Here is a 190940-nt window from a genome sequence, read left to right as displayed (position 1 = left end):
CTAAGTCATTCTTGGCGTTTGTATACGTGGCTGCCATTTTCAAATTGACTCAATGAAGAGTTTTCAGACACGACCTAGGTCGGCACTCTGAATGCATAGGGAGAAATTGTTCCCTTTTATATAGGGAGTATCAGGGTTCATCGAATCTTCGGCGATCATGATTTTGGTCCTTCCGATCTGAAGCACTGAATGTGAGATGTAATCCTTATTGACTTCCGTTACCGTCAGAGAGCTGTCACGTTCGGCCATGTCTCTATAAGTTACTTTCATCTGTACTTCTGCGTTCAAATGCTTTTGGTAAAAGGGGATCGCTTCGCCTGCTCTTCCATTCATAGATAAAAAAATCGCTGCTTCCAGTGTTGTACTCATCCAATCAAGTCTCCTTTGTACTGTAGATAAGGACGGGCATCGATCGTTGATTTGTCCGCCTGGGATCATCATAATGGATAAAGGCTTCAATACATGACACCTTTTAGCAAGGAGATACGGATGAAAAAATCGGAACGGCTGCATGACATGATGAGATACTTGAACAACCGGGAGTTTTTTAATCTGAATGATCTAATGCAACGGTACCATATTTCCAAAAGTACGGCTCTGCGGGATATTGCTTCACTGGAGCAGTTAGGCATGCCGATCTACGCGGAACATGGGCGGAATGGCCGTTATGGGATTCTGAGAAATACGCTGCTATCCCCGATTGTGTTCACGATGGATGAAGTGTATGCCTTATATTTTGCGATGCTCACGCTGGAAGCTTATCAATCCACCCCGTTTCATCTGAGTGTGAACACACTGAATGAGAAATTCGAGAGCTGTCTGTCTGAGAAGCAGATCAGGCAGATCCATCAGATGAGAAAAGTGCTGCAATTGGAGAGTTATCCTCATGCCCATATCAGCAGCTTTCTGGATCAGATTCTTCAAAGCATTCTTCACGAATGCCGCTGCACCATTCAATATTCGAAGCAAAATCAGACGCAAGCCTATCAAACCTATGAGGTGCAATTTATCAAAATATCTGCGCGGTTTGGTCAATGGTACGCCGGCGGGATTGAATCGGATACGGGGAGATACCGGGTTTTCCGATGTGACCGGATAACAGGCATTCAGGAAGAGGAGGGGCACTCACAGGTATCAGTTGATGAGCTCCTGCGCCGTTCGCAGGAAGGGTATCGGTCCGAGGGCAGTATTGAGTTTGAAGTGGAGATTCGGGAGCAGGCCAGGGATCTCTATTATAAGGAGCCTTATCCTTCAATGCGTCTGGAGGACGGGGAGACAACGTTGATCAGGGGCTTTTACAATCCGGGAGAAGAAGGGTTTATCGCTGATTACTTCATCCGATTCGGTGAAGGTGTGTTATCCGTTAAACCGGAGACTCTGAAGCAGGTGATCCAGGAGCGGGTGGAACGAATGTTAAGGCATTACCGGGGGTTATATTAAGAGGAAAAGGGGCAGAGCCCCTCTGTGTGTCATAGCAAGGTTCACAATTTATCCATCACCATGAACATTCCTGTCATTCCGGATGAATGGTCCTGGAATCTGAACGTTTCGTAGAACGGGTCTGTCCCGTGTGCTGCGAATCGATTGTTGACGTTTTTTTCTTTCTAATACCTGAACTTCTTATAGATATACGTGGCAATCCAAATTGCAAGCAGTATCCAAACAATGATGAACAAGGCAGCTGTAACCCAGCTTTTGGGCTTTCCCTGAATCTCTTGTGCCTTTGCCTTGTTTTCTCCAATAACATCTCCAGGTATCATTTTAAGGGCAAGAACGATACCCAGTGGGACAATGATTAGATCGTCTATATAGCCTAAAATCGGGATGAAATCGGGAATCAAGTCGATGGGACTGAACGCATAAGCCACAACACACAATGTAAACAGTTTTGCATACCATTTCACTCTAGGGTCTCTGTAAGAAAGATACAATACAATGAGATTGGATTTGAGCAGTTTTGCAGTTTGTTTTAATTTATGTAAGATGGTAATTCTCCCTTTCGTCGCACGCACGCTTTTAATCCATTTGAATGAACGTTATCTCTGCCATAAAGATCATGCACGCACAATGTAATTAGCTATTCCGATTGCTATTTATATAAAGGCGCTGAGCATATATGGAATCATTATACAAGTCTATCGGATCGCCTGTCATTTAGTCCTTGTATAGAAGCAAGGCGTCTTCTTAGCCATACGTGTGCACTGTTCGCATTGTCAAGGTAGTAAAAAAATAGCCCCATCTTAATTTGATAGGGGCTATTCTATCTTAGAGGGGATGAATGTTATTAGTCATTATCTCGTTCAATTTCTGCAATGTTTCGATAAAAAATTCTGACCCTGACAAATACTCCACGTACTCTTCTACGAAGAATGAGTGAAAAATTACCCGCAAATACAATAACGCCTTCAATCTCCCTGCCTGATTTAAGCTCTACTTCAACACGTCTACCAACATTACGTTTTGCGAACGCTCGGATTTGAGCTATTGTCAATGGTATCACCCCCTAATAGAAGATGATATAGAGTATGTACTTCCTACTTTTTTTGACAGTGCGTTTAATAGGAGACGGTGTTTAGTTGGTTGGGAAACGATGAGTTAAAATGTGATCGGTGGTTCAGGATAAGCGTACCGCTTACCTCATGGGTTGGAAGTACTAAAAGCGAAGAACATAGAACAGTAAAAGAAATGAATACCCATTTTTTATTAGTAAACCTCCTCAATATTATTATACTTGCCCTAGAAAACAAAAAAGACACGGATGAGAGCAACTCCGTGTCTTTCGGAAACCAATCTGCTGTTTGCTGAATGGAATATTTACTACAATATTGCCTGCTCTACTTCATATGACATTTTGGATACTAGAGGGGCCTAATCGTTGGTTCTTCTTAATTGAAGTAACACTACACACTCCACATGACTCGTCTGCGGGAACATGTCCACCGGCTGCGCCCACTTGATCTCATACCCGCCGTCCAGCAGCACTTTACAGTCCTTCGCCAGAGTAGAAGGATTACAGGATACGTAGACGAAACGCTCCGGCTTCGTCCTCAGCACCGTATCGAGGAAACGACGGTCCAGCCCGGTCCGCGGCGGATCAGCGATGATAACGTCCGGCCGCAGACCGCCTTTAACCCAACGTGGGAGCAGGTCTTCCGCCTCTCCGGCGTAAAAGCTGGCGTTCGTCCGGCCGTTGCGCTCCGCATTCTGCTTCGCATCTTCCACCGCTTCGGCGATCGTCTCGATGCCGCGAACCTCCTTGGCATAAGGCGCGAGCCACAAACCAATCGTTCCCGTACCACAGTAAGCATCGATTACCGTCTCACTGCCGGTCAGGCTGGCGGCAGCACGGACAGACTCATACAGCTTGACCGTCTGCTGCGGGTTCAGCTGGAAGAAGGCACGCGGAGAGAGAGAAAATTCGAGATCGCTCAACGATTCCTGCATCGTCTCGGCCCCCCACAACGTAATCGTGCGGTCACCGAAGATGAGGGACGTCTTCTTCGGATTGACGTTCAGGGCGATACCAGCTAGACCTTCAATCGAAAGACGCAGCAGGCGAATCAGATCATCCTGACGCGGCAGCTTGCTGGTCGTGGAGACCAGCGTGACCTGCAGCTGATCGGACTGGAATCCGTGACGCACGATGATGGTGCGAATGCCGTCCTTCTGGCCATCTTCTTTTTGCAGCGGAATGGACAGTTCCTCCAGTACGGACTTAACCTTCTCGATGGTCTCGTTCACCTTAGGGTGCTGAATCGGGCATCCGCTGATATCGACGATACTGTGACTGTCTGCTTCATATAATCCGGCGATTATCTCGCCGCTGCGGCGCTCCACTTGGAGCTGAGCTTTGTTGCGGTAGTCCCACGGATGCTCCATGCCGAGGATCGGTTTCATCTTCACATTATCCAGGCCGGTGTAACGGCTGAATGCTTCACGGACAATGTCTGTCTTGGCCTGCAGCTGCCCTTCATACGAAATATGCTGAATCTGGCAGCCGCCGCAGATGCCGAAGACCGGGCAGGGGGGCTCGATACGCTGCGGGGATCTTTTCTCGACTTCCTTAAGCTGTGCTTTAATAAACTTTGGCTGTACTTCGCTTACTTCTGCTTTGATGACCTCATCGGTCAGCGCACCATCGATGAAAACGGCCTTCCGGCGGTAGTACCCGACCCCTTCACCGTTAATGCCCAGGCGCTTGATTGTGACGACAATACGGTCTCCGACCTGCAGCTCTTCGGCATTGTCACGCGGTGAGGCATGCCGCGGCCGCGGATGCTCCTTCCCGGCAGGCTTGCCGCCCTTGGCGTAGGCCGGTTTAGCGGCTGCAGCACGATCACTATGTTTGAACTCCGGCTTCTCCGGCTTGCTGCCGACTGATTTGGCTGAGCTCTTGGCATAAGGAGTCTTGCTTGAATCCGACGATTTGCGATATGTGGAAGCCCCAGAGCGGGGCTGCTGTTTAGGTTTGGATTGCTGACGATCCGTCTTACGTGCGTTTTTGTGTTCATTTCTGTCTTTGTTTTTGGGTTCATTCATGACGGTCTAATCTCCATCCTCTTGGGTTTCGTGTCCACTATACCATGACGTGGGGCGCAATGCCACGAATTGGACGGCTGGAGACCTGTTATACTCCCTTTTTTACCTTCCTCCAGCGGTTGTGCATTACCCTCATCCCCGGTAAACTATATAGATGAAGTGTTTTGTTTGGTAACGTATGCTTGTCCACGAGATGTTATAGGACTCGAACTTAGCCTTATACATTCCATAAATCCGGGGGCAGCAGCGATCGTAAGAAGGCTCCGCATGCGGAGTGGGCCTTGCCGCAGAGGGAGCAGATTATTTTTCGAAAATTAAGGAGTTTTGTTTAACATGAGTGTACAAGCACCCCAATTGGAACAAGCCAGGGAGCTGCTGCAAAAATATTACGGCTACCCGGATTTCCGGGAAGGCCAGAAGCGGATCGTCGCCAGCATGCTGGAGGGCAGCGATACGCTGGGCATCATGCCGACTGGCGGCGGTAAATCCATCTGCTACCAGATTCCGGCCCTGATCCATGAAGGCTTGACCATCGTCGTCTCGCCGCTGATCTCCCTGATGAAAGATCAGGTGGATGCGCTGACGACAATGGGGATTGCCGCGGCATATATCAACAGCACACTGACTGGACGCGAAGCGAACGACCGGATGCGCGCTGCACGTCGTGGCGACCTCAAGCTGCTGTATGTGGCACCGGAGCGGCTGGAGCTGGACTGGTTCCGCGAGGAGCTGGCCCAGCTGCCGATTGACTGCGTTGCCGTGGACGAAGCCCACTGTGTGTCGCAGTGGGGGCACGACTTCCGGACGAGCTACCTGGCGGTGGCGCCGTTCGTGGACAGCCTGCCGCAGCGGCCGATTCTGGCGGCATTTACCGCAACAGCAACCCCGGCCGTTATGGAGGACATGATCCGTCTGCTGCGCCTGCGCAATCCGAGCACCTTCGTGACAGGGCTTGGCCGCGACAACCTTGCGTTCAGCGTCCTGCGCGGAGAGAGCAAAAAGGAATTTGTCCTGAATTACGTCCGGGAGCACAGCGCCGAACCGGGCATTATCTACGCCGCGACCCGCAAGGATGTGGATGAGATCCAGCAGCGTCTGCTGCAGGCCGGGATTTCCGCCGGGCGCTATCATGCCGGTATGACCGATCAGGAACGGGCGGAGAATCAGGAAGCTTTTCTATATGATGATATTCGTGTCATTGTTGCTACCAATGCCTTCGGGATGGGGATCGACAAATCGAACGTACGTTATGTCATTCACAACAGCATGCCGAAGAACATGGAAGCCTATGTGCAGGAAGCTGGCCGCGCCGGGCGGGACGGGGAGCCGAGTCAGTGCATTCTGCTGTTCGGAGCACAAGATATTATCACTCAGAAGTTCCTGATTGAGCAGAATCCCGAGGATGGACGCAAATCCAACGACTACCGCAAACTGCAGCAGATGGTGGATTACTGCTATACGACCCGCTGTCTGCGCAGTGCCCAGCTCGATTACTTCGGCGAGCAGCATGACGACACGCCCTGCGGGATTTGCAGCTCGTGTACGGATGAGCGGGAACTGGTCGATATGACCGTGGATGCCCAGAAGATCTTCTCCTGCATCCACCGGATGCGCGAGCGTTACGGAGTATCCATGGTGGCCTCCGTGCTCAAAGGCTCCCGGAACAAAAAGGTGCTGCAGTACGGCTTCGACAGCCTGCCGACCTACGGTGTGATGGGCAGCATGACAGAAAAAGAGATCTCTGAGCTGATCAACGTACTGGCAACCGAAGGTTATCTGATGCTGACCGAAGGCCAGTATCCGGTGGTGCGTCTGCAGCCGCTCGCAGCCGAGGTACTTCGCGGCCAGCGTCAGGTGATGCAGCGCAAGGTCCGCCATGCCACAGCCGCGCCGGGATCGGGTTACGGACGGAGCCGCAGTCGCGATGCTTATCCGACGGCCGTTAACGAGACGGTGTTCGAGCAGCTGCGTCTGATCCGCCGTGATTTGGCGGCGAAGGAGCATGTACCGTCCTATATTATTTTCAACGATGCCACCCTGCGTGAAATGAGCGTGGTATGTCCGGCAACTGAGCGGGATATGCTGGGTGTCAAAGGGGTCGGCGAGGTGAAATACCGCAAGTACGGCAAGCCGTTCCTGGAGTTTTTCCAGTCTTACGCGAATGAGCAGGAAGCGGAGACAACATTTTACGAGGAAGATTATGAATAGAGGTTGTGAAGCATGAAAGTCATCTTGTCTACCCTGAACGCCAAATACATCCATACCTCGCTGGCCATCCGTTGTCTGAAGGCATACAGCGAGAAGGATTTTGATATTGAACTGGCCGAGTATACGATTAAGGATCCGGTGATGAACATCGTCTCGGATCTGTATCAGCGCAATGCGGACGTGATCGGATTCTCCTGCTACATCTGGAATATTGAAGAGACGATCAAGGTGATTGACGTGTTGAAAAAGGTCATGCCTGAGGTCAAAATTGTCCTGGGCGGACCAGAAGTATCTTACGATACAGAATATTGGATGAAGCGTCTGCCGAATGTTGATTTTATCGTCGTGGGCGAAGGGGAAGAGGCATTTCATCATTTCCTGAAGGAGCTGGAGGGCGACCAGAAGTTCCACTTCGTCTATGGTCTGGCCTACCGGAACAAGAAGCAGGAGATTGTCGTCATGCCAGGCCGGCCAAAAGCAGATCTGAATGATCTGCCGTCCCCACACCGTTTTGCAGAAGATATTCCCGATCTGGGCAAGCGAGTGGTCTATTTCGAGACCAGCCGCGGCTGTCCGTTCAGCTGCCAGTTCTGCCTGTCGAGCATTGAGGTGGGGGTACGTTATTATGATATTGAGCGCACCAAGGCAGATATTATTTATCTGATTGATAACGGGGCCAAGCTCATTAAGTTTGTGGACCGGACCTTTAACATCAAGCGGGATTATGCGCTGGAAATGTTCCAGTTTCTGATTGAAAATCATCGCGGCTGTGTATTCCAGTTCGAGATCACGGCGGACATCATGCGGCCGGAGGTGCTGGATTACCTTGCTGAGCATGCGCCGCCGGGCATTTTCCGTTTCGAGATCGGGGTGCAGTCCACCAATGATCCGACGAACGAGCTGGTGAAGCGGCGCCAGAATTTTGCCAAACTGACCCGTACGGTGAACAAGATCAAAGCCAGCGGCAAGATCGATCAGCATCTGGACTTGATTGCAGGCCTCCCGCTGGAGGACTACAATACGTTTCGCAAAACATTTAACGACGTATTTGCCCTTGGACCGGAGGAGCTGCAGCTGGGCTTCCTGAAGATGCTGCGCGGCACCGGCCTGCGGCTGGACGCAGATAAATACAAATACACGTATATGGACCATGCGCCATATGAGATTCTCAGCGGTGAGGTTCTTCCATTCTCCGACATTGTCCGCCTGAAGCGCCTGGAGGATGTACTAGAGAAATATTGGAACGCACACCGGATGGACTATACGCTGAAGTATTTGATGGAACAGGAATTCCCGTCTCCATTCGATTTCTTCCAGGAGTTCGGCGATTACTGGGAAGGACAGGGTTGGCAGAAGATCGGGCACCAGCTGGAAGATCTGTTTACCCGCCTGCATGCATTCCTGGCGCAGCGCCAGACGAAGCGGATGGACCTTATACAAGGCCTGATGAAGCTGGATTACTTCCTGAACCACAAGTATAAGCCGCGCAAAATCTGGTGGGATTTCACTCCGGACAAGGATCATTATGCTGCGGATATCCAGCAGATCACCGGCCAGCCTGACCAGCTGCTATCACCGCAGCCTGTGAAGGAAGGACCGGTCATGCCGAAGCAGACTGTTCAGCCGTCCTTCACAGAGCTGAAGCTGGGTGAACGTGAACTGCAGAAGCATGCCGTTATCGAACGTCTGCCATTCCGTCTGAATGAAGTGCTGGCAGGCGCCGCAGCTCAAGAGACTGAGGGCAGCACCCTGCTGCTGGTCGTGTATCAGCAGCATGCCGAGCAGAAGCCGATGTTCTACACGCTGCCTCTTGCGAACAGCGGTGTAGTCATGCAGTAAGCTCCACCCCATGAACCAGACAAAACCCGCAGTCGGATAAATACATCCGGCTGCGGGTTTTTCATTAATACCGCTCAAGTACGAGATTAGTCTTCAAGGAATCAGCAGGAACAAGCCAGCCTTTGGCTTCCAGCAGCTGCAGCAGCTTGGCACGGCTGGCTGCGGCTGTATTGTAACTATCTGTCTTGAATGAAATCTCCACAATATCCTCAGTGCCTGTCCCATCAGCCTTCGCAATCGGCCACAGCTCGATATCCGTCTCCAGGCCGTCAAAGGTGCCTTTGTACTTGCTTACAGAAATCGGGCCATGGGCATAAGACTGCTTCAGTGTGGCCGTCCCCCATCCGGCGGAATTGGTTTTGTCCAGCTTGCCGGGAATGTTAGCCAATAGCAGCTGAAGCGCTTCCTGGCTGGTTGGCAGCACAAGCCCTTTGGAAGCCGCTGTTTCTTTGTCATTCGAGAAGCTGAGTGTCTGCTTGCTGTAGCCCCAGTCGATCTCCGCATCGTAATTGGTATCCGATGCCGTGAATCCATCGCGGTTGGCCTGGTTCAGCGCCGCTGTAATATCTCCATTGGTGACCGTGTACCGTTTCTTGTAGGTCATTTCATACTTCTTTTTATCCTCTTTCTTGCGGAAGCGCACATTCCATCCGGAGTCATTCAGTCCCAGGGACGCTGTGTCAAAATACTCCACCAGCTGGCGGGCAGCCGGCTCTTCAATCTGAAACGTGTTCTCTACCTGATCCTGCAGCGAATGATCGCTTTTCAGTACTTGATCGGCCTTCAGCATAAACTTCACTTCGTAAGAAGGGACAGCATTGGCTGCCGCTTCAGCCGTGGACGGTGCCTGCCAGCCTGTGGCCAGCATGACGGCGCTTAAGGCTGCAATGGCAAACGACTTGGTGGTTCTGGATTTTAATTTCATCAGTTCAGCTCCCTTGAACTTAGTGTCATGATTCGTAACTAACTCTAAAGGGGTTATGTCACCATCAGATCAAGGGAACGGGATTAACGGGTTAAAAAAAGCAAGATTTAATCTTGGTCAACCAAGATAGACTCTAGAGAGGACTGCCGCCAGCTCTCCAGATGCTCGATAAAACGGCTGCTGGTCGCCGATAAATAACGGTCCTGATTCGTAATGGCATACACATGCCGTTCAGCAGGCTGGTCGGGGATCGGCCGCATACACAGCAGACCCCGAGACACCTCGGCCTGTACAGCCATCCGCGAGATGAAGGAGACATGATCCCCGAGCATGACGGCCTGCTTGATCGCTTCCAGTGAATCGAGCTCCAGACGGGAAGAGAGATGGATGCCCTGTTTGTCCAGCCATTGATCCGTGATCCGCCGGGTGCTGGATTCCTTCCCGTGCAGCACGAAAGAGGAGGCCGCGATCCATTCCGGTGTCCACGTCTGTGCATCTGCGAAGGGGTGAGCCGGAGAGCAGATCAGCACCAGCTCATCTCTGCAGATAGTCTGCGAAACCAGCGGGGGTGTATGGAAGGAACCGGTTGAGATGATGCCGATATCGATCTGGTGAGCGTGCAGCATCTGGGTGATGACGGGTGCTGTCTTGACTGACAGGGAGATACGGATCCCCGGGTAGATTCGGGTAAAATCATGAATCACCGCAGGCAGGATATACGTAGCCGGGACGTAACTTGCCCCGATGGATAATGTCCCCTGACGCAGGGAATCGAACTCACCAACGACACGCTGGGCTTCTTGAGCGAGGGCATTGATTTTGGAGGCATAATGAAGCAGCGCGTATCCGGCATCCGTCAGGATAATTCGTCCCATACGGGCATCGAACAGCTTGACACCGAAATCACGCTCCAGATTTTTCATATGAAAGGTAACGGTCGGCTGTTTGAGCCCCAGCAGATCGGCTACGGTCGTAATTTTGCGGTGCTTCTCGAGCAGCTCGACAATTTGCAGCTTTAACAAGTTGATATTCATCATGGGTTCATTTCCCCGCCTTTATACCGGATAGCATGCTATATCTGAATGAACTGCAGTACTCCTTTACATGCCTCTATCTATAGATTAAATCTATGAATGTTAAAACTGTTCATTGATAAAATTAATTTTCATTTTACATATCTCTAATACAGGCAGTGATTTCCACAGGTAGACTGGTTTCTGTAAGAGAGTGAGAGCTACTGAGCGATCCACTGTACAAATGCTGAACAAAGAAAGGGATCATCAAATGGATTTGAACATACGCGGCCTTGGCAAAAGCTTTGGCGGCAGCGCTGCGCTGCTTCCGACCGACCTGACGATCCGCCAGGGGAAATTTACAACCCTGCTCGGCCCTTCCGGCTGCGGCAAAACGACACTTTTGCGGATGATCGCCGGCCTGGAGCGGCCGGATACCGGAAGCATTTCCTTCGGAGATGAACTTTTGTATGGCAAAGGTGTCGAGGTGCCGCCGCATCGGCGCGGCTTCGGAATGGTATTCCAGGACTTTGCACTGTGGCCTCATATGACCGTCTTCGAGAACGTGGCTTTCGGACTGCGGGCTGCGGGACGCAGGGAAGGACTGAAGAGCAGGGTGATGGAAGCGCTGGAGAAGGTCAGGCTGACCGGGATGGAAAATCGTTTTCCGCATCAGCTCTCCGGCGGTCAGCAGCAGCGGGTAGCTTTTGCCAGAGCGATTGCCGTTCAGCCGCGTCTGGTCCTGTTCGACGAGCCGCTGAGTGCGCTGGATGCCGTGCTGCGTGATGAGATGAGGCTGGAGATGATGTATCTGGTACGGGAGATGGGATTAACTGCCCTGTATGTCACACATGACCAGATCGAAGCGATGTCCATGTCGGATGAAGTGATCGTCATGCAAGGCGGACAGGTACTCCAGAAGGGGGAACCGGAAGAGATCTACCGCCGTCCCGTACATCCGTTTGTCGCCCGATTTATCGGGAAATCGAATTGGCTGGCTGATGGACACTCCATGTTCAGACCGGAGCATCTCAGCCTGGAAGTCTGCGGACAGGAAGACCTGGTCTACGCGGGAACGGTGACCCAAGTCAGCTATGTTGGTGACCGGTATGAGATCAGGCTGAAGACAGCTGAGACGGCGGAACCATGGCTTGCTTATGCCGCTGATCGAATGCGTGAGGGGGATCAGGTAAACGTATATCTCCAGGACAAGCATATTCATCGGATGAACCATAATCAGATCGTTTGAGATGGAACCAATATAATCAAGGGGGAAATAGAACATGTTGAGTACAACACGTAAACCATGGAGAAAAGGGGCCGCTCTGGTGCTGGCCCTGACGTTAGGAGCCGCTCTGGCGGGATGTGGAAGCAGCAAGGCTGCGGAGGAGAAGACGCCTGCGGGTGGAGAGAACACAGCGGCTACTGCTCCTGCAGACAAGACATTGACCGTCTATACTGCGGGTCCGGAAGGTCTGGCCAACAAGCTGATCAAGCAATTCGAAGAACAATCGGGCATCAAGGTGGAGACCTTCCAGGGCACGACAGGCAAAATCTTGGCGCGTATGGAGGCTGAGAAATCCAATCCGGTTGCCGATGTTGTCATTCTGGCATCTCTGCCGTCAGCACAGGGACTGAAGAAGGAAGGCATGACGCTTCCTTACCCGGAAGCCAAAAATGCGGACAAGCTGAACAAGGACTGGTCTGACGCTGAAGGTAACTACTTCAGTACCAGCGCATCTGCGTTAGGAATTGCATATAACACGAAGCTGGTAACTGCACCTCCTGCCTCCTGGAGCGATCTGACCAAGCCGGAGTTTAAGGATCAGATTAATATTCCGGACCCATCACTGTCCGGGTCAGCGCTCGACTTCATTACCGGTTACCTCAGTGATAAAGGTGAAGGCGGCTGGTCCCTGTTCGAACAGTACAAAGCGAATGGTGTCGTCATGGCTGGTGCTAATCAGGAAGCGCTCGATCCGGTGATTACGGGGGCGAAGAGCATGGTAGTCGGTGCGGTTGACTATATGACTTACAAAGCGAAAGCCAAAGGCGAGCCTATTGATATCGTCTATCCGAAGGAAGGTACGGTGATCAGTCCGCGCCCTGCTGCTATTCTGAAGTCTACCAAGCACGAAGAGAATGCCAAAGCGTTCATTGATTACCTGTTGTCTGATTCCGCGCAAAAGCTTGTATCCGACGCGGCTCTTCTGCCGGGACGTACGGATGTCAAAGCTGAGAACCGGGCCAATCTGGACGGAATTCCGCTGCTCAAGACGGACTGGAACTGGATGGGTGAGCAGGGTGCTGCGGTAACCGATAAATTCACGAAGCTGTTCAAATAACATGAACGATCATTATTCACTGCGTCAATTTAAAACCTGGTCGATGGTCCTGGCTCTTCTGGTACTAGTGCTTCTCATCGTGGTGCCCTTGGCCGAAATATTTATCCAAAGCGTATACCGGGACGGGCAGCTGCAATGGTCAGCCCCGTTCCGCACGATTGCTGATTCTGATATGCTGAGCGTTCTGCTGGCTTCCATTTGGCTGGGAGTATGTGTCATTGCCGGAACCACTGTGCTGGCACTGCCGCTGGCCTGGGTGATGGTGAACACCCGTCTGGGGCGGTGGCGCTGGCTAGAGATTGTATTCCTGATCCCTTTCATGACACCGCCTTACATCGGTTCCATGGGCTGGATTCTGTTCATGCAAAAGAACGGCTACCTGGAGCAGCTTGCTCCTGGACTGGCCGGACTCGGGAACGCCTTTTTCTCATTCGGCGGCATGGTCGCCATTATGAGTCTTCATCTCTACCCATTCCTGTACCTGCTGCTGCGGGGAGCTCTTGAGCGGATTGGCGGTAATATGGAAGAAGCGGCCGCTGTGATGGGAGCGCCGTTCGCTTACCGCTTCCGGCGGATTGTAATCCCGCTCCTGCTGTCTGCATTCGGAATGGGGGCCATGCTGGTCTTCGTCAAGACGATTGCCGAATTCGGAACCCCGGTGACGTTCGGCAAACGGATCGGCTATGAAGTTATGACTTCGGAAATTCACAAATACATTTCAAGCTGGCCGATTGATTTCGGCAAGGCTACCTCGTTGTCCTCTGTCTTACTGACTGCCTGTCTGCTGGTCTGGTACGGACAATCGATTCTGAACCGGAGGCATACCTACGGGTTGGTAGGAGGAAAGGGAGTCCGCCGTGCCCGTCTGCGCAGCAGCAGCTGGCTGCAGTGGAGTGCGGGAATTTTCGTCCTGCTGCTGCTGGTCGTCTCCATCGGCATTCCCTATTTCTCCATCATTGCGGCTTCCACGATGAAACTGCGCGGAGTGGGACTGGCATGGAATAACTTTACGCTTGATTTCTACAAAGAGCTCCTTGCCTGGGATTCTCCAAGCATGGAGGCGCTAATGAATAGTCTGTGGCTGTCGCTTGCGGCTTCCACGATAGCCGTGCTGCTCGGTACCTGGTTTGCCGTTGTTATTCAGCGTTCCCGTACCCGGCTGCAGCGTACCGCGGACCTCTTCAGCCTGCTGCCGAACACCGTCCCAGGTATCGTGCTGGTCGTCGGACTGATTCTGCTCTGGAATTCGCCATGGATGCCAATTCCGCTGTATAACACGTATGGAATGGTCATTCTGACGTATATCGTTTTATTTGTTCCTTATACGGTCCAGTATGTCAAAAGCGCCTTCAGCCAGATTGATCCTTCCCTCTTTCAGGCGGGACAGGTCTTCGGCGGGAAACCGGCATATATCGGACGCAAGGTGCTGCTGCCTCTAATCATTCCAGGAATGCTGGCCGGATGGATGATGACTTTTACGATCGCTTCACGTGAGCTGGTCGGATCGCTGCTTATTTTACCGCCTTCCGTGCAGACCTCCGCAACCTATATTTATGCCCAGTTCGAGCAGGGGCAGGTGTCGCTGGGCATGGCTATGGCCGTGGTATCCGTAGGTTTGACGACGCTTCTGCTCATGCTTCTGGAATTTATGGGCCCTGGAAGAAGGCGAAATGCACGATGATACAGCTGCATGTATGGGGCGGGGCGGGCGAGCATGGACGCTCCTGTTATGTGCTGACAGGAGAGCATCATCGGATCATGCTCGACTGCGGTGTGAAGAAGGAAGGAACCGGGCAGTATCCGCTGCTGCAGGAGGAACAGATTCCGCAGCTGACTGCGGTATTCTTGTCCCATGCCCACGAGGATCACTCGATGGCATTACCTCTGCTCTATAAGTACGGCTATAAGGGCGAGATCTGGACGACCCGGCCGACGGCATCACAGCTGGAATTGTATTTTGCCAGCTGGAACCGTTATGTGTCAGGCAGAGGCGGGGAGCTGCCGTACGACGAATCGGATATTCAGGCTCTCCGTTTCCGTTACCTGGAGGAGGAAGGACCTGCAGGAGAATGGCTCAAGCTCGGCAACCAGCTGGAGCTGCAATGGGGCCGCAGCGGTCATATGCTCGGTTCTGTCTGGCTCCGGCTGCAGATGGAGCGTCACGGCATCTTCTTCTCAGGCGATTACAGCCGGGAATCGGCTCTGCTGGAGGCAGATGGGCCGCAGGTGCTGGGGGAGGGGACGGACTTCTCAGGTGCTTCTGCCCCCGTTCTTAGAGAGCCGCTGTCTCTGTCCATTGTGGATAACGCGTATGGAACAGATGAGGAGTCCCAGCGGCAGAAGCTTGCCGAGCTCCGGAGGTTCATCCTGAAGACGCAGGAGCGGGGAGGACACCTGCTGCTGCCGGTCCCGGCTTTTGGCAGGGGACAGGACCTTGTTGTGTGGGCCCTGAAGCAATTCCCCGGCCAGCGGCTGCTGATCGAGCCGGAGATCTGGAAGGGCCTGCAGCAGATGGTGGTCTGGTCTGACTGGCTGCGGCCCGAGGCGCTCCTGCAGATTGAAGCAGCCATGCATTCAGGGGACATCTGCGTTCCGGGTAGTCCGGAGGAGCGGCTCCGCCTCCTTAAAGGGAGTCAACCGCTGATCATTTTCACTACAGATGGAATGATGGAGTCGCCCCGCGCACGCTGGTATGCGGAGCGTCTGGCTTCAGCAAGTCAGCATGCTATCGTTATTACAGGCCATGCCAGTCACGGGACATTCGCCCGCAGGCTGCTGAGTGAAGAGACGGAAGGGGCTGGCTGTGAGGTTCTGCAGCTGGGTTACAAAATTCATCAGGGTATGGATGATGTTCGTGTCATGCTGCAGGAAGTTCCGAGCAGGCATACCGTACTGGTTCACGCTCCCCAGGCAGAGACCGACCGGGTCGTTGCCCGGCTGTCTGCCGAAGGATATGAAGGGCTCTCTTCGCTTGAGCCTGGGGCCATAGTAGCTCTGGAAGAATCATAGAATCATAGATTCACTGAATCCCTTGTCAGCTCCATGCTGTCAGGGGATTTTTTATGCTGCAGTCTTTACCAATTTGCATGCAGTCTTGATTTACAAATCTTCTATAGTTTGATTTAATTCAATATATGTTTGTGTAACCCATTTTAAGGAAATAGGATGGATGCTTTGTGCCCGCTCAGGGCAGAAGGAATGGAGAGGCACAATCATGATGCATAGAGAAAATGAGCAAAGTTGGAAGCTGACGGTGCAGCAAGTGCAGGATGCTCTCTTTTGTGCTTGGAGCCTGCAGTCCAGCAGTAAATGGACGCAAGAGAATCCGGCTGCAGGCCACTGCGGAGTTACGTCCTTGGTCGTTCAGGATTGGCTGGGCGGCGATATTCACAGGACTAGTATGGAGAACAGCTGGCATTATTATAACCGTATAGACGGCGAGATCTTGGATTTTACTGCTTCACAGTTTGATCGGATTCCGGTGTATGAACATCTGGAATCGAACCGGGAAGAAGCTTACAGCGATACGAATGCGCAGCAATATCAGACGCTGACAGAACGTTTTGAGCTCTGCATCCATGCCTTGAAGAGGAGGGCTGCTTTATGAATACACAGCTTATTCTGATCCGCCATGCCGATTCCCCTTACATTGAACACGCTGAACGTACACGGGGCCTATCTGCCCGGGGAACACAGGATGCGCAGCAGGTGATGGCTGTGCTGCAGCATGAGCCGGTTCATGGTTTTGTATCCAGTCCCTATGCACGGGCAGTGGATACGATACGACCTCTTGCACAGCAAAGAGGCAAGGACATTACGCTAATTGAAGATTTGCGGGAACGCAAGATCGGACAGCTGGAGCAGCGGTCTTTTCACGCAGCCAAACAGGCCGTTTATATGGATTACACGCTCAAGCTGCCTGAAGGAGAATCCAGCGCTGAGGCGCAGGCCAGAGCAGTGGATGCGATGGAACAGGTGCTTCAGCAGTATGAGGGACAGACCGTCGCAGCAGGCACGCACGGTGACATTATGACCTTGATGATGAACAAGTGGGACAGCCGCTATGACTATTCATTTTGGCTCTCCACCACGATGCCGGACATTTACAAGCTTACTTTTGCAGCTGGCCGGTTGACTGATGTCCAGCGGCTCTGGTCCGCGCAGCATACCACTTAGAGAGGGTGATGGAATGGAAGTCTGTCAAATCCGCATGGCGGAAGATAAAGATATCCCGTTTCTGTGGGAAATGCTGTACCAGTCTATGTATATACCGGAAGGAGAAGCTCCGTTCAGCAGGGAAATCCTGAAAGATCCAATGATCGCCAAATACATGAAAGACTGGGGGCGTAAAGGCGACCTGGGCCTGGTCGCTGAGCAGAAAGAAGGCCAGGTTGTCGGTGCGATCACAAGCCGGTATTTTACAGAGCAGCAGCAGGGCTTTGGCTTCGTGGCTGAGGATATACCGGAGATGGGTATGGCACTGCTGCCTGAATACCGCGGGCAGGGGATAGGTAAAGCCCTGATGAGTCGGCTTCTCGAAGAGCTTCGGCGGCAGGGGGTTAAGCAGGTGTCGTTAAGCGTAGATCCGAATAATATTCCTGCTGTATCGCTCTATCAGCGTTTTGGGTTTCGGCGGGTGGGGTGGATGAGTACCTCGATCACGATGCTGGCTGATGTGTAGTGCAGGACAGGATTCAATGCAGATTGTAGAGCTGTGATGGAATGAGAAGTGCATAAAGGGGATGGTCTTATGAAACTATTATTGTCAGGCTTCGAGCCCTTTGGAGGAATGAAGGTGAATCCAACCGAGCAGCTGATGCAGGATATGGCTGCCGCGAGCATAACGGGTGTGGACATCCGGACGGTCCTGCTTCCCGTTTATTTTGATGAATGTGCTGAAATTCTGTTACAAGCCGTTGAAAAGTTCCAGCCTGATGTCATCATCTCATGCGGATTGGCAGCAGGCCGTACTTCGATTACACCGGAACGGATTGCAATCAATGTCAAGGATATCGCACCAGATGCCTCTTATCCGGATAACCGGGGAACAAGGCCGCAGGACGAACCGATAGATCCGGACGGGCCCGACGGGCTGTTCAGCGGGCTTCCGGTTCGTGACATGGTGAGCCGCCTTCAGGCAGCGGGGATTCCGGCTGCCGTCTCCAATACGGCAGGCACCTATATCTGCAACAATACGATGTATGCTGTGCTGAATTATATCCGGCGTCACCAGCTGCCCGTGCTGGCAGGCTTTGTGCATGTTCCGGCTTCATCGGACATGGCGGCGGATAAACCGTCCCTGCCATCCCTGCCCTATGATATGCTGCTGCGGGGGCTGAAGCTGATCATTGAGTCAACGAGAACAGCCTGGGAGACGCGGGCAGCCTGCCAGTTGTAACGCAAGGGATAAAGTCTGGGCTGCTGTAACAGCGCATATATTGATGCAGTTATCTGCCAGTCATGAACTGCAGTACGATGAAAGGGAATAAGATTATGTATACGGTAGGTTTTTGGAGAAGGCTGGGAGCTGTGCTTCTGGATGGTCTTATCATCGGGGTTCCTTTGTCAATTTTAAGTGTTATTTTGTTTGGCTCTAACGATGATCAAGATTGGTTTACACGAAGCTTGGACGTGGTCTACGAAATCGTGGTTCCTGTTTTTTGGGCAGGCCGGACGATCGGTAAACGGTTTGTAGGTGTCCGGATTCGCAGACTTGACGGCGAGCCCCCCGGCTTTGGCACCATGATCCTGCGTGTCATCGTTGGCGGATTGATTTATGCAGTCACATTTGGCGTTGCACTTATTATTAGTGTTATTATGGTGGTTGTGCGTGAAGATAACCGCAGCATCCATGATTTCATTGCCGGCACAGAGGTGGTACGGGATGAAGCTTGAGCGGGTACACGTCAACAACAAAACCACAGGGAATCATGAAGGCTCTGTGTCTAACACCAGGAGGAATCAGCTTATGTCAGATCAATTTAATATTGCTTTAATGGGGAAATCCCGCCAGAGCATGCTGAAGGCGGCAGAATCCCTGACCGAGGAGCAGAGAACCATGGTTCCTGCAGGATTCAATAACAGTATCCATTGGCAGCTTGGTCATGTAGTTGCTGTTGCAGAAAGTATTCTGTACGGGTTTGGCGGTCAGCCATCGGAGCTTCCCAAAGAATATGCAGCTTTCTTTGGACCCGGAACCAAGCCGGCCGACTGGACGGGCCAGCCGCCAGCATGGGAAGATGTGGTGAGCCGCCTTCAACAGCAGGTTGTTCATGCCCGTGAAACTTTTGGTTCCCGGATGGATAGCGCAGTTGCGGTGAAAGAGAATTTTGCCAAGGCTGAAACGATTCAGAACCTGTTCGAACTGGTTGCTTATCATGACGGTTCCCATGAAGGTATGGTCAAGGCCATGGCCCGGATTGTACAACAGTAAAATATTTCTTCACAAAGAGAGGCAGACCTAAGAGGTCTGCCTTTGATAATAAGGAAAATGAAAAATTAGCCCTGTCAAACAGGGCTAGGAGAATTCAATGATTAATATTGCTATATTCTTCATCGGATACGGGCTCCAGCCACTCCGGTGTTCCTGCTGTAATGGCGATATGTTCGAACCAGCTGTCTTTGGCAGCGCCATGCCAGTGTTTAACCCCATCATGGGTAACTACAACGTCACCGGCTTTTAAGAATTGGGCATCTTGACCCTCTTCCTGGTACCAGCCTTCACCACCCGTGACTAAAAGCAGCTGAAAGCCGTTACGATGAATATGCCAGTTATTTCTGCATCCAGGCTCGAAGGTCACATTGCCTACACCGACAGCCACTTTTGGGTCAGCGATCAAGGTCTGCAGATAACTTTGTCCAACGAAAAATGGTGCGTATGCTTCGTTTCTTTCGCCTATCGGAAAAATAACTCCGTTTTTGACTTCTTCATGTTTAGCCATCCGGATTCCTCCATCCTTTTATATATTCATTTCAACTTTCCGCCAAATACCGGGAAGTAGCTGTGTTCGCCGTAGCTCTCAAGAGGTTCTATATTTTTCAAAGTCTCCATATCTGCTTCACTGATCACAAAATCAAGTTCTGCATTGATTCTCATGTGGTCTGGATTTGCCGTCTTCGGAATGACCACGAGTCCAAGCTGGAGATCATAACGCAGGCACAGCTGAGGCACGGATACTCCATACTTGTCAGCGATGGCTTTCATTCTCTCATGATTAAGCACAGCGCCGTGTGCAATGGGGGAGTAGGCCTCGATGACGATGTCATTGTTTTGGCAGAACTCGATCAGCTCGAACGGCGTGCTGCTCACATGGGCCAATATCTGATTGATCACAGGTTTAATCTCACAGCTTGCCAGAATATTCTCTATGTCATCCTGAAGAAAATTAGACAAACCGATAGCCTTTACTTTACCTGCGTGATAAGCATCCTCCAGGGCTCTCCAAACTTCTTTGTTCTCTTCAAAATAACGTTTATCCGTACGGAATTCCTGCCAAGGCTGGGGACTATGGATAATTAGAAGGTCGATATAAGACAGTCCCAGTTTTGCTAGGGATGCATCAATAGACTGTTGTACTGCGTCATCATTTTTTGCTTCTGCAGCAATCTTGGTCGTAATGAAAAGCTCCTCTCTTGGAACGCCGCTGGAACGGACCCCCTCACCTACTCCAGCTTCGTTCATATAGGCCTGGGCGGTATCGATATGACGGTATCCGATCGCAAGCGCATCCTGCACCGCTTGCGCCGCCTGCTTATCGTCGAGCAGCCAAGTGCCAAGGCCTAATTTCGGAATTTCTATCCCGTTTGCTAGTTTGACAGTATCGTTAAACATGTATTTGTCTCCTTTGTATTTTTTTCATTTATTAGACTTATTCTTGTTATCTTTTCCTAATTCTCAGGAAGAACTTCATTTATACACGCTAATGCATTCAGTGTCCTTGGGAATCCGACATAGGGAAGGCAATGAGTAACGGCACTGATCAGGGTATCTTTGCTGTTTCCTACGTTAGAGTTACCCTGAACATGGGAGCGCACCTGATTTTCAGCACCGCCTAAAGTAAGGATGATGCATAATGTCAACAGCTCACGAGCTTTCAGGTTTAGGCCGCCGCGAGTATAGAAATCCCCAAAGCAAAAAGCAGATAGATAATCCTGGATGTGCTTTTGATTTACCGGCATATTCTCTTTCATTTCTTTGATTACATTGCCAAATATCTGTACCTGCACAGCAAATCCTTCATCCAAACGAGTTGTCTCGTTCACCTTTGCTTGGCTTTCAACGGGTAACGAAATATGGTTGGCCTTGAAAGCCTCATTGACTTCATGGATGGCATTTAATGTTTTAGGAAATCCGATATAAGGAGCACATTGATAGACAGCTTCTTTAATCTCTACAGGTTCTACACCAACTCGAAGTGCAGCACGAACATTTTCTTTGAGTTGAGGGAGCGTGGGGTTAGCTGCAAGAACGACCAGAGTAATCAGCCCGCGCTGCTTATCGTCTAGATTTCCTTGGTGGAAAATTTCCCCATGAGTAAAGCGGCTCAGAATATCCTGAAAATCAGGATCTGTATCGTGAGCGGCAGGGGCCTGTTCGCCGAATAGCTGTCTGAATTTTTCTGCGCTTTTCTCTATTCGATCCATCCTTTCACCTCCTGCAGTATTTTATTCCCGTAAGGATATGCGCATATTGATGCGTTACCGCACATCTGTGTATAATATTAAAATGAAAAAATGAGGTGTTCAATAATCAGAATGTTGTGATTCGTGCGTTACCGCACAGTCCTGCAAAAATGTACGTGAAGTCTTACAGAAAGCTTGGTGAACTTAAAATGATTAAGATGGATCGAAGAGCACAAAGGTCTCAGACGGCAATTAAAAAGGCTTTTATCGAGCTGATGGCTGAAAGAAACTTTGATCAGATGACGATACAAGATATTTCGGACAGAGCGAATGTCGGCCGAAGAACCGTTTATGATCATTACATGGATAAATTTGATATATTAAATAAATTAATCGAGGAACATATTCATGAACTGAAAATATTGTGCAGAGATGCAGATGATTTAAGCTTTGCAGAGGGAAATTTGATCTGGTTTGAGTACTTTGAGAAGCATGATTCTTTCTTCTCTACAATATTAGCCAGCAAAGGTGCTTCTGTTTTCCGCAGTCGTTTCCTTGAATTTGTTATGGAAGAGCTGGAGGGAGAAGTGAAAGAGGAAGGGATCAATCATGGTTTAAGCAAGGATTTGATTGTTAAATTTTTTGGTGCTGCCATTGTAGAAATTGTGATTGCGTGGATCAATCAAGGTTTATCAGAACCTTCGGAAATAGTAGCAGAGCAGGTGGGGATTTTATTAGATCGAAACTTTTAATTGAGGGCAGGGCAGCCATCAGGCTGCTCTTTAAGCTGCTGTTTTTTGTTATACTAGCTTTTAAGAGTATTATAGAGTGAAAGGATAAACGAACAGGCAGGAGGGACCACTTACCATGAAAAGCAATAACATACATATTCGAGAATTAACCGTCGAGGATGCGCCTGGGCTGCTGAAGCTGCAGGAAGAGAACCGGGAGTTTTTTGAACGCTACTCGCCGACTCGTACTCCCGACTATTACACGATGGAAAGCATGCTGACACGTATTCAAAAGCAGACCGAAGCCAGGCAGAATGACCAGGCCTACGATTTTGGAATCTTTACGAACGATAACGATCTGTTAGTGGGAACGGTCAGCCTCTTTCAAGTAATGAGGGGCCCTCTTCAAAGTGCATTTATTGGTTACGACTTAGATCAAAAATATAACGGTAAAGGCTATACGACAGAAGCTGTACGGCAGATTGTTGAGTATGGATTTTACGAATTAAAATTACATCGTATTGAAGCAGGGGCCATGACGCATAACATCGCATCAATTCGGGTGCTGGAGAAAGCCGGGTTCCATAAAGAAGGCGTTGCCCAAAAGAATGTTCACATTAATGGAAAATGGGAAGATCATCAAGTGCTTGCGATCCTTAATCCAGGCAGCTAGTGGCTTTCATCTATAATTCTCACCAGCGGATAAACGGTGGGAATTTTTTATGTTCATTCGAAGGCTGGGGCTATGCTGTGAATATCTTCAGAAACCAGGATGAGAACCTACGTTCTGTACTTATATAATACATAGGTATATAATTAAGATCCAATGAAAAAGAAAGCATTAGGACAAGTACATTGACGGATAGCTAAAATTGGAGGACTCTGTATGCCATATTGTAAAGTCAAGAAGGCTAATATCTATTACGAGGAAATCGGCGAAGGAAAACCGGTGATCATGATTCATGGTTTTTCACCAGACCATCGGTTGATGAGCGGGTGTATGGAACCGATATTTCAACATATTCCCGGTTGGCGCCGTATCTATATTGACCTGCCAGGTATGGGGCACACCAAGGATTACGATCAAATACATAGTTCAGATGATATGCTGGAGGCCGTTCTGGATTTTATTGAAACGATGGTCCCGGATCAGGATTATCTCATAGCAGGCGAATCATACGGCGGTTATATTACAAGAGGTATCATTCATAGACATAAAGATCGTATTGGCGGAGCTGCACTGATCTGTCCGTTAATTATCCCTGAACACCGTAGAAGAATCGTTCCCGAGCATGCCGTCATCCATTGTGACCGCGAATTTATGGACACCTTAAGCGAAGAGCAGAGAAACGATTTTAGCGCAAATCAAGTTGTTCTTAATGAGTACAATTGGAAGAGGTATACCGATGAGATCGTGTCAGGTTGTAAGATCGCTGACTACGAGTTTCTTGATCATATTCAAGAAAGATATTCATTTTCCGCTAATGTAGATGAATTCGTATTCGATAAACCAACGGTATTCACCCTAGGACGACAGGATGCAGTTGTTGGTTACGTGGATGCTTTTAGGATTTTAGATCATTATCCAAGAGCAACCTTTGCTGTTCTGGATCGGGCAGGTCATAATCTTCAGATCGAACAGGCCCAGTTATTCGAGTCCCTTATATGTGATTGGCTTGAAAGAGTAACAGAATCCGGCTTTTAGCTGGAGTCTGGGGACTAAGGGCCCAGGAGGTCGGCTGCTATGAATGCCTTGTATACAGATCAAATTAAAATAGCGCCAGGCTTCATTTCCTACACCAATAGTAAAGGAACAGCGTTTGAAGATTCTGTAGGGGATATTCTAACCCATGTAGCATTACATGGTCAGTATCATCGAGGACAGATTAACTCCCGGCTGCGAGCAGATGGCAATGAACCAACCGGCGTTGACTTTATTACCTTTGTCAGATAGATATATCTCAAGGTGTTTTTTGTGAATCAGAGCTGCCGTTTAGGCAGCTTTTTTATGCAAATTGCAATTTACGAATGACCAGCCTGAATCTTATGGAAGAACGTAGATATGACTGAGCAAGGGACAGGAGCGTTTAACAGGATACAATAGTGTATTGCTCAGGGACTCAATCCGATGAATAGTTTATTATCACTTTGTTAATTTAAAAGAACCGTCAGGTGTTCCCGACGGTTTTTCTTAAAGGAATTGCTAAAACGATTCATTAATGACTAGTGTACCGTTTGTGTATTAGGCTTTACTGTGAAGGGTAATTAGGTAGCCGTCTGGGTCGGCAAATGTAAAGGTTCGCCCGAAGGGTCCATCTATTGGTGCCGATGTAATCTTCACACCTGCAGCTACAAGCTTGTCGTGGATTTCTTGGGAATTAGGGGCATAAAGCCACAGAGCAACACCAAGTCCAGGCTGAGTACCTGAGCCGAGTTCTGTACCTGGTATTAGGTCACGAAGAGCAAAGGCAATAGGCTTGGTTTCAAAGACCACAGCATGAGGTGGTCCTGCCTGTGAGCGAACCAGTCCGAGATAGTTTTGATAGAATTCCGCAGAGCCTTCAAGATTACTCACTTGAAGTGAAATGAAGTCGGGTCCAATTGCTGACATAATATAATGTCCTCCTCTGTATATGGGTTGTTTATGTCTTGATTATATAAGCCCCCTACTGCCAACAGTGTGTCAGCAGCAGTTTTTCATTTTTTCGATTTCTTCTCTTAATCGGTTTTGCAAGCCGTGAGCAGTATAGGGGATATCACGAATTAGCTGAATCGCTTCAATTCTTTCAACAAGCGGTGAATGAAGGGATTGCTGCTATTTTCCATGCATGGGCATTTGATGAGGATCAGATCAGGTTGGTTCAACTGATTGAACGTTCTTATGAGGCAAATAATCTTGGGTTCGCAGATAACTGATGACTGAATACACATAGAATGGTTGTGTTATACTGGGAGCAGTAAAGTAAGTATGTTGATTGGTGGTGCTTCGTTTCATGAAAACTTCGGAAGAATTAAAGAGTATTTTTAAAACAATCGTTGTGTCGGTTCAAGAAAAGGCAAAACAATCTGAAGCTCCCATTTTCTATTTTGAAAATGGCAAACGCATTCGTCAGGAGCCAAACGGAGATCGATTTGTTCAAATCATTGACTCAAATGGAGAAAAAGTGGACTACAAAATATAAATGTGGAGGCCAGTATGCCTGAGCTTACCCTATTTGCAGGCTGCAACGGCGCCGGCAAATCAACCTTAATTGAACATTTTGGTGAAACCTTCGATAACCTGATCAATCCAGATGTCTTTGCAAGGTCGCTCAACCCCGAGAACCCACGTAAAGCAGATCTTTCGGCGGGCAAACTTGCCTTAAAGGCGATTAGGGAGTGTCTCGATAAAGAAGTAAATTTTGCCGTGGAAACGACCCTCTCCAGTGACTTTTATCTGAAACGGATGCGGGAAGCAAAAGCGAAGAGCTATCGTGTCTACTTCTACTACATCGGGCTGCAAGATGTGCAGATGCATATTGACCGTGTACGCACCCGTGTTATAGAAGGAGGTCACCATATTGACAGTCCTGACATCCTTCGGCGTTATGATGCTTCTTTAAAAAATCTTAAAGAAGCCCTGTCCCTCTCCGACTATGGTGTTGTGATGGATAATAGTGATCGTATGCTCAAAACGTTACTTGTCATGGAAAATGGTGTTGTAACCGAACAATCGCTTTATCGGCCTTACTGGCTTGATCAGGCTCTTCAGCGTTAATTTCTTTCGCTATCAGTTGGCATTCATTTGTTCGCATAAGTAAAACCCGCTTTCTTTTCACTGAAAGCGGGTTTTTTCTCATTTTATCGTAATGCCTATATAAAGTATTAAACTGCAGCCGCAGCATAAAGCTATCGGGCAGATTCGTTCAAGTTGGTTGTAAGTACATCTCTTAAAAAAATCGCAAAAGCAGGGAATTACGAGAAATATGTGGAATAATTATACAAATACCCTAATTTGGAGGTTGCCAAATGGCGTTCCCGACACATATTGTATCCGCAGGCGGAATTGTAGAAGATGGAGCTGGAAATATCCTTTTAGTAAAAGCCCATGATGATGGTTGGGTGTATCCTGGTGGCATAACTGAAGTCGGAGAAAACCTGATTGATGGCGTGATTCGTGAGATTAAAGAAGAAAGTGGAATCGACGCTGCGGTTAGCCATTTAATTAGTGTTGTTTCAAATACAGCCATCCATAAGTGGTATGACGGTGTGACTGATGTCCCTACCAAGGTCATGTTTGATTTTGTGTGTAAAGCTGTGGGTGGAGAGTTAGCTACCTCTAATGAAACGAGCGAATGCAGGTGGGTTCCAAAGGAAGGTGTTCTGGATTTAATTACTTTGCCGGGAATCCGCAAACGTTATGAAGCTTATTTGAACTTTAACGGCTCTGTAAACTATATGGAGTATGTCACTGCGACAACGACAGAATTTAATGTCAGGCTTCAAAGGAAAGTTTAATTGTACCGAGAGTGATAAGGTGGTAGTCGAATGTGAAATGAATGAACATGATTCAAAGATCCGAGCCATGGAAGCATTATACAACTAAAAGTTTGGCGGGCTGAATGAAAGGCAAATCTTATAAGTGAGGGTGATTCGTTTGAAGCAGGGACTTATCGTGTATTTGAACGGAACTTCAAGTTCAGGGAAGACTAGTATTTCTAAGGAGCTACAAAAACAGAAAGAGGTTCCATTTCATCATTTATCTATAGATGAATTTTTAGGTGGTTACGATGATTTTATCGATAAGAAATTTCCAGATATTGAACCTACCAGAGAAGTAGAAGATCTTGGGCAAATCCTTTTTGGTCCCATTGCCTCCGTGTATTTTGCAACCATCAAATTGTTTTCAGAACTGGGCTTGAATGTCATCGTCGACACCGTGATCGATAATGACAAGTGGTTTAATGATTGCCATGATCTGCTTTTCGATTATCCAATGCTGTTTGTAGGTGTATTATGCTCGAAAGAAGAACTTACAAGAAGAGAACAGCTAAGAGGAGATCGAATGATTGGATTAGCAAGTGCCCAGTTCGACAAAGTTTATTCCTTTCATGAATATGACCTTGAAGTAAATACAGAACAGCTGAATCCGGCAGAATGTGCCGATAGAATATTAAGTTTTATTAATTCCGGTCAGGATTGCTCTGCGTATAAGAAATTAAGTAAAAGAGAGATTACGGTTTCATAGGAGGCGAGTTTCCCAGGTTTTAATACATACAACGGCTGTTCGATCCCGCATATAATGCGGGATTTTTGCATTCCTACAGCGTATAAGTGGACAGATGTGCGTTTGTTAGGGCCAATCTTTATGGGTTTTCAGATTTCTGTATTTATTAATCCCACAGCACAGTTTAATATCAACCATCTGCAGTATTGATTCCTCTCACCATGAATTACGAATTTAACGTCTGACATTCGTAAGAGTACTACCCCATTCACCGACTGGTTCAAGCCAACTTACGATTCTATCATCAATAAGGTTCGTAAGGGCACCTTCGTATTCAGCACGATAAGGTTTAGTAAGTTCATTTTGAATCCAGCTTTCTCTAGTTCCACGCCAGATTTCATAGATGACAAGATCATCAGGATTATCAAGATCATCGGAGACGATAGCATTGACAAAAGAAGGTTCACTTTTGAAATTGCTAATCAATGCAAATAGGCTTTCACGGAAAGTTTCTTTTTTACCAAGTTTAACTTTAAAGCGAATGTTGAGAATTATTTGACTGTTGCTTGTTGACATTGTTACACACTCCTAGTATTAATTTGTATTTTATTCCTTTCACAGGTCTCATTATGTACTATGTTTCACTTTTAGAATAGTACGCACTTTTAAGTTATATAGTAACTAAAAAGTAATAATAGTGATGATGACAAGTATAAGTTGATGTAAGAATTTATTTCTATTCTACATTTAATCTCTGATATTCATCTTTGTTCAATGTCTTCTCTGCATAATTTTGGCCCCAGTCACAAAGAGCTCGCAAAGTTGGTTCGAGTGACATACCTATTTCTGATATTTCATATTCCACTTTTGGTGGGACTTGATTGTACATTTTTCTTATAATCAAATGATTACTCTCCAACTCACGCAACGACTGAATTAACATTTTTTGAGAAATTGATGGTATCAGTCTTTTTAATTCGCTGGTTCGTTTAGGACTTTTTATTAAGTAATACAGAATAAGAGGTCTCCACTTTCCGCCAATGACATCTAACGTTATTTCCAGATCACAATAAAAAGTTTTCAATGTAAAAACACCATCCTTGATTTAATCTTTGATTAGTATAGTACATGCCTTGATTAAATCCGTATATCTTGTTATATATTCTGTCTACTAACGGGAAACTTGAGTCTAATATATTCGTCCGAAGGTTAAGACTGTTTCAAACCATTTCGATAGTGAGTTGGTGATTCGCCGGTCCATTTTCTGAATTGCTTTGAAAAATACAAAGGATCAGAAAAGCCGCAGGAGTTTCCGACCTGCTCAATACTTATGTTGGTATTCAATAACTCTTTGGCTCTTTCCATACGCACCTGATTGATGTACTGCTTGGGAGATAGACTGGTGAGCTGTTTGAACACTTTGGTAAAGTGTGTGCGGTGGTAGCCAAGAGAAGTCGCCAACTGATCAATGGATATAGGCTGCATATATTGCGTTTGGAACCATCTGATGGCTTGTTCTACTGCGCGTTCAGAATCTGTAACCATATCTGCTGAAGAGTAATGCAGTTTATTGGCATTCAAGCGTGCGAATTCCGCCAGGAGGATGCGAAACCAGCCATCAGCAGCCAAGGTTGTAATAATCTCGCCTGATTTACATTCCAATTCATGTTCTATCGTTTCAAGGATGCCGGCCACATAGGCAGGATCTGCACCTCGGATAACAGGGTCTGTTATGGTAACTCCAATGCTTTCAAGCATTTCTGTAACGCGCCGGCCTTGAAGGGCCACCCAACGGTATGACCATGGTTCCGCATGATCGGCCTCGTAGCTAAATAGAACTCCTGGAAAGATAATGAAAATATCTCCTGGACCCAGACGACGCTTCTTCCTCTGCCATTCGAACGTACCATGTCCCTGATCTACACTATGAATCAATATGTAATTATGAACGGCCGGCCCGACCTTATGGCGAGGATGCGGTCTTGCTGCACCGGCAAAGGTAACATTCAGTTCAGCATTTAATAAATAAGGATTGATCTGTACTCTGAACGCATAATGTTCCGGATTTTCCATCATGTCCTCTCCTTTGGTATAGCATAGATTCTCATATAATAATACTACAAATCTCCATATATGAATGGCAATGTTCCATCCTCAAACTGCTGCTCTGATTTTATAGTAAGAAATATAAACCTCATGAGCAGCACGGGGAAATGAACAAGAGGAGCGTGTTGGAAGTGAATAAAATCGTCTTTTTAGGAGCCGGAAGCACCGTTTTTGCTAAAAATGTACTTGGTGACTGTTTATTAACACCAGCCATCCAAGATTTTGAGATCGCTTTATTCGATATTAATGCAGAGCGGCTTAAAGAATCTGAGGTTATGCTAAATAATATTCGTGCGACATCTGGAAGTAAATGCGACATAAAGGCATATACCGATCGTAAAGAAGCATTGCGCGGCGCCAAATATGCCATCAATGCCATTCAGGTTGGCGGGTATGATCCATGTACGATTACGGATTTTGAAATACCCAAAAAGTATGGGCTGAGACAAACGATTGCTGATACGGTGGGAATCGGCGGAATTTTTCGGAATCTGCGTACGATACCGGTTCTGGAGGAGTTCGCCGCAGATATCCAGGAGGTTTGTCCAGATGTTTTATTTCTGAATTATACAAACCCGATGGCAGCGTTGACCCATTATATGAGCCGGCATGCCGGAGTGAAAACCGTAGGTTTGTGCCATAGCGTGCAGGTTTGTGTGCCGCACCTTTTGGAGTCATTAGGCATGGACTATGAAGGCGTTCAATCCCGGATTGCAGGTATCAACCATATGGCCTGGCTGTTAGAAGTATCCCGAGACGGGGTGGATTTGTATCCCGAAATTAAGAAAAGAGCTCTGCAGAAGCAGCGGGAAGGTAAGCATAATGACATGGTGAGATTCGAACTCATGAATCGTTTTGGCTACTATGTCACGGAATCATCTGAACATAATGCGGAGTATCATCCTTATTTTATTAAAAGAAACTATCCTGAGCTTATTGAGAAATTAAATATTCCTTTGGATGAGTATCCTCGGCGTTGTGTTGAGCAGATTGAGAACTGGACACGAATGAGAGATGAGTTTGTCGGCAACCCGCATCTGGAGCATCAGCGATCGCATGAATATGCATCCTATATTATTGAAGCGATGGAGACGAACAAACCCTATACTATTGGAGGAAATGTGCTGAACACCGGATTAATTACCAATCTGCCAAATGAGGCATGCGTGGAGGTACCTTGCCTGGTCGACGGTAATGGGATCAGCCCAACGTATATCGGAGATCTTCCTCCTCAATTAGCAGCTTTGAACAGAACAAATATCAATACTCAACTGCTGACGATCGAAGCGGCAGTTTCGAGAAAACGGGAGCATATTTACCATGCAGCGATGCTTGATCCACATACGGCTGCTGAATTGTCTCTGGATGATATTGTTGCACTCTGTGATGAACTGATTGAAGCCCATGGAGAATGGCTGCCCGTCTTTAGTTAAGGAATTACTACGAGAGCGATAAATTTCATACTTTGCAATAGGAAAAAAAGCTGTGTCAGGCACAGCTTTTTTTGTTTTCGCTATATTCCTTTATTTTACTGTCCATAGTGCTGACTGAAAGGCATTTATAATAGGTGAAATTTATTTAATTTACAGTATAAAAATTCTAGTTTTTGTGTCCGATAAACTTCTTATCTATTAGAGCATTAAATGTTGCTGAAACCCAGAAACAAATAATCATCTAGAGATATATTTAAGAAGAGGGGTTTCTCATGAAGAAGAGACTTAATTTTAAAACTAAATCCTTGTCTGTTTTATCTGCAGCTGCATTGCTTGGCTCTATGGTCACAAATGCTTATGCAGCTACGGCTTTAACAGACATCCCGAACAACTACGCTAGGGAAGCTATTTTGGAGTTGGTTTCCAAAGGTATCATGAACGGAACCGGGAATGGGAAATTCAGTCCTGCCAGCAACATTACCCGACAAGATTTTGCCATTGTACTTGCAAATGCTCTTAAATTGGACGTGAATTCCAGCCCGTCAAGTGCTGCGTTTAAAGATGTACCTGCTACGAGTTATGCCTTTGCCTCAGTTGAAGCTGCTGTAAAGGCCGGAATTATTAAGGGAATGGGCGGCGGACTCTTTGGAGCGACACAGGACATCACCCGTGAGCAAATGGCGGTTATGTTTGTGAATGCTTTACATCTGGATGTAAGTAACAAAAATTTGAATCCTCTAACGTTTAAGGATGCCGACCAAATATCTGGTTGGGCCAAACCTTCAGTCGCTGCAGCGATCGAGCTTGGACTAATGACAGGTAAACCGGATGGTTTCTTTGACCCATCACACACTGCCAGCAGACAAGATGTAGCCTTAGTGGCCTCCAAGTTTTTGGCGGAAAAAAAGAAGATGGATGAACCAGAACTGACGCCGGTACCGACACCAACACCGATGCCAACACCGGTACCGACACCGATGCCAACACCGGTACCGACACCGATGCCAACACCAGAACCGACGCCGGTACCAACACCGGTACCGACACCAGAACCGACGCCAACACCGGTACCAGAACCGGAACCTGAGCAGGATGAAAACCAAGCTCCTGTTATTTCCAATCTAAAATTTGTGGACGATAATAAAAATGAGATTCTATCCATGGTGGAAGTAGGTACCGCTCTTAATATTGAATTTGATTACCAAGATGCGGAGAATGATCCACCTAAAATTATGCATTACAAATGGTATCTTTCGGATGACGCCGAATTTGCGAATAAGGAACTAATCGACGGCGTTGATATTAATCACTATACTCCTACAGAATCGGATATTGGCAAGTATATAATGGTAGAAGTCACTCCATATGCCGCTACCGGCACCGAGATCGGGCTGGCGGCTTCCAAGACACTAACCGTTCCTGTTTCCGCTCTGAGAACCTTAACAGGAAAATTTGGTTTTGATGCGAATGATACCCTTACGGCTAAAGAATTTACGGAAGGTACGTTATCGAAAATTCGTTTTGATTATTACCCAATGGAAGGGATGACCAATGGAACTATTGAAGTCTCCATCGAGGGTATATCTTTTTCTGTTTCGGATTATTACAACTTGGGTGAAGAATGGATAAATTTTACGGAAGATCAGATATCGAACGATGGCCATACGGTTACGATTGAAAATGTCAACACTGCGAGTCATAATGCTGTTTCCTTTGAATTAGGAGGGTCAAGCGATCCTGTTGGGAAAGTTATTCCCGCTGCCGGTTCTTACAAGATTACATTGAAGGCTGACGCCGATGGAACAGGTGTTAAGCTGCCAGCCGAAGAACAAACGCTTACTCTTATCTCAAACCCGGCGGTCTCCGAAGGAGAGTAAGCTATACACTATATTTTCTTAGTGGCATGTTCCTGACTAACGGCATGTGATGGATGCTGGAAATGTTCGTGAAAATCAGAAAGTTTAAACCTCCTATTAGAAGCAAATCAGAGTTATTGTTCTAATTAGGAGGTTTTTTGTATGTTATTAGCGAACATTGAGGTCCGTCTAGGGCGGGCATTCGAATTAATATAGTACCAACGAACATGCTGTGCACATTAACCCCCCCCTAATACCGCTCGCCATCCGTTGCATTGCCTAGAATAATGGCTGCAGCCTCCGCCTTAGACAGCCTATGGATGCCACAGCAGCAAAACGAAGCAAAGGACACACTTATTCTGTTCCTTGTGTCATACCAACCGCGCGTTGTTCCCGGCCGTTTAACCGTATTCGGATATGAGACGGATCTACACTTTCATCACGGAAGCTGACCAGCACATTCTCTTTATGTGAAGAGGAACCTTCTGTGTAATTCACCTCTACATACTTACCTTTATATTCGACGGTAATGGCCGAAGGAATTCTCCAGCCGCGGATTTGAATGGTATGCATCTTCCCGCTCCTGTGGGTGTCCACAGACTCGATGACCGCACCTTTCTCATAAGCGATACCGCCATAAATTCCACCGCCGATTCGTATCGTGTAGGGAATCTCCTTATTGCCTGACGAGAAACCGGTGAATTCCGTAACGATACGAAGGCTGTTGGTTGCATTAGTAAAGTTTTCATTCAGCTTTATCGTCTTATTCGGGTCTCCTGCAGTCCAATATAGAATGAGGACATTCCGTTTTTGATAAATCTTAGGATTATTCATATCGTATTGTTCAGCTTGTTGATGGAAATCCGCCAGTCCCTCTTTACGCTGCTGCTCGGAAGCAAAAATATAGATGGACGCTTCCTCCGCGGGAGCGGACTTCTCACGGGCGCTGCCGACGGCGTATTCATGCGGCTTCACCCCTGCCAGAACCCAATCCTGCCGGGAAGACCGGGGATTGAAGGTGATTCCCTTGGCACTCATGGCTTCCTCCACACTTGATATATCGTAGTTCATCTTGACCTTGGCATCCAGACCGTTCGCAGCAGCCGGTTCGTTATTCGAATCCGCTGCACAAGCTGTCATCATGGAAAAGAGTAATATCGCAAGGATTATTTTCAAGATGTTCATAGAAGGCCCCCTTGATCCAGGATACATACTAAACGGGATAAACCAATTATTGGTTGCAGCAGAGAGCATACGGATCAAGCCTAAAGACAGGACTTATAAAGGTAGAGTGAATGCAGGTACATTTGATGATTATGTTTTACGGTGATTTGACACTATTGCAATATAAAAATGGTACGATAGGATCGATTTTAAAACATAGATTACGCTGTTCCTAGGCACAAAGGATGAATTTTATGAAAAGATTCCCTTCACATTATTCCTATAGACATGCATTTCATTTCTTCAGCTACCTGTACCATAACATCCAGGATTCTATTTATTCCTACAGACAATTTTCAGGACTTCAAAAAATTATACGCAATCGAATGCTTGCTACCTATTTTCAGCCCATCATCAATTTGCAGGACGAATCCTGTCTAGGTTATGAGGCTCTGAATCGTCCTCCGTCATCCATGCTTTTTCCGAGCACCGAATCTTTTTACGATTTCATCGGACATACGGATCAGGTTTTCGAATTTGAACGTTTTTGCCGTGAAGTTTCTATCGAGCGCTATCACACGACGGTAATGCTGGAGAAAAAAACAAAAGATACGGTCATTTTTCTAAATGTGCATCCGCGGGTTTTATTGGATAGCAGTTACCGCAGCGGGGAGACCATTTGCCTGCTGCAAAGGTATGGATTATGTCCTGAGCAGGTGGTTTTCGAATTAACCGAGAAGCAGGCTGTGCATGATTATGTTGAATTTGAACGGATTCTCTCCCATTACCGGTCCCAAGGCTTCCGGATTGCCATTGATGACGCTGGCTCCGGATATAACAGCCTCAAAGCGATTGTCAGTTTGAAGCCGGATTTCATCAAGCTAGACCGATCTTTAATTCGTCATATCGATACACAGCCCGATCAGCAGCAGCTTATCAAAATTTTGAAGCAATACACTGCCGGTTCGAATACCTCGATCATTGCTGAAGGAATTGAACGCTTGGAAGAGATCGGGTTTCTCAGAAATGAAGGGATTGAATACGGACAAGGTTATGCGCTGGGCAGACCTGTACAGAGTTAGATAGTGCGTTGTATAGACCAGTATGTTACATAAATTCGAATGCTGGATTATAAATGCCGGATAATGAAGGAGAATGGGCGGTATGTTCACACAAATTGGGGAGCTGGCCGAGCAAATCCCTGTTGTCAGACCGGAAACGAAATGTGATATCGTTAATCGTCTTTTTAAATTAAATCCGTTTTTGGAAGGGGTCGCTGTTCTGGGGGATGACCCTGTGCCATCTTTAATTATGCGCAGCCGCTTTTTTCAGCAGATGGGTACCCAATACGGATATAACTTGTATATGGGACGTCCGGTTGAACTCATTATGAACAGCCAGCCGCTGGTTGTTGATTATCTGGAGGATATTACGAGTGTGAGCATCCGGGCTATGAATCGAACGGAGGAAGAGCTGTATGATTTGGTTCTGATCACTTCGGAAGGCAGTCTGGTGGGTGCTGTGAGTATCAGGCGGTTGCTTCTGGCTGCTGCTGACGTCCGCACGGAAATGGCTATTTTTATGAATCCGCTGACGGGTCTCCCGGGTAACCGGATTATTGAGGATCGATTGCAGCAATCCAGCCAGCTTGACCGATTCAGTGTGCTGTACATCGATTTGGACCATTTTAAATCATACAATGACAGCTATGGATTCAAAATGGGGGATCAATTGATTCAGGCGACAGCAAGTCTGCTCCGATCTTATTTCTCTTTTCCGGATGCATTTATAGGTCATATCGGAGGAGACGACTTTATAGCGATCTTGAACAGCCATGACTTCAGATCTTGTTGTGATGAAGTGATTGCAGGATTTGAAGAGATTAAAATGCAATTTTATAACCAGAAGGATCTGGACAACAATTTTGTAATGGGTGAAGACCGCGCAGGTCAGCATCGACCAATCCCTCTCGTTTCAGTATCCATTGCTGTGGTTACGAACCGGGATCAGGAGTACAAGGATATTGACCATATTGTCAGTGAGGCAACTCGCATTAAAAAAAGGTGTAAATCGGTGAGAGGCAGTATTATTTGTACGAATGAAGCAGCGTTAATATAGCCGCCTATTTTCCTTATACTCCGCTAACCCCCAGGAACCTTTGCGAATATACTGTGGCAAATACCCTGAGGAGGAGACTTATGCAGATCATCTATCCTTTGAACCAGGATACCTGCAAGGCGCATATTGGCAAGCGGGTGTGTGTGATGCTTCAGGACGGGGCCCAGCTTAGCGGGATATTGAGCGGTGTCAGCGATAAAGGGCTTGATTTTAATGGGAAAGTCGAAAGTATCCGTGCGGTCGCTAAGCCTGCAAAGAAGGCAGAACCCAAGAACGGAGCCAAGTCTGGCAAAAAAGCAAAGGCTGCCGCCGTCCAATCACCGCAGGCAGCTGTTCCAACGAAGGAATCCGGTGCAGTCCAAGGGCGCGGCTTAACGCCGGGCGTGGATTATCCTTATCCTTTTGCCCTGGCGTGGAGCTCGGTAGCCTTTCTGTTCCTGTTAGCCTGAACTTATATGAATGAAGCAATGGGGTGAGCCCTGTTGCTTTTTTTGTTGAACGCCAGGATCAGGGTATCACCAAGTGTAAAAATATGCCATAATAGACCGCAAGCTAACGGCGTCAGCGATAAGGGGGATACCATGAACTATATCTGGATCGGCAGTGAGAAACCTTACCTGAATGAACCTAACGTGATTCGCCTGAATAAAGAATTGGTAGCCGGTCATTATGGCGGCAATGTGGCACAAGGTGCCCATAAGAATGAGGATGCCCTGTACGTGCTTCGTGACGAGCAGGATGAATGGACCTTTGCTGCCATTCTGGATGCACACCGTACGGCGGATAGTGCGGAATTGGTAATAGATATGTTAAAGAAACACGGTAAGGAACTGGAGAGGGTGTGCAGGCATAAGGAGTCTTTTCAAATGCTGGAGGCATTTATTCTCGGCAAGCTGACGAATGCTGAGTTTCTGGCTGTGTGTACGCAGCTCCAGGGCGAGACCTCCTGCCTGTTCTTGTATCAGAAACATAATTATATATGGTGGATGTCAATCGGGGACTGTATGGCTTACCTTCTTCATCCGGAGTTAGCGCGTTTGGGACAGTACATGCTTAATCAACGGCAGTTCTATGAATGGGTTGGCTTGGAGAATAGTTTTTCACAGGAAATTCCGTCCTATACTACAGGCCGGAGGCAGCTGCGTCAGGGCAGCAGTTACATTGTACTCGCTACTGATGGCCTGCTGGATACGAAAGACCAGCGATATGAAGAGCCAGAACCGTTCATGCAGGTATGGCTGAAGAGCCCGAATTTGGAAGCAGGTTTGGACGAATTGGTGCACTCCTTGCATGCAGGAGGATGCAGGGACAGTGCCACCTTGTTATGCTGGAGAGTGGACCACAACCGTCCTGCGGCCATGCCATCAGATATGCAGCAAGGTTAATACATAATTAGGAGTGAGCTATCATGATTTTGGAAACAGCCGTATTAAACGTTAAACCTGGATTGACGGAAGCGTTTGAACACAATTTCAGCAAAGCTTCGGCCATCATCTCGGGGATGCAAGGGTACATCCGGCATGAGCTGAACCGCTGTCTGGAAGACGATCACCAATATATACTGCTGGTAGAGTGGGAGACTTTGGAGGATCATACGATCGGGTTTCGTCAGTCGGTGGAATATCAGGAATGGAAAGCGCTGCTGCATCATTTTTATGATCCTTTTCCTATCGTACAGCATTATGTTAAGGCAGAGGGGTAGAGAGAGGCATACCTCGAGTTCCATATCACTTAGCAAAGGAGTTGTGCGGTTATGTTTGCGTTTTTCTCCATCATTATTAATATTTTTGTTCTCATCATCGGGGTCAAGGTCGGGATTGATTACTCCAAAAATACCAAGCACAGTGAAGAAATGCTTCAGGAGCTGAGGGAAATCAAAGAAGAGCTGCGTCGTAACAGCTCAACTTAATAGGCATGGTCAGGAGAAACAGAGCGAGGATGAGCGCTGCGGATAAAGCATACCGCAGTCTGCTAAACGACAGGATGAAGCAATAGGAAGAAGAATATGAACTGCTGGAAGAGGCAGCTTGCAGATTAGATTGAAGATCATCTGGATTTCGAAAGCAGCTTTTCATGAACTTTTATCAAGCATCAAATGAAACTGCACAGCGCCGTCATGAGCGGATGCGGATGCGTTTGAACGTGATAGAATCTCTACGGTTAAGTTTAGTCGGTTTGGGAGCCGGTCAAGTCCCTTCGAAGTTCCGGCGCTCAGATATTCATGATGGTCACGAATCGTATAGACAGCCCCGCCGGTCGTCTCCTCAATCAGCTTGCCATCGTTATAGAACCGGCATACGAGATCATTAGCCTCCAGTCCGCCGCCAATGACCTCGTAGCCGATGGCCAGCTCCTGATCGGTGAATGCTGCGCTGCGGAGGTTGAATTGAATGCCATTTACGGATTGGGTCTGAATTTCAATATTGGCTTCAGGGAGGTGGGTAATATCCTGATTGGAAGTGAAATGGTCGAATACAAGATAACCGATGATGGCAGCGACGCACAGAATAAGCCCCATCCATTTGGATGTGGTTGATGAAGGTTGCATGCTACATCTCCTTGCTGTTACAGAATAAAAATAAAGTATAGCATTCTTCCGCAGGTACTTAAACTATGATCGATAGGGAGGAAGAGAACAGGGAACAGCTAACGCTAAAAAACCCTCCATTTCAGGAGAGCCTGGGAGCTACAGCGCGAGGGCTTCTTCGGTGATTTGTTTGACATCAATGGGTGAGATCAGGCTCTCATCGATAATGTCAGGGAGAATCTGATCGAGAAAATAACGGACACAGTGAAGATCAATGTTCTTAATCTTAACCAAGGCGTTGCGGTACATAATAATGAATTCCTTCTCGGTGTTGCCCCGCTGGAGCTCAGCGAACGCTTCATAGACCTGATCCATTTTATCCGCTACTTCCAGAATCAGACCTTCGACCGTTTCGTCCTTGCCTTCACGCAGCTGCCGGCGGAATATATCCTGAAGCTCCTCCGGAATATTCTCTTCAATAAAATGCCGGATCATCCCTTCTTCAACCTGCTGCAGCATGGAGCGGAGTTCGAGGGAGTGATGCTTGACCGGTGTTTTGATATCTCCGATAAAAATCTCTCCATAATCATGGCTGCTCGTAATCTCATACAGCTTCTTCCAGTCAATGGCAACCCCATGCTGCTCTTCGATATCGGCAAGCGTTTTGGCGTACTGCACAACTTTCCAGGAGTGGGCGGATACGCTGTGTTCCTCGAACTTGAACTTGCCCGGGGCACGGATAATGCGTTCCAGATCGTTCAGCGAGCGAAAATACGTATGGATTCCCATGATCGTCATCATCCTTTTGGCATTGTTGTAATGGATAGTATGAACTGACTATACCGGAACTATGTCATCATGGGATTAATCCTGTGTAAAAGGAGTGAAACAATGGGTCTCAGGCGGTCTCAGGCGGTTCCCCCTGTCTAATCTCGCTGTTTTCTCGTAATAGCATTAAAAATAGAAAAAAACACCTAATGAGCTAAATGAATAGATATCCATTTTCCTTGGATAGAGGCTGGCTGCATTGGTATACTGTTTCTAACCAGTTTTGTTAACGAAAATTAAAGAAAATGATACACAATGAAGACTTTGTGTAAGATTATATAACATAGTAGAGGAAAATAGATGAAAAAGTTAAAAATACATAGAAAAAACCGTTTGTTAACGCTTTAACGATACCTTCGATTACTTGTATATTTATGAATATATGAGTACCATTCTCTCCAGTGATAGATTATCTAACGTAATGAAAAGGGCCATCTATCATAACCACAATGAGAGAGGAAGAGAGAGAATGCCAAATGTAATAGCTTCTTGGAAGAAACGACTTGCCGTGTTGGGCCTTGCCGTTACCTTGACCTCTGCTCCCCTGCTGACTCCGCATACGGCTTCGGCGGCCGCATCACTGCAAGCTTATACCGGAGATGCCGCTCAGGCAATTACACTGGGAATCGGCAGTGCGGACAAGGCGAGAACAGGATATGTGTCTGCGGCAGAGTTATCTGCTATCTTTCAGCAGGCAGCCAGGCTGGCGGGCAGCGATGCTGTATTCAGCACCTTGTCCGGCGGGCCGGTTCAGCGCAAAGATGCAGCGGTCCTATTGTCACAGGGGTTGAAGCTCCAATCTGCACCAGAATCTTACGGTGATGTGCCTGACAATGCCAGCTTTGCAGTATCCATTGGGGCTGTATCCAAGGCGAAGCTGATGCTGGGCGACGGAGCCGGACGCTTTGCTCCGAATGCCAAGCTTACATACGAGCAAGCTTATGCTCTAGCCTACCGACTGTACGACTACGTTAAGCCGTTTCAGCTTCTAGAGGCAACAGTAACTGATATACAAAAAGCAGTCGACCAGGGGAAATTGACTTACAAACAGCTTGTTCAAATGTATCTGGACCGAATCGATCAATATGACGATCAAGGGGTGAAGATCAACGCGATTCTGACGATCAATCCCAATGCGCTGAAGATTGCGGAGGAACTGGACAAGGAACGGGAAACGACCGGCAAACGTGGGCCGCTGCATGGTATTCCAATCATCGTCAAAGACAATTTTGATACGAATGACATGCCGACAACGGCCGGATGTGTATGCCTGAAGGATTCCGTGCCGGATAAGGATGCGGACCAGGTAGCCAAGTTGAAGGCAGCAGGGGCCATCATTCTGGCTAAAGCGAATCTGCACGAATTTGCATTCGGTATTACTACGTCCAGTTCCCTTGGCGGACAGACGCTGAATCCTTATGCTCCAGATCATTATCCCGGCGGATCCAGCGGCGGCACAGGGGCGGCAATTACAGCCAATTTCGCACTAGCCGGACTTGGGACGGATACGGGTGGTTCGATTCGCATTCCTTCCACCTTCAACAGTCTGGTGGGGATCCGTCCGACGGTAGGTTTATCCAGCCGTGACGGCATTATCCCGCTGGCTCTTACCCAGGATGTAGGAGGACCGATTGCCCGCACCGTAAGTGATGCCGCACTGCTTCTGGATGCTACAGCAGGTTACGATCCGGATGATACGGCGACTGCATACAGTGTAGGACACATTCCGAAGAGCTATACGGATTACCTGGACGTCAATGGCTTAAAAGGCGCCCGGATCGGGGTAGCCACTGAGTTGTTCGGTACAGGTGCAAATGAGAAGACGGTGACTGATGTCGTATATCAAGCTGTAGATGACCTGAAAAAGCTTGGCGCGGATGCCGTTCCGATCACGATACCTAACCTGGACCAAATCATGAAGTTCCCGAGTCTGAGCGGATATGAGTTCAAATTCCAGCTGAATGATTACTTGAAGGAGCTGGGGCCGAATGCGCCGTACCATTCTCTCCAGGAAATCATTGATTCCGGCGAATACGACAAGTCCCAGGAAAAGTCGATGATTGCGCGAAACAATATGGAATCTCTGGATACACAGGAATATAAAGACATCATTCTTTACCGCACCAAAGTGACCAGGGAGTCCCTGCTGAAGGTTATGGCAGATAACAACCTGGACGCCATCGTCTATCCTTCCACGACTCAGCCGGCTGCGAAGATCGGTGAGAGTCAGAATGCGGGTAACAACAACCGGCTAAGCCCATTCTCCGGTTTCCCGGCAATAACTGTACCAGCCGGCTTTACACCGGACGGCTTGCCGGTCGGCATTGAGTTTCTCGGCCGGGCCTTCGACGAGCCAACCCTGATCAAGCTGGCCTATGCTTATGAACAGGGAACCCATAATCGCAGAGCGCCTGCTTTACTGCCTTAACTCTTATTGCGACAAGATTTATCACCGTTTAGGACCGCCAACTGTCATGGTTTGTAAGACGGAAGGCGGTCTTTTATTCGTATACGAATAGACCAGAATTTTAACAGACGAATTCATAATCATTTAGTGCAGACAGAAAGCAGTTCTGCCGAGCAGGACGACTCTTTTTCTCATCAAATTCACAGAAACCCCTGCTATACTTTCCCTCATGAAGCTGAATCATTAAACTGTAAATAAGGGGAATATCGTATGAGCGAAGCGGCTGTAAAAAAGAAAAAAAGGTTTATTTCAAAAAAAGACCGCAAATGGGTCGTGCTCAGTCTGATCGTGACTGCTGTTATCGTCGCTTATGGCCTTTGGAATTTGCTTCATGTATATAACGGCACCATCGATTGGAATGACCATCATATTCGAGGGGTATACAAAAGCTATGGCTCCCAGGCGCGAATTCTGCTGTTTATAGTCCTGGCATATTATGTGGTTCTGTTCGTCCTCAAGCGCAAATGGCTGGATGCCTGGGGCGTGATCAAAAGGTTTGCCGCCCAGCTGCTTAAGGTCGCCCGTCGTCTTCATGTACCAGTGGCCATTATAGCGATGGGCCTAATTGCGCTGCATGTCATCGGAGCTTTCCTATTTGATTTCCGCTGGGATTTCAGCCATATCACCGGCCTGCTGGCCGGGCTTGCGCTGCTGCCTGTTCCGATCGCAGGCATATTCCGTTACAAGAAGCTGGATCGTCAGTGGCATTTGAGATCAGGGCTCGCTTTTGCTGTCTTATTCCTGATTCACGCTTTTTTATAACCTGATTTATCCACAATTAAATAAGAAGTGCAGGAACGCTGCGGCGGTTTCTGCACTTCTTTTGCTCTTCCGGACGTGCAGCCATGGAGCTGCGGATATACACTTTGCCGTGACTGTCTTTGTCCATGTTAGAATGAAGAGGCTCTCAAATATTATGAACGAAATGGGCGTGTCTGATCATGAAAAGGGTTCTGCTGGTGGAGGATGAGAAAAATCTCGCCCGGTTCATTGAACTTGAACTGCGGCATGAAGGATATGAAGTAACGGTGACTTACGATGGACGGACAGGAATGGAGCTGGCGGCAGATCAGGATTGGGATATCATTCTGCTGGACCTGATGCTGCCGGGCATGAACGGGATCGAGATCTGCCGCCGGCTTCGCCGTACCAAGAAGACACCAATCATGATGCTGACGGCCCGCGACGGTGTCATGGACCGGGTGAATGGCCTCGACAGCGGGGCAGATGACTATATTCCCAAGCCTTTTGCCATCGAGGAGCTGCTAGCTCGAATGCGCTCTCTTCTGCGCCGGGTACAGGATGAAGATGAATCGCAGCTGTTCGTTCACAGTGGACTGGCACTTGATATAGAGGCCCATACCTGCTGCCGGGGGGATCGTCCGATTGAACTAACGAAGCGGGAATTTGAGCTGCTTCATGTGCTGATGCGTAATATTGGACGTGTACTGACAAGGGAAATGCTGCTTGAACTGGTGTGGGGGTACGATACCGAGGTGGAGACAAACGTTGTAGATGTGTATATCCGTTATCTGCGCAGCAAGATTGATGTTCCCGGCGAACCCAGCATCATTCATACGCTGCGCGGAATCGGATATGGAATACGCTGATGGGCCGCTTCCGAATCCGAAGCATCCGGAGCCGGCTGTACCGCCTGCCTATCCGCTGGAAGCTGGCGGTATGGTCGGCCCTGCTGCTGTCCCTGCTGTTCGCCGGATATAACCTGGTTCAATATGTTGTAATCAGTCAATGGCTCGTGAACCAGGAAGAGCAGGCGATCCGTGCCAATCTGGACAGTCTGACGAGTTATTTCGAAGAGAAGAATGCAGATCCGGCCGTCATTCTGGACAGCGGCAGCTTTGTCCATAGTTTGAATCAGAAGTACCAGATGATCCGTATCCTGAGCGCCGATGGCATACCGATCCTTACCCAAACAGATCGTCTGCCTGAGCATTGGGTTGAACCCCGGACAGCCGACAGTACAACCCTGATCAGTTCCTGGCATATGGAGGACCACCTGCTGATCCTGCGCGGCCCGCTTCAGACGAGCCGTTTCAGCGGAACGATCGAAATCGTAACGAATGTCGAGACGACAGACAGGCTGAGTAATATGATGCTGGTCGTGATGTTCATCGGCGGTGCAGCCGCACTCGTCCTCAGTGCTGCTGGCGGCATTTTTCTATCCAGAAAGCTGGTAAAGCCAGTGCAATCCATGGCGGAAACGATGGGGAGGATCAAGCAGAATGGAATGCAGGAAAGGGTGGCTGTCACAGATAACGGAGATGAGCTGTCGGATTTGGCGCGGACGTTTAATGAGCTGATGAGTGAGCTGGAAGCTTCCTTTCAGCAGCAAAAGCAGTTCGTTGAAGACGCCTCCCATGAACTCAGAACGCCGCTGTCGATCGTGGAAGGGCATCTGTCTCTTCTTCGCCGTTGGGGCAAGGATGATCCGGTGATTCTGGAGGAATCGCTGAACGTTTCCCTGCTGGAAATGCAGCGCCTGAAGGGTATTGTTAATGAGCTGCTGGAGCTCAGCCGGGCTGAACAGGAATCCGATCTTCATGGCGTATTGTCTGTGGAGATCGAGCCGGTCATCCGCTTTGTGGTCTCTAACTTTGAACTGCTCCACTCCGATTTTACATTTCACCAGGATATAGATGGGATTCATTCGACCCGGATTCGGATCACTCCGCAGCATCTGGAGCAGGTGCTTGTCATCTTGCTTGATAATGCAGTCAAATATGCCGGTGATTCGACCGATATCAGGATCACTGCCTATACTTCAGTAGCGCAATGGCTGACACTGGAAGTCCAGGATTACGGCATTGGCATACCGCCGGAGGATCTGCCCCATATATTTGACCGTTTCTACCGGGTTGATAAGGCCCGCAGCCGGGCCGCAGGAGGAACGGGGCTCGGCCTCGCTATCGCCGAACGGCTGGTTCGCAGATATGGCGGGCGGATCGAGGCAGACAGTGAGCCGGGGAGCGGAACCGTATTTAGAATCCATTGGCCTTTAGCTTCTGGCTATGCACTGAAGAATCAACCAGAATAACCTAGATGTATAAGCCCCGGTCCATGAGGACCGGGGCTTATTATGTTTCATACCGTTCTTCACTTATTCGGAATTGGCAGAGGCAGAGCGGTCTTTCCATATCTTGAGTTCAATGGCTTCATAGAAATGGATCAGGGCGGACACTCCTCTATGGATGGAGCGGCTGTATTGCAGCAGGACATATACGCCGGCGGCAGACAGAATGCCCACCAGAGCGCCAGCGAGAACATCTGTTGGATAATGAACGCCGGTATACACCCTGGAGAAGGATATGACAGCCGCTAACAGCAGCCAGACCCAGCGCATACGGCCCCGGTTCAGCACGAATGCTGCGGCCAGGGCAAACGTCGCGATGGCATGGTCGCTGGGAAATGAGGCATTGGCCGGGTGCTTGATCAGTTGAATAACGGCATGCGCGGCAAAGGGGCGGTCACGATAGAAGAGATGGCCCAGGATGAAGCTGATGCCTAATCCGATGCATGCCGCGACAGCGGCTTGGATCACCATTCTGCGGTTGGTGTCTGACCGGGTGAACCAGTACACCAGCAGACCCAGGGCAAACAGATACTGCGCATCTTGTGCTAGAAAGCTCATCAAGCCGTTCAGTGCGGGATGTAGAGCAGCCTGCTCATTGATCATGTGAAATAGTCGATAATCCAGTTCGTTCATAGTCATTGCTTTTTTCTCCTTGTTGTTCTGTATTTGACGGTAGGCTCGATTATAGACCTGTCGAATGGCAGGTACATTAAAAAAAGATTAGAGAATGATGAGAGAAGGGCCTTTGACGGCATGGCGGCCTTTCTCATCAGCTTTTAATGAAGACGGTCTATAGTGGGTAACCATAGGATAGGCCTATACATTATCGCGACGAGAACCGAGGATGAAAGCTATGGACTACATTTTGACACTGCTGCACCAATACGGATATATCATTATTTTCATTGCGCTTGCTCTGGAAATGCTGGCCCTGCCGCTTCCAGGGGAGATGCTGATGAGCTATACAGGGTTGTTCGTCTATCAGGGACAGCTGAGCTGGTCTTTAAGTATTGCTGCTGCCGGAGCAGGGCTGATTGCCGGTGTGACATCCTCGTACTGGATTGGACTGCGGCTCGGCAAACCGTTTGTCAGCAAATACGGGTCCCGTGTCCATTTGGGAGAGGAGCAGCTGGCGCGAATGTCCGTATGGTTTGAGAAATACGGGGACAAGCTGCTGTTTTTTTCCTTTTTTATACCGGGTGTCCGTCATGTTACCGGCTATTTTTGCGGGGTTACCCGGATGCCGTTCAGACGATATGCAGCATATGCCTATTCAGGCGGGGTGTTCTGGGTAGGTTTATTTATCTCTTTGGGCACCATACTTGGGCCGAAATGGGAGGCTTACCACGGCACCGTCAACAGATACATGCTGATTTTTGGGGCAGCCTCTCTGCTGATTTCCCTGCTGGTGTACATCATTCGTAAATATAAATCGCATATCGTGGAGTTCACGTTGAACCTGCTGAAGCGGGGAATCGAACATTTTCAATCCCTGGGTAAGGTTCGCTTTGTGGTCCTGGCCGCATTTATCCTCTTTGCCGGATTCTTCTCTCTGATGCTTGGCTTGATCCAGGATTACTTTGCCCATGAATTCAGCCAGTTCGATGAGATCGTAACCTACTTGGTCCAGACAACCTTCGGACCGGGATGGCATAGATGGATGAACGGTTGCCTGCAGCTGGGCTCATTCGAGTTCTATCTGCCGGTGCTGGTATTGACAGCACTCTGGATTGTGGCGCGAGGCCGCAACAGGCTGCTAGAGCTTGTATTCCTGGTATGGGCAGCCGGCGGCGGCGAACTGCTGGATGAAGGCTTGAGGGTATTGTTTCATCGGCATGGCCCGAACGGGGGCGGTACCAGCCTCCTGAACACCTTTCCAAGTGAGCAGACACTGATCTCCATGACGGTATGCGGTTTTTCAGCCTATTTGATCCTGCGGCATACCCGCAGTCTGATTCTGCGCCCGTTCGTCATCGGTGCTGTCCTGGCAGTCTGTCTGCTGATCGGCATTAGCCGGATCGATATGCAGTTGTTGTTTCCGAGTGATGTCGCCGCGGGGTATGTCTTCGGGGGCGTATGGCTCAGCCTGAATATTATGCTGCTGGAGATTGTGAGAGAGCTTCAGGATAACGGCAGAATGCTGCTCGGAGCAGGAAAAGAAGCCTGAGAAAGGGATGGGAATTTCTGCACTTGAGCATAATGAGGGTAAGCGGCCGGGCTGCGATGACAAACGCTGGGAGTGTAACTATGCAGGAACATCTGATTATTCTTGTTCGCAGTATTTCAGCATTACTGATCCTACTCGTGATCACCCGTATTTTGGGTAAACAGACACTTTCGAATATGAACTTCCATGAGTTTGTAACAGCTGTAATTCTGGGTGCAATCGCGGCCAATCTGGCCTTTAACGAGAAAATGCAGGTCTCTCACCTGATCATCTCTCTGGCCGTATTTACCATAACGTCTTACCTTCTATCCAAGGCTGCACTCCGCAGCCGGAAGCTTCGGATGTGGATTGCAGGAACGCCTACGGTTCTGGTCGAAGGCGGCGTTATTCTGGAGGATAACCTGAAGAAAAACAAGCTGACGCTGGATTCCCTGAATCAGATGCTGCGCGAGAAGGACATCTTTGATCTGGAAGAAGTGGAATATGTTCTGCTCGAGATCAATGGCGAGATCTCCGTGATGAAGAAGAGCGCGTACAAGCCGGTGACGGCGAAGGATATGAAGCTGCAGCAGGGCCAAGCACTACAATTTCCGATTGAGCTTATTATGGACGGGAAGATTGTTGAGGGGAACTTGCAGGCGAATCATATCAAGAAGGACTGGTTGTTGTCCGAGCTTCATTCCCGCCAGAAGAAAGTGGAGGATGTGTTCTATGCCGTAAAAGGCAGCAGCGGCCAGCTGTACATGGATTTCTATCAGGATGACATCAAGCAGCCGATCGATATGGAATAAGCTCATCTTAGCGGTGATAACAACTGCAAAGATGAGTTTTTTATTGTTCAGGAAAAGGAGGGATATGGTTACATCCTGTATACTTGCCAACACTATTGTGCGTTCTTGTGGCTGCATAGTAACTGAAATATAATCCGGTTATACGAAGTGGATACAGGAGGGGAAAGCAATGAGCACACCTATACATAAAGAAGACGTACTGAAGGCTTTTGCATTCAGACATGCAGCGAAGGAGTTTGATCCTTCCCGAAAAATCAGCGGTGAAGATATCCAGTATATCCTTGATACCGCAAGATTATCTCCCAGTTCGCTTGGACTGGAGCCTTGGCGGTTCGTTGTCATCCAAAACTCTAAATTGCGTGAGAAATTGCGTGCCGTAAGCTTCGGGGCGCAAGGTCAGCTGCCAACGGCCAGCCATTTTGTGCTGCTTCTTGCACGCAAGGACGGTCGTTATGATTCCGAATACTTCTGGAAGCAGATGACCGATGTGCAGCAAATGCCGGAAGAAACGGCTGCGCAGCTTTTGAGCGGCCCCTACAAACATTTTCAGGAGCAGAATCTGAATCTCATGGAATCTAAGCGTGCTTTGTTTGACTGGGCTTCCAAGCAGACTTACATTGCTCTGGGCAATATGATGACAAGCGCAGCACTAATCGGTATTGATTCATGTCCAATCGAAGGCTTTGACCAGCAGAGTGTGGATGCTATTCTTCAGGAGGAGGGACTCCTCGAGAACGGCAGCTACGGGATTAGTGTGATGGCCGCTTTTGGATATCGTGTTCGAGAACCACGGAGTCAGCGCAGAAGAGAAGCCGCAGATGTCATTCAGTGGGTTCATTAAAATGAAGGCCCTGCTCTCATCAATGAGAGCAGGGCCTTTTGGCAATATTTTAGAAGTCAAAGTTATCCGGATCAGGGCCTACCCGGCGGTTTTCGTTCAGCGCATCTATACGGTCCATTTCTTCCGCTGTCAGCTGAAAATCAAAAATCGAGGCATTCTCTATGATCCGGTGCTTCTTAGTGGATTTCGGAATCGTAACTACGCCATGCTGCAGATCCCATCGTAAAATCACTTGAGCAACAGACTTATGATGCAGGCCGGCAATTTCCTGCAGCAGCGGATGGTCCAGCAGCTGGCCCTGCATGAGGGGAGACCAGGCTTCCAGCTGAATCTGATTAGAGCGGGTATAGCTCAGCAGCTCTTTTTGGGTCAGCAGCGGATGGAATTCCACTTGGTTGACCATCGGTACGATCTGAGCATCCTGAAGCAGGTCTTCCAGATGATGAACCTGGAAGTTGCTTACACCGATTGCTTTGACACGTCCTTGATTATACAAGGTTTCGAGTGCTCTCCATGCATCCTTATATTTACCGGCTACCGGCCAGTGAATCAGGTAGAGGTCGAGGTAGTCCAGTCCCAGCTTGTTCAGACTGGTCTCAAAAGCAGCCAACGTCTCTTCATAACCGAGATCGGCATTCCATACCTTAGATGTAATGAACAGATCCTCCCGGTTCAGATTGTTCTCCACCAGGGCAGCAGCAATGCCTTGACCGACACTGCGCTCGTTGGCATAGATGGCAGCAGTGTCGATGCTGCGATAGCCGAAGGCTGCAGCATCGCGGATTGCACGCACCAGATCCTCGCCCTCCTCGACCTGGAATACGCCCAGCCCGAACCATGGCATGACTGTGCCGTTATGGAGTTGCGTCGTTTCTTTCCGATGTGCAGCAGGTTGAATATGTGACATGAAATGATTCCTCCGGTTTCGTTAAATTGTAGTTTGGATCAATTAAGATCTAATTCGTTGAGTTACTGCAATACGTTATCCTGCCTCCCGGGGCGCTCAAGCAGCAGACTCCAGCCCGTGAGCAGGACAGCTGCAGTAACCATTAACCCGCCGATCCAGGCGGTATGGATGATGCCCCAGGAATCTGTGATCCTCCCGCCGAGATAGGCACCAAGCGCGATACCGGCATTGAAGGCAGCGATGTTAACGGCGGAAGCAACGTCCACGGCTTTGGGTGCATAACGTTCGGCCAGTGTCACAACATATACCTGCAGACCCGGCACATTCATGAACGCGAGCAGGCCCATAGCGAAGATCGTTATAAGGCCGGCAGCTTTGAAGGGAGCCGTGAAGGTCAGTAAGAACAGAATAACGGCCTGGAAGATGAACATGTATAGCAGGGCTTTGAGCGGCTTGCGGTTGGCCGCTTTTCCGCCGATGACGTTCCCGACCGCGATGGCAATCCCGTAGAGCAGCAGAATCAAAGCGACCGTGCTCTCCTTGAAGCCGGTAACGTCATGCAGCAGCGGGGATAGATAGGTGAAGACAACGAAAGTACCGCCATATCCCAGCGCTGTGATCAGGAAGGCTAGCAGCAGCCGTCCATTCGTAACGAGCTTGATCTGTTCACGAACCGGTGTGGAAGTTCCTTTGCGCAGATCTGATGGAACGAGCAGCATATTGCCGATAAAGGCGATAACACCAATGACAACAATGGCGATAAAGGCTGCTCGCCAGCCCAGCTGCTGCCCGATGAATGTGCCGAGCGGCACACCGGTTACCGTGGCTACGGTAAGACCGGAGAACATGATGGCAATGGCGCTTGCCCGGCGATTCTCGGGCACAAGATCGGCTGCGATGGTAGAGCCAATGGACATGAAGACCCCATGGGCCAGAGCCGAGATGACACGGGCGACGAGCAGCAGTGTGATGCCGCCGGCAGCGGCAGCCAAGCTGTTGCCGAGAATGAAGACAAGCATGATCCCGAGCAGCAGGGTCTTACGCGGGATCCCGGACGTTAACGACGTGAGGACTGGAGCGCCAAAGGTAACGCCCAGAGCATATAAAGTGACGGTCAGCCCGGTCAGGGTTACCGATATATTCAGGTCTTGAGCAATCAGCGGGAGCAGTCCCACACTGATAAATTCGGTTGTACCAATCGCAAAGGCGCTAATTGCGAGCGCGAGCAGTGCCAATGTACTTCTTCGGGTATTCAACTGCATGGTTTCCACTCCTATATGGTCATTACCGGCCGGTGAATGTTATTATGTACTCAACGAGCAGTTATGAACAGTACGTACTTTGAAGTACTATAGGTACCGAAAAGTTCCTATACCGTATGAACTCTGACAGACCTGGAGGTAGAACCGCATTGATTACGAAGAAAAAATATAATATATCCGTCGAAGCGACCCTGGAGGTTATCGGAGGGAAATGGAAGACGGTCATTTTATGTCATTTGACGCATGGTAAAAAAAGAACAAGCGATCTGCGGAGACTGATGCCTGCAATTACGCAGAAGATGCTGACCCAGCAGCTCCGTGAACTGGAGGAGGACGGGATCGTCAACCGGATCAGTTACAATCAAGTGCCGCCGAAGGTGGAATATGAGCTCACCGAGTATGGCTGGAGCCTGAAGCCGATCCTGGATTCCTTATGCTCATGGGGAGAGCAGCATATCGTGAAGGAGTACGGAGACAAATTTACTGTGCTGGAAGACAATATCCTCAACAAGGTTGATATGAACAGATATGATGAGTAGAACAAGCAGACAGTTTTAGGATACAGGCGGCCGTATGGCCGCTTTTTTGCTGTATTTAGCTGGGAAAGCAGATTTGGCGGAAGTGAGTTACAGGAATTCCCATCGGGTATGTCGAAGGATGTCAGGCAGATCAAAGGGGGATTCAGAAAATGGTAACGAATGAAACCGAACAAGCAAGAAAAAATGTAAGAGGAGGATGGATCAGGCGGGTTACTGCATGCGCTGCGGCTGTTCTCCTCGTCATGACTGGAGGGATGGCGGCTAACCTTACAGCCGGTGCCTCAAAGGTATCTGCGGATGATACCAGTTCCGGTTATACAACGGACCAGCAGGAGGCACTGCGTTTCCTTAATGCCGTTCGAGCACAGACAGGTGTGCCGCCGGTCACACTCCATCCAGCTATTACCCGGGCTGCTGTGGCCCATGCTTCCTACTACAATGAGAATAAGGATGAGCACTCTGGTCTGAGCGCCCATTCAGAGACGGCGGGCACACCCGGTTTTACAGGAAAAACCTCAATCGATCGAATGAAGGCGGCAGGGTGGACGTCTGGCGGAAGGGGTTATGCCTACGGTGAAGTCATGCATTTCGGCCAGCCTGACAGTTCAACGGCAGTTCAGGGATGGCTGGACACCGCGTACCACCGGAAGATCATTCTAAGTCCCCGGTATAATGAGGTTGGCATAGGTCTGGTGCAGGGGACGGCCGTGATTGATCTGGGCGGTCCAGGGGGAGCCTCTCCGATCTCAAGAGGTATTTCAGTCTATCCGTATGACCATCAGACGAATGTTCCGGTTGGATTCTATGGCCGTGAGAATCCTAATCCTCTGGATCAATATGGTGTGGAGTACTCAGGGTATATCATCTCTGCTACTGCGCCTACGGGTATCTCTTCCTATCAGGCAGTGATCCGAGATGAGACAAGCACCGAGGTTCCCTTTTATGATGAGCTGGACGGCGATACGCTGTTCCTCTATCCCAAATCCGTCCTTAAAGGTCATCACACGTATACCGTCCGCTTGAGCTGGCAGACCCAAAATTCAGATATGCAGATCAAAACCTGGAGCTTTACAACCGGAAAAGGACACAGCCTTGCACAGCTCGAGCCCGTGCTTCCCGAAGTCACACTAAATGAAGGCGGACTGCTGCAGCTCAAGTTCCGGGGAAGATACGATGATGGCGTTACTGAAGCTGTAGACAGCGGCGTTACCTACATAAGCAGTAATCCGAAACTCCTACAAATCTCGGCTGCCGGAAAAATTACCGGGGCACGGGCAGGTGAATACACCGTTAAAGCAATAAAGGACGGCAAGTCGGCTCAAGTAAAAGTGAAGGTATATCCGAAGTGGAAAACAAAAGTCTACAGCAGTGTGAAGCAAATGCCGTCTGATCTTTCAGGACATCCCCTGAGATCAAGCCTGGAATGGGGGCTTGCCAACGGAATCATAACGCCTTCCTCTGATCATCTGGTAAAACCGAATGAAACGATCAGCGAGGCTGAATTCTGGACGATGCTTCTAAAAGCCTATAAGGTAAACATCCAGAGCTATCAGCCTGCCAAAACCAAGCATTGGGCTGACGCTGCTTATCTCATCGCCAAAGAGCGTAATTATCCGTTAAGCGGGATAAACAATGCTGCGGCACGAAGCGGCAGCATCACTCGGGGGAAGGTTGCTGAGATTGCTGCAGCAGCTGACGGTTGGAATGTTAAAGGGACAGCTGCGATTCAATATGTAATGGCCCAAGATTACATCCGCGGGGTTTCTGAGTTGTCGATTTCAGGTTTTGAAGGCTCCAGATTGATTACACGCGCCGATGCACTATACCTGATTCAACAATTACAGCAGAAAATGAGTGAACTCCGGGGTCGCCCTGCTGCTCCAACCCCGGTATCTTCGCTTCCGCCTTTGCCGCCGAGACAGCTGTATATCAAGCCGGCCATATTGGAAGACCGATCGATGTTCGCCGAATACAAGGAAGACCGGAAGCTCATCGTCGAAGGTAAGTTTTCTGCATTTGCCGGTCAGACGCTGACATTCAAAGTTCAGGAGAAGGCTCAGGTGTCCAAGCACATAGAAGATGTCAGTGTCACGCTGGACAGCCAGGGATTTTTCCGGATGGAGTCAGGGCCCTATACACCCGATGCGCTGAATTTATATTTGTACACCCCAGAAATCATCTATTACCTGTCCGTGCAGCAAAATACGATGAATGATGCAAAGTATGGGGTAAGATAAGAGTTTTTTTCGTTTGCCAAGCTTCATATATACAGTCTCAAGCGGCCGAGTCGATTTCGGCCGCTTTTGTGATTCGTCTTACCTTTCTGGTAATCCTTCGGCCGACGGGTTAAATACATAGTAGATCCATTTGCAGCAATTAAATTGAAAGCGAGGGATAAGAATGAAAGCGATCGTTATTGATCAATTTGGAGATGCTAATGTACTGCAGGAGCGTGACCTGCCGACGCCCGAGCTTGGGCCTACCGAGGTATTGGTGGAGCTGCGCGCGACATCCATCAATCCGATAGACTGGAAGCGTCGGGAAGGGGCCCTGGGCGAAGACAAGGAAGGGCTGTTTCCCGTCATTTTAGGCGGGGATGCCGCGGGAATTGTCCGTAAGACGGGCTCGGATGTTACTTCGTTTAAGGCCGGAGACCGGGTGTACGCGGCCCCTCAGAAGAGCGGTAACGGCACGTATGCCGAATACGCAGCGGTTGATCAATCCGAGCTGGCCGTGATACCGGAAGAGCTGGATTTCGCCGAAGCAGCCGCTATTCCACTCGCAGGCTTAACAGCCTATCAGGGATTGGTGGATTACGGAAAGGTTCAACCGGGTGATAAAGTGCTGATCCATGCCGGCTCCGGCGGCGTTGGTACATTAGCCATCCAGATCGCCAAGCACCTGGGTGCTGAAGTGGCATCAACTGCGAGCGGGACCCATGAAGAGCTGCTGCGTTCACTGGGAGTCGATCATTTTATTAACTATAAGGAAGAGAGCTTCGAGGAAATATTATCCGGCTACGATATGGTGCTCGATACGATGGGCGGAGAGATTCAAGACAAGAGCTTTCAGGTATTGAAGCCGGGAGGACGTCTGGTATCCACGCTGGAGAAGCCGGATGAGGAGAAAGCTGCAGCCAAGGGGATCGAAGGCTCACATTTTATGATGAAGAGCAATGGCAACCAGCTGACCCAGATATCCCGTCTGGTGGAGCAGGAGAAGTTGAAGCCGGTGATCGGGGAGAGATATTCCTTTGGTGAAGAGGGGCTGCGCAAAGCTCATCGGCAGAGCGAGACCCATCACAGCCGCGGCAAAATCATCGTTACTATATCTTAACCGGTACTATATCTTAACCGTTACTATATCTGAATCTTGATCTTAATCTTGGCCTAATCTTGGTTTAATCGTAAAAACAGAATCTCCGAATCAGGGGTTCTAAGAATAGGGCGTACAGCCGCAGCGATGTTTGTATCATGCACCATTGGGTAACTATAGATAAGGGCAAGATAAACGTACATGATGAAGGAGGAATCAACCATGGATAAGAATGTTCAGGACGAATCCAAGCTGCGCAACAAGATCAATGAAGAAGGCGATTCCTTGATGGAGAAGGAAAAAATGCGCAACGGTGTCGATATTGAGCCGGAAGCAGATGAGTGGGTGGCTAAGCCGTCCCCGCAGGCCTTTGATAACAGCAAGTCTTCTGACAAATAAAATAGGTGAATGACAGCCGGTACCGCGATTTGCGGTGCCGGCTTTTTTTGTGCTGCAGTATTTTCATTATTCCTAACAGGCCGTGCACCATGAGAGGACTGGTCGAATTATGCAGCAGGCTCATGTATAATTTTCAATATATTGGATTGAGATTTAAAATTAGCTCGATATCAGATGTGCTGGAGGAATGAAATGATCATATGGATCAATGGCGCTTTTGGGGCCGGGAAAACATCTGCAGCAGAAGAGCTGCAGCGCAGACTGCCGGGTTCTTATCTGTTTGATCCCGAGAACGCCGGTTATTATATTCGCGATAATTTGCCTCAGGAAGCCTTGTTTGCAGATTTTCAGGATTTCCCGATGTGGCGCAGCTTCAATTACGAAATGCTGTCTTATCTGAATGTAAAAGCACAAGGGCCGGTTATCGTGCCTATGACATTGGTGAATGAAAAGTATTTTGATGAAATTGTTGGCCGGCTGCGAGCAGATGGTGTGATAGTCTGCCATTTCGCCTTAATAGCTCCGCCGTCCGTCCTGCAGCAGCGGCTGCTGGGCCGGGGCGAAGCGGAGGGGGCATGGCCGTTCCGGCAGATTGAACGCTGTACCCAAGCTCTAAGCCGGGACCTGTTTCAAAATCCTATAGATACCTGTCATAAGACCACACAGCAGGTGGTCGATGATATTATGCTGTCATTAGGACATTCATTCGATATTTGATATGTACGCTTTTGCTGATTACTCCGGTGCAGCATCCTTGTCCCAGCAGAGGAAGCATATCGCACTGTCAGTCTATGACCGGACGGAAGAACATTACGAGGAACAGATAGGACTGACCCGTGAAGAACTTATGGATTCAGTGATCGCACTCCTCAATCGTGCACAGGAGCAGCGCAGGCGGGTTATTTTCGGCTTCGATCACAATTATTCGTTTCCCATTGGTTTCTATGAGGCATTGTTCCAAGAGCCGCCTTCCAGCTGGAAGGCAAGCCTGGAACGAATTTCGGGAATGCTCGATGCCTGCAGAGATCCGCTCAATGGAGAGCTTGCTCCCCGCAGATGGGCCAGGCAGGTCAATGAGAAGCTGTCGGGGAGCTGTGGAATCCCCGGCGGCCCTTTCTGGGGACCGCGCTTCGCGCCCAAGCCGCTTCCTGAATGGTTCCGCATGCTGCCTGAACGAAGATGGGTTGAACAGCGGGACAACCGGATGAAGTCAATCTATCAGATTAGCGGGATTGGCTCGGTGGGCCAGCAGTCGTTGTATGGGATGCATTATCTGAGCAGGCTTCTGAATGCTTGTGACGCGCTGGGGATCCCGGTTCATGTCTGGCCGCAGCAGGGAGTGAATCTTCCACCAGACAGCCATGTACTTGTTGAAGTATATCCCACGCTGTACTGGAAAGCGCTATCCCGAACCGGCCAACGCAGTGACCGGGGGGATGCGCGTGCTTGTGTGGACTGGATCAGCCAGGAGGACGCCAACGGGAATCTGGCTCACTGGATGGATCTGGCGGTGCTTCCGGATCAAATACTTGAGACACTGCCGTTGGAAGGCTGGGTCTTGGGGGTAAAGGAACTAGAGACAGGAGCGAAGAACACATGGTGAACATTCGAATCCGTCATCCATGGATAAAGTCCCGTCTGGCTTATGCGGCTGCCACGCTGACAGTCGTGATACTGGGGCTGGCCAGCCGCCGGTGGGCTGTATATCTTCCGGAGTGAGCAGCAGATAACGCCGGAGACGCTTTGTGGACCGCCATGGTTTATTGCGGGCTGCGGATGTTTATACCGCATCGGGGACGCCGTCTGGCCTGGGCGGTAAGCGTCCTGTTCAGCTGGCTGATTGAACTGAGCCAGCTGTATCAGGCCCCCTGGATCCACGAGATCCGAGCCACGACACTGGGCGGATTGATTCTGGGTCAGGGCTTTCTGTGGGCGGATCTGGTCCGCTACCTGGCGGGCGGGAGCGCTGCTTGGGCAGCAGATGTAATGACCCGCCGCTTTATGCAATACAGCACTAACAACAAGTCATAGACAAGTAGAGGTGGTAATCATGCTTCAATCCCTTTCGGCAATAGCACTCTATCGTCAGGTCTCCGAAGAATCGGTCTCCGCAGAGGAGCTGCCATGGCTGCGTCTTCTCGTATCGGCTGAGGAACGTATAGTTAACCTCGAGCGGATCACTTCTCTGAACGATCTGGCTGATGCCAATCCGGTACTGGATTATGTTGAGCGAACGCTGCAGGTATTGGATGAACTGTCCGTATCGTTCTGGATGAAGGATCTGCTGGAGGAGGTGCTAACCTGGGCAGAAACCGCCAAAGGCGGAACGATGCGTCAGCGTCTCCGCTGGCAGCAGGAAGGCATCAACCTGTTCGTACATAATATCGGCTCCGCCCAGCTGTATGAACGTTATCTTGCACAGACGGCTTACCCCCGCAGTGAGATTATACGTACGTTGATTGAGACCCATGGGCTGATTGGCCAATACATCCGCGGAGAGATCCCGTTCGAAGAGAACCTGCCGCTGCGTGAGCTGGTCCGCCAGCAATGGCTCACGGAAGAGGAGCTGTATCAGACGCTGCTGGCGCTGAATGAATGTGTCATTGCCGGGGTGGACCGGCAGCTGTGGAATCAGGTATATCCTGAAGTCCAGCTGAACTGCCGCCGGGTAGCGGCTGATGATCGGCCAGAAGACTGGAGCCTTCAAGAGAGGCTGCGCCGCCTGCGCTCAGGTTCCATTGCCCGCGGGGAGCGTTTTGATCATGAATATGCTGTATTGGAATTGCAGGCTGATCTTGAACAGCTGCTGAAGCCGCTGCAGCATCGCACCATGTGGTACGTGGAGTCTGCGCTGCAGGATTTTTCGCTGAATGAAATGGTGAAGATCTTTGCACTCGCACTCCTGCCTTCGCAGAAGCCGGAGCTGGAGGGGGACGAACCGCTCAGGCATATCAGCTTTGAGCCTCTCATGAATACGATGTATTACGACTATCATGGAGAGAAGAAGATTAATGTCTATAAGAAACGGATGATCGAGAAATTCCTGGATGATCTGGAATGGGAGCAGCTAGGGGACGGGAAGGCCCGGCAGAATCCTCATCTGAAATTTCAGGTAGAGCGCAAGCCGGAGCTGCCGGATACGCTGTTCGTGGATTTTGCTTTCTCGGCGGCAGCATCGAAGCTGATCGACTTCTGCGTCGAAGCAGAGAAATCGCCGCTGTATGAGAAGGCAGTCCTGATGCTGTTTGATCTGTTTGGACTGCGGCGCGATGCGTATGACCGTTTTCATAATGAAGAGACCTATCTGGCTGATATGAACCGTTCGGCTGATTACAAGAAAGTTATACTGAATTATATTGTAGGCCAACAGGTGCTGGATATCGGTCCGGGCGGCGGTGTGCTGCTGGACCTGATCGAAGAAGAGCGGCCGGAGCTGAAGCCCGTTGGAATTGACATTTCCACGAATGTAATTGAAGCGCTGGAACGCAAAAAAGAGCTTGAAGGTCACCAATGGGAAGTGATGAAGGGGGATGCTCTTCAGCTCGAGGAATATGTGAAGACTGGCAGTATCGATACGGTTATTTTCTCTTCCATCCTGCATGAACTTTATTCCTATATCGAGCAGGATGGAAGCCGGTTTAATCTGAAGACGGTCGCGGATGCCCTTCGGAGTGCCTATCAAGTGCTGTCGCCCGGCGGGCGGATTATTATACGGGACGGCATTATGACCGAGCCGGTGGAGCAGATGCGGAGAATCCGTTTCCTGGAGGAAGACGGAATGGAATGGTTTCATCGATATTCGGAGGACTTCAAAGGCCGGGCCATTCGCTATAAGCAGCTGAATGATACGGAAGTCCTGATGCCGGTGAACGATGCAATGGAATTTCTGTATACGTATACCTGGGGCGAGGAGGCTTACGTTCACGAGGTGCAGGAGCAGTTTGGATATGTCACGCCATCCCAGTATACGGACTTGATCCATGATACCCTGGGTAATGAAGCGTTCATTCGGGTGTTTGATCATTATCTGCAGGAAGGCTATGCTGAAGCGCTGAGTGAGCGTATCATTTTCATGGAGGAAGATGGGCGTGAGGTGCATCTGCCAGACAGCACCTGTCTCATTGTGATTGAGAAGCCGGCTGGATAGCAGCGGATCCGGTTTACACCTCCAGCCGGACTTGCTTATAATGGTATAAAATAACAGGCGAACGGGGGATGACACAATGAGTCTGAAGATCAGGGAAGCCAGGCCGGAAGATGCCTCAGGGATGGCTAAAGTTCATGTGAAGAGTTGGCAGACCACCTATAAAGGGATTGTACCGGAGGCTTATCTGGCTGAATTATCGATACCGGACAGGACCGAGATGTGGAAGCGCGCTATCAACAGGCCCGAAGCAGACCGCCTGCTCTACGTCGCTGAGGATGAAGAAGGCGTGATTCAGGGTTTTGTGACAGGCGGTCCTAACCGGGAGCAGCATCCGGACTATCAGGCCGAGCTGTACGCCATCTACCTCATGGAGGAAGTGCAGGGACAAGGGCTGGGGCGTCTGCTGGTGGAGCGGCTTGCGGCCAGGCTGCTGTCCCTGGGATATACCTCAATGATGGTTTGGGCGCTGGAGGAGAATGCGGCTGTGTCATTCTATGAACGGTTGGGAGCAGAGCGGGTTAAGACGGTTACAACAGAGATCGGCGGGAAGCAGCTGCAGGAAGTCGGATTGGGCTGGAAGCATATCAGCATCAGCATGGGAGCATAAGGGGATAATCGGATGAACATTCAGGGATTAAATCATTTATGCTTCTCCGTATCTGATCTGGATCGCTCGATATCCTTTTACCGGGATGTCTTTGATGCAAAGCTGCTGGTCCGGGGAAGAAAGCTGGCTTACTTTGATTTAGGCGGATTATGGGTGGCTCTTAACGAAGAGAATGTGGACCGTTCACTCCAGCCGCAGACGTATACGCATATCGCCTTTTCTGTAGAGGAGGGGGAGCTGGATGGTTGTCTTGCACGGCTGCATGGAGCCGGAGCACACATACTCCCTGGCCGTGAGCGGGATGAGAGAGACCGCAGGTCCGTCTATTTCCTGGATCCTGATGGCCATCGCTTCGAATTCCACACGGGTACACTGGCTGAACGTCTGGACTATTACAGGACGGATAAGCCGCACATGATATTTACCGAGGAATGAACCGGAATGCTGTATATATTAAAGACCTGACCGGGCACTAGGCCTGATCGGGTCTTTGGTATAACTTATAACCGGGGATCAGCAGTCAAGAATGCTACGCCCTGCTTCAAATTCTCATAGGTCCAGCTTACATGGTTCTGATCCGTATATCCGCGGTAGGTAGATTCAATGACCAGAATCAAATCCAGGTACAGATTATATAGCGCACGCCGCTGCTGCTCAGATTTTGTCAGGACTGGACGTCCGTAACCCTTGAGGAAGGCATCGGACCCAGCGAATTTGCCGAAATAGTATTCAATCAGAGGATCACCCCAGATCGTCCGTTCGAAATCAATCAGACCTGTTACCTGTCCGTTCTGTACAAAAATATTCCCGTCCCACAAATCCCAGTGCACCAGCTGTGGAACCTGAACCTCATCCAGATAAGGCAGGCGGCGCTGTATTTCCTGTTCGATCACTTCATCATCAACGGGCAGCTCTACGCCGGCATCTCTGCCGTCCTGAAGGACATTCTCTATCATCAGCGTAAAAGCTTCCCGCCAGGTATCCTTCTGCTGGCCGCTCTCCAAAAAAGTTCCGAAGCGCGTGCCTTCCACCGCATTCAACAGCCGGTTCAGCTGACCAATCTGTTCCTCGATCACATCCTGCTCGGATTTGGACAGATGGGGCTTTGCCTTGTTGTACGGCGTCCCTTCTACATACTCCATCATAAAATATTCCGCAGGAGCAAGACTGAAGGTATCGTCATGGATGAGCACCTTTGGAACCGGCATGCCCTTCAGCTCTCCGGCGCGCTCCAGCGCCGCAACTTCGGCCTTCATTATATGCTGTTCGTAACGCATCAGTCTGACATCAGCAGGAGGGGCGATTTTTAATACAACACGTTCCCCGGTATCAAGCTCAATAGAGTAAGCGTTATTAGCCCAGCCGTCTGCCAGCTCAACTGCTGAACGGACACTATGATTCAGGGCAGTATGTACAATTTCGTTGATCTGCTCCGGGCTAAGACGGGTTTTATTCGCACTTTCCATGTGCAGCACCTCTTATCTTTTTATTAATTTAATCCAGTCCATCCCATTCTTGTACAGCCTTACACAATGACGTCTCTTTTAATCTTCGCGGCGCTGGTATCCATCTCCTTGCTCTGGTTTTGATATGCTGCAGGCTTCTGAAATTTGGATTACTCAGGATTACCCGGGGCGGGACTCCGTCAACACAAGGGTTTACAGCAGGATGATATTAAGGGATAATTTTACAACAAAATAGTTTGAATGAGCTTTAAGCGGGTTCAACGACACCGTGGATCAAGCACAAACAAAAGATGGGCAGGAGGATGCTTCTTGACAGCAGCAGGAATCAACAAAGGGATGAATGCGGACCTGGCCGCACAGCTGGAGCAGTCGGAGATCCATTATATGGCTGACCGGATGCGGGCGATTCAGGAACGTTCCGGCAATCCGATGGGAGTACATATCCGGCAAGTAGACGGTCTGCTTGCTCTAAGGAGCAGCGGTATGCCATGGCCGCAGTTCAATACAGTTAAAGGGCTGGAGTCCCGGCATGTAGAGCAGCTGGATGATATTTTGGGCTTCTACCCGGAAGACGGGCGGGCTCCGCAGCTGGAGATTATCCCGTCCAAAGGATCACCGGAGCTGTCCCGGGCGCTGGCTGCACGCGGTTATGTCCAGACCGGCTTTCATGCCTCGTGGTATATGGAGGGGATCAACCAGACAGACGCTGCAGGGCAGAGGCTGCCTACAGGCATCGAAGTACGTGAACTGGAAGGCGATGAATTTGACACCTATGCCCGTATTCATTGTCTGGGTACAGGGTTGCCGATCGCCGGTCTAAGCCATGTTGCAGACAATAATATTGTGCTTCACGGAAGAAAGGGCTGGAGCTTTTATCTCGCATTGGCGGACGGGATTCCGGCAGGCACCGGCGTGATGTACGCACAGCGTGATCAGGCTTCCTTAACTTTTGCAGCAACACTGCCAGAATACCGCGGCCGCGGCATCCAGCAGGCATTAATTCGCCATCGTTTAGCTGCTGCCGCCGCACTCGGCTGCACGTTACAGGTCAGCCAGACCGCTTATGGCTCCATCAGCGGCAGGAACATGGAGCGCTGCGGGATGAGGCTGGGCTACACCCGTGTAACCTGGACGAAGGAGGATTAGAAGATGAGATTAGGAAAACCCATGGAATCATCCAGAAAATCCAGACTGTGGGGTGCCCTTATTCTGTTCTTGGTGCTTGTACCGGCTGCTTATGATTTCAGTTTAGGTTTTATGAATGGATGGAAAGCGGCGCATTAATTCAAAGGGAGGCAGCATGATGAATTACGTCCAACTGGCGGAACGCCCGAAGCCGCGGCAGACAGACGATCACCCTGATACCAATCAGGAGACCCCGGCGATTCATCAGATGTCAGGCTGGAAAAGGCATTTAAGAAGGCTGAACCAACACGGAGCTTTTTATATTCTCTTGACCTTCTTGGCTTTAGGATTTGGCCAGAATCATTTTATGGGTTACTCCCTTGGCGACTCCCTTCTGGAAGGTTTGGGGTTATCGGCTTGGACGAAGCGTGACCCAATCGGACTGCACATCACTTTTTTCGTCACTCTGGCCCTATTTGTGCCCGGCTATGTGTTATCCCTCAGACGAAACCGCAGCCGGTCATTCAGAACGTGGTTTCATATAGCCATCATTTCTTTTTTGATCGTGTACCCGTGGCTTAGTGAAAAGGCTGTATTCCGAGTTAATTATTTCTCCGCAGGTGGTAAGACCGTACTATATTATCAGGATGAGAGCTCGTGTTCTTTTAGGCATACCGCAGACGAGCAAGGTCAAGGAACAGCCAGCTGCAAGCTGAAGCTGGCGAATACAGGCAGGGAGAAGCTGGAGGTCACACTAATTCCGGTTATCAGCCAAGCGCTCAAAGACTCACCGCCGCTATCACCGAATCAGATTCAATTGGAACCACAGACGGTCGTGCTGGAGCCGCATTCAATAACGAATGTTAATCCGTCTTTTCATAATCGCAGGCCTGCTCCAGTCCTGAATCTGCAGATGATCCACAATGTCGGGCTGAAGATCGAGGTCAATGGAGAGCAGCGAATCTGGGAAGAACATTAATTCGAGCATTGGAGAGGGACTTATGCAGGCTCCGTCATACATCCTGCAGATCTGGGACCGGTTCAGTGCATTCAGTATGGAGACGCTGACCAAAGCCTGGTGTTTTGAGCGGTGTGCTGAACCGGAGAGCCGCCAGCGTAGTGAGCCAGGCGGGACTCATGCATGAATCCCGGCTTGACAGTACGGAGGAATGGGCCGAACGCATTCATGCCCGGACCGGAATGAGCCCGGAGGTGATCCTCCAGGCATTGCAGGTCTATAACAGGGAAGCTTCCCGTAGAGAGCGCCTGTAAATATATAGTGAGCAGCGGCTACCCCTGATAACCTTTGTCTCCATAGGGCTGAAGCTTATCCAGCCAATGCTGCTCCAACTTTTCCAGCGCGTCTTTCGCATCAAAGAAGGGATCCTCTTTTGGCTTCAGTACCTCCAGCACCTCGATGTCAAAAGCATCTTCGCCGTATGTCTTCCACTCCTGCTGAAGCTGCTTGTTTATATGCGTGCCCATGTTAAGGGTAAAACGCTTGCCGTTCAGCGATTTGAGGTTCGGTGTGCTGTCCACCAGCATTCGTCCTGTTTTCCGGTTGATAATCCGGTATACGCCGGCTTCAATTTTGATCTCCTGATACTGCGCATTTAATTCTTTTCTGCGGTTCATATCCGCACCTCCTGACATTAGTTCACCAGCCAATACCGGCTGCCGTCTTCTTCACGATCGATAAACCCGTATTCAATCAGATACCTGCGGACGGTTACGTAATCGCTGAAGGCACTCTGGATCACGGCATTCGCTTCCGGCTCCGTATAAGTCCGTCCAGGTTCAAAACGCCTGGCGATTTCACGCAGCACGATCCAGCGGTTTTTCTCTTTCAGCTTGAAGGTCTTCAGCAGACCGTCACGCCCGTGGGGAAAATATTTATCCAGCACCTGCTCATTCTCTTCTTCCGTTACATTGTAGCGGTCATCCAGCATCCGTGCCGACTTGTGCGGCTGGACAAATATAGGTGCGTGCTGATCCTTCTCCTTCAGCAGCTCCATCATGGCAAGGAACAGCTTCGCCTGCCTTTCCTTCTCTTTGAGGGAGAACCGGTGATTACGGATCGTGGAGGCGCTGGAAATACCCGTCTCCTCCATAATTTCGCGGTCACTTTTCCCCTGATGAAATAGACGAAGGAGATGACTCTGATGCTCGGTCAAGCCGGTCAGCTTTTTGTCCAGCTGGGTCAGATATTCAAAAACAGAGCCGTATGCTTCACGGATGTGATGCTGGATGAAGCGTTCGGCATCATACAGCCGGTTACCCACAGGGTAGATCACACCTTGTTCTGCTATAAACCCGTCCAGCAGACACAGGTAATAGCCGTTCTCCTGAATATAACCTTGTTTCAATTCATCGGCAGAGGCATTCCAAAACCGATCGTTAATATCCATTTAGCAAACATCTCCTGATTTCGATGGTTATTTTATAGACAATATATTATCTTGTTTATTTATTGTCAATTTTTTTGTTTAAGGAGGGCGCATATGCTTAGCGTTGAAGATGTATTCGGATGTGATCGGTCGGAGCGGCTTCGTAAGCTGGAGACCGGAGTACGGGCTTGCCGAGATTGGTTATGCCTTGGGGAGTCCATACTGGGGAAGAGGGCTGGCCACCGAGGCGGTACGGGCTCTGCTGCGCTTTGGATTCGATGTGATGAAGCTCAATCGGCTCGAAGCCCGCTGCAATGCAGATAATACAGGTTCTGAACGGGTCATGCAGAAGGCGGGAATGACTTTCTAAGGCGTTCTGCGCAAGCAGCTGCCCATCAAGGGAATCTATCGTGATCAGAAGCTGTATTCCATATGGAGGGATGAATTTTATACCCCTGTCCGCCATGATCTGGTAAAATAACAGGATTGAGATGAAAGAATACAGGAGGAAAAAAGATTGTGAATATTAAGCTATCCCAGCAAATCAGGGCAGCCGGTGTTAATCCGTACACCAAGGTCGTGCGGACATTTCAGTCCACCTTTACACCGCAAGCCGGGCATAAAATCAGCGATCCTGCTTTTGGAGATATGCAATATTATGATGTAGAAGACGTCATTATTGATTTCAGCGAGAATGAGTGCTGGGTCATTCTGCCGACGATGATTATTCCATCGGATGATATTGAGGATCTCCGTGATGCAGTACGGGAATATCGATCGCACGGATGGGAATGTCCTAAGCCTGTTTAAATGTATAGGGATTGTTCGGTCGTGTTATGAGTGTTAGAGACAAGGAATAGAGTAGGGTGGTAGATTTCAATATGGCTACGGAGAAACCAATTGTAAGTATTGTGGTACCTTGCTACAACGAGGAGCCGGTCATTGACGAGACGGTCAGCCGGCTCAGCGTTGTGCTTCAAGGCATGATGGAGGAAGGACTGGTCTCGGAGCGCAGCTACATGCTGCTCGTGAATGACGGCAGCGCGGACCGGACATGGGAGATGATTGAACGGCATCATGCGGCCAATCCGCTGGTCAGCGGGTTGAAGCTGGCGGCGAATGTAGGGCATCAGAACGCACTGCTGGCAGGTCTGATGCAGGCCAGACACCATTCAGACTGTGCAATTTCCATCGATGCCGACCTGCAGGATGACGTGAATGTCATCCGTGAATTTGTCCTTAAATTCCTGGAAGGCAATGAGATCGTCTATGGTGTCCGGCAGAGCCGTGCGACGGATACCTGGTTCAAGCGTACCACGGCACTGGCCTTTTACCGTCTGATGAAGTCAATGGGACTTAAAGTGGTCTACAACCATGCGGATTACCGGCTGATGAGCCGCCGCGCGCTGGAGCAGCTGTCCAAGTTCAAGGAAGTTAACGTCTTCCTGCGCGGCCTGGTGCCGCTGATCGGACTGAAGTCAACATCGGTTTATTACGACCGGCAGGAACGTTTTGCCGGCGAATCCAAGTACCCGCTAAAGAAGATGATTTCATTTGCTTTTGAAGGCATTACTTCGTTAAGCGTTGAACCAATCCGCATGGTTACCCTGTCCGGCTTTTTATTCTTCGGCGTGAGCGTACTGGCCGGCGTGTATTCCCTCTTCGCCAAGCTGAACGGCAGTACAGTAACGGGATGGACCTCGCTGATGCTGTCATTATGGTTTATCGGCGGTATGGTGCTGATCTCGCTTGGGCTGATCGGGGAATATGTCGGCAAAATCTACAAAGAGGTTAAGCACAGACCCCTCTATCTGATAGAGAACGATTTGCGCGCAGCGGCTTATACGGAGCGGGATGAAACGGACAGTTCCAGAGAGCGGGTTCGTGTCTATGATCGGTAAAATTTCGGGGTTTATCCGAAGCAGCGATCTCGTGCGGTTCATTCTGGTGGGCGTCGTTAATACACTGATCGGATTGACGGTCACGTTCCTCTGCCTGAATGCGCTGCACCTGAATTACTGGGCGTCCACACTGATCGGGAACGTGGTGGGGGCGGTTAACAGTTATTTTATGAACAAGGCCTTTACTTTCCGGTCGGAGGCGAGTTTGGGAGAGACATGGTGGAGATTCATATTGGTGACCGCCGCCTGCTACGTATTGGCATATGGTCTGGCCTCCTACGCTGTTCAGGCGGCGCTTCATGCCGTATTGCCGGATGCCAGCCTGCGGCTTCGTGACAATATGGCTGCCTTGATCGGCAGCGGGATGTACACGCTGATGAATTATGCGGGTCAAAAGCTTTTCACCTTTCGCAGGACAAAGGAAAAATTGGAGGGATAAAATCCATGAGGAGAACGGGCTTGGCCGAGGTGCTGGCCGTCATCGCGGGGATGGTAATCCTCGTATACATACTGTTTACCAAACCCTTCGTGGGTGTCGCAGACAATGGGGACTTTTTACGTGTGATGGGATCTATCGGACTGAATTATTATCCGGCCGATGAGCCGGCTTCAGATCGATTCTTCACTTATGCACACTCTCATTTTAACTATGATTATTTCTTCCGCGGATTCTATGTTTCCACCCAGATTATTCTAGTGGCTGTCGCCCGCCTGGTAGGATACGTATTGAACAGCTCGCTGTTCGATATTCGTGTGCTGGGCGCCATCTTCGGCCTGCTGCTGCTGGCAGCAACCTTTATTCTTGTCCGGTACAATCAGTACCGCTCACGGATCGTCGGATTTTTGCTGGCGGTGCTGCTGCTGTTTGTTTTTTTTGACATCGGTTATGTTGCCTATTTCAACTCCCTGTTCGGAGAACCGGTATCCATGCTGTTCATGCTGCTTTCCCTTGGTTTCGGGCTGTGGCTGGTGAATGAAGAAAAGCCTTCGCGCAAGCTGCTGTGGATGTTTTTTATCTCGGTATTTTTCCTGTCATGCGCCAAAATTCAGAATGTTCCGGTCGGCATCCTGTTCGCCTTGATCGGGCTTCGCCTGATGAGTCTTCACTATGACCTCAAATGGCGTAAAACCGCACTGTGGCTGTCTGTATCGATCTTCGTGATCTCTGTCGTTATGTATGTCGCTGCCCCGAAGGATCTGAAGAATATTAACCTCTATCAAACCTTCTTCTTCGGGATTCTGAATGGTTCACCGGATGTCAAAGGCGATCTGGAGGAGCTGGGACTGCCTGAACGGCTGTCCGTACTGGCAGGCACCAACTATTTTGAGGGCGGCACTGCGATCAAGCAGGATGATCCGTCGCTGCAGGCGGACTTTTATGACAGGGTATCGCATAAGGACGTGCTTTTCTTCTATCTCAAGCATCCCTCCAGGCTCATCGATAAAATGGAGTTCGCGGCCAATAACAGTATGACCATCCGTCCGTATTACCTGGGCTCCTATGTGAAGGAGGAGGGCAAGCCGGCAGGTGCATTATCCTTTGCTTACAGTACATGGAGTGAGTTTAAGAAGGCTCATATGCCTCATTCCCTGCTTTTCATCGTTTTGTTTTATGCGGTTTATTACGCAGTTGCGCTTGTCGAGTATTTCCGTGCACGGGCAAATAGCACCCGTATCCGCATTGAACTGCTGATGGTGATTGGCCTGGTCGGTATAGTCGGATTCATGATTCCCATTCTGGGGGACGGACAGGCTGATATCGGCAAGCATCTGTTCCTGTTTGATGTAAGTTTTGACATGATGGCCATTGTATCGGTAGTCTGGCTTGTCTATCGGATCGTGCACTTGAGCATTTTTCGCCGACGGAGCTATTATTAACTGCAGGATCAGGCTTGACTGTTCGAATTGATGGATACATGAATATGCAAGTACCAGGGAGCACCCAGCACAGCTGGGTGCTTTTTTGGTCTTTGGCCATTTGAAACGGTATGATTCATCTAATTTATGTATTAATATGTTGAAAAATAGGAAATGTTCCCTTGGTAAAAACTCTATACAATACAACTAAGAGAGCTTGTGGACCGTGTGTTGATGTTCCGAATGATGGCGTTTACATTGCTTGTCCATCAAGCTTTTGTCATAATAGGGACAGCTGCGGAACACCAGCTAGTATGATTTGGAACCCAATCATCCCAGTAGAAGTCATTGAATCAGAAATAATTGGCATTTCCGTCCTCTATTGAATCCCAAAAACCACGACGGAGGGAACTCTTATGAGTATCGAAGACAGCAGCATGCAGAAGCCTTGGCAGCATTACTACGGACCCAATCTGGGTTATGTGCAGGAGCAGTATGAGCAGTACGTACAGGACCCGTCTTCGGTGGAACCGGCGTACCGTGAATTGTTTGATCTTTGGGGTGAACCGCCGCAGAATGATTCCGTGAGCCCGGCAGCTCCAAGTACAGCTGTATCCCCCCCTACGGCAGGACCACAGGGGATCGACCGCAACGCTTTACAGAAAGCGGTTACAGCAGGGAAGCTGGTCTGGAATATTCGCACGTATGGTCACTTGGCTGCAGATATCGACCCGTTGGGATTGAGTCCGAAGGCTGATGTGCAGCTGCTGGACCCTGCTTCTTACGGATTGAGTGAACAGGACTTGAAGGCATTTCCAGCCTCTCTAATATGGGATGGAGCTCCGGATGACACCCTGAACGGGTGGGACGCCATTCAGAAATTGAAGGAACGGTATACCGGGCCGATCGCTTTTGAATTCAGCCATGTGCACGACGAACTGGAGAGAGACTGGCTGAACAGTCAAGCAGAATCCGGCAGCAAGCCGTTAACTGCAGATGAGCAGAAGGAGCTGCTGAGCCGCCTGGTAGAGACAGAGCAGTTTGAAGAGTTTCTTCACAAAACGTTTGTCGGACAGAAGCGCTTCTCTCTGGAAGGCAATGATGTTCTTGTACCTGTGCTGGATGAGATCGTCCGCATCATGGTGCATGAAGGAGCCAGCCATGTGCTGATGGGAATGGCTCACCGCGGACGCCTGAATGTTCTGGCTCATGTCCTTGGCAAGCCTTACAGCAAGATTTTCTCCGAATTCCATCATTCGCCGAACAAGGATCTTGTTCCATCCGAAGGGTCGACGGGGATCAACTATGGCTGGACCGGCGATGTGAAATATCACCTTGGTGCAGACCGTGTCTTCAAGGATGGAGAGACCCGTCAGGCCCGCCTGACGCTGGCCAACAACCCGAGTCACCTGGAATACGTGAATCCGGTCGTTCAGGGATTTGCCCGTGCCGCTCAGGAGGACCGCAGCAAGGCAGGCTATCCGGAGCAGGACTTCAATAAGGCGGCAACGATTCTGATGCACGGAGATGCCGCATTCCCGGGGGAGGGCATTGTCGCTGAGACGCTGAACTTCAAGAAGCTGCCTGGTTTCCAGAACGGGGGGACGATCCACATTATCGTGAATAACCGTCTCGGCTTTACGACAGACAGCTCTGACTCGCGTTCGACCCACTATGCGAGCGATCTGGCCAAAGGCTATGAGATTCCGATTGTCCATGTTAACGCGGATGATCCTGAAGCGTGCATTGCAGCGGCCCGCATGGCGAGCGAATACCGCAACAAGTTCAAGAAGGATTTCCTGATTGACCTGATCGGCTACCGCCGTTACGGCCATAACGAAACCGACGATCCGGAAACAACCCAGCCGCTTGTGTATGCCAAAGTGAAGAAGCATCTGACGGTCAGCCGCCTTTATAGTGCAAGATTGGCAGAACAAGGACTGCTTGATGCGAAGGCCAACGATGCCCTGATCCAGCAGACCCAGGAACGTCTGAAGGCAGCCTACGAAGAAGTAAAGAGCGATCCGAAAGAAGAGCCTTTGAAGGCCAAAGCAAAACGGATCCAGCCTGAGAAGGCAGGCCGTACGGGCGTTGCACTTGAATCACTGCGTGAAATAAACCGGAATCTTCTGAAATGGCCTGCTGATTTCAAGGTGTACCCGAAACTGGAACGGATTCTGCAGCGCCGTGAGACAGCGCTGAACGATGGCGAGAAGGTGGACTGGAGTCTCGCAGAGACGCTGGCATTCGCCACGATTCTGGCTGACGGCAAGCCCATCCGTCTGACAGGCCAGGATGCGGAGCGCGCTACGTTCGCACACCGTAACCTTGTTCTTCATAATCCGGAGAACGGCAGCACCTTCTGCCCGCTCCATGAGCTTCCGCAGGCCAAAGCCTCCTTTGCGGTGCACAACAGTCCGCTTTCCGAGGAATCGGTGCTGGGGTTCGAATATGGCTATAACGTTTATTCTCCAGAGACGCTGGTGATCTGGGAAGCACAGTTCGGCGATTTTGCCAACTGCGCCCAGGTTATCTTTGACCAGTTCATCTCAGCTGGACGTGCGAAGTGGAAGCAGAACTCCAGCCTGGTGATGCTGCTGCCGCATGGCAGTGAAGGACAGGGACCGGAGCATACAAGTGCCCGTCTGGAACGTTTCCTGCAGCTGGCAGCAGAAGATAACTGGATTGTCGCCAATCTAAGCAGTGCGGCGCAGTACTTCCATCTCCTCCGCCGTCAGGCGGCGTTGACAGAGACGGAGGAAGCACGTCCGCTCGTCCTGATGTCACCAAAGAGCCTGATCCGCAACAACCGTGTTGCTTCGCCTGCTTCAGCTCTGAGCAGCGGCAGCTTCCAGCCTGTGCTGGAGCAGCCGGGTCTTGGCAGTAAGGCCGATGCGGTCGAGCGGCTCGTACTGTGCAGCGGCAAGATGGCCATTGATCTGGAAGAGGCACTCGACAAGGAAGCAGGTCAGGATACTTCCTGGCTGCACATCGTTCGTGTCGAACAGCTCTATCCATTCCCGGAGACGGAGATCAAGACGATTCTTGGCCGCTACCGGAACCTGAAGGAAATCGTGTGGGTACAGGAAGAGCCCAAGAATATGGGGGCCTGGACCTACATGGAACCTAGACTGCGGGCAGTTGCTCCGGCGGGCGCAAGCGTCGGTTACAATGGACGTCCTGAACGTTCCAGCCCTGCAAGCGGATATCAGCATGTACACAGCCAAGAGCAGCAGCAGATCGTCAAGCTGACTTTAAAATATGATGCGAAAAATAATATACCACTGGGGAGGTAACGGCTGTGAGTGAGATCAGAGTACCTGCAATGGGTGAGTCGATCACCGAAGGAACCATTTCTAGATGGCTTGTGAAGGAAGGGGATCAGGTCGGACAGGGGGATGTCCTGCTCGAACTGGAGACCGATAAGGTGAACCTGGAGATCAGCGCTGATGAATCCGGCGTCATCGCTCAGATTCTCCGCCAGGAAGGAGATACCGTTGAGATTGGCGAAGCTGTCGGCGTGATCGCCGCAGGGAGTGGTGCAGCCGCAGAGACCGCTGCTGCCCAGGCTCCGGCCGTACCGGCCCCGCCTTCGGCTGAGGCACCCGCTGCGGTTGCACCAACCGCAGCACCGGTGAACGGCGATGATGCCACGCTGAAGAACACGAAGTCCGAGGCAGCAGCCGAGCCGGGTGAATCCCAGCATACCGCATCGCCGGCGGCCCGTAAGCTGGCCCGCGAGCGCGGCATCGGCTTGGGTCAGGTGCAGAGCAATGACCCGATTGGCCGCATCTACTCGAACGATGTGAAGACGCATGGTACGACAGCGCAGGCTCCAGCCGCTGCTCCAGCGCCGAAGCCAACGCCGTCTGCAGCACCTGCAGCTGCGAAGGCACCGGAAGGCAAGCCGGTAGAACGCCAGAAGATGTCACGCCGCCGGGCAACAATTGCAAAACGTCTGGTGGAGGCGCAGCATACAGCAGCCATGCTGACAACGTTTAATGAAGTGGATATGACCGCTATCCTGGATGTGCGCAAACGCAGAAAAGACAAATTTAAGGAAAAACATGATGTAGGACTCGGTTTCATGTCGTTCTTCACCAAGGCGGTTGTCGGTGCGCTGAAAAAGTTCCCGATGCTCAATGCCGAAATTGATGGAGATGAAATTGTTCTTAAGAAGTTTTATGATATTGGCATCGCGGTCTCGGCTCCGGAAGGACTGGTTGTTCCGGTTGTCCGGGATGCAGAACGGCTGGGTTTCGCCGAGATTGAGAAGAGCATTGCGAATCTCGCATCCAAAGCCCGCAGCAACAGCCTTTCCCTGGCTGATCTGCAGGGAGGTACATTCACCATCACCAACGGCGGTATTTTTGGCTCGCTGCTGTCCACACCAATCCTGAATACACCTCAGGTTGGTATTCTGGGTATGCATAAGATCCAGATCCGCCCGGTTGCCATTGATGAGACACGTATGGAAAACCGTCCGATGATGTACATCGCTCTTTCCTATGATCATCGGATTATTGACGGCAGTGAGGCGGTCCGCTTCCTCGTAACGATTAAGGAGCTGCTGGAAGATCCGGAGTCCCTGCTGCTTGAAGGTTAAGAACTTTTGTTAAATTCATACACAAAAAAAGGTGCTCCCTGGCTTATCAGTCAGGGAGCACCTTTTACTATTCACACATCTATACTTCGGCAACTGCAGGGGTATGGGTATCCAGCCATTTCACCAGATCCCGGAAAACTTCCTCGCGGTTGACTTCATGCAGCATCTCATGCCGCCCTTCCGGGTACAGCTTGTACGTCACTTCATGAATGCCGAGTTCGCGATACTGATCAGCCAGACTGAGTACACCTTTACCATGAAGACCAACCGGGTCCTGCTCACCGGAGAACAGATAAACCGGCTTGTCTTTGGGAATACGCAATAATGAAGAGGGCACCTGAATGTCCTGAAGGAGTTTGAAGAAGTCACGGAAAAATCCGGCCGTGCAGATGGCCCCGCATAACGGGTCATTGATAAACAGGTCTACTTCTTCCTGATCCCGGGACAACCAATCGAAGGGTGTGCGTGCAGGACGAAAGGAACGGTTAAATCCGCCAAAAACGAGCGCATTCAGCAGCATACTGCGATGGTTCTCCCCGCGCATCATGGATTGCATGACGGCAAGACGTTCGCCCATTTTGAGCAGGCTTCTCTTGCCGTTGGTTCCTGACAGAATGAAGCCGCTATAGAGCTCCGGCTTGTCGTACATCAGCTTCTGGGTGAGGAAGGATCCCATGCTATGTCCCATCAGTATGATAGGAAGGGCAGGCTGCTCCTTCCGGATCCAGGCTCCTAGCTCGGCCATATCTTCAGCCATCCGGTTGAACGCATCCGGCCCCGGGTTTCCGAGCATGTCCGGCCCTGAGGCGGTCCGGCCATGGCCAAGATGGTCATTCGCGTAAACGATATATCCGTGCCGGGTGAGATATGCAGCGGCCTCCTCGTACCGCAGAGCGGTTTCGCACATGCCGTGTGCAATCTGCACGATACCGCGGAAGGGTGTCTCCTTGTCTGGCAGCCAGCGATAGACGAAGAGAGGTGTCCCTTCCCGGTTCATCAGCGTAAACGTTGTATCCTGCAAGCTCCGTTCACTTCCTTACTGAATTATGGAAGATAAGATCTTAGAACAGTTGCGCTGCCGTTCAGTGTATACTGCCCCAGGTTAGCAGGCAGAAGGAAGCATTGTCCGGCCTGGTAGGCAATGGGTTCTAATGCATCATCCCAGCTGATGCTGCCGCTGCCTTCACAAATCACGAGTACGGTGAAGCTGTCTTCCGTAGTATTGAGGCTCCAGTCACCAGCAATCACACCTTTCTCAACGACAAAATAAGGACAGCGGGCCAGTTCCAGCCATTCCCCCGGCTTGGTGCCCGACGTCTTCATGGTCGTCGCGCCGGCACCTTCATATGAGGTCACATTCAGGGAATCCTCGATATGCAGCTCACGCGGCTTCCCGTCGAGACCTGGACGGTTATAGTCGTACAGACGGTAAGTCGTATCGGAATTCTGCTGAATTTCCGCTACAATGACACCCGCGCAGAGAGCATGTACCGTTCCTGCCGGGATGAAGAACGTATCACCGGCTTCGACCGGAACCTGCTGCAGCGTATCCATGACCGTTCCATTCTCGAGTGCTTCCCGCAGACTCTCGCGGGTAACTCCTTCCTGCAGGCCATAAATAATTTTGGCACCGGGTTTGGCATCCATAACATACCACATTTCCGTCTTGCCAAGTTCCCCTTGGGGAAGGCCCGCATAATCATCGGTCGGATGAACCTGAACCGACAGATCATCATTACAATCCAGCAGCTTAATCAGCAGAGGAAAACGTCCGCCTTGTTCAGATACACCTTTGGTTCCCAGCCATTCCTGGCCGTACTGGGTACGTATCTCGTCCAGTCCCAGCCCGGCCAGTGCCCCGTTCAATACAGAAGTTGTGCCATTGGCATGGTCCGCGATCATCCAGCCTTCCCCGATATGGCCCTGCGGCGGAGTCAGGCCCAGCTGTTCTAGCCCCCGGCCTCCCCATACACGTTCTTTGAACTCCGGTTGAAACTGCAGTGGATAAGGTTTTAGCATCAATTTCTCTCCCCTTCTGATTGTGATACATTAATGGCGCATTGGACATTATTTCCTGATACAGGTGAGACTGAGGCCAATCATGAATCTTACAGCTATACAGGCAGCTTGCCGCAGTCAGAAGCCTAATTTCAGGTACGAACGGTTATCCCCGGGTGGACTGGAAGAACTCCAGGCGTTCACCATCAGGCCCGTCGAAGAAAAAGTAACGGCTGCCATTGGGCAAAGTCGTAATTTCAGGATCCAGTCCGTCCAGACCCAGACGTTTAATCCGCTCGTACTCATCTTCAATACCCTCTACGCTGAAGGCGACGTGGTGTACCTTTCCTTCATTCGGCAGGGAGCTGTCTGAAGCGCCTTCCACCAGTTCAATCTCAACACTGGTTTGTCCCTGAAAAGCCATAAATGCCAGACGGACGTGCTCGCCTATAGGGCCCATCGTCTCCAGAAGCTGGAGTCCGATAACGCGCTGGTAGAATTCAATGGAATCCTCCAGGGAAGATACCATAATACCTACATGTTCAAGTTTATTTACAGTCATACGAATCCTCGCTTTCCAGACGCTTAACCAAAAGGTCCAATCTTAATATCAATCCCGAATGTCAAATTAAAGTGACAATATGTATGGCTTCATCGTTTCGTGAAAAAGCCAAAATTTCTCGTACGCCCGCCGTCAGGTTAACCGCCAATGATGAAGAGCGTTATTTGCGCTCAACTGCAATCACATAGGGAGCGGTGGCTCTCTGAATCTGGCGGTAGATGACCGCTTGACCAGCATGGGAGGGAAGAGAAGAAGCCCATCTCTCCACGGCCGCCGCTTCCTCGCTGCCTCCAGGATGGCCGGGGTAGACAACGGCTGTAATAATCCCCTTTGGACGCAGAACCTGCATTGCCGCCTCAAGCGCTTCCAGCGTGCTGGGAGTCCGGGTAATAACGGAAGAGTCTGCCACGGCAGAAGGAAGATAGCCGAGGTTAAACATGACAGCAGCAATCTTGCCGTGGGTTTCAGCGGGCAGCACTTCGAGCATATACTCATGACCGCTGTGCAGCAGTACAGCCTCGGCCAGTGTTCCTTTGTTCTCACGGGCCAGCCGCTCACGAGTGAGCGCAAGCGCTTCCGGTTGAATATCAAAGCTGAACACTTTGCCGCGCCTGCCGGCGGCTAGCGCGAGGAAAAGGGTATCTGCACCGGTCCCGGCCGTTGCGTCTACGACTATATCACCAGGCTGAACCCGTTCGCTGATCAGCTTGTGGGCAAAACTGAGAACAGAAAGAAATCCCATCAGGCTTCCCTCCATAGCTTGCCCTGCCAGGTGCCGCGGGCTTTCAGCTCGGCGTCGATCGAATTCAGCACATCCCATTTGTTGAGGGACCACATCGGGCCGATGAGCAGGTCCCGCGGAGCATCACCCGTCAGACGGTGGACGATCATCTCAGGCGGAAGTAACTCCAGCGTATCAACGATCAGTTTGACATACTCATCCTTCTCCAGAAACTGAAGGAGTCCTGCTTCGTACTGCTTGACCATTGGCGTTTTGCGCATAAGGTGAAGCAGGTGGATTTTGATTCCCTGTACATCCATACGGGCTACAGCCCGGCCGGTATCAAGCATCATCTCATGCGACTCCTGCGGCAGACCGTAGATAATATGTGTGCAGACCCGGATATTCCGACTGCGCAGTTTCTCCACAGCATCTACATAACATTGGCTATCATGCGCACGGTTAATCAGCTCGGAGGTCGATTCGTGAATCGTCTGGAGGCCCATTTCGACCCATAGGTAGGTACGCTCGTTCAATTCAGCTAAATAGTCTACCACGTCATCAGGCAGACAATCGGGACGTGTGGCAATCGACAGGCCGACGACTCCCGGCTGCTGAAGAATGACTTCAAAGTATTCCCGCAGCTCCTCCACCGGGGCATAGGTGTTCGTGTACGCCTGAAAATATCCGATGTACTGGGCAGTTGGCCATTTCTGGTGCTGACGGTCCCGAATTGTATTGAACTGGGTGACCAGATCATCCCGGCGGCGGCCCGCAAAATCGCCCGATCCTCTGGCGCTGCAGAAGGTGCATCCGCCCTTGGCAATAGAACCATCCCGGTTGGGGCATGTAAATCCTGCATCCAGCATGACCTTAAACACCTTACCGTCAAACTGGTCGCGCATTTCATAGTTCCATGTATGAAACCTCTTATCCCCCCATAATGTAGGAGGAGTCATCAGTTCTGTATTCATAAAGGTACTCCTTTACATCTTGCTTGCACAAAAAGCTGTACTTCTAGCGGTAAAGCTTCCGTACAGTCCGTTATTATTGTATCAAAAAAACAGGGCAATAGCGAAATAAATGGGGGTGTATGGAAAGGGAAAAAGGCTTGTCCATCGATTGAAATAACTTACATAAAATGTTATATTGTACGTAGCGTCAACCACTGCCATTCTGGGTAAGTATATACTGGAATTCATACTCCGACGTCATGGTTATAATAATCCGTGAGGTGATGTTTAATGGATTCAGTGACAAGCAAGACCGGCAGAGACAAGATCTCCGTCGAATTAACTCTTGATGAAGCTTTGGCTCTTACCGGTGTCCGTTTCCGCGAGAATCGCCAGGTAGAAGCCGCAGCAAGACAGAAGGTTCGTAGTGCCTTTGAGAAGACATTTGATTTTACAACTGTCGATAAGGTAGACTATGAACTATCAAAATAGTTGGACCCCAATTCCAAATATATGAAAGAGGAATCTCCCGGCCGTCTTCCCATGATGGTTGCGGGGATTCCTCTTTCACTTTTTTCGTGTCAAAATCAGCTGCACATCTTTACAATCGTGAGGAACTTAGGCACAATATTGCAGTATGACACAGCAAATGAAAGTGGAGGAATGAGATGCGTTTACGCGGCAGAAAAGGAATTCGGGAAAGTCTGGAGGAACAAAAGGATATCGTTGTTCTGGAACCCGCTCAGTATAAAGGCAAGTGGTCCGAGCTGTTCGGCAATGACCGTCCGATCCATGTCGAATTCGGTATGGGGAAAGGCCGCTTCATTAGTCAGATGAGCTATCGGAACCCGGATGTAAATTATATCGGGTTTGATATGTATGATGAGCTCGTGCGCCGGGCCAGTGAGAAAGCAAGAGATGCCTGGAGTGAGGCAGAGTTAGATTCCCCGCCGAATGTGAAACTGGCACTTGGAAACATTGAGCAGATTCTGGATGTGTTTGAGGAAGGGGAAGTCGAACGGATCTATCTGAACTTCAGTGATCCATGGCCGAAGAAAAAGCATGGACGGCGCCGACTTACGCATCCGCGTTTTCTGGACATGTACTGCAAGCTGCTGAATGATCAGGGCCAGATTCACTTCAAGACAGATTCAGAGACTTTGTTCGAATTCTCCCTGAACTCTTTTGCGGACTATGGTCTGCAGATGACGAATATCTCGCTCAACCTGCATAGGGAGGGCATTAACGAAGAGCACGTCATGACCGAATATGAGCATAAATTTATGGGCAAGGGCATGAATATTCACCGGGTAGAAGTCCTCGTGGGCAGTGCTGTTCTGGAAGAGTATCAGAAGAACCGACTGAAGAAGTACTAATTTCAATGCTGGGTTAGTTACGCAGGCTGAAAAGAGAAAAACGCGTCTCTGCTGTATAGCAGGACGCGTTTTTTGGGTTCAGTGATTCAAGAATAGTCCGTTACGGATGAAGGCGGCTCACTGCCATGATCAAGCATCTCCAGTACCTTTTGGGCACTTTGCATTGGATAAAAGCGGGCGACATTACGCTGGTGTTCCTGCCTTTTCTCTGTAACCTCATCATAATGATAGAGAAGCCGATTCATCCATCGGTCCACCACTTCATTCGACTGAATGGGTTCGCCAAGACCGCGCGCGGTAAAATACTGACAGTTTTCCTCTTCCTGTCCGGGAAGAGGCTTGTGGAACAGCATAGGGATCCCTTTGGCCAAACCTTCCGTGCAGGTCATGCCTCCCGGTTTGGTAATAAGCAGGTCTGAAACCTCCATCAGCTTGTCGATCTCTTTGGTAAAGCCGATGAGGTGGATATTCTCATGATGAAAAAGCGGGTTGCGTTCAGCCTTCCGCAGTACTTTCTCGTTGCTGCCAAAGCAGAAGATGATCTGGATGCTGCTGCCCCATCGGGCAAGCGCGCTGTGGATCGCCTCGTCGTTCATCATCCCCCAGCCGCCGCCCATGACAAGCACTGTCGGCATATCCTTTAGTCCGAATTTCTGCCGTATTTCTGCCTTGCCCGGATGCTCCAGAAAATTGGGGTGAACGGGGATGCCCGTTACCTGAATTTTGGAGGTGGATATTCCACGCTGGACAAGCTTGTATTTCACTTCGGAGGTGGAAACCAGATACTGATCAACCTCCGGACTGATCCAGGTTCCGTGGGCATCATAATCTGTAATGACCGTGCAAAGAGGAACCTCGATACCGAGGCGTTTCAGTCTGGAGATGACAGCGCTTGGAATCGGGTGTGTACACACAATGAGATCAGGGCGCAGCTGCCGGACGATGCTTTTGGTATGAGTGTAGAAGAGGCGATGCAGCGCCAGTGTTGTAAGTCGGTTTAGTGATTTTTTATATTGGTGACGATACATCAGCCCTACCAGCTTAGGCTGCTTGATAATAGTTTTCTTGTAAGCCGTAATAATGAGCGGGGCAACTCTGGGATTCAGGAAGCTCCCAAGCTCCAGCACCCGTGTCTGGACATTCGGCGCCAGTTTGCGCAGACTGCTGGACAGTGCATAAGCGGCCTGGGTATGGCCGGCACCGAAGCCTTCCGATAATAATAGAACTCTTTTTTTAGCCACTCTGCATTCACCTGTTCCTGCAAGGTTTTACTTGAGCATTCTGCATGACCACCAGACCCCCGAGCTCCGGTATCTGTTTGAAATAAGTAATATGATTATGGATATGCCTGCTTGGCATGGAGTCCGCAGGGGTGTATGCAAAATGTTAACTATACAAGGGTATCGGCTTTAAGGCCACAATGCAACCGTTCCAAGTGCAACCGAAGTACCGATCAGGCCCCCGGCCAGGACATCACTGGGGTAATGAAGTCCCAAATAGATACGGGACAACCCCACCAGAAGTGCTACCGGGAGCAAAATGAGCACCATCAGCGGCTCCATGGTCATAAAAGGTACAGTAACGGAGAAAATGGCAGTTGTATGGCCCGACGGAAAAGAGTGATCCACCAGCGGATTGCGGAATGTCTTGGTATCAGGCAGAGCCAGATGCGGACGGATACGCGGGTAAAGCTTCTTTACCGCCGCAACCGGGATGTGGCTGATAGCGAGTGCTGCAAGAGCCTGCAGTCCTGTTTCTTTCCAAGGCATAGGGGCAAGCACCCAGATCAGCACAGTCGCCGAAATGGACAATGTGGCTCCGCCCAGGTGGGTCAGATAGTAGAGCAGGAAGCTGAGCACCCTGTTATGAAGACGTCCATTTATCCATCTGAACAGCTGTTGTTCTAAGGAAACAAATTTAAAGACGAAACGGTTCATACTACATCCCTCCGACATGACCGCCGACGTTCGGCTTATAGTTGAGCGTTGAATAAGATGGCTAATTCTCATCGTGATGTTATTATGCTGGACAACCGTCATGTTCAGGCTACCTTCATCATATTTTTAATCGGTAATCTTTTCAATCAGCATTTTCAAGAAAAGCAGGTGCAGCCCTGAAATTAACTGTCTTTGCAGACCGGGTGAGTGGTTAAAATAGCTCAATAACTACGTCCCCTTTTTTGACTTGAGCTAATCAATAAATATACAATGGTTCAAGCGGCCAAAAAAAAGTTAAGTTTAAATTAAAAGACAGCCGCTTATTTCGTTTGTTTTTCTTCCGCACGATGCCCGAAGCTGTGTACCGTAATGGGGGAAAAGGAGGACAAAGCAAATAAAAAACAAGCAAATGGATGAGAATAAGAAGGAACTGCCATGAAATAAAGCCTGAGCAGCACAATTGTTGCGGAATCAACCTAAAGTCCTTATTTTCTGCTTCAAGTCGGGAATTTGGCCTTTTGACAAAAGCAGCAAAAGCATAGAAAATCGATATGTTACAGTGGCAGATAACAAAAACATGTTCATAAGGGTCTGAATGTGGGTCATAAGTGTTGCCGCAGCCATATAAAAAAACAACGGCATGGGACACAAGGTGATTTAGGGATTAAAAAGGGGTATTTAAAAAAGGGGGTTGCAAGAGATCATGCTGGACGCTATATTCGTCACGCTCCAGATCTTTTTGGTGCTGATTGCGATTTACCAGTTCGTTTTCTCTTTGTTCGGTTTAATGAAGAGGAAGAAAAAGGAGCATTTTGCACCAACCAAATCGTTCGCGGTGCTTGTTGCCGCCCATAACGAGGAGCAGGTTGTTGGAGCGCTGATGGAGAATCTGAAGCATCTTAATTATCCGCGGGAACTATACGATGTATTTGTCATCTGTGACAACTGCACGGACAGAACGGCCGAGATTGTACGAGAGCACGGGATGAACGCATGTGTGCGTACGAACCCGAATCTGCGCGGTAAAGGTTATGCAATTGAATGGATGCTGAAAGAACTGTGGGCGATGCCGCGTCAATACGATGCGATCGTGATGTTCGATGCCGATAACCTGGCACATCCTGAGTTTCTGGCAGAAATGAATGACGATCTGTGCACAGGTGCCCGCGTTATTCAAGGTTATATCGATACGAAAAATCCGGAGGATTCCTGGATTACGGCCGCTTATGGTGTATCCTACTGGTACATCAACCGTCTGTGGCAGCTGTCCCGCCATAACATGAAGATGGCGAACTACCTGGGCGGTACAGGGATGTGCTTTGAGACCAACTTGTTGAAGGAAATGGGCTGGGGGGCAACCAGTCTCGTTGAGGACCTGGAGTTTACTATGCGCTGTACGCAGCGGGGGGTATATCCTCGGTTTAACTATGATGCCAAGGTATTTGATGAGAAGCCGCTGACCTTTAAGGCTTCTGCCAGACAGCGTCTGCGCTGGATGCAAGGACACTTTACAGTGGCACGCCGCTACTTTTTCCCGCTGCTGTGGGAGAGCATTAAGGAGCGCAGCCTGATCAAGTTTGACATGGCACTGTACGGTGTGAACGTATATATCGTTCTGGTTACGTTCCTGATGACAGCCGCAACATGGATCGATAACGCCTTTTTTGACGGGCCGAATATCGCGAACATCTATGGCTACTTCCCATTGTGGATTGGTATTGCAGCGGTTGCTCTGAACATCGTGACCTTCCTCCTGGCGATGGTGCTGGAGAAAGTGAAATTCAAGAAAGTGTACCTGTACCTGCTGGCATTCCCGATCTATCTGATCTCCTGGTACCCAATTACGTTCTATGCGTTCTTCACACAGAACAATAAGCAGTGGAGCCATACTCAGCATACCCGTGTGGTACGTCTGGAAGAGATGCAGAGCAAGCAGGGGTAATCTTGATTAAAAAAATCAGTTAAACGCTTGACGTTATACACCTATGCATGATATGATGTTTGAGTATGTTAATTGAAGATGGATTGAACAAGTAGAAGGTCCGACTTCTCACCTGACCGATGTTAATCGGCTGGTATTGATCCGATGATTTGTGAAATGGATTTTTCATGAACGTTGATCAGACAGGGATGTCGGCAGTTGCGCCGGCATCCCTTTTTATTTTGCAAGACAAGGTTCTATTAGATCTGGAGGTGGAGGGTTATCAATAAGGAACATATGATCAATGATGAAATTCGGGCGAAAGAAGTTCGTTTGGTCGGAGCGGAAGGTGAGCAGATCGGGATCAAGCCGATTCGTGAAGCACTGCAGATGGCTATCGATCTGAATCTGGATCTGGTGAATGTGGCACCACAGGCGAAACCGCCGGTATGCCGCATTATGGATTACGGTAAATTCCGTTATGAAACACAGAAGAAGGAAAAAGAAGCTCGCAAGAATCAAAAAATCGTTGATATTAAGGAAGTCGGGTTCCGTTCCAACATCGAGGAACATGATTACCAGACTAAGTTCCGCAATATCGTCAAGTTTCTTAAAGATGGCGACAAAGTGAAATGCTCCGTCCGTTTCCGCGGCCGTGAAATTACACATGCTGATGTGGGCCAGAAAGTTCTGGAACGCGTCAAGGCAGAGACTGTGGATCTGGCTACGGTGGAAAGACAGCCGAAGCTTGAAGGACGCAGCATGATCATGATTTTGGCTCCTAAGAGCTAACCAAGTTGAGGAGGAAATAAAATGCCTAAAATGAAAACGCACAGCAGCCTGAAAGGCCGCTTCAAAATCACTGGTACTGGTAAAGTAAAACGTTACAAAGCATACCGTAACCACTTGCTGTCCCACAAATCCAAACGCGCTAAGCGTGTTCTTGGTACAAGCCCAGTAATGGCACCGGGGGATGTAAGACGTTTGAAGCAAGGTCTGTCTAACCTGAAGTAATACACACTAATTTTTATCTAATTCTGGGAGGTCTTTGAATATGGCAAGAGTAAAAGGCGGATTCGTTGTTCGTCGTCGTCATAAGAAAGTATTGAAACTCGCTAAAGGTTATTTCGGTTCCAAGCACCGCATTTTTAAAACAGCTAACGAGCAGGTAATGAAATCCCTCGTTTATGCATACCGTGACCGTCGTCAGACGAAACGTAACTTCCGCAAATTGTGGATCGTTCGTATCAACGCGGCTGCTCGCATGAACGGTCTTTCCTACAACAAGTTCATGCACGGCCTGAAACTGGCTGGCGTGGATGTTAACCGTAAAATCCTGGCCGATCTGGCCGTGAATGATATCACTGCGTTCAACTCTCTGGCTACTGTTGCCAAAGAAAAAATCAACGCTTAATTTCAGCGTTGCCAAAGCTGCCGTTCCCGGCAGCTTTTTTTTAGGAGTCAGGATGTTCTATATATAAGCTTTTCGAAGGTTCTCCGGATAATTTAGGATGGGCAGGGGAACCTATACTACATATAAGAACCTGATAGAAACATCAGCTGCACTGTTCCGCGTCAAAGCGGTATCGTCTAAAAACGAACATTCCTTACATGAAGTGTGATTAATGTTTGTGATTCATACTAAAATGAAACGCTTACAATCATATTCGGCTTAAAAATATTGATGAAATATAAATCTTATGCTGGATTTTAACCTGATATGATTGTATAATCTCTTCAGTAGAGTGTTCTTCACCTTTTATCGACATGTTCTGACAGCGTCATGACCGTCGAATAGGGAGAAGGATCGCCATATATTTAAGGGGGAACAGATCAATTATGAAGAAGATTTTCAGTCTGTCATTGGTATTACTGCTTGCAGTTTCTGTAATGCTTGCTGGTTGCGGCAAAAAAGAAGAAAGCTCGACAGGTACTGGTGGCAGTGACGCTGCATCCGGAGACAAAAAGACGGATGTCAAAGTTGGTATGGTTACTGACGTAGGCGGCGTAAACGATAAATCTTTTAACCAAACAGCATGGGAAGCTCTTCAATCTCTGGAAACAGAAACAGGCGCCAAAGTAAAATATCTGCAAAGTAAAGGCGATGCTGACTACAATCCTAACTTGAACGAATTCATCAAAGGTGGATATGATCTGACTTGGGGTATCGGCTTTAACCTGGCAGATGCCATTACAAAAGCTGCTGAGCAAAACCCTGATTCTAAGCTTGCTATCGTAGACAGCGTAGTAGACGCTCCTAACGTTAAATCCGTAACATTCGCTGAGAACGAAGGTTCTTACCTGGTAGGTGTGGTTGCCGGTCTGATGACGAAAACCAACAAAATCGGTTTTGTCGGCGGACAAGACAGCCCGTTGATCAAGCGTTTTGAAGTTGGCTTCAAAGCAGGTATCGCTGCGGTTAACCCTAAAGCGGAACTGAAAGTAAACTACACAGGCGCTTTCGATAAGTCTGATCTTGGTAAAGCAGCTGCTGCAACGATGTACAATGACGGCGTAGACATCATCTTCCACGCTGCCGGCGGTACTGGTACAGGCGTATTTAACGAAGCAATCTCCCGCAACAAATCCGGCCAAAAAGTATGGGTTATCGGCGTTGACAAAGACCAGTCCCTGGAGTTTGGCGATGACGTAACACTGACTTCCATGGTAAAACGCGTTGACGTTGCTGTTAAGAAAGTATCCCAAGAAGTGATCGATGGTACATTCAAAGGCGGCACAGAAACATTCAGTCTGAAAGACGACGGCGTAGGCTTGGCTGAAACTTCCACGAAGAACGTTCCAGCTGACGTACTGGCTAAAGTTGACGAATACAAACAAAAAATCATCAGTGGCGAAATTAAAGTTCCTGCTGAATAAGCAACAGATACAATACAATAGGCAAGGAACAAGGCTGGTTCATGGACTAGCCTTGTTCTTACGTCTACGGCTATATTTTGCAGCCTGCTGAATAACAACGTTGGCTAACGGCGAACTGACCGCCGGACAAATATTATTTTAATATTATTATTAAGGGTGATCTTATGACTGCAGCAGCCCCAGTGGTTGAGCTAAAACAGATTACAAAGCGCTTCCCAGGCATCGTTGCCAACGACTCCATCAGCTTGAAGCTGCAAAAGGGAGAAATTCATGCGCTCCTGGGTGAGAACGGCGCGGGTAAATCGACTTTAATGAACATCGTTTTTGGTCTGTATCAACCCGATGAAGGCCATATTGAAATTAACGGTCAGAAGGTAATGATCGACAGCCCCAACAAAGCGATCGAGCTGGGCATCGGCATGGTGCATCAGCATTTCAAATTAGTACAGCCTTTCACGGTTACTGAGAACATCATTCTGGGTTCCGAACCCAAAGCTGGCGGAAGAATTAATTACAGAAAAGCAACTGCCGAAATCAAGGAGCTGTCTGAACGCTACGGACTGCAGGTGAATCCGAATGCCAAAATTCATGATATTTCTGTCGGCATGCAGCAGCGTGTCGAGATTCTGAAGACGCTGTACCGCGGCGCGGATATTCTGATTTTTGACGAGCCTACGGCTGTTCTGACACCGCAAGAAATCTCGGAATTGATGGATATTATGAAACGTTTGGTAGCCGAAGGTAAATCCATTATCCTGATCACCCATAAATTGAAAGAAATTATGCAGATCGCGGATACGGTTACCATCATCCGAAGAGGGAAAGTTATCGACACGCTGAAGAAAACCGAAACCACCCCTAATGAACTGGCCGAGAAAATGGTTGGACGCAGTGTATCGTTTAAAGTGGATAAGAAGCCGGCGCAGCCTGCTGAAGTTGTACTGCAAATGGACCATGTTATGTCCAAAAATAAAGAAGGAATCTCTGTGCTTAATGATCTGAATCTTCAGGTGCGAGCAGGTGAGATTCTTGGCATAGCCGGCGTTGACGGCAACGGTCAAAGTGAATTGATTGAATCGCTTACAGGTCTGCGTCACATTGACAGCGGTAAGATCACTTTGCTGGGTAAAGATATTACGAATCAGAGCCCACGCCATATTACAGAATCAGGTGTCTCGCATATTCCGGAGGACCGCCACAAGCATGGTCTAGTACTTGATTTCTCCATGAGTGAGAACATTGTACTGGAGACTTATTATAAGCAGCCGTACAGCAAGAACGGCTTCCTGAATTATAAGGCTATTGATGAGCAGGCAGCTCGTCTGATTGAACAGTTCGACGTGCGTACACCTAGCATTCATACTAAAGCACGGTCTCTGTCTGGGGGTAACCAGCAGAAGGCAATCATCGCCCGCGAGATTGATAAAAATCCGGATTTGCTGATCGCGGCACAGCCTACACGCGGTTTGGACGTAGGTGCCATTGAGTTTGTGCAGAAGCAGCTGATCGCCCAGCGTGACCAGGGCAAAGCGGTAATTCTTATATCTTTTGAATTAGATGAAATTCTGAATGTATCCGACCGAATTGCTGTTATTTATGAGGGCAAGATTGTCGGTGAGGTGCTGCCGGAAGAAACGAATGACCAGGAGCTTGGTTTGATGATGGCAGGAAGCACCGCAAAGGAAGGTGCGAAACATGAATAACGTATTGAAAGTATTTACAAAAGACTCCTTTATCCTGCCGGTAGTGGCTATCATTATGGGTCTGATTTTGGGCGCCATCGTTATGCTGATTGGCGGATACAATCCGATTGAAGCTTATTCGGCCTTGTTCACCCGTGTATACGGGGACAGCTACAATTTTGGCGAAGCGATCCGTGAGATGACTCCGCTTGTTCTGACAGGTCTTGCGTTTGCATTTGCAGCACGTGCGGGTCTGTTTAACATTGGCGGTGAAGGCCAGTTTCTGGTCGGTATGACAGCCGCAACGGTTGTCGGCGTGCAGCTGCACGGTCTTCCGGCATATATTCATGCGCCGCTTGCTGTCATTGCGGGTGCGGTGTTTGGCGGTCTATGGGCATCCATCGCAGGTTATCTTAAAGCAGTGCGCGGGGTTAACGAAGTTATCACCTGCATCATGCTCAACTGGATCGGTCTTTATCTGGCAAACCTGGTTATTAACCGCTGGGTGCTGATGCCTGGGGAGAACCGTTCCAAGGAAATCCAGGAGTCGGCATCCATATCAATTACATGGCTTTCCGAGATGATGGGTAATGCCCGCCTTCACTGGGGAACGCTGATCGCGATCCTGGCCGCGGTGTTCTTCTACATTTTTATGTGGAAAACAAAACAGGGCTACGAGCTGCGCTCGGTAGGCTTTAACCAGGACGCATCTAAGTATGCGGGTATGAACGTTAACCGCAACGTTGTCAAAGCGATGTTCATCAGTGGTGTATTCGCAGGTCTTGCCGGTGCATTCGAAGTGCTGGGTGTGTTCCATTACCAGACGGTTATGGCGGGCTCCCCGGGAACCGGCTTTGACGGCATCGCGGTTTCACTGATCGGGATGAACAATCCGTTTGGGGTTCTTCTTGGTTCTGTGCTGTTCGGCACGCTGACTTACGGTTCTGCCGGCATGAGCTTCGAAGCTGATGTTCCACCGGAGATTATCCGTATCGTTATCGGCTCGATCATTTTCTTTATTGCTGCACAGGGAATTGTGCGCTGGGTGCTTAAGCCCTTTTATGCCAAGCGCAAGAAAGAGAAGGTGTTGTAAATGGACGTTATCGTAATCCTGGGCCAGCTGATCAATACAACGCTCGTATTTGCTACGGCGCTGATTTTTGCATCGCTTGGCGGTATCTTCTCTGAAAAATCCGGTGTTACCAACCTGGGTCTCGAAGGTCTGATGATTTTTGGTGCTTTTGCTGCCGGTGTAGGTGCTTATTATGCGGAGCAGGCGGGCATGAACGGCTTTGCTGCTGCTTGTGTCGGTGTGCTGGCAGCCATTGTGCTCGGTGTAATTGTCTCGCTGATTCATGCCGTAGCATCCATTACTTTCAAAGCGGATCAGGTCATCAGCGGTATCGTAATCAACTTCCTCGCGGCAGGCAGTACGCTTTACCTTGTTAAGCTGCTGTTTGACGGTGCAGGGGATACGGATCGAATTCAAGGCTTCTCCAAGCTGAATATTCCTTACCTGTCAGATATCCCGTTTATCGGAGATGTCGTATTCAAGGAATACCCGACGACTTACCTTGCGATTATCGCTGTGTTCGTCTCTTATTATGTGATGTATAGAACACCGTTTGGTCTTCGTCTGCGCTCTGTGGGTGAGCACCCAAGTGCAGCTGATACTGTGGGAATCAAGGTTAATCGTCTGCGCTATATTGGCGTTATGCTGAGCGGTGCACTGGCAGGTATCGGTGGTGCAACGATCACGCTGACGACAACGAATATGTTCTCACACAATACCATTTCCGGTCAGGGCTACATCGCCATTGCTGCGATGATCTTTGGTAAATGGAACCCGATTGGCGCCTTCGGAGCAGCTGTGTTCTTTGGCTTCTCCCAAGCAATCCGCAACTATGTGCAGCTGTTTGAATGGTCTCAGAGTATTCCCCAGGAAATTATCTTTATGCTTCCGTACATTCTTACGATCATTGTGCTGGTAGCAGCGGTAGGTCGTTCAAGCGCTCCTCATGCATTGGGACAGCCTTACGATCCGGGCAAGCGTTAATCAATATGTGCTTCATCGAACAAGCCGGCGGCAGAGGAGACTCTGCCAGCCGGCTTGTTGTGTTATGAGGCGAACCGTACTAAAGACTGCTGGTCGTGTCAATAATCATCCATCTCATGTGCGACAAGGGCTATGGAACAAGCACAAAGAACACTCCATGAATAGACTATCCAGAATTCCACAATAAGGAGGAGAGGACATGAAGCAGCACGTAACCAAGAAGCAGGCTCAGCAGCTGATCGGCCAAGAAATTGTAGCTGTTCGGAAGGACGGCACACAAGTCAGAGGAAAACTGGTTCGCATCTCGGGAAACAAGCTTGTAGTTAAGCCGGTTTCCGGCAAAAAGGTACAGACTAAAGCGATCATCCCACTGGTGTTATTCGATCTGCTTGCCATCGGAACTGCGCCGTATGCTTATGGGCCGTACGGGCCGTACGGCCCATATGGACCGTACAGCGGCGGCGGATACAAACAGCCGTATGGATACGGACCTGGAGGCGGCGGATTCAACTATTTCTGGTAACCTGATCCCGTATGGCAGCTATAGCGTCTTGCGAAGTTCGTAGCATCGGGTCAAGTCAATAAATTTATGGACCGTATATCCGGATTTACGATAGAAGCGAAGAGCCTGCTGGTTGCCTTCATCCACGAGAACCTTGGCACGCTGACAGCCGCGGGTACGGGCAAATTGTTCGGCATACTCCAGCAGATGATGCCCATGATGCTTACGCTGTTCACTGCGCAATACTGCCAACATATCAATATAGAGCAGCTCTCCATGGAGCATAGCATGGATGAAGCCGACCGCCTGCTCCGGATGGTTAGGACAGGTAACGAAAGTAATGCCCCGGTTCAGCCGCCGGGGTATATCTTTGAGGATAGAATTAATCTCATCGGCAGACAGATGGGACAGGGGGACTAGCTCATTTTCGATCAGATGATAGATGAATGGGTCATCCAGTTGAAATTGCCGTGGACGAATCATGGGCTTTCTCCACCTTACATACGCTATTGGCAGGGGACACACAGGAAGGTATTCCAATTTGGAATGGGGTCAACGATGAGGGATCGAGCTTCAGGTTGTACGGTTTCCGGGACGAATGTCCTGCTCATTTACTATGCTGTAAGATATGCATATAAGCTTGTCAGATGTTCTTCCTTTGGAGACAATATGAACGTTTGTGTTTCACAGCATGGACAAAATTGAATATTACATACAAATAAATGCATGAAGGCATAGGGGAGATGTGGAGACAAAGTTCTAAGTAAATATGCTGTTTGACAGCCTGGAAAGCCTGAGCCAGCAGGTACTCGCTGCTTTTTAATAAAATGAGTATTGACTTATTGATTCATTGAGACATATAATGTTCCTAACCATTTAACGAATATGTGATCGGCGATGAAGAGGACGAAGTTTTAAGGGCACTTTTGTTCAGAGAGTGGAAGGATCTGCTGTAACCTCCACCAAAATCCCTTATATACGAGCTCACCTCGGAGCTGTTCCGCTGAACAACTGTGTATTTTTATGCAGTCTACTAGGGGGAATCGTACAGTCTACGTTACAGACTTAAGGTACAGGATGGTGTCATGCTCTTCATGATTTCTTTTGTACCTGCTAAGGTTGCGTATTGCGAAATACGTAACAAACATGGGTGGTACCACGGAAGCTAAACCTTTCGTCCCTCGCCAGACCGAAGTCTGGATGCAGGAGGCGGAAGGTTTTTTTGTATACCCTGATGTGAGATCAATGTAATATTCGACAAGGAGGATGACTCATGAGTGCTCAAATTCCAGAAGTGAGATCAACTGAACAACTGCGACAGAAATGGATGAAGCCAGAGGTCATTACCGGCTCCGAAATCCTGCTTCGCAGCCTGCTGCTTGAAGGTGTGGACTGTGTATTCGGCTATCCGGGCGGCGCTGTATTGTACATCTACGATGCGATGTATGGCTTTGAGGATTTCAAGCACGTCCTGACACGCCATGAGCAGGGAGCAATTCATGCGGCTGATGGTTATGCACGGGCCAGCGGCAAGGTAGGTGTCTGTATCGCAACATCTGGACCGGGGGCGACGAACCTGGTGACAGGCATTGCCACCGCCTATATGGATTCTGTTCCACTCGTGGTTATTACCGGTAATGTCATCTCCAGCCTGATTGGGACGGATGCTTTCCAGGAAGCTGATATTACAGGCATTACGATGCCGATCACGAAGCACAGCTACCTGGTACGTGATGTAGAAGATCTGCCGCGTATCATTCATGAGGCCTTCCACATTGCGAATACCGGCCGTAAAGGTCCAGTGTTGATCGATATTCCAAAGGATGTATCCGCTGCGAGAACATTGTTTAATCCGCAGACCGAGCCGGTAGCCATGCGCGGCTACAATCCGCGGACATTGCCGAACCGCCTTCAGGTTGACCGGCTTGCGCAGGCAATTCAGGAAGCGGAACGACCGTTCATTCTTGCGGGAGGCGGGGTGATCTACTCCGGAGGTCATGAAGCTTTGTACGAATTTATACGTAAAACGGAGATTCCGATTACGACAACCTTGCTGGGTCTGGGTGCTTTTCCGAGCGGCCATGAGCTGTGGACAGGAATGCCGGGAATGCACGGGACTTACACATCCAATCAGGCGATACAGAATGCGGATCTGCTGATTAACATCGGGGCCCGCTTCGATGACCGGGTAACCGGCAAACTGGAAGGTTTCGCACCTCATGCCAAAATCGTACACATCGACATTGATCCGGCTGAAATCGGTAAAAACGTACCGACGGATATTCCGATCGTAGGAGACGTTAAGACAGTCCTGGAGATCGCGAATGAGATCGTACAGCGTGCCGACAAAGCAGATGCATGGCGGGAACAGATTCAGGCCTGGAAGGCGGATAAGCCTTTCCGGTATCGTGATTCAGAAGAGGTGCTCAAACCGCAATGGGTGGTTGAACTGCTGAATGAAACGACACGGGGTGAAGCAATCGTTACGACGGATGTCGGGCAGCATCAGATGTGGGCGGCACAGTACTACAAATTTAACAAACCCCGTTCCTGGATTACCTCCGGCGGTCTTGGCACGATGGGATTCGGTTTCCCGTCTGCGATTGGAGCCCAGATGGCGCATCCGGAACGGCTGGTGATCTCGATAAACGGGGACGGCGGGATGCAGATGTGCTCCCAAGAGCTTGCGATTTGTGCCATCAACAACATCCCGGTTAAAATTGTTGTTCTGAACAATCAGGTGCTGGGTATGGTCCGGCAGTGGCAGGAACTGATCTACGACAACCGTTACAGTCATATCGATCTGTCAGGCAGCCCTGATTTTGTGAAGCTGGCGGAAGCTTATGGCGTTAAAGGCCTGCGTGCTACGAATAAGGAAGAAGCCGAACAGGCGTGGCAGGAAGCACTGGATACACCTGGACCGGTTCTGGTCGAATTCGTGGTCAGCAAGGATGAGAATGTATATCCGATGGTCACGCAGGGGTCAACCATTGATCAAATGCTGCTGGGGGATGAGTAGACATGATGAAACATACGATAGCGGTTCTGGTTAATGACCAGCCAGGCGTACTGCAGCGGGTGTCCGGCCTGTTCGGGCGCAGAGGCTTCAATATTGAGAGCATTACGGTGGGTCAGTCGGAGGAGACGGGTTTATCCCGTATGGTGATCGTGACCTGGGGCGATGAGAAGACACTTGAGCAGATTGAAAAGCAGCTGTATAAGCTGATCGATGTTATTAAAGTCATTGATCTCAGCTCCAGACCGATGGTGGCAAGAGAGCTTGCTCTGATCAAGGTAACGGCGGAACCGCCGCAGCGTCCTGAGATTCTGGGCGTCGTCGAGACGTTCCGGGCATCAGTCGTCGATATTGGCACATCCAACCTGACTGTTCAGGTCGTTGGCGATACAGACAAGATTGATGCTATGATCGAATTGCTCAAGCCTTACGGAATCCGCGAAATGTCACGGACAGGCGTAACGGCTATGATACGCGGTAACGGTTAACAAATCGGAAGCTGCCGAAACAGACGATAGACAGACTTTGGGACAGCAGAACTTTAATCATTCGCAACAGCAGTTCAACACAGTACAACCTGACCCGCAATGAGCGGGGGCTTGAGTGAATAACCTCCTTAGGTTAATCGAAACCGGGTTATTGGCTGGAGCACCCGCTCATTCATGAAGGGTTCCAAATTAAAGGAGGAGTATTAAGATGGCAGTTACAACGTACTATGAAAATGATGCAGAACTCAGCGTATTGAAAGGTAAGACGATTGCAATCATCGGTTATGGCAGCCAAGGGCATGCCCAGGCGCAAAATCTGCGTGACAGCGGCTTGAATGTAGTAATCGGACTTCGCGAAGGTAAATCTGCGCAGACCGCACAAAACGACGGCTTCGAAGTACTTACTGTAGCGGAAGCAACAAGTCGTGCAGACGTTGTACAGATCCTCCTGCCGGACGAAACTCAAGGTTCCGTCTACAAGAATGAGATTGAACCCAACCTGAAGCAGGGTGCAGCTCTCTTGTTCTCCCACGGCTTTAACGTTCACTTTGGTCAAATTGTGGCACCAAAAGACAGCGATGTTCTGCTCGTGGCACCTAAATCTCCTGGACATATGGTTCGCCGTACTTATGTTGAAGGCTTTGGCGTACCTGGACTTATCGCAGTCGAACAGGATGCTACAGGCAAAGCCAAAGAAATCGGCTTGGCTTATGCTAAAGGTATCGGCTGTACTCGTGCAGGCGTTATCGAAACATCCTTCCGCGAAGAGACCGAAACCGATCTGTTCGGTGAGCAGGCTGTTCTATGCGGCGGTGTGAGTGCACTGGTTAAAGCAGGATTTGAGACTTTGACCGAGGCCGGTTATGCTCCGGAAATGGCGTACTTCGAATGTCTGCATGAACTGAAGCTGATTGTTGACCTGATGTATGAAGGCGGACTGGCGAGCATGCGCGATTCCATCTCCAACACAGCGGAGTATGGTGACTATGTAACAGGCCCGCGTGTTGTTACTGAAGATACGAAGAAAGCGATGAAGGAAGTTCTGTCTGACATTCAGCAAGGCAAATTTGCCCGTGACTTCATCCTTGAAAACCAGTCTGGACGTGCATTCTTGACAGCAACACGCCGTAATGAAGCAAACCATCCGATCGAGGTTGTCGGCGGACAGCTGCGTGAAATGATGCATTGGATTAAGAAATAATCATTAAATTGTAATAATCAAATAAAGAACATTCCCAATGCGGCCATGCGAAAGTGAGGCCGCATTGAGAATTTAATAGGGGTAATCATTACAATCAGGGTGGTGCTGAACGATGCGAAAGATATATATTTTTGATACGACGCTGCGGGATGGCGAACAATCCCCCGGTGTCAACCTGAATACGAGAGAAAAGGTCGAAATCGCCATGCAGCTGGAGAAGCTGGGGATTGACCGGATGGAAGCCGGATTCCCTGCTGCGTCACCTGGCGATCTCGCGGCTGTGAATGCGGTGGCACGTGCGGTTAAGAACACCACAGTCATTGGTCTGGCCCGCTCGCGGGAACAGGATATTGATGCAGTGAAGGAAGCGCTGAAGGGCGCACAGGATCCGTGCATTCATATTTTCCTGGCCACATCCCCAATACACCGTCAGCATAAGCTGCGGATGGATAAAGCTCAGGTGCTGGATACCGCCCGTTCGGCGATCCGTTATTCCCGCAAACTGTTTGACAAGGTGGAATTCTCGCTGGAGGATGCAGGGCGTACGGAATATGACTTTATGGTCGAGATGGTTAAGATGGCTGTCCAGGAGGGCGCAAAGGTGGTGAATATCCCGGATACGGTAGGTTATTTGACCCCTTATGAATACGGCAGTATCTTCAAGCATCTCAAGGAAAATGTCCCGGATATCGAGAAGGTACAGCTCAGCGCACACTGTCACAATGACCTGGGTATGGCGACCGCCAATACATTGGCTGCCATCCTGAACGGAGCCGACCAGATTGAAGGAACGATCAACGGAATCGGGGAACGTGCCGGTAACACGGCAATTGAAGAAATTGCAATGGCGCTGGAGACGCGCTTGGAATTTTTCCAAGCCAAAACCTCTCTGCAGCTGTCCGAGATTGCCCGCACCAGCCGGCTGGTCAGCCGGCTGACGGGTATGGTTGTACCCGGCAACAAAGCCATCGTGGGCGCAAATGCATTCGCGCATGAATCAGGCATCCACCAGGACGGCATGCTCAAGGAGAAGACCACTTACGAAATTATGACTCCTGAGACCATCGGCTTGAAGGAGAGCAAGCTGGTTCTCGGCAAACACTCGGGACGTCATGCCTTCCGCGAACGCCTGATCGAGCTTGGATATGAGCTTAGTGAAGAAGAAGTGAATTTGGCTTTTGCCAAGTTCAAAGATTTGGCGGATAAGAAAAAGGAAGTATCGGACGAGGACATTTTGGCTCTGCTTGAAATCGAGCTTGCTGATACACCGGAAGTGTTCAAGCTGGAAACCCTGTTTGTCACTTATGGCAATCAGGCTGTTCCAACAGCGAAAGTGTTAATGGTGAAAGATGACGGCCAAAAGATTGAGGAAGAAGCCGAGGGTAACGGTTCGGTAGACGCCATCTATAATGCGATCGACAAGGCTAGCGGTGAGGATGTCACCTTGTCCGATTATTCGATTCAGTCAGTAACTCATGGCAAGGATGCTTTGGGTGAAGTGCATGTGATTCTCACACAGAATGAAATCTCGGTAACCGGCCGTGGTGTTAGCACTGATATTCTTGAGGCGAGTGCACGGGCTTATGTGGATGCTCTGAATGAACTGATTGAGAAACGCAAAACGTACAGCAACCGGGTGGATTACAAATCTTAATCAAACCGGATGTTGAGTAGGGAAGAGAAAATGCCAAAAAAGGAAGCCTGCCGAAGGCTTCCTTTTTTGCTCTGCAATGCTGATTAAATTACCAGGCGTAAGCCTCTGGAGCTGCTGCACCCGGACCCGGGAAAATTTCATCCAGCCGCTTCATGACCTGTTCCTCAAGAACTATATCCAGGCAGCGGAGCGAGCTCTCGAACTGCTCCAGCGTGCGTGGTCCAATAATCGGTGCAGTCACGGCCGGATTGGCCAGCAGCCAGGCAAGGGCAACATTATCCTGCGGCTCGCCAAGCTCACGGCATAAGGCTGCGAACTGTTCAAGCTGAGCGGCATGCTTCGCGATGCGGTCCTTGTCGCCGCCGCTGCGTGTACCCTCAAGCTTTTTCAGAGCATTGCGTCCGAGCAGTCCGCCGTCCAGCGGCCCCCACGGAATAATGCCAATGCCCAGATTGTGCGCGGCAGGCAGAACCTCAAGCTCCGGCAGACGGCAGTTCAGATTGTACTTGTGCTGCTCGGATACGAGACCGATGAAACGGTGGCTGCGGGCTTCGCTCTGAGCTAGTGCCATGTGCCATGCAGCAAAATTACTGGATCCGACATACCCGATTTTACCTTGATGGATAGCCTGTTCAAAAGCGCCCCACAGCTCATCCCAGCTCACAGACAAGTCAACATGGTGCATCTGATACAGTTCGATGTGATCGGTCTGCAGCCGGCGGAGCGAAGCTTCCAGATGGCGGCGGATTTTGTAGGAGGATAAGCCGGCTGTGTCGTTCGGTCCATCCAAAGGATCGGACATCGACCCGTAGACTTTGGTGCCGAGAATGACCTTCTCGCGGCGGCCGCCGCCTTGGGCAAACCAGCGGCCAATAATAGTCTCCGTCTGTCCAGCATTTTCGCCCCATCCGTAGATGTTAGCGGTATCAAAAAAGTTGATTCCATGTTCCAATGCGGTGTCCATGACACGGAAAGCTTCTTTCTCGTCAGTAATCGGCCCAAAGTTCATGGTTCCCAAACAAAGACGGCTGACCTTCATACCTGATCGTCCAAGTGTTGTATATTCCACCAAATGTCATCCCCTCATCCCATGAATAACTAGCTTTTTCCATTGTAGCCGAGCCCTGCCGGAACAGCAATGAGATTTGTCGGGCAGAGACAAACCAAGTGTTGGTCTATAGCTTAAAACTATCACATTGATAGATTCTATATCTTGGTCATATAGGTGAGTAGTATGTTACAAATGATGTATGGATTTAGACGCGTCAGGAACAAGAGACAGACATACCTATGAGGAGTGACAGACATGGCAGAAGTGAAGAAAATTGCGGTAATCGCTGGGGATGGAATCGGCCCGGAAGTGGTAGCCGAAGCGGAGAAAGTCATGAAGAGAGTAGAGGAAGTATTCGGATATGCTTTTGAAACAGAGCATGCCCGGTTTGGCGGTATTGCAATTGATGAGGATGGTACACCGCTTCCCGAAGAGACACTGCGGATCTGCAAGAGTGCCGATGCGGTACTGCTCGGAGCAGTCGGCGGACCGAAATGGGACAGCAATCCGAAGGAGCTGCGTCCTGAAACCGGATTGCTTGCCATTCGCAAAGAACTCGGCTTATTCTCCAATCTGCGTCCGGCGGTTGTTTTTGATTGCTTGAAGGATGCTTCCACGCTCAAGCCAGAGGTACTGGAAGGTACGGATCTTATGGTTGTTCGGGAACTGACGGGCGGTATTTATTTTGGTGAGAAATTCAGACGTGAGGGTCAGCATGGCCAGGAAGCTGTTGATACCTGTGTCTATAACGAGACTGAGGTTGAGCGGATCGTTCGCCAGGCCTTTGAAGTAGCGGGCAAGCGCCGCAAGAAGCTGGCTTCAGTTGATAAAGCGAATGTGCTCGAAACCTCGCGTCTCTGGCGTGAAGTCGTGAACCGGATTGCACCAGAATATCCGGAGATCGAAGTGGAGCATGTTCTGGTAGACAACTGCGCGATGCAGCTGCTCCGCCGTCCGGCCAGCTTCGATGTTATTGTAACCGAGAACATGTTCGGTGACATTCTGAGTGATGAGGCGGCTATGCTGACAGGCTCAATCGGAATGTTGTCCTCGGCTTCACTGGGTGAAGGAAGCTTTGGTCTGTATGAGCCGGTTCATGGCTCTGCCCCCGATATTGCCGGCCAGCAGCTGGCCAACCCGATTGCAACCATTCTCTCACTGGCGCTGATGTTCCGGATGACATTCGGCTACAGCGACGCTGCGGATGCTATTGAGAAGGCGGTAGCAGAAGTGCTGGACGCTGGTCACCGGACCTCTGACATTGCGGTCGACAAATCGACAGCGATTGAAACTTCCGCTATGGGTGATTTGATTGTGTCTGCGATTGCCAAAGCTTAATTCAATGAGGCAGGCCCCTGCTGAAGATCCGAGAGGATTCTCAGCAGGGGCTGATTTTTTTCCTTCATTAATATATTGTTCAGTTAAGACATTAAACCAGGCTCTTCATCAGGTATAATTTGCTCATTCCTTCGGCAGGGACATCCTTGATTTCACCGACAATATGGTAACCGTGCTTCTGATAAAATGAAGGTGCTTGCCAACTCATGGTGGTCAATTCACTGACCTTGCAGCCACTCTCGCGTCCTTGATCTTCCATTGCCGCAAGCAGGGAAGCACCAATACCCCGGCTGCGGTGTGACGGGACAACGCCCAGCAGCTGGATATGCAGTACGCCCCATACGGATTGACCTGTGATGCCGCCGATGAACTCATCTTGTTCATAAGCGGCCAGTATGAGTTTGGATTTGTGATAAGCGGGAATAGAGAGGTTGGACTGTTGGTTATAATCATGGAGCAGAGAGGAGATCTGTTCCACGATCTGAGGTGAATGTTCCGCCACAATTTTCATATTGGATCCTCCGTTTTCTATTATTTATAATTATTATAAAGAAATAACGTCTATAATCTTGACTTTGATTTCACTCAATGATACCATCGTAATTGTGTTACAACAACGAAATGACAACGAGCATTGTACAATGCCGACAACAAGAAAACTCTGTTTTTCTTACATATTTTAAAGGAGGAATTTGATCATGGCAGAACGTTTGGTAGGTAAACCCGCCCCGGATTTCACAATGGAGACAGTAACAGGTAACGGACAAGAGTTCGGTACAGCTTCCCTGTCTGACTACCGCGGCAAATGGCTCGTATTCTTCTTTTATCCACTGGATTTCACTTTTGTATGCCCGACTGAAATCACAGCATTGAGCGATGCTGCAGACCAGTTCAAAGAACTGGACACTGAAATTCTGGGTGTCAGCGTGGACTCCGTTCACAGCCACAAAGCTTGGATCAATACACCAAAAGACAGCAACGGTCTGGGACAGCTGAACTTCCCGCTGGCTTCTGACATCACGAAGAAAGTAGCAAGCGACTATGGCGTATTGATTGAAGAAGAAGGCGTAGCACTGCGCGGTCTCTTCATCATCGATCCAGAAGGCGAATTGAAATACCAAGTGGTTAACCACAACGATGTGGGCCGCAGTGTAGAAGAGACACTTCGTGTGCTTCAAGCTCTGCAATCCGGCGGATTGTGCCCAATGAACTGGAAACCAGGCGACCAAAACCTGTAAGCTTCCCTTTGAAAATTTTTGTTACAGCAAGCCCCCAATTTCGGAAAATATCCGGTTTGGGGGCTTTTATTACCTCTAACAGCCTATTACAATATAGTAAAGCTTGCGGTATCCTGTTTAGGAAGACTGGTTTAGGTTGAATAATTGCTAAGTGAATATTTTGCAAGAGGAATTACTGACGAATAAAGCGAATACAGTGTAGACATATGGTCTCATGTAATCATCTTGAGGAGGGTGAACGCCAATGAGTTATTGCTGTGGAGCCAGTATGGTAGGAACCAAAGGAACACTTAAGCATTACCGCACTCAAGTTCACAATGTTCCCCTGCTGTTTTGTCCTGTATGCCATCGGGTTGAAGTCCACTACAAAGTGGAGAATGAGTATGAAATTCTGGCTGAATATGCACATGGTGACGGTGCAACGGAGATCGACTTTCAGGATTATGTGATGGATGATGATGATACGATCTTCGAGAATACCATCAACCGTGAGAGTGAAGATCCCTATGAAATCATTCAGCGTCAGATTGATATGGCCTTGGACCTGTTGACGGTAGCCAAGCAAACCAAGGATGAGAAGTGGGAGGGCGATCTGAAGCGCAGATTGGCTGTCATGAGCCAGCGCAAGATCAAGCTTCAGCATAACAAACGTTAAACTTGGGGCTGATATACAGCCTTGTCGAAGGACACAGCGGACGGGTTACACTCGAAGCTGTGTCCTTTTTAGTGTGTTTTTTGAACAGATTAAATATATAAGTAACGAAATGTGATCTTCCAGGCGACTTGTGCGATTAGTGTAAATAAACGATTTGGGATGGACCTAAGGTTTGTGAATTTAGGTCAAACATCATAAGAAATTTGCCTTGATTCGACAGTTTCTCCGGTTGCGCTCTGTCCCGATGTTGTCTATCATAAAAATAGACTCAGAAATTGGAAGGATAACCCAAGGTTGGAACAGCCACTCTGGAGGGTTATTTTATGGCCCGGCTGTACGGCCGCCAATACACCAGCAATCTATCCACCGAGGCCTTCCTGAGAAGATGACTGTAAGGTGCTCTTCTGCTCTGTGATGATATATGATGTCCGTATGGCAAGTTTATCATTTACTGGAAAAGGGGGAACCCGGGCATGATCAGTGAATTCCAAGAAACACTGCCGCATCAAGTGGAAGCCTTGCATCCCACAATGCCGCCCAAGAATAAATATGCCAATGTCCTTGAGCATCTCGATTCTGGAATTATGCTGTTCGACAGTGAAGGAACCCTGACATTTATCAATGTACAGATGGCCAAGCTGCTTGAACTTCCAAGGAAATCATTGGCCGGGTGCAATCTGATTCAAATTTTGCTTCATCCGGAGCTAGGCCGTTTCAAGAAGAAGAAGATCATGAGGATTTATAGGGAAACCATATTCCATCGAAAGCGTTACCATGAGCTCATCGATGAATACGGAAGACATTGGCTCATCACCGTAACTTACGGGGATCAGATGCACGGGGACTTCCTGTTCAGTGTCAAAGACGTGTCGGATTACAAACAGATTGAGCAGACCGCTTATCAGAATGACAAGCTGGCCATGCTTGGCCGCATATCCGCATCCATTGCCCATGAAATCCGCAATCCTCTCACAGCCATCCGGGGGTTTATTCAACTGCTTCGGCCCCATTTGCTCCAGCTGGGCAAGGATGAGTATGCTCGTATCATTTTAACTGAAATTGATCGGGCGAATGATATTATTTATGAATTTCTGAACTCTTCCAAACCTTCCGCTCCCCAGATGACCGTTATTCCTGTTTCTTCCCTGCTTAAGGAAGTGGTGCTGCTGACCGAAAGTGAAGCACTAATGAAAGGTTGTCAGATTCATATGGAAGAACGCGCTGTACCCATAGCGGTGTCCATTGATGTTAAACAGATCAAGCAGGTCATTCTGAATATTATCAAAAATGCAATGGATGCCATTGAAGGCGTCGGCGTGGATCACAGCGGTGAAATCCAGATCGGAACACAGGCTGCCGGAAGATATGTTCAGATATCAATAACAGACAACGGTCAGGGAATGGACCACAATACGCTGAGCCGGTTGTTTGATCCATTCTTCACGACCAAAGAGAGCGGGACAGGGTTAGGTTTGTCTGTCAGTTACCGGATTATTAAGAACCATGGCGGTTTCATTTCAGTAAACAGCGTCAAAGGCAAAGGGACAAGCTTCATGATCTCACTGCCTCAGGTATAAATATAAATCATCAGATAGCCGGAAGGAGCCGTGGGGACGGTTCCTTTTTTGTATAAATTGGTCTATGTCCTATTCGTGTGGTTACAATATGGGTTATAAGACTGTGATGTATGAATGCGATTTATTACTTCAAGGAGGAAGTTACTATGAAAATACATTGGCAAGCTGGCAGCGGGCAGCCGGATCAAAGAGCAGAAGCTGTCGTTCTGCTGGTCTCTCCCGATGATTTAGACAAGGGGGGGATTCATCCGTCCGCGGATGCTGCACTGGCAGCGTTAAGGGAACGGCATCTGTTTGATGGATCTCTATTGAAAACATATGTGCTTCCCGTGCTCGAGAATGGCAGCAGGCAGACCTTGATCCTAATCGGGCGAGGTGACCAGCCACTGACCGGTGAAGAGCTTCGGCTGGCCGGAATCAAAGCCGCGAAGGAAGTTTTGCGGATTCAGGCAAGCATTGTCGCATTCCGCGTTCCGTCTACTGTGATGAATTATACCGTAGAACAGGGGAACCGGGCGGCAGCACAGGCCTTGACAGAAGGAATCCTTCTTGGCTTATACCGTCGCTCCACTTATAAGCAGAATGCAGCTTCTGTCATCGAGCCGGACGAGCTGTTCTACTATCCATCCGGGATTACGGATGAGCAGACGGTCCAGGAGTGGGAGAAAGGGATTGAGCTTGGCATCGCATTCGGGGAAGCTACCCGTTACGCACGCGATCTTATTAACATACCAGGCAACCTGCTGGTCCCTCAGACGCTTGCCGATCAGGCCGTCCAGCTTGCCGAGAAATACGGATTCGAATCCCATGTACTGAATGAGGAGGAAATCACCGAGAAAGGGATGGGCGCCCTTACGGCTGTGGGCCAGGGGAGTATTCATCCGCCGCGGATGATTGTCATTAAATATCAGGGCCGAGAAGCATGGGAGGATGTAATTGGGCTTATCGGCAAGGGAATTACTTTCGATACTGGCGGTATTTCCATCAAGCCTGCACTGAATATGGAGAACATGATCAGTGATATGGGCGGCGCAGCGGCTGTACTGGGAGTCATGGACGCACTCGGTCGTCTGCGTCCTGCCATTAACGTGGTGATGGTTATCCCTTCGGCGGAGAACATGCCTGCTCATAATGCGTTTAAGCCTGGAGACGTCATTACCTCCATGAGCGGGCGTACGATCGAAATTACAAATACCGATGCAGAAGGACGCTTAGTACTGGCGGACGGGATTACGTATGCGAAGGCGCTTGGGGCAGAACGCCTGGTCGATGTAGCAACCCTCACGGGGGCGGTCCTCGTACTGCTGGGGGATGTGGCTTCAGGCATCTTAACCAATGATGAGACGTTCTCTCAAGGGATGATATCGGCTTCCAAGCGTACGGGAGAGAAGCTGTGGCCGCTGCCGGTCTACGAAGAATTCAGAGATATGCTGAAGAGCGATCATGCTGATCTAAAAAACAATGCCGGACGGTATGGTGCCTCATCAACGGGTGGTCTCTTTATCGAAGCCTTCACGGACGGTACACCTTGGGTTCACCTCGATATTGCAGGAACAGCGTATCTGACCAAGGAACGAGGCGTTAATCCGAAGGGCGGAACCGGTGTTATGGTACGTACCCTTGTCGAATGGCTGTTGAGTGAGGTTGAGTATCCGGCAGGATAAAACAAGGCAGGTCATCCCGTCTCCTCATTGGAGGCGGGATTATTTGGGTTTTATTTTACATATACCGGAAAAGTAGCTTAAGATCATAGAGAGCCACCCTAATTTAGATGCAGTTCTTACTAAATTATGAATACGCTTTATTTGGCACGAAGGTGAAATGAGTTAAGATGACAGGATGAGGAGAGAACCGAATGAAACAAAGCGGCATACAAACCTTGGCAGCCCAGATCCAGGAGCAGGTCGGCGAAATTATTGTCGGCAAAGATGATCAGATTGAGCTGATGCTGACGGCTGTTATTGCATCAGGGCACATTTTGCTGGAAGATGTGCCCGGTACGGGGAAAACGCTGCTGGCCAAAACGCTGGCATCGTCAATGGATTGTACTTTTCAGCGCATACAGTTTACCCCTGACCTGCTGCCATCGGATTTGACCGGGGTCAACTTCTATGATCAAAAGGCAGGCGACTTCACGTTCCGTCCAGGTCCGCTTTTCGCAAATGTGGTGCTGGCCGATGAGATCAACCGGGCTACCCCTCGTACCCAATCCAGCCTGCTGGAATGCATGGAGGAGCATCAGATTAGTGTGGACGGGGTCACCCATTCGCTGCAGCCGCCGTTTATTGTGCTGGCTACTCAGAATCCGGTGGACAATCAAGGTACCTTTCCATTGCCCGAGGCCCAGATGGACCGTTTTATGCTCAAATTAAATATGGGCTATCCGACGGCCGATGAAGCAGTAAAAATTCTTAAACGCACAATTAACGGACAAGTATCGTCTGCTCTCCAGCCTGTCGTCAGCAGAGAAGCGGTCCTGGAAGCCCGTCAGCTCTATCAGGAAGTGATTGTGCACGACGATCTGCTGCGGTATATCATTGCACTGGCGGAAGAGACCAGGCAGCATGCGGATGTATCTCTTGGCGTAAGCCCTCGCGGAACACAGGCACTGCTGCGTGCTGTCCAGGCCCGCGCAGCCATCCATGGGAGAGCCTACGCACTGCCGGATGATGTGCAGAAGCTGGCGGTTCCGGTCCTTGCCCACAGACTGGTGCTCCACAGCAGGCACCAGCAAGCCAGTGGGGGCGGAGCCGGACTTATTCACGCGATCCTAGAGAAGCTGGCCGTGCCCGCCGAAGAAGAACTGGAAGGCAGTATCCGGTAATGGCGCTGCTCTGGCTGCTGATCGTTGGCGGGGCAATCGTTGTTCTGCAGGGGCTGCTGCTGGGCTGGCGGCCGCTGCGCGGCATCAAGTATGAACGAAAATTATCGGTAAAGAGACTTTATGCCGGTCAAACGATGGAAATGATTGAGAAGATTGAGAATCACAAGAGACTGCCTGTGCCTTGGCTGCGTCTCGAGGCCATGCTCCCGTCCTCTTTCTCCTTTCAAGAGCAAGGGCAGTTGGAGGTCAGCAAGGGAGAATACTATCAGAATCACAAAAGCGTATTTACACTCAAACCTCATACCAGAGTCAAGCGGCGTCATCCCGTGACCTGTACCCGACGCGGCATCTATCAGGTGGATACGGCGCATATGTCCGCAGGTGATCTGTTCGGCGTCTTCTCCCAGTCTACCCGTTGGGATGTGCCTGTGTCGCTCACGGTATATCCACAGCTTCTGCCTGCGGGTGAGCTGCCTGCGGCGTACCGCATCTGGCAGGGGGAGCTTGAGGTACAGCGCTGGATTGTAGATGACCCGTTTCTGATTACAGGAACGCGGAATTACCAGTCTAATGACCCGATGAACAGGATCCACTGGAAGGCTTCAGCCCGGACAGGAGAACTGCAGGTGTACAAACGGGGCTACAGTGCGGATCCTCAGGCTGTTATGCTGCTGAACATACAGGATTCACCCAGCATATGGAATGTTATTAATGAACGTCATGCTGAATATACAATATCTTTTGCGGCAACCGCAGCAAGCGAGCTGATCGGACGGGGGCTGAAGGTCGGTTTCGGGCATAATGCCCATCGGTTCAGCATGGAGACAGCAGCACGGATTGAACCTGGTTACGGCACAGCCCATCTTGAGCTGCTGCTCGCTGAAATGGCCGGGATTCTGCTGAAATGCCTTATGCCCATGGAGCAGTATCTGCAGGATGAAGTTACACTGCGGTCCGACAACCGGGAGGAACGGCTCGACTATGTGCTGATCTCTGCTTTTACGACACCTAAGATGGAACAGGCACTGGAGTGTTTAAAAGAGCTTGGCCATACTGTAACAGTGATTCAGGCAGCAGGGAATTCGGGCAGCGGGGAGGTCATAGCATGAGGGATACCAGTACCCGTGAGAACAATACGGTCTGTCGAGCAGCAGGGAACGCTTCGATTCATCGTGCAACAGACAGACGAGTCCATATGGCGCTGCTTGTGTCCTTGCCGGAAGCCATCTGTCTGTTCCCTGTAATGGTGCTGCTGGGCATCTATCTTGCGGGCATATCACCTTATTTGCTGCTGGTGCTGTACGGGCTGTCTTCCTTGCTTGCAGGCTGGCTGGTGCAGAAGCTTCCAGAGGGGCTCGTGCAGCTGGGTTGGCTTCTTCCTGTCCTGCTGGGTACGGGTGCTTTGATCTTATGGCCGGTATATACAGCCGTCTGGTGGGGAGGAGCCGCTGCAGCTCTGCTGGTTACAGTCTTCTCCTCTGTTCGCAGAATCCGTATGAAGGATGCAGTTGAATCATATTACCGTACAACAGCTGCAGGCATTGGGCTTGCTCTTGCAGGGAGCGTGGCGGCCGCCCGGCTGGAGGACTGGCACGCTTACGCCAGCAGCATCTATCTCGCCGGCCTCTTCTCGTTCTGCAGCTGGCTTATTGTCAGATACTATCTTAATTTAAGAACGGCTTCCCAAGAGGACGGGGATTCCCGTTCCGGATTCCGTCTGCTGGCTGTCCAGAACCGCAGTAGAATGCTGCTGCTGCTGGTCCTTATTGTAGTGGCAGCAACGGCTGTAGGAGGGGTGAACAGCTTGATCTGGCTGCTGCGTCAAGGGGCGGCATGGCTGGGCAGACTCCTGTTCCCCTCCGGGGAGGAGTCTCCTTTGCTGCCTGTCCAGCCGCTGCGGGGTCCTGTAATCCCACCGGAGCTGAGAGATCCCCACCCTGTACCCGCTGAGCCTGGCAAGCCCAGTAACATGGTGCTGTTCATCATGCTCGGATTACTGGGTGTTGTTATTGTTATTGTCCTGATTATAGTCCTTCGCCGTCTCATACGGATCCTGCTCGAGAAGCTCAGCGTGCAGAAGCATCAGCATAAGCTGAACGAAAACCGGACGGTATATTTTGAGGAGAGTGAGAGGATGGAGAGTCTCACTAGGCGGCCCGGCTGGTACAGACGGATGCGCAAAAGCAAACCGCCGGAAGAACCGGGGCGGCGTGTTCAATTCTATTACAGGCAGCTCGTCCGCCGAGCAGCTCAGAAGGGGTTGACCCGCCGGTCTATGACTCCGCTGCAGATTGCTGAAGTACTGGGACGCTCTCCAGAAGTATTGTCTGAACTTGGAGTAAGCAGAGAGCTTGTCCGGGATACGGTGGAGCAGTATCAGGAGGTGCGCTACGGTAACCGGAGCATTCCAGTTGAGCGTATAAGACATCTCGACGAAGCATGGCGTGGAGTCAGATAGACGAGTACACGCATTCGATGCTTTACTTTGCAGACCCTGTTCGAGTAAGATGATTACTAATATCAAGGAGTATGGAGGGAACTGCAGCATGAAGACGAACCACAGCAAAATTGTAGACTGCACGATACGTGACGGAGGACTGGTGAATAACTGGGACTTCAGCATAGAATTTGTGCAGACACTGTATGCGGGCTTGAATGAGGCCGGAGTGGATTATATGGAGATCGGCTACAAAAACTCGCCCAAATTGCTGAAGGGAGCCGACCAGGCGGGACCATGGCGTTTTCTTGATGATGAATTCCTGCGCAAGGTAATCCCGCAAAAAGGGCACACCAAGCTGTCTGCGCTTGTGGATATCGGACGTGTGGATGAGAACGACATTCTTCCGCGCAGCGAGAGCATGCTCGATCTGATTCGCGTGGCCTGTTATATCAAAGACGTGGACAAGGCGCTGGAGCTGGTGCAGACCTTTCACGACCGCGGCTATGAAACGACATTGAATATTATGGCTCTGTCCAATGTGATGGAGAATGAGTTGCTGGAAGCTTTTGAGATGATTAAGGAAAGTGTTGTGGATGTCGTATACATCGTTGATTCTTACGGCAGCCTGGATCACAACGATATTCATTATCTGGTGGACAAGTTCAAGACCCATCTCCCGAATAAACGCCTGGGCATTCACGCCCATAACAACCTGCAGCTGGCATTTTCGAATACATTGATTGCCTCGGAGAAAGGGGTGGAGCTGCTCGATGCGTCTGTCTACGGAATGGGACGTGCTGCGGGCAATTGTCCGACAGAGCTGCTGGTAACCCATTTGAAAAATACAAAATACACGCTGCGTCCAGTGCTGGGCGTTATTGAGCAGCTCATGATCCCACTGCGTGAAAAGGAAGAGTGGGGCTACATCATTCCCTATATGATTACAGGTTCGCTGGATGAACATCCAAGATCGGCGATGGCGCTGCGAGCATCGGACAACAAAGATAAAGCTGTCGATTTTTATGATACACTGACAACGCCTGAAGTAAGCTTCGACAAAAAAAGATAAGGTGTCCTGGTTGTTAGCTGAAAAATAATGATTCCATTCAGGAATCATTATTTTTTTGCTTTTTATTCGAAAAAAATTGCATAAATGTGAATTTCGCAGCAGTAAAGCGAATGAAAAAATGATTCACCTTTCACAGCTTAGATGTTATTATGTACCAAGTGACCTGCATGTAACGGCTGATCAGCACGCAATTTACGGGGATATATAAAGAATTCAATAGATTTTGTCGAATAATGTATTAAGTGTTATTAGGCGTCTAATTGGAATTCGTATTTCACGGACGAATTGTGCAGCTGGTAAGATTTATATGAATGATTAAGATTTGTGAACGACTGAGAGGATGGACAACTGCATGACTGTAAGTGCGGAAGAGAAGAAAATGTTATGGGCCGGCCTGGCGGCTGTTATCTTATTCATTATCCTACAGATCGCGGCTCCGGTGATCGGTCCCTGGTTCGGGAACGTCGATCTGCTTCCGCTGTTTCTGCTTGTTGGTTTCGGCTGCGCCGCTATGAGCTTCGCCATCTTTCATCAGGGCTGGCTGATGTTTTCACAGATTTTGACCCGGCAGAAAATGCTGACTTCCGCACTGTTTTTGTTGGTATGTCTGTTGGATATGTTTTATACACTGTCATTAGGCCAAATTAAGCTTGGTGGACTCTCCCTGTCGCCGAATGCTGCCCAGTGGCTGCTGCTGATCTGCAGAGCCATATGTGCTGAAGTGCTGTTTATCGTATACGGGCTGCCTGACAGACCATTGACTGCACCGTGCAAAAATATTTCGGTAGCCGTGTCCTTCGCAACGGCTGTGGCGGTATGTGGAGCTGTTGTGCTGCTGGATCCCGTGCTGCCGCCTCTTCTGCAGGGATCGGCGGCCACACTTCTTGGTACAGTCGTGAATTTGTGTATTCTGGCGGTCTATCTGTCTGTAACAGCGGCCGTCATTATACGCTACAAGACGACCAGCGAGACCGGTCTGCTGCTCGTCGCGCGCGGCATCATTTTCTGTGCGGTAGGAGAACTTTTTTTCCTGAATGCGGGTCAGCTGATGGATATGAATTCGTTTGGCGGTCTGCTATGTAATTTCGCAGGCTTTTATATGATACATAAAGGTTTGTACCGTCTTACAATTGAAGCTCCGATGCGCCAGAAGCAGCTGGCCGAGGAGCAGATCAATTTCATTGCCTTCCATGACGATATAACCGGGCTTCCGAACCGGCGCCGTCTTGCCTTGCGTCTGGCGGATGCCATGGACAGGGCGATGAGGGAAGAAGAATTTACAGCCATCTTGATTCTGAACATGAACCGGTTCCGCAATGTGAACGATTCTCTCGGTTATCATGCGGGAGACCAGCTGCTTCAGATTGCCGGTGATCATCTGCTGTCCCATTGCAGAACGGGTGAAGAGGCTTTCAGCATGGGCGGCGACGAGTTTGCTTACATGATCACAGGTTTCTCTAACTCAGAAACGGCTGTGGAACGGATCGAGAATTTGTTATCCTTGTTCAAGACGCCGGTACTGCTCAGCGGCAGTGAATATCATGCTTCGATTACGGTAGGGATGGCCTTGTTTCCACATGATGGCGATACCGCGGAACAGCTGATCCAGAATGCCATCACGGCTGTTCATGACGCTAAGGATCATGGTGTGGAATTCCGGCGGTACGCCCATTCCATGCAGATGAAAGCACAGGAACGGCTTAAGCTGGAGAATGATCTGCGTAAAGGTCTGGAGCGAAGCGAATTTCACCTGGTGTACCAGCCGAGGGTAAACCTCGCCAGCGGGCTGATTGTCGGAATGGAAGCGCTCGTGCGCTGGAATCATCCGGTGAGAGGGTTGATCTCGCCAGCAGATTTTATCCCAGTTGCTGAAGAGAGCGGGCTGATTGTACCTCTTGGAGAATGGGTCCTGCGTGAAGCCTGCCGTCAGAACAAGGCTTGGCAGGAAGCCGGATACCGTGCCATCTGTGTGTCGGTCAACCTGTCAATGCGGCAGTTCCGGCAGAGTAACCTGGTAGAAACCATCCAGTCTGTTCTTCAGGAGACCGGGCTGCACCCTTGGCATCTGGAAGTGGAGATTACGGAAAGTATGACCTTTGACAAAGACATGGCTTTCGAGCAGCTGCGGCGGATTAAAGAGATCGGAGTAGAGATCAGCATTGATGACTTCGGTACAGGCTACAGCTCGCTCCATTATTTAAAAGATCTGCCGATTGACCGGTTGAAGATCGACCGATCCTTTGTTCATGAGGTTATGATTGATTCCAATAATGCTGCGATCATCTCGACAATCACGTCGATGGCTCATCATTTGAAGCTGCAGGTTACTGCAGAAGGGGTCGAGAATGAGGGCCAGCTGCATTTTCTGCGGGAACAGCGATGCCACGAAGGACAGGGATATTATTTCAGTAAACCGTTAACAGCGGGCGAGTTCGAAGTGAAGTGTCTGCATGAAGCCAGTTAGTCTGTTTACATCAGCCGGTATGTAACGATGTCCCCAGTTAATTTTGTGTTGCTTTATGCATATTCCCATGGTATATTATTTCTTGTCTTAAATATTGCAAGTAATGATAGCTTCGGGACGTAGCTCAGCTTGGTAGAGCACCTGGTTTGGGACCAGGGGGTCGCATGTTCAAATCGTGTCGTCCCGACCACTTCATTGCGGGTGTAGTTCAATGGTAGAACTCCAGCCTTCCAAGCTGGTAGCGTGGGTTCGATTCCCATCACCCGCTCCAACTAATTATATTCAGAACCTCCGGACAGGATCCGGGGGTTCTTTTGTTTGCTCTTGCCTTTTTCAGCTAAAATCAGGTAAGATACCCTAAGAAGTTAAAATCTAGATGAGCGAGGTAACCATACGTCTGATGAAGTAAGCACACTGAGTATCCCTGGTAAACTGCACATGTTGGTTGCAGACGGCCGCTGTGGCTGGAACGGGAGAAGTGTGTCTTCATGACTAGATATGGTTGCTAATAATCATGACGAATGAGTAAGCAGAGGTTGGGCTAAAGCCGGACTTCTTGTTCGAGTTCGCATGCATTCGGTACACCGTAATATCGTCATATGACCTTGATCTTCCGGAAGGCGCAGCAGCTGCTGCGTCTTTTTTAATTGTCTCCGGAGAGAAAGGATGATAGGTATGACAGCTATACTTCGCATAAAAAATGTAACCAAGGAATGGGACGGACAGCCGGTATTCGAGCATATTGATCTGGAAGTAAACAAGGGAGATCGGATTGCTCTGTTTGGCCGCAATGGCTGCGGAAAGACGACGCTGCTGCGTGTTCTGATGGGAGAGGAAGAACCGGATGAGGGCCGCATTGAAGCGGTACTCCCGCGGGACCGGTGGGGCTGGATGCGCCAAAGCCGGGAACAAGACGGTCAGACTGCAGGGACGGTGCTTGAGGCGGTGCAGGAAGAAAGTCATGAATTATACACGTTGAAACGACAGCTAAACCATCTGCTGCAGCAGATGCAGAACATGAATGCTGCTGATGAAGAGGCGCAGGAGCTTGAACAGTACGGAGAATGGTTGGAGCGGTATGAAGCGCTGGGCGGTTATGCCTGGGAATCCGAAGTGGAGAAGGTGCTGTCCCGAATGGGGATACCTGAGCAGCTGTGGACATCACCCTGCCGTGAACTGAGCGGAGGGCAGCAGACCAAAGTCCGGCTGGCAGCCCTGATGGTACGCAGACCGGAATTATTGATTCTTGATGAACCTACGAATCATCTGGATGGAGACAGTCTGGAATGGCTGGAGCAGCAGCTGTCTGCCTATGAGGGAACGATCCTGTTCGTCTCGCATGACCGCGAATTTATAGATCGTGTTGCCACAGCCATTGCCGAGCTCAGCCCTTCCGGATTAACGAAATATAAAGGGAATTACAGCGCTTATCGTGTACAAAAAGAGAGGGAATGGACGGAACAGGAAGCGCAGTACAGAAAACAAGAGCTGGCACGCAAGGCACTGGAAGAGACGATCCGCAACTACCAGCAATGGTTCCATGCGGCCCATCAGGCCGCTGCGGATGTGGAGGTGGGCATTACCCAGAGCTTCTACAAAGCGAAGGCGAATAAGAACATTTCCAGGTATCATGCCAAAGAGAAAGAGCTGGAACGGCTTGAGCAGAACCGGGTAGAGAAGCCCAAAGAGGACCCGAAGCTGCGTCTCCATCTTGAAGCCCATTCCCTGCGGGCCCGCTATCTGGTAAGAATGGAGCAGGTGAATTTTGCCTATGCTGCTGATCAGAGCCCGATCATATGTGGAGTGAATCTGAATGTGGGCAGAGGGGATGTAATTGCGGTTAGAGGTGCCAATGGTTCCGGCAAGAGCACACTGCTTAAGCTGATTACAGGGCGGCTGGAACCAACCGGCGGCGGCGTGCGTCTGCATCCCCAGCTGAAGATCGGTTATTTCTCACAGCTGCTGGAAGATCTGCCGCTGTACCTTACGCTGCTGGACAGCCTGCTGCTCCTGCCATCCATGACTCAGACCGAGGCGCGAACGATCCTGGGATGCTTCCTGTTCACAAGGGAGGACGTGTACCGGACGATCGGGGACCTGAGCATGGGAGAAAAGTGCCGTGCCGCTTTTATCCACCTGTACTTTGGCGGTTCAAACCTGCTTGTGCTTGACGAGCCGACCAATTATCTGGATATAGACACCCGTCAGGTTATGGAGGACGTCCTGCAAAGTTATGACGGAGCGGTTGTGCTCGTATCCCATGACCGGATGCTGGTGCGAAGAACCGCCAATCGTCTGCTCGATCTGTCGGCAGGCGGGGACTGGAGCCTTTTTGAAGGCAGTGTAGAGGAGCTGGAGGCGCTCGAACCAACACGCTCACGCGCCCTCGCCCGCCGTGAAGATGACGACGAGGCGATGCGGCTGGAATGGCGGTTAAATGAACTGCTGAGCCAGATGGAGTTTACTGAACTCCCGGACGCTGCAGTGAATGTTGACAATGGCGTGAATCATGCCCTGTTGGAAGAGATCCGGGTGATCCAGGCGAAATTGGTGCGGCTCCGGACCGATTAACCGGAATATGCCTGAAGGCGGTGAATGACCCTTGCCATTCTTGGCGGATTTGCTTATAATGATGCAGTAATGACGCGGCATAGAGTCCGCATATGAATAAATGCAGTGATGGAGACAAGTAAGCAGCAGCTTCGGACAGGGAAGAGACGCCATGGATTGAGAGCGTCTTTGCGATCAGGCGGGCTGCCGAAATTCACTCCTTAGCAGTTCTCTGAAGCGGCCGTGAGGTCAGTGCGTAGGAGGTACCGTTTCACGCCCGTTACCGCGTGTTAAGTGAGATACCCGGCAGGCTGCCGGATATCTAATTAGGGTGGTACCACGGTCTTTTCGTCCCTTTATAGGGAGAAAAGGCCTTTTTTTGTATTTGTCAGCATGATGACAGAGATCAGTACCATGACCAGGCGGGTACGCCGGATGAAAATTATTAAAGGGGGCAGCTGCACCATGAAAGAACGTTTGGAAGCATTGAAGCATGAAGCGCTGGAACAACTGCAGGGAGTGAACGACCCGCAGACCTTAAATGATCTGCGTGTCAAATATTTGGGGAAAAAGGGCGCGCTAACCGAGATACTGCGTGGTATGGGCGCACTAAGCGCTGAGGAACGTCCGGTCATCGGTCAAGTGGCCAATGATGTGCGCGGTGCGATCGAGGAAGTCATCGAGAGCAAACAGCAGGCATTCCAGCGTGCAGAGACACAGCAGCGTCTGCAGGCAGAGAAGGTCGACGTCACGCTGCCTGGTCGCAAGCTGGAGCAGGGCGGCATTCATCCGCTGAACAAAGTCATTCAGGAGATCGAGGATATTTTCGTAGGTATGGGATACCGTGTGGCAGAAGGCCCGGAAGTGGAGACGGATTACTTTAACTTCGAAGCGCTGAATCTGCCGAAGAACCACCCGGCACGTGATATGCAGGATTCCTTCTATATTACGGAAGATATTCTCATGCGCACCCATACCTCTCCGGTTCAGGTCAGAACGATGCAGTCCATGGAAGGCGAAGTGCCTGTTAAAGTGATCTGCCCAGGTAAGGTATACCGCCGTGACGATGATGATGCCACACACTCCTTCCAGTTCAACCAGATTGAAGGCATTGTGATCGGCAAGGACATCCGCATGAGCGATCTTAAAGGAACACTTCTGCAATTTATGCGTGAATTGTTTGGTCCACAGACTCAAATCCGTATGCGTCCAAGCTTTTTCCCTTTCACTGAGCCAAGTGCAGAAGTGGATATCTCTTATGTTCAGGCAGGTAAGGGGGAGGAACCAAAATGGCTCGAAATTCTGGGCTGCGGCATGGTGCATCCGAAAGTGCTGGAGATGGGCGGATATGATCCGGAGGTTTACAGCGGATTTGCATTCGGAATCGGTGTTGAGCGTGTCGCAATCCTGAAGTACGGCATTGACGATATTCGTCATTTCTACAACAGCGATATGGCGTTCCTGAAGCAGTTCGCACAAATCTAAGGACAGGTTGAAGCCTGTCATGGAGCCAAACAATAGAACATAAAGGAAGTGTGATCCTCAATGAAAGTATCAACCGAATGGCTGTCTGAATATATATCGCTGGACCAGGTGTCACCTGAAGAGCTGGCTGAGAAAATCACCCGTGCCGGTATTGAAATCGATGAGATCGAGAACCGGAATAAAGGGATTACCCATGTGGTTGTAGGCTTTGTTAAAAGTAAAGAAAAGCATCCGGATGCCGACAAGCTGAACGTATGTATCGTAGATGCCGGACTGGATGAAGAGCTGCAAATCGTATGTGGTGCCAAAAATGTGGATGCCGGACAAAAGGTCCCTGTTGCGCTTGTGGGCGCAAAGCTTCCAGGTGGGCTGGATATCAAAAAAGCGAAGCTGCGCGGTGTCATATCCATGGGGATGATTTGTTCCGCCAAAGAGCTGGGCATGAACGACAAGCTTCTGCCGAAGGAACAGCAGGAAGGGATTCTTGTGCTCCCGGAAGATACGCAGATCGGTACCCCCATTACGGAAGTTCTTGGCCTGAACGACAGCGTGCTCAAGTTCGATCTGACGCCGAACCGTTCAGATTGCCTGAGCATGCATGGTGCCGCTTATGAAGTAAGTGCCATTCTGGGCCGAGATCTTGCTCTGCAGCCAGCTGACAAGGATCTGGTCGAGGTCAGTGACCCGGCTTCTTCCCGTATTTCTGTGGAGGTCTCTGCGACTGAAGCCTGCGTACACTATGCTGCCCGTTATATTACGAATGTCAAGGTTGGTCCCTCCCCGCTCTGGATGCAGAATCGTCTAATGGCAGCCGGTATCCGTCCGATCAGCAATGTGGTCGACGTCACCAACTATGTCATGCTGGAATACGGACAGCCGCTGCATGCGTTCGACGCAGACCAGCTGGACAACGGCCATATTGAAGTACGCTTCGCCCGTGAAGGCGAAACGATGGTTACCCTGGATGGTCAGGAACGCAAGCTGGAGCCGCATATGCTGCTGATAACAGATGGTACCAAGCCGGTTGCGCTGGCTGGTGTGATGGGCGGTGCTAATTCCGAAGTCACCGGTGAGACGGTTAACATTCTGCTCGAATCTGCGAAATTTGACGGCGGAACTGTGCGCAAAACGTCCCGCCAGCTGGGTCTTCGTTCTGAATCCAGCCTGCGTTTTGAGAAGGAAGTCGACCCGGGTGCAGTTATTCCTGCCCTGAATCGTGCTGCTGCCCTGCTGCAGCGTTATGCCGGCGGAACCGTTCACGAGGGCATTGTGGAAAGCTCTTCTATGCCGAGCACAGGCAGTGTCATCAAGCTGTCCCTAGATAAGCTGAACCGCTACCTGGGTACGGAATTGTCCCTGCTCGAGGTAAAAGCGATCTTCGGACGCCTGCACTTCAACTGCGGCGATGCCGGCCAGGGCTTATTGGAAGTGGAAGTGCCAACACGCCGCGGCGATATTACCCTGGATGTGGACCTGATTGAAGAAGTGGCCCGTCTGCACGGCTATGACAATATTCCTACAACTGCAATTGAGGGACCGACAACACCGGGCGCCTTGACCCGTTCACAGTCCCTGCGCCGCTCGCTGCGCAGTCTGCTGACCCACGCGGGCTGGCAGGAGATGATCAGCTATTCCTTCGTGAACCCTGCACAAGCGGATCAGTTCCCGTCTCTTACGGCAGGATCGCATGCGGTAAAGCTGGCTATGCCAATGAGTGAAGAACGAAGTGTCCTGCGTAAGAGCGTACTGCCGCAAATGTTGGACACTGCGGTTTATAATATGAACCGGAAGCAGGATAATCTGGCCTTGTTCGAGATCGGCAGCATTTTTTACAGCGAGGAAGAACAGCTGACAAAGCAGCCCCAGGAGACGATGGTGCTCAGCCTGCTTCTGAACGGTAACCGTCGCGAGAAGCAGTGGAATATCGGTGCCGAGAAGGTGGATTTCTTTGATTTGAAGGGTGCAGTGGAGACGCTTGTTTCCTATTTGGGCCTGGATCAGAAGGTGACCTATGCTGCAGATCAGCCGGAAGGTTATCATCCCGGACGTTCTGCGAGCCTTTACCTGGAGCAGGCATCGGGCCGCAAGCTGATCGGTACGCTGGGTCAGCTGCATCCGGAGCTGCAGCAGTCTTATGATCTGCCTGATACGTACCTGGCCGAGCTGCTGCTCGTACCTCTGGTGGAGCAGGCGGATTATGATGTCCACTACCGTGAGCTACCGCGTTTCCCTGCTGTCGAGCGTGATATTGCTGTTGTGGTAGACCGCGGCGTCGAGGCGGGTCAACTGCTGGCCGTGATCCGTGATACTGCAGGCGAACTGCTGCAGAATGTGCAGGTCTTTGATGTATTCACAGGTGCCAAACTGGGCGAAGACAAGAAGAGTATTGCGATCTCTCTCCTCTACCGTCATGCCGAGCGTACATTGACCGATGAAGAAGTAACCAGTGCGCATGCCAAAGTCGTTGAGACGCTGGAACAAACTTTTGATGCCCAGCTGAGAAAATAGAAGGAATTAAAAGAAGCTGCAACGAATCTTGTAAGACAGGGTTCGCTGCAGCTTTTTGTCTATGACGGCACCGGCAGATTTCTTTTGGATCTAAGGGAAAGTGGACACTGCGGCCTGAAATAAAGTATCGTATATTTGGACAGCATAACGGGTTTTTTCGTAAGATTAGCCTATGGAATCGACTGCCGCCGTCTTGCGGTATTCAATATAGAGCAATTGCAAGGAACCTTACACCCAAGAATCTACATACAGAAATGAAGGAGGGCACTATTTGTGACTACACCGGATCGTACACGTGTCACCGTAGACATCTACGGGACTTCCTATAAACTTGTTGGCAGCAGTATGGATTATATGAAACAGGTAGCCAGTTATGTGGATGAGCGCATGCATGCGATCTCCAAGAGTCATTCCCGGCTTGATCTGCCGCGAATCGCAGTGCTTGCTGCTGTTCATATGGCCGAGGAAGCGATTCAGCATCAGGATACCGTAAAAGAGCTTAAGATGCTCACCGGTGAGCGAACGGAAATGCGCCGGGATCTGACCCGCTATCAGGAGAAACTGGCCGAAGCGGAGGCGAAGTACGCGGAGCTCCAGCAATCGGTCGCCCAGCTGGAAGAGGCGAAGGAGACGGCACTGCTGCAATCTGTTCAGGAATTGCAGACGGTGCGCGAAGAGAACGAGGCCCTGAAGCAGCAGCTGCAGGAACAGCAGCAGGCTGCGGCGCGTCAGGAGGAGGAACTGAGCGCCCGGGCCGAAGCCGCCCTGCAGAAGCTCCGCGAGGAGCATGAGCAGGCCATGGTGAAGGCGAAGCAGGAGGCGGCTGCGGCTCTGCAGCAGGCGCGGGAAGCCGCTGCCCAGGAGCTGGCAGCGGTACGCAAGGAGGCTGCTTCCGGACTGCAGAAGCAGCAGGGCCAGGCGGCTGCAGCCTTGCAGCAGGCGAATGATCAGGCGGCCCGGGAACTGAAGGCCGCCAACGAGCAGTCGGCTGCCAAGCTGGCAGCAGCCCAGAGCCAGGCGGAAGCGAAGCTGAAGCATGCGGAGGAGGAGTTCCGCTCGAGGCTGGAGGCGGAAGGGGCGAAGCTGCGTGAAGAGCTGAAGGCAGCACATACCGATGCTGAGCAGGCGCTTCAGCAGGAACTGGATCGTCTCCAGTCCGAGCTGGAGAACGAGAGAGAAGCGGCGGCCCGTTCGCGGGCGGCCGCTGAGGACCGGCTGCAGGAGCTGCAGACGGGCAAGTCGGCGGCAGAGGACGAGCTGGCCGAAGCCCGGGAGAAGCGGCAGGCGGCTGAACGCCAGCTTGCAGAGAAGCTGACGGAGATGAAGTCGCTGGAAGATGAGTATCTGGAGCAGATGGAGGAGCTGGAACAAAGGCTGCAGCAGCAGCAAGCGGAGCACGGCCAGCTCCAGCAACAGCTCACGGCGGTACAGCATCAGCTGACGGCTGCGGAACAGGAATATGAGGCTGCACAGGAGCGTCTCGAGGCATCTGCGCAGCGCGAACAGGCTGCATTGAATGAAGCTTCCGAGCTGAAAGCGCGCTGTGCCGAGATGGAAGGGCAGCGGATGCAGCTGGAGCAGGCTGCCGAACGTGCAGAAGAGGAACAGCGGAAGCTGCAGAAGCTGCTGGAGCAGGCGCATGTATCTGTCCGCAAGCTGCAGAGCGAAATGTCGCTGCTGGCCGATGCTGAGGCTGCGGCCCGGCAGCAGGCTCAGGAACAGCACAAGCAGATGGAGGAACTCGAACTTCAAATATTGGAAACCCGGGAAGAACAGGAGCAGCTGCAAAGTGAACTTCAGACTTCCCGCGAGCAGCTGAAGGACGTTGAAGAACATGCAGAGCTGGAGAGCAAACGGGTGCGAGAGCTCACACAAGAGCTGGAGAGCCGTACACAGCGCCTGCAGCAAGAAGTAAGACAGGCAGACGAACGCGCTTCTGCTGCGGCTGTCCAGCTGCAGCAGAAGGAGAAGGTGCTGGCTGAGCTGGAGAATGCAGGACAGGAGAGTTCGCGTCAGCTGGAGGAACTCCGTGATCAGATGGAGCGCTTGCAGGAAGAGCTGCTCTCACGAGGACAGCAGCTGGCCCAGGTGGAAGATGAGGCGCTCGAGTGGCAGGTCAAATATGAGGACCTGGCTGCCCGTTCGGCGGAGTTTCAGGAAGCAGAATCCCGTCTCCACGAAGAAATCCTGTCCTGGCAGCGGGAAGCTGCGGCAGGAACCGAGCGTCTGGACGTGCTTGAGCGTGGTCAGCGTGAGCTGGAGGAAGAAAAGGCGGCTGCCGCTGCCGAACGGGATCGAGTTCGCGAAGAGCGGGACCGCCTTCAGGAGCAGCTGGACCAGATCGGTCAAAGCTACGAAATGACGGCTCACCAGCTCCGTTTGCTGGAAGTACAGATGGGGATGGAACAGGAGAAGGCGGCCAAGCTGTCAGAGGATCATGAACAACTGCAGGAAGAGTACGCCAAACTTCAGGTGGAGTATAACGAGTGGATTGAATTGATTGAGCAGGATCAGAGCTGAGTCCCGGCGCCTGATCAATACAGAAAGGGTGTTCCGTGAACAGCAGCGCTGTCCGCAGAACACCCTTATTTGCTGCAGGTCAGTATAAATGTCTATCCAGGTGACTAGTTATCGTCAACGATAATTTTAGCAGCCATAGCATTGTGGCCGGAACCACAGAAAACTGAGCAGTGCATAACATATTCACCGGCCTTGTCCGGTGTAATGACTTTGGAACTCTGGCTTGAATCCAGCTGCAGATCCAGACCCGTCACGATCACTCCGTGCTCTCCGCTCTCATTTTGCAGCACGACCTTAACAGGTACGCCTTTTTTGAGATGATATTCCGGTTGATCAAATTGATAGTCACTGGCCTTAATAATAAGCTCTTCACTTGGAGCAGCACCTGTATCCGTTACTCCTTGGCTGGAGGCAGTGTCATTGGAGGATGCAGCTTCCTTCTGGGCGCAGGCGGCCAGCACGGCGAACAGCATGCAGCTTATCAGAACAATCAGCCATTTTCTCATGCTCATATCCCCTTTCGTCTCTCATATCCATTGACATTTTACCGCGAAATAGAGAGTCAAAACATTTAAATTTATGATTAATTCATGAACTTGTCTCTAAATTTGAAAAAAGAATGCAAGCGGTCTTACGGTTCGATATAATAGATATATTATTCCTCATCATAGATTTAATAGCAGATTAGATTTCATTAAAGACCCATTAAAGACTAGTTTAAAGTTCATGTGTGCTCTTCAAGGATCCATTAGTTTCTGAACATACGGAATGATTACTGATAAAAGTAGGGGATTTTCATCGGCAGTGTGAATAAAACAACGGCTATCCAACCTTGGGACCGAAAGTTAATGGTGGCTTACTGGTTGGTTGTGCTTGTTCTGTTTATGGCAGAGGCTGTTCTTGGTTTAAGCGGGACCGCCGGGGACATGCTCTATGGTAAAAGTCTGCAGAAATTGCTGATTCTGGATTTGTCCATGCTGGTTGTCATGGGAGCCGCAGAGCTGTGGCTGTGGAGTGTCAGGCGTTATATCAAGCAGGTCATTGTGGGGACGATCTTTGTTCTTTCCTATATGATATTTATTCTTCTTCGTACAAGTGTAGCCGGGGCAGAAGTGGTGCTGATGCTCCCTGTTTTTGTGTCCGTTTTTTACTTTCATCGCATCCTGCTCTACGTGACCAGCTTCCTTAATGCTACCTTGTATGCGTTTCTCTTTTTCTTTTCTCCGGTGGACCGGTCAGGCAGAGAAATTGAGTTTTTTCTTATGATTTGCGTATTTATTGCTGGATTCGTTATGGGCCTGGCGATATTGTCCCGGACCCGCCAATTAAGCTCCAACCTCAAGCAGCTGATAAAATCTGAACAGCATCTGATTGTAGAAAAGACGTTGGCGGACAAGCTTCTCAAAATTGATGCCCTCACCGGGCTGTATAATCATAAAACGTTTCACGAATATCTGGACGCTCTGCTTGAGCAGTGTGAGGTCAATCAGCTTCGGCTGCAGCTGGCAATCATTGATATCGATAATTTCAAAATGGTCAATGACAATTACGGCCACTGGGTAGGTGACCTGGTCCTGAAGGAAGTAGCCTCTAAGATTAACGCCTGCATTACGCCCAATGACTTTGCTGCCCGCTACGGCGGTGAGGAATTTGCGGTTATTCTGACGGATAAAGAGACAGAGGAGGCTGTATCGATCGTAGAACGCCTCCGGCTCGATATTTCCTCGCTCTCCCAGCCGCTGCTCGAGCACCGGCCGGTCACGGTGAGCATCGGATTTTGCAACTATCTTCAGGGCGATGGCAAAGAGCGTTTGTTCCGCAGTGCGGATGATGCGCTGTACCGGGCCAAGCGTTCCGGCAAAAACAAGATTGTGATTCATGAGCCGGAAGCCATTCTCACGAGTACATCTTCATCCTAAAGAATCTTGTGGAATAGCAAAAAACCCCCTGTGGCTGCAGGGGGTTTTGGAGCGACAGCCTGTATTCAGGCGTCAGAGTGGGTGGTTACCCTTGACTGCTGCGGCCGGCTTCAAACGGAGTCGTTACCGGGATAAACAGGTCAATGATACCAATCACAAGTGCAGCAAGCAGTGCGCCCAGAACCGTTACGTCAACATCGCTCACCAGGTACTGGGATAACCAGATAACCAGCGCACTGACGAGGAATCCGACAATCCCGCGTCCGAACGGATTGACACGTCTGCCGAAGACGGCTTCGATCACCCAGCCGATGACGGCAATTACAAGTGCCAATATCAGAGCGGACCAGAAACCGCCAACCGTAAATCCAGGTACGAGCCAGCCCACCACCATTAGTACGAGAGCTGCTACGATGAAACGTACAATGTGTCCTAAAATTCTCATTGCTCAATAACCTCCTTTTTTAACGTTGTGACAGTGTTATGCAAAAGTTAGTGTGTTTCACAAGCTCCCAACTTATAACTGGAAGGTTTTTGGCAAAATAGCGAAAGACAGGAGCTTTCGTTATAATACTCATTAGAACCCGAAAAGGAGACTTGTGATTTTGGACTCTAAAATTTTGCATACGTTAGAATATCGTAAGATTTTAAATACAATATCTAATTACACCCAAACCCCGATGGGTAAACAGCTGGTTCAGGAACTGACCCCAAGCTCAGATCTGGATCATGTGAAGAACCTGCTTCAATCTACAGACGAGGCGCTGGCGGTGGACCGGTTAAAAGGGACCCCGTCCTTCACAGGTGTCGTCGATATCACCGGCGCTGTGAAGCGTGCACGGATTGGTGGCACACTAAACCCGCAGGAGCTGATGAGCATCGGTAATACGGTGCATACAGCCAGAAGAATCCAGCGTTATCTTACAGCGATCCATGAGGATCGTCCTATAGAATCCCTATACCGGTTAAGCGAGCTGTTATCTGACCAGAAGCCGCTGGAGACCCAGATCAAGGCCTGCATTGATGATAATGGCGAAGTCATGGACTCGGCCAGCACAGCGCTCGGGCAGATACGCCGTGAACTGCGTGCAGGTGAAGTTCGCATCCGTGAGAAGCTTGACAATATGATCCGTTCCTCGACCGTGGCCAAGATGCTGCAGGATCAGCTGGTTACTATCCGAGGGGACCGGTTCGTTATCCCGGTCAAGGCGGAGTATCGTTCTTATTTTGGCGGTATTGTACACGATCAATCCGGATCCGGCGCAACCTTATTCATCGAACCGGAGTCCATTGTAGCGATGAACAACAAGCTGCGCGAGACACGGATTCGTGAAGAGCGTGAGATTGAAATTATTCTGCAGAAATTGACCGCAGGTGTCGGGGAGCAGGCTGAACTGCTGCTTTACGATGTCGATACGCTGGCTCAGCTTGATTTTGTATTTGCGAAGGCCAGGCTGGCCCGTGAAATGAAAGCTGTGCTGCCGCGTATGAATGACCGAGGATTTCTGAAGCTGAAAAAGGGCCGTCATCCGCTGATCCCGGCAGACCAGGTGGTTCCGCTGGATGTCGAGCTCGGTAATTCATATACTTCCATTATTGTGACCGGGCCGAATACGGGCGGTAAGACGGTCACGCTCAAAACGATGGGTCTGCTCAGCCTGATGGCGATGTCCGGCCTGTTCGTTCCGGCTGAAGACGGCAGTCAGCTGTGCGTGTTCGACGCTATTTATGCAGATATCGGTGATGAGCAGAGCATTGAGCAGAGCCTGAGTACATTTTCCAGTCATATGACGAATATTATCCGTATCCTGTCGCAAATGACACCGAAGAGTCTGGTTTTGCTGGATGAGCTCGGCGCAGGTACGGATCCGGCGGAAGGCTCGGCGCTGGCGATTGCCATTCTGGAGCATATGCACCGTACCGGCTGCCGTATGGTTGCTACAACCCACTACAGCGAGCTGAAGGCTTATGCTTATGAACGTAAAGGTGTTATCAATGCCAGTATGGAATTTGATGTGGCTACCTTGAGTCCAACCTACCGGCTGCTTGTTGGTGTACCGGGACGAAGCAACGCGTTCGCCATTGCCGAACGACTCGGTCTGCCATCCGGCATTCTCGATTATGCACGCGGCGAGGTGAAGGAGGATGACCAGCGGGTTGAGCACATGATTGCTTCCCTGGAAGAGAACCGGTTGTCCGCTGAACAGGACAGGGAAACGGCTGAACGGCTCCGTGAGGATATGGAGAAGCTGCGCCGCCGCTACCAGGATGAGCTGGAGAAGCAGGAGCAGCAGCGTGACCGGCGCCTGGAGAAAGCCGAAGCCGATGCCAAACAGATTATAGATAAGGCTCGTAGTGAGGCTGAGAAAATTATCAGTGATCTGCGCCAGCTGGCTCTGGAAGAAGGAGCTTCTGTCAAGGAGCACAAGCTGATTGCTGCCCGCAAGCAGCTGGATGACGCTGAACCGAAGCAGCGGAAAAAATCAGCTGTTAAATCGTCAGCCGCGAAAGCCCGGGCAATCGAGCCGGGGGATGAGGTGAAGGTGCTCAGTCTGAACCAGCGCGGCCATGTGGTGGAGCTCAGCGGCAAGGAAGCTGTTGTGCAGCTGGGCATTATGAAGATGAAGATCAAACAAGAGGATCTGGAACTGATCCAATCCGCCCAGGCGGCTGTGCCGAAGAAACAGAAGCCTGTGACTGCAATGAAGCGTACCCGGGATACCAATGTCCGGAGCGAGCTTGATTTAAGGGGAGCCAACCTGGAAGAAGCCCTTATTGAAGCAGACCGTTTCCTTGATGAAGCTTTCCTCGCCAACCTTGGACAGGTTCATCTGATTCATGGCAAAGGCACAGGAATTTTACGTTCCGGTATTCAGGACTATCTGCGCAAGCATAAACATGTAAAAAGCTACCGTCTCGGTGTATACGGCGAAGGCGGGAACGGTGTTACGGTGGTTGAACTGAAATAAACGATACGGGAAGAGGCTGCATGGCGGTGAGGATGATTAGGCCTGCAGGACAGGAGGACAGCGACAGTGAGGGGAACGATTGATCAGATGCTCTCACATCCGATCGGGATGATGATAGGCTATTTTTCGGTAGCGGTCATGGAGCTGATTGTGTTTTTGTCTTGTTTTGAGCTGGTCACCCGCTACAAATGCTGGGAAGAGATCAAGCGCGGCAATCTGTCTGTGGCCATGGCAACAGGCGGAAAGATTTTTGGAATATGTAATGTATTCCGGTTCTGCATTCAGAGCCAGTCCACCATTTATGACTCCATGATCTGGTCAGGGATCGGCTTTGTACTGCTGCTTGCTGCTTATTTTTTATTTGAGTTTCTGACACCTGTATTTTCAATTGACCGGGAAATTCAGAACGACAACCGTGCAGTTGGCTTTATTGCCATGGTGCTGTCCATCTCGCTGTCATATGTCATCGGGGCGAGCATTGGTTGACGGTCATTGAGGCTGGCTGTGGTAAGATGGTTGTCCTATAAGTTATATCGAGTAAGGGGATGAATGAATAATGGAACCGACGGTATGTCCGTGGTGTTATACAGAAATTGTTTGGGATGAAGAGATTGGTCCTGAAGAGCATTGCCCGCACTGCATGAATGAACTGGGCGGTTATCGGACACTGAGCATTCAGATTGATGATGAAGAAGAGGATAACAAGCCAGCCGCTGATCATCTGTATGAAGCTTCGAAGAAAAGCAAGCAGATATCCGCGCCGGCACGCCCGCGTCTTGAATTGGAAGAAGAGGATGACCTGACACCGATCCTTGGCGATCACGACCTGCATGAACTGCCTGCGCTGCGTGTGCTGGATCAATATGAGGAAAGCCATGATCTGCTCGCTTATGAAGAAGGGGTAGAGAAGGTGCTGGACTCGCAGGATCTGGTACTGGAATGCCCGCAGTGCCGGGAATATATGATGCTGACAGGCACACAGCAGGTGGCTGCTGACCAGTTTAATCCGGTGTCTGTTCCTGGAGGTAATTCGCCTATCCTGAAGCCGCCGTTCGCGGTCCAGGTCTACATCTGCTCCGGCTGCTTCCATGTACAGCATACCTTGTCTGAAGCTGACCGCCTTCGCCTAATTGAGGGCCTGAGCCAGACCCGAAAATAAATAATCATCTTTCCCTTCCAATCGGGACATTCTAACACGAGGCTCGCAGGTTGGAATTTCCGGCTTAAGGGGGGAAAGGGATGGCAAAAGCTCTTGACGGACAATCCATTCTGCTGCTTGCAGTGAATGGATTGTTTGTGTTGTCCGGAGCACTATCCGGTACATTCCTGAATATTTTCTTGTGGAAAAGCAAACAGGATTATGCCATGATCGGCTGGTTTACCATCAGCCAGCAGATCGCGCTCGGTCTGACTTTTTGGATCGCGGGCAAATGGGTGAAAGAGCATAACAAAATGAATTCGCTGCGCGTGGGAACCGCTTTATCCGGCTTGTTTTATCTGCTGGTGCTGGTGGCCGGCCAGGATGCTGTACAGTATATCTGGCCGCTGGGTCTGCTGCTCGGCGCAGCTCTGGGCTTTTTCTGGCTGGCGTTTAATGTGGTTACTTTTGAAGTAACGGATACCGGGAACCGGGATCTGTTTAACGGATGGATTGGCCTGCTCGGCTCCGTCACAGGGATTGTGGGTCCCTGGTTCTCGGGATGGATTATTTCACGTATGCAGGATGATGCGGGATACCGGCTTATCTTCACGATATCGCTGTGTATTTATGGGGTAGCCGTTGTATTCAGTTTTTTTCTCAAGAAGCGGAAGCCGCAAGGGAACTACCAATGGGGAGAACCGGTCCGTGAGCTGGCGAGGCCCGGAAGTCCCTGGCGCCGGACCGCGTTGGGCCTGGCTGCACAGGGGCTGCGTGAAGGCGTGTATTCCTTTCTCATCGTGCTTCTCGTCTATGAGGCCACCCGGCAGGAGTGGAAGCTCGGCCAGTTTTCCCTGATCACTTCGGCCGTCTCTCTTGTCACATTCTGGGTAGCAGGCAAGTGGCTCAAGCCCCGCTACCGTTATGCTGGCATGCTCGCCGGCGCACTGCTTCTGGCCGGATTTATGGTGCCTCTGCTGTGGAGCCTGAAATATGGCATGCTGCTCATTATGGGTATCGGGACGGCTGTGGTTATGCCGCTTTATCTGATTCCGATGGTCTCAGTCAGCTTTGACTTGATGGGTACCAGTCAAGAGAATGCTGAGAAACGGGTCGAGTTGATGGTGCTCCGTGAGCTGTGTCTGATGTCAGGCCGGCTGCTCGGAATTTTTCTGTATGTGGCGGTGTTGTCCGTAAGTGACACACCAAAAACGGTGACCTGGCTTATTGTAGGACTAGGATTTGCACCGGTTCTAAGCTGGTTATTTATGCGGCAGCAGCTGAAGGAAATCAGAAAATAGAGTGAGGGTTACATATTTTGCAGACGACTGGGAATGATAAACTCCGGTAAAACTTTGAATTCAAGGAGGCAGTCAAATATGCAATCCAATACGATGCAGCCGCTCACAGCCAAAGAGCTGGAATATATCGTTGACTCGATTTCCAACGAGGAGCTCCTGATCAAACAGTGTGCCGCTACAGCGTCCTGCACACAGAATCCATCGGTTCAACAGCATCTTCAGCGGTATATCCGTACCCATGAAGAGCATTTGAACGCATTGATCGGTGCGCTGGATCATCACCGTCATTTGGCTCCGACACAACCCCAATCCTAATTACGAACCAGGGAGGATCAACTATGTACACAACGACCGGCAATGGTTCCTTTATGCCTGAAGAGGATTTGCTCTACACTATTTTGGCCGATTTGAAAAGAACCGTTCGCGAGTACACAACCGCAACCACAGAATCAAGCTGTCCAGCCGTCCGCAAGCTATTCACGGATCTGACAGGGGATACGCTCCGTCTTCAAGGCGAATTATACCAGCTGATGCAGCAAAATGGTCAATACTCCACCGCATCCAAGGCGCTTCGCCAGGAATTGGACAAGCAGCTCCAATCGGCTCAGCAGACTCAGCAAAAGGTTCGCAGCTTTGTACAGCAGAAGAGCCAGCAGATGCCTGTGGGCTTTCATGCACAGTCAAGGTTCGATCAGACAAGCCAGAACAACCCTTACTACATGTAGAGCCTTCCGGTCTGTAGGGCTCGAAGGTACCACCAACCGTGCGTTTCTCCTTAGGAGTGGCGCACGGTTTTTGCTTTGCAGCCGCGTCAAATTAATGTAATATTAGGTTTAATCTCTTCTCACTTTACAGTGAAGAAGCGCTTGGAGGGCATTTCATGACAGAACTTAACGGTTTGAAGTTTAAAGTGCTGGAATTATTGAAGGAAGATGCAAGAAGAACACCTGCCCTGCTGGCCACCATGCTTGGTGCAGCCGAAGAAGAGGTGAAGAGCGCCATTGAGGAGCTTGAGAAGGAACATGTGATTGTTAAATATGCAGCCGTAGTGAACTGGGATAAGGTGGATGACGAGAAGGTAACCGCCCTGATTGAGGTGCAGATTACCCCGGAACGGGGACGCGGATTTGAAGGGATCGCCGAACGGATCTACCTTTACCCGCAGGTGAAGTCCGTGTATCTCATGTCCGGCGCCTATGATCTGCTGGTTGAGGTTGAAGGCCGTAACCTTCGTGAAGTGGCTAATTTCGTCTCGGAGAAACTGTCTCCGATTGACTCGGTATTATCGACCAAAACCAATTTCACGCTCAAAAAATATAAGCAGGACGGGATTATTTTTGAAGACAAATCAGACGACAACCGTCTCATGATCTCGCCATAAAGGAAGATGAATCATGATTATGAATGAATCAAGAACAGGACAGCAGACGAAATCCATGAACTCCTATCTGGCTCCACTGGTGCAGCAGATCGCGCCATCCGGAATCCGCAAGTTTTTTGACCTGGTGGGCGAGAATAAGGACATTATTACACTGGGTGTCGGAGAGCCGGACTTTGTCACCCCTTGGCATATGAGAGAAGCGTGCGTGTATTCGCTAGAACGCGGGATGACCAGCTATACCTCAAATGCAGGAATGCCGGAGCTTCGGGAAGAAATCAGCCGTTATCTGGAGGACAGCTTTCAGATTAAGTATGATCCCAAGGATGAGATCATTGTGACGGTGGGCGGTAGCGAAGCCATCGATCTGGCGCTGCGTGCCCTGATTACACCCGGGGATGAAATTCTGATACCGGAGCCGTGTTATGTTTCTTATTCACCGATTACGTCCATTGGCGGCGGTATTCCGGTAGGGATTGAGACCTTTGCCGAGAACGATTTCAAGCTGACGGCTGAAGCATTGGAAGCCAGCATTACACCACGTTCCAAGGTACTGATTCTGTGTTATCCCAGCAATCCGACGGGAGCTACAATGACCTATGAAGATTGGCTGCCGATTGCTGAAGTCGTTGAAAAACATGATCTGATTGTCATTTCTGATGAAATCTACGCCGAACTGACTTACAACCAGCAGCACGTGAGCTTTGCAGCGGTGCCTGGCATGATGGACCGTACCATTCTTGTCAGCGGATTTTCGAAGGCGTTCGCCATGACCGGCTGGAGAATTGGGTATACCTGTGGTCATCCTGACCTGATCTCGGCGATGCTGAAGATACATCAGTATACGGTAATGTGCGCACCGGTGATGGCACAGGTAGCCGCGCTGGAAGGACTGCGCAACGGAATGGAAGAGAAAGACCGCATGGTAGACTCTTATAACCAGCGCCGTCGTCTTGTTGTACAGGGCTTACGTGACATCGGACTGGAATGCCATGAACCGCAGGGGGCTTTTTATGCTTTCCCGAGTATAACAAGCACCGGACTATCCTCCGAGGAATTCTCGCAGCGTCTGCTTGTGGAAGGCAAGGTAGCCGCTGTTCCGGGTACGGCATTCGGCCTGGGAGGCGAGGGCTTCATCCGCTGTTCCTATGCCACTTCGGTAGCACAGCTGACGGAAGCATTGGATCGTATTGGCCGCTTTGTGGCTAAACTTAAGGGTTGATCGGGTTCTAGGCTGCTGTCTCTCCTTTAACAATTGGGTTATTTTTACTTCATTGGGTAATATAACAATGAATCATCTTTTATTTCTAATGATCTGTGCTATAATTTGATTCTGGAAGTGAGACTGGATGTTCCAGAAGGAGGGATGGCCTTGTTTAACGCTGAATATGATCGTTTGTGCCTTTCCTCACTGGAGGCTGCTGCAGACCGGAATAATACTCATTGGCGGGAGAGTACGGGGGATATATTGAATCCGGCATTTTCGCTGGAGGATGAGATCCGGGATCTCCGTCTTCGGATGGAGCAGTTATTCCAGCAGGAACAGTCCTTTACTTCAGAGATTGTTATCGAAATCAGCAGCAAGCTTGATCTGAAAATTAACGAGTATATGAAATCAGCTTCCAAGCAAAGATAGCAGGCTGATGGCTCGGTTCAGGAGGCCCCGTTCGGGGCCTCCTTTTTTTGCCGATTCCAATTGTGATATATTGAACGTATACGATGAAGGAGGCTGTCAGTCATGAGAAAACCGGCTTTATTGCTGGGCGTGCTTGTCTTGCTGCTTGTATTGGCCGGATGCGGCGGCAAGGAAGATAAGATAAGGGTTTTTATTATTGATAATGCCGGAGATCCGTCTGCCATTCAGGAACAGCTGCAGAAGAAGCTGCAGGACAAGCTGGGAAGTGAACCTCAGGTGGAGGTCTCAACCAGTGCGCTGTATGATAAGCAGAAAATTTTTCTGGAGTATGCCGCCAAGGAGAATGATATCTTCATTCTGCCCGAGGAGGACATGAAGATGTATGCTCAGCAGGGTTCCAGCCAGCCGCTGGAGGACACTTTTGATGCAAAGGCTTACCCGGAAGGCTACTTTAAGGGCGGTGTCTTCAGTAATGATGACAGTAAGGCCAATGACGATGGAATGGTTATGGAAGAGCATCTGTTTGCCATTCCGGTATCGAAAATGAAAATGTTCAAGGATCTCCAGTATGCGCAGAAGGGCTTGCTCGCGACGGTTACGATTTCTTCCGAGCATTCGGAGGATGCCAAAAAAGTGCTGAAAGCGATGACAGAATAAACGGATGCTGACAAGCAGACAGCAACAATGAACGTGTTATAACTGCCGGGTTACCGGAAAAAGGAGAGCTGAGTATGGGGATTTATACACGCACCGGAGATGAAGGTCAGACTTCGGTTATCGGCGGACGTGTCTCGAAGGATGACATCCGCGTAGAGGCCTATGGAACGATTGATGAACTGAACAGCTTTGTAGGACAGGCTATCAGCCTGAGTGAAGGAGAGCTGTTCAATGACCTGCGGGAAGAATTGACTCAGATCCAGCATGAACTGTTTGACTGCGGATCCGATCTGGCTTTTGTTAAACTGGGCGAAGGGGATTACAAAGTCAAGGCGGAACGGGTAGACCAGCTGGAGCAGTGGATTGATCTGCATCAGGCCGAGAATCCAGAGCTGGAGCGCTTTATTCTGCCGGGCGGCAGCCTGCTGGCCTCCACCCTGCATGTATGCCGGACTGTCTGCCGGCGGGCCGAGCGCCGCACAGTCACACTTGCGGCCCACACAGAGATTAACCCGGATGTGCGTCGTTATCTGAACCGGCTGTCCGATTATTTCTTCGCAGTGGCCCGTACCGCCAATGTGCGTCAGCAGATACCGGATATTGAATATATCCGCAGCAAAAAGGTGTTTCGCAGTAAATGAGCCAGCTGTATTACGCACCGATCACTTACATGATTCCACCTGAAGAAGAAGGCTTTATGCTGAAGACGATTCTGCAGAAGCGCATGGATGTCTCCCGCAAGCTGCTGTCCCGCCTGAAACAGACAGAGCAGGGCATTATGCTGAATGGAGAACGTGTCTATATTAGCAGCCGGGTCCAGGCAGGGGACCGGGTTGAGATTCGGATGGCACAGGAGACCTCGGATGACATTTTGCCAGAGCCAATTCCATTCGATATTCTCTATGAAGATGACCACCTGCTGATTGTGAACAAAGCGGCGGGTATCATTGTTCATCCGACCCATGGACACTATACAGGAACGCTCGCCAACGGAGTCGTTCACTACTGGCGGTCCCAAGGGGCGCATTACCGCTTCCGTCCGGTTCACCGGCTGGATCAGGAGACGACGGGTGTGCTGGCGATAGCCAAAAACCCTTACGTTCATCAGCATATCTCGGAGCAGATGATCGCAGGAACGGTTGAGAAAAGATATTTGGCGATCGTTCATGGTTGTCCTGATCCGGATCAGGGTGAGGTGGAAGGTCCAATTGACCGGGATCCGCTGGAGCCTCATCGCAGGGTGGTGACACCTTCTGGATACGCTGCTTTGACCCGTTACGAGACGCTTGCCGTCTGGAACGGAGCCAGCCGGATCCGGCTGAAGCTGGAGAGCGGGAGGACCCACCAGATCCGGGTTCATATGACCCATATCGGCTGTCCGTTAATTGGTGATAAAATGTATCGGCTCGAAGAACAGAATCTGCCGGCAGCAGCTGCGCTGGATACGTCCATCGGGCGCCAGGCGCTGCATGCTTCGGAGCTGGCTTTCGTTCATCCGGTTACCAAAGAGCGGATGATCTTTGAAGCGCCGCTGCCGCCGGATATGGAGCAGCTTGAAGCTCTTTTGGACCAAGGCTATTCTGTGTAAAGATGCTAAACGTCTAATTAAAAACTTATACTTATATCCAAAGATATGTGCTGCAGATATTAAGGAGGACCCACAACGATGAGCGAGCTTCACGTCTATCAATACTCCAAATGCGGCACCTGCCGCAAAGCAGTCAAATGGCTGCAGTCCCAAGGACATGAACTGGAGCTGACTGAAATTTTCGAGAATCCGCCCGGTAAGGAGAAACTGGCTGAAATGATTTCCAGCAGCGGGCTGGATATCAAAAAGTTCTTCAATACAAGCGGTGAAGTTTACAAGGAAATGAAGCTAAAGGATAAGCTGCCGGGAATGACGGAAGATGAGCAGCTGTCACTGCTGGCATCGAACGGACGGCTGATTAAGCGCCCGATCGTGACAGACGGCAGCAGGGTGACCGTAGGTTTTAAGGAAGAACAATTCCAAGAGATATGGAGCAAGTAAGAGGCGGTGATCCGTCTCTTTTTTTGTCTTTATGTACATGACCCAGACCCATTAAATGATATAAAATACCCGCGCGGAACCGCCCATTTGAAGTCAGGTTTGTGCTATACTTGAAACTCAGTGCTCACGGAAATGAGCCAATTCAATGAGAATGGAGCGACCTGATCAAGTGACTGAACAAAAACAACAATCCTTAATGCTGGTTGACGGGATGGCATTGTTATTTCGCGCATATTTTGCAACCGCATCTAGCGGATATATCCGCCGTACCAAGGATGGTTTGCCGACGAATGCAATCTATGGCTTCATCCGTTATTTCTGGGATGCGGTGCAGACATTCGATCCAAGTCATGTGGTCTGCTGCTGGGATATGGGAGGCCAGACGTTCCGCGGTCAGGAGTTTGCAGCCTACAAAGGCAACCGTGCGGATGCTCCTGATGAGCTGGTGCCGCAATTCGCACTGATTCAGGAGGTTATGGACAGCCTGGGGATTCCGAATATTGGTGCTGCTGGTTACGAGGCCGATGACTGCATCGGTACACTCAGCCGTTACTACAGCCAGGAGATGGACGTCATGATTCTGTCCGGAGACCACGACCTGCTGCAGCTGGTGAATGACCGTACCCGTGTAATCATTATGAAGAAGGGCCATGGCAACTATATGGTCTATACCCCGCAATCTTTGTATGAAGAAAAAGGCCTGCGGCCTGAACAGATCATAGATGTGAAAGGCCTGATGGGAGATGCGAGCGACAACTATCCAGGTGTACGCGGCATTGGCGAGAAGACGGCTATGAAGCTGGTACAGCAGTATGGATCCGTTGAAGGGATTCTAGCCCATCTGGATGAGCTTACCGCTTCGGTGCGGAGCAAGATCGAGAACGATCTGGACATGCTGCATCTTTCCCGCAAGCTGGCGGAGATCAAATGTGATGTTCCGGTTGCCTGCAGCCTGGACAGCTGTCTGCTGACACTGGATCATGGTCAGGTCGCTTCGAAATTTGAAGAGCTTGAAATGAAGAGTCTTTGTTCGTGGATGGGCCTGGCCATCGTATAACCCAACCAGGTAGGAATAATAAAAGATACCCCGCCAGCCAGCCTTCTCAAGTGAGAGTTCTGGTGAACGGGGTATCTTTTTTGGATACATAAGAAGGGCTGCAGAGCTGGCTACAGGGCCGGCCACAACCAGCGCAGCAAAGCCATAGCCAGGATGCCGACAGTGACTGCAGCGAGCAGGCTGCGGGTAATGGCCGCGGCTATGATCGTCAGCGCCGCTGCCATCAGTCCCCCGATGTGGGGGGCGAATCGGCCTTCATCCAGCAGAAGCTCGGCACCCAGCAGGGCCGCCAGCACGGCCACAGGGATGTAGTTCAGCCAGCGCAGAGCGAGCTGCGGAAGCTGAGCCTTGCTGAGCAGAATCAGGGGCAGCACTCTGGGCAGAACGGTAACAACGGCTGTACCGAGTATCAGCCACAGAAAACTCATGCGGATGTCCATCGTTCCAGCCACACCCCCACACAGGCTGCCGCAACAATGGCAGCGAAAATTCCAACGCTTTGCGGCATGACCAGCACGCTTGCTGTCACAGCCAGCACGGCGGCAGCCGCAACAGGCAGATCACGCAGGTATGCGGATCGCTCGGCCAGCTGCAGGACGAGCAGGCCGAGGAACATAGCGACAAGCGCGAAATCAAGGCCGAACCGTTCCGGCTGCGTAATCCAGTTTCCGAGCAGAGCCCCTGTTAGATTAGCGATGAACCAGTTCAGATAGGCGGCCAGATTCAGGCCGAACATCCAGCGCCCGCTGGCTAACGTCCGGCCGGCAAGCCGGGAGCTGGCGACACCGAAGGTCTCATCGGTAAGCAGAACGCCCAAGGCTGCATTCTTCCAGCCGGACAAATGCTTGAAATAGGGCGCGAGGGCCGCGCTCATCAGCAGATGACGGGCGTTGACCAGAAAGACCGTAGCAATAATGGCTGCCGGCGGCGCCGAGGCAGCCACAAGTCCGGCCACGATAAATTGTGCCGAACCGGCATACAGGATCAGCGACATCAGGCCGATCTCTGCTGGAGACAGACCTGCCGTACGGCTTACAACGCCTGCTGCAAGGCCGATACTCCAGTAGCCGAGGATGGTCGGAAGACAGTCCCGGATTCCCTGCCGGAAGGGACTGTGCTCCCATTCCGCAGGCGGGTAGGCACTTCCACTTACATTCATAATAGCTCCTTTACTGTCTGCCGAAATGGCGCGACACGAACATTTTATACAATATGATAGGATGGCAGGAGAAGAGCGTCAACCCTTGCGGCGGAAGGACAGAAGGGAGAGATGGCAGCCTGTGAACTCTGAATCGGGAAAGCTGACCCGCAATGAAACTTATGCAAGGACACGGTTATATACTATAATGAATTTTAACTTTAACGGATTCTAACTAGGAAGGTCAGAGGGCAGTCATGCAAGCCATGCCTGAAACGATATACATAGAGAGATCGATTAGGGGGAGTAAAAATGGTAAGATACCGGCGTTATTTTATGGGTGGACTGGCAGCCCTGCTGATCGCAGCCGGAACAGGCTGTTCCGCTGAGCGGACGTCAACCTCCGGGCAAGCTGCTGGCATTTCCCCGAAAACACCCACCATAGAGTTAACCGTCTCCGCCGCGGCGAGTCTTAAGGAAGCCATGGATCAGGTTGAGCAAAAGTATAAGTCGCTCCATCCGGAAGTAAAGCTTGCGATAAATCTGGCATCATCCGGCACCCTGCAGAAGCAGATTGAACAGGGGGCTCCAGTAGATGTGTTTATCTCGGCCGGGGAGAAGCAGATGAATCAGCTGAAGGAAGAGGGCCTGCTGAAGGACGGAACAGATCATAACCTGCTGCAGAATGAGCTTGTTCTGATTACACCTGCCGGCAGAGCCGGCGTGAAGGAGCTGCAGGATCTGACAGGAACGGGGATTACTCATATTGCAGTTGGAGAGCCTGAATCGGTGCCGGCAGGCGGTTACACCAAACAATCACTTGAGCATGCCGGACTGTGGGGCGAGCTGTCACCGAAGCTGATATTTGCCAAAGATGTCCGTCAGGTGCTCACCTACGTGGAGTCAGGCAATGCGGATGCTGGTTTTGTCTACAAAAGTGATATTCAGGCTGCCAAAGGCATAACAACAGCCCTTACAGTGGATCCGGCTTCCCATGACCCTATCAACTATCCAGCAGCGGTGATCAAGGCCAGCAAGCATCCGGCAGAAGCCGAGGAGCTGCTTAATTATTTGCACAGTGATGAAGCGGCAGACATGTTCAGAGCTGCAGGCTTTGGCTTGGAACAGCCTTGATGGTCGGACTGGCACAACTCCAGCAGGAGATGTTCTGGGAGCCGGTATGGATATCGCTCAAAACGGCATTCGTCTCCAGCGTAATTGTGTTTAATCTGGGGATTTTGGCCGCATGGGGATTGACCTTCCGTAAATTTCCGGGGAAGATATGGATAGAGACGTTCATCATGCTGCCTCTGGTACTGCCGCCGACCGTCGTCGGTTTTATTCTGCTAATGCTGCTTGGGCGACGAAGCTGGGTAGGGCGCTATCTGGAGGAGCTCGGGAGTCAGCCGATTGTGTTCAGCTGGGGGGCGACCGTCATTGCAGCGGTGGTGGTGGCCTTCCCATTAGTTTATCAGACAGCTAAATCGGGATTTCTATCCGTTGAAGAAGATCTGCCGGCATCAGCAAGATCGATGGGTGCAAGTGAATTTCAGATCCTGCGGCACATTCTGCTCCCGTTGACGGTGCGGAGTCTGCGGGCCGCCTTTATTCTCGGATTTGCCCGTGCGATCGGGGAGTTTGGGGCGACATTGATGCTCGCTGGCAACATTCCGGGAAGGACACAGACGCTTCCGACTGCCATCTATGTTGCGGTAGATTCCGGCAATAACCAAATGGCCTGGGCATGGGCGGGCATCATCGTTGTGTTCTCCTTCCTGCTAATGCTGTTTACGGGCAGCGGAAGGAAGTCCCGGTAGAACGGCTCCATTCATGAATCGGAAGGAGACTCTTAATGAAAGCAGTATACGAATCCGGCGTAACTCAGGTCCTGTCGGTCAATGCAGGTATGCCGCAGAGTATGATGAACGGAAGCCACACTTTTGAGACGGGAATCATCAAGAGGCCGGTTGAAGGCGAGCAGACATTGTCCCTGGAAGGACTGGCCGGAGACGGTCAAGCTGATCTGAAGAACCACGGAGGGCCTGATAAGGCACTGTGTGTCTACGACAGATCCAGATATGCCTTTTATGAGGAGAGGCTTGCGCGTGAACTTGATGCAGGCGCTTTTGGCGAGAATTTGACCGTCAGCGGTTTGGATGAGGAACAGGTCTGTATTGGGGACGTTTACCGTCTGGGAAGCGCTATCGTTCAGCTCAGCCAGCCAAGACAGCCGTGCTTCAAACTTGGGGTACGCTATAATTTCAAAGAGCTGCCTGTCCTGTTTCAGCAGAGCGGGTATACAGGGTATTATTATAGAGTGCTCGAAGCAGGGACCTTCCAGTCCGGCTGTGAGCTCGTTCTCTTGGAGCGGCCTGAGGACAGCATGACGGTCATGCAGGCAAATCGGATCATGTATCACCGCAAGCAGGATGCGGAAGCAATCCGGCAGCTGCTTGGTATACAAGCTTTGTCTGTGTCATGGAAGCAGCAGCTGCAGAAGAGACTGGACAGCCTGGAGACGCTGGCGGATTAAGTGCAGTGATAACGGACTGCTGTTGATGGTGGATGTGACGCAGCGACAAGAAGAAATGAAGAAATAACAGATGGGGAAGACCTATAGGAGGCGAAGCAGCAGAGATGGCTATTTTGGGAGCAATTGAGGCTGGCGGCACTAAGTTTGTATGCGGTACAGGCGACGAACAGGGGAATGTGCATGATCGTATCAGCTTTCCAACGACGACACCGCAGGAGACGATGGAGCAGGTCATAAAGTATTTCTCGGACAAAAAAGTGGAGGCCTTGGGCGTAGGCTCTTTCGGGCCCATCGATCCGATTGTCGGCAGCGATACATACGGCTATATTACTTCAACCCCTAAGCCGCATTGGGCACAGTACAACCTGATCGGCAAGCTGAAGGAGCACTTTGATGTACCGACGACCTTTGATACCGATGTGAACGGCGCCGCGCTTGGGGAGTATACCTGGGGAGCGGCACAGGGGCTGGACAGCTGTTTGTACATTACCGTTGGAACCGGCGTTGGTGCCGGGGCAGTTGTGGGCGGCAGGCTGCTGCACGGGCTGTCCCATCCGGAGATGGGACATATTCTGGTCCGCCGCCATCAGGATGATCACTTTGCCGGTTTCTGCCCCTATCACGGCGACTGCCTGGAAGGACTGGCTGCAGGACCGGCCATCCATCAGCGCTGGAACAAGGCGGGAGCTGAACTGGGACCTGACCATCCGGCGTGGGAGATGGAGGCACATTATCTGGCGCAGGCGCTGATGAGCTATGTGCTGATCCTGTCCCCTCAGAAAATTGTCATGGGCGGCGGCGTAATGAAGCAGTCCCAGCTCTTCCCGCTAATCCGTACCAAGCTGCAGCAGCAGTTAAACGGTTATGTTCAGCACCGTTCTCTTTTGGGTGATATCCAGGAGTATATCGTGCCGCCGGCATTGGGTGACAATGCGGGATTGAGCGGTGCGCTTGCGCTCGCGAATCTGGCATTGAAATAATGGGTTGACTAGTTTTCCAAAATTAGGTATTATGGTGCCAACAGGATAGCTCGGCCAAAGAGAGAAGCACCTCTTCTACCACTCGTAGAAGAGGTGCTTTTTGTTGTCCCGGTAACCTGTATATGAAATGTCGGGAGGATGACCCATGCAGATCGTGTTTATGAACTGTCTGTCGAGAACCGTTTCATCAGGCCGGGTGGAGACAGCCCAGGTATGGATTGGAGAGGAAGAAGGCACCTGGAGTCTGGGGTGGAACATGGAAGCAGCCGAAATGGATGATTCCGCCCAGTTGGCGGAGGAACACTGGTGTGAGGGCGGATCCTGGAATGAGCTGCTCTTTATCTACCGCCATAAGCTTGCCGAGAAGCTGACAGAAGGCTACCGGCCGCTAATCGATGGATTTCTCCACGAAGGACTGGAACAGCGAAGCCGCAATCAGACCGTTCAGAGGCTTCACTGCTATAGTGATCTTCATCCGCATGACGAAGTGTACACGGAATTAACCGCATGGAGACGCAGAAAGGCCGCATCCATTCATAAGGCACCGTATCTGGTAGCTAGCAACCGGCTGCTGCGCCTGCTCAGTGTCTTTCTGCCTCAGACCGTCGAAGAGCTGCTGCAGCTTCCGGGTATGGGGAATCATAAGGCATCTGTCTATGGGGAGGAACTGCTGACCATTACCTCTGCTGTGGAACGAAATCACAGCTTTCCGCTGGATTGGGTAGAGGAAAGGCTGGGGGAGGAGGAGTACCAGCAGTGGAATTTCAGACAGCAGGAGCAGAAGTATAAGCAGGATCTGGAGCGGTTCAGGCAGCGCGAGATTGTGCTCCATGGAATGGAGCGCGGTCTAAACCTGGATGACATCAGCAGTGAATCCGGCGTAGTAAGACGGGAGCTCGTAGAGATGCTTGAACAGATTGAGAAGGAGGGCGGCAATACCGATCCTCTGCTGGAACGGGAACTGACCGCGGTACCGGAACAGGAGCTGCTGGCCATTTGGAGTGCATACGACGAGCTGGGGGATACCTTTCTGAAACCAGTGATGCAGCGTGTGTACGGAGAGGAAAGCCATGTCAGCGGAGGTCTGGATGAACGGTATGAACGTTTGCGGTTGGTCCGGATCCGTTATCGCCGGCGAGAAGAAGCGAAAGCAGACGCAGGTTGAGCTTGATCCTAATCTTTGGAATGAGAAGGAATCGCGGATGAAATTACCTTGAGATCCAGATCATTGCATACACAAAAGCGGTGGCATCTCTTTTTGAGATACCACCGCTTTATGAATACGGAGCTGAGGTAAACGTTCAGATCCAGTCTTTTTTGCGGAAAATATAAAACATCGTCAACCCTAATGTCACCATGACGCCAATGACGAAGAAATAACCATACCGGGTGTGCAGCTCAGGCATATGGTCGAAGTTCATTCCATAAATACCTGTGATCACGGTCAACGGCATGAAGACAGTCGTTATGGCCGTAAATACACGCATGATCTCATTCGCACGGTTGGCAATACTGGATTGGTAGGCCTCGCGCAAGTTGCCCATCAGATCGCGGTAAGTGTCAAAGGTTTCAGCAATTTTTACTGCATTTTCATAAACGTCGCTAAAATATTTCTGGAGCTGGTCATCAATAAGGCGCAGGTCTTTTTTGTTCAGCGTATTAATAACTTCCTTCTGCGGCCCCAGCATCTTCTTCAGCCATAAAATCTCGCTTCGCAGACCAATGATCTCGTTCAGATGAGACTTCTTCGTATGCATCAGAATGTCTTCTTCAAGTTTCTCAATGCGGATTTCAATCCGGTCACCGACCAGGAAGTAGTTGTCGACAATCAAGTCAATTAGCAAATACATGAGCCGGTCAGGCTGGCTGACCTCCTGCTCCCACAGAATCGGCTTCAGCATGCGCAGCTCGTTAATTTTCTGTTTGGTTACCGTAATGATAAAGTGCCGTCCCAGGAAGATATTCAGTGCACGCAGAAAAATTTCTTCATCGTCAAAACGGATGCTGTTCACAACAATAAAATAATGGCTCTCGTAAATTTCAATCTTCGGGCGCTGTTCTTCATCACTGAGACAATCCTCTACAGCCAGATCATGCAGGGAAAACAACGGCTGCAATACCGCCAGGTCCTCCACGTCAGCATCAATCCAATAAAATCCCTCAAGGGGTGCAGTCAGTGCCTGTTCGATGTCATCGACCGGCGTAAACACTCCGTTGTTCACCAACCGAATTTTCATATGTCCCACTCCTTATGCTCTCATCCGCCAGGGATCAGAGGTTTCAATAATGCGGTCGCATAAGAAGCTGGACTTCGGCTGACGGGTGCAATTCACCAGGAATCTGTCTATATTACCAGATGGTCTGCTGGCTGGCCGAAGTCCATTCTATGCGATTATTCACGTACCACTGCCTACTCGGACTCGGGTCGCCTTCCATTCTGGTTCACCTCTCCAGGGTTGGATACTGTGTGGCGACGGCTTAATGCCGCATACCTCACAGCTCGGGAAATACTATGTCCTGCAAGGGATAACCCCAAACAGCACTTGTCTAGTATACCGCTGTGTTTCCAGCCTTTCAAGGACAAAAAATCCCTCTTCAAGCCTCTGTTCACCATACGTAAGGGACCCGGAAAAGGTGTATGTATTCAATAAAATTTGCACGCGATATCTTGACGCCTATCATGATTATGAATTAAAGTAATTACAAATCATTTGTAACCAGCAGGTTGTGCATATTTATTCAGATGTCAAGCTTCGAATGAGCATATATATAGACCCAGATCTTTGAATCCATCTATATATTGTACCCAGAAGCGAAGATGCCGAATGATGCAGCGTGCTCAAAACCAAATATGAATAAGCGAAATCTTATCAAGAGTAGGTGGAGGGACTGGCCCGATGAAACCCGGCAACCGGCGATACGTCGCACGGTGCTAATTCTTGCAGAATCATGATCTGAGGCGAGGAGCCGCAGATTCATGATCCGGGAGATGAGAGAGGCGCATATAGATACGTAATATATGACCTTTCTCAATTGAGGAAGGTCATTTCTTTATGCCCGGTCATCCAGCTCCGACACGCAATGAACCAGATTTACTATTCATCATGAAATGGAGTGAAAGGTAAATGCCAATCAAGATTCCCGATACATTGCCAGCCAAAGAGGTGCTGACAGGGGAAAATATTTTTGTCATGGATGAAAGCCGGGCTTACGAGCAGGATATCCGCCCGCTTCGCATTGCGATCCTGAACCTGATGCCGACGAAGGAGACGACCGAGACACAATTGCTTCGTCTGGTAGGCAATACCCCTCTACAGGTCGATATTGTGCTCGTCCATCCACAGTCCCATACACCGAAGAATACTTCGCAGGAATATCTCAAGATGTTCTACAAGACGTTCGATGAGATACGCCATCTCCGTTTTGACGGTATGATCATTACTGGCGCTCCTGTGGAACAGCTGGACTTTGAGGACGTCACCTACTGGGATGAGATTCAGGAAATCTTTGAATGGACCAAACATAATGTCACTTCGACTATGCATATCTGTTGGGCTTCCCAAGCGGGGCTGTACCACCATTTCAACGTTCCTAAATATGGACTGGACAGCAAATGTTTCGGTGTCTTCAGTCATACCGTTAACCGCCCGCACGTTAAGCTGATGCGTGGTTTTGATGAACTTTTCCATGCTCCTCACTCCCGTCATACAGAAATCCGCCGTGAAGATGTGGAAGGGATCTCCGGACTTGAAATTCTTGCAGAATCAGAAGAAGCCGGCGTTTTCCTGGTGGCCACCGAAGACGGCAAGCAGATTTTTGTCACCGGACATGCTGAATATGACCCGTTGTCCCTGAAGTGGGAATATGAACGCGATAAAGCGAAAGGGATGGATGTAGAGCTGCCGAAGCACTACTTTCCCAACGATGATCCAACCCGTACGCCGCCTTCCACCTGGAGGGCGCATGCCAATCTGCTCTTCGCCAACTGGCTGAACTATTATGTGTATCAGGAAACACCCTATGATCTTGGCCATATTATCTAATCGCTGACAGGAGGAAACAGTCATGGAGCAGGGAAAATCCAGTTTCAGAATCGAGAGTAAATTAGCACAGATCGGATCGGTGAACGATCCGGCTACCGGCGCGGTCAATTTTCCAATCTATCAATCTACAGCGTTCCGCCATCCCCGCTTAGGGCAAAGCACAGGCTTTGACTACATCCGCACCACGAATCCGACAAGGAAGGTGCTTGAAGAAGCCGCTGCAGCCCTGGAGAATGGAGATGCCGGTTTTGCCTGCAGCTCAGGCATGGCAGCACTCCAGACGGTATTCGCCAAATTTGGTCAGGGAGATCATCTGATCGTGTCTCTGGATCTGTATGGAGGGACCTATCGTCTGCTGGAGCAGATTATGTCACGCTTCGGCGTAACGGCATCCTATGTGGATACCAATGATCTGGAAGCACTCGAGAAGTGTAGACAGGACAATACCAGAGCGGTGTTCATCGAGACACCGACCAACCCGCTGATGATGATTACGGATATTGAAGCGGTAGCTGGCTGGGCACAGCAGTACGGGCTGTTAACCATCGTAGACAATACGCTTCTGACCCCGTTCTTCCAGCGGCCGCTGGAGCTGGGCGCTGATATTGTCGTCCACAGTGCAACCAAATATCTGGGCGGTCACAATGACGTGCTGGCAGGTCTGATCGTAACCAAAGGTGCCGAACTCTCGGCCGAAATCGGATTCCTGCATAACTCCATTGGTGCGGTATTGTCGCCAAGCGACAGCTACCAGCTGATGAAAGGGATGAAAACGCTGGCGCTGCGGATGGAACGGCATCAGTATAATGCAACAGAGATCGCTACGTATCTGCAGAGCCATCCGGCGGTAGCCGAAGTTTTCTGCCCGGGACTTGAAGGCCATCCGGGTTATGACATCCAGCGCAGGCAGTCCAGCGGGAATACGGGAATTTTCTCATTTAAAGTCAAGGATGCCCGTTACGTAGAGCCGCTGCTCCGCCATATCAAGCTGATCGCTTTTGCCGAGAGTCTGGGCGGTGTCGAGTCACTCATGACCTACCCTGCCGTACAGACTCATGCGGACATCCCCCTGGAGATCCGTGACGCCATAGGCGTCGACGACCGTCTGCTCCGCTTCTCTGTGGGGATTGAGCATAAGGACGATCTCATTGAGGATCTGCGTACTGCTTTGGAAGCGGCAAGGCTTGAGATTGAGGGAGGCGGCAGCGTATGAGCGGACAGCAGACAGGAGCTGGCGAACAGCAGCCTCACAATCAGCGTGATCTGAAATTTGCAACGAAGCTGCTTCACTTTGGGGCAGAAATTGATGAAGCGACAGGTGCCTCCAGTGTGCCGATCTACCAGGCGTCTACATTCCATCATCACGATATCTATAATCCTCCTGTGCATGATTACAGCCGCTCCGGCAATCCGACACGGCAGGCACTGGAAGACTATATTGCTCTGCTGGAAGGCGGGGCGAGAGGGTTTGCTTATGCTTCCGGGATGGCTGCCATATCCAGTACATTCATGCTGCTGTCGTCAGGTGATCATGTGATTGTTACAGAGGATGTCTACGGCGGTACCTATCGTCTGCTGACAAGTATATTGAACCGGATGAACATCGAGAGCACCTTTGTGGACATGACAGATATAGACCAGGTTAAGCAGGCCCTGCAAAGCAACACGAAAGCGGTATTTATGGAGACACCGTCCAATCCGACTCTTAAGATTACGGACATTGGCGCGGTCACAGCCTGGGCCAAGGACAACAACCTGCTGACCATGCTGGACAACACTTTCATGACGCCGTACTATCAGCGCCCGATTGAGCTTGATGTTGATATCGTGCTTCACAGCGCGACAAAATTTCTGGGCGGGCACAGCGATGTGTTGGCAGGACTGGCCGTGGCCCGGACCGAAGAGCTGGGCCGTCAGCTGAAGATGCTGCAGAACGGCCTTGGTACCGTGCTTGGGGCACAGGAATCCTGGCTTCTGATGCGGGGCATGAAGACGCTGGAAGCCCGTATGGCCCACAGTGAGATCAGTGCACGCAAGCTGTCCCGGTGGCTCAGCGAACGGAGCGATATTGCGCAGGTGTATTACCCGGGGCTGGAGAATCACCCGGGCCGTGAAATCCATGAACGCCAGTCCAGCGGCTACGGTGCCGTCGTATCATTTGATGTGGGCACCGGAGAACGGGCCAAGCAGGTTTTGAGCAAGGTTCGTCTGCCGATTGTGGCTGTCAGCCTGGGTGCCGTAGAAAGTATTTTATCCTATCCGACGATGATGTCACACGCGGCAATGCCGGCCGATGTGCGGCATGCCCGCGGTATTGGTGACGGGCTGCTCCGTTTCTCGGTAGGACTTGAGGATATTGATGATCTGATCGCGGATCTGGAGCAGGCGCTTCAGAACTAAGGAAGAGATATGCATTTAACACTATTCGGTTGCACTTTCCTGCCCATGGAGCGTAGGGACCTAAGAAACTGTACAGTTCTGTGTGCTTAGGGCTGGAAGGTGCTGTCAGGACCGGTGTAAAGTGCAGCCATACCAAATTGTGACACAAACAGCACCGTTTTGTTTAGGTGCTGTTTTTCACATGCCAGCTGTGTTAGGATGATAGTATATTGTTCTTTATATATCTAAAATTTCATATATTTTTATAAGTAAAGGAGGCCGCACATAATGAGTACTGTAGATCAGGTTCTCGATAAAGCCCTGCGGGGTGAGCGACTCAATCTGGAAGATACAATTGTGCTGTTTGAATCAAATGAAGTAGAGAAAATTGGGGACGCGGCCAATGTAATCATGAACCGCATGCATCCGGAGAAAGTCAAAACATTCGTGATTGGACGAAACATTAACTACACGAATGTCTGTGACGTTTTTTGCCGTTTCTGCGCTTTTTACCGCAGACCCGGATCCGATGAGGGGTACGTACTGCCGGATGAGGTCATCTTTCAGAAGATCAAGGAAACCGAAGATGTGGGCGGTACCGAAATTTTGATGCAGGGCGGGGTCAACCCGGAACTGCCGTTCAGCTATTATATTGATCTGCTCAAGGCGATCAAGGAACGTTTCCCGAATATCACCATGCACTCCTTCTCTCCGGCCGAGATCCAGAAGATGAAGGACATTTCAGGTTTGACGCTGGAAGATACCATTCGTGCGATCCATGAAGCTGGCCTGGATTCTCTGCCTGGCGGTGGCGGTGAAATTCTGGATGACCGGACACGCCGCAAAATCAGCCGTTTGAAAGGCTCCTGGCGTGACTGGATGGACGTCATGCAGACCGCTCACAAAGTAGGCATGAATACGACAGCAACGATGGTTATCGGCTTTGGTGAATCGATGGAGGAGCGTGCGCTTCACCTGATCCGTGTACGGGATGCTCAGGATGAATGCATCCAAAACCAATATGATTCCGAAGGCTTCCTTGCGTTCATCCCATGGACCTTCCAGCCGGATAACACGAATCTGAAGAAGGAACGTCAGACGCCGGAAGAATATCTGAAAACGGTGGCGATCAGCCGACTGGTGCTCGATAACATCAAACACATCCAATCCTCCTGGGTGACGATGGGTCCTGAAGTGGGCAAAAAGTCGCTTTATTACGGCTGTGACGATTTCGGCAGTACCATGATTGAAGAGAACGTGGTATCCGCAGCAGGTGCGACTCATAAGGTAAACATTGAATCGATTTTGGAGCTGATCCGAGAGACGGGCAATGTGCCTGCACAGCGTAATACCAAATACGATATCTTGCGCGTATTTGACGAGAGTAATAACGTGGAACGTGATTTTATCATGCAGAACTAATCGTTTTTTGGATGCAAAAGAGCCCTTTCTCTTGATCAAGAGAAAGGGCTCTTTCTAATATCGTTCGGGCATGTGTTCCACTTCAACCCACTCGGCGAGCGGATCCATGTTTTGCACAATAGATTTAAATCTAGACAGCTCCCAGACATGAATCTGATAGAGCAGGAGCTGCTTATCTGGCTGTGATTCGTGTGCTTTCTTCTCCGACGGCTCGGAGCGCAGACGCTGGTGAACAGCCGCAGCCACCTGTTCGGCATGATGGGTAATTACACAGACCGGCCGGGTCCATCCGTTAAACACAATGGAAGCTGCTTCATATGCAGCCAGGCAGCCGATCGCCGAATAGAGAGATTGGCTCCACCCTGTCAGCCATCCCGTGAGCGTAAGCGGGAGCAGATAAGCCGCGATCAGCCAGGGGGAATCAGATCGGCCCTGATCGGTGCGAAGCAGTCTCCTGCTGATCGAGAAGCGGAACAGCCCTCCGCTCAGACTGTCCAGCAGCCCGCCGCAGCGTGCCATCAGTCCTGCGCCCCAGCCAAGCAGCGCTCCGCCGGCCAAGGCGGATGCCAAGGGATGCCCGCTTAGAGCAGGTACCGGGGAGAGCAGCAGGGCCATTCCCGAAAAAGCGAGCATTCCAGGCAGGACATAGAGAAGCAGGTGTCTGGAATAACGGAAATACCAGAGAAGCAGAGGCAGGTTGAGCATCAGCAGGACAACCCCGAATTGAGCCTCGGTGTGGTGTGAGATTAAACCGGACAGGCCAGTGACCCCGCCTGCGATCATCTGATGGGGATGCAGGAAAAGCTCCAGTCCTGCAGAAGCCAGCAGGCCGCCGGTTACAGCGAGAATGATTTTTTTGCGGACAACCTGCAAATGTTCCAATATTTTCATAAATGTTCAGCCTGTTCCAAGAGCAACTGCATGGCCGTACCTCCTTCACAAAGCGTGATGACATTCATGTTAATGTTCAGGTGATGTCCTTTCCTGGGATCGCAGCCTAGGATCTTTGAATTTAAAAATTTTATTAAGCATATTGAAGATCGGTTTCGACTGTTTGGTCAGCAGCGGCCCCAGAATAGCTAAGACCAGGACATAAAGGGCGGCAAATGGCTGTAATATTTCTTCCAGTCCGCCATCCTTGCCGAGGTTTGCCATGATAATGGAGAACTCACCGCGGGATACGATAGTCAGACCGATATTGGCTGAAGCTTTGGGGGACAGCTTGGATGTCTTGCCTGCCAGCATTCCGGCACTGAAATTTCCGATAAGCGTTACAATGACTGCAGCAATGGCGAGCCAGACCGCGCTGCCGCCCAGTGCAAGCGGGTCGATCGATAAACCGAAGCTGAAGAAAAACACAGCCCCGAAGAAGTCACGGAACGGCATAATGAGATGCTCGATCCGTTTGGCATGCTCGGTCTCTGCAAGCACGAGGCCGACGAGAAGGGCACCGATCGCTTCAGCGACATGAATGGTCTCCGAGAAGCCGGCCACCAGGAATAAGGAGCCGAAGATGACCAGAGCGAACAGCTCATTAGAGCGGATGCGCAGTATCCGGTTGAGCAGCGGCACTGCTTTACGGCCGACAATGATGACCATCAGCATGAAGCCCAGAGCGATCCCTGCTGACATCAATACGCCGCCGATGGATGAGGAATCGCTCAGCACCAGACCGGAAAGGATGGAAATATAGACGGCCAGGAAGACGTCCTCAAACATAATGATGCCAAGAATCATTTCCGTCTCAGGATTGGCGGTTCGCTTCAGATCAACCAGAACTTTGGCAACAATAGCGCTGGATGAAATCGTGGTAATGCCGGCAATGACTAGGGTCTCAGCAACGGCAAAGCCGCTGAGGAAACCTAGTGCCAGACCAAGTGTGAAATTAATGCCGATATAGATGGACCCGCCGACGACGATGGAGCGGCCGGATTTAATCAGACGTCCTACGGAGAATTCAAGTCCCAGATAGAACAGCAGGAACAGGACACCGATTCTGCCCATGAAGTCAATAAAGGGTGCACTTTCAATAAAGCGGAAATCAAAATGCCATAGCTCCATAGCGTGCGGCCCGACCGCCATCCCGATCAGGATATAAAAAGGGATGACGGAGAAACGCAGTTTGGCAGAGATCAGCCCCGCCGCCGCGATCAAAACGATCGCGAGTCCAACTTCAAATACCAGATGATCCATAGGCTTACCCGCCTCCGTTCATCAGGATCTGCTTGAACCGCTTCTGCTGATCACGTTCACCGATTGCCACAACAGTAGCATCTGCGGATAAGATGACCTCGGGTCCGGGATTAATATGCTTTTGATTTTTGCGTTCTGTGACCGCAATGATGGTGACACCGGAGTTCTGACGGACATCCAATTCACCTATAGATTTACCGGCACAGTAATAATGCGGCTCTACGGTATACCATTCCAGAATCAGATCGTCAAAAGCCATTTCGACATTCTCCAGCTGTTTCGGCTTGTAGGTCATGCCGCCGATCAAGGCTGCAATTTGACGGGCTTCCTGGTCTTCGAGGGTAATCATCGAGATGCTCTGATCCAGATCCTCGTATTCAAAATGGTACATTTCTCTTCGACCATCATCGTGGATGACAACGACCAGACGGTCGCCGCTGGCTGCGTCCAGCTGATACTTCATGCCGACGCCTGGCAAAATGGATTCGCGAATATTCATTTGTGAATTCCTCCCAATTGTTGTGATTGACAACGAAACAAGGCTTCGTCATAAACGGAACCTGATGGGAGGTTTAAGCCACAAAACGAGAGGTGTATTTAATGGGTTCAAGAAATAACCGCCGTTTAAGCAGACGGATAACGGGATGGAAATGCAGACGCGGCGCAGGAAAGCGCAGCAAGGGGATAAGCGGAATCAGCAGGAAGATCAGCGGAAGTGACCGTAAGGTCAATGTCAGCTTCTGCATAGCAGTGGAATTGGAGCGGATAACCGGTTTGTTCTGGGCTTCGAGGCGAAGCACATTCACTTCGGAGGTGGCGGAGGAAGATTCGGCCACAATAACGGCTGTCGGATCCTCCTGAATCAGGATTGGACAAGAGAACATCTGTGTCAGACACAGCACGGCCAAGATCAAGACGCGCAGCATCGCAGGCAAACGTTTGCGGTTCATCCAATCCCCCCAGTCTTTAGTAATCATTACTATGTATATATACCCTAACATATTGTTCATGGCTACATCAAACCAACCCAAAAAACCAGTCCCAAAAATGAAGAACAAAAAAAGCCCGCTCCCGGGCGGACTATAAGGCTGTGATGGCTTCAGCATATTTTACAATTTTATTCTTGCCGGTTCGTTTGGCGGTGTACAGTGCCTTGTCGGCAGCAGAGAAGAAAGGCTCTTTGCCCATGCCTGCGGCATATTCCTCGATGCCGATACTGACCGTGATTGCCTTGTTCTCAAGCTCAGGGTAGTGTCGGTCGGAAATGCTCTGCCGGATGTTGTCGAGCGTCTCCAGCGTATCACCAATGGACCGCTCCGCAAAAATAATAGCGAATTCTTCTCCTCCGTAACGGGCGACAAAATCATTGGGCTTCACAAAGGACTGCAGGCACATGGACACATCCTGAAGCACCAAATCCCCTGCACGGTGACCGTAAGTATCGTTGATCCCTTTGAAATTATCGACATCCAGCAAAGCCAGATGAATCGGAAATTCATTCTGGCCCTGCTGTTCGATGAGCTTGTTCAGATATTCCTGAAAGGTCAAATGGTTGTACAGTCCGGTAAGCTGATCCGTTTTGTTCAAGTATTCCATCATGACATTTTGAATCAGAAGGGATTCATTATGTTTAACAGACTGGTTCAGGGATTGCTTGACGACCAGAAAATGCTGTACGACTCCAAGCAGAATCAGGGATACACCAGCCTGCATCAGGATAATGACGAGTATGTCTTCAACCTGAATACCGGATCTTGCTGCTTCGAGCGTGTTAGCTAATCCCAGCGTCAGCAGACTGAACAGGAGTCCGAAAAAGATATTGCTGTACCTGAAGTGAAAAATGGAAACCAGGATAGGAAATAAAATAATCATAAACAAGGTCTTGTTATCATGATGCGCCAGGAGCTGGATGGCTGATATCACTGCTGCCGAGAATAAAATGAATATTCCTCTGAACCGGTCGGACAGGAGGCGGGAAAAAAGCTCAGTGAACAGGCCGCAGCTGACCTGACAGGCGAGCGGAAACCATAAGCTGAAACTGGCCGCATGTATAGGTGATGATGATATTACATTGAAAGAGTAGGTAAGCACTACACTGATTAAAATAAACAACCAGAGACAATGAAGTATAATGCGTGAAGGTTCGGTCTGCCTTCTGGATTGCTGTTGGTTCAAGTTGATATCACTCCGTTACGCAGCTTGTCGTATGCTGTAAAACTCTAACCAAAACTATACCATGGAAGCCATTTGCATTGGAACAGAATTTTCTTCTACTACCATTTCGGCATAATGAATGAGGAAGTTTAGGGTTTCTTCCAAAAACCTGTTCCGTATATCCCTTTTAAGGCCGCCATATACTTAGCTTAGGGAAGGGAAAGGAGTGAGTCCATGGAACTGTTTATGATATCAGCTCAAGTGCAGGTTCAGACAGAGGCAGACCGGCTGTACCGCGCTTTGAAGGATCGGTTAAAAGGGTTGCACTTATCCAGCAAGGGCTTTCGTTTTGCCTTCAAGCACGCAGAGGATCGGGCCGCATGGGTATGCAGGGCCTCCGATAAACATCCGCAATTCCTTGAATCGCTCCCAGAGGTCTATCTGGCCGCCGCCGGAGCGCTGGCTGATTTTATCCTTGATGTTCATGAAGAGAGAATGCTGCGCAGTATGATATTCCTGGATTATCCGGAGCTTGAAGATGAGGACCGGGAGCGTGTCCTGCTGATTTGTCAGCAGCTGCTTAAGGGGGAAGAGGGGGAGGAAGAGCATCCGTTCCGGCGGCGCCATGAGCTTTTGACGACTGGGCTGGCCCAGGATCTGCCGGATCTGCCTTATTTAAATCTGGAGGGGATTCTCCGTTTCCGTCTGCAGGACTACAAGCAGGAATTAAAGGAAGTGGTGGAATATGCCGTGGACGAATTCTGGATGGACCGGCAGTACGAAGAATTTATGGGGCTGCTGAAGTATTTTGTTTATTTTCAGGAAGTACGCATGCCGCTGGTTCATGTTATACATAGAGGCGGTCACCGGTTTGATGTACTGGATGCCACTCTTCGGCCGCTTGTTCTGCCTGAACCGGATACGGTTGTGGTGGAAATGCCGGGCATTGAACTGGAGATGGAAGTAGAGGATCTGATACTCAGCACGCTGATCACACTGTCACCCGGACAGATTCTGCTGCATTCAGCTGAGCCGGATGCCCAGTCGGTGCGCAGCATCTGCCATATCTTCGAAGAACGGGTACGGCTCTGCGAACCAGGGGGGCATGAGTTTTCCGAGACCGGGACATGTCTTGTATCTCTTGACGGAGAAGAGGTAGGGAATTATAATAACTGATAACTTGACTTAAAAGCGATGACAAAGACATGATCCGGATCTGCGGCCGGTCCAGAGAGAGGGAACAGCGGCTGAAATTCCCTTCCGATGCCTGTGTTTGGATTACCCCTTTGTAGCTGCGATTATGAACACCATTTTTGTCCCAAGACAAAGGATGGTCAGTAAGAATTGCCGGTTCGTCACCGTTACAGGATGCCAACGAGAGTTGCGGTACAGCATGTACTGCAGCTGAAGCTAGGGTGGAACCACGAGTACAGCACTTGTCCCTTTCCCAGGGAGAAGTGCTTTTTTTATTGTCCTGGCTGAGCTGATCTCGGACCGCGCGCTGTGCATCATTGATGCGTAACGCTCAAATTTAGAATTAAGGGGATGAACGTGACCATGTCAGTAAATATCAAATTGCCTGACGGTTCTGTCCGTGAGTATGCGGACGGAAGCAACATTGAGGATGTGGCAGCCTCCATCAGCAGCGGCCTGCGCAAGAATGCGGTAGCCGGCAAGCTGAACGGAATTGTGGTTGACCTATCTACACCACTGGAGGAAGGTGCCTCCATTGAGATTGTAACCCAGGATTCGCCGGAAGGGCTTGAAGTGATCCGCCATAGCGCCGCTCACTTGACTGCCCAGGCTGTAAAACGTCTGTTTGGCAGCAAAGAGGTTCATCTGGGAGTAGGCCCGGTTATTGAGGACGGATACTACTACGATATGGATCTGGAGCATTCGTTGAACCCGGAAGATCTGCTGAAGATTGAGAAGGAAATGGAACGGATTGTCAATGAGAACCTGCCTATTACCCGCAAAGAGGTGTCCCGTGAAGAGGCGCTGTCCATTTTCGGCGAATTGGGTGACCCGTACAAGCTGGAACTGATCCGTGATCTGCCGGAGGATAGTGTAATTACGATCTATGAGCAGGGCGAATTCTTCGACTTGTGCCGCGGTCCTCACGTGCCTTCGACAGGCAAAATCAAAGTATTCAAGCTGATGAATGTAGCCGGCGCATACTGGCGCGGAGACAGCAAGAACAAGATGCTGCAGCGTATTTATGGCACAGCATTTGTGAAAAAAGCTCAATTGGACGAGCACCTGCACCTTCTGGAAGAAGCGAAAAAGCGTGACCACCGCAAGCTCGGCAAAGAGCTGGAAATGTTCACATTCTCCCAGCTGGTCGGCCAGGGCCTGCCAATCTGGCTTCCTAACGGTGCGAAGCTGCGCCGTACACTGGAGCGGTATATTGTCGATTTGGAAGAGCGGCTGGGATATCAGCACGTCTATACACCGGTACTGGGTAACGTTGAGCTGTATAAAACATCCGGCCACTGGGAGCACTACCAGGAAGATATGTTCCCTAAAATGGAGCTGGACAACGAAGAGCTCGTTCTGCGCCCCATGAACTGTCCTCACCATATGATGGTGTACAAGAGTGATATGCGTTCCTATCGTGATCTGCCGATCCGGATTGCAGAGCTCGGTATGATGCACCGTTATGAAATGTCGGGGGCCCTGACTGGTCTGCATCGTGTACGTGCGATGACGCTGAATGATGCGCATCTGTTCGTACGCCCGGATCAGATTAAGGAAGAGTTTGCCCGTGTCATCGAATTGATTATGATTGCCTATAAGGATTTCGGGATTCATGATTACCGTTTCCGTCTGTCCTACCGGGATCCAAAGGATACAGAGAAGTATTTTGAGAATGATGAGATGTGGGAAATGTCCCAGCGTATGCTGCGCGAGGTTGTTGAGAGCCTCGATATGCCGTTCTTTGAAGCGGAAGGAGAAGCCGCATTCTACGGTCCTAAACTGGATGTTCAGGTCAAGACTGCACTGGGCAAGGAAGAGACGCTGTCCACCGTTCAACTTGACTTCCTTCTGCCGGAACGCTTCGAACTGGAGTACATCGGTGATGATGGCCAGAAGCACCGGCCAGTTGTTATCCACCGCGGTATTCTCGGTACTATGGAACGCTTCACAGCTTTCCTGCTCGAGAACTTTGCTGGATCTCTGCCGTTGTGGCTGGCTCCGGTTCAGGCGAAGGTCATTCCGGTTTCCGGCAATTTCGAGGATTACGCACGTGAAGTGACAGACAAGCTGCAGCGTGCAGGCATTAATGTAGATGCCGACCTGCGCAACGAGAAGCTCGGGTACAAAATCCGTGAAGCCCAGCTGGAGAAGGTACCGTACATGTTCGTCGTCGGTGAAAGCGAGAAGAGCAGCGGAAGTGTCTCGGTCCGTAAGCGCGGCGAAGGTGATCTGGGTGCCAAAACGCTGGACGAGGCCATCGATATGCTTCGTGAAGAAATTTCAAGCCGCGCAATTCATAGCAACTAATTGATCTACAGTCATTAACTACGTCTTACCTATGATCCTCTGCCGCCGGATCGTGCACTGTGTTACAGCTAAAGTGAACGATTTCGGTATAAATGGACTTTTTTCTGGAAAACCTTGCAGTAAAGGGGGAGGTTTTCACATGAATGACAAGTCCATTGGGCAGAGGATTTTTGCTTTGGTTGCGATATTTACCTTGATGCTGTCGTATAGTCTTATGCCTGCGCGTGTCCAGGCAGCAGAATTCAGGGAGATTCCCAACGCAGACACCGATTACATGTATTCCCGTCTTAGCTTATTTACCGGAAGTCTGCTGAGCCAGCTGGCGCCGGTCTACGCATATACTGCATCCCGAAATCTGCCGGATCTGCCATCAGCGTCGGATATGGAGGCTTATCACAAGGCGCAGCCTAAACCTGCACCTCAGGTAAAGAGGGAGTCGACCCAAGATCTGTTGCCGGTGCTTGCACCGCCTGAAGAACAAATTATATCGGCCGTTGAGGTGACAGCTACTGGTTACACTGCCGGGGTGGAATCTACGGGAAAAAGTCCATCTCATCCTCAATACGGTATTACGTACTCCGGAGTCAAAGTCAAGCGGGACAAGAGCAAGCTGTCGACCATTGCTGCGGATCCGCGTGTATTTCCGTTGGGCAGCATTTTGTACATTCCTGGTTATGGTTACGGCATTGTAGCTGATACGGGTTCAGCCATCAAAGGCAACAAGATTGATCTGTACTTCAAGACCACCAAGCAGGTGTTCAGGGAGTGGGGCAAAAAAAATGTAACCGTTCAGGTGATCAAACGGGGAACCGGTAAATGTACGGAAGAAATGCTGCGGCACTTCGGAAAGGTGATTGAAGTTAATAAGTCCATTCCATCGTCTGTGCTTGAGAAAACACTTTAAGCGCATAAGGCCGGGAACGTCTTCGCATACTACTCTAGGGAACTGAATTTCCCTTATTATAAAATCGAGGAGGCTTTCCAACATGGCTAGAAACAGAGGCGGAATGAATCGTAATCTTTCTACAGAATTTGGTCAAGACAGCAACTTCAACACTGTAGCACCAAAAGTACAGCAATCCGCACAAAACAAAGTACAGGATAACTTCCAAACACCAAACGAAAAGTATGATGAAGAATTTGCTGTAGACACAGCAAGCAACATTTCTCAATCCGTTCAATCTTCTGCGCGCGGTAAAGTTCAAGAGAACTTCAAGACACCAAATGAGAAGTTTGACGAGAACTTCAACGCCAAGCAATAAATAAGCGTGTTGGAGGATATTCCAACGACGATGAAAAACCCCGGTGCTTCTGCGCCGGGTTTTTTCCATTCTAATCCAGCTTCTCCGTCTCTGGACCGAGAACAATTTCCTTCTGACGGCGCTTCTGTCTTGGACAGGAATTGCGATACACTGTCTACAGGAAAGAGTGATGCTGTGATGTAAGCAGCTAACGTAAAGGGGAATGAGTGATGAAGCATTTTTCGAGTCGATTGTTTGCCGGAGTGCTGCTGGTAGCGCTGGGTGTCTTTTTTATACTCGATCGGATGGGCGTAATCGATTTCAGTCTCGGATATTTGATATCGACCTACTGGCCTGTCATTCTGCTGATATCCGGGTTAAAGATGCTCTCGGACCGTCGGGGCAGCCAGGGCTTGGTCGGGCCTTTTATAGTCTTGGGCATCGGTATTTATTTTCAGGGCAGGAACCTGGGATGGTTTTATCTGTCTCCCGGTGATTTCTTTAAATTTTTGATCCCGGGTCTGTTCATCTGCTGTGGATTATATGTTCTGTTCCGGCCCCGCCGGGCGGATCAAGAGCGCCCCGTTTCACCGGAGCCTCCGTTTGACAGACGGGATATCCGTCCGCTGGATGAGGAGTTTGGCAAAGCCGGCCTGTCGCTGGATGAACAGTTTGAACAGACTTTCGGCAAAATGGGACCTGATGCAAAAACAAATCCGCTTGATGCACCTGACTACGAAGACGATGGAGACGACCGCTATCGTGATCGGCGTAACCGAAGTGAACACAGAGAAGATCCTCGCCACCGGAAGGAATGGGCTGAAGGCTGGGACCACAAGCACCGGCACAGCGGTGACAAGGTCAACAAGTCTACCTTCATCGGCGACTTCCATCTAGGCCATGAGGATTTTCAGCTTAAAAATACGAATGTTTCACAGTTCATCGGGGACACAGTCATTGATTTGACGAAGGCGCAAATTCCTTATGGCAAAACTAAAATCAATATTTCTGCTTTTATTGGCGACGTGAAGGTTTTCATTCCGGATGATATGGATCTCGGCATCAAAGTAAACACCAGTTCGTTTATCGGAGATATGTCCGTCCTGAATGAAAAGCGAAGCGGGTTTATGAGCAGCAGTCAGGTTGTCAGTTCCTTTTATAAGGAGGCGGATAAGAAAATTATTCTGAATATCAGTGCTTTTATCGGTGATATTCGGGTGAACAAGGTGGGCTAACGATGATCAAGAATACTTTGTCCCTGTTCAAAACAGCCAAGTGGGAGCTGTTGACTTATTTTTTGCTCACGGGTGCGGTGTCCGCGTTAGCTCTCTACATGGGATATTGGAATGGCTATATCCGGGTAACGGACACGCATGTCTGGCTGCTGTATATCCTCAGCATTCTCATCGCCACTGCTGTTATCGGTTATATAGCCGGCATTCGGATCCAGCGCCGGATTGATATGCTGGATCTGAATATGCTGCAGGTCACCAAAGGAAATTTGTCTGTTCGTATGCCTGAGACCGGAGACCGTTCCTTCGCCAGGGTCTATCACGAATTTAATACGATGATGGACGCGATGGAGAAAAAAATGCGCCTGCTGCAGCGATTCGGTGAGCAGGAGGTGCTGGAAAAGGAGCAGTCTGCAGAGCGTGCGGTGCTGGAGGAGCGGCGGCGTCTGGCACGGGATCTCCATGATACGGTCAGCCAGCAGCTGTTCGCTATACATATGTCGGCTTCAGCGCTGCCGAAGGTGCTGGAAGCAAGTCCCGAACAGGGCAAACAGGTGATGGATCAGCTGATCTCGATATCCCAATCCGCCCAGAAGCAGATGCGGGCGCTCATCGCCCAGCTTCGGCCTGTGGAGCTCCAGGGGAAATGTCTGGCCGAAGCCCTGGATGGCTGGTTCCCGGACTACTGCCGCCAGAACGGCCTGAAAGGAATCAAGGAGCTGGACTTGCAGGGGGACTTATCGGAAGCGATTGAGCATCAGTTGTTCCTGATCATCCAGGAGGCAATGGCAAATATTGTGAAGCATGCCGATGCGCGGCTGGTCAGCCTTTTTTTGCGTGAAGGGGAACGGCATGTGAGCATGAGCTTGAGCGATGATGGTCAAGGATTTCAGCAGAGCGAGACGAGGCAGGGCTCTTACGGTCTGATGACGATGCGGGAGCGTGCGGAGAAGCTCGGGGGACAGGTAGCTATTGTCAGCAAGCCGGGAGCAGGTACAACCATACGAGTACATATACCAATATATAAAGATGAACAAGCTGAAGTGTTGGACAGAAACCACGATATTCCGGAAAGCGGAGAGGAGCCGAGGAAGGAATGAGCAGTACAATGAGAGTGATGATTGTTGATGATCATGATATGGTACGGATGGGCTTAAAAACATACCTGATGCTGGAGCCAAGCATTGAGGTCATAGGTGAAGCGGATAACGGGCAAAGAATGCTGGATTATCTTCTGAATCACCCGGCTGAGGAGCATCCAGATCTTATTTTAATGGACCTCATGATGCCGGTTATGAACGGGGCACAGGCGACACGGGCGATACTCGGCAAGTTTCCGCATCTTAAGATTGTGATCCTGACCAGCTTCCTGGAGGACGACCTGGTGGTCGAGGCAGTTGAAGCTGGTGCTGTCAGCTACGTGCTGAAGACGGTATCAGCCGAAGAGTTGATTTACGCGCTCCAGGGAGCCTGCCGGGGGATGCCGGTGATGACCAGCGACGTCTCACAGGCATTGACTCGCGGTATCCGGCAGCGTGCCGCTCAAAGCGACGATTCCGGACTGACCGAGCGTGAGAAGGAAGTGCTGCTGCTGATCGCGGAAGGCAAGAGCAACAAGGATATCGCAGAAGAGCTGCATATCAGCATCAAGACGGTGAAAACCCATGTCAGCAACCTGCTGATGAAGTGCGAGTTGGAGGATCGGACACAGCTGGCCATTTATGCTCACCGCAAAGGATGGGTGCAGAACACCTGATTATATGGCTTTTATCTCCTTTTTAATTGTTTTTAATGTGTACTTAAGGTTTAAAGTACAAAATAAAGACAGTTAAAAGAACAACCTTTGTAGTTAAAGGACAGGAGGAAGCTAACGATGGACGATAACAAACAATTCGGTCGCCGTGAAGATGAGAAGGATCAAGCAGCAGGTCAGCAGTCCAGCGAGAAAAACAAAAACTCATCCTACTACTACTCTTACGGACCGTTTTCTTCTATTAACAATAACGAAGCAGGCAGAACCTCTTCTGGCGAGAATGGCTACGGAAGACAGGAAGGTGAGGTTGAGGTGACGGAGCCTCAGCAGGTCAAACCGATTCCGGCAGCCTATCAATCCAATCCGGTTCCGCAGCCGGCCAGCAGCAATTCAGGCGGCGCCAGCGGCAAGAATTGGCAGTATAACCAGAAGCCGAAGAAATCATCATTCCGTACTGCTTTCTTTTCCTTCATCGCCGGCATGATTGTCATCACCGTGCTGATGTATACAGCAGACCGGACCAATCTGTTCACGCCGGATGCAGCTCTCAATCAGAACCAGTCAGCCGCGGCGACCACAGCTTCGGGCGAAGGCTCGGGCAGTAATGATAACAACGGTTCGGGCTCCAGCGGTGTCGTACCGGCTGTTATGCCTAGCGGATCGGCTGATGTGCAGTCTGTAGTGAAAAAGGCGGGACCTGCAGTCGTGAAGATCAGCACCTTGTCCAAATCAGGCGGCAGCAGCAGTAACGGTGGAAACAGCGGGAACAGCGGCAACTCTTATTTTAATGACCCGTTGTACCAGTACTTTTTTGGCGGTTCCGGTGATGGCAGCAGCAATAATGGCGGCAACGACAGCGGCAGCAGCGGCAGCGGCAAGCTGACACCGCTTGGTATTGGTTCCGGTTTTATTTTTGATAAAAGCGGCTATATCCTGACGAACAATCACGTTATTGAAGGCGCTGATGTCATTCAGGTTACGGTTGAGAACATGAATAATAACAGACCTTACGAAGCCAAACTGCTTGGTCACAGTGCAGATCTGGATCTGGCTGTGCTGAAGATCGAAGGAAACAATGATTTCCCTATCGTATCGCTTGGCAACTCTGATAACGCTCAGGTTGGCGAGTGGATGGTTGCGATCGGTAACCCGGAAGGGTTCGAACATTCTGTAACTGCAGGTGTCCTGAGTGCGAAGGAACGTGAAATCACAATTAACAGTGAATCTACAGGCCAACCTACCCAGTACAAGCATTTGATTCAGACGGATGCTTCCATCAACCCTGGTAACTCTGGTGGTCCGCTGCTGAATCTGAACGGTGAGGTCATTGGCATGAACGTAGCGGTAAGTGCGGATGCCCAAGGTATTGGTTTTGCAATTCCGGCCAACACGATTTCGTCGGTACTGGATAAGCTTAAGAATAATCAGGAAATCCCTAAAGAGCCTGTACCGTTCATCGGTGCGACTTTGGGAGACATGAGCCCTCAGGTTGCCCAGGAACTGGGAACAACACTGACTGAAGGTGCATATGTTAACCAGGTTATGTTCAAGTCCCCGGCTTACCAGGCAGATCTACGTCAATATGACATTATTACAGGCATCAATGGTACAAAATATGCAACCAGCCAGGAATTGATTGCCTTTATCCAAAAGCAAAAAGTCGGTGATACGATTACGCTGAACGTCAATCGCGACGGTAAAAACCTGGACCTGAAAGTGAAACTCGGCGACCGTAACCAGTTTGCGAGCTCGCAGCAGGGACAAAGTCAGGATTCTTCTCAGCGCTAAGATGTTCACAAGCCGGCCATCTGGGTATCCAGCAGGCGGAAGGGCAGCCCCTTCCGCTTTTTGCATGCCACGGATACAATAAGGATATGGGGTTATCCAAGATCAGAGCTGATTAAAGGGGATAGATATAAATATGAGATCAACCATATTGGTAATTGATGATGATGATAAAATTGTATCGATGCTGCGCCGTGGACTTGCCTTCGAAGGGTACGAGGTGTTGACCGCAAGCAACGGTGCCGAGGGACTGAACAAGATGCTGTCGGGTGAACCGGATGTTGTTGTTCTGGATGTGATGATGCCGCAGGTGGACGGATTTGAAGTGTGCCGCCGACTGCGCGAAGCGGGCAGCACCGTACCGATCCTGATGCTGACAGCAAAGGATGAGATCGAACACCGGGTCAAAGGACTTGATCTGGGTGCCGATGATTATCTGGTTAAGCCGTTTGCTCTCGAAGAACTGCTGGCCCGTGTACGTGCACTGCTGCGCCGGAAAACTGAGACAGCAGACAGTTCCAGCGCAGCGCTGGTATTCGAAGATATTATGCTGGATAACGATTCACGTGAGGTGGTCCGCGGCGGCCAGCGTCTGGAGCTGACGGCCAAGGAGTTCGAGCTGCTGCATCTCTTCATGCAGAATCCGAAGCGTGTTCTGTCCCGGGATCTGATCATGGACAAAATCTGGGGTTATGACTACAGTGGTGAATCCAATGTGCTTGAGGTATATATTGCCATGCTGAGGCAAAAAACGGAGGAGTTTGGAGGTAAACGGATTATTCAGACGATCCGTGGTGCAGGTTATATACTTAGAGGTGACAGCTAGATGTCGATTCGCTTACGACTGACCGCCTGGTATTCAGGCATCCTTGCACTGGTTTTGTTTATTTTCGGGCTGGGGATTTACGGGCTGGTCCACTACAATACGTACCATGAGATAGAGATTCAAATTCAGAACATGGGGGAAAGCCTGATCGACCAGATGAATCTGGATCCGTTCTCGAGCCAGCTGAATGTAAAGCCGGACGCTGCTACCCAGAGCAAGCTGGGCGATGCGCAATATTATGTGCAGATTAATGACTACCGTACAGGGCAGTCTTTTATTACAAGCAATCTCAAGGACAGCAATTTACGGTTCAACGTTCCCCAGGCAGATCAGGCTGCGGCGGAAAAAGGTGTTCACAAAATCAAATTTAACGGTTATCCCGCGATGATGTATCAGACACCGCTCTATGCGACTGGGGAAGATCAGGTTATTGCCTATCTGCAGGTTGCCCAGTTTACCACATCGCAGGACCGTCTTATGGATCGGCTGCAGTACATTCTGGTCTATGGTTCCCTGATCGCTGTCGTATTGGCTGCTTCGACAGGCCTGTTCCTGGCGCGCAAATCGATGCGTCCGCTAGTCAAGGTTATTGAGGCCGCGAATCAGATCCAGTCGGGTGACGATCTTAGTGTGCGTATAGAATATGATGGTCCGCCGGACGAAATCGGAAGTCTGATCGGTACGGTGAATCTGATGCTGGAGCGTACAGAGGGCTTCTATAAAAATCTGGAGAACGCTTACGCGAAGCAGCGGCGCTTCGTATCCGATGCTTCTCATGAGCTTCGCACACCGTTGACTACAATCCGGGGCAACGTTGATTTCCTTAAGAAAATGTGGGCCTCCGATCAGAGCGAACGGCCGAATTTGGACGAAGAGACACTGCGTGCCATGTCCATGGAAGCCATCGATGATATGGCGGATGAAGGTAAACGGATGAGCAGACTCGTTAACGACATGCTGTCTCTTGCGCGTGCGGACACGGGGCAGACGATCGATAAGGAGCCGGTGCCGCTGGAAATTGTAGTCAAGGAAGTAGCACGCCGTGCCCAATTCCTTGAGCACAGCGCAGAGTGGCGTGTGGGTGACTTTTCTGTTCTCAATGGTGTCTATGTGAATGGCAGTAAGGATTATCTGCAGCAGATGCTCTTTATCTTTATCGAGAATGCCTTCAAGTACACACCCGAGGGCCATGTTACCTTTGACGCCGTGTTGTACAAGGGACAGGTCGGACTGCGTGTCAGTGATACAGGGATCGGTATGGACAAGGATGAAGTTCCTTATATCTTTGATCGCTTCTATCGGGCTGATGAGTCCCGCGGAGCAACAGAAGGAATTGGGCTTGGGTTATCGATTGCCAAATGGATTATAGAGGAGCACAAAGGGTCCGTAGAAGTCGTCACACGCCGCGGTGAGGGAACCACCTTTATCATCTGGCTGCCGGCCAGCTTTTCCGCTCCGGTAGAATAGGCTATAATGGGAGCATGATGGCTGTGTGGCCCGGTGCGGGTCATATATCAATCAAATATTCAGCGAGAGCTGACCCGGCAGTCCGGAGATGAGGCAGGTTCTGCTCACCGTGATTGTCCGGGAAGAGAAAGCAGGTGCTACTTTTGGAAGTATTGCGTATATCTCCGCGGGGGTACTGCTACGGTGTCGTGGATGCCATGGTGCTGGCACGCCAGGCTGCACGTAATCTGGACCTTCCCCGGCCTATTTATATATTAGGCATGATTGTGCACAACAGTCATGTAACGAACTCGTTTGAAGAAGAGGGTATCATTACTCTGGATGGACCGAACCGGATGGAGATTCTGAAGCAGGTGGACAGCGGTACGGTTATTTTCACAGCGCACGGCATTTCACCAGAGGTTCGCAAGCTTGCGCGTGAGAAAGGTCTCACTACGGTGGATGCGACCTGTCCGGACGTAACGAAAACTCATACGCTGATTGAGGAAAAGGCTGCTGCCGGGTATGAGATTATTTATATCGGGAAGAAGAATCATCCGGAACCCGAAGGTGCAATTGGCATCGCTCCGGATCATGTTCATCTGATTGAGAAGGAAGAGGAGATCGATGATCTTGTAATTCCGTCAGGCAAAATTGTGATTACGAATCAGACAACCATGAGCCAATGGGATATCAAACATATCATGAAGAAATTACTGGAGAAATATCCGGGTGCTGAAGTTCACAATGAAATTTGCCTGGCGACACAGGTTCGTCAGGAAGCGGTTGCAGAACAAGCGGGTCAGGCCGATCTCGTTATCGTAGTAGGCGATCCGCGCAGTAATAACTCGAACCGTCTCGCGCAGGTATCTGAAGAAATCGCGGGCACCACAGCATACCGTATTTCGGATGTGACTGAATTAAAGCAGGAATGGCTGCAGGGCGTATCCAAAGTGGCAGTTACTTCGGGCGCTTCTACACCAACTCCGATTACCAAGGAGGTAATTACCTACCTGGAGCAGTATGATCCGGCAAAGCCGGAGACATGGGAAATCAAGCGGACGATCAACATGAAGCGGCTGCTGCCGCCAGTCAAAGAGAAAAGCAAGACAACACCATAAAGATAAGCAAGAACCTGGCGAATGCCGGGTTCTTTTTAGATGCTGTTTAACCGTTAAGCTTGACTAGGATGTAAGAATACTGTATATTTGCTTTAGTGGATAAAAGCTTAAAAGCGAACAAGCGTTTAAGTATAACAGTGATTGTAATAGAGACAGTGATTGTAACAGTGAAGGTGTTCTTATATCATTCGAGCTATCATTCAGAACTTTTTTCGGGGTGAATACAGCACTAGGAAAGGAAGAGGAGAAATGATCGTTATTGCGAACAGCCGTACACCGGAGGAGCAAATTCAGGATATTATTCAAGTCATTGAGCGTGAGGGGCTGCAGGTGCATGTCTCGCGCGGAGAGGACCGCATTGTCATTGGCCTGATTGGAAGTGTCGAGCCTAGACTGGCAGATCATCTGCGTCAGATGAACGGTGTCGAGAATGTGGTGAAGATTTCAAAATCATACAAGCTGGCCAGCCGGGATTTCCATCCGGATAATACCGTCATCTCAGTTAAGGGTGTCCAGATCGGGGGAGGAGAACTCGTCGTCATGGGCGGCCCCTGCGCGGTAGAGAACGCACAGCAGATTGATGAGATCGCAGGATTGGTGAAGGCAGCCGGCGGTCAGGTGCTTCGCGGCGGCGCATTCAAGCCCCGTACAGGCCCGTACAGCTTCCAGGGGACAGGTGTAGAAGGACTGATTATGATGGCTGAAGCAGGGCATAAGCACGGCCTTGTGACCATTACGGAAGTGATGACACCGGAGTATGTGGACATTTGTGCCGAATACGCCGATATTCTGCAGGTCGGTACACGCAACATGCAGAACTTTGATTTGCTGCGCAAGCTGGGAGAGACTGACAAGCCAGTTCTCCTTAAGCGTGGTTTCAGCGCGACTTATGATGAATTTCTAAATGCGGCTGAATACATCCTGGCCGGAGGCAATCCGAATGTCATGCTGTGTGAGCGCGGAATCCGTACGTTTGAGAGCTACACACGTAATACGCTCGACCTGTCAGCCATTCCGGTTCTGCAGAACCTGAGCCATTTGCCTGTCATCTCGGATCCGAGCCATGGCACAGGAAGACGGGAACTAGTAGCTCCTATGACGAAGGCCTCTGTAGCTGCAGGCGCAGACGGCCTCATTATCGAGATGCATACGGATCCCGACAACTCCATGACCGGAGACGGGGTGCAGTCCCTGTTCCCGGATCAATTCGCAGAATTGCTGCAGGATCTGGAGAAGCTGGCGCCGCTGGTCGGCAAATCGTTTGCCACGCCTAAATCACCTGCCGGTATCCTTTCTTAAGCTTTACGCATAGGGTCTTCCTGGCCCGCTGTTTCCTGCTCTTTGTGCAGTGATAGCGGGCTATTTTTTATATCTAACGGTCATCAAGAAAGCGTAAGAATATCTTACATAAGTTTTAAAAATACCTGACATAGCTATTGACCATGTCATGTATGAGATTTATAATGACGACAGAAAAAAATAAACGATCATGAACGTTATCATCCAAAAGCTGTTTAATGTTCGGGAAAATTGGGAGGAAGAAAACATGTCGGTTGAAAATGTATTGAAATCTATTCAGGAAAACAATATCGAGTGGGTAGACTTCCGTTTTGTAGACTTGTCCGGCCGTGCTCATCATATCTCACTGCCAGCTACTGAAGTTGACGAAGAAACTTTCGTGAATGGCGTTGCTTTCGACGGTTCTTCTATCCAGGGTTACCGTGGAATTGAAGAGTCTGACATGGTTATGATGCCTGACCCTGAGGCTGTATACATCGATCCGTTTACGGCTCACCCTACGCTTAACGTGATGTGCAACATCCATACACCAGATGGCGAACGTTATGATCGCGACCCTCGCGGTATCGCTGCCAAAGCTGAAGAGTTCCTGCAAACAGCCGGCGTGGGCACAGCAGCGTTTTTCGCTCCAGAATCCGAATTCTTCATCTTCGACGATGTTCGCTACGAAAGCGGCATGAACAGCTCTTCCTTCTTTGTTGATTCCGAAGAAGCAGCATGGAATACGAACCGCAAGGAAGAAGGCGGCAACCTTGGTTTCAAGGTAGGCGTTAAAGGCGGTTATGTACCGGTTGCACCTGTTGATACGCAGCAGGATATCCGCAGTGAAATGTGTCGACTGCTGGGTGAAGCAGGCCTTCGAGTAGAACGCCATCACCACGAAGTAGCGACTGCAGGCCAGGCAGAAATCAACTTCCGTTTTGATACCTTGAAGAAAACAGCAGACAATCTGCTCGTTTATAAATATATCGTGCACAACACAGCTCGCCAGTACGGCAAAGTTGCAACATTCATGCCGAAACCATTGTTCGGCGACAACGGCAGCGGCATGCACGTTCACCAGTCGATCTTCAATGGCGACGAGCCATTGTTCTTCGAAAAAGGTGCTTATGCGAACCTCAGCCAAATGGCACTGAATTACATCGGCGGTATCCTGTACCATGCACCAGCTCTAATCGCTCTGACGAATCCGAGCACCAACTCGTTCAAACGTCTGGTTCCTGGTTATGAAGCTCCGGTTAACCTGGTATTCTCCAAAGGTAATCGTTCCGCTGCAGTACGTATCCCTGTAGCAGCTGTTACACCTAAAGGCTGCCGCATCGAGTTCCGTACACCGGACTCCACAGCGAACCCTTACCTTGCGTTTGCAGCCATGCTGATGGCTGGTCTGGACGGCATCAAGCGTAAAATCGATCCGGTTGAACTGGGCTACGGTCCGCTTGATACTAACATCTACGAGCTCTCGGATGCAGAGAAAGGTAAAATCCGCAGCGTTCCGGGTACACTGGACGAAGCGCTTGACGCACTGGAAGCGGACTTCGAATTCCTGACTGAAGGCGGCGTATTTACGAAGGACTTTATCGATAACTATGTAGAGGTCAAACGCGCTGAAGCAAAATCAGTATCCATCCGTGTTCATCCGCATGAATACAGCCTGTACTTCGACTGCTAAGATCGGGCAGATGATCGTAATGAATAAAAGTCTCCGGTATCCGGAGGCTTTTTGCTTTATTTGAGGGACAAGCTATATCTGAAAATAAGGCTTCTTAAATTCCAAATTCCGAACATTCAATAATATATCATGTGATGTCAGTTATTTTGAAAATTGGCTTGATGCCCGGAACGTTTACTGCTATCATAGCGATAATACAGCAACAGAGTTGTCGAAAGGGTGGGAGAAACTTGACCAAGAGAGCATATAATTTTAATGCAGGACCCGCTGCACTGCCGCTGGCCGTGTTGGAACGAGCACAGGCTGAATTCGTCGATTTTCGCGGTACCGGAATGTCGATCATGGAGATGTCACATCGCGGAGCCGTATATGAGTCGGTTCATCATGAGGCACAGGAACGTCTGCTTAAGCTGCTTGGAATTACAGAAGGCTACAAAGTTCTTTTTCTTCAGGGCGGAGCAAGTACACAATTCGCCATGCTGCCTTTCAACCTGCTGACAGAGGGCAAGACAGCGAGCTATGTCAAGACAGGCAGCTGGGCCGATAAGGCGCTCAAAGAGGCTAAGCTGATTGGACAAACGCATGTGGCGGCTTCCTCTGAAGAGGACAAGTATATGCGCATCCCGGATGTAAGCCGGCTCGAACTGCCGGAGAACACCGCTTATCTTCATGTGACGTCCAATGAAACGATTGAGGGAACTCAATATCAGCAGTATCCTGAGACCGGCTCCATTCCGCTCATTGCGGATATGTCGAGTGATATTTTGTCACGAAACATCGATATCAAGCAGTTCGGGATGATCTATGCAGGAGCCCAGAAGAACCTTGGTCCTTCCGGCATTACAGTTGTAGTCGCCCGTGAAGAGCTTGTAAGCAGCTCACCTTCCACCATTCCAACTATGCTGCGTTATGATACGCACGTGAAGAATAACTCGCTCTATAACACACCTCCGTCCTTCTCTGTTTATATGGTGAACGAAGTCCTGAAGTGGATAGAAGAACAAGGCGGGATTGACGGTGTCGAACGCCAAAACCGTGAGAAGGCATCGCTGCTGTACCAGACCATTGATGAGAGTGCTGGTTTCTATCAGGGTTGTGTCCATACCGATGACCGTTCCATTATGAATGTGACATTCCGTCTGCAATCAGAAGAGCTGGAGAAGAAATTCATCAAGGCAAGTGAAGAAGAAGGATTTGTAGGTCTTAAGGGACACCGCAGTGTTGGGGGTCTGCGCGCATCCATTTATAATGCGGTTCCTTATGAGAGCTGCCGTGCTCTGACCGACTTTATGGATTATTTCCGCAAGACCAACGGCTGACGAATGAACAGATGCATCATTTAGCGTAGGTACAACCTGATACAATCCATCTGCAGCTTGATCTGCAGGTGGATTTTTTTGACTTGCGGGGATGGGGTATAATAGATAAAGATCTAACAGAGGGAAAGGACTAACTATACATGCCACTACACATTGTACTTGTAGAACCGGAGATTCCGGCTAACACCGGCAATATTGCCAGAACCTGTGCTGCGACAGGCATCCATCTTCATCTTGTAAGACCGCTCGGCTTCCGTACGGATGATGCCACATTGAAACGGGCCGGGCTTGATTACTGGTATGCCGTTCATATTGAATACCATGATTCTTTTGCTGAGGTACAGGAGAAGTATGCAGGCAGCCGCTTTTTCTTCACATCTACAAAGGCGACCCAGCGGTATACGGACTTTCAATATCAGGACGGGGACTTCTTCGTATTTGGCAAAGAGACCAAGGGACTGCCGCCTGAGCTGCTGGCCAGCAACGCAGAAACAGCGATCCGGATGCCGATGACGGATAAAGTACGTTCCATGAATCTGTCGAATTCAGCCGCTATTATTGTATTTGAAGCGTTACGGCAGTTGGATTTCCCGGATATGCAATAAGACAGCAGATTTCCCGTATCAAGGCGTGTGACAGGCCCCGGGAACTGCATCGAAAAGAGACATTCGACCGCAAACGACAACGACTATCATGTCCGTTGGGTTCCGAATGTCTCTTCTTCGTTATTTGGTGAAATAAAAAGTATTATAATTCTACAATAAAATTTCTTAAAGTCAGCAGGATTCGACAGGCTTGTATCGAATGTTATATTATAAATAGCCTAAAGGCTTATTTTGAGCAATTTGCATAAGGTCTAGTTAACTGCTTCCAATTTGTATAGGCAGGAATGAACCATGGTCCAGCCTTATATCTTATATCGGCATGCTGCAGTGATTTTGTGCAAAAAGCATAAAAGATTGATTATACAGGAGAGGTGTAAAGGATTTATGAAACCTGCTGGTGTTGTTCGTAAGGTGGATCAGCTGGGGAGAATTGTTCTGCCCAAGTCACTTCGTAAAAGATATCAAATGAATGAGGGAGATCCTGTCGAAATTCTGGTACAGGGCGATCACATCATTCTGGAGCGTTACCGTCCGAAGTGTGTGTTCTGCGGCTCGATGGAGGAAGTGAAGGAGTTTAAGGATCGTTATATTTGTGGAGAGTGCATGGAAGAGATGAGCGGCCTGGCTGTTCATCGTTAATAGTTCTAGGATAACCCAACAGGATGCGGTTGGACACTATATAGCGGGTTGACAGCAGGCAGGTTCCGAATGGATCCGATCTGCTGCACACAAAAAAGGGAGGCCTTGCCGGTAAGAATGGCAGGCTTCCCCTTTTTATTTAAAGAATAAGAAATGAGTGGGCACCGGACGAAGCTGTCCATCCGAAGGTTTGTTGACGACCCGCCCATTCAGGATGAGCGAGGAAGAACCGCCGCCGTCCAGATTGTAGGCATCCTGCACACCCAGGTTGAACATCTTGTTCTGCAGCTCCTGCAGGGTGGCGCCAGAGCTTCCCCTCTCGTTATATCCGTCTACAACGATGACCAGCAGCTGATCATCCTTGTAATTGCCGATGACAGTACGAGGAGCACGCTTCGGCGAAATCTGCCATTTATACGGAATCGGTGTCCGTTGCCCGTCCTTCAGCAGGACGGGAACAAAGGTTGCTCCGAATGTCGGGTTCAGCTGGTCCAGCGAAGACTGGTTAAAAAATTTACCGCCAATCAGTTTACCCGAAGAACTCAGACCGACAAAGCTGAGGTCCTTGAAGCTGGACTGGAAGCCTGTCAGATAATGGCCGTTCATCACGGTTGTACTGAGCGGGTAACGTTTGCCCCCGCCGTCAGCGAAGCCGCCGGCATTAATTCCGGCTACGGCTCCATGCCGCAGAACGGCCTTCATCGTGGTCTCCGAGGTACCCAGGGTGTCGCCGCCCAGCGCCATTTTCATCGCCGAGGGATCTTTCAGCTTGATCTTCATCGCATATCCCTGGTAGACACCGGGATTCAGCTTGTACAGCTCGATCGTAATCCGGCTGCTGTCGACCCGCTCATAAGGGTAGCCCAGCTTGGCCGTAATCCGGCGGTTATAGATGATCTCCGGACGCGTTGCCTGCTGGCTGACATTCTGATAAATGGCAGACATGGTCTGCGTAGTGCGCTGATAGAGTTCACCAGTATGGCGTATAGAAGAGATGGTATACTTAGCCATCTCTTCTGCACGATCCAGCTGGCTGCTGACATTATGGGTCAGAGCAGTCACTTCCTCCGAAGGCACATAGCTGGCAGCGGAGTCGTTCAGCTTAAGAGGCTGCTGGATCAGTAGAAGACACAGAATTAAACCTATAAAAGGAGCAGTCGCAAGCATAAATAGCCGGTTCATTTGTTTGGCTTGAAGCTTCATTTCAAGAGCTCCATCTTCTTCTGAAGAATATCCAGCTGCTGCTTCACTTCATTAAGCTGGGTATACAGCTTGTTGCTGTTATCGGTCTTATTGCTTGCGTTGTCCTTCGTAAACGTCAGAAGCTCATTAAACGACTGTACCTTCCCCTGTAATCCTTCAATTTGCTGGGAGAGGGCCTTTAGCTGCTTTTCGTAATCGGCTTTAAGGGCAGCTATCTGCTGATTGGTCTGTGATTGCACCTCTTGAAGCATTTCCTGTTTCAGATGATTGCTATATAAATAGGTAGCAAAGACGCCCAAGCCGATCAGAATCACCCAAAAAATCAAAAAAAGCCTGACAGAAGAACCGTTCTTATTCGTGCTTCGGCGAACATAAGGAGTGGAGGAAGGGTCCGTAGATGGTGGCATTTGTTTCCCTCCTGGATCGATTTTATTTTTTTCAGTCCTCATTCTATCATGGTGCCAACCTTTTCGCAAAAATGAATAGATTTACAATGTACGACAAAAATAGATTGCTTCAAATCAAAGAACAGCGATACAATCAACAGAGGAGCTGGACCGTTTGCGCGTCCCCATTGCCAGTTTCGTATCTCTATGAAACGAGTATAGCTTTTATTTTGTAATGATTAGGACGATGGACGCATTGGAAATAGCGGAAAAATGGAAGTTTTTTTCGTAAATAGGCTGTGCGAATCACTTTCTTGTCGAAGGGACTTGAACAGCGGGAGGATTATGCCGATATTAAATATATGGAAGAACAATGAAGGCCTTTTCCAGGGGGATGCCGGTATGCGTTTATTTGCTGCAAGGTCCGGTATGGGGAAGGTGCGGCTGTATTATTGACTTCTTCGAATCGGGGCTGCTTACTAGGTTAAGCGCTTCACGCAGGAACGGATGATATTTAGTACAGGGGGAGTTAGTATGAACGATATGTGGCAGGTGGTCATCATTGATATTCACCCGACCAGTATGCTTGGTTCCAAATTAATACTTGAAGAACAGCAGGATCTGGTTGTGAAGGGAATGGGTTCGACCGCTGCGGAGGGACTGGAGCTTGTAAGAGCTTACCAGCCGGAATTAATTATGATGGATTACAAGCTGCCGGATGCGAGTGCCGAGAATGTAATCACAGATATGATCCGGGTATCGCCCGAAAGCCATATTTTAATTATGACCGATGAGGATAATGCGGGGCTGTTTCAGCAGCTGCTGGCGGCAGGTGCAAGCGGCTCCATGTCCAAGCAGGCGTCACCGATGCAGCTGATGCATATGATCCGCGGTCTGCGTCAAGGCATGTTATCCGTACCCATGGACTGGATGCGGGGCGGACAGTGGCCGTTTACTCCGATCCTGGACGAGAAATTTGCTGAGCTGACAGAAACAGAAATTTTTATAATGGAGCGTATCGTTCAGGGAATTACATATGATAAAATTGCGATTGAGCTGGCGGTGAGCCGGCGTTCAATTGATAACTACCTGCGTAAAATTTATGCTAAGCTGGGTGTAGCGAGCCGTGCACAAGCCATCGAGAAATATGCGCTCTATGCTCGTCAGCAGAAGCAGATCTACGCATAAGAACCCAGGAACAACATAGAGAAAGAACACGGGATATACAGTGGATAGGAGGAGTCGATGAATTGAAGTATTCGTTCGCTTCACGTACCGCAAGTCTGCTGTCCTCTCCGATGCGCCTCATTCGGGAGAACGCCGTAAGAGATTCGTTTATCTCTTTGGCCGAGGAGCTTCCGGCGGAAGAGCTGTTTCCGATCAAGCTGCTGAAGGAGAGCGTCCATACGGTGTTCAAGGCCGGCCCGGAGGCTCTTCAATACGGGGAGTATGAAGGATACCGGCCGCTTCGGGAGTGGCTGGCCGCCGAGTGGGAGCAGCGCAAGTATATCACGGTCCATACTGAACATATTTTATTAACGACAGGCAGTCAGCAGGCGATTGACCTGGTCATTCGTCTGCTTGTAAATCCGGGTGACACGGTACTGGTGGAGAACCCGACCTCACCCGGATGCCTGCAGGTGCTTGGAGCTCAAGGGGCTCGGGTTGTCGGGCTGCCCAGTGACAAGGACGGGGTGCTTCTGGAGGCCTTAAAGGCGGGCATCCAGTCTGAGCATCCGAAGCTGTTCTTCGCCGCACCGAGCTTCTCTAATCCGACAGGAAGCTTATGGAGTGCAGAGCGCCGGAAGGAAGTTCTGGAGCTCTGCCGCCAGGCTGGAGTCCTGATTGTCGAAGACGACTCCTATGGGGATCTTCATTTTGGCAGAAGGTCAAAGAATGACTTTACCAAGGATTATCCTTCCCTGTTCTCTCTGGATGGAGCGGGACAAGGCGGTAGTGTGCTCTACATTGGCTCCTTCAGCAAGACCGTCGCTCCTGCACTCCGGATCGGATGGGCAGCCGGTCCTTCAGAGCTGATCCGGGCCATGTCCTCCCTGAAACAGATGGCGGATATGCAGTCCAGTACATTGAACCAGCGTCTGCTGTACCAGCTGCTGGTCGAATCAGGTTTTGATTTTCACAACCATCTGGCCCTCCTGAACCGCGAGTATGAGACCCGGCTGAAGCTGATGCTGGAGCTGCTGAAACGTCCTGCCTGGCAGGACGCAAGCTATATCATGCCTCAGGGAGGTATGTACCTGTGGGTAGAGCTGCCCGGAGCGCTGGACAGCCTTGCGCTGTTGAAGGCTGCGCTGCCAAAGGGTGTAGCTTTTCTTCCAGGACCGCTCTGTACAGCTGGAGCAGGAGGGGAACATTTCATTCGGCTGAATTTCAGTCACCCTGGCCGGGATGAATTGTTGATGGGAATGAACCTGATCGGGGAGTCTATTGGGGAATTTACAGCCCGCAGTTAAGGCGGGTACAGATTGAAGACCAAAAAGCAGAGATTCAGGATCTCTGCTTTTTGCTGTCTATGTCTTCCAGTACATTAGCGTAGTCCTGCAGGGATTGAACACCCTGTTCCGTCAGCCTGTAGCGTCCCCGTCGGACACGGCTGAACCATCCGTACACATCCCGGTAGAGGATAGTTCCTGCACTGCCAATGCCGGTGGCTCGTCCAAGCTGGGCCGGAGCGGCTTCACCGGCTTCATGCAGGGCTGCGGCCAGCAGCAGTGCTTTCTGGCGGTAAGCTGTCATCAGTTTGCGGCCCGTGCTGCCTCCAACATTATAATCACCTGTCCGGGCCTCGAATTCGGCCAGCAGCCGTTCCTGCTTACGTGTCCGGCGAGAACGGCCAGCGGTACGTTTCGCATCAGCAGATTCAGGTTCGCAAAGGACCTCCACGAAGGGCGTCTTGGTCTTATAGAAGGTGACTGTGATCAGCCCGAGACCGAGCCGGACGCACAGCTCCCGCAGTTCACCCCAGCGCTGATTGACCGCACCGCGCTTGGTGCGATTGCGTTCGACAGCCACATACACCTGGTCGCTCAGCTTCTGACGGGCGGCCCCCTGAAGCAGCAGTGCCAGATTAAAGGTTTTCTTCATCTCTACAATTAAAGGGCGTTCCTGTCCCGGAAGCATGCCCACGAGATCGCAGCCCCGGACCTCACCCTTGATTTGATAACCCTGCTGTTCAAAATGCTGCTTGATCGGAGCATACAGCTCCGTTTCATGTTTGACCGCCATCTGATCCACTCCTAACGCAGACTTTCAACTTATCATTATAGCACAGCCTGTCCGGGGTGAAGGGAGTTTTACCCTGATGACATAGCTCTTTATGACTTGTTGAGGCAAAAAAAGAATGAAGGCCTGCCTTGAAAAAATAGGTCAAGAAGTCTGCGCGGGCGCATAGGTATGTATTACACTTTTTTTATGAATGGGTTGCAAGGGACCCTTAACTATTCGGAGTGGAGGCAATTACTAGCGGAGCCATGGGGAGGTACCGAGGATGAACATTTTCGAACGCGTAGCGGAATACCGGGCAGAGAACGATCGTTTGGCATGGAGCGGCACATTTAGAGATTATATCGACCTGTTGAAAAAGGATCCGACACCTGCAATGACAGCCCATGCCCGTGTGTATGAGATGATCAAGTCGTTTGGCGTAGAGGAGCAGGGAGGCCACAAGCGTTACAAGTTTTTTGAACAGGAAATCTTCGGACTTGATCATCCGCTGGAGAAGCTGGTGGAAGAGTATTTCCATTCGGCGGCACGCAGACTCGATGTTCGTAAACGTATTTTGCTGCTGATGGGTCCCGTGAGCGGCGGTAAATCAACACTGGTGACGCTGCTGAAAAGGGGCCTGGAACAGTTCTCTCGCACGGAAAAAGGGGCTATTTATGCCATTGAAGGCTGCCCGATGCACGAAGAGCCGCTTCATCTGATTCCGCTGGAGCTGCGGGCTGATGTGGAGAAGGAGCTGGGGGTAAGAATTGAAGGAAATCTCTGCCCGTCCTGTGCCATGCGCCTCAAAACGGAATACGGCGGCGATCTGGAGAAAGTGCGTGTCGAGCGGGTGTTCATATCGGAGGATAACCGTATAGGTATCGGTACCTTCAGCCCGTCTGATCCGAAATCACAGGACATCGCCGACCTGACGGGAAGCATCGATTTCTCCACAATCACCGAATTCGGTTCGGAATCCGATCCGCGTGCCTACCGGTTTGACGGTGAATTAAATAAAGCCAACCGGGGGCTGATGGAGTTTCAGGAGATGCTGAAGTGCGATGAGAAGTTTCTATGGAATCTGCTTTCGCTGACTCAAGAGGGCAACTTCAAGGCCGGCCGTTTTGCCCTGATCAGCGCAGATGAACTGATTGTTGCCCATACGAATGAATCGGAATATAAGGCTTTTATTGCGAACAAGAAAAATGAAGCGCTGCAGTCCCGGATGATCGTCATGCCGGTGCCATACAACCTGAAAGTGTCTGAAGAGGAGAAGATTTACGTCAAGCTGATTCAGCAGAGTGATATGAAGCATGTGCATATCGCCCCGCACGCGCTTCGTACTGCAGCTATTTTCTCAATTCTGACCCGCCTCAAGGAAAGTAAAAAGCAGGGTATGGACCTGGTCAAGAAGATGAGAATGTACGATGGCGAAGAGGTTGAGGGTTACAAAGACTCTGACCTGAAAGAAATGCAGGTAGAATATCTGGAGGAAGGCATGAGCGGGATCGATCCGCGTTATGTGATCAACCGTATTTCCAGCGCGCTGATCAAGCAGAACCTGCAGAGCATTAATGCGCTTGACATTCTCCGCGCCATCAAGGACGGCCTGGATCAGCATGCTTCGATTACGAAGGAAGAACGTGAACGCTACCTGAACTTTATTTCAATAGCCCGCAAGGAATACGATGAGCTGGCGAAGAAGGAAGTACAGAAGGCTTTTGTTTATTCTTTTGAAGAGTCGGCTAAGACGCTGTTTGAGAACTATCTGGATAACATTGAAGCCTTTTGCAACTGGGCCAAAATCCGTGACCCCCTCACGGATGAGGAAATGGATCCGGATGAGCGCCTGATGCGTTCGATCGAAGAGCAGATTGGAGTCTCGGAGAATGCGAAGAAGGCTTTCCGCGAGGAGATCCTGATCCGTATCTCGGCGTATTCCCGCAAGGGACGCAAATTCGAATACAACAACCATGACCGGCTGCGGGAAGCCATCGAGAAGAAGCTCTTCTCCGATTTGAAGGATATTGTCAAAATCACCACTTCGACCAAGACGCCGGATGCAACACAGCTCAAGCGCATGAATGAAGTAACAAAAAGACTGATTGAAGAGCACGGATACACCGCACAAAGTGCCAATGATTTGCTTCGTTATGTGGGAAGCCTGCTGAACAGATAACGTAAGATGGAGCCGCATTTTACAATCCCTTCTATATATAGAAGGGATTTTTTTATATTCTTTATAAATTAAGCGCTTCCATGATATAGACGATATGAGTTTGATCGTTCATAATGTAAAAAGCTAAATTTTAGTAAAATCAATTACAGGTAATTATCGAGAGGTGCGTCATCATGATCAATCTGACAGAGAACAGAAAGAAACAGGTTGAGTATATTGGAATTACAGAACGGGAGCTCGGCATATTGTCCGGTCAGCAGGAGCTGTTCAGCCAGGTGGTCGATGAAGTGGTTGACCGCTTCTATGACCACATTGAGCAGCGTCCGGAGCTGATGCAGCTAATGACCCGCTTCTCGAACATCGATCGATTGAAGCAGACGCAGCGCAGCTACTGGCTGTCACTTGCACAGGGAGTCATCGATCAAGCTTTCATTGAACAGCGGATCAAGATTGGACAGGTTCATTCCCGTATTGGTCTCACCACTGATTATTACCTTGGAACCTACATGGTGTATCTGGATATTGCGGCTGACATCTTCCGGCGTCTTCTGCCGGAGCAGTGGTACATTGTCATTCATGCGCTGTCCAAGATGTTCAATCTGGATTCACAGCTTGTACTTGAAGCTTACGAAGAGCAGGAAAAAGGCAAGGTGCAGATGCTTGCGGATGAACAGCAGCGGCTGCTGATCTCGGTGACCCAGGGGGCGCAGGATCTGACCCGTATGATTGTGGAGCTCAATACGAATGCACAATCTATCGCCGTTACGGCACGAACGACAGCCGCTTCCCAGGAGAAGGCCCAGAGCCTGATTCATGAATTGGGTCAGGAGGTCCGGCAGATTGAGAGTATGAGCGGCATGATCCGTGAACTGTCAGATCAGACCCATCTGCTTGGCCTTAATGCAGCGATAGAGGCGGCGAGAGCCGGAGAAGCCGGTCGGGGCTTTGATATTGTCGCCCAGGAGGTCCGGAAGCTGGCGGCAGATTCGCGCAAGGCCCAGCAGCATATCCAGCAGAAGCTTGCTGCAATTCTCCCGAAGCTGGGCAGTGTGCAGACGGAGGCGAACGAGACATCCGAGAATGCACGTAAGCAGGCGTCCAGCTCGGAGGAGCTGGTTGCCTTTGTACGCATGGTGGAGCAGGTGGCAGCAGACCTGAACTCGATTCATACAGCGGAGTAAGCGCCGGAGCAGCGGGCGGGAGGTTGAACTCCTGTCCGCTTTTCGTGCAATCTCCTAATAAGAAGCTTATATCTAAACCATTGTATTTAAGCTATAATACGTTGAGCGATGCATTGTACGCAGGTTGACTAGCCCTTTGTCTGCCGCCGCCCACGGTACACACAATGCGGAATACATACCATTAATTCAGGTAAACGTCGAACAATCGTTTGACCAAGTAGTAATCATAGAGGTGATTTGCATGGCTTCCATTCATGATGTTGCCAAACATGCAGGGGTGTCGGTAGCGACCGTGTCCAAGGTAATCAACAATTATCCTGATGTCAGTGACAAGACCCGCAAAAAAGTTAACAAAGCGATCGATCACCTGCGCTATCAGCCCAATGTGGTAGCCAGAGGATTGGTCAAACGGAGATCATGGACGGTAGGCGTTCTGTTGACCGTACCATTCACCAACCCCTTCGTCTCCGAGCTGCTGGAAGGCATTAAGACAGCACTGGAGAACAGCGGTTATGATCTGGTCCGTCTCTCTACGCGGTTTGATGATCCTAACTATTCCTTTCTGAAGCACTGCCGCAGCCGCAACGTGGATGGTGTGGTCGTATTCGGTGTAGATAAAGACAATCGCGGTGTAGATGAGCTCATTCATTCCGATCTGCCTACCATGTTTGTCGATACCGATCAGGTTGGGAAACGTGCGGGTTACATAACTACAGATAATCATAATGCAATCAGGATGGCTGTCAGTCATTTGAGTGAGCTGGGTCACCGTAAAATTGCTTATATCTCCGGTACGCTGGGCCCGTCTATGGCCAATCTGCGTCTGGAAGGCTACCGTGCGGGCATCCGGGAAAGTGGTCTGGAGTATAATCCGTCATATATGGAAGTGTGTGACTACTCCTTCGACGGCGGCAGCCAGGCGGCACGCAAACTGCTGGAATTGCCGAATCCGCCGACAGGAATCATATGTGCTTCTGATATGTCTGCTTTTGGAGCCATCCAGGAGATTGAAAGGCACGGTTTGTCGGTTCCGGAAGATATCTCGGTCATTGGGTTTGATAATACGTATTATGCTCAGGTGTTTAAGCCTGGCCTGACGACAGTCAACCAGAATATATTCAATATCGGTGTCCGTTCGATTGAGTTTCTGATTGCCATGGTTGAGAATGCGGAGTATTCTCCGCCGGTCATTATGGAACCGTCCCATTTGGTGATACGCCATACGACGGCCAAGGTTCAGACGGTATAAGCAGCATGAGGCACAGTGATAACTGTGCCTTTTTGCTTGTATGCGAAGCTGGCAGGCGGATAAACCGGGCGCTTTTCTAAGCCCAGAGAATCAGATTCGTTGAATCGGAGTATGACAAATCACGAATGTAGACAGATCGACTTAAGATGCTCAGGAATGGTATATTGTGGATTGTGTTTATTCAAGAGGGGTAAATTCAGATTAGAATGTTAGATTTTAGGTTATTTACCTCATAGGCAAACCAACTTAGCAAGCAAGGAGAGGTCATCGAGATGAGAGAGAAAAAATGGTTAAACGTATTGCTTCTGGTATCACTGGTTGTCATGATTGCGGGATGCGGTTCATCCAAAGATAAAGCGGAACCTGCAGCAGCCAGTACGGATACCAGCTCGGCCCAACAAGCGGATCAGAAATCTGCAGAAGAGAAGAAACCGGCCGATGAGGGAAACAAGCTGGTATCCTCGGACGGCAGTGTCGAGCTGATTGCCCCTGAAGGCTGGAAAGTAACCAACATTCTGAAAGATCAGCTGATGTTTGTTGTAGCCAGTCCGAAAGCTGAGAAAATGTTTTATGTGGATGCACAGGCCAAAAAGGATTTTACCTCTGACATCACTCTGGAGAGCTATCACAAGACCATTCTGGATAACATCGAAATTCAGTCCAGTGATCTAAAACGCTCGGAGCCTAACAAAACAACGGTTGTCTCCCAGCCTGCACTCGAAAGCGAATTAACCGGTGAGGTAAATGGACAAAAGGCCCAATATATGATTTCCACCTTCGAGAAGGGCAGCAATTACTATCAGACCGGTTATGTGGTTCAAGGCGAGAAGGATGCTGATGACGATACGACGTATAAGCAGATCATGGATTCCTTGAACATTGTCAAGGACAGCACACCCGTCACACCTGATTCGGACGGCAGCCTGTTCAAGCGGACACTGAAGAGTGATGATGGTGTCCTCAGCATTAAAGTTCCGTCGAATTGGAAGCAGGAAACCAAGCTGAATGAAGAAGCCGACATCCAGGCTTCCTACACGAAGGGTGAAGATTATCTGATGGTCCTCAGCGAGCTCAAATCCGACATCGGTGAAGAATATACGATGGATGATTATTATAGCGTCATTAAGGACCAGATGCTCAATTCCGTACAGAATGCAAAGGTTGAGGAAGTGGGACAGGTCGAGGTCAACGGGATGAAAGGGAAGCAGTTCTCGCTGAGCGGAAGTGTGGACAGCATCAAAATGTCTTATCTCGTTACGGTCGTCGAGTCCAAGCAGCGGTATAATCAGATTATTTTCTGGACCCTGCAGAACAAATATATTGAAAGCAAGAAAGAGTACCAGGGAATTCTGCAATCTTTCAGCGATAATAGTAAATAAGGATGCTTAAATGTAGAAACAGAAGAGCCGGAGGCTGATGCCTTCGGCTCTTCTTTATTGGGTCATTTGTGTTTCTACGCAGGAGGTTTGTCGAAAATTGAGTACATGGACAGATATCCATTTTTCGGACATTAATGGTATATTATGATCCGAATGTATTGGTATGGGAGGTGTCAGATGCTATTAAGAAGAGCAGTTGCAGGTTTTTTATTATTCATTCTTTCATGGGCTTTGTTTGGCTGTAGCAGCGGTATCCATAGTGTAGAGCATATACAGACTGTAGGCGAAAAAGGTAATGATGCAGAAGCCGCCTTCGAGAGACTGGACAGCAAATTATTCATTAGTGACAATGGAGAGATCAAATTGACAGCAACCGATCAGTGGAAGGTTCGTGAGCTGGATCATCTTACCGACAGTGTCATTGACATCTATAACTCTAATGAAGGATTAAAGGTATTTGTTATTGCTAATCCAGAAGACACTTACACGTCGAGGATTTCTTTAGATACTTACCACGAGTTATCAGTCGAGAAGCTGGCGGGCTCCACCAAAGGTGCGGAAGTATCCAAGCCATACCCAAACTCGCTGCTTCCGGTTCCCGCTCTCTTTAGTCAAGTTAAGGGTGTAAAAACGGACGGGTTTGTCACTAGTTTTATCAACGGAGGAACCTACTATAATATTATTTTCATGTCACAATATTCATTGAATCATAAAGAGGAACAGACCTACAGAGAGATCATGAAATCGATTCAAATTGTTGACAAGAAGGAATCCCAACTGACTGCCGCGGATGCTGAGGGGGGGATGCGGGTACGTGAGGAGACACAAGACGGAGAAACCTTTCATCAATTAACGCACGAGCAAGAAGGTGTTACAATTCAACTGCCTCTGAAGTGGAGAACGGAATACAAGTTTAATGATGATGCGTTATTACATGGTACTAATATACAGGATAAGGAGTTCATGATGGTCTACAGTGATGTGACCGGAGAACCGTTGGTTTCGTTAAATACATATTATCGTAATGTTCTACAGTTGATGTTGGAACAGCAGCTGGAGGACATGGAGCTGGTGAGTGAGGAAGATATAAAGTTAAACGGAAATGAAGGGAAAGAATTCATTATTAGCGGGTTTATAAAAGGAGGGTTGAAGAAATACAAGACTACTTATTCGGTTTTTGTGACTCACAGGAATGGAAGGTATTATGTACTGAAATTCTGGGCTTCGGATTTAAACCCAGGAAATCATCAAGAGCATTATAATCAGATTAAGAAAAGTTTTAGAATCGTAGACGTACCGGATAGACCAGATACAGCTAATTTAGAAAACGGTTTTGCCACACAGACCTAGACCTTACATAGCGACGACGGAATAATCAGTATGAAGGTGCCACGAAACTGGAAGCAGGAGACCAAGATGAATAAAGATACGGCATTGCTGGTTTTCAACAAAAAAATGAGGAGTACGCCGAAGTAATTAGTGAATTGAAATCAGACATCGGTAAATACGTGACGCTGGAGATTAACACGAGTTTATCAAGGAGAACCTGTTAGATTCTTTGACTGGGGCAGAGGTAGAAGAGGTTGGAGAGAAAACAGGTTGCCGTGAACGGCATCATGGATGGGCACCATATCGCCTATCTGGTTACGGTGTTGGAGTCCGGCCAAGTTTAAGGAAATGGTGCAGTCGTTTTCTGAAAAGAGGGAGTAAAAGCATATCTTATACACAATAAATAGCCGGGGCAGAGCCCCGGCTATTTACTATTTGGCTTGCAGATTGATCGCGTAGCTGTTCAGTTTCCGGCTCATCTGTTCAATATCCCCAATGAAGGAGGACACTTGCTCAGAAGAATCGGCTTGGCTGTTGCCCACCTCGACGACCTTCTCAATCGACACGACCAGTTCATCCATAGTCTTACGCATGTTATGCAGCGTCTGCTGAATACGGTCCGCGGAAGCAATGGTTTCGTGAGACAGCTTGCGGATCTCGCTCGCAACGACACCAAACCCGCTTCCCATATCGCCTGCCCTGGCTGCTTCAATAGCAGCATTAAGGCCAAGAAGGTGGGTCTGATCAGCGATGCCTTTAATGAACGTAATGACTTCATGGGTGTCGTTCATCTGCAGGGATGCCTGACGGGAGATGTCCAGCAGGTTGCCGGAGATGTGAGCAAGCCCCTCGGCACCTTCGGCAACTTGTGAGACACCTTGATTGGCCTGGGAAATGGATTCTACGATTTGTTCGGATATTTGTAACAGCTCTTTTTCATTATGACCCTGATTCTGAGCGGCAAGGGCGCCAATCGTTACTCCCTCATTCAGAATCGGGACAGCCAGGCCATGAAAGGCAATGCCAAAAAATTGCTCAGGCACCTGCTCGTTAATGATGACCTGGTCGTGAATACAGCGGTACAGCGGTTCCTCAGAATGAATCGGGGTTCCGGCTTTGGCTCCGACATCAATTCTGCTGCCCGGATAATAGGCAAGCCACTTGGATGTGTCCGTAATACCCAGGGATACATCTGGCAGCAGTGTATGCAGCAAGGGTAACAATTGTAGAAAAGATTCCAGGATAGGATGCGGCGGTGCCGCTTGATTTAATGGATCTGCGCTGACTTGTGACATGTAGGGTACCCCTTATTAGCTGAATTTTATTTTTCTTGATCATAAGGGATATTTGGTTTATTATGCAACAAATTTAATAAACTTTCACAACGTATTACTGCATGAATTTCCGGTGCAGTTTTTTGCCGTCATAACTGAACATGACCTTCTTCTCTTCCACCGTCGTAATGAGATGAACACCCTTGCCCCATAAGCGGTATACATAAGGAAGTGTTCGCTCCATATACTTCAAATCCAGCTCGATGCCTTCATACTGGTGCTGGAGCACAAGCTCACCGGTCCGGTTGTAGTCGCCATCCTGGACGACAAGATATGGAGAGCCGCCGTTCACCCGGGAGTAAATCAGCTCATCGCGAATATTTTCCCATGACTTATCCGTGATTTTCCAGTCCTGGCCCTGCTTTTGAAAGACATACAGGTCTAGATCTTCCGTCAGCTGTTTGGTCATATAGTTGCGGATAAAGGAGAGATCCGAATCGAATTCCCGCACTTCGAACATTTTGGCCCTGCCCTGGTTGGGCTTACGCCCGAGCCGTTCCTGCTCCTCGCGGGTTGGGTGGTCCCAGCGGCGTTCGATATCCTCGAAGATCTTGAGGCCGAGGTAATAAGGGTTCAGGCTTTGACGTGAGGGCTGCACGACCGATGCATTCAGCATGGCAAATTCCACGGTTTCTTCACTTGTAAGGTCCAGCTCGCGTATAATGCGTTGATGCCAATAGGAGGCCCAGCCTTCGTTCATGATCTTGGTCTCCATCTGCGGCCAGAAGTACAGCATTTCATCCCGCAGCATGGTCATGATGTCTCGCTGCCAATCCTCCAGAATTTCCGAGAATTCCTGAATAAACCAGACGATATCCTTTTCCGGCTCCGGTGGAAACCGGCGGTACATGCTGCTGCCGTCCGACTCGTCCTCCGGCGTGTTGTTCCGCTCATCCAGTGACCACAGGTCGTCATATTCCCCGCTTTTGATCGGCTTCGGCTTGGCTTTCTGCTGCTTGATTTTCATTTCCATGTAACGCTGTTTGTCCAGCCGCCGCGGTTTGATCAGCTGAGGGTCTACATGCTCCTGAATGCCAAGCACGGCATCGATGAACGATTCGACGGCTTCCGTACCGTGCTCCAGCTCATAACTTGCAATCCGGTCCGCGGTTGCCGACATGCTCTCGACCATATTGCGGTTGGAGGCTGAGAAGCGTGCGTTATTTTTGAAAAAATCACAGTGGGCCAGCACGTGCGCGACAATCAGCTTGTTCTGAATGAGGGAGTTACCGTCCAGCAGGAACGCGTAGCAGGGATTCGAGTTAATCACGAGTTCGTAGATTTTGCTGAGTCCGAAGTCATACTGCATCTTCATTTTTTGGAACGTTTTCCCGAAGCTCCAGTGGCTGAAGCGGGTCGGCATGCCATAAGCGCCAAAGGTATAGATAATATCAGCAGGGCAGATTTCATAACGCATAGGATAGTAATCCAGACCGAAGCCATCGGCGATCTCCATAATTTCGCTGATCGCATATTCCAGCTGCTTCATTTCATCGCTCATGACACGACATCCCCCTCCGGCTGGCGGAAAAAGGTGCGCAGCGCCTTGTAAACCTCGCCTTTCTCCTTAATGACATAGTACATAAAATGATCCATTTTAATATTTTTATAAGCGGACATCAGCGTACTGCTGCGGTTATACTGATTCACTTCGCCGTAGCCGAACATATTGCTTCGTTTGAGCAGCTCTCCGATCAGCCGGACACAGCGTTCATTATCTGAGGTCAGATTGTCACCGTCCGAGAAGTGGAAGGGGTAGATATTGTAACTGGATGGAGGATACCGGGTATCAATGACTTCGAGGGCTTTTTGGTAGACGGAGGAACAGATTGTGCCGCCGCTCTCGCCGCGGGTGAAAAATTCTTCTTCGCTCACTTCCTTGGCCTCGGTATGGTGGGCTAGGAACACGATTTCGACCTTCTCATATTGTCTGCGCAGGAAGCGGGTCATCCAGAAAAAAAAGCTGCGGGCACAGTATTTTTCAAAAGATCCCATAGAACCGGACGTGTCCATCATAGCCAAAATGACCGCATTGGATTGGGGGATCATCTTGTCTTCCCAGGTTTTGTAACGAAGATCGTCCGGACTGATATGATGAATGCCCGGTGAACCGGAAGTGGCATTGCGGCGGAGATTCTCCAGAATCGTCCGTTTTTTGTCAATGTTGGACTGCATACCTTTCTTGCGGATGTCATTAAACACGACGGTATGTGTCTCAATCTGATCTTTGTCCTTCTGCTTCAGGTGCGGGAGCTGCATACCCTCGAACAGCATATCCTCCAGTTCATCGATGCGCACCTCTGTTTCGACAATGTCGTAACCTGGCTGATCGCCGGCTTTTTCACCCTTGCCGGGCTTGGCTGCCGCAGGATCTCTGCCAATGACGTCGCCGACCTGACTGTCACCGTCGCCTTGGCCCACATGCTTTTGCTTTTGATAATTGTATACAAAACGATATTCATCCAGACTGCGGACAGGGATTTTGATGATCTGCTTGCCATCCGACATGATAATGTTCTCTTCCGTAATAAGATCAGGCAGGTTTTGCTTGATCATTTCCTTTACTTTCTGCTGGTGACGCTGTTGGTCCTGGTACCCTTTACGATGAAGCGACCAATCTTCGCGGGACAAAATAAACGAGCTGGAGTGGCGTGGATCCGGCATGTGAGGCACCTCCCTTTTGGAATACGCGGCACAGTTTGGCCTGTTGTAAAGTAAGTATATTCACGGCTCAGTATGTTATGTGAAGGGTGTTGCGGATTTCGGCGACTTTTCCGGGAAAGACAGGCTCTCATACCAGAGTGAATTATTTTAATATACGCTTTTGTCAATATAACTTTTGATTCATGGTGATCCGATATATGAACTAGTAGTGTCTCTTTACGAAATAAATGCAATATCGAAAGTCCTACAATAAAACACATTACTATTAAAGGTCGGGGATCGTCATGAATCGTTTGGATGAGATTATTTGGAGAAGAAACAAGTTGATTATGATACTCATGTGGGTGATTTCGGCCGTGGGAATCGGCTTGGCTTTTATGATACCGCAGCTTTGGATCAGTAACATCGTCTCCATTGTGTTTAACAGCTGGGTAACTTATTGTGTCATTCGCCGAAAACATACACAGCTTTTACCATGGCTGATTACAGCCCTGCTGATTGCTGTGATTGTATATCTGAGTATAGACTCAGCCAACCTAATTCTGGGTCTGGTCGTAGGGTCCATGCTCCTGTTTTATCCTAGGCGGATTTTCTTTGCCATCGGTTTCGGGGTAACGGTAGTGGTCGATGCTGTCCAAATGTTCATTTTGTCACCAGACCCCACGCCTGAAGGTATGATCGGAAATGCCATTAATCTGGGGATGTTCATCATTGCAGGTGCCGCGCTCATGGTTGTCTCTCATCTAAATTACAAGCTCTACCTGGAAAGCGAACGGCGCTGGTCGGAAGTGGAGCAGTCCAAGCGGCAGGTAGAGTCCATGTTCGAGCGCGTTCAGGAGGCTGCTGCCGGGCTTGGCAGCTATACGGAGCAGATGAAACGTAAGGTGACAAATACAGGGACAATTACGTCAGAAGTTACCATGGGGTTCATGGAGGTTGCCAAGGGAGTTGAATTTCAGGCGAGCAGCGTGTCTGAGATATCCGAATCTCTATCCGTATCAGATCTGCATATCAGAGAAGTAGCTGCTAACTCCAAGGAGATGAAGGAGCTGTCAAGCACGATGGCTTCTGTAACTGAAGTCGGCAGTTCCAGCATGGATCATTTGAATTCCCGCATGTCCGAATTGTATGAGGTCATCTTGAACATGGCCAAGGAGATGCAGGACTTTAACCGGGAGAGCGAGTCAATGACCACGATTCTGAACGGAATCTCCGCGATCTCGAAGCAGACAAATCTACTGGCGCTCAATGCCGCTATTGAATCTGCGCGTGCCGGCGAACACGGACGGGGATTTGCAGTGGTAGCCGGAGAGGTCCGCAAGCTGGCCGAACATTCAGGGCAATCCGCACAGGAAATTTCAGATATTTTGTTGCGTTTGCAGCGCAGAACCTTATCTTTGACGGAACGGTTTGAAGGTGTGCGCGAATCTCTGGCAGAAGGCCGGGCTGCAGTTCAGACGGCGGATGAAGTATTCCGTACCATTAATGCCAACACACAGCAGGTACTGAACCAGGCTTCCGAGATTGAGAACAGCTCGGTAACGATGGAGGAGTCTTCGCGGAAAGTAGTCGGCGAGGTGACTGAAATCTCCGGTGTGACGGAACAATCAAGTGCAGCAGCAGAGCAGATTCTCGCAAGCATGGAAGAGCAGCATAACATAACGAAAGAAATGGTGGACAGCTTCAGTGAGCTGGAGCAGCTTATTCTCAGTCTGAACGACCTTGTGTTTAACCATAGCGGGGCAAATGCAGAACTGGAGCAGAAAGCGATGGCTGCCGCGGTGGTTATGCAGAAGAAGGATCAAGGCGACCATTTAGCAGCCGTCTCTTCGGATATGCCGGTCTCAGCTTAAGGTATTATAGCTGAATGGACGCTTTTGACTTGCTTTTGAACCTGTCTCTACGGTATACCCGTAGGGACAGGTTTTTTTGTTATATGGTATTAATGATTAGGGTATGAGGGGGCACGTTCGATGCTTGAAATTATGTTTAATCCGGATGGGTATGTGGTGACAGACGGAACGCGGCAACTGCAGCTGCTGCCGAAGGAATATGCTCTGCTGCAGTTTCTGTACTTTCATCGAAACCAGGCGTTTACCCGGACGCAGCTTCTGGAACAGGTATGGCCGCTCGAATATCCGGTAGACCGTACGGTAGATGACCATATTTACCGGCTGCGCAAGAAGCTGGGTTCCTGGCCCGGCATCGCCATTAATACCGTGCGTGGTTATGGCTACATTCTGACAGTGTCGGTGAGCAGAGAAGAAATCAAATGGGCCAATCCTTCTACACAGGACAAGCAGATGGAACAGGCGATTGCTGAGATGCTGAGCCGCTACCACTTATTCGGCCAAGGTCATTCCATGCAGGCACTGCTTGCTCAGCAGGAGGTACTCGGAGTTCGGGTAGATAATTTTTATAGAATATATATCCGATTTATTCGTGGGGATTCGGACCCATGCCAACGTGGAGAAAGACAAGTTACCGGTTTTGTCATGCCTGTAGCCATTATGGAGATGTATGTTCATTTATGGACGGGGATATGGCGGAAGCCGAGAAGACTTCAATTCAGGTAGAGCAATTGCTTCAGGATATGCCTTATTTGCGGGAGATTGGAAGATATTGAGTTGTGAACAGGCTTCTGCTTTTGAGTCAAGGGCAGTATGAAAGCGGGGCTGCTTCTATTGATGAAGGGCTGCAGGTGCTCGCGCAGGTCCGCTCCTGGGAGAATTGCTGCTCGCTGTTTTATCTCCCCAGGTGTAGATTTTGCTCAATGCAGGGGCCAAGCTGGCTTCGGCAGATTCGTCCTGATCAGGAAACCCTGCTCGGCTGGCTCATCTCCGCGATTGGAGTGGGTTCTGTGCTTATGATAGCCGTATTGAACTGCTTTAAGTCTCTGAGCCCGGAAAAAGGTCTGGGAGGGGAATGTATTTATATTGGTGCCGGTATGGGTCTATTGGGCTGTACTCAGGCAGGGTCAGCGGTCTGGCCGATATTATTTCTGGGAGGATCCATCGGTATCGGCAACGGACTATACATGGTGACCTACAATTACATGCTGCAGACGGAGACGCCTTTACATCTGACGGGTCGTGTCTTTAGTATTCAGAATATGATGATGAGCTGTGTTATGCTGATTGCCCCGTTATTGGGGGGGGCTGCTGATTTCCCACTTTGGAGCAAGCGTCGTGTTCTGGCAGGCGGGGCTGGTCATTGGAGGAATTGGACTGGCAGGCCTTTTCTATGGTCGCAGGATGTGGCCAGAAGTAAATCGGTATAACCAGACCGAAAGGAAAAAGCAGCTGGGAGTCACGACGGACAATGGTGCGTAAACGAAGTATAATGTAGATAAGTATTTATATTGATGGATTTAAGGAGAGATTGGATGTCTTTCATATTGTTCAAAAACGCTAAATTTGCTCACCCGGCTTCACATCCAGGAGATGCCGTATTGGTGGAAGATGGTGTCATTCGTGCTGTCGGGCATGCATCTGACCTCACTTTACAGCTTGCGGGAAAAGAAGTTCAAACCATCGATTGGCAAGGACAGTATGTACTGCCGGGATTGGTAGATTCACATATGCATCTTGCAATGCATGGAATGAAGCTGGATATGTTGGACTTTACCGAGGCGGCCTCCAAGGAGGAAATGCTTCAAATGATCCGCAATCGGGCGGCAGTTACACCGCCTGGGGAGTGGATTCTCGGATTGAATTGGAACGAGAATAACTTTAGTCCATCGGCTGCCCCGCATAGGACTGAACTGGATGAAGCTGCAGGCGACCACCCGCTGTACCTGACCCGGACCTGCTTCCATGCCTTTCTTGGCAACTCGGAAGCTTTCCGCAGGGCGGGGGTTGCGGCGTCAACGCCAGATCCTGAATCAGGTGCCTTCGGACGAGACGAAGACGGCGATCTGAACGGGTGGATATATGAAGAAGCTTCGGCGGCTTTTGCGAAGGTGCAGCCCGAACCAGATTATGCAGTCAAAAAAGCAGCAGTCCGCCGGGGTATTCTGGATGCGCTGCGCTTGGGACTTACAGCCGTGCATACGGAGGATCTTAGATTGCTGGGGAGTGCCGATACGATGCTGCGGATACACCGCGAGCTGAGAGAGGAAGGCTTGGTATTCCGTACTCATCAGCTCATGTTCCATACTTTCCTGGATGAGATGAAGGAATTGGGGATCCTGCCTAACCAGGGAGATGAGTGGATTCGGATTGGTGCAGTCAAAATGTTCTCAGACGGCGCTCTCGGAGGTCGAACAGCTCTTTTGCGCGAACCTTATAGTGACGCACCGGAGACCAGCGGCATGGCTATTCAGACACAGGAACACTTGAATGAGATGGTCTCGAGAGCAAGAGCACTCGGATATCCTGTTGCTGTTCATGCGATTGGCGATCTGGCGGCGGACATGACCTTAACGGCGATGGAGACCCATAGGCTGCAAGATCATTCTGTGCTCCCTGATCGTCTTATCCATGGGCAAATTGTCCATGCTGATTCGGTTGCCCGGATGAAGCAGCTCCATCTTGCGGCAGATATACAGCCCCGTTTTGTAGCGAGTGATTTTCCATGGGTTCTGGATCGGGTTGGACGACGGACGGATTATTTGTATGCCTGGAAAAAGCTAATTGACTCCGGTGTGGATTGTGCTGGCGGCAGTGATGCTCCGATTGAACCGCTGGATCCGTTCCTTGGCCTGCACGCCGCAGTAACTCGTCGGAGACCAGAAGAAATACACGAAGGCTACCTACCGGAAGAAAAGCTCAGCATTAAAGAAGCGGTGGATCTCTTTACCCAAGGAAGCGCCAAAGCGGCGGGGGAATCCAATCGAGGTGAGATAAAAGAAGGTATGGCTGCAGACTTTACGGTAGTGGACCGCGATATTTTTGATTCTCCTGAATCACTGCTGCAAACCCAGGTAAGAATGACAATAGTGAATGGCCAGGTTGGCTACAGTTCAATGTAGTGTAAAAGGGAGACCTGCGCGGCTTAATCCAGCGCTGCTTGGATGGGTGCGCGGGTCTTTGATGTAAGAACATAGATTTAGTATAGGGACACAAATTTAAAGTGGTAAAATTTATAACTTGTGAAGAGCTGCTGAACGTGGTAAATTATAAATCCGCCCGATAAACGAGTGTGGATAAGTTAAAGCAGTGAAGAAAATAATCGAAAAAAAGATGTTGACGAACTGCTTGGTAACATGGTATGATATAAAAGTTGTCACCGAGAAACACTGACGACGAATGGAATGCTTGATCTTTGAAAACTGAACAACGAGTGAGTATCACTGTTGCGCAAGTAACAGCAAACAATGAGATTTATATCTCGTCAGATTCAAAATGAGCTTATCGCTCTTTTCAATACTTTATTGGAGAGTTTGATCCTGGCTCAGGACGAACGCTGGCGGCGTGCCTAATACATGCAAGTCGAGCGGGGTTT

General features: G+C 50.0%; 184 protein-coding genes, 2 tRNA genes, 1 rRNA gene, 3 pseudogenes and 1 riboswitch. Of the genes and pseudogenes, 142 read left to right on the top strand and 48 right to left on the bottom strand.

What is annotated here, in order from left to right:
- Positions 1-66: 66 nt before the first annotated feature.
- Positions 67-369 (bottom strand): annotated as a pseudogene (locus Q5741_RS14075) (VOC family protein); the annotation flags it as partial.
- A gap of 120 nt (positions 370-489) precedes the next feature.
- Here Q5741_RS14075 and Q5741_RS14070 point away from each other — a divergent pair.
- On the top strand, positions 490-1440 hold the full coding sequence (locus tag Q5741_RS14070; protein WP_305024730.1) for a helix-turn-helix transcriptional regulator: 951 nt from the start codon (positions 490-492) through the stop codon (positions 1438-1440).
- A gap of 164 nt (positions 1441-1604) precedes the next feature.
- Here Q5741_RS14070 and Q5741_RS14065 read toward each other — a convergent pair whose 3' ends face one another.
- From Q5741_RS14065 to rlmD, 3 genes are all read right to left on the bottom strand, one after another.
- Positions 1605-2012 carry a YkvA family protein gene (locus Q5741_RS14065; RefSeq protein WP_305024729.1) on the bottom strand — a complete coding sequence of 136 codons (408 nt, stop codon included), beginning with the start codon at positions 2010-2012 and terminating at the stop codon, positions 1605-1607.
- Positions 2013-2284: 272 nt separating this feature from the next.
- Complete coding sequence (locus Q5741_RS14060; protein WP_305024728.1) at positions 2285-2500, bottom strand: acetyl-CoA acetyltransferase; 216 nt, start codon at positions 2498-2500, stop codon at positions 2285-2287.
- A 368-nt stretch (positions 2501-2868) separates the two neighbouring features.
- Positions 2869-4539, bottom strand: a complete 1671-nt coding sequence (rlmD, locus tag Q5741_RS14055) for a 23S rRNA (uracil(1939)-C(5))-methyltransferase RlmD (RefSeq protein WP_305024727.1) — start codon at positions 4537-4539, stop codon at positions 2869-2871.
- 333 nt (positions 4540-4872) lie between these two features.
- Here rlmD and recQ point away from each other — a divergent pair, with 333 nt between their 5' ends.
- Entirely contained in the window at positions 4873-6747 is a 1875-nt protein-coding gene (gene recQ, locus Q5741_RS14050) for a DNA helicase RecQ (protein WP_305024726.1), read from the top strand.
- 12 nt (positions 6748-6759) lie between these two features.
- Positions 6760-8586 (top strand): B12-binding domain-containing radical SAM protein, encoded by a 1827-nt coding sequence (locus tag Q5741_RS14045; RefSeq protein WP_305024725.1) that lies wholly within the window; start codon positions 6760-6762, stop codon positions 8584-8586.
- A gap of 64 nt (positions 8587-8650) precedes the next feature.
- Here the strand turns inward: Q5741_RS14045 and Q5741_RS14040 are convergent, their stop codons facing one another.
- Together Q5741_RS14040 and Q5741_RS14035 are read right to left on the bottom strand one after the other, a co-directional pair.
- The gene (locus Q5741_RS14040) at positions 8651-9511 is read right to left on the bottom strand and encodes a hypothetical protein (protein ID WP_305024724.1); all 861 of its coding nucleotides are present in this window, start codon (positions 9509-9511) and stop codon (positions 8651-8653) included.
- Between the two features lie 107 nt (positions 9512-9618).
- Positions 9619-10545 carry a LysR family transcriptional regulator gene (locus Q5741_RS14035; protein WP_305024723.1) on the bottom strand — a complete coding sequence of 309 codons (927 nt, stop codon included), beginning with the start codon at positions 10543-10545 and terminating at the stop codon, positions 9619-9621.
- Between the two features lie 250 nt (positions 10546-10795).
- On the opposite strand from Q5741_RS14035, the gene Q5741_RS14030 reads away from it, so the two are divergent.
- From Q5741_RS14030 to Q5741_RS13985, 10 genes are all read left to right on the top strand, one after another.
- Complete coding sequence (locus tag Q5741_RS14030; RefSeq protein ID WP_305024722.1) at positions 10796-11773, top strand: ABC transporter ATP-binding protein; 978 nt, start codon at positions 10796-10798, stop codon at positions 11771-11773.
- A 34-nt stretch (positions 11774-11807) separates the two neighbouring features.
- Positions 11808-12869 (top strand): ABC transporter substrate-binding protein, encoded by a 1062-nt coding sequence (locus Q5741_RS14025; RefSeq protein WP_305024721.1) that lies wholly within the window; start codon positions 11808-11810, stop codon positions 12867-12869.
- 1 nt (position 12870) lies between these two features.
- Complete coding sequence (locus Q5741_RS14020; RefSeq protein ID WP_305024720.1) at positions 12871-14550, top strand: ABC transporter permease; 1680 nt, start codon at positions 12871-12873, stop codon at positions 14548-14550.
- Positions 14547-15878: an MBL fold metallo-hydrolase gene (locus Q5741_RS14015; RefSeq protein ID WP_305024719.1), complete on the top strand. Its 1332-nt coding sequence runs from the start codon at positions 14547-14549 to the stop codon at positions 15876-15878. Before Q5741_RS14020 ends, Q5741_RS14015 begins: the two co-directional genes overlap by 4 nt.
- Positions 15879-16083: 205 nt before the next feature.
- Positions 16084-16476, top strand: coding sequence for a YunG family protein (locus Q5741_RS14010; RefSeq protein WP_305024718.1), 393 nt, complete (start codon positions 16084-16086; stop codon positions 16474-16476).
- Positions 16473-17045, top strand: a complete 573-nt coding sequence (locus Q5741_RS14005) for a histidine phosphatase family protein (protein WP_305024717.1) — start codon at positions 16473-16475, stop codon at positions 17043-17045. Before Q5741_RS14010 ends, Q5741_RS14005 begins: the two co-directional genes overlap by 4 nt.
- A gap of 13 nt (positions 17046-17058) precedes the next feature.
- On the top strand, positions 17059-17550 hold the full coding sequence (locus Q5741_RS14000; RefSeq protein ID WP_305024716.1) for a GNAT family N-acetyltransferase: 492 nt from the start codon (positions 17059-17061) through the stop codon (positions 17548-17550).
- Between the two features lie 69 nt (positions 17551-17619).
- A complete protein-coding gene (pcp, locus tag Q5741_RS13995) occupies positions 17620-18267 on the top strand; it encodes a pyroglutamyl-peptidase I (protein WP_305024715.1) in 648 nt (215 codons plus the stop codon).
- Between the two features lie 77 nt (positions 18268-18344).
- A complete protein-coding gene (locus Q5741_RS13990; protein ID WP_305024714.1) occupies positions 18345-18764 on the top strand; it encodes an RDD family protein in 420 nt (139 codons plus the stop codon).
- Between the two features lie 73 nt (positions 18765-18837).
- On the top strand, positions 18838-19302 hold the full coding sequence (locus Q5741_RS13985) for a DinB family protein (RefSeq protein WP_305024713.1): 465 nt from the start codon (positions 18838-18840) through the stop codon (positions 19300-19302).
- 94 nt (positions 19303-19396) lie between these two features.
- On the opposite strand, the gene Q5741_RS13980 is transcribed toward Q5741_RS13985, so the two are convergent.
- Genes Q5741_RS13980 through Q5741_RS13970 form a run of 3 tightly spaced genes read right to left on the bottom strand, consistent with a single transcriptional unit; the run spans position 19397 to position 21512 of the window.
- A complete protein-coding gene (locus tag Q5741_RS13980) occupies positions 19397-19810 on the bottom strand; it encodes a cupin domain-containing protein (RefSeq protein ID WP_305024712.1) in 414 nt (137 codons plus the stop codon).
- 26 nt (positions 19811-19836) lie between these two features.
- Positions 19837-20700 carry an aldo/keto reductase gene (locus Q5741_RS13975; RefSeq protein WP_305024711.1) on the bottom strand — a complete coding sequence of 288 codons (864 nt, stop codon included), beginning with the start codon at positions 20698-20700 and terminating at the stop codon, positions 19837-19839.
- A 56-nt stretch (positions 20701-20756) separates the two neighbouring features.
- Entirely contained in the window at positions 20757-21512 is a 756-nt protein-coding gene (locus tag Q5741_RS13970) for a carboxymuconolactone decarboxylase family protein (protein WP_305024710.1), read from the bottom strand.
- A 188-nt stretch (positions 21513-21700) separates the two neighbouring features.
- On the opposite strand from Q5741_RS13970, the gene Q5741_RS13965 reads away from it, so the two are divergent.
- The 4 genes and pseudogenes from Q5741_RS13965 to Q5741_RS13950 all read left to right on the top strand — a co-directional run.
- The gene (locus Q5741_RS13965) at positions 21701-22243 is read left to right on the top strand and encodes a TetR/AcrR family transcriptional regulator (protein WP_305024709.1); all 543 of its coding nucleotides are present in this window, start codon (positions 21701-21703) and stop codon (positions 22241-22243) included.
- Positions 22244-22358: 115 nt separating this feature from the next.
- Entirely contained in the window at positions 22359-22895 is a 537-nt protein-coding gene (locus Q5741_RS13960; protein WP_305024708.1) for a GNAT family N-acetyltransferase, read from the top strand.
- Positions 22896-23108: 213 nt separating this feature from the next.
- Positions 23109-23927, top strand: coding sequence for an alpha/beta fold hydrolase (locus tag Q5741_RS13955; RefSeq protein ID WP_305024707.1), 819 nt, complete (start codon positions 23109-23111; stop codon positions 23925-23927).
- 84 nt (positions 23928-24011) lie between these two features.
- Positions 24012-24176: pseudogene (locus Q5741_RS13950) on the top strand (DinB family protein); the annotation flags it as partial.
- Positions 24177-24464: 288 nt separating this feature from the next.
- On the opposite strand, the gene Q5741_RS13945 reads toward Q5741_RS13950, so the two are convergent.
- Positions 24465-24833 (bottom strand): VOC family protein, encoded by a 369-nt coding sequence (locus tag Q5741_RS13945; RefSeq protein WP_305024706.1) that lies wholly within the window; start codon positions 24831-24833, stop codon positions 24465-24467.
- Between the two features lie 382 nt (positions 24834-25215).
- Between Q5741_RS13945 and Q5741_RS13940 the strand changes: the two genes are divergently transcribed.
- The 4 genes from Q5741_RS13940 (at position 25216) to Q5741_RS13925 (ending at position 27449) form a co-directional block, all read left to right on the top strand.
- Positions 25216-25404: a hypothetical protein gene (locus Q5741_RS13940; RefSeq protein WP_305024705.1), complete on the top strand. Its 189-nt coding sequence runs from the start codon at positions 25216-25218 to the stop codon at positions 25402-25404.
- A 2-nt stretch (positions 25405-25406) separates the two neighbouring features.
- Positions 25407-25979 (top strand): zeta toxin family protein, encoded by a 573-nt coding sequence (locus Q5741_RS13935; protein WP_305024704.1) that lies wholly within the window; start codon positions 25407-25409, stop codon positions 25977-25979.
- 251 nt (positions 25980-26230) lie between these two features.
- Positions 26231-26719, top strand: a complete 489-nt coding sequence (locus Q5741_RS13930; protein ID WP_305024703.1) for an NUDIX hydrolase — start codon at positions 26231-26233, stop codon at positions 26717-26719.
- Between the two features lie 139 nt (positions 26720-26858).
- The gene (locus tag Q5741_RS13925) at positions 26859-27449 is read left to right on the top strand and encodes a chloramphenicol phosphotransferase CPT family protein (protein WP_305024736.1); all 591 of its coding nucleotides are present in this window, start codon (positions 26859-26861) and stop codon (positions 27447-27449) included.
- A gap of 213 nt (positions 27450-27662) precedes the next feature.
- Here Q5741_RS13925 and Q5741_RS13920 read toward each other — a convergent pair whose 3' ends face one another.
- The 3 genes from Q5741_RS13920 to Q5741_RS13910 all read right to left on the bottom strand — a co-directional run bounded on the left by Q5741_RS13920 (position 27663) and on the right by Q5741_RS13910 (position 29501).
- On the bottom strand, positions 27663-28004 hold the full coding sequence (locus Q5741_RS13920; protein WP_305024702.1) for a putative quinol monooxygenase: 342 nt from the start codon (positions 28002-28004) through the stop codon (positions 27663-27665).
- 160 nt (positions 28005-28164) lie between these two features.
- Positions 28165-28512 carry a winged helix-turn-helix transcriptional regulator gene (locus Q5741_RS13915; protein WP_305024701.1) on the bottom strand — a complete coding sequence of 116 codons (348 nt, stop codon included), beginning with the start codon at positions 28510-28512 and terminating at the stop codon, positions 28165-28167.
- Between the two features lie 125 nt (positions 28513-28637).
- Entirely contained in the window at positions 28638-29501 is an 864-nt protein-coding gene (locus Q5741_RS13910; protein ID WP_305024700.1) for a helix-turn-helix domain-containing protein, read from the bottom strand.
- 164 nt (positions 29502-29665) lie between these two features.
- On the opposite strand from Q5741_RS13910, the gene melA reads away from it, so the two are divergent.
- On the top strand, positions 29666-30967 hold the full coding sequence (gene melA / locus Q5741_RS13905; RefSeq protein ID WP_305024699.1) for an alpha-glucosidase/alpha-galactosidase: 1302 nt from the start codon (positions 29666-29668) through the stop codon (positions 30965-30967).
- Between the two features lie 272 nt (positions 30968-31239).
- The gene (locus Q5741_RS13900; RefSeq protein WP_305024698.1) at positions 31240-32844 is read left to right on the top strand and encodes an S-layer homology domain-containing protein; all 1605 of its coding nucleotides are present in this window, start codon (positions 31240-31242) and stop codon (positions 32842-32844) included.
- Positions 32845-33177: 333 nt separating this feature from the next.
- On the opposite strand, the gene Q5741_RS13895 is transcribed toward Q5741_RS13900, so the two are convergent.
- Positions 33178-34008 carry a hypothetical protein gene (locus Q5741_RS13895; RefSeq protein ID WP_305024697.1) on the bottom strand — a complete coding sequence of 277 codons (831 nt, stop codon included), beginning with the start codon at positions 34006-34008 and terminating at the stop codon, positions 33178-33180.
- Between the two features lie 224 nt (positions 34009-34232).
- On the opposite strand from Q5741_RS13895, the gene Q5741_RS13890 reads away from it, so the two are divergent.
- From Q5741_RS13890 to Q5741_RS13865, 6 genes are all read left to right on the top strand, one after another.
- The gene (locus Q5741_RS13890) at positions 34233-35069 is read left to right on the top strand and encodes an EAL domain-containing protein (RefSeq protein WP_345784161.1); all 837 of its coding nucleotides are present in this window, start codon (positions 34233-34235) and stop codon (positions 35067-35069) included.
- 82 nt (positions 35070-35151) lie between these two features.
- Positions 35152-36105: a GGDEF domain-containing protein gene (locus Q5741_RS13885; RefSeq protein WP_305024695.1), complete on the top strand. Its 954-nt coding sequence runs from the start codon at positions 35152-35154 to the stop codon at positions 36103-36105.
- An 80-nt stretch (positions 36106-36185) separates the two neighbouring features.
- A complete protein-coding gene (locus Q5741_RS13880) occupies positions 36186-36554 on the top strand; it encodes a hypothetical protein (RefSeq protein WP_305024694.1) in 369 nt (122 codons plus the stop codon).
- 132 nt (positions 36555-36686) lie between these two features.
- The gene (locus Q5741_RS13875; protein ID WP_305024693.1) at positions 36687-37490 is read left to right on the top strand and encodes a protein phosphatase 2C domain-containing protein; all 804 of its coding nucleotides are present in this window, start codon (positions 36687-36689) and stop codon (positions 37488-37490) included.
- 23 nt (positions 37491-37513) lie between these two features.
- A complete protein-coding gene (locus tag Q5741_RS13870) occupies positions 37514-37807 on the top strand; it encodes an antibiotic biosynthesis monooxygenase family protein (protein ID WP_305024692.1) in 294 nt (97 codons plus the stop codon).
- Between the two features lie 51 nt (positions 37808-37858).
- Positions 37859-38014: a hypothetical protein gene (locus Q5741_RS13865; RefSeq protein ID WP_305024691.1), complete on the top strand. Its 156-nt coding sequence runs from the start codon at positions 37859-37861 to the stop codon at positions 38012-38014.
- A gap of 162 nt (positions 38015-38176) precedes the next feature.
- On the opposite strand, the gene Q5741_RS13860 is transcribed toward Q5741_RS13865, so the two are convergent.
- Both Q5741_RS13860 and Q5741_RS13855 read right to left on the bottom strand, forming a co-directional pair.
- Complete coding sequence (locus Q5741_RS13860; RefSeq protein WP_305024690.1) at positions 38177-38653, bottom strand: S41 family peptidase; 477 nt, start codon at positions 38651-38653, stop codon at positions 38177-38179.
- A gap of 138 nt (positions 38654-38791) precedes the next feature.
- Positions 38792-39421 carry a YfbR-like 5'-deoxynucleotidase gene (locus Q5741_RS13855; protein WP_305024689.1) on the bottom strand — a complete coding sequence of 210 codons (630 nt, stop codon included), beginning with the start codon at positions 39419-39421 and terminating at the stop codon, positions 38792-38794.
- A 508-nt stretch (positions 39422-39929) separates the two neighbouring features.
- Here Q5741_RS13855 and Q5741_RS13850 point away from each other — a divergent pair.
- The 4 genes from Q5741_RS13850 to Q5741_RS13835 all read left to right on the top strand — a co-directional run bounded on the left by Q5741_RS13850 (position 39930) and on the right by Q5741_RS13835 (position 44982).
- Entirely contained in the window at positions 39930-41888 is a 1959-nt protein-coding gene (locus tag Q5741_RS13850) for an amidase family protein (protein WP_305024688.1), read from the top strand.
- Between the two features lie 249 nt (positions 41889-42137).
- Positions 42138-42689 carry a hypothetical protein gene (locus Q5741_RS13845; protein WP_305024687.1) on the top strand — a complete coding sequence of 184 codons (552 nt, stop codon included), beginning with the start codon at positions 42138-42140 and terminating at the stop codon, positions 42687-42689.
- Positions 42690-42868: 179 nt separating this feature from the next.
- On the top strand, positions 42869-43537 hold the full coding sequence (locus tag Q5741_RS13840; protein ID WP_305024686.1) for a response regulator transcription factor: 669 nt from the start codon (positions 42869-42871) through the stop codon (positions 43535-43537).
- Positions 43537-44982 (top strand): HAMP domain-containing sensor histidine kinase, encoded by a 1446-nt coding sequence (locus Q5741_RS13835; RefSeq protein ID WP_305024685.1) that lies wholly within the window; start codon positions 43537-43539, stop codon positions 44980-44982. Before Q5741_RS13840 ends, Q5741_RS13835 begins: the two co-directional genes overlap by 1 nt.
- Before the next feature lie 63 nt (positions 44983-45045).
- Here the strand turns inward: Q5741_RS13835 and Q5741_RS13830 are convergent, their stop codons facing one another.
- A complete protein-coding gene (locus Q5741_RS13830) occupies positions 45046-45657 on the bottom strand; it encodes an undecaprenyl-diphosphatase (protein WP_305024684.1) in 612 nt (203 codons plus the stop codon).
- A gap of 214 nt (positions 45658-45871) precedes the next feature.
- On the opposite strand from Q5741_RS13830, the gene Q5741_RS13825 reads away from it, so the two are divergent.
- The 3 genes from Q5741_RS13825 to Q5741_RS13815 all read left to right on the top strand — a co-directional run bounded on the left by Q5741_RS13825 (position 45872) and on the right by Q5741_RS13815 (position 48817).
- On the top strand, positions 45872-47185 hold the full coding sequence (locus Q5741_RS13825; protein ID WP_305024683.1) for a VTT domain-containing protein: 1314 nt from the start codon (positions 45872-45874) through the stop codon (positions 47183-47185).
- An 80-nt stretch (positions 47186-47265) separates the two neighbouring features.
- A complete protein-coding gene (locus tag Q5741_RS13820) occupies positions 47266-47976 on the top strand; it encodes a DUF421 domain-containing protein (protein ID WP_305024682.1) in 711 nt (236 codons plus the stop codon).
- 169 nt (positions 47977-48145) lie between these two features.
- Complete coding sequence (locus Q5741_RS13815) at positions 48146-48817, top strand: NAD(P)H-dependent oxidoreductase (protein WP_305024681.1); 672 nt, start codon at positions 48146-48148, stop codon at positions 48815-48817.
- Positions 48818-48866: 49 nt separating this feature from the next.
- Here Q5741_RS13815 and Q5741_RS13810 read toward each other — a convergent pair whose 3' ends face one another.
- The gene (locus tag Q5741_RS13810; protein WP_305024680.1) at positions 48867-49724 is read right to left on the bottom strand and encodes an aldo/keto reductase; all 858 of its coding nucleotides are present in this window, start codon (positions 49722-49724) and stop codon (positions 48867-48869) included.
- A 62-nt stretch (positions 49725-49786) separates the two neighbouring features.
- A complete protein-coding gene (locus tag Q5741_RS13805) occupies positions 49787-50986 on the bottom strand; it encodes an MFS transporter (protein WP_305024679.1) in 1200 nt (399 codons plus the stop codon).
- A gap of 152 nt (positions 50987-51138) precedes the next feature.
- Between Q5741_RS13805 and Q5741_RS13800 the strand changes: the two genes are divergently transcribed.
- From Q5741_RS13800 to fosB, 11 genes and pseudogenes are all read left to right on the top strand, one after another.
- Positions 51139-51525 carry a winged helix-turn-helix transcriptional regulator gene (locus tag Q5741_RS13800; RefSeq protein WP_305024735.1) on the top strand — a complete coding sequence of 129 codons (387 nt, stop codon included), beginning with the start codon at positions 51139-51141 and terminating at the stop codon, positions 51523-51525.
- Positions 51526-51674: 149 nt separating this feature from the next.
- On the top strand, positions 51675-53762 hold the full coding sequence (locus Q5741_RS13795; RefSeq protein ID WP_305024678.1) for a CAP domain-containing protein: 2088 nt from the start codon (positions 51675-51677) through the stop codon (positions 53760-53762).
- 163 nt (positions 53763-53925) lie between these two features.
- Positions 53926-54861: an NADP-dependent oxidoreductase gene (locus Q5741_RS13790; RefSeq protein WP_305024677.1), complete on the top strand. Its 936-nt coding sequence runs from the start codon at positions 53926-53928 to the stop codon at positions 54859-54861.
- 201 nt (positions 54862-55062) lie between these two features.
- Positions 55063-55239 (top strand): hypothetical protein, encoded by a 177-nt coding sequence (locus Q5741_RS13785; protein ID WP_305024676.1) that lies wholly within the window; start codon positions 55063-55065, stop codon positions 55237-55239.
- Positions 55240-55431: 192 nt separating this feature from the next.
- Entirely contained in the window at positions 55432-55956 is a 525-nt protein-coding gene (locus tag Q5741_RS13780; protein WP_305024675.1) for an AAA family ATPase, read from the top strand.
- Positions 55957-55993: 37 nt separating this feature from the next.
- Entirely contained in the window at positions 55994-56842 is an 849-nt protein-coding gene (locus Q5741_RS13775; protein ID WP_305024674.1) for a hypothetical protein, read from the top strand.
- Positions 56836-56958, top strand: a complete 123-nt coding sequence (locus tag Q5741_RS13770) for a hypothetical protein (protein ID WP_305024673.1) — start codon at positions 56836-56838, stop codon at positions 56956-56958. Before Q5741_RS13775 ends, Q5741_RS13770 begins: the two co-directional genes overlap by 7 nt.
- Before the next feature lie 18 nt (positions 56959-56976).
- Positions 56977-57270: pseudogene (locus Q5741_RS13765) on the top strand (ribosomal maturation YjgA family protein); the annotation flags it as partial.
- Between the two features lie 19 nt (positions 57271-57289).
- Complete coding sequence (locus Q5741_RS13760; RefSeq protein ID WP_305024672.1) at positions 57290-59386, top strand: class I SAM-dependent methyltransferase; 2097 nt, start codon at positions 57290-57292, stop codon at positions 59384-59386.
- 76 nt (positions 59387-59462) lie between these two features.
- A complete protein-coding gene (locus Q5741_RS13755) occupies positions 59463-59993 on the top strand; it encodes a GNAT family N-acetyltransferase (protein WP_305024671.1) in 531 nt (176 codons plus the stop codon).
- Positions 59994-60005: 12 nt separating this feature from the next.
- On the top strand, positions 60006-60428 hold the full coding sequence (gene fosB / locus Q5741_RS13750) for a metallothiol transferase FosB (protein ID WP_305024670.1): 423 nt from the start codon (positions 60006-60008) through the stop codon (positions 60426-60428).
- 65 nt (positions 60429-60493) lie between these two features.
- Here the strand turns inward: fosB and Q5741_RS13745 are convergent, their stop codons facing one another.
- On the bottom strand, positions 60494-61459 hold the full coding sequence (locus Q5741_RS13745) for a phosphotransferase family protein (RefSeq protein WP_305024669.1): 966 nt from the start codon (positions 61457-61459) through the stop codon (positions 60494-60496).
- Positions 61460-61768: 309 nt separating this feature from the next.
- Here Q5741_RS13745 and Q5741_RS13740 point away from each other — a divergent pair, with 309 nt between their 5' ends.
- The 5 genes from Q5741_RS13740 to Q5741_RS13720 are packed head-to-tail and all read left to right on the top strand — an operon-like array spanning position 61769 to position 63856.
- Positions 61769-62605, top strand: coding sequence for a GNAT family N-acetyltransferase (locus tag Q5741_RS13740; RefSeq protein WP_305024668.1), 837 nt, complete (start codon positions 61769-61771; stop codon positions 62603-62605).
- 3 nt (positions 62606-62608) lie between these two features.
- The gene (locus Q5741_RS13735; protein ID WP_305024667.1) at positions 62609-62743 is read left to right on the top strand and encodes a hypothetical protein; all 135 of its coding nucleotides are present in this window, start codon (positions 62609-62611) and stop codon (positions 62741-62743) included.
- 19 nt (positions 62744-62762) lie between these two features.
- Positions 62763-63563 carry a hypothetical protein gene (locus Q5741_RS13730; protein ID WP_305024665.1) on the top strand — a complete coding sequence of 267 codons (801 nt, stop codon included), beginning with the start codon at positions 62763-62765 and terminating at the stop codon, positions 63561-63563.
- A 22-nt stretch (positions 63564-63585) separates the two neighbouring features.
- A complete protein-coding gene (locus tag Q5741_RS13725; protein ID WP_305024664.1) occupies positions 63586-63729 on the top strand; it encodes a hypothetical protein in 144 nt (47 codons plus the stop codon).
- On the top strand, positions 63722-63856 hold the full coding sequence (locus Q5741_RS13720) for a hypothetical protein (RefSeq protein ID WP_305024663.1): 135 nt from the start codon (positions 63722-63724) through the stop codon (positions 63854-63856). Before Q5741_RS13725 ends, Q5741_RS13720 begins: the two co-directional genes overlap by 8 nt.
- Before the next feature lie 18 nt (positions 63857-63874).
- On the opposite strand, the gene Q5741_RS13715 is transcribed toward Q5741_RS13720, so the two are convergent.
- Together Q5741_RS13715 and Q5741_RS13710 are read right to left on the bottom strand one after the other, a co-directional pair.
- Positions 63875-64219, bottom strand: a complete 345-nt coding sequence (locus tag Q5741_RS13715) for a GIY-YIG nuclease family protein (RefSeq protein ID WP_305024662.1) — start codon at positions 64217-64219, stop codon at positions 63875-63877.
- 17 nt (positions 64220-64236) lie between these two features.
- Complete coding sequence (locus tag Q5741_RS13710) at positions 64237-64992, bottom strand: DUF2087 domain-containing protein (protein ID WP_305024661.1); 756 nt, start codon at positions 64990-64992, stop codon at positions 64237-64239.
- A gap of 109 nt (positions 64993-65101) precedes the next feature.
- Between Q5741_RS13710 and Q5741_RS13705 the strand changes: the two genes are divergently transcribed.
- The 7 genes from Q5741_RS13705 to odhB all read left to right on the top strand — a co-directional run bounded on the left by Q5741_RS13705 (position 65102) and on the right by odhB (position 73335).
- Positions 65102-65341 (top strand): GNAT family N-acetyltransferase, encoded by a 240-nt coding sequence (locus Q5741_RS13705; RefSeq protein ID WP_305024660.1) that lies wholly within the window; start codon positions 65102-65104, stop codon positions 65339-65341.
- 149 nt (positions 65342-65490) lie between these two features.
- Positions 65491-65781: a hypothetical protein gene (locus tag Q5741_RS13700; protein WP_305024659.1), complete on the top strand. Its 291-nt coding sequence runs from the start codon at positions 65491-65493 to the stop codon at positions 65779-65781.
- 71 nt (positions 65782-65852) lie between these two features.
- Positions 65853-66872 (top strand): glycosyltransferase family 2 protein, encoded by a 1020-nt coding sequence (locus Q5741_RS13695; RefSeq protein WP_305024658.1) that lies wholly within the window; start codon positions 65853-65855, stop codon positions 66870-66872.
- Positions 66826-67311, top strand: coding sequence for a GtrA family protein (locus Q5741_RS13690; protein ID WP_305024657.1), 486 nt, complete (start codon positions 66826-66828; stop codon positions 67309-67311). Before Q5741_RS13695 ends, Q5741_RS13690 begins: the two co-directional genes overlap by 47 nt.
- Positions 67312-67316: 5 nt before the next feature.
- Positions 67317-68750 carry a glycan biosynthesis hexose transferase WsfD gene (gene wsfD, locus Q5741_RS13685; RefSeq protein WP_305024656.1) on the top strand — a complete coding sequence of 478 codons (1434 nt, stop codon included), beginning with the start codon at positions 67317-67319 and terminating at the stop codon, positions 68748-68750.
- A 395-nt stretch (positions 68751-69145) separates the two neighbouring features.
- Positions 69146-72025 carry a 2-oxoglutarate dehydrogenase E1 component gene (locus Q5741_RS13680; protein ID WP_305024655.1) on the top strand — a complete coding sequence of 960 codons (2880 nt, stop codon included), beginning with the start codon at positions 69146-69148 and terminating at the stop codon, positions 72023-72025.
- 5 nt (positions 72026-72030) lie between these two features.
- A complete protein-coding gene (gene odhB, locus Q5741_RS13675; protein WP_305024654.1) occupies positions 72031-73335 on the top strand; it encodes a 2-oxoglutarate dehydrogenase complex dihydrolipoyllysine-residue succinyltransferase in 1305 nt (434 codons plus the stop codon).
- Between the two features lie 79 nt (positions 73336-73414).
- On the opposite strand, the gene Q5741_RS13670 is transcribed toward odhB, so the two are convergent.
- The 5 genes from Q5741_RS13670 to Q5741_RS13650 form a co-directional block, all read right to left on the bottom strand.
- Entirely contained in the window at positions 73415-74356 is a 942-nt protein-coding gene (locus Q5741_RS13670; protein WP_305024653.1) for an alpha/beta fold hydrolase, read from the bottom strand.
- A gap of 23 nt (positions 74357-74379) precedes the next feature.
- The gene (locus Q5741_RS13665; protein WP_305024652.1) at positions 74380-75354 is read right to left on the bottom strand and encodes a type I phosphomannose isomerase catalytic subunit; all 975 of its coding nucleotides are present in this window, start codon (positions 75352-75354) and stop codon (positions 74380-74382) included.
- A gap of 145 nt (positions 75355-75499) precedes the next feature.
- Complete coding sequence (locus tag Q5741_RS13660) at positions 75500-75895, bottom strand: VOC family protein (RefSeq protein WP_305024651.1); 396 nt, start codon at positions 75893-75895, stop codon at positions 75500-75502.
- Between the two features lie 160 nt (positions 75896-76055).
- The gene (locus Q5741_RS13655) at positions 76056-76637 is read right to left on the bottom strand and encodes a tRNA (mnm(5)s(2)U34)-methyltransferase (RefSeq protein WP_305024650.1); all 582 of its coding nucleotides are present in this window, start codon (positions 76635-76637) and stop codon (positions 76056-76058) included.
- Positions 76637-77590: a TIGR01212 family radical SAM protein gene (locus Q5741_RS13650; RefSeq protein WP_305024649.1), complete on the bottom strand. Its 954-nt coding sequence runs from the start codon at positions 77588-77590 to the stop codon at positions 76637-76639. The genes Q5741_RS13655 and Q5741_RS13650 overlap by 1 nt, the downstream gene beginning before the upstream one ends.
- A 270-nt stretch (positions 77591-77860) precedes the next feature.
- Here Q5741_RS13650 and Q5741_RS13645 point away from each other — a divergent pair, with 270 nt between their 5' ends.
- Both Q5741_RS13645 and trmB read left to right on the top strand, forming a co-directional pair.
- The gene (locus tag Q5741_RS13645; protein WP_305024648.1) at positions 77861-78061 is read left to right on the top strand and encodes a hypothetical protein; all 201 of its coding nucleotides are present in this window, start codon (positions 77861-77863) and stop codon (positions 78059-78061) included.
- A 176-nt stretch (positions 78062-78237) separates the two neighbouring features.
- Positions 78238-78945 carry a tRNA (guanosine(46)-N7)-methyltransferase TrmB gene (gene trmB / locus Q5741_RS13640; protein ID WP_305024647.1) on the top strand — a complete coding sequence of 236 codons (708 nt, stop codon included), beginning with the start codon at positions 78238-78240 and terminating at the stop codon, positions 78943-78945.
- A gap of 86 nt (positions 78946-79031) precedes the next feature.
- Here the strand turns inward: trmB and Q5741_RS13635 are convergent, their stop codons facing one another.
- On the bottom strand, positions 79032-80186 hold the full coding sequence (locus Q5741_RS13635) for an MGDG synthase family glycosyltransferase (RefSeq protein ID WP_305024646.1): 1155 nt from the start codon (positions 80184-80186) through the stop codon (positions 79032-79034).
- Positions 80187-80354: 168 nt separating this feature from the next.
- On the bottom strand, positions 80355-80882 hold the full coding sequence (locus Q5741_RS13630; protein WP_305024645.1) for a phosphatase PAP2 family protein: 528 nt from the start codon (positions 80880-80882) through the stop codon (positions 80355-80357).
- A 703-nt stretch (positions 80883-81585) separates the two neighbouring features.
- Here Q5741_RS13630 and Q5741_RS13625 point away from each other — a divergent pair.
- The 9 genes from Q5741_RS13625 (at position 81586) to Q5741_RS13585 (ending at position 89941) form a co-directional block, all read left to right on the top strand.
- On the top strand, positions 81586-82824 hold the full coding sequence (locus Q5741_RS13625; protein WP_305024644.1) for a glycosyltransferase family 2 protein: 1239 nt from the start codon (positions 81586-81588) through the stop codon (positions 82822-82824).
- A 276-nt stretch (positions 82825-83100) separates the two neighbouring features.
- On the top strand, positions 83101-83595 hold the full coding sequence (infC, locus tag Q5741_RS13620; protein ID WP_305024643.1) for a translation initiation factor IF-3: 495 nt from the start codon (positions 83101-83103) through the stop codon (positions 83593-83595).
- 21 nt (positions 83596-83616) lie between these two features.
- The gene (rpmI, locus tag Q5741_RS13615) at positions 83617-83817 is read left to right on the top strand and encodes a 50S ribosomal protein L35 (RefSeq protein WP_305024642.1); all 201 of its coding nucleotides are present in this window, start codon (positions 83617-83619) and stop codon (positions 83815-83817) included.
- A gap of 40 nt (positions 83818-83857) precedes the next feature.
- On the top strand, positions 83858-84217 hold the full coding sequence (gene rplT / locus Q5741_RS13610) for a 50S ribosomal protein L20 (RefSeq protein ID WP_305024641.1): 360 nt from the start codon (positions 83858-83860) through the stop codon (positions 84215-84217).
- A 425-nt stretch (positions 84218-84642) separates the two neighbouring features.
- Positions 84643-85680: a BMP family lipoprotein gene (locus Q5741_RS13605; protein ID WP_305024640.1), complete on the top strand. Its 1038-nt coding sequence runs from the start codon at positions 84643-84645 to the stop codon at positions 85678-85680.
- A gap of 164 nt (positions 85681-85844) precedes the next feature.
- Positions 85845-87383 (top strand): ABC transporter ATP-binding protein, encoded by a 1539-nt coding sequence (locus Q5741_RS13600; protein WP_305024639.1) that lies wholly within the window; start codon positions 85845-85847, stop codon positions 87381-87383.
- Positions 87376-88455, top strand: coding sequence for an ABC transporter permease (locus tag Q5741_RS13595; RefSeq protein ID WP_305024637.1), 1080 nt, complete (start codon positions 87376-87378; stop codon positions 88453-88455). Before Q5741_RS13600 ends, Q5741_RS13595 begins: the two co-directional genes overlap by 8 nt.
- Entirely contained in the window at positions 88456-89418 is a 963-nt protein-coding gene (locus Q5741_RS13590) for an ABC transporter permease (RefSeq protein ID WP_305024636.1), read from the top strand.
- A 199-nt stretch (positions 89419-89617) separates the two neighbouring features.
- The gene (locus Q5741_RS13585; protein WP_305024635.1) at positions 89618-89941 is read left to right on the top strand and encodes a hypothetical protein; all 324 of its coding nucleotides are present in this window, start codon (positions 89618-89620) and stop codon (positions 89939-89941) included.
- Between the two features lie 18 nt (positions 89942-89959).
- Here the strand turns inward: Q5741_RS13585 and Q5741_RS13580 are convergent, their stop codons facing one another.
- Positions 89960-90403: a GNAT family N-acetyltransferase gene (locus Q5741_RS13580; RefSeq protein ID WP_305024634.1), complete on the bottom strand. Its 444-nt coding sequence runs from the start codon at positions 90401-90403 to the stop codon at positions 89960-89962.
- Positions 90404-91193: 790 nt separating this feature from the next.
- Here Q5741_RS13580 and ilvB point away from each other — a divergent pair.
- The 4 genes from ilvB to Q5741_RS13560 all read left to right on the top strand — a co-directional run bounded on the left by ilvB (position 91194) and on the right by Q5741_RS13560 (position 96279).
- Positions 91194-92939: a biosynthetic-type acetolactate synthase large subunit gene (gene ilvB / locus Q5741_RS13575; protein WP_305024633.1), complete on the top strand. Its 1746-nt coding sequence runs from the start codon at positions 91194-91196 to the stop codon at positions 92937-92939.
- 2 nt (positions 92940-92941) lie between these two features.
- Positions 92942-93424 carry an acetolactate synthase small subunit gene (gene ilvN / locus Q5741_RS13570; RefSeq protein WP_305024632.1) on the top strand — a complete coding sequence of 161 codons (483 nt, stop codon included), beginning with the start codon at positions 92942-92944 and terminating at the stop codon, positions 93422-93424.
- A 208-nt stretch (positions 93425-93632) separates the two neighbouring features.
- Complete coding sequence (ilvC, locus tag Q5741_RS13565; RefSeq protein WP_305024631.1) at positions 93633-94625, top strand: ketol-acid reductoisomerase; 993 nt, start codon at positions 93633-93635, stop codon at positions 94623-94625.
- A gap of 112 nt (positions 94626-94737) precedes the next feature.
- Entirely contained in the window at positions 94738-96279 is a 1542-nt protein-coding gene (locus Q5741_RS13560) for a 2-isopropylmalate synthase (protein WP_305024630.1), read from the top strand.
- An 88-nt stretch (positions 96280-96367) separates the two neighbouring features.
- Here Q5741_RS13560 and Q5741_RS13555 read toward each other — a convergent pair whose 3' ends face one another.
- Positions 96368-97348, bottom strand: a complete 981-nt coding sequence (locus Q5741_RS13555; protein WP_305024629.1) for an aldo/keto reductase — start codon at positions 97346-97348, stop codon at positions 96368-96370.
- Positions 97349-97585: 237 nt separating this feature from the next.
- Between Q5741_RS13555 and leuB the strand changes: the two genes are divergently transcribed.
- Entirely contained in the window at positions 97586-98668 is a 1083-nt protein-coding gene (gene leuB / locus Q5741_RS13550; RefSeq protein WP_305024628.1) for a 3-isopropylmalate dehydrogenase, read from the top strand.
- A gap of 91 nt (positions 98669-98759) precedes the next feature.
- On the opposite strand, the gene Q5741_RS13545 is transcribed toward leuB, so the two are convergent.
- A complete protein-coding gene (locus tag Q5741_RS13545; RefSeq protein ID WP_305024627.1) occupies positions 98760-99179 on the bottom strand; it encodes a GNAT family N-acetyltransferase in 420 nt (139 codons plus the stop codon).
- 187 nt (positions 99180-99366) lie between these two features.
- Here Q5741_RS13545 and Q5741_RS13540 point away from each other — a divergent pair, with 187 nt between their 5' ends.
- The 15 genes from Q5741_RS13540 (at position 99367) to zapA (ending at position 119998) form a co-directional block, all read left to right on the top strand.
- A complete protein-coding gene (locus tag Q5741_RS13540; protein WP_305024626.1) occupies positions 99367-99906 on the top strand; it encodes a peroxiredoxin in 540 nt (179 codons plus the stop codon).
- A gap of 244 nt (positions 99907-100150) precedes the next feature.
- Positions 100151-100561, top strand: coding sequence for a hypothetical protein (locus Q5741_RS13535; RefSeq protein ID WP_305024625.1), 411 nt, complete (start codon positions 100151-100153; stop codon positions 100559-100561).
- Between the two features lie 473 nt (positions 100562-101034).
- On the top strand, positions 101035-102138 hold the full coding sequence (locus Q5741_RS13530; protein WP_305024624.1) for an ATP-binding protein: 1104 nt from the start codon (positions 101035-101037) through the stop codon (positions 102136-102138).
- Between the two features lie 146 nt (positions 102139-102284).
- Complete coding sequence (locus Q5741_RS13525; RefSeq protein WP_305024623.1) at positions 102285-103802, top strand: leucyl aminopeptidase; 1518 nt, start codon at positions 102285-102287, stop codon at positions 103800-103802.
- A 191-nt stretch (positions 103803-103993) separates the two neighbouring features.
- A complete protein-coding gene (locus Q5741_RS13520) occupies positions 103994-104962 on the top strand; it encodes an AAA family ATPase (RefSeq protein WP_305024622.1) in 969 nt (322 codons plus the stop codon).
- Positions 104962-106071 carry a DUF58 domain-containing protein gene (locus Q5741_RS13515; protein WP_305024621.1) on the top strand — a complete coding sequence of 370 codons (1110 nt, stop codon included), beginning with the start codon at positions 104962-104964 and terminating at the stop codon, positions 106069-106071. Before Q5741_RS13520 ends, Q5741_RS13515 begins: the two co-directional genes overlap by 1 nt.
- On the top strand, positions 106068-107420 hold the full coding sequence (locus tag Q5741_RS13510; protein ID WP_305024620.1) for a DUF4129 domain-containing protein: 1353 nt from the start codon (positions 106068-106070) through the stop codon (positions 107418-107420). Before Q5741_RS13515 ends, Q5741_RS13510 begins: the two co-directional genes overlap by 4 nt.
- Before the next feature lie 88 nt (positions 107421-107508).
- Positions 107509-108471 (top strand): aldolase catalytic domain-containing protein, encoded by a 963-nt coding sequence (locus Q5741_RS13505; protein WP_305024619.1) that lies wholly within the window; start codon positions 107509-107511, stop codon positions 108469-108471.
- Positions 108472-108823: 352 nt separating this feature from the next.
- Positions 108824-110935, top strand: a complete 2112-nt coding sequence (locus Q5741_RS13500; RefSeq protein WP_305024618.1) for a putative bifunctional diguanylate cyclase/phosphodiesterase — start codon at positions 108824-108826, stop codon at positions 110933-110935.
- Between the two features lie 113 nt (positions 110936-111048).
- A tRNA-Pro gene (locus tag Q5741_RS13495) sits at positions 111049-111125 on the top strand.
- A gap of 7 nt (positions 111126-111132) precedes the next feature.
- Positions 111133-111206 (top strand) — tRNA-Gly (locus tag Q5741_RS13490).
- Positions 111207-111610: 404 nt separating this feature from the next.
- On the top strand, positions 111611-113506 hold the full coding sequence (gene abc-f / locus Q5741_RS13485) for a ribosomal protection-like ABC-F family protein (RefSeq protein WP_305024617.1): 1896 nt from the start codon (positions 111611-111613) through the stop codon (positions 113504-113506).
- Between the two features lie 444 nt (positions 113507-113950).
- The gene (gene pheS / locus Q5741_RS13480) at positions 113951-114970 is read left to right on the top strand and encodes a phenylalanine--tRNA ligase subunit alpha (RefSeq protein ID WP_305024616.1); all 1020 of its coding nucleotides are present in this window, start codon (positions 113951-113953) and stop codon (positions 114968-114970) included.
- 60 nt (positions 114971-115030) lie between these two features.
- Positions 115031-117478: a phenylalanine--tRNA ligase subunit beta gene (pheT, locus tag Q5741_RS13475; protein WP_305024615.1), complete on the top strand. Its 2448-nt coding sequence runs from the start codon at positions 115031-115033 to the stop codon at positions 117476-117478.
- Between the two features lie 273 nt (positions 117479-117751).
- Complete coding sequence (gene zapA / locus Q5741_RS13470; protein WP_305024614.1) at positions 117752-119998, top strand: cell division protein ZapA; 2247 nt, start codon at positions 117752-117754, stop codon at positions 119996-119998.
- Positions 119999-120102: 104 nt separating this feature from the next.
- On the opposite strand, the gene Q5741_RS13465 is transcribed toward zapA, so the two are convergent.
- Positions 120103-120504 carry a cupredoxin domain-containing protein gene (locus Q5741_RS13465; RefSeq protein WP_305024613.1) on the bottom strand — a complete coding sequence of 134 codons (402 nt, stop codon included), beginning with the start codon at positions 120502-120504 and terminating at the stop codon, positions 120103-120105.
- A gap of 300 nt (positions 120505-120804) precedes the next feature.
- Here Q5741_RS13465 and Q5741_RS13460 point away from each other — a divergent pair, with 300 nt between their 5' ends.
- Positions 120805-121917: a GGDEF domain-containing protein gene (locus Q5741_RS13460; protein WP_305024612.1), complete on the top strand. Its 1113-nt coding sequence runs from the start codon at positions 120805-120807 to the stop codon at positions 121915-121917.
- Between the two features lie 85 nt (positions 121918-122002).
- Here the strand turns inward: Q5741_RS13460 and Q5741_RS13455 are convergent, their stop codons facing one another.
- Positions 122003-122362: a phage holin family protein gene (locus Q5741_RS13455; protein WP_305024611.1), complete on the bottom strand. Its 360-nt coding sequence runs from the start codon at positions 122360-122362 to the stop codon at positions 122003-122005.
- A 160-nt stretch (positions 122363-122522) separates the two neighbouring features.
- Between Q5741_RS13455 and Q5741_RS13450 the strand changes: the two genes are divergently transcribed.
- The 14 genes from Q5741_RS13450 to Q5741_RS13385 all read left to right on the top strand — a co-directional run bounded on the left by Q5741_RS13450 (position 122523) and on the right by Q5741_RS13385 (position 134082).
- Entirely contained in the window at positions 122523-124886 is a 2364-nt protein-coding gene (locus Q5741_RS13450; RefSeq protein WP_305024610.1) for an endonuclease MutS2, read from the top strand.
- A gap of 87 nt (positions 124887-124973) precedes the next feature.
- Positions 124974-125372, top strand: a complete 399-nt coding sequence (locus Q5741_RS13445; protein WP_305024734.1) for a DUF350 domain-containing protein — start codon at positions 124974-124976, stop codon at positions 125370-125372.
- Between the two features lie 70 nt (positions 125373-125442).
- Positions 125443-126045, top strand: a complete 603-nt coding sequence (locus Q5741_RS13440) for a hypothetical protein (RefSeq protein WP_305024609.1) — start codon at positions 125443-125445, stop codon at positions 126043-126045.
- An 80-nt stretch (positions 126046-126125) separates the two neighbouring features.
- Positions 126126-127325: an MFS transporter gene (locus Q5741_RS13435; protein ID WP_305024608.1), complete on the top strand. Its 1200-nt coding sequence runs from the start codon at positions 126126-126128 to the stop codon at positions 127323-127325.
- Positions 127326-127403: 78 nt separating this feature from the next.
- Positions 127404-127640, top strand: a complete 237-nt coding sequence (locus Q5741_RS13430) for a hypothetical protein (RefSeq protein WP_305024607.1) — start codon at positions 127404-127406, stop codon at positions 127638-127640.
- A 23-nt stretch (positions 127641-127663) separates the two neighbouring features.
- Positions 127664-128050: a spore coat protein gene (locus Q5741_RS13425; RefSeq protein ID WP_305024606.1), complete on the top strand. Its 387-nt coding sequence runs from the start codon at positions 127664-127666 to the stop codon at positions 128048-128050.
- Between the two features lie 155 nt (positions 128051-128205).
- Positions 128206-128706: an Lrp/AsnC family transcriptional regulator gene (locus Q5741_RS13420; RefSeq protein ID WP_305024605.1), complete on the top strand. Its 501-nt coding sequence runs from the start codon at positions 128206-128208 to the stop codon at positions 128704-128706.
- Between the two features lie 13 nt (positions 128707-128719).
- Positions 128720-129925, top strand: coding sequence for an aminotransferase class I/II-fold pyridoxal phosphate-dependent enzyme (locus tag Q5741_RS13415; RefSeq protein WP_305024604.1), 1206 nt, complete (start codon positions 128720-128722; stop codon positions 129923-129925).
- Positions 129926-130069: 144 nt separating this feature from the next.
- The gene (locus Q5741_RS21675; protein WP_407074362.1) at positions 130070-130339 is read left to right on the top strand and encodes an aspartyl-phosphate phosphatase Spo0E family protein; all 270 of its coding nucleotides are present in this window, start codon (positions 130070-130072) and stop codon (positions 130337-130339) included.
- Between the two features lie 102 nt (positions 130340-130441).
- Positions 130442-130996: a hypothetical protein gene (locus Q5741_RS13405; protein WP_305024603.1), complete on the top strand. Its 555-nt coding sequence runs from the start codon at positions 130442-130444 to the stop codon at positions 130994-130996.
- A 74-nt stretch (positions 130997-131070) separates the two neighbouring features.
- Positions 131071-131637, top strand: a complete 567-nt coding sequence (locus tag Q5741_RS13400; protein WP_305024602.1) for a cob(I)yrinic acid a,c-diamide adenosyltransferase — start codon at positions 131071-131073, stop codon at positions 131635-131637.
- The gene (locus tag Q5741_RS13395) at positions 131634-132584 is read left to right on the top strand and encodes an RluA family pseudouridine synthase (RefSeq protein ID WP_305024601.1); all 951 of its coding nucleotides are present in this window, start codon (positions 131634-131636) and stop codon (positions 132582-132584) included. Before Q5741_RS13400 ends, Q5741_RS13395 begins: the two co-directional genes overlap by 4 nt.
- Positions 132585-132662: 78 nt before the next feature.
- Positions 132663-133025 carry an arsenate reductase family protein gene (locus tag Q5741_RS13390; RefSeq protein ID WP_305024600.1) on the top strand — a complete coding sequence of 121 codons (363 nt, stop codon included), beginning with the start codon at positions 132663-132665 and terminating at the stop codon, positions 133023-133025.
- Between the two features lie 151 nt (positions 133026-133176).
- The gene (locus Q5741_RS13385; protein ID WP_407074361.1) at positions 133177-134082 is read left to right on the top strand and encodes a 5'-3' exonuclease; all 906 of its coding nucleotides are present in this window, start codon (positions 133177-133179) and stop codon (positions 134080-134082) included.
- Positions 134083-134192: 110 nt separating this feature from the next.
- On the opposite strand, the gene Q5741_RS13380 is transcribed toward Q5741_RS13385, so the two are convergent.
- Together Q5741_RS13380 and Q5741_RS13375 are read right to left on the bottom strand one after the other, a co-directional pair.
- Positions 134193-134522, bottom strand: a complete 330-nt coding sequence (locus Q5741_RS13380; RefSeq protein WP_305024599.1) for an AzlD domain-containing protein — start codon at positions 134520-134522, stop codon at positions 134193-134195.
- A complete protein-coding gene (locus Q5741_RS13375) occupies positions 134507-135241 on the bottom strand; it encodes an AzlC family ABC transporter permease (protein ID WP_305024598.1) in 735 nt (244 codons plus the stop codon). The genes Q5741_RS13380 and Q5741_RS13375 overlap by 16 nt, the downstream gene beginning before the upstream one ends.
- Before the next feature lie 291 nt (positions 135242-135532).
- On the opposite strand from Q5741_RS13375, the gene modA reads away from it, so the two are divergent.
- The 5 genes from modA (at position 135533) to Q5741_RS13350 (ending at position 139898) form a co-directional block, all read left to right on the top strand.
- Positions 135533-136354 carry a molybdate ABC transporter substrate-binding protein gene (gene modA / locus Q5741_RS13370; RefSeq protein ID WP_305024597.1) on the top strand — a complete coding sequence of 274 codons (822 nt, stop codon included), beginning with the start codon at positions 135533-135535 and terminating at the stop codon, positions 136352-136354.
- Positions 136354-137037, top strand: coding sequence for a molybdate ABC transporter permease subunit (modB, locus tag Q5741_RS13365; RefSeq protein WP_305024596.1), 684 nt, complete (start codon positions 136354-136356; stop codon positions 137035-137037). Before modA ends, modB begins: the two co-directional genes overlap by 1 nt.
- A gap of 35 nt (positions 137038-137072) precedes the next feature.
- Complete coding sequence (locus Q5741_RS13360) at positions 137073-137753, top strand: MOSC domain-containing protein (protein WP_305024595.1); 681 nt, start codon at positions 137073-137075, stop codon at positions 137751-137753.
- A gap of 104 nt (positions 137754-137857) precedes the next feature.
- The gene (locus Q5741_RS13355) at positions 137858-138733 is read left to right on the top strand and encodes an ROK family protein (RefSeq protein ID WP_305024594.1); all 876 of its coding nucleotides are present in this window, start codon (positions 137858-137860) and stop codon (positions 138731-138733) included.
- 145 nt (positions 138734-138878) lie between these two features.
- Positions 138879-139898, top strand: a complete 1020-nt coding sequence (locus tag Q5741_RS13350; protein WP_305024593.1) for an HRDC domain-containing protein — start codon at positions 138879-138881, stop codon at positions 139896-139898.
- Between the two features lie 136 nt (positions 139899-140034).
- Here Q5741_RS13350 and corA read toward each other — a convergent pair whose 3' ends face one another.
- Positions 140035-140970 carry a magnesium/cobalt transporter CorA gene (gene corA, locus Q5741_RS13345; RefSeq protein WP_305024592.1) on the bottom strand — a complete coding sequence of 312 codons (936 nt, stop codon included), beginning with the start codon at positions 140968-140970 and terminating at the stop codon, positions 140035-140037.
- Positions 140971-141597: 627 nt separating this feature from the next.
- A riboswitch (SAM riboswitch) is annotated at positions 141598-141729 on the top strand.
- A gap of 129 nt (positions 141730-141858) precedes the next feature.
- Between corA and metA the strand changes: the two genes are divergently transcribed.
- From metA to mqnC, 4 genes are all read left to right on the top strand, one after another.
- Positions 141859-142776 (top strand): homoserine O-acetyltransferase MetA, encoded by a 918-nt coding sequence (gene metA / locus Q5741_RS13340; RefSeq protein ID WP_305024591.1) that lies wholly within the window; start codon positions 141859-141861, stop codon positions 142774-142776.
- A gap of 22 nt (positions 142777-142798) precedes the next feature.
- Positions 142799-143989, top strand: coding sequence for a PLP-dependent transferase (locus Q5741_RS13335; protein WP_305024590.1), 1191 nt, complete (start codon positions 142799-142801; stop codon positions 143987-143989).
- A complete protein-coding gene (locus tag Q5741_RS13330; protein ID WP_305024589.1) occupies positions 143986-145176 on the top strand; it encodes a trans-sulfuration enzyme family protein in 1191 nt (396 codons plus the stop codon). The genes Q5741_RS13335 and Q5741_RS13330 overlap by 4 nt, the downstream gene beginning before the upstream one ends.
- Before the next feature lie 267 nt (positions 145177-145443).
- Positions 145444-146577: a cyclic dehypoxanthinyl futalosine synthase gene (gene mqnC, locus Q5741_RS13325; RefSeq protein ID WP_305024588.1), complete on the top strand. Its 1134-nt coding sequence runs from the start codon at positions 145444-145446 to the stop codon at positions 146575-146577.
- 54 nt (positions 146578-146631) lie between these two features.
- Here mqnC and Q5741_RS13320 read toward each other — a convergent pair whose 3' ends face one another.
- The 5 genes from Q5741_RS13320 to Q5741_RS13300 all read right to left on the bottom strand — a co-directional run bounded on the left by Q5741_RS13320 (position 146632) and on the right by Q5741_RS13300 (position 150693).
- Positions 146632-147468 (bottom strand): YitT family protein, encoded by an 837-nt coding sequence (locus Q5741_RS13320; RefSeq protein ID WP_305024587.1) that lies wholly within the window; start codon positions 147466-147468, stop codon positions 146632-146634.
- A 69-nt stretch (positions 147469-147537) separates the two neighbouring features.
- Positions 147538-148770 carry a cation:proton antiporter gene (locus Q5741_RS13315; RefSeq protein WP_305024586.1) on the bottom strand — a complete coding sequence of 411 codons (1233 nt, stop codon included), beginning with the start codon at positions 148768-148770 and terminating at the stop codon, positions 147538-147540.
- Positions 148771-148774: 4 nt separating this feature from the next.
- Positions 148775-149269: a cation:proton antiporter regulatory subunit gene (locus tag Q5741_RS13310; RefSeq protein WP_305024585.1), complete on the bottom strand. Its 495-nt coding sequence runs from the start codon at positions 149267-149269 to the stop codon at positions 148775-148777.
- Positions 149270-149342: 73 nt separating this feature from the next.
- Positions 149343-149720, bottom strand: a complete 378-nt coding sequence (locus tag Q5741_RS13305) for a hypothetical protein (RefSeq protein ID WP_305024584.1) — start codon at positions 149718-149720, stop codon at positions 149343-149345.
- 130 nt (positions 149721-149850) lie between these two features.
- On the bottom strand, positions 149851-150693 hold the full coding sequence (locus Q5741_RS13300; protein WP_305024583.1) for a GGDEF domain-containing protein: 843 nt from the start codon (positions 150691-150693) through the stop codon (positions 149851-149853).
- Between the two features lie 465 nt (positions 150694-151158).
- Here Q5741_RS13300 and Q5741_RS13295 point away from each other — a divergent pair, with 465 nt between their 5' ends.
- The 16 genes from Q5741_RS13295 to Q5741_RS13220 all read left to right on the top strand — a co-directional run bounded on the left by Q5741_RS13295 (position 151159) and on the right by Q5741_RS13220 (position 169366).
- The gene (locus Q5741_RS13295) at positions 151159-152100 is read left to right on the top strand and encodes a putative sporulation protein YtxC (protein WP_305024582.1); all 942 of its coding nucleotides are present in this window, start codon (positions 151159-151161) and stop codon (positions 152098-152100) included.
- 381 nt (positions 152101-152481) lie between these two features.
- On the top strand, positions 152482-154428 hold the full coding sequence (gene thrS / locus Q5741_RS13290) for a threonine--tRNA ligase (protein WP_305024581.1): 1947 nt from the start codon (positions 152482-152484) through the stop codon (positions 154426-154428).
- A gap of 382 nt (positions 154429-154810) precedes the next feature.
- Entirely contained in the window at positions 154811-155332 is a 522-nt protein-coding gene (locus tag Q5741_RS13285) for a 3D domain-containing protein (RefSeq protein ID WP_407074360.1), read from the top strand.
- A gap of 82 nt (positions 155333-155414) precedes the next feature.
- Entirely contained in the window at positions 155415-155690 is a 276-nt protein-coding gene (locus Q5741_RS13280; protein ID WP_407074359.1) for a hypothetical protein, read from the top strand.
- 209 nt (positions 155691-155899) lie between these two features.
- Positions 155900-156904 carry a cell wall-active antibiotics response protein LiaF gene (gene liaF, locus Q5741_RS13275; RefSeq protein ID WP_305024579.1) on the top strand — a complete coding sequence of 335 codons (1005 nt, stop codon included), beginning with the start codon at positions 155900-155902 and terminating at the stop codon, positions 156902-156904.
- 2 nt (positions 156905-156906) lie between these two features.
- On the top strand, positions 156907-158001 hold the full coding sequence (locus Q5741_RS13270) for a HAMP domain-containing sensor histidine kinase (RefSeq protein WP_305024578.1): 1095 nt from the start codon (positions 156907-156909) through the stop codon (positions 157999-158001).
- Positions 157998-158657 carry a response regulator gene (locus Q5741_RS13265; RefSeq protein ID WP_305024577.1) on the top strand — a complete coding sequence of 220 codons (660 nt, stop codon included), beginning with the start codon at positions 157998-158000 and terminating at the stop codon, positions 158655-158657. Before Q5741_RS13270 ends, Q5741_RS13265 begins: the two co-directional genes overlap by 4 nt.
- A 117-nt stretch (positions 158658-158774) precedes the next feature.
- Positions 158775-160442, top strand: coding sequence for a S1C family serine protease (locus Q5741_RS13260; protein WP_305024576.1), 1668 nt, complete (start codon positions 158775-158777; stop codon positions 160440-160442).
- A gap of 133 nt (positions 160443-160575) precedes the next feature.
- Entirely contained in the window at positions 160576-161265 is a 690-nt protein-coding gene (locus Q5741_RS13255; RefSeq protein ID WP_305024575.1) for a response regulator transcription factor, read from the top strand.
- A complete protein-coding gene (locus Q5741_RS13250) occupies positions 161266-162732 on the top strand; it encodes a sensor histidine kinase (RefSeq protein ID WP_305024574.1) in 1467 nt (488 codons plus the stop codon).
- A gap of 143 nt (positions 162733-162875) precedes the next feature.
- Positions 162876-163832 carry a 4-hydroxy-3-methylbut-2-enyl diphosphate reductase gene (locus Q5741_RS13245; protein ID WP_305024573.1) on the top strand — a complete coding sequence of 319 codons (957 nt, stop codon included), beginning with the start codon at positions 162876-162878 and terminating at the stop codon, positions 163830-163832.
- A 249-nt stretch (positions 163833-164081) separates the two neighbouring features.
- Positions 164082-165131, top strand: coding sequence for a 3-deoxy-7-phosphoheptulonate synthase (gene aroF / locus Q5741_RS13240; protein WP_305024572.1), 1050 nt, complete (start codon positions 164082-164084; stop codon positions 165129-165131).
- Positions 165132-165378: 247 nt separating this feature from the next.
- Positions 165379-166803, top strand: a complete 1425-nt coding sequence (gene glnA, locus Q5741_RS13235; protein WP_305024571.1) for a type I glutamate--ammonia ligase — start codon at positions 165379-165381, stop codon at positions 166801-166803.
- Between the two features lie 230 nt (positions 166804-167033).
- Positions 167034-168122 (top strand): 3-phosphoserine/phosphohydroxythreonine transaminase, encoded by a 1089-nt coding sequence (gene serC / locus Q5741_RS13230; protein WP_305024570.1) that lies wholly within the window; start codon positions 167034-167036, stop codon positions 168120-168122.
- Between the two features lie 140 nt (positions 168123-168262).
- Complete coding sequence (gene trmL / locus Q5741_RS13225; RefSeq protein WP_305024569.1) at positions 168263-168727, top strand: tRNA (uridine(34)/cytosine(34)/5-carboxymethylaminomethyluridine(34)-2'-O)-methyltransferase TrmL; 465 nt, start codon at positions 168263-168265, stop codon at positions 168725-168727.
- 384 nt (positions 168728-169111) lie between these two features.
- Positions 169112-169366 carry an AbrB/MazE/SpoVT family DNA-binding domain-containing protein gene (locus tag Q5741_RS13220; protein WP_305024568.1) on the top strand — a complete coding sequence of 85 codons (255 nt, stop codon included), beginning with the start codon at positions 169112-169114 and terminating at the stop codon, positions 169364-169366.
- Positions 169367-169501: 135 nt separating this feature from the next.
- Here Q5741_RS13220 and Q5741_RS13215 read toward each other — a convergent pair whose 3' ends face one another.
- The gene (locus Q5741_RS13215) at positions 169502-170569 is read right to left on the bottom strand and encodes a phosphodiester glycosidase family protein (RefSeq protein WP_305024567.1); all 1068 of its coding nucleotides are present in this window, start codon (positions 170567-170569) and stop codon (positions 169502-169504) included.
- Entirely contained in the window at positions 170566-170976 is a 411-nt protein-coding gene (locus Q5741_RS13210) for a coiled-coil domain-containing protein (RefSeq protein WP_305024566.1), read from the bottom strand. The genes Q5741_RS13215 and Q5741_RS13210 overlap by 4 nt, the downstream gene beginning before the upstream one ends.
- A gap of 513 nt (positions 170977-171489) precedes the next feature.
- Between Q5741_RS13210 and Q5741_RS13205 the strand changes: the two genes are divergently transcribed.
- Positions 171490-172143: a response regulator transcription factor gene (locus Q5741_RS13205; RefSeq protein WP_305024565.1), complete on the top strand. Its 654-nt coding sequence runs from the start codon at positions 171490-171492 to the stop codon at positions 172141-172143.
- A gap of 62 nt (positions 172144-172205) precedes the next feature.
- Positions 172206-173429, top strand: coding sequence for an aminotransferase-like domain-containing protein (locus tag Q5741_RS13200; RefSeq protein ID WP_305024564.1), 1224 nt, complete (start codon positions 172206-172208; stop codon positions 173427-173429).
- A 34-nt stretch (positions 173430-173463) separates the two neighbouring features.
- On the opposite strand, the gene Q5741_RS13195 is transcribed toward Q5741_RS13200, so the two are convergent.
- Positions 173464-174201, bottom strand: a complete 738-nt coding sequence (locus tag Q5741_RS13195) for a DUF2161 family putative PD-(D/E)XK-type phosphodiesterase (RefSeq protein ID WP_305024563.1) — start codon at positions 174199-174201, stop codon at positions 173464-173466.
- A gap of 262 nt (positions 174202-174463) precedes the next feature.
- Between Q5741_RS13195 and Q5741_RS13190 the strand changes: the two genes are divergently transcribed.
- The 5 genes from Q5741_RS13190 to Q5741_RS13170 all read left to right on the top strand — a co-directional run bounded on the left by Q5741_RS13190 (position 174464) and on the right by Q5741_RS13170 (position 181518).
- The gene (locus Q5741_RS13190; protein ID WP_305024562.1) at positions 174464-176359 is read left to right on the top strand and encodes a PrkA family serine protein kinase; all 1896 of its coding nucleotides are present in this window, start codon (positions 174464-174466) and stop codon (positions 176357-176359) included.
- 173 nt (positions 176360-176532) lie between these two features.
- Complete coding sequence (locus Q5741_RS13185; protein ID WP_305024561.1) at positions 176533-177540, top strand: globin-coupled sensor protein; 1008 nt, start codon at positions 176533-176535, stop codon at positions 177538-177540.
- A 241-nt stretch (positions 177541-177781) separates the two neighbouring features.
- Positions 177782-178789: a LacI family DNA-binding transcriptional regulator gene (locus tag Q5741_RS13180; protein WP_305024560.1), complete on the top strand. Its 1008-nt coding sequence runs from the start codon at positions 177782-177784 to the stop codon at positions 178787-178789.
- Between the two features lie 272 nt (positions 178790-179061).
- Positions 179062-180168: a hypothetical protein gene (locus Q5741_RS13175; RefSeq protein ID WP_305024559.1), complete on the top strand. Its 1107-nt coding sequence runs from the start codon at positions 179062-179064 to the stop codon at positions 180166-180168.
- Positions 180169-180345: 177 nt separating this feature from the next.
- Positions 180346-181518, top strand: a complete 1173-nt coding sequence (locus Q5741_RS13170; protein ID WP_305024558.1) for a hypothetical protein — start codon at positions 180346-180348, stop codon at positions 181516-181518.
- 410 nt (positions 181519-181928) lie between these two features.
- Here Q5741_RS13170 and Q5741_RS13165 read toward each other — a convergent pair whose 3' ends face one another.
- From Q5741_RS13165 to yhbH, 3 genes are all read right to left on the bottom strand, one after another.
- The gene (locus Q5741_RS13165; protein WP_305024557.1) at positions 181929-182792 is read right to left on the bottom strand and encodes a methyl-accepting chemotaxis protein; all 864 of its coding nucleotides are present in this window, start codon (positions 182790-182792) and stop codon (positions 181929-181931) included.
- A 94-nt stretch (positions 182793-182886) separates the two neighbouring features.
- A complete protein-coding gene (locus Q5741_RS13160) occupies positions 182887-184332 on the bottom strand; it encodes a SpoVR family protein (protein ID WP_305024556.1) in 1446 nt (481 codons plus the stop codon).
- Entirely contained in the window at positions 184329-185495 is a 1167-nt protein-coding gene (yhbH, locus tag Q5741_RS13155; RefSeq protein WP_305024555.1) for a sporulation protein YhbH, read from the bottom strand. Before yhbH ends, Q5741_RS13160 begins: the two co-directional genes overlap by 4 nt.
- A gap of 284 nt (positions 185496-185779) precedes the next feature.
- Here yhbH and Q5741_RS13150 point away from each other — a divergent pair, with 284 nt between their 5' ends.
- The 5 genes from Q5741_RS13150 to Q5741_RS13130 form a co-directional block, all read left to right on the top strand.
- Positions 185780-187348, top strand: coding sequence for a methyl-accepting chemotaxis protein (locus tag Q5741_RS13150; protein WP_305024554.1), 1569 nt, complete (start codon positions 185780-185782; stop codon positions 187346-187348).
- 120 nt (positions 187349-187468) lie between these two features.
- Entirely contained in the window at positions 187469-188071 is a 603-nt protein-coding gene (locus Q5741_RS13145; RefSeq protein WP_305024553.1) for a winged helix-turn-helix domain-containing protein, read from the top strand.
- Between the two features lie 197 nt (positions 188072-188268).
- Complete coding sequence (locus Q5741_RS13140; RefSeq protein ID WP_305024552.1) at positions 188269-188775, top strand: MFS transporter; 507 nt, start codon at positions 188269-188271, stop codon at positions 188773-188775.
- A gap of 105 nt (positions 188776-188880) precedes the next feature.
- Positions 188881-190467, top strand: coding sequence for an amidohydrolase (locus Q5741_RS13135; protein ID WP_305024551.1), 1587 nt, complete (start codon positions 188881-188883; stop codon positions 190465-190467).
- 399 nt (positions 190468-190866) lie between these two features.
- Positions 190867-190940: ribosomal RNA gene (locus Q5741_RS13130) — 16S ribosomal RNA — on the top strand; the annotation flags it as partial.

The organism is Paenibacillus lacisoli (assembly GCF_030580655.1).
GTDB classification, from domain to species: Bacteria; Bacillota; Bacilli; order Paenibacillales; family Paenibacillaceae; genus Paenibacillus; species Paenibacillus lacisoli.
Note: the sequence above shows the minus strand (reverse complement) of the source record. Positions and strands in the feature narration are given on the sequence as shown.

Bases quoted from the DNA above. Each gene is read 5' to 3' on its own strand.
- Q5741_RS13170 (WP_305024558.1), top strand. From the start codon at position 180,346: ATGCTATTAAGAAGAGCAGTTGCAGGTTTTTTATTATTCATTCTTTCA.
- Q5741_RS13655 (WP_305024650.1), bottom strand. From the start codon at position 76,637: ATGGGATTTCTTTCTGTTCTCAGTTTTGCCCACAAGCTGATCAGCGAA.
- Q5741_RS13295 (WP_305024582.1), top strand. From the start codon at position 151,159: ATGGAACTGTTTATGATATCAGCTCAAGTGCAGGTTCAGACAGAGGCA.
- Q5741_RS13210 (WP_305024566.1), bottom strand. From the start codon at position 170,976: ATGCCACCATCTACGGACCCTTCCTCCACTCCTTATGTTCGCCGAAGC.
- Q5741_RS13425 (WP_305024606.1), top strand. From the start codon at position 127,664: ATGTACACAACGACCGGCAATGGTTCCTTTATGCCTGAAGAGGATTTG.
- Q5741_RS13630 (WP_305024645.1), bottom strand. From the start codon at position 80,882: ATGAACCGTTTCGTCTTTAAATTTGTTTCCTTAGAACAACAGCTGTTC.
- Q5741_RS13730 (WP_305024665.1), top strand. From the start codon at position 62,763: ATGAATTACGTCCAACTGGCGGAACGCCCGAAGCCGCGGCAGACAGAC.
- Q5741_RS14005 (WP_305024717.1), top strand. From the start codon at position 16,473: ATGAATACACAGCTTATTCTGATCCGCCATGCCGATTCCCCTTACATT.
- trmL (WP_305024569.1), top strand. From the start codon at position 168,263: ATGCCACTACACATTGTACTTGTAGAACCGGAGATTCCGGCTAACACC.
- Q5741_RS13770 (WP_305024673.1), top strand. From the start codon at position 56,836: ATGGTGAACATTCGAATCCGTCATCCATGGATAAAGTCCCGTCTGGCT.
- Q5741_RS13625 (WP_305024644.1), top strand. From the start codon at position 81,586: ATGCTGGACGCTATATTCGTCACGCTCCAGATCTTTTTGGTGCTGATT.
- Q5741_RS13960 (WP_305024708.1), top strand. From the start codon at position 22,359: ATGAAAAGCAATAACATACATATTCGAGAATTAACCGTCGAGGATGCG.
- Q5741_RS13320 (WP_305024587.1), bottom strand. From the start codon at position 147,468: ATGAAAATATTGGAACATTTGCAGGTTGTCCGCAAAAAAATCATTCTC.
- Q5741_RS13785 (WP_305024676.1), top strand. From the start codon at position 55,063: ATGGATAAGAATGTTCAGGACGAATCCAAGCTGCGCAACAAGATCAAT.
- Q5741_RS13350 (WP_305024593.1), top strand. From the start codon at position 138,879: ATGCAGATCGTGTTTATGAACTGTCTGTCGAGAACCGTTTCATCAGGC.
- Q5741_RS13500 (WP_305024618.1), top strand. From the start codon at position 108,824: ATGACTGTAAGTGCGGAAGAGAAGAAAATGTTATGGGCCGGCCTGGCG.
- Q5741_RS13660 (WP_305024651.1), bottom strand. From the start codon at position 75,895: ATGACTGTAAATAAACTTGAACATGTAGGTATTATGGTATCTTCCCTG.
- Q5741_RS13975 (WP_305024711.1), bottom strand. From the start codon at position 20,700: ATGTTTAACGATACTGTCAAACTAGCAAACGGGATAGAAATTCCGAAA.
- Q5741_RS13265 (WP_305024577.1), top strand. From the start codon at position 157,998: ATGAGCAGTACAATGAGAGTGATGATTGTTGATGATCATGATATGGTA.
- Q5741_RS13835 (WP_305024685.1), top strand. From the start codon at position 43,537: ATGGGCCGCTTCCGAATCCGAAGCATCCGGAGCCGGCTGTACCGCCTG.
- Q5741_RS13165 (WP_305024557.1), bottom strand. From the start codon at position 182,792: ATGTCACAAGTCAGCGCAGATCCATTAAATCAAGCGGCACCGCCGCAT.
- mqnC (WP_305024588.1), top strand. From the start codon at position 145,444: ATGAGTACTGTAGATCAGGTTCTCGATAAAGCCCTGCGGGGTGAGCGA.
- Q5741_RS13720 (WP_305024663.1), top strand. From the start codon at position 63,722: ATGCATGAATCCCGGCTTGACAGTACGGAGGAATGGGCCGAACGCATT.
- Q5741_RS13870 (WP_305024692.1), top strand. From the start codon at position 37,514: ATGATTTTGGAAACAGCCGTATTAAACGTTAAACCTGGATTGACGGAA.
- Q5741_RS13215 (WP_305024567.1), bottom strand. From the start codon at position 170,569: ATGAAGCTTCAAGCCAAACAAATGAACCGGCTATTTATGCTTGCGACT.
- Q5741_RS13560 (WP_305024630.1), top strand. From the start codon at position 94,738: ATGCGAAAGATATATATTTTTGATACGACGCTGCGGGATGGCGAACAA.
- Q5741_RS13530 (WP_305024624.1), top strand. From the start codon at position 101,035: ATGATCAGTGAATTCCAAGAAACACTGCCGCATCAAGTGGAAGCCTTG.
- Q5741_RS13680 (WP_305024655.1), top strand. From the start codon at position 69,146: ATGAGTATCGAAGACAGCAGCATGCAGAAGCCTTGGCAGCATTACTAC.
- corA (WP_305024592.1), bottom strand. From the start codon at position 140,970: ATGAAAATTCGGTTGGTGAACAACGGAGTGTTTACGCCGGTCGATGAC.
- Q5741_RS13335 (WP_305024590.1), top strand. From the start codon at position 142,799: ATGGAGCAGGGAAAATCCAGTTTCAGAATCGAGAGTAAATTAGCACAG.
- Q5741_RS13980 (WP_305024712.1), bottom strand. From the start codon at position 19,810: ATGGCTAAACATGAAGAAGTCAAAAACGGAGTTATTTTTCCGATAGGC.
- fosB (WP_305024670.1), top strand. From the start codon at position 60,006: ATGAACATTCAGGGATTAAATCATTTATGCTTCTCCGTATCTGATCTG.
- Q5741_RS13510 (WP_305024620.1), top strand. From the start codon at position 106,068: ATGAGGGATACCAGTACCCGTGAGAACAATACGGTCTGTCGAGCAGCA.
- Q5741_RS13180 (WP_305024560.1), top strand. From the start codon at position 177,782: ATGGCTTCCATTCATGATGTTGCCAAACATGCAGGGGTGTCGGTAGCG.
- Q5741_RS13420 (WP_305024605.1), top strand. From the start codon at position 128,206: ATGACAGAACTTAACGGTTTGAAGTTTAAAGTGCTGGAATTATTGAAG.
- Q5741_RS13850 (WP_305024688.1), top strand. From the start codon at position 39,930: ATGCCAAATGTAATAGCTTCTTGGAAGAAACGACTTGCCGTGTTGGGC.
- Q5741_RS13220 (WP_305024568.1), top strand. From the start codon at position 169,112: ATGAAACCTGCTGGTGTTGTTCGTAAGGTGGATCAGCTGGGGAGAATT.
- Q5741_RS13260 (WP_305024576.1), top strand. From the start codon at position 158,775: ATGGACGATAACAAACAATTCGGTCGCCGTGAAGATGAGAAGGATCAA.
- Q5741_RS13140 (WP_305024552.1), top strand. From the start codon at position 188,269: ATGCAGGGGCCAAGCTGGCTTCGGCAGATTCGTCCTGATCAGGAAACC.
- Q5741_RS13445 (WP_305024734.1), top strand. From the start codon at position 124,974: ATGCTCTCACATCCGATCGGGATGATGATAGGCTATTTTTCGGTAGCG.
- Q5741_RS13270 (WP_305024578.1), top strand. From the start codon at position 156,907: ATGATCAAGAATACTTTGTCCCTGTTCAAAACAGCCAAGTGGGAGCTG.
- Q5741_RS13940 (WP_305024705.1), top strand. From the start codon at position 25,216: ATGAAAACTTCGGAAGAATTAAAGAGTATTTTTAAAACAATCGTTGTG.
- Q5741_RS13735 (WP_305024667.1), top strand. From the start codon at position 62,609: ATGAGATTAGGAAAACCCATGGAATCATCCAGAAAATCCAGACTGTGG.
- Q5741_RS21675 (WP_407074362.1), top strand. From the start codon at position 130,070: ATGGCCTTGTTTAACGCTGAATATGATCGTTTGTGCCTTTCCTCACTG.
- Q5741_RS13175 (WP_305024559.1), top strand. From the start codon at position 179,062: ATGAGAGAGAAAAAATGGTTAAACGTATTGCTTCTGGTATCACTGGTT.
- Q5741_RS13595 (WP_305024637.1), top strand. From the start codon at position 87,376: ATGAATAACGTATTGAAAGTATTTACAAAAGACTCCTTTATCCTGCCG.
- Q5741_RS13820 (WP_305024682.1), top strand. From the start codon at position 47,266: ATGCAGGAACATCTGATTATTCTTGTTCGCAGTATTTCAGCATTACTG.
- Q5741_RS13690 (WP_305024657.1), top strand. From the start codon at position 66,826: ATGAAACGGACAGTTCCAGAGAGCGGGTTCGTGTCTATGATCGGTAAA.
- Q5741_RS13580 (WP_305024634.1), bottom strand. From the start codon at position 90,403: ATGATTCGTCCACGGCAATTTCAACTGGATGACCCATTCATCTATCAT.
- Q5741_RS13985 (WP_305024713.1), top strand. From the start codon at position 18,838: ATGTCAGATCAATTTAATATTGCTTTAATGGGGAAATCCCGCCAGAGC.
- Q5741_RS13435 (WP_305024608.1), top strand. From the start codon at position 126,126: ATGGCAAAAGCTCTTGACGGACAATCCATTCTGCTGCTTGCAGTGAAT.
- rpmI (WP_305024642.1), top strand. From the start codon at position 83,617: ATGCCTAAAATGAAAACGCACAGCAGCCTGAAAGGCCGCTTCAAAATC.
- recQ (WP_305024726.1), top strand. From the start codon at position 4,873: ATGAGTGTACAAGCACCCCAATTGGAACAAGCCAGGGAGCTGCTGCAA.
- Q5741_RS13545 (WP_305024627.1), bottom strand. From the start codon at position 99,179: ATGAAAATTGTGGCGGAACATTCACCTCAGATCGTGGAACAGATCTCC.
- Q5741_RS13725 (WP_305024664.1), top strand. From the start codon at position 63,586: ATGCAGGCTCCGTCATACATCCTGCAGATCTGGGACCGGTTCAGTGCA.
- Q5741_RS13795 (WP_305024678.1), top strand. From the start codon at position 51,675: ATGGTAACGAATGAAACCGAACAAGCAAGAAAAAATGTAAGAGGAGGA.
- Q5741_RS13520 (WP_305024622.1), top strand. From the start codon at position 103,994: ATGAAACAAAGCGGCATACAAACCTTGGCAGCCCAGATCCAGGAGCAG.
- thrS (WP_305024581.1), top strand. From the start codon at position 152,482: ATGTCAGTAAATATCAAATTGCCTGACGGTTCTGTCCGTGAGTATGCG.
- Q5741_RS13860 (WP_305024690.1), bottom strand. From the start codon at position 38,653: ATGCAACCTTCATCAACCACATCCAAATGGATGGGGCTTATTCTGTGC.
- Q5741_RS13205 (WP_305024565.1), top strand. From the start codon at position 171,490: ATGAACGATATGTGGCAGGTGGTCATCATTGATATTCACCCGACCAGT.
- Q5741_RS13825 (WP_305024683.1), top strand. From the start codon at position 45,872: ATGGACTACATTTTGACACTGCTGCACCAATACGGATATATCATTATT.
- Q5741_RS14015 (WP_305024719.1), top strand. From the start codon at position 14,547: ATGATACAGCTGCATGTATGGGGCGGGGCGGGCGAGCATGGACGCTCC.
- leuB (WP_305024628.1), top strand. From the start codon at position 97,586: ATGGCAGAAGTGAAGAAAATTGCGGTAATCGCTGGGGATGGAATCGGC.
- Q5741_RS13145 (WP_305024553.1), top strand. From the start codon at position 187,469: ATGCTTGAAATTATGTTTAATCCGGATGGGTATGTGGTGACAGACGGA.
- Q5741_RS13890 (WP_345784161.1), top strand. From the start codon at position 34,233: ATGAATTTTATGAAAAGATTCCCTTCACATTATTCCTATAGACATGCA.
- Q5741_RS13310 (WP_305024585.1), bottom strand. From the start codon at position 149,269: ATGAATATTCGCGAATCCATTTTGCCAGGCGTCGGCATGAAGTATCAG.
- trmB (WP_305024647.1), top strand. From the start codon at position 78,238: ATGCGTTTACGCGGCAGAAAAGGAATTCGGGAAAGTCTGGAGGAACAA.
- Q5741_RS13585 (WP_305024635.1), top strand. From the start codon at position 89,618: ATGAAGCAGCACGTAACCAAGAAGCAGGCTCAGCAGCTGATCGGCCAA.
- Q5741_RS13505 (WP_305024619.1), top strand. From the start codon at position 107,509: ATGAAGACGAACCACAGCAAAATTGTAGACTGCACGATACGTGACGGA.
- aroF (WP_305024572.1), top strand. From the start codon at position 164,082: ATGATCGTTATTGCGAACAGCCGTACACCGGAGGAGCAAATTCAGGAT.
- Q5741_RS13590 (WP_305024636.1), top strand. From the start codon at position 88,456: ATGGACGTTATCGTAATCCTGGGCCAGCTGATCAATACAACGCTCGTA.
- Q5741_RS13900 (WP_305024698.1), top strand. From the start codon at position 31,240: ATGAAGAAGAGACTTAATTTTAAAACTAAATCCTTGTCTGTTTTATCT.
- Q5741_RS13790 (WP_305024677.1), top strand. From the start codon at position 53,926: ATGAAAGCGATCGTTATTGATCAATTTGGAGATGCTAATGTACTGCAG.
- Q5741_RS13755 (WP_305024671.1), top strand. From the start codon at position 59,463: ATGAGTCTGAAGATCAGGGAAGCCAGGCCGGAAGATGCCTCAGGGATG.
- Q5741_RS13455 (WP_305024611.1), bottom strand. From the start codon at position 122,362: ATGAGAATTTTAGGACACATTGTACGTTTCATCGTAGCAGCTCTCGTA.
- liaF (WP_305024579.1), top strand. From the start codon at position 155,900: ATGAAGCATTTTTCGAGTCGATTGTTTGCCGGAGTGCTGCTGGTAGCG.
- Q5741_RS13760 (WP_305024672.1), top strand. From the start codon at position 57,290: ATGCTTCAATCCCTTTCGGCAATAGCACTCTATCGTCAGGTCTCCGAA.
- Q5741_RS13830 (WP_305024684.1), bottom strand. From the start codon at position 45,657: ATGACTATGAACGAACTGGATTATCGACTATTTCACATGATCAATGAG.
- Q5741_RS13875 (WP_305024693.1), top strand. From the start codon at position 36,687: ATGAACTATATCTGGATCGGCAGTGAGAAACCTTACCTGAATGAACCT.
- Q5741_RS13415 (WP_305024604.1), top strand. From the start codon at position 128,720: ATGATTATGAATGAATCAAGAACAGGACAGCAGACGAAATCCATGAAC.
- infC (WP_305024643.1), top strand. From the start codon at position 83,101: ATGATCAATGATGAAATTCGGGCGAAAGAAGTTCGTTTGGTCGGAGCG.
- Q5741_RS13970 (WP_305024710.1), bottom strand. From the start codon at position 21,512: ATGGATCGAATAGAGAAAAGCGCAGAAAAATTCAGACAGCTATTCGGC.
- Q5741_RS13395 (WP_305024601.1), top strand. From the start codon at position 131,634: ATGAGCCAGCTGTATTACGCACCGATCACTTACATGATTCCACCTGAA.
- metA (WP_305024591.1), top strand. From the start codon at position 141,859: ATGCCAATCAAGATTCCCGATACATTGCCAGCCAAAGAGGTGCTGACA.
- Q5741_RS13710 (WP_305024661.1), bottom strand. From the start codon at position 64,992: ATGGATATTAACGATCGGTTTTGGAATGCCTCTGCCGATGAATTGAAA.
- Q5741_RS13440 (WP_305024609.1), top strand. From the start codon at position 125,443: ATGGAACCGACGGTATGTCCGTGGTGTTATACAGAAATTGTTTGGGAT.
- Q5741_RS13665 (WP_305024652.1), bottom strand. From the start codon at position 75,354: ATGCTAAAACCTTATCCACTGCAGTTTCAACCGGAGTTCAAAGAACGT.
- Q5741_RS13360 (WP_305024595.1), top strand. From the start codon at position 137,073: ATGAAAGCAGTATACGAATCCGGCGTAACTCAGGTCCTGTCGGTCAAT.
- Q5741_RS13780 (WP_305024675.1), top strand. From the start codon at position 55,432: ATGATCATATGGATCAATGGCGCTTTTGGGGCCGGGAAAACATCTGCA.
- Q5741_RS14045 (WP_305024725.1), top strand. From the start codon at position 6,760: ATGAAAGTCATCTTGTCTACCCTGAACGCCAAATACATCCATACCTCG.
- Q5741_RS13815 (WP_305024681.1), top strand. From the start codon at position 48,146: ATGAGCACACCTATACATAAAGAAGACGTACTGAAGGCTTTTGCATTC.
- Q5741_RS13855 (WP_305024689.1), bottom strand. From the start codon at position 39,421: ATGGGAATCCATACGTATTTTCGCTCGCTGAACGATCTGGAACGCATT.
- ilvC (WP_305024631.1), top strand. From the start codon at position 93,633: ATGGCAGTTACAACGTACTATGAAAATGATGCAGAACTCAGCGTATTG.
- pcp (WP_305024715.1), top strand. From the start codon at position 17,620: ATGAAACTATTATTGTCAGGCTTCGAGCCCTTTGGAGGAATGAAGGTG.
- Q5741_RS13195 (WP_305024563.1), bottom strand. From the start codon at position 174,201: ATGGCGGTCAAACATGAAACGGAGCTGTATGCTCCGATCAAGCAGCAT.
- wsfD (WP_305024656.1), top strand. From the start codon at position 67,317: ATGAGGAGAACGGGCTTGGCCGAGGTGCTGGCCGTCATCGCGGGGATG.
- Q5741_RS13465 (WP_305024613.1), bottom strand. From the start codon at position 120,504: ATGAGAAAATGGCTGATTGTTCTGATAAGCTGCATGCTGTTCGCCGTG.
- pheS (WP_305024616.1), top strand. From the start codon at position 113,951: ATGAAAGAACGTTTGGAAGCATTGAAGCATGAAGCGCTGGAACAACTG.
- Q5741_RS13885 (WP_305024695.1), top strand. From the start codon at position 35,152: ATGTTCACACAAATTGGGGAGCTGGCCGAGCAAATCCCTGTTGTCAGA.
- Q5741_RS13250 (WP_305024574.1), top strand. From the start codon at position 161,266: ATGTCGATTCGCTTACGACTGACCGCCTGGTATTCAGGCATCCTTGCA.
- Q5741_RS13955 (WP_305024707.1), top strand. From the start codon at position 23,109: ATGCCATATTGTAAAGTCAAGAAGGCTAATATCTATTACGAGGAAATC.
- Q5741_RS13810 (WP_305024680.1), bottom strand. From the start codon at position 49,724: ATGTCACATATTCAACCTGCTGCACATCGGAAAGAAACGACGCAACTC.
- Q5741_RS13695 (WP_305024658.1), top strand. From the start codon at position 65,853: ATGGCTACGGAGAAACCAATTGTAAGTATTGTGGTACCTTGCTACAAC.
- Q5741_RS13400 (WP_305024602.1), top strand. From the start codon at position 131,071: ATGGGGATTTATACACGCACCGGAGATGAAGGTCAGACTTCGGTTATC.
- Q5741_RS14030 (WP_305024722.1), top strand. From the start codon at position 10,796: ATGGATTTGAACATACGCGGCCTTGGCAAAAGCTTTGGCGGCAGCGCT.
- Q5741_RS13385 (WP_407074361.1), top strand. From the start codon at position 133,177: ATGGAGCGACCTGATCAAGTGACTGAACAAAAACAACAATCCTTAATG.
- Q5741_RS13895 (WP_305024697.1), bottom strand. From the start codon at position 34,008: ATGAACATCTTGAAAATAATCCTTGCGATATTACTCTTTTCCATGATG.
- Q5741_RS14020 (WP_305024720.1), top strand. From the start codon at position 12,871: ATGAACGATCATTATTCACTGCGTCAATTTAAAACCTGGTCGATGGTC.
- Q5741_RS13515 (WP_305024621.1), top strand. From the start codon at position 104,962: ATGGCGCTGCTCTGGCTGCTGATCGTTGGCGGGGCAATCGTTGTTCTG.
- Q5741_RS13150 (WP_305024554.1), top strand. From the start codon at position 185,780: ATGAATCGTTTGGATGAGATTATTTGGAGAAGAAACAAGTTGATTATG.
- Q5741_RS14000 (WP_305024716.1), top strand. From the start codon at position 17,059: ATGGAAGTCTGTCAAATCCGCATGGCGGAAGATAAAGATATCCCGTTT.
- Q5741_RS13355 (WP_305024594.1), top strand. From the start codon at position 137,858: ATGGCTATTTTGGGAGCAATTGAGGCTGGCGGCACTAAGTTTGTATGC.
- Q5741_RS13650 (WP_305024649.1), bottom strand. From the start codon at position 77,590: ATGAATACAGAACTGATGACTCCTCCTACATTATGGGGGGATAAGAGG.
- Q5741_RS13190 (WP_305024562.1), top strand. From the start codon at position 174,464: ATGAACATTTTCGAACGCGTAGCGGAATACCGGGCAGAGAACGATCGT.
- abc-f (WP_305024617.1), top strand. From the start codon at position 111,611: ATGACAGCTATACTTCGCATAAAAAATGTAACCAAGGAATGGGACGGA.
- Q5741_RS13645 (WP_305024648.1), top strand. From the start codon at position 77,861: ATGGATTCAGTGACAAGCAAGACCGGCAGAGACAAGATCTCCGTCGAA.
- Q5741_RS13920 (WP_305024702.1), bottom strand. From the start codon at position 28,004: ATGTCAACAAGCAACAGTCAAATAATTCTCAACATTCGCTTTAAAGTT.
- rplT (WP_305024641.1), top strand. From the start codon at position 83,858: ATGGCAAGAGTAAAAGGCGGATTCGTTGTTCGTCGTCGTCATAAGAAA.
- modA (WP_305024597.1), top strand. From the start codon at position 135,533: ATGGTAAGATACCGGCGTTATTTTATGGGTGGACTGGCAGCCCTGCTG.
- Q5741_RS14010 (WP_305024718.1), top strand. From the start codon at position 16,084: ATGATGCATAGAGAAAATGAGCAAAGTTGGAAGCTGACGGTGCAGCAA.
- Q5741_RS13605 (WP_305024640.1), top strand. From the start codon at position 84,643: ATGAAGAAGATTTTCAGTCTGTCATTGGTATTACTGCTTGCAGTTTCT.
- Q5741_RS14070 (WP_305024730.1), top strand. From the start codon at position 490: ATGAAAAAATCGGAACGGCTGCATGACATGATGAGATACTTGAACAAC.
- Q5741_RS13405 (WP_305024603.1), top strand. From the start codon at position 130,442: ATGAGAAAACCGGCTTTATTGCTGGGCGTGCTTGTCTTGCTGCTTGTA.
- yhbH (WP_305024555.1), bottom strand. From the start codon at position 185,495: ATGCCGGATCCACGCCACTCCAGCTCGTTTATTTTGTCCCGCGAAGAT.
- Q5741_RS13845 (WP_305024687.1), top strand. From the start codon at position 42,138: ATGAGCGAAGCGGCTGTAAAAAAGAAAAAAAGGTTTATTTCAAAAAAA.
- Q5741_RS13535 (WP_305024625.1), top strand. From the start codon at position 100,151: ATGAGTTATTGCTGTGGAGCCAGTATGGTAGGAACCAAAGGAACACTT.
- Q5741_RS13715 (WP_305024662.1), bottom strand. From the start codon at position 64,219: ATGAACCGCAGAAAAGAATTAAATGCGCAGTATCAGGAGATCAAAATT.
- Q5741_RS13945 (WP_305024706.1), bottom strand. From the start codon at position 24,833: ATGTCAGCAATTGGACCCGACTTCATTTCACTTCAAGTGAGTAATCTT.
- Q5741_RS13805 (WP_305024679.1), bottom strand. From the start codon at position 50,986: ATGCAGTTGAATACCCGAAGAAGTACATTGGCACTGCTCGCGCTCGCA.
- Q5741_RS13990 (WP_305024714.1), top strand. From the start codon at position 18,345: ATGAAAGGGAATAAGATTATGTATACGGTAGGTTTTTGGAGAAGGCTG.
- Q5741_RS13745 (WP_305024669.1), bottom strand. From the start codon at position 61,459: ATGGAAAGTGCGAATAAAACCCGTCTTAGCCCGGAGCAGATCAACGAA.
- Q5741_RS13285 (WP_407074360.1), top strand. From the start codon at position 154,811: ATGGAGGCTTATCACAAGGCGCAGCCTAAACCTGCACCTCAGGTAAAG.
- Q5741_RS13840 (WP_305024686.1), top strand. From the start codon at position 42,869: ATGAAAAGGGTTCTGCTGGTGGAGGATGAGAAAAATCTCGCCCGGTTC.
- rlmD (WP_305024727.1), bottom strand. From the start codon at position 4,539: ATGAATGAACCCAAAAACAAAGACAGAAATGAACACAAAAACGCACGT.
- Q5741_RS13540 (WP_305024626.1), top strand. From the start codon at position 99,367: ATGGCAGAACGTTTGGTAGGTAAACCCGCCCCGGATTTCACAATGGAG.
- ilvN (WP_305024632.1), top strand. From the start codon at position 92,942: ATGATGAAACATACGATAGCGGTTCTGGTTAATGACCAGCCAGGCGTA.
- ilvB (WP_305024633.1), top strand. From the start codon at position 91,194: ATGAGTGCTCAAATTCCAGAAGTGAGATCAACTGAACAACTGCGACAG.
- glnA (WP_305024571.1), top strand. From the start codon at position 165,379: ATGTCGGTTGAAAATGTATTGAAATCTATTCAGGAAAACAATATCGAG.
- Q5741_RS14035 (WP_305024723.1), bottom strand. From the start codon at position 10,545: ATGAATATCAACTTGTTAAAGCTGCAAATTGTCGAGCTGCTCGAGAAG.
- Q5741_RS13315 (WP_305024586.1), bottom strand. From the start codon at position 148,770: ATGGATCATCTGGTATTTGAAGTTGGACTCGCGATCGTTTTGATCGCG.
- Q5741_RS13865 (WP_305024691.1), top strand. From the start codon at position 37,859: ATGTTTGCGTTTTTCTCCATCATTATTAATATTTTTGTTCTCATCATC.
- Q5741_RS13185 (WP_305024561.1), top strand. From the start codon at position 176,533: ATGATCAATCTGACAGAGAACAGAAAGAAACAGGTTGAGTATATTGGA.
- Q5741_RS13600 (WP_305024639.1), top strand. From the start codon at position 85,845: ATGACTGCAGCAGCCCCAGTGGTTGAGCTAAAACAGATTACAAAGCGC.
- Q5741_RS14025 (WP_305024721.1), top strand. From the start codon at position 11,808: ATGTTGAGTACAACACGTAAACCATGGAGAAAAGGGGCCGCTCTGGTG.
- Q5741_RS13255 (WP_305024575.1), top strand. From the start codon at position 160,576: ATGAGATCAACCATATTGGTAATTGATGATGATGATAAAATTGTATCG.
- Q5741_RS14040 (WP_305024724.1), bottom strand. From the start codon at position 9,511: ATGAAATTAAAATCCAGAACCACCAAGTCGTTTGCCATTGCAGCCTTA.
- Q5741_RS13380 (WP_305024599.1), bottom strand. From the start codon at position 134,522: ATGGACATCCGCATGAGTTTTCTGTGGCTGATACTCGGTACAGCCGTT.
- Q5741_RS13135 (WP_305024551.1), top strand. From the start codon at position 188,881: ATGTCTTTCATATTGTTCAAAAACGCTAAATTTGCTCACCCGGCTTCA.
- Q5741_RS13390 (WP_305024600.1), top strand. From the start codon at position 132,663: ATGAGCGAGCTTCACGTCTATCAATACTCCAAATGCGGCACCTGCCGC.
- Q5741_RS13965 (WP_305024709.1), top strand. From the start codon at position 21,701: ATGATTAAGATGGATCGAAGAGCACAAAGGTCTCAGACGGCAATTAAA.
- Q5741_RS13910 (WP_305024700.1), bottom strand. From the start codon at position 29,501: ATGGAAAATCCGGAACATTATGCGTTCAGAGTACAGATCAATCCTTAT.
- Q5741_RS13880 (WP_305024694.1), top strand. From the start codon at position 36,186: ATGCAGATCATCTATCCTTTGAACCAGGATACCTGCAAGGCGCATATT.
- Q5741_RS13280 (WP_407074359.1), top strand. From the start codon at position 155,415: ATGGCTAGAAACAGAGGCGGAATGAATCGTAATCTTTCTACAGAATTT.
- pheT (WP_305024615.1), top strand. From the start codon at position 115,031: ATGAAAGTATCAACCGAATGGCTGTCTGAATATATATCGCTGGACCAG.
- Q5741_RS13430 (WP_305024607.1), top strand. From the start codon at position 127,404: ATGCAATCCAATACGATGCAGCCGCTCACAGCCAAAGAGCTGGAATAT.
- Q5741_RS13330 (WP_305024589.1), top strand. From the start codon at position 143,986: ATGAGCGGACAGCAGACAGGAGCTGGCGAACAGCAGCCTCACAATCAG.
- modB (WP_305024596.1), top strand. From the start codon at position 136,354: ATGGTCGGACTGGCACAACTCCAGCAGGAGATGTTCTGGGAGCCGGTA.
- Q5741_RS13525 (WP_305024623.1), top strand. From the start codon at position 102,285: ATGAAAATACATTGGCAAGCTGGCAGCGGGCAGCCGGATCAAAGAGCA.
- Q5741_RS13160 (WP_305024556.1), bottom strand. From the start codon at position 184,332: ATGAGCGATGAAATGAAGCAGCTGGAATATGCGATCAGCGAAATTATG.
- Q5741_RS13930 (WP_305024703.1), top strand. From the start codon at position 26,231: ATGGCGTTCCCGACACATATTGTATCCGCAGGCGGAATTGTAGAAGAT.
- Q5741_RS13705 (WP_305024660.1), top strand. From the start codon at position 65,102: ATGTATTCGGATGTGATCGGTCGGAGCGGCTTCGTAAGCTGGAGACCG.
- Q5741_RS13375 (WP_305024598.1), bottom strand. From the start codon at position 135,241: ATGAATGTAAGTGGAAGTGCCTACCCGCCTGCGGAATGGGAGCACAGT.
- Q5741_RS13305 (WP_305024584.1), bottom strand. From the start codon at position 149,720: ATGAACCGCAAACGTTTGCCTGCGATGCTGCGCGTCTTGATCTTGGCC.